Source organism: Luteimonas sp. A649 (assembly GCF_054072735.1).
Genome location: NZ_JBSVRQ010000002.1, coordinates 1 through 224,364 on the forward strand (window position 1 = coordinate 1; position 224,364 = coordinate 224,364).

Consider the following 224,364-nt stretch of genomic DNA (forward strand, 5'->3'; position numbering starts at 1 on the left):
CGTGGCAGCAACGGGCGTTGCCGTGAGCGTTAACAGAATTGCCAGTAGAGTCTTCATGCGCCTAACGCCAGAATTAAGCCGTGCCGCGAAGCGGCATCGGCTTGAATGACTTGTTAGCCGCCACTACAGCAGCCTCGTACCAAGTGGAACTGCCTGATCGGGCACGCAGAGCGCGACCTCCCCCTGCTCATTATGGAACCCGGTCACCAGACACTCGGACATTAAAGGGCCTACCTGCTTGCGAGGGAAGTTGACGACGGCTACCACCAGCTTGCCGACAAGCTCCTCAGGTCGGTAGAGCGCCGTGATCTGTGCGCTGGACTTCTTGACGCCAAGCTTCTCGCCGAAGTCCACGTGCAAGACATAGGCGGGATTTCGCGCTTCCGCGAACACCGACGCGCTGACGACCCGGCCAACGCGCAGCTCAACTTTCAGGAAATCGTCGAAGCTAATGGTTTCCACGCAGCTCTCTCTCACAGCGGCTAACACCAGAGTTAAGCCGAGACGCGTAGTGGAGCGAAACACATGGCAAGCTTTACCTGCCATGTGTTTTGCGTAACGAAGCGGCTTCGGCTTGAACGACTTGTTAGGCCGCCGCACGCCGAGCTTGCGCCCGACCTTGCGACAGCCCAACCCCTGAGCCGAACAGTACAACAAGTCTGGCCGAGTGGCCTGAGGCTGGCATTTGCCGGGGCCAAAGCCAGAACACTCGACTCGCGCGGCCAAGAACTCTCACTGCGCCCTGTCCGAAGCCGACTCGGCCGGTCAAATCTTGCGGAGAGTCGCGCCTGTCCGAAGCCGAGCTGCTGCAGGGCTGACTGCCGATGCCTGCACCGCGCGTGCGAGGTGCAAACGCTGCGGATAAGCGAGGCGCTACAGATTGCCTGGAACCCGGCAACAACAGTGCGGGAAACAAGGCCTAACGACTAAGTTAAGCCGAACTGCGTAGTGGAGCGAAGCACATGGCAAGCTTTACCTGCCATGTGGTTTGCGTAACGAAGCGGTTTCGGCTTGAACGCATTGTTAGGCCTCACCGCGGGAACATTGAGACGAGCTTGAGGCCCAGCCAGACTGCCGCGATGCCAAGAACCACGCTCCCGCCAGCGTACATCCCGGCAGCACCCAGGTCACCGCGGCGGAGCAGGTGCACAGTCTCCAGGCCAAAGGCTGAGAAGGTGGTAAATCCGCCCAAGAGTCCCGTGAACAGGAACAGCCGTGCGTCCGAACCAAACATGTCGTAGCGTTCCGCTGCGCCAGCAAGAACTCCCACGACCAGGCAGCCCAGAACGTTGACCGTGAAGGTGCCGAGCGGAAAGCGGTCCTGCGTAGTCATGTGCAAGATGAGACCGCCTAGCTTGTACCGAGCGATTGAGCCGAGAAAGCCACCGAGACCGACTAGCAGGATGCTTTGCATATGGTTAGTGAGGCCTAACACCAGAATTAAGCCGTGCCGCGAAGCGGCATCGGCTTGAATGACTCGTTAGGCCGCCGATGCCTGGCACCTGGCCCAACCCCTGAGCCGAACACTACAACACCTTGCCGAGCCGTGGCCGTGCCTGCAAGAGCGGAGCCGAGGCCGACAGCTCGCGCGGCCAAGGACCCGCGCCGCCAACTAGAACGAGGCCGACTCGGGATGATCGTACTTGTGCCGAAGCTGCGCCTGTCCGGAGCCGAGGTCCGCCACGGATGATTGCCGATGCCACTCCTCGCGCGTGCGAGGTGCCAACCGTGATGGATGAGCGGCGTGCAACAAGCGACCGGATGCCCTGCTCCGAAAGTGCGGGAAACAAGGCCTAACACCTGAGTTAAGCCGTGCCGCGAAGCGGCATCGGCTTGAACGACTTGTTAGGCATTGCGTACCTCATGGCGTCAGTCTCCACGATTGACGACGAGTGTGTACAAGTACCCCAACGGCCAAAAGAACACGACACCGAGGAGCCAGAGCCAACTACCAGCAAGGTGCGCTCGGTAGGCGGCAACAGCCATATTGGCGAAGGTCAGAAGGATCGCGGCGTACATGAGCAACGCTCCGCCAATGCCTAGCGTCTCAACTAGCCCTCCAGTAGTCGACTCTTGACCGTCAACGACCAACGCAACGTAGACGAAAAAGATAGTCATTGCCGCTAAAGCTAGTTTTCCAGCCAGATTGCGCGGTGTGGCCATAGCTATGCCTAACGCCTGAATTAAGCCGCGCCGCGAAGCGGTGTCGGCTTGAATGAATTGTTAGACCTTGACCCCGGTTGCCAGCACCAGAATTGAGGTCACCGCACACAGAATCTGTAGTAGCACCAGAAGAGCTTGAGCTTGCGATGTCTTGGCCGTGAGTTTCGCACTAACCATCAAGTCGCCTTCCTTTGCAGCGTTAAGTGCGCGATTAGCGACGCATTTGTAAGGCAGCAAGAACCCGCTAAAAAGGAAGTGGATGAATGCTGGGAGGGAGAAGCGCCTGGAGGTGCTAAATGCGTTCTCTAACCGCTTGGCTAGGACTGCATTTGAGTTTAGACCGGACATTACACTTACCGAGAGCAAGCGGGCGAGCAAGCCTAAAAGCAAGGAAGCGACGAACCAAACCAGCGCCCAGCGGATGCTATAGGGCCACACGTACTTTGCTACAGAATCGATGTTGGTGAGAAACAAGGTGAATGACGCGCCTAGGCCAAGCATGAGCCAGGCCGAAAATTGAGCCAGGAGCGGAGTGGCAATGGCTGAGCTCTGCAGAAGCATGTCGTTAGCAAGTTGCTGCTCATCGCGAAAGCGCAAGGGCTGTTTCACTCAGTGACTCCAAGAGCATGCATCAAGGTCTAACGCCAGAGTTAAGCCGCGCTGCGTAGGGGCGTGAAGCACATGGCAAGCTGTACCTGCCATGTGGTTTGCGCCCCGAAGCGGCGTCGGCTTGAACGACTTGTTAGGCCGCTGCTGCCCGACACTTGCGCCAGCAGCAGCGTCCCAACTCCAGTTGGAACACTACAGTAGCTTGAAGTAGCCCGCAGACAGCACTATGGAAACGCTCACTTGAATTTGGTCATGTCCAGCAAGGCTGCGTAAACAATCTGGTCCGACATGTCTTGAATTGTGGCAGCGGGGAGGTGAGACAGATCAGTCATCTGACGATCTCGTAGGGCAGCATGGACGTAGCGATTCTCGCCACCATGTACCCAGATAGAGATTGCACCAATTACACGCGACCATTCCGCGTCGGTTCCTTCTACCGGCCTAAGGGTCAAGCCCTTTGCTTTCGGATACTCCGGCATCCCTGGCTCAGTGCGATACTCGACGCCTGCGCTCGCCAGCTCCGGCAGGAACGATCTTTCGCAATCTTGAAAAACCGAAAGATGCAACGAACTCTCCCAGTGCGGCCTAACGCCTGAATTAAGCCGCGCCGTGAAGCGGCGTCGGCTTGAATGAATTGTTAGCTGCCATCCTGCGAAGGCTGGCTGTTACACGCAAGAAGTTCATCACCAGGCACCCCTGGAGGGTACAACGCCCATCCTTTTACTCCAGAGATGAGTTCCACGGAGGTATACCCAAGCACATCGAGAGCAGATACGACCTTTAGAGCCTCGGATGTGTCCGCGATTGTCAAAGCCGAAACCAGAATCGGTCGTGACTTATCGATTCGATCCAGTAACCAAGGCAGCTTGGCCAGACAGCGAATCTGTCCAGACTGACTCTGTAATCCATCAAGCGTCACATGAAGCTCCACCGCGCTTTCAGATGGCACGGTGCGGCAGGCTATGGCAAGTAGAAGTACTGTAAGACTGAGCGCGATAACTCTCATGGCAGCTAACACCTGAATTAAGCCGCGCCGCGAAGCGGCGTCGGCTTGAATGAATTGTTAGGCCGCTCACCTACTACTGCAGGCGGCCGCTTCATCAGTGTAGCTGGGCCCTTCCCGAGCGAGTCTCTCGTCGGTCATCGCCCGGTTGTTGCACACGTGAGAGCACCCACCGCCTACGAGCGGGAGACCACCATTGCTCTCGCATTGAATGAAGCACTGATCCGACGCAGAGCAGCGCTTCGCCAATGCGCTAGCTAGGCACAGTGTGTACGAATCGACATCCGTTCTTGCCAGGATGCGCGAGAGGTCACACTGCTCCATCTGGGGCCTCACAGCTTGGGGAGCTCTAGCGCAAGCTACCAACAAGCAGATCGTCGACAGAAGAATCACCGGGCGCACCAGACATTCTCCTGAGCGGCCTAACGCCTGAATTAAGCCGCGCCGTGAAGCGGCGTCGGCTTGAATGAACTGTTAGGCGGCGCACCAGAGTGCAATGCCGCCGATGACGAACAGTACCAGCCACGACAAGTGCTTGCCCCTGGTGAAAAGCAGAGGCAAGACCCCGGACGCAACAAAGGTTAGCCCGAGGATCTGAAGCATGCCGGACACCGTGAGGTCGCCGCGACCCGCATGCACTAGGAGCGCAGCAAAGCCGAACCACGCGACCGTGGTGATGTGCCAGGCAAAGCGCAACGTTCGGATCGTGAACTCCGAGCTGCCGAATAGCTTTGGCAGGTCACTGCGGCGAAACAGGCGGGTGAGGATGTACCGCTCCCCGAGGAACGAATGGGCCGCGCCCAAAGCCACGGCGAGAGTTGCTGCGAAGTAGAGAAGTCCTTCCATAGCCGCCTAACGCCTGAATTAAGCCGCGCCGCGAAGCGGCGTCGGCTTGAATGAATTGTTAGGCCGCACATTCTGCACCATGCCTGCGCCTCTCTCAGGACTGCGGGTCGTACCCGAAGACTCGCAACTCCTGGTCACAACGACAGGCCTTAGCGATGCGCGCGGCCCACGCGATAGCCTCGTCTTGTGAGGGCAGTTCTAACACGGTGAAGCCCCCATTGAGTGCGGGTGCCCAAGGATAGCCGCCTTGGGCAATCGCACCTGTAGCCGAAACGAGCATGGGGGGCACGCCTTCGTCGATACCGCCGCCGAAGACGTAGACACCTGCGGCCTTCGCCTCTTCAATCACGGCATGAGAGTCGCGAACTACCGCCTCCCACTCGTCGTCACGACCATCGCGGCGCTGGGGAAAGAGATCAGGTACTTGGCCATAGTGCAGATTCCGCTGAACTGAAGCTCGCCATGATGCGCGTGTGCGGGCTAACACCAGAATTAAGCCGCGCCGCGAAGCGGCGTCGGCTTGAATGAATTGTTAGGTGGCAATGCGATTACCAAAACCGCCACCACGGCCTTTCTGTTTTGGGTTGATTTGCCGCAGCATTTGCAGTGACATTGGCCGATGTAGCGGGTTGGAGTGGCTCGCATCTGTTCTTAAACTTATGGTCAATCTCCGGAACCATTCCTGGCGAAAACGTTGACATTTCTAGCAGCCCTTCAAGAAATTCCTGAAGGTTCTTGCTCGGTTCGCCGCGAACTACGTCGCCTACGTGGTCTCCTGCGGAATAAATGCTCCAGTCCATTCCGTGAGCTTTAGACCATGCCGCAAGCTTGTGAACGATAAAATCCGTGTCTGACCAAGCCATCAAATAGTCTTCGTTTTGTGAGACTTCCATCCATTCTCCGGATTGTGTCTCGTAGCCGCCGCTATTGAATAACGAGTTGCCGCCGACAAGCTTGGCAGTCTGTTCCTGTTGGATGTAAAGCGGTTCCGACCAGTAGCAGCGTTCTTTCAGCAGTTGCCGCTGCTCAGTTGCGATCTGTGCAGACACTTCAGGAGTGACCGCCTGATGTGATTGGTATTCAAGTAAGACGCTCATTTATCTCCCCTTGCCACCTAACGCCTGAATTAAGCCGCGCCGCGAAGCGGTGTCGGCTTGAATGAATTGTTAGCTGCTACCCGTACTGCTGATAATGTTGAGTAGCTTCTCAAGTGTATCGGACGTGTACTGGACCTCAGATGGCGTATCTAGCAGCGGCGGCGGGTCGTCCGCTCTCCTTAAATCTTCCGTTAGGCCGCTTGTCGTCCCGTAGACGGGAGCCGCAACTATAAGCAGATCTGCTCTTGGGAGTGAGTCGTGCAGCGCCTGATGAACAAGTACTGCGTTGAGTAACGCCAGATCTCTCCCAGGATGCATGCCATCACTGGCAAACCATGTCAGCTCAGGTGCCACGCTACGCAACTTCCGCAGCTTCTCCGAAACCTCAACATACAAGATGCCCGCCTCCTTAGCGGCCGCGGCCTCCTTCTCTACCAAGTCCTGAGACGCTACCGGGTTGGGCTGGTAGGTTCCCAGAAGAACAACGGATACGCCCTTCTGGTTAGCGAGATGTGCCAAGGTTTGAATTGCTGCCCGCGAATCAGCGCAGGATTCTGGGCCGAAGGAACAGATCAGGTCTCCGCCACGCTCTTGAAGAACAAGTGCTGTGTACTCTCCCCCTGCGAGCGCACGCGCCACTGTCCCGTCGGAGACCCGCTGAGTAAGCGTTGCTCCACCTTGCACGATCATGTCGCTAATGGCAGGACGCCCATTCGCCACCGCAAGCGCGGAGTAAATCGCGGGAACGTTCCCTACGTACGTAAGACTGTTACCGACGAAAAGCACCCGCTCCGGCTGTACGTACGAGTCTGCCGCTCGACACGCGGTGCTGACGACGAGGGATAGAAGCGTCAGGAAAGTGAGAATGCGCATATGTTTGGGCAGCTAACGCCTAAGTTAAGCCGACCCGCGCAGTGGAGTGGCCCAAGTGGCAAGCTTTACCTGCCACTTGGGCCGCGTAACGAAGCGGGTTCGGCTTGAACGCATTGTTAGGCCGCGCACCGAGTTGTACGGCGTGCGACCGCTGACCAAACGAACAACAACACCTCAACGGCCAAGTACACAACACCGAGAGCTGCAAGTGTGAGCCAACCGCCCGCCCGGCTTGGCCCACAGTACGCCTCCGTGAGGCAGTGGAACAAGCGAGCCACAAGCTTGAACTCTATGCCAAGAGCGAACGCGAACAGCACACCCAGAGACAGGCACAGCGCCTTTGCTGCGGAGGAGGAAAGCCACAGTGGCCGAATGGCACTTGGCCGGAGCAACAGCCAAGCTCTCAGCGGGATGAGTGTTATGGCAGCTAAGCCCACGAAGCCAAACGCATAAATCACGACGGGCATGAGAGTTGCCATAGCGGCCTAACACTTGAACTAAGCCGCGCCGCGAAGCGGCGTCGGCTTGAATGAATTGTTAGGCGCGCTATGGAGAGCCACGCCGCTCGTCGACGATCCTTATCGCAGCCTCGACGGCGAGTCTTCGGTACTCGTCGCGATTCTCTCGAGCTGTCTGCTCGGCCAAGCCAGCCGGCCAAACGCCCATGTTCACTTCACGGTACTGCGCCGCAACCACCTCTTCCAGAGCCTCCAACTCAGCCGAGCATCTCTCTGCGGCCAGCTCGGCAACTGCCGCAGACTCGCTGGCCGATTGAAGTTGCTCAACCGACTTGTCGAGTACGCAGAACACGAACGTGTCGAGATCTGGCTGCACTCGCTCCGCAATGTCTGCGCCGCTTACAGGGCCAGATAGTGCGATAAGAACTATGGCTAGAGACAGAGTCATGTGAGCGCCTAACACTAAGTAGATCTCAAAAACGGAATGTAGCAGGTTCCCTTATCCCCGACTTCCGACGCCCGCATCGGAAGAATCCCACCTGAAATCACGTCCTTACGGCCTTCGCACATTGCTGCGCAGCGGTAATGCTTCCGACAAATACCTCATGGACGAGGCGGTATGCCATACCGGGTCAAGAATGAGGTGGTAAACGCGCAGCCCGAAGGCGTCGAGAGTGGGGGTGACGCCTCTCCCCAACCACCCCGCCTGCTCGACCAGGTCCGCATTCGCTGTCGGACAAAGCACTACAGCATTCGCACCGAACGCGCGTACGTCGGCTGGGCGCGGCGCTTCATCCTCGCCAACGGGCGTCGCCATCCGCGGGACCTGGGGCTTGCGGAGGTTGAGGCCTTCCTCTCGTCGCTCGCGGTGCAGGACAACGTCGCGGCAAGCACGCAGAACCAGGCGCTGTCGGCCTTGCTGTTCCTCTACAAGGAGGTGCTCGGCCTCGAGCTGCCGTGGGTCGGGTCGGTCACGCGGGCGAAGCGGCCGAAGCGGCTGCCGGTCGTGCTCACGCATGTGGAGGTGCGGGCGTTGCTGTCGCAGATGGATGGTCAGGTCGGCTTGATGGCCTCCCTGCTCTACGGCGCGGGCATGCGCTTGATGGAATCGGTGCGGCTGCGGACCAAGGACGTGGACTTCGGGCGCCGGGAAATCATCGTGCGCAATGGCAAGGGCGGAAAGGATCGGCGGGTGCCGCTGCCGCGCACGGTGGAAGCGGCGCTGAAGGCGCAGGTCGAGCGGGCGCGCGTGCTGCACGCGCGCGACATGCAGCTCGGCTTTGGGGAGGTGTGGCTGCCGCACGCGCTGTCGCGCAAGTATCCGACGGCGGCGCGCGAGTTTGGATGGCAGTGGGTATTCCCGGCGCGGCAGCTGTCGGTGGATCCGCGCAGCGGAACGCGGCGGCGGCATCACGTCGACGAGGCGGTGCTGCAGCGCGCGGTCAAGGCGGCGCGGGTGGCGGCGGGCATCGACAAGCCGGCCACCTGCCACACGCTGCGTCATTCCTTCGCGACGCACCTGCTGGAGTCGGGCCACGACATCCGCACGGTGCAGGAGTTGCTGGGACACAAGGACGTGGCCACGACGCAGATCTACACCCATGTGCTTGGCCGCGGGGCCGGCGGGGTGCTCAGTCCACTCGACCGGGAGTAGACCGGCCCCGGACGCCCTGCTCCGGGCTTCGCCGCCGGGCGCGGTGGCGCTTTACGCGGCGGGCGGCGGCAGGCCCACGCATGGCCCGCCTCATGCCGCAGGCAGCGGCAAGCCGCGCATCGCCTTGACCGTCCGCAGCACGAAGCTCGAGTTCACGTCGCCCACGCCGGGCCGGGCCAGTACGCGGTCCAACAGGAAGCGGGAGAAGTGTTCGAGGTCGGTCACCACCACCTGCAGCAGGTAGTCCATGTCGCCGGTCAGTGCGTGGCAGGTGACGACTTCATCCCATTCGTTCACGCCGCGCGCGAAGTCTGCGACGGCAGCGGCGTCGTGGTGGTTGAGGCGGATGCGGACGAAGGCGGTCAGGCCCAGGCCCAGGCGTTCGGGATCCACTTCGACGCGGTAGCCGGCGATCACGCCGCTGCGCTCCAGGCGCTGCACGCGTCGCAGGCAGGCCGAGGGCGAGAGGTGCACGCGCTCGGCGAGTTCGGCGTTGCTCAGGCGGCCGTGGCGCTGGAGTTCGGCCAGCAGCTGGATGTCGATGCGGTCCAGGCTCTCGTTTGCAGGCATGCAGCATGACTCCAATGGTGTCGCAAGATTATTGCTCGCACACGGCCATATGGCGCAACAAGCGCAACCATATTGCGCCGCGCCCGCGCTAGAGTCGATGGTTCACCGCTTCCATACGCACGAAGCTGCACTTCATCCAAGCCGGAGCCGCCGATGTCCGCCCAAGCCCCCATCCAGCCCCGCCGGGTCGAGAACCTGCACACCGACAAGGGCAAGGTGCCGGTCTACGCCACGGGCGTGGTCGACCAGAACTGGGCCGGTTACACCAGCGAGGACCACGCCACCTGGGCCACGCTCTTCGAGCGCCAGCGCACGCTGCTGGTCGGACGCGCCAGCAGCGCCTTCCTGGAGGCTCAGGACGCGATGGGCATGACGCTCGATCGCATCCCCCGGTACGACGACCTCAACCGCGTGCTGGAGCCCGCCACGGGCTGGCGCCTGATCGGGGTCGAGGGCCTGCTGCCGGAGCTGGATTTCTTCGAGCATCTGGCCAACCGGCGCTTCCCGGTGACGTGGTGGATCCGGCGTCCGGACCAGATCGACTACATCGAGGAGCCAGACCTTTTCCACGACCTGTTCGGCCACGTGCCGCTGCTGATGAACCCGGTGTTCGCCGACTACATGGCGGCCTACGGGCGCGGCGGGGTGAAGGCGCACGCGATCGGTGCCGATGCGCTGCAGAACCTGACGCGCCTGTACTGGTACACGGTGGAATTCGGGCTGATCCGGGAGGCCGACGGGCTGCGGATCTACGGCAGCGGGATCGTGTCCTCCAGCGGCGAATCGGTGCATGCGCTGGAGTCGGCGGCGCCCAACCGCATCGGCTTCGACCTCGAGCGCATCATGCGCACGCGCTACCGCATCGACACCTACCAGAAGACCTACTTCGTCATCGACAGCTTCGACCAGCTGATGGCGGCGACCGATCCCGACTTCACTCCGATCTACGCGCGCCTGGCGGAGCACGATTCGGTGCCCGCCGGCACGGTGCTGGAGTCGGACGTCGTGCACCATCGCGGCACGGGCGAAGGCTGGTCCACCGACGGCGACGTCTGAGCAGCATCGCGACGCGCGCCCCAGGGTGCCGCTGCAGCGCGGCACCGGCAGCGGCCTCGCGTCGCGATCTCAGCGCGATCGCCATCGCTATCGCAGTCCGTAGCCCGCTCCCTGTCTTCCGCTTCCGGCTTACCGCTTCGCGTACTCCCGCAGGCCAGATTCCCGCATTCACTGCCGTCGTGTGCGCAAACGGCACGACATCGCGACAGCGCATCCGCTCCACAGTGTTCCGCCCCAAAGCCGCCCTACACACACTTGCAGCACGCCACGCGGGCGACAATACCGGGATGACAATTCCCCCGCGTTCCCTCCTCGCCCGGGCGCTCGTCCTGGCCTTCGCCGTCCCGGCTGCCGCACATGCGGCGCCATCCGTTCAGAGCAATCCAACGCCCGCCGCCGCAGTCGTCGACACTGCCAGCAGCGCGCCCGCGACGGCGCCTTCAGCCGCCACGCCGACCACCGCCGCCGTTGCAGCCACCACCCTCGATCCAGTCATCGTCGAAGCCACCCGGCTGCGCACCGTCCCGGCTTTTGAAACGCCCGCATCCACCGCCACCATCGACCTCTCGGGTGAGCGCGCCAACGCCGACGCCGATGTCTCCGAAGTGCTTCGCGGCATTCCCGGGCTGCTGGCGCGCGATCGCCAGAACCTCGCACAGGACACGCAGCTCTCGATTCGCGGCTTCGGTGCGCGCGCGACCTTCGGCGTGCGTGGCCTGCGCCTGTATGCAGACGGCATTCCCGCGTCGATGCCCGACGGGCAGGGCCAGCTCTCGCACTTCAGCATCGCGGGCGCGGATCGCGTGGAAGTCCTTCGCGGTCCGTTCTCTGCGCTGCACGGCAATTCGTCGGGCGGCGTGGTTTCGATCCACAGCGCCGATGGCCAGGCCGGTGATCCCTGGCGGCTGCGGGCCACGGTCGGCAGCGACGGCACCTGGACGGGTGCTGCGCGGCTGCTCGGCGGCAACGACATCGTCGGCTACAACTTCGCGTTCTCGCGCCTGGACACCGACGGCTGGCGCGACCATTCCGCCGCGCGGCGGGACGTCGCCAACCTCAAGCTCGGGTTCGACCTGGGTGATCGCCGCAAGCTGAGCCTGGTGCTCAACCACGTCGATATTCCCGAGGCGCGTGATCCGCTCGGCCTCACGGCGGCGCAGATGCGCGAGGACCCGCGCCAGGCCGTCGCCAACGCCTACATCTATGACACCCGCAAGAGCGTGCGCCAGTCGCAGGCCGGCGCGGTCTATGAGCACGGGCTGGGCGATGCACACGCGCTGCGGCTGTCGGCATGGGGCGGCGACCGCGAGGTGATGCAGGTGCTGCCGATTCCGCCCGCGCCGCAGGCCAATCCGCTGCATTCGGGCGGCGTGATCGATCTCGACAACCGCTATGCGGGCTTCGATGCACGCTGGTCGTGGAGCGGCAGCCTGGCATCGCGTCCGCTGGAGCTGACCGCGGGCGCCAACGGCGAACGCCAGCGTCAGCGGCGCCGGGGCTTCGAGAACTTCGTCGGCGACGCGCTCGGCGTGCGCGGTGCGCTGCGCCGCGACGAACGCAACGAAGTCGAGACCGAGGACCTCTATGCGCAGGCCTGGTGGCAGGTCGCGCCGCGCTGGTCGCTGCTGCTCGGCGCGCGCCACAGCGAGGTCACGTTCACCTCGAACGACCGCTACGTCAGCGCGGGCAATCCCGACGACAGCGGCCGCGTGGAGTACTCGAAAACCTCGCCGGTGGCCGGCGTCACCTTCGCGCCGTCGGAGCACCTGCGGCTGTACGCCTCGGTCGGCCGCGGTTTCGAAACCCCGACCTTCAACGAACTCTCCTACCGCGCCGACGGCGGCGCCGGCCTCGCCTTCGGCCTGCGTCCGGCGGTCAGCGACAACCACGAGCTCGGCCTGAAGTGGCGCACGCCCACCGGCGGCCTGCTCGAGGCAGCCCTGTTCCGCGCCGACACCGACGACGAGATCGCGGTCGCGACCAACGTCGCCGGGCGCAGCAGCTACCGCAACGCCGGCAGCGCGCGCCGCCAGGGCGTGGAGCTGTCGTGGCTGCAGCCGCTGGGCGAGGCCTGGGACCTGCAGCTGGCGGCCACGCAGCTGGAGGCGGAGTTCCGAGGCGGTACGGCGGCCGACGGCGGCACCAACATCGCCGGCCGCATCCCCGGCGTGCCCGAACGCCACGCCTTCGCCCGCCTGCAGTGGCACGGCGGCTCCTGGAGCGCGGCGTTCGAGGCCGAAGCCATGGGCGATGTGATGGTCAACGATGCCGGCACCGGCTCGGCGCCCGGCTACGGCCTGCTGCACGTCGAGGCGTCGCGGCGCTGGGCCACCTCGGCCGGCCCCGTGCGCGTGTTCGCGCGCATCGACAACCTGCTCGACCGCGAGCACGTCGGCTCGGTGATCGTGAACGAGGGCAACGGGCGCTTCTACGAGCCCGGCGCCGGACGCGGCTGGCTGCTCGGCCTGGAGTGGCAGTTCGACCGCCGCTGACGCGCGGTGTAGTCGAGCAGGCCCCTGCATCGCCCCGCCCCTTGGGCGACAATGACGGCGTCTCCCACCCTCACAGGTCCGCGATGTCCAGCCACGTCTCCCTCACCCGCCACCTGATCGAGGAGCAGCGCGCCGGCCGCATCAACGCCGACCTGCGCCAGCTGATCGCAGTGGTCGCGCGCGCCTGCACCAGCATCTCGATCGCGGTCGGCAAGGGCGCGCTTGGCGGCGTGCTGGGCGATGCCGGCACCGGCAACGTGCAGGGCGAGGCGCAGAAGAAGCTCGACGTGCTCAGCAACGAGATCCTGCTCGAGGCCAATGCCTGGGGCGGGCACCTCGCGGCCTGCGCCTCGGAAGAGATGGAGCACTGCTTCCCGATCCCCGACGCCTACCCGCGCGGCAACTACCTGTTGCTGTTCGATCCCCTGGACGGCTCCAGCAACATCGACGTCAACGTGTCCGTGGGCACCATCTTCTCGGTGCTGCGCTGCCCCGAGGGCACGAACGCGGCCTGCGACGAGGACTTCCTGCAGCCGGGCAGCGCCCAGGTCGCCGCCGGCTACTGCGTCTACGGCCCACAGACCACGCTGGTGCTGACCTTCGGCCACGGCACCCACGCCTTCACCCTCGACCGCGAGCAGGGCATGTTCGTGCTGACGCGCGAGGCGATCCGCATTCCGGAAGAGACGAAGGAATTCGCGATCAACATGTCCAACCAGCGCCACTGGGAGGCGCCGATGCAGGACTACGTGCGCGACCTGCTGGCCGGCAAGGAAGGCCCGCGCGGCAAGGACTTCAACATGCGCTGGGTCGCCTCGATGGTGGCCGACGTGCACCGCATCCTGACCCGCGGCGGCATCTTCATCTATCCCTGGGACCGCAAGGATCCGTCCAAGCCCGGCAAGCTGCGCCTGATGTACGAGGCCAACCCGATGTCCTTCCTGGTCGAGCAGGCCGGCGGCGCCGCCACCAACGGCCGCGACCGCATCATGGACATCGCGCCCACGCAGCTGCACCAGCGCGTCCCCGTCTTCCTCGGCTCGAAGTCCGAAGTCGAAGCCGCCACCCGCTACCACCGCGACCACGACGCCCACTGACCGCCGACTGCCTGGTCGACTGGCTGTGGGAGCGGCTACAGCCGCGAAAGATTTCCCGCGTATCAACGCAGAGGAAGCAGAAGCCCAAGAGCTTTTTTGCCACGGATTGACGCGGATAAACGCGGATCGAGCCGAGGCCAGCCTGCAGTCCAGAGCCCACCCCGACAGTTTGGCCAGAAGCCCATTTGAGAAAAGAACCCCTACAGCGCACGCCCCAACACTCGCCTCAGCCAGATCCGCGTTGATCCGCGTCAATCCGTGGCAAAAGCCGCTCTTCAACCCCCACTGCCAGCAGAGCCTCCCACGATGACCCAAAGCGCCACCGCAGATTTCATCGAAGTCACGCCGGGCGCGCTTGACGCCGCGACCTGCGCCGCCATTGTCGAGCGCATGCGCGCGAGCGATGCGCTGCAGCCCGGCCGCGTGGGCAGCGGCGTGTTCCCCGAGCTGAAGAACAGCCGCGACATCGCCCTGTCCGGCCGCGCCGACTGGGCCGACGTCGAGCAGGCACTGAACGTGGCCGTGTACCGGGGCCTGCTCGCCTACATCCGGCGCTGGCCGCAGGTGCTGATCGCACCGCTCATGCTGCAGCAGCCGGGTGCCGATGGCGCGCTGCGCCGCCTGCGCGCCGACGACATCAGCGCCATGGACGACCGCGCGCTCGGCCAGCTGGCCATGGCCTGCCTGCGCCCCGGCAGCGTCAACCTGCAGTGGTACGCCGCGGGCCAGGGCGGCTATCCCTACTGGCACTGCGAGCTCTACCCGCGCGACCCGCAGGCCGAGACACTGCACCGCCACCTGCTGTGGACGGTCTACCTCAACGACGGCTTCGAGGCCGGCGAAACCGAGTTCATGTTCCAGCAGCGCAAGATCAAGCCGCGCGTGGGCGACCTGCTGATCGCCCCGACCGCCTTCACCCACACCCACCGCGGCAACCGCCCCGAAGGCGGCGACAAGTTCATCGCCACCAGCTGGATCCTGTTCCACCGCGCCGAAACCCTGTTCCCCGCCACCTGACGCCTGTTTTTTTTTTGTGGGAGCGGCTACAGCCGCGAAAGGCTTTAAAAGCCTTTGCCACGGATTACGCGGATAAACGCGGATCAAGCCAAGGCAAACGTGGCGAGCGGAGCCCAGCCCGACAGTTGGCAAAGAGCCCATCTGAAGAAAATCCTGCAGCGCGTTCCGCCGGCGCTGGCCACAGCCAGATCCGCTCTTGCCTGCGCAAATCCGTGGCCAAAAAAGCTCTTCGCTTTTTCGTCCCTTTGCTCTAAATCCGCTTGAATCTGCCCGTCATCGGCGTGGATCGGTGGCTGCGGCTTTTCCGATCGCGGCTATAGCCGCTCCCACATTGGCCCCTCCCGGAGCTCAGCCTTCGCGCGGGTGGTTCAACATCAGCCAGTACATCCCGACCTGCTTCACCGCCCACATGAACTGGCTGAAATCCACCGGCTTGCGGATATAGCTGTTGGCGCCCAGCGAGTAGCAGGCCTCGACGTCGAAGGGTTCGGTGCTGGTGGTCATCACCACCACCGGCAGGCTGCGCGTGCTTGCGGCGGCGCGGATCGCCTGCAGCACTTCGCGGCCGTCCATGCGGGGCATGTTGAGATCGAGCAGCACCAGCGACGGCTGCTCGTGGCGTGGGCGATCGGCGTAGTCGCCGCGGCCGAACAGGTAGTCCAGCGCTTCGGCACCGTTGCCCACCACGTGCAGCGGGTTGGCGATCTTGGCCTGGGCGAAGGCGATGCGGGTGAGCTCGACGTCGTCGGGGTTGTCCTCGACCAGCAGGATCGGGCGGTTGCTCATGAGGGCGTTCCGTCCTCCGTCGCCGGCAGTTCGACGTGGAACACGCTGCCCTCGCCGGCCACCGTGTCCACGCCGATGCGCCCGCCCAGGCGCGCCGCGATGCGCTGGGCGATCGCCAGGCCCAGGCCGTGGCCACCGCCCTCGTCGGGACCGTGCACGCGCTGGAAGGGTTCGAAGGCGCGCTCGGCGTGGCGCGGGTCGAAGCCGCTGCCCTGGTCGCGCACGTGGATGCGGACGATGTCGCCATCGCGCTCGGCGTCGACCGCGATCCGCACGGCGTCGCGGCCGGCGGAAAACTTCCAGGCGTTGTGCAACAGGTGGTCGAACAGCTGCTTGAGCTGGCGCTCGTCGGCGCGCACGCGGATGTCCGGCTGCACCGTGGCCTCCACCTTGCGGCCGGGCTCGGCGTCGCACAGCTCCACCAGCGCCCAGTCGGCCAGCAAGCTGGCGTCGAGATCGGCGATCTCGAGGTGGTCGTGCGAGGCGCGTGACAGGGCCTGCAGGCCATCGATCAGCCCGGCCATGCGCGTGGCGGCGGCACGGATCCGCGCCAGGTAATCGCGACCCGTGGCATCGAGCGCTTCGCCGGCATGGGCGTCGAGCATGGTCGCGAAGCCCTCGATCGCGCGCAGCGGCGCACGCAGGTCGTGGGCGATGCCGTAGGACACGAGGGTCTGGTCCTGCAGCACGCGGGCGAGCTCGGCTTCGCATTCCTGGAGCCGGACGCCCACATCGACGGCCGGCATCCCGGCGCGGCGTGCTGCACGGTGTAGTTCCGCCGCGACCCCTCCCGGGGGGGGCAGTCCGCGGCTCAGATCCTCTTTCATCGCGAGACCGTACACCACGACGGCGTAGCGGCGGCGTTAGGGCATCGGGGGATGGAACAGGCTGCCCTGCGGCGAAGCCGCGTCAGCGCGGGGCGGCACGAACCGGCTGCAGTCCAGGGCCGGCTGCGGCATGAATCCCAGCTGTCGATGCACACGTGCGAAGCGCGCCGCGAGCAGCTGCGCGAATGGCCCCTCGCCCTTCATGCGCGAGCCGAAGGCACTGTCATAGTCGCGGCCGCCGCGCATCTGCGCGACCAGGCTCATCACGTGCGCGGCGCGCTCGGGGTAGTGCTGGTCCAGCCACTCGCGCCAGATCTCCTTGAGCTCATGCGGCAGGCGCAGCAGCACGTAGGAGGCCGCACTGGCGCCCGCCTCGCGCGCGGCCAGGAGAATGGCCTCGAGCTCGCCGTCGGTGATGGCCGGAATCACCGGCGCCACCATCACGCTCGCCGGCACGCCGGCGGCATGCAGGCCGGCGATCGCCTTCAGCCGCGCATGCGGCGCCGATGCCCGCGGTTCCATCCGTGCGGCGAGGCGGTTGTCGAGCGTGGTCACCGACAGCGAGACCTGTACGAGGTTCTGGCGGGCCATCGGCGCGAGCAGGTCGAGGTCGCGCAGCACCAGCGCGTTCTTGGTGATCAGGTGCACGGGGTGGCGCGTTTCGGCGAGCACTCCGAGCAGCTCGCGGGTGATGCGCTGGCGCCGCTCGAGCGGCTGGTAGGCGTCGGTGTTAACGCCCAGGGCAATTGGCGAACACCGGTAGCGCGGCCGGGCAAGCTCGGCGCGCAGCAGCTCCGCGGCATTGGTCTTGGCGAACAGCCGGGTTTCGAAGTCCAGGCCCGGCGACAGGTCCAGGTAGGCATGGCTGGGGCGGGCGAAGCAGTACACACAGCCGTGCTCGCAGCCGCGGTAGGGATTGACCGACTGGCTGAAGCCGATGTCCGGCGACTGGTTGCGGCTGATGATGCTGCGCGCGCGTTCGGTGGTCACCACCGTATCGGGTCCGGGCTCGAGCGCTTCGCCGCTGGCGTCGTTGAAATCGTGGCCCGAGCCCCAGCCGTCGTCTTCGCGGCTGGCACTGCGCTGGTCGAAGCGTCCGGCCACCCGCGAGCCCGCCCCGCGCCCCTTCAAGGGACCCTGGGTCGCAAGCCTCGCTTTGCCGTCGTCGCGCATCGGGCTAGCCTACGGCCACGGTGTCGCAGCTTCTGCGACGGGGGAACGCTCTGGACGCATTGCACCACGCCTGGCAAGGCCTGCTGTCGATCCCCCGCTTGGGGACCTGGCTGCTTGCGGCCTGGGCCGCCTACCTGCTGCTGCTGGGCGGCTGGATCATCCTGCAGAAGCGCGAGCCGGTCGCTACGCTGAGCTGGCTGCTGGGCCTGGCGCTGCTGCCCTACCTGGGCTTCTTCATCTACCACGTGCTGGGGCCGCAGCGGATCAAGCGCCAGCGCCTGCGCCGGGCGCGCAGCCGCGAGACGCTGCCACCCGAGGACTTCTTCGCCGATGCCGCCCACGCCGATGCCGCCGAGCTCGCGCGCCTGGGCCAGGCGACCACCGGCCTGGCGCCCTCGAGCGCGCGCAATGTGCGTCTGCTGGTCGACGGCGCCGCCAAGTACCAGGCGCTGCTGGCCGACATCGCCAAGGCGTCGAAGCACGTGCACCTGGAGTACTACATCTACGAGCCCGACCGCACCGGCACCGCGCTGCGCGACGCCCTGGCCGAGCGTGCCCGCGCCGGCGTCCACGTGCGGCTGCTGGTGGACGCGATCGGCTCGGCGCGTTCGCGACGCTTCTTCCAGCCCCTGCTCGACGCCGGCGGCGAAGTGGCGTGGTTCCATCCGATGCGCCTGGGGCACGTCTGGCGCCGACCGTGGGCGAACCTGCGCACGCACCGCAAGATCGTGGTGATCGACGGCCGCGTCGCCTACACCGGCGGCATGAACGTCACCGACGCGCAGGACGAACGCCTGGGCGACGCCGCCTACCGCGATCTGCACCTGCGCCTGGAAGGCGAAGTCGTGCGCACCCTGCAGCTGGTGTTCTGCGAGGACTGGGCCTATGCCACCGGCGACCGCGACTTCCTCTCCAGCGTCGCCACCGACACGCCACGCGAGGCCGCGCCTGGCCCCGTGCGCACGCAGGTTCTGGTGTCGGGGCCGGACTCGCCCTGGGAGGCGATCCACCGCATGCACGTCTCCGCGATCCAGGCGGCCAAGACCCGCGTGTGGATGACCACGCCCTACTTCGTGCCCGGCGAGGCCGCGCTGATGGCGCTGAGCTCGGCGGCGCTCGCGGGCCTCGACGTGCGCCTGCTGGTGCCGCGCGAGAGCGACTCGAAGCTCGTCACCCTCGCCGCCCGCTCCTATTTCGGCCCGCTGCTGGTGGCCGGGGTGAAGATCCACGAATACGGCCCGCGGATGCTGCACAGCAAGTCGCTGCTGGTCGACGACGCACTGGTGCTGATCGGCAGCGCCAACTTCGACCACCGCAGCTTCCGGCTCAACTTCGAGGTCTCGGTGCTGTTCGACGATCCGGGCCTTGCCGCGGAGCTCGCGGCGCTCATCGAGGGCGAGTTCGCGCATGCACCGCGCGTGCAGCAGGGGCGCCACCGCGGGCTGCTGCGTGCGCGCCTGCCCGAGGCACTGGCACGGCTGATGTCCCCGCTCCTGTAGCGTTGCAGCCCGCGGAACTGCGACCGGCGGCACGCTGCCGCCGCCGGGCGGATGCGCAGGCGGGCGCTGCCCCGGGCTAGACTTCGATTCCCGGTTCCCGCGGAGGCGTGCGATGCCCTGGTTGTTCCTGCTGCTGGCCGTGGCCGCGTTCGCGGTGGCGCTGAATTCCTCTTCGATGGCACTGGCCGTCGTCTGCCTGTTGGTTGCGCTGGCCGCCACCGTGGCCTGGGTGCTTGGCCTGCTGGCGCAGCGCGTGGGCAACCAGGCGCGGGACGATTCCATGATGCTCGACCCCGTGGAGCTCAAGCGGCTGCGCGACCAGGCTGACGCCCGCCGCGCCGGCGGCGCCGCGAACGCAGGTGCCGAGACGCCGCAGTCCTGAACCGCGGTGGACGGCAGCGTATCCTGCCGGCCATGACCCGCCTCAGCGTCAACCTCAACAAGATCGCGGTGCTGCGCAATTCGCGCGGCGGCGCCGAGCCCGACGTGCTGCGCGCCGCGCGCACCTGCCTGGATGCCGGCGCCCACGGCCTCACCCTGCACCCGCGCCCCGACGCCCGCCACGCACGCGCGGACGACGTGATGGCGCTGGCGGCGCTCGCCGTCGAGCGCGGCATCGAGCTGAATCTCGAGGGCAATCCCTTCGCCCCGCCACGCCCGGGCTATCCGGGCTTCATCGCCCTGTGCCGCGAGGCACGTCCGGCGCAGGCCACCCTGGTGCCAGACGACGACGGCCAGATCACCTCCGACCACGGCTTCGACTTCGCCCGCGACGGCACCCGCCTTGCGCCCCTGGTGGCCGAACTCAAGGCGCTGGGCTGCCGCGTCAGCCTGTTCGCCGACGCCGGCAGCGCCGTCGAAGCTGCCGCCACCACCGGTGCCGACCGCATCGAGATCTACACCGGCCCCTTCGCCGACGCACACGCGACCGGCAACGCCGCCGCGGCGCTTGCCGCATGTGCCGACACCGCACGCCGCGCGCAGGCCGTAGGCCTCGGGGTGAATGCCGGCCACGACCTCAGCCAGGACAACCTCCGTGATTTCCTCGCCGCGGTCACCGGCATCGAAGAAGTCTCGATCGGCCACGCCCTCATCAGCGAAGCCCTCTACGAAGGCCTGGCCATCACCGTCTCCCGCTACCTCGCGCTGATGTAGTCCGGGCGCGTCGAACGGCGGGAAGAGCTTTCTTGGCCACGGATTTGCGCGGATAAGAGCGGATCAAGCGGATAGGGCAAAGGCGTAAAAGAGAGCCAGCTTCCGCGGGGCCGGTGACGTTCCGTCATCCCGAAGATCCGGCAGGTTGCCGCGACAAGATCCGCGTCATCCGCGCAAATCCGTGGCCAAAAAGGCTCTTCGCTCTTATCTCTTAGCCCTTACCCACCGATCCATTTCTACTCCGCCGTAGCTTCTCGCTTCCGGCCCCCCGGCTCCCTGCTCCTCGCCTTCTACCATCGTCGTCTGCTCTCTGCTCTCTGCTCTCTGCTTTCTGCTTCTACCTTCAACTTTCTGCTCTTTGCTCTCCGCTTGATGCGCTCTTATCCGCGCAAATCCGGGGCCAAAGAAGCTTTCCGCTTTTCCCACACACAAAAAAACGCCGCCCTTTGGGGGCGGCGCAAGAAAGCAAGCGTGATGTCCGGTCCGGCGCGCTGCAGGCGACGCCGGGCGGATCGTGCGGTACTCAGTTCTTGACGAAACCGATCTTCATCATCTGCGCGTTCTTGGCTTCGGCGAGGACCTTGGTCAGCACGCCGTAGTCCGCGCTTTCGTTCACGTCGAGCTGCAGCGTCGGCTGGTTCGCGGGGTCACGCTGGACCTCGCTCTCCATCATGCTGCGCAGCGCCGTGACCGGCACCGGACTGTCGTTCCAGAAGACCTGGCCGCCGCCGTCGATCCGGAGCTTGATCGGCTCCGGCGGCTCGACCGGGTTGTCCGGACGATTGACGGACCGCTGCGGCAGGTCGATGTCGATCGGATACGACAGCTGCGGCGCGGTGACCATGAAGATGATGAGCAGCACCAGCATCACGTCGCAAAGCGGAATGATGTTGATGTCGGCCATCGGGCCTTCGCCGGCGTTGGAAGAAAAAGCCATGCTGCTAACTCCGGGTCAGTTGCTCTCACGGGTGGCGACGAAGCCCACCTTGCGCATGCCAGATTTCTGCGCGAGGTCGACGACTTCCTTCACCATCCCGTACTTCGTGGTCTTGTCGGCGCGGACGTTGACCGCCGGCTGCGGTGTCTTCTGTGCCTCGACCGCCAGCGAACTCTCCAGGAGCTGGAGCGTGACCGGCTGGTCGTTGAGGAACACCTCGCCATTGTCGGTCACCGCGACCGTGATCGGCATCGCTGCCGGCGCGGTCTCGGGACGCTCGTCCAGGTTGGCCTGCGGAAGCTCGACCTTGACCTTGTGGGCCATCAGCGGTGCCGTGACCATGAAGATGATCAGCAGCACCAGCATCACGTCGACCAGCGGCACGATGTTGATCGTGGCGTTGACCTTGTCATGGCCGCTACCGCTTGATGTGTAAGCCATGTCGGTTCTCCGTAAGGCCTTGCGCGATCAGCGCTTCTGCTCGCCGACGCGCGAACCGGTGGCGAAGAAGTCGTGCAGGTCGTGGGCGAAGGTGTCGAGCTTGTAGTTCAGGCCGCGGTTGAGGCGGACGAAGAAGTTGTAGCCGAGCACCGCCGGGATCGCGACGCCAAGACCGATCGCGGTCATGATCAGCGCCTCGCCGACCGGACCAGCCACCGCGCCGATGTCGGCCTGGCCGCTGGCGCCGATGCGGATCAGGGCGCGGTAGATGCCCCACACGGTACCGAGCAGGCCGACGAACGGCGCGGTCGAACCGACGGTGGCGAGCACGGTCAGGCCGGCCTCGAGCTTCAGCGACTCGCGGGTCACGCCCTGGCGCAGCGCGCGGTCGACGAACTCGGAGCGGTTGAGCGACTCGACCAGGCGCGAACCTTCGTGGCGCTGGTGGTGCGCGGCCGCCTGGGCGGCATCAAGGGCGACCTTCGAGAAGGGCTCGCTCCTGGACTCTTCTTCCATCGCGCGGATCGCGTCCTGCGCATTCTGGGTTTCCCAGAACGTGGTGATCACGCGGTCGGCGCTTCCGCGCAGGCGCATGTGCTTGATGGCGTTGAAGATGATCCAGTAGATCGACATGGCCGACATGATCAGGAGGGTGATGAGCACCACCCAGCCGACGGCATCCATGTGTTGGACCATGTCCGCGAAGCCCATCTGCTGGAGCGCAGCGGCATTGCCGCCGCCGGCGGCGGGGACGTTAGTGGTTTCCTGCAGCATGACGCTTACCTTCTAGATGTTGTGGTGTTGGAAAGTGTGAAGCGGGCACAGCGGTGTTGCATGTGATGCGGTGGCGCGCCAGGGGCGCGCCGCCGGTCAAAGGACGAAGTCCACCGGGACGCGGACGCGGCCGGCCACGGCGACGCCGTCGCGCTGCTCGGGATTGAAGCGCCACCGGCGCGCGGCGTCGATCGCTGCGCGGTCGAGGTCGCGGTTGCGGCTGGACTTCTCGACCGACACATTGGTCACGTTGCCGCTGGCATCGACCTCGACGATCAGGATCACCTGGCCGGTGATGCCCGAGCGCAGGGCCGCCGGCGGGTACTTCGGCGGGTTCATGCTCTTGGACGACGGGTCCACGCTGGCGCCGATGTTGGACGTCGGGGCCGGCGGAGCCGGCGGGGCCGGAGGCGGCGCCGGGGTGTCCATCGGCGACGGTTCGTCGAAGACCACCGGCGGCTCTTCCGGCGGCGGCGGCAGCTGCGTGGGCTGCGGCGGCACCAGCTCGCGGATCGGCTGCGGCTCCGGCGGCTTGGGCGGCGGCGGCGGCGGCGGCGGCGGGGGCGGCGGGGGCTCGATGATCACCACGCGCGTGACCTGCTCCTCCTCCGGCGCCGCGCCGGGCGGGTTGACCGGGGCCAGCAGGAGCAGGACGGCGGCGGCGTGGAACGCCACCACCATGGTGAAGCCGGCGATACGCGCCCAGTTCAGGCCCTCGTCCTGGTCATTGTTCCGGTCGGGGGTCGTGGCGTGCTGCGTCATGCGGGGAACTCGTCTCTGGCCGGGCCGCGAGCGCCCCGAGTGTTGTCTGGACCCGCACGCGTGTTCTGCGCGGGAATTCCCAAGCTTATACCAATCTTGGCGCTCGATTCCACCGCGCCGTCCACCTCAATGATGCGCACGATGTCAGCGCGCAAGCAGCTTGCGCGCCTCTTCGGGATTCGTCAGGCCCTTGTCCAGTGCCTTCTGGGCCGCGGCCTTCGATTCGGCGTCGCGGCCTTCGTTGCTGAGCGCCTTGGCGAGGTTGAGGTAGGTGTTGCCATCCTCGTCGAGCGGAGCCGCCTTCTGGTAGAACTCGATCGCCTTGTCGTGCTGGTCGCTGAAGTAGTAGGCCTGGGCCAGCAGCGCGTAGGTCTTGTAGTCGCCCGGCAGGATGCCCTTCTGCAGGCCATCGTTGAGCACCTCGATCGCCTTGGGCTCACCGCCGTCGGTGTTCAGGAGCAGCGCCGAGAGGTTGCGGTAGTCACGCTCCTCGGTCAGGTCGCCGGACTGGCGCAGGCGCTCGTAGACGGCGATCGCATTGGGGTAGTCGTCTGCCTGCAGGTAGACGGTGGCGAGGTTGAGCTGGGCGCTCTTGTCTCCCGGGGTCTGCGTGGCGATCTCCTCGGCCAGGGCGGCCGCTTCGCTGGCACGGTTTCCTTCGGAGTACACGGCCAGCAGGAGCTGGCGCGCCTCCGGGCTGGCGTCCGCCTTGCCGCGTACCAGCGGCTCGAGCACGGTCGCGGCCTCGTCGAAGCGGTCCATGCGATAGAGGATGTTGCCGCGCAGGACCTGGAGGTCCTGCTTGTCCGACTTGGTCTCGGCGAGCAGGCGGTCGAGCGTGGCGAGCGACTCGGCGTACTGGTCGTCGCGGAGCTGCAGCTGCGAGAGCATGAACATGCTGCTGAAGTGCTCGTTGTTGCCGAGGCCGTCGAGCTCGATGGACTGGCGCAGGTAGTCCTTGGCGCGCACCGGATCCTCGTCGATCAGGAGGTCGGCGATCAGGCGCAGGGTGATCGCGCGCTCGTAGGCGTTGGCGCGCTCGTCACCCAGCACATCGGCACCGGCGGCCTCGGCAGCGGCGACGTCGCCTGCCTGCTGGGCTTCGGAGACGGCGTTGATCTTCGGCGTCAGGCGCGAGCTCGCGCTCAGGCCCGGGTCCTTGCGCGTCGCGGCGGGGTATTCGGCCTCGGCCTTTTCCTGGGCGCCACCGCGGCTGCCTTCACGGGCCGCACGGCGTTCGGCGAGGCGTTCGGCTGCCGTCTGCGCATGGGCGTCGGCGATGCCGCCGATGGCAAGCGCGGCGATGACTGCGGAAACCAGGAGATGACGATGGCTGGAGAGTGCGGACATGTGGGCCTCGGGGTATGCAACGCACGCGTCGACTTGTGCCGGTGCGCGCTCGGGGGATGCAAAGCTAACAGAACCGGTGCGGGTGGCGCGACCGCACCATCGGACGATGGCGCAATGTTCAGCCGCAGGCAGGGCGACGCCCGGCGCTGCGCGCCGCTTCCCACGTCGGCACGAGACCCGTCGCGCGCGACTGCAGCTCACCGATGCGTGCGGCGGGGTCGGGGTGGGTCGACAGCCATTGCGGCGAACGGTTGCCGCTGCTGGCCGAGATCATGTTCTGCCACAGGTTGACCGCCTGGCGCGGGTCGAAGCCGGCTTCGGCCATCAGCCGCTGGCCGACGACATCGGCCTCGGACTCCTGCACGCGGGAACCAGGCAGGAGAAACGCCGCCTGCAGCGCGGCGCCACCCAGCTGGTTGGTGGTCTGGGTCGCGCCCTCGCCGTAGCGCGAGCCGACCAGCGCGCCGACCACGCCCAACCCTGCCTGCGCGCCCATCTGGCGGGTGATGCGCTCGTCGTGGTGGTTGGCGATGACATGACCGATCTCGTGCGCGATCACCGCCGCGAGCTGGTCCTGGTTGCGGGCCACGCTGAAGATGCCGGTATAGACGCCGACCTTGCCGCCGGGCAGCGCGAATGCGTTGGGGTTGTCGTCGACGAACACCGCCGATTCCCAGGCGATCTGGCGCTGGGCCGCCGGCAGCTGCGCCACCACGGCGCGCACCACGCAGTCGACGTAGCGCTTCTGGGCCGCGTTGCCCGTCTGCTGCATCGTCGCCTTCTGCTCGGTGAAGGCCTGGGCGCCAAGCTGGTTGAGCTGCTCCTGCGACACCGCGCCCACGTACTGGGTGCGGCCCGTGGGCGACGTCGTGGTGGCGCAGGCCGCGACCGCCAGGGTGGCGACGACGGCGGCGGCAAGCGGAAGCATCTTCATGGCGGCGTCCTGGTTGGGCTTCGTGTTTTGTAGACGCCGCCACCTGAAGGCGGCGTCAACCGGCCCGGTCAGACGTCGAGGTTGGACACCCTCAGGGCGTTGTCCTCGATGAAAGCGCGGCGCGGTTCGACCACGTCGCCCATCAGGGTACTGAAGATCTGGTCGGCGGCAACCGCATCTTCGATCGTCACCTGCAGCAGGCGGCGGGTTTCAGGATTGACCGTGGTGTCCCACAGCTGCTCGGGGTTCATTTCACCCAGGCCCTTGAAGCGCTGGATCTGGCGGCCCTTCTTGGCTTCCTCGAGCAGCCAGGCCTGGGCCTGGGCGAAGCTCGTCACCGGCTGCGCGCGGTTGCCACGCATGATCTGCGCACCCTTGCGCACCAGGCCGTGGAGCAGCGAGGCGGCGTCGCGGAGCGAGCGCAGCTCGCCCCCCTCGAAGGCCGAGAACGGCAGCACCTGCACCGCGTCCACGCCCATGTGCCGGCGATGTACCACCAGCGCGGGGCCGGCGAGCTCGTTGGCCGGCTGGAACTCCAGGGAGTAGCGCGGCTTGCCGAGGCCGGTTTCGTTGAGGCGCTGCTCGAGCAGTTCGAGCTCGTGGCGCTCGTCGACGTTGCCGGCCAGGGCCTCGGCGTCGAGCGGGGTGAAGTTCATCAGCGCGGCGAGCACCTCGGGGTCGTAGCGCCAGGCGTTGCGGGCGATGGTCTCGCGGGCCGCGGCATAGGCCAGCAGCAGCTTCTCCAGCGCGCCGCCGGTGATGCCGGGTTCGCCCTCGGCCGGGACCAGGGTCGCGCCCTCCACGGCGTTGCCGGCGAGGTAGGCGTCGAGCGACGCGTCGTCCTTCAGGTAGATCTCGGTCTTGCCCTGCTTGATCTTGTACAGCGGCGGCAAGCCGATATAGATGTGGCCGCGCTCGATCAGCTCCGGCATCTGCCGGTAGAAGAAGGTCAGCAGCAGGGTGCGGATGTGGGCGCCGTCGACGTCGGCGTCGGTCATGATGATGATGCGGTGGTAGCGCAGCTTGTCCGGGTTGTACTCGTCCTTGCCGATGCCGGTGCCCAGCGCGGTGATCAGCGTGCCGACTTCGGCCGAGGCGAGCATGCGGTCGAAGCGCGCGCGCTCGACGTTGAGGATCTTGCCGCGCAGCGGCAGCACCGCCTGGTTCTTGCGGTTGCGACCCTGCTTGGCGGAGCCACCGGCCGAGTCACCCTCGACGATGAAGAGTTCCGACAGCGCCGGATCCTTCTCCTGGCAGTCGGCGAGCTTGCCCGGGAGGCCGGCGATGTCCAGCGCGCCCTTGCGGCGGGTCAGGTCGCGGGCCTTGCGCGCGGCTTCGCGGGCGCGGGCGGCGTCGACGATCTTGCCGGCGATCGCCTTGGCTTCGCTCGGGTGTTCCTGCAGGAAGGCCTCGAGCTTGGCGCCGAAGGTCTGCTCGACCACCGGGCGCACGTCGGAGCTGACCAGCTTTTCCTTGGTCTGCGAGGAGAAGCTCGGGTCGGGCACCTTCACCGACAGCACAGCGATCATGCCTTCGCGCATGTCGTCGCCCGACAGCTGCACCTTGGCCTGCTTGGCGATCCCGCTCTGCTCGATGTAGTTGGTGAGCGTGCGCGTAAGCGCGGCGCGGAAGCCGATCAGGTGGGTGCCGCCATCCTTCTGCGGGATGTTGTTGGTGAAGCAGAACATGGTCTCCTGGTAGGAGTCCGTCCACTGCAGCGCGACCTCGACGGTGATGCCGTTCTGCTCGCCGATCACCGAGATCACCTTCGGATGCAGCGGCGTCTTCAGCTGGGCCAGGTGCTCGACGAAGGATGCGATGCCGCCCTCGTACTGGAACACGTCGCGGCGCGATTCGCCGCGCTCGTCGCTGAGGGTGATCTTGACGCCCGAGTTCAGGAAGGACAGCTCGCGCAGGCGGCGCGCCAGCACTTCGTAGTGGAACTCGACGTCGCTGAAGATCTCCGTGGCCGGCTTGAAGCGCAGCGTGGTGCCGCGGCGGCCGTTGGAGGGGCCCACTACCTTGAGCGGGTACAGCGGCTCGCCCAGGGAGTATTCCTGGACGTGGTGCTCGCCGTCGCGCCAGATATCGAGCCACAGGTGCTCGCTCAGCGCGTTGACCACCGACACGCCGACGCCGTGCAGGCCGCCGGAGACCTTGTAGCTGTTGTCGTCGAACTTGCCGCCGGCGTGCAGCACGGTAAGGATCACCTCGGCCGCCGAGATGTGCTCTTCCTTGTGGATGTCCACCGGGATTCCGCGACCGTTGTCCGACACAGAGACCGAGCCATCCTCGTGGATCGTGACATTGACGTCGTCGGCGTGACCGGCCAGGGCCTCGTCGATCGAGTTGTCGACAACCTCGAACACCATGTGGTGCAGACCGGTGCCGTCGTGCACGTCGCCGATATACATGCCTGGGCGCTTGCGGACGGCCTCGAGGCCACGCAGGACGGTGATCTTGCTGGAGTCGTAGCCGGTGTTCGCGGCCTCGGGGGTGTTGCCGGTGTCTTCGGTCATCTGTGTCTTTCTGGCATTGGGATCGCCCAGCAATGGCCGACGCGGCACGGCCGGCGCAGGACACATTACTTATAGGGGCTTGAGGCGGGCATTATACCAGTTTGCGTCCCTTGGCAAGGGCTTTGAACCAAGCCGCACGGCAGGCCAACCCCACGGGAGCACCCCAGTCGATGCGGGTGGTTCCACGTGAAACAAAGTCACTGGACTGGAACCACTTGCCCATGTTCCACGTGGAACATGGTGGCCGGTGCGCCCAGCTGCAGCGGGTCGGTCCCGGTAATGAAGGCCTGCGCTGGAATCGACGCCAGGAACGCCAGCACCCGCTCGCGATGGACCACGTCCAGCTCCGACGCCAAGTCATCAAGCGCGATGACCGGCCAGTCGTCGCGTTCGGCGGCGCAATCCGCGGCCTGCGCAAACAGACAGGACAGGGCCGCGAGCTTGGCCTGCCCGCGCGAAAGCGCTTCTCCCTCCCCTTTCCCCGCCAGCCGCAGCTTCCAGTCGGCGCGGTGCGGCCCGACAGTCGTGTGGCCCAGCGCCTGGTCGCGCTCGCGGGCGACCGCCAGTGCGTCGCCCAGGGACAGGCTCGACCGCCGCCAGCCAGGCTCGAAATCCACGGACATCTGCCCGAGCGTGGGCGCCAGGGCAGCGGCCACGGGCGCAAGGCGCTCCTGCAACCGCTCCAGGTACTGTGCGCGCCGCCGCGTCAGCTCTTCGCCCGATCCGGCCAGTTCTTGGTCCCAAGCCGAGATCTGCGCTCCGGAGGCCCCCGACTTCAGCAGGGCGTTGCGCTGCTTCAGCGCGCGGGAGTAGCGCCGCCACAGCGGAAGGAAACCCTGTTCCACGTGGAACAGGCCCCAGTCCACGAAACGACGCCGCGGCTCCCCGCCCCCCGACACCAAGGCGTGGCTGCCGGGCTCGAAGGTCACGACCATGAAGGCTGCGCAAAGCTCACCCAGGTGTCCGACCGGCTCACCATCCAGCCGGGCTTCCCAGCCGGCGCCGGAATGGCGGAGACCGGCACGGTGACTGCCCTCTTCCCCTGCCACGCGCCATTCGGCGAACACTTCCACCGCTTCCCGCCCGGTACGCACCAGACCGTCGCGCACCCGGCCGCGGAAGCTGCGTCCGTAGGCCAGCAGGTGGAGACCCTCGAGCACACTGGTCTTGCCGGCGCCGTTGGGCCCGGAGAACAGGTTCAGCCCGGGCCCTGGCTCCAGGGCAATATCCGTGAGGTTGCGCAGGTCGCGCACATCGAAGCGGGTCAGATGCACTGAAGCGCGCCCGGAAAAGCAGAACGCCCGGGCAATGCCGGGCGTTCGTGTTCCACGTGGAACCTTGCAGGGGTCACAGCCGCAGCGGCATCACGACGTGGCGCGAGCGTTCATTGGCGGCCTCGCGGACCAGCGCCGAGGAGTTCGCATCGCGCAGCGCCAGCACCACCGTTTCGTCGCGCAGCGCGCCAAGGGCATCCAGGAGGTAGTTGACGTTGAAACCCACGGCCAAGCCATCGACGGAAGTGTCCGCCTCGATCTCTTCCTGCGCCTCTTCCTGCTCCGGGTTGTGGGCGTTGATCTTCAGCTGGCCCGGCGAGACTTCGATGCGTACGCCGCGGTACTTCTCGTTGGAGAGGATCGCCGCGCGCTGCAAGGCCGCGCGCAGCACCTCGCGGTCGACCTTGACCTCGCGATCGGCGCCGATCGGGATCACGGCTTCGTAATCGGGGAAGCGCCCGTCGATGAGCTTGCTGGTGAAGGTGACATCGTCGCGTTTCACCCGGATGTGGTTCCGGCCCATTTCCAGCTCGAGCACGCGGTCGCCGCCCTCGAGCAGGCGCTGGAGCTCGCTCACGCCCTTGCGCGGCACGATGATCTGGCGCTTGGACTGGCTGCTGCCGCTGAGCTCGGCTTCGCACAATGCCAGTCGGTGGCCGTCGGTGGCCACGCAGCGCAGCCGGTGGTCGCCGAGGTCGAACAGCAGGCCGTTGAGGTAATACCGCACGTCCTGCTGCGCCATCGCGAATGCGGTGCGCTCGATCAGCTCCTTGAGCGCTGCTTCCGGCACCTCGACCCGCTCGGTCGCCTCGACCTCGTCAATCGACGGGAAGTCGTTGGCCGGCAGGCTCGCCAGGGTGAAGCGGCTGCGCCCGGCCTGCACGGTGATCTTGTCGCCGGACTGGCTGACGGTGACCTTGCTGCCATCGGGCAGGGCACGAACGATGTCGAACAGCTTCCGGGCCGGAATCGTGACTTCGCCGTCCTGGGCGTCGTCGACCGCGCAGCGCGCGATCATCTCGACTTCCAGGTCGGTGCCCGTCAGCGACAGCTGGCCGTCCTGCACCAGTGCCAGCAGGTTTGCGAGCACCGGCAGCGTCTGCCGGCGTTCGACCACGTTGACGACCTGCGCCAACGGCTTGAGGAAGGCTTCTCGCTGCAGACTGAAACGCATGCCGGTGGTGTCCCCTTGCCCTAGCTCTTGAATAGGATAAATACTTAAATGCGGTGGTGGTGGAGTCCGCTAAAACGGTTGAGAACTCATCCAACTACCTGACTAATAACGGTTTAATTGCGCTACAACCCCGTGGACAACATCCTGCCGCCAATGCGGACAAGCTGTGGACAACTTTGGGCCCCTGCCGCAGCCTCGAACTTGTCCACAGCTTGCCCCCTGCCTGTACACCGGCTCCCTGGCCCGCCGTCCCGGGCTCATTCGCTGAGCTTGCGGATGAGCTTGTCCCAGTCCTCGCGAAGCTTTCCATCGGTCTGCGAGAGGGTGCGGATCTGACGACAGGCGTGCAGGACCGTGGTGTGGTCCCGACCCGCGAAGGCGTCACCGATCTCCGGCAGGCTGTGCTCGGTGAGTTCCTTGGCCAGCGCCATCGCCATCTGGCGCGGACGAGCCAGCGAACGCGTGCGCTTCTTGCCCAGCAGATCCTTCATCTGGAGTCCGTAGTAGTCTGCCACGGTCTTCTGGATATTGGCGATGCTGATCGCCGCCTGCTGGGCGCGCAGCAGGTCGCGCAGGGTTTCCTGGGCGAATTCCTGCGTGATCGCGCGACCGGTGAAGTTGGCCTGGGCCGACAGCGTGTTCAGCGCCCCCTCGAGGTCGCGCACGTTCGACGGCATCTTCTTGGCCAGCAGGAACGCCACGTCTTCTGGGATATGGACGCCACGCTCGCGGGCCTTGGCCAGCACGATCGCCGCACGGGTCTCGAAGTCGGGCGGGTCGATCGCCACTGGCAGGCCCCAGGCCAGGCGCGACTTCAAGCGCGGTTCCAGGCCTTCGACTTCGCGCGGGAAGCGGTCGCAGGTCATGATGATCTGCTGCCGGCCTTCGAACAGCGCGTTGAAGGTGTGGAAGAACTCTTCCTGGGTGCGGTCCTTGCCGGCGAAGAACTGGATGTCGTCGATCAGGAGCGCGTCGAGCTGTTGGAACTGGCGCTTGAACTGGTCGGCGGTGCGTTCCTGCAACGAGCGGAAGAAGGCGCTGTAGAAGTCGTTGGAGCGCATGTACAGCACGCGTGCCGACGGATTGTTCCGGCGCATCTCGTTGCCGGCGGCAAACATCAGGTGGGTCTTGCCCAGTCCCGTGCCTCCGTACAGCAGCAGCGGGTTGTGGGCGCGCTCGCCCGGCTTCTGCGCGGCCTGCCACGCGGCGGCGCGGCCGAGCTGGTTGCTGCGGCCCTCGACGAAATTGTCGAAGGTGTAATGGTTGTCGAGGTTGCCGTGGAAGGCGGCGGCGCCGGCGGCCGCGCTCGCGGCGGTGGCCGCGGCCGTGGCCGATGCACGCACCGGTTCGGCGACGCGGGGCAGGGAGCCGATCTCCAGCGACACGTCGCCGTTGCCGCCGAAGAAGCCCAGCAGCTCCCGGATCCGCGGCATGTAGCGCTCGTGCACCGCGTCGCGCACGAACGCATTGGGCGCGTACAGCACGGTCGCATCATTGCGGCGCGCGGCCTGCAGGGGTCGCAGCCAGGTGTGGACGTCCTCGGCCGGGAATTCGGCTTCCAGGCGTTCGAGGCAGCGGGGCCAGGCATCCATGTGTACGTTCGACATACCGACAGCGGGACCGGCCGCGCGACGCGGCGGGCCACGTGCGGCGGGCGGTGGAAGAGGGGGCAGCCAGCCTACCATCGCGCCCCGGGGCCTGCGCGCCGGCGGTCGTCGCGTGGGCCGCGCCCGCCCCGGGTATTTGACCGGGCGACGGTCGCGGCATAGAATCTCCGGTTCTTTCCGCTGCGTCACGCTCGAGCATCCCATGGCCACCAAGCGCACCTACCAACCCAGCAACCTCAAGCGCAAGCGCGACCACGGTTTCCGTGCCCGCATGGCGACCGCCGACGGCCGCAAGATCCTTGCCCGCCGCCGCGCCAAGGGCCGCAAGCGCCTCACCGCCTGATGACCGCGGGCGGCCCCCCTGACGGCCGCCCCGCCGCGATCCCAAGCCCCATGGACCGCCGCTTGCCACGCCAAGCGCGCGTTCGCGTGCGCGCGGAGTTCGACCGCGTCTTCGGCGAAGGCCGCCGCACCGGCACGCCGCTGCTGGCCCTGCATTACCACCGCGACGGCCAGCCGCCGCGCCTGGGCCTGGCGGTTTCGCGCAAGGTCGACCGCCGCGCCGTCGGTCGCAACCGCATCAAGCGTGCGCTGCGCGAAGAGTTCCGCGTCCTGCGCGCCGGGCTGCCGGATGCCGCCTATGTGGTCGTTGCGCGCGCCGCGGCCGCCAAGGCCAGCCGCGTCGAGCTGCGCGCCGCCTTCCACGATGCCCTGCGCCGCGCCGGCGCGTTGCCCGCGCCCGACCTGAGCGGCACAATGCCCGCCGCTTCCCCCGTTCCCGTCCCGACGCCGCGTTCCGCCGGCGAATGAGCATGCCCGTCCGATGAACCAGACCCGTACCTTCCTGATCTTCGCCTGGCTGATGGTGGCGACCCTGCTGTGGATGGAGTGGGGCAAGGAACAGCGGGCACCGCAGTCCGAAGCCGTGGCCGCCGCCACGGCAGCAGACCCCGCGGCTGCGATCCCCGGCGCCCCGGGCGTCGTCGACGCACCTGCCACCGTGCCGGGTGCCGTGCCGCAGGCACCGTCGGTGGCCGCCGTGCCCGGCGTGTCCGCATCCGCCGCACCGGCCGCGACCGCCGGGCTGGTCCGTGTCCGCACCGACGTCCTCGACCTTGCGCTGCGCGGTGGTGCCGTCGCGCGCGCCGACCTGCTGCTGTTCCCGCAGACCCGCGACGAGGGCAGCCCGCCGGTGCGCCTGTTCGATGACGCGCCGGGAAGCTTCTACGCCGCGCAGAGCGGCTGGGTCAGCGCGACCAGCGCCGCGCCCAGCCACGAGGCCGGTTTCGTGCCGGAATCGCCGGGCACCGACTACGTGCTGGACGCAGGTGCCGACACGCTCGAGGTTCCCTTCGTGTGGCACGGCCCCGATGGCGTCAGCATCCGCCGCAGCTACGTGTTCACGCGCGGCAGCTACGCCATCGAGGTGCTCGACACGGTCTACAACAAGAGCCAGACGCTCTGGCAGGGCCACGCCTACCGCCAGCTGACGCGGCTGCCGCCTGTGCTCAAGACCGGCTGGACCAACCCCGAGTCTTTCAGCCTGTACGGCGCCACCTGGTTCAGCCCGGGCGAGGGCTACCAGCGCGTGCGCTACGCGAAGTTCGACGACGAAGGCCCAGTCAACGCGCGCCAGACCGGCGGCTGGGTGGCCATGCTCCAGCACCATTTCTTCAGCGCCTGGATCCCCCGGCCGCATGACGAGGTCGTCGTTTCGCTGCAAACCACCACTGGTGCCGGCGGCGCGCCCCAGTACCTGATCCGCGAGATGGGTCCGGGCCTTGCGGTGGCGCCCGGCGACGAAGGCAGCATCAGCGCGCGCCTGTGGGTGGGCCCGAAGCTGGTCGACCAGATCAAGGCGCAGCAGGTCCCCGGGCTGGACCGCGCGGTGGACTACAGCCGCTTCGCGCTGTTCGCGTTCCTCGGCGAAGGCCTGTTCTGGATCCTCAACAAGCTCCACGGCCTGTTCCAGAACTGGGGCTGGTCGATCATCGGCCTGGTGGTGGTGGTGAAGGCCATCATGTATCCGCTGTCGAAGGCGCAGTACCAGTCGATGGCAAAGATGCGCCGCTTCCAGCCGCGCATCCAGCAGCTCAAGGAGCGCTACGGCGACGACAAGCAGAAGTTCCAGGTCGCCATGATGGAGCTGTACAAGAAAGAGAAGATCAATCCCGTCGGCGGCTGCCTGCCGGTGCTGCTGCAGATGCCGATCTGGCTGGCGCTGTACTGGGTGCTGCTGGAGTCGGTGGAGCTGCGCCATGCGCCATGGATGGGCTGGATCCAGGACCTGACCGCGCGCGATCCGTTGTTCATCCTGCCGGTGCTCAACATCGCCGTGATGTGGGCGACCCAGAAGCTGACGCCGATGGTCGGCATGGATCCGATGCAGCAGAAGATGATGCAGCTGATGCCGCTGATCTTCGGTGTCTTCATGATCTTCTTCCCCTCGGGCCTGGTGCTCTACTGGGTCACCAACGGCACGCTGGGACTGGCGCAGCAGTGGTGGCTGATCCGCAAGTACGCGGAGCCCGCGCCGGCGAAGGCCGCCGCCTCCGGCGACTGATCCGCGGGCGGGGGCAGCATGGCCACCGACACCATCGTCGCCGTCGCGACCCCGCCGGGCAGTGGCGGGGTCGGCATCGTCCGCTTGTCGGGACCCGCCGCGCCCACCATCGCCGTCGCGATCTGCGGCCGTAGGTTGCGGGCGCGGCACGCGCGCCACGCCCGTTTCCTTGACGCCGACGGCGAGCCGATCGACGACGGCATCGCGCTGCTGTTCGCGGCGCCGGCCAGCTATACCGGCGAAGACGTGGTCGAGCTGCAGGGCCACGGCAATCCGGTGCTGCTGCAGGCCCTGGTCGCGCGCTGTTGCGCGCTTGGCGCGCGCATGGCGCGGCCGGGCGAGTTCACCGAGCGCGCCTTCCTCAACGGTCGCCTCGACCTGGCCCAGGCCGAAGCCGTGGCCGATCTTGTCGCCGCCGGCGACCTGACCGCCGCCCGCGCCGCCCGGCGCTCGCTGGACGGCGAGTTCTCGCGCAGGGTCAACGCCCTGGCCGACGACCTGGTCGCGATGCGCGTCCACGCAGAAGCCGCGATCGACTTCGCCGACGAGCCGCTGGAGACGCTGGGCGGATCGGAACTGGCCGCGCGCCTCGCGCGTGCCCGCGCCGACCTTGCCACGCTGCTGGCCGCTGCTACCCGCGGCCGCCGCCTGCGCGACGGCCTGCATGCAGTGATCGTCGGCCCGCCCAATGCCGGCAAGAGTTCACTGCTCAACGCCTTGGCCGGCAGCGACCGCGCGATCGTCACCGATGTCGCCGGCACCACCCGCGACCTGCTGCGCGAAACCGTGCACGTCGACGGTGCGGAACTGGCCCTGGTCGATACCGCCGGCCTGCGCGCCGGCGGCGACGCGATCGAGCGCGAAGGCATGCGCCGCGCGCGCGACGAGCTGGCGCGCGCGGGCCTGGCGATCGTCGTGCTCGATGCGTGCGATCCGGATGCCGGGCGCGCGGCGGTCGCGTCGGGGCTCGACGGCGTGCCGCAGGTGCTGTGGCTGCACAACAAGTCGGACCTGCTGCCGCCGGATGCGCCGCCGCCACCGGCCGGCGAGCTGCGCGTATCCGCCTCCACGGGCCTGGGCATGGCGGCGCTGCACTCGCGCCTGCGCTCCCTGGTGGTGGGCGAGGGCGGTGCCGGTGACGGCGAGTTCACCGCGCGCGCGCGGCACGTGGATGCACTGGGTCGCGCAGCACGGCACCTGGATGCCGCGACGTCTGCGCTGGCCATCGAGGCACTCGAGCTGGCGGCGGAGTCATTGCGTGACGCGCATCACGCTTTAGGCGACATCAGCGGTCGGATCGGGGCCGACGCGCTGCTCGGGCACATCTTTTCGCGCTTCTGCATCGGCAAGTAGCGCAGCCGCGAACCGGCACCGGGGTGTTGACAAACCGCCCCGTGTGTCGCGTCCTACGCATTCGTGCGTATCCGCACACTCAGGGGGAGTACAAACAGATGTCCGTGAACAACCAAGCATCCGCGGGCGGGGTCCTGCCGCGGCTGGCACTTGTTGCGGCCCTTGTCGTGGCCATCTCGGCCTGCGGCAAGGACGAGGCCGCGGCACCCGCGGGCGATGCCGCCACCACTGCCGCCGGGCAGGCCGCCGAAGCCGCGCCCGATGCGGCCGACCAGGTGGCTGCCCAGGCGGACGCGCTGGCCGAACTCGGCGCCGACGAACTCCGCGAGCGCGGCCGCACCGCCTATGCCGAAAGCCGGCTCTACGCGCCGCCCGGCGACAACGCGCTGGAGTACTACCTGGCACTGCGCGAGAAGTCGCCCGGCGATGCCGCTGTTGCCAGCGCGCTGACCGACCTGATGCCGATGCTGGTGATCGCCACCGAGCAGGCCCGCGACCGCGAGGACTTCGACGAAGCCGGACGCCTGGCGGCCCTGGTCGCGCGCGCGGACGCCAACCATCCGGCCCTGTCGCGCCTGCAGGAAACGATCACCGGCGCGCGCGATGCGACGCAGCGTCGCGTGGCCCAGCAGGCACTGAGCGCCGAGCAGGAAGCCGAGCGCCAGCGCCTGCTTGCCGAGGAGCGCACGCGCGCCCAGGCCGAGCAGCAGCGCCTGGCGGCGGCCCAGCTGGTGGAGCAGCAACAGACCGCGGAGCGGGAAGCCGCAGAGCGCGCCGAAGCCGACCGCGTCGCCGCAGAGCGGCGTGCGGCCGAACAGCGCGCCTCGGAGCAGCGCCAGGCCCAGCAGGCCCCGACGTCCACGACGCCGCCCGCGGCGCCCACGCTGCGACCGCTGAGCACGCCGGCGCCCACCTATCCGACCGAGGCACTGCGCGCCGGACAGTCGGGCGAAGTCCAGGTCGAGTTCACCGTCGCGCCCGACGGCAGCATCAGCGATGCCCGCGTGGTCCGCGCCGATCCGCCGCGGGTATTCGACCGTGCGGCAGTGGCGGCGGTTCGCCGCTGGCGCTTCGAGCCCATCGCCGAGCCGGTCACCACCCGGCGCACCATCGCCTTCAACCCCGGCGGCGGCTGACACGACGCGACCGGCGACAAAAGAAAAAGCCCGGCCACACGGCCGGGCTTTTCCGTTCCGCCAGACGGCGGCCTCAGGCCGAGATCGCCAGCTTTTCGCGGTGGTACAGGCGCGCGGCCATCAACCACAGCACCAGCGCCAGTCCGAAGCCCGATGCGAAGTAGACCAGCCACTCCATCGGCGCAATCCATTCGCTGCGCACCAGCTTCAGCACCATCTGGTTCTGCGCCAGGAACGGCACCGCGAACTGCCAGAGCTGCTCCTTCACCGGACTGACCATCAACACCACCGTGGGGATGATCGGCAGCAGCATGAGCACGCTCATGTAGCTCTGCGCCTCTTTCACCGACTTCACGCTGGCCGAGATCAGGGTCAGCAGGGTGCAGCCGATCAGGACGATCGGCGCCAGCACCAGCAGCAGCATCGCCAGCATGCCCGGCGTCATCGTCACCATCTGCAGCGCCCGTGGCGCCATCGCCAGACTGACCGCCAGCGCGACCAGGATCAGCACTTGGCTGAGCAGGCCCAGCGCGGTGGCGGCAAGGATCTTGCCGCTCATCAACGCGCTGCGCGAACTCGGCGTGGCCAACAGCGGTTCCAGCGACTGCCGCTCGCGCTCGCCGGCGGTGACGTCGATCACCATGTAGGCGCCGCCGACGAAGGCGCTGAAGATCAGCAGGTAGGGCAGGAAGGCCAGCAGCATGCCGCGCCGCGACTCCGGCGTGGCCACGTCGCGCTGCGCCACCATCACCGCGATCGTGGCCTCGGGGCTGATGCCGCGGCTGATCATGCGCAGGGCACCGACCTGCTGGCCGTACTCGCCGAGTGCCGCGCGCACGCGTTCCACGGGAATCCGCGAGTCCTGGCGCGAGGAGTCATACAGAAGCTCGATCGCGGCCATGCGGCTTTCGCGCCACTGCTCGGGGAACTCCGCCGGAATCCGCAGGATCACGTCGTGCACCTGCTCGCGCAGCGCGCGCTCCGCGTCCTCGGGCGGGTCGATGGCATCGATGTCGCGTGTGCCGAGGTGGCGCACCAGGTTGGGCGCGTGCTCGGCGCCGATCACCGGCAGCTCCAGCGTCGACTCGAGCTGGGTGCGCGCGCGCTTCTCCGCCATCGAACCCATGCCCAGGATCAGCACCGGGAACAGCAGCGGGCCCATCAGCAGGCCGAGCAGCACCGTGCGCCGGTCGCGGAACAGGTCAAGCAGCTCCTTGCGGGCGACGGTCAGCACCGTGTTGTGGAAGAGACTCATGCGGACAGGCCCTCCTCGGTGCCGATCAGTTGGACGAACGCGTCCTCCAGGTTGTCTTCGCCCGACTGCGCGCGCAGTTCATCGGGCGTGCCGTTCGCGCGAACTTCGCCCTGGGCGATGATCACGATGCGATCGCAGAGCGCGGCGACCTCCTGCATGATGTGGCTGCTGAAGATCACGCAGTGGCCCTGCGCCCGCAGCTCCTGCAGGAAGGCGCGCAGGCCGCGCGTGGTCATCACGTCCAGGCCGTTGGTGGGTTCGTCGAGGATCACGTTGCGCGGCGAGTGCACCAGGGCGCGCGCGATCGCGGTCTTGGTGCGCTGGCCCTGCGAAAAGCCCTCGGTGCGGCGGTCGAGGAAATCCTCCATGCCCAGCGTGCCTGCCAGCTCCTCGATGCGCGCGGCGATGGTGGCGTCGTCCATGCCGTAGAGGCGGCCGAAGTAGACGATGTTCTCGCGTGCGGTCAGGCGCTTGTAGACGCCGCGCGCGTCGGGCAGCACGCCCAGCCGGCGGCGCACCTGCGTGGCATCGCGCTGTGCATCCAGGCCGTCGACGCGCACCGTGCCGCGCTCGGGCGACATCAGCGTGTAGAGCATGCGCAGGGTGGTGGTCTTGCCGGCGCCGTTGGGGCCGAGCAGGCCGGTGATCTCGCCGTCGCGGGCGGTGAAGCCGACGCCGCGCACAGCGTGCACCGGTCCGGACTTGGCCTTGAAGGTCTTGTGCAGATCGTGGACTTCGATCATCTCAGGGCTCCCAACCGTAATAGCCGGCGAACGGCGGTGCCGGCGCGAGCCGGTCGAGGCAACTTGCATCGATGTCGGCGGCGTCGGCGCGCTCGACGAACTGCGCGAACAGCTTCGGCATGCAGCCGGCGCCGATCACGTTGTGGCCCTGGCCGGGCGCGACCAGATGGCGGCCACGGGGCAGGTGGGCGACGATCTCGTCGCCGTAGCGCGGCGGGGTGACGGGATCGAACTCGCCGCTGATCGCCAGCACCGGCACGTCGCCGGTGAGCGGATCGCGGAAGCCGTCCGCGCGCGGCGCCGTCGGCCAGGCTTCGCACTGCGCCTTGAGCAGCGCCACCATGTCGGTGCCGAGCACGCTGCCGACGTCGTCCGGGTCGATCGCCATGTCGGCCGCGTCTTCGGTACAGATCACCGACAGCTGCATGCCGTGGGCCATCTGGTCGCCGAGCGAGCCCATGATCATCCGTGACTGCGCCAGCATCGGTGCGTAGTGGCCCTGCGCGGCGTCGTGCAGCAGCAGCGGCAGGGTGGAAGCGGTGGTGGGCTGGTAGGAGAACATCCGCAACAGGATGGCGAGGCGGCCGAAGTCCGGCGTCTCCTCCAGCCATTCGCCGCTGACCGGGTCGCGGTAGCGGACCGCGGCCAGGTCGCCGGCTTCGAGCGCGGCGCGCACGGCGGGCAGCTGCTCCGCGGGATCACCGAGGTTGCCGGCGCAGGCGGGCTCGTCGCGGCAGCGCGCGAAGTGCGCCTGTAGCGCCTGCTCCAGGTTGCGTGCGTGGTCCTGCCCCAGCACCATGGCGTTGGGAGCCACGCCATCGAGCACGACGCTGCGCGTGGCCTGCGGGAACGCTTTCGCGAACTGCTGCGCCACGCGCGTGCCATAGGACACGCCAACCAGGTTGAGCTGCGGCGCCCCGATCGCCTTGCGCACCAGCTCGAGGTCCCGGACGTGGTCCATGGTGCCGTAGCGGCGCAGGTCGGTGCCGGTCCCCAGTGCATCCCGACAGCGCTCGGTGAATGCGCGCATGGCTTCGGGCGTCGGCGCGTCGCTGCCGAACGCGTTGTCGCCCTCCTCGTCCTTGCAGTGCAGCGGATGCGAACCGCCGGTGCCGCGGGCGTCGACCAGCAGCACGTTGCGGCTGCGACGCACATCCGCGAAGGCGGCCGCGACCATGGGGTAGGACTCCAGCGCCGACTGTCCCGGGCCACCGGCGATCATGACCACGGGATCGGGTTCGGCCTGGGTCTTCGCGGGCAACACGGCGATCGCCAGTTCGATCTGGCGGCCGTCGGGCGCATCGTGGTCTTCGGGCACGGCCAGGCGCGCGCATTGCGCCTCGACCGCCCGCGCGCCGACCGCGCTCAGGGAGCAGGACTCGAACGCGATGTCGCCCAGGCGCAGCTGGCCGTCGTCGTCGGCACCCTTGGCGCTTCCGGGCGGGCTGCAGCCCGCGAGCGTGGCAGCCAGCGCGGCAGCGAGCACGCTGGCGATGGATGTCCGGTGTGTCTTCATGCGTCGTTCCCCGGTTGGACAATGGATTCGATGGACGCGCCGGACAGGCGCGCGATGCGGAAGGCGAGCGGCAGGCTCGGGTCGTACTTCCCGGTCCCGATGGCGTTCACCGTCTGCCTGGAGACATCCAGACGATCGCCGAGCTGCGCCTGTGACCAATTCCGGGGTTCCATGTGTCCCGACAGCTTCGCACCCCACGGCCGCTACTTGCTGCTGACGTACTTCTCGCGGCGGATACGCGGGATGGGCAGGCCATGTTCCTTCAGCGCTTCGAAACAGGCGTCGACCATGTCCGGGTTGCCGCACAGATAGGCGATGTCGCCTTCGGCGGACGGCGCGAACTCGCCCAGGAACTGCTGTACGTAACCATGGCGCACGTCCGGGTGGTCCTGGGCCGTACCCGGAGCGGGGAGCCCGCGCGAGAAGCAGGGCACGAAGCGGAAGCCGGCATGGGCTTCCGCGAACGCACGGAACTCGTCGCCATAGAGCAGTTCTTCGGGCGTGCGCGCCCCGAACAGCAGCACGACCTCGATGCCGCGTCCGGCCATGGCCTTTTCAAGCAGGGGCAGCATCGCCCGGTACGGGGTCACCCCGGTGCCGGTGCCGACCAGCAGGTAGCGGCGGTTGTCGTCGCCGGCCTGCAGGCAGAAGCGGCCGAAGGGCCCGCTGGCCTGAACGGTGCCACCGATCTCGAGTGTTTCGAACAGCGACGTGGCGGCGCCGCCGGGCACGTAGCTCACCGCGATCTCGACCAGCTCGCCCGGGCCCGTGGCGTGGTCGTGGATGGTGGCCAGCGAATAGCTGCGCTTGGTGGCGGTGCCGTCGCCGTACTCGAAGTGCACCTGCAGGAACTGGCCCGGGATGTAGTCCAGCGGCAGGCCGTCGTCGCGGGAGAAGGCGAGGTGGGCGACGGTGGGCGCCAGCATGCGGCGCGAAACGAGCTTGAGGGGGAAGTGTGCGGGCACGTTGGAACGGACCATTGCCGGGCCACGGCCCAAGGGACTCCTATAATACCGCTCCGCCGCGACCCCCCGCGGCAAGGAGCACCGATGAACCAGGCCATGCCCGCCGCGCTCTCGGTCCGGGACCTGCGCAAGACCTACGACAACGGCGTCGAGGCCCTCAAGGGCGTCTCGCTCGAGGTCGTTCCCGGCGATTTCTACGCGCTGCTCGGTCCCAACGGCGCCGGCAAGTCGACCCTGATCGGGATCGTCTCCTCGCTGGTCAACAAGACCGCGGGCGAGGTGCGCGTGTTCGACGTCGACCTCCACGCCGAGCGCGACCGCGCGATGCGCCTGCTCGGCCTGGTGCCGCAGGAAATCAACTTCAACATGTTCGAGAAGCCGCTCGACATCCTCGTCAACTACGCCGGCTTCTACGGCATCCCCCGCGCCGAGGCGGTCGTGCGCGCCGAGGCTGAACTGCGCTCGGCGCAGCTGTGGGACAAGGCGCACATGATGAGCCGCACGCTGTCGGGCGGCATGAAGCGCCGGCTGATGATCGCCCGCGCCATGATGACCCGGCCGCGGCTGCTGATCCTCGACGAACCCACCGCCGGCGTCGACATCGAGATCCGCCGCGGCATGTGGCAGACGCTGCGCCAGATCAACGCCGCGGGCACCACGATCATCCTCACCACGCACTACCTGGAAGAGGCCGAGAACCTCTGTCGCAACCTGGCCATCATCGACCACGGGCGCATCGTCGAGTCCGGCCCGATGCGCTCGCTGCTGTCCAAGCTCGACGTGGAAGGCTTCCTGCTCGACGTCGAGGATGCCTTGCCGGAGGCGCTGCCGGAGATCCCCGGCGCCGAGGTGCGCGTCGTGGACGCGCACACGCTCGACGTCGACATGCCGCGCGCGATGGACCTCAACCGCGTCTTCGCATCGCTTGATGCCGCGGGCATCCGCGTGCGTTCGATGCGCAACAAGACCAATCGCCTGGAGGAACTCTTCGTGCGCATGACCGGCGATACCGGCGCGGCTGCCGACGCCGCGGCGACGGGGAAGGCGGCATGAGTGCCACCACCCCCACGCCCGCTGCTGCCGAGGAGGCATCCGTGCTCCGTTCGAACCTCGTGGCCCTGGGCACCGTCGCCCGCCGCGAAATCATGCGCATCCTGCGCATCTGGAGCCAGACCCTGGTGCCGCCGGCGATCACCATGACGCTGTACTTCCTGATCTTCGGTGGCCTCATCGGCAGCCGCATCGGGACCATGGACGGCATCACCTACATGGACTTCATCGTCCCGGGCCTGGTGATGATGAGCGTGATCCAGAACAGCTACGGCAACATCTCGTCCTCGTTCTTCGGCGCCAAGTTCGGCCGCCACGTCGAGGAGCTGCTGGTCAGCCCGATGCCGCCGTGGGTGATCCTGGGCGGCTACGTCGCAGGCGCCGTGCTGCGCGGGCTGATGGTGGGCGTGATCGTGCTCTGCATCGCGATGCTGTTCACCACCGTGCGCATCCCGCACCCGTGGGTGACGCTGTCGACGGTGCTGCTGGGCGCGACGATCTTCTCGCTGGCCGGCTTCGTCAACGCGATGTTCGCGAAGAAGTTCGACGACGTCGCCATCGTGCCGATCTTCATCCTCACCCCGCTGACCTACCTGGGCGGCGTGTTCTATTCGGTCACGCTGCTCCCGGGCTGGGCGGAAAAGCTCACCTACGCCAATCCGATCTTCTACATGGTCAACGCGTTCCGGTACGGCCTGCTCGGGCGCGGCGACGTGCCGCTGTGGGTGGCGTACGCGCTGATGCTGGGCTTCGTGGCGGCGCTGGGCGCGCTCAGCCTGTCGCTGCTGAAGCGGGGCGTGGGCCTGCGCAGCTGAGATCCGGCGACGCGATCTGGTAGGTTTGCCCGCTGCCGCGCGCGGCAAGACCACCATCAGGGAGATCGCCATGAAGGGAACCAGCCGCACCACCCGCACCACCCTGCTGTTCGCGATGCTCGCGCTCGCCGCGACCGCGTGCGACCGGTCCGCCGACGGCGCCACGGCCGCGGACTCCGCGCAGCAGGCGCAGGCACAGCCCGCAGACGCGGTCGCAGAGCAGGACGGTGACGCCGGGGCCGCCGGGTTCGACATCGAAACAGTCCCGGTGTCGACCCTTGCACTGGGCGCGTTCCCGTACATCGGCCTGCCGGCCGGCTACCGCGCGAACGGACCGGAGACCAGCGACTTCGACCGCTTCCCGTACTGGGTCGGTGACCGCTTCGAATGGGTCGAGGGTCCGACCTGGGCGACGTTCATCGGCACCGAACCCGGCAAGCAGATGTCGGAGCTGGAAGTGCGCCGCAACCTCGAGCACGTGGTGGCGCAGGCCGGCGGCGTCAAGGTGTTCGAAGGCCGCGTGCCGGCGGAGGCGGTGAAATCCCTGGGCGAAGACGTCATGGTCCGGCACAACACCGGCCTCGGCGGCATTGGCAACCGGCCGAGCACCGTGTTCTTGGTGCGTCGGCCCGACCGCAACATCTGGATCCACCTCAACACCTACAGCGCCGGTGGCAGCCTGGCCATCAGCGAGAGCGCGGACTTCGCCGCCAGTGCCGGGCTGCTGCCCGCCGACGGCGCCGCTTCCGGGGGCGAGGCGGGCGGCTTCGATATCGCCGCGCTGCCGGCGTCGACCGTGGCCCTGGGCGCGTTTCCGTACTTCTCCATTCCCGACGGCTACCGCGAAACGCCGCGGCAGAGCCGCCGACTGGACCATGGCCAGGCGGCGTTCTGGGTCGGCGACCGCTTCGAGACGGTCGAAGGGCAGGTCTATGCGGCCGGCATGCGCGTGGAGCGCGATGCGGGCAAGGACTTCTCCGCGACCGAGGTCGCGCGCAACATCGAGCACGTGGTGACCGCGGCCGGCGGGGTGAAGGTGCACAGCGGCGAGGAGCCGGCGGGCGCGCGCCAGGACAAGGCGGTGCAGGCGGTGATGCGCGAGTACCCGGCCGAAGCCAAGTGCCTGGTGATGAACCCGGTCGAGGTGTACGTCCTGCGCCGCGACGACGGCAACGTCTGGGTGCGCGCCTGCACCAGCCGCCACTTCGCCGGCCTGATCGTGGTGCGCGAGCGCGCCCTGGTGCCGACCTCGACGCTGCTGCCGGCCGACGACCTGCGGGCGAAGATCGAGGCCGATGGCCGGGTCGCGATCCAGGTGCACTTCGCGGTCGACAAGGCCGACATCCTGCCCGCCTCGCAGCCGCAGGTGGAGCAGGTGGTCGCGCTGCTTGAAGGCAGCGATGCGCTGCGCCTGCACGTCGACGGCCACACCGACAACACCGGCGATGCGGCGCGCAACCAGGCGCTGTCCGAGGCGCGTGCGGCGGCAGTGGTGGCAGCGCTGGTGGAGGCCGGCATTGCCGCCGACCGGCTCGAGGCGCGCGGCTTCGGCACCGCGAACCCGGTGGCTGACAACGGCACCGACGACGGCCGCGCCGCAAACCGGCGCGTGGAGCTGGTGCGCCGCTAGCGGGGGGCCGGCAGCCTGAAGAACGCGCGCGTGGTGGCCGTGGCGTTCGCCGCGGCCACCGCGACGTCCTCGCCGCGGTCGCGCGCGAGCTCCTCGACGATGTGCCCGAGGTGCATCGGCTCGTTGCGGCGGTCCTTCGGCATCGGCTTGAGCGAGCGCGGCAGCAGGTAGGGCGCGTCGGTTTCCACCATCAGGCGGTTGGCGGGGATGTTGGCGACGATCTCGCGCAGGTGCTGGCCGCGGCGCTCGTCGCACAGCCAGCCGGTGATGCCGATGTGCCAGTCGCGGTCGATGCAGTCGAACAGTTCCGCGCGGCTGCCGGTGAAGCAGTGCACCACCGCGGGGCCGATGCGGCCTTCGAAGTCCTTCATGATCGCGACGAAATCGGCGTGGGCGTCGCGCTGGTGCAGGAACAGCGGCTTGCCGGTGTCGACCGCGATCTCGAGCTGGCGCTCGAAGGCCTTGCGCTGGGCGGGGCGCGGCGAGAAATCGCGGAAATAGTCGAGGCCGGTTTCGCCCACGGCCACGACTTCAGGATGCGCAAGCAGCGCCCGCATCTCGGCGTCGCATTCGGCGGTGTAGTCGGTGGCGTGGTGGGGATGGACGCCGGCGGTGGCGAAGAGTTCGCCAGGGTGGGCGCGGGCGAGTTCCAGCGCCATCGGGGAGTGTTCGCGGCTGGCGCCGGTGACGACCATCTGCACGACGCCGGCGCTGCGGGCGCGCGCCATGACCTGGTCGCGGTCGTGGTCGAAGCTGTCGTGGGTGAGGTTGGCGCCGATGTCGATCAGTTGCATGGAGGCATTGTAGGCGGAGGAGGATCGGGTGACTTGTTGACGGTGCTGCTGTGTGGGGTCGAAAGCAGGGGCCGTGGATTCCCGGCTCCGTGGCGGAGCACGCCGCTGTGCGGGGGGCGGGTGTGCGCAGTTGGCCGCTGCGCGACAACGTGGTGCGCATGGCGAAACGCGGCAGGCCCTATCCTTTGCGGGTGAAGGACGCTTCGTTTCCCATCGATGAACTGCTGCCGGCGATCCGGGCGAGCCTGGCGGAGCACCCGCGGCTGGTGCTCGAGGCGCCGCCGGGTGCGGGCAAGACCACGCGCGTGCCGTTGGCGTTGCTTGATGCGCCGTGGCTGGCGGGCCAGCGCATCGTGATGCTGGAGCCGCGCCGGGTCGCGGCGCGGGCGGCGGCGGGGTTCATGGCGTCGTCGCTGGGGGAGGAGGTCGGGCAGACCGTCGGCTACCGCATCCGCTTCGAGAACCGGATGTCGGCGGCAACGCGGATCGAGGTAGTCACCGAGGGCATCCTCACGCGCATGCTGCAGGACGATCCGATGCTCGAGGGCGTGGGCGCGTTGCTGTTCGACGAGTTCCATGAGCGCCATCTCGCCGCGGATCTCGGCCTGGCGCTGGCGTTGGACGTGCAGGCGGGGCTGCGCGAGGACCTGCGCATCGTGGTGATGTCGGCGACGCTGGATGGCGAGCGGCTGGCGTCGTTTCTCGATGCGCCACGCCTGTCCAGCGCGGGGCGCAGCCATCCGGTCGAGATCGCGCACTTCCCGGCACGGCGCGAGGAGGCGCTGGAGCACCAGCTGCGGCGCGCGGTGGAGCATGCGTTGCAGCGTCATCCCGGCGATGTACTCGCGTTCCTGCCCGGGCGCCGCGAGATCGCGCGCGCGGCCGCGGCATTGGCCGCGGGAGATGCGGTGCGGGCCTCCGGTGCCGACGTGCTCGAGCTGCACGGTGACCTGCCCGTCGACGCGCAGGCGCGCCTGCTGCGCCCGGCCGCGGACGGGCGTCGCCGCGTGGTGCTGGCCACGAACGTGGCCGAGTCGAGCGTGACCCTGCCGGGTGTGCGGGTCGTGGTCGACAGCGGGCTGGCGCGCGAGCCGCGGCACGATCCCAACAGCGGTTTCAGCCGCCTGGACGTGGTGAGCATCGCGCAGGCCTCGGCCGACCAGCGCACCGGGCGCGCCGGACGCGTCGCGTCGGGCTGGGCCTATCGGCTGTGGCCCGAGTCACAGCGTCTTGAAGCGCAGCGACGGCCCGAAATCGCCCAGGTCGAGCTGGCCGCCCTGGCGCTGGAACTTGCCGCCTGGGGCAACGATGCGCTGCGGTTCGTGGATGCGCCGCCGGCGGGCACGCTCGCCGCGGGGCGCGATCTGCTGCGGCAGCTCGGCGCGCTCGCGACGGGAACCGGCCCGATGACAATCACGGTGCGGGGCCGGCGCATGCTGGCGCTCGGCACGCATCCGCGGCTGGCGGCGATGCTGCTGGCGCCCGGTGATGCGTCGTCGCGTGCGCTTGCCTGCGACCTGGCCGCGCTGCTGGAAGCGCGCGATCCGCTGCGCACGCGCAGCGATGCGGTCGCCGTGCGCTGGGGGGCGCTCGCCGCGTTCCGCCAGCGCCGGGTTCCGGCCGATGCCAACCGGTCGGCGCTGGCCGCGATCGATGCCGCCGCGCGCCAGTGGCGACGCCGGCTGCGCGTGGATGCGGCGCCACCGGGCGATGTGCCCGCGCATGCGCTCGGCGACCTGCTCGCGCACGCGTTCCCCGACCGTATCGCCGCCCGCCACGCCGGCGACCTGCACCGTTACCAGCTCGCCAACGGCCGCATGGCGCGGCTGCTCGACGACAGCGAGCTCATCGGCGAGCCCTGGCTGGTGGCCAGCGAGCTGCGCCACGAAGCACGCGGTGACGCGCTGCTGCTGCGGGCGGCGCCGGTGGACGAGGCCGCGCTGCACCGGGACTTCGGCGAGCGTTTCAGCGAGCGTGACGAGACCCGGTGGGATGCCGACCGCCGCGCGCTGGTCGCCGAACGCGTGCGCCGCTTCGCCGGCATCGTGCTCGACAGCCGGCCCGCCGGACGTGCCGACCCCGCCGCGGCCGCACAGGCCCTGACCGATGCGGTGCGTGCGCTCGGCCTCGACGTCCTGCCGTGGAGCGACGGCCTGCGGCAGTGGCGGGCGCGGCTCGCCGGCCTGCGCGCGTGGATGCCGGAACTCGCCCTGCCCGACCTCGGCGACGAGGCGCTGCTGGCCAGCCTGGACCAGTGGCTGCAGCCCGCATTCGCCGGCAAGTCGCGGCTGGACGCACTGTCCACGGAAGACTTCGGCAACGCACTGCGCTCGCGCCTCGACTGGGCCCTGCAGCAGCGTGTCGATGCGCTGGCGCCGACGCGGATCACCGTGCCTTCCGGGCAGGCGCGCGCCATCGATTACGCGATCGGCGACGACGGCCAGCCGCGGCCGCCGGTGCTGGCGGTGAAGCTGCAGGAACTGTTCGGCCTGGCCGATACCCCGCGCGTAGCGGACGGACGGGTGCCCCTGCTGCTGCACCTGCTGTCGCCGGCAGGGCGGCCGCTGCAGGTGACCTCGGACCTCCGCAGTTTCTGGGACCGCACCTGGCCGGAAGTGCGGCGCGAGATGAAGGGCCGCTATCCGAAGCACCCTTGGCCCGAGGATCCCTGGAATGCCGTTCCCACCCATCGGGCGCGACCGCGCCGTGGCTGAACGGATGCAGGCGGCTCACGCCGGCACCACGCGCGTCCGCCGACACTGTCCATCTGTTTTTCCAACACCCTCGGCGCATCCGCGCCAGCCCACGCAATCGAGGATTCCCCCATGCGCAAGCGCACCATCATCCGCGACGTTCGCGACGCACTTCCCGACAGGGCCATGGATTTCGCCGGGCGCATCGGCGACGGCCTGCGACATGCCGTGCCCGACGGTGCCGGCAAGTGGCTGCACGATGCACCTCGCAGCGCGGGCCAGTGGCTGCAGGGCGTGCCCGATGGCGCCGGCAAGTGGCTCCAGGCCGGCGTTGCGCTGGGTGCGGCGCGCACCGGCGCACGCGCGGCCGGCAAGGTCGCGCGTCGCCATCCGGTGGCGCTGACCGCGGCCGCGGTCGGTATCGGCGCCGCGCTCTACGCCGTCGCCCGCCACCGCCGGAAGGCCGCCGAGCGCGCGGCGATCGAAGGCCGCTCGCAGCGGATCCGGGATGCCCTCGACAGCAGCCATGTCGATCCGCATGCCGGCGATCTCGGCGTCGGGCCGGGCCGCGACGCCGGCTGACCCGGGCGGTAGCCAGGCGCTCCGTCAGCGGACCTGATGGGGCGCGATTCGCCCGGCAGGGCTCAGGCGCCCGGAACTTCCGGCAGTTCGATCACGAAGCAGGCACCGCCGCCTTCGCGATCCTCGTACAGGAGCTGCCCGCCGGCATTGATCACGATCTGCCGCGCAAGGGACAGGCCCAGCCCGCTTGACGAGCCACCCCCCGTCGGGTCGCCGTCGGCCAGGCGCGCGAAGGGCGTGAACAGCTCGCGCTGGCGGCCCTTGGGCACGCCGGGACCTCGGTCGCTGACCTGCAGCCGCCAGTAGCCGGGGGCGCCGCGGTCGGTGTCGATGTCGACGTCGCTGCACGGCGCGTATTTGATGGCATTGCTGATGAGATTGCCGGTGACCTGGCGGAGCACCAGTTCGTCCATGGCCACCACCGCCGGCGCGATCTCGCCCACGCGCAGGCTGCAGCCGCTGTCCTCGAACTGCAGCCCGTAGCGCCCGACGATCCACTCCACGATGGCGGCCAGGGCCACGTTCGCCCCGCCGGCGCCGGTCGCCTTGCGGGCAGTGGCCTGGGTTTCCAGGTAGCGGCGGATGTAGCCCAGGCCGTCCTCGGCGCTCTCGCGGATCACTTCGAGATAGCGCGGGATGCGTTCGGGCTTCAGCGTGCCCGAGACCAGGATGTCGCTGGCGAAGACGACGCTGCTGAGCGGGTTCTTGAGGTCATGCGCGACCAGGTTCACCAGCTCCTGGCGTTCGCGGGCCACCTGTTCCAGGCGGTCGCGCGCGAGCTTGAGGCCGATATGCGCATTCACCCGCGCCAGCAACTCCTCGGGGATGAAGGGCTTGACCACGTAGTCGACCGCGCCGACCTCGAAGGCGCGCAGCAGAAGCGCGCGGTCCTGCGCGGCGGTCAGGAAGACCACCGGCACCCGCGGCAGCAGCGCGCGCAGGCGGATCTCTTCCATCACCCCGAAGCCGTCCATGCCCGGCATCATCATGTCGAGCAGCATCAGGTCGGGGGCCTGGTCCTCGGCCACGGCGAGCGCGGCCTCGCCGTCTTCGGCGATGGCCACTTCGTAGCCCTGGCGCTCGAGCAGCGCGCTGACCACGCGCAGGTTGGCCGCCTGGTCGTCGACGACGAGTACGCGGCCGCGGTTGGTGTTTGCCTTCATGGGCATCGATCTGGAGCGGCGCGGGACGGGAGTGGCGCGGCAACGCGCAAGTTATCAGATAAGGGGCGTTGCTGAACCGGCGAAGCGGGGGCTCGCGGCGATTGCGCAGGCGAGACCTGAACCATTCAGGAAAACGGCGCCGCGTGCGGCAGCTCGCGCCATTGTCCGGGCGCGAGTGCGTCCAGCGCGACGCCACCGATGGCGATCCGCACCAGGCGCAGTGTCGGCAGCCCGACGGCCGCGGTCATGCGCCTGACCTGACGGTTCCGACCTTCGCGGATCACGAGCTCGAGCCAGGCGTCGGGCACCGTCTTGCGCGCGCGGACCGGTGGATCCCGCGGCCACAGCGCGGGCGGCGCATCGAGCTGGCGCGCCAGTGCCGGACGCGTCGGTCCATCGCGCAGTTCGACTCCCTCGCGCAGCCCGGCGAGCTGCGTCTGCGTCGGATCGCCTTCCACCTGCACCAGGTAGGTCTTGGCGAGCTTGTGGCGCGGGTCGGTGATGCGGTGGACCAGGGGGCCGTCGTCGGTGAGCAGCAGCAGGCCTTCGCTGTCGTGGTCGAGCCGGCCCGCTGGATAGACGCCCGCCGGCAGGCCGAAGCCCGCCAGCGTCGGCCGCGGCGGCGTGCTCCTGTCGGTGAATTGGCAGAGCACGCCGTGCGGTTTGTTGAACGCGACCAGCACTCAGGGCTTGATGAAGCGCAGCGTCATCCGGTCGCTTTCGCCGATGGCCTGGTACTGCTGGCGGTCCTCGGCGTCGTGGCGGTTGGTGGGCGGCAGGGTCCACACGCCGTTGGGATGGTCGCGGGTGTCGCGCGGGTTGGCGTTGATCTCGCTGCTCTCGTCCAGACGGAAGCCGGCGGCCGTGGCCAGCGCGATCACCTGGTCCTGGCCGACGTAGCCGGACTTGTCGTCGTCGGCGACATCGCCGGCGGCGCGGTGCTCGACCACGCCCAGCACGCCGCCGGGCTTGAGCACGTCGAAGAAGCCCTTGAACATGGCGTCGGCAATGCCGGCCGAACGCCAGTTGTGGACGTTGCGAAAGGTGAGCACGGCATCGGCCGAGGCGGCCGCGCCGAAGACGGGTGCCGCCGGATCGTAGGCGACGATGTGCGCGTCGCCGAATTGCGCCGGCTTCGCGGCGAACAGCGTCTCCAGAGCGGTCTTCGAGCGCGCGGCGTAGTCGCGGCGCTCCTCCGGATAGGCCATGGGGTCGGGGATCGCGGCGACATAGCCGGTACGCAGCCACGGCGCCAGGATTTCGGCATACCAGCCGCCGCCGGGCGTGATCTCGACCACGGTCTGGCCGGTCTCGATGCCGAAGAAGGTGAGCGTGTCACGCGGATGGCGGTGCGCGTCGCGGGCCACGTTTTCCGGCGAGCGCCAGGCTCCGCCCAGCGCCTGGTCGAGCAGCGGGTCGGGAGCGCGCATGGACATGGCGGCCGGCGGCGTCGGCGTGGACTGTGCCGACGCCGCCGCAGCTGCGGCAGCTGCCGCGGCATCGGACGCATCGGCGCTGGCGGCCGGCCCGGCGGCGGGCGAGGCCGCGCACGCGCACAGCAGCAGCGGCAGCAAGGCGGTGGGAAGCAGGCGTCGGGTCATGGCTGTGGTTCCTCTTTGGAGGCGCCAAGCCTAACGGCAAACCGGTCACGCCGCGCCGCCACCGCTCCCGCCGCCGTGCGCCACCGGCAGCGTGTCCGCACGGGCCACGTGGCCGACGTGCTCGGCCGCCTGCACGCGCAGCCAGTCGCGGAAGGCCAGGAACCCGCGGTGCGATTCGCTGCGTGCGGGATAGGCGAGGTAATGCGCGTAGCCGGCCTTGATGCGTTGTTTCGAAAGCACCACCAGTTCGCCCGCATCCAGCAGCAGGCGCGCGCGGGTCATGCGCCCAAGGGCCACGCCGACGCCGTCACGCGCGGCGCGATGGTGCGATTCGGAATCGTCGAACACGGCCACGAACTGGGCCGGAGGCGGCCGGCCGACGCTCTCGAACCAGCGATTCCATTCACCGTCTGGGTCGCCCAGCAGCGGCCACTGGGCCAGCGGCGGATCCCCCTGTTCGCGCATGCGCGCCACCAGCGCCGGGCTGGCCACGGGCACCAGCCATTCGTCGAACAGGTGCTCGGCGGTCAGCCCTGGCCAGGCGCCACGGCCGATGCGCAGGGCGACGTCGGGCGCGTCGGTGGCGGAAAAATCCGCCAGGCGCTCGGTCGACTGCAGGTTGAGCTCGAGCGCGGGGTGCGCGGCGAGGAACGCGCCCAACCGCGGCACCAGCCAGGCCGAAGCCATCGAGGGCGTGGCGCTGATGGTCAGGACCTCGTCGCGGCGGGCGGCGAAGGGTTGCAGCGCGGCACCGATGGCGTCGAGCTGTGGTGCGATCCGCTCCAGCAGGCGCTGCCCCTCCACGGTGGTGCGCACGCCACGTGGCTCGCGCACCAGCAGCGGATAGCCCAGGCGCTCCTCCAGCGTACGCATCTGGTGGCTCAGCGCACTCACCGTCAGATGCAGGGATTCGGCCGCCCTCGAAAGGTTGCCGTGGCGGGCCGCCGCGACGAATCCCTGGAGCGCGTGAAGCGGTGGACGAACGGCCATCGACTTGAATTCCTTTCAAGGAAAGCTTGCAGATCTCTCGCTTTTCAGGGACCGATGGTGCGCCTACCTTCGATTGCACTCAAGTAATGGAGCCCGGCAATGCGCATCTACCACGACCTCCTCATGCTCAACGGCTACATCTCCGACCCGCGGCTTGCACGTGAGCTGGCCGGCGTTCCCGAGGCAGGCGATGTCCAGGCCACTCCTGGCGCCGAATCGCCGTCCGCGGAGGCGCTCGAAGCGGCGGCGACCATCACCGGGGAATCCCCGCCCGCGCCGCCGGCATGCCGCGACGGCGGATCGGGGGCCGCGCACTTCGGCCGCGGCATCACGACCCTGTGCTCGACGGCGCTGTCGCTGTTCCGCTGAGCGCCGTGCGGGGCAGCCGCGCGGCTTCGGGATAGGGCGCGACGTCCAGGTGCCCTTCCCCGCGCAGCCGCGCCTGCACTTCGCGCCACCAGTCGGCGCGGAAAATGCCCGGATGCGCTTCGAGCAGCGCCTCGCGAAGCGCAGGCGCCAGGCCGAGGAAGCTGGGGAACAGCGCCGGGAAGACATCGTCCCGCCGGGCATAGAGCCAGTCCTCCAGCGGCCGCGTCTCGTCCTCCTCGCGCGGCTCGGGTACGTCGCGGAAGCGCACGTCCTCGAGCAGGCACAGCTCGTCGAAGTCGTAGAAGAGCGCGCGACCGTGGCGCGAGACGCCGAAGTTCTTCAGCAGCAGGTCGCCGGGGAAGATCCCGCTGCGCGCGAGGTCGGTGATGGCCTGGCCGTAATCGATCACCGCGCCCAGGGCCCCGGCCTCGGGTCGCTCGCGTGCGTACAGGTCCAGCGGCCGCAGCCTGCGTTCGACGTAGCAGTGCCGCACGAGCACCGCATCGCCTTCGGCCACCACGGTCTCGGCGCATTCCTCCAGCAGCTCGCACAGCATCGCCGGCTCGAACGCCGCGCGTGGAAAGCGCAGCCGGCGGAACTCCTGCGCCTCCACCAGCCGCCCGATGCGATCGCGGCGCGCCACCAGCCGGTACTTGCCCTCGATGTCGGCGCGCACGCTGTCCTTGGGCTCGGCGAAGCGATCGCGGATGACCTTGAACACCACCGGCAGCGCACGCGGGGTAAACACCGCCATGACCATCCCGCGCACGCCGTCGGCGCGGACCAGCTGCTCGTCGGCATGCGCCGCGAAGTGGCGCTGGATCTCCCGGAAGCGTTCGGTCTTGCCCTGCTTGCCGCGGCCGAGCACCGAGTACAGCTCCGACACCGGCTTGTGCGGCAGCAGCGCATGCATGAACGCAACCGCATCACCCACGCGCGCGAGGTCGGCGTGGAACCAGCTGTGCGCATGGCCGAACAGCATCGACACCCGGTCGCGCTCCAGCAGGACCGCGTCGGCGCGCACGCCCTCGGCTTCGTTCACCAGCGCCACCACGAGCGGCCGCGGACCGCCAGGTGCATCGACCCGGCCGACCAGGTAGGCGCGACGCTCGCGATAGAACACGGTCTCAAGCAAGGCGACATCGGGCCCGCGTGCGTCGCCATGTTCCGCGGCTGGCGCGCCCAGTCGCTCCGCCACCGCATCGGCGATGGCGTGCGCATCGGCGTCCAGGTCGAAGTGCGGGAAGCCCCGCGCCCGCAGCGCCAGCCGCCAACGCTCGAAGGCATCCGCAGCCGCCGGCAGCGGCCGCAGCTCGCCCGGACAGCCGGGGTCACCGGCCCCGCCATCGCCCGGCTCGTGGAACTCGAGCGCCGGCGCGACGCCCTCGGTCAGGAAGAAGCGCCGCGACATCGAATTGAACAGCGTCCGCGCCAGCGCGGCATCCGCACGCCCGTCCGTCAGTTCCTCATAGCGCTCCCGCACCGCGGCCCAGAACGCCCGCGACCGCATCCGCTCCCCCACCAGCGCCTCGAAGCGCCCGAGCGCCTCGCCGAGGAAGCCATCCTGAAGGTCGATGCGCGCCACCGCATCCGCCTGCGCCCCACGCCAGTCCCGTCGCACGAACCGCCGCCGCGCCCGCCGCGTCAGATCGCCAAAGCGCGCGTCGTAATCCTCGAACGCATCCAGCACCAGCGCAGCCGCGCGCTGAACCAGCGGGTCGGTCAGGAGTGTCGGCATGCCGCGGAGTGTGGCGCAGTTTTGCTCGTGGCGGCGGAGGGCACGTGGGGTACTCCGCCGGCTGACCACGTGGTGGTCTTTATGCCGGCTGCGTACCCCACGTGCCCTCCGCGACCACCGCTGGGGCGGGTTGATGGCGCTGCGCGCCACGGCCGCGTCGCGGTCGCCAGCCCGCGACCCAGTCTCGCCATCCTCCAACCCGTCGCTCTCCAACCGCCAAGCCCCAAAAACAACAATGCCCACGACTCGCATCGCAGGCATTGCCGTTGAACAGCGGTAAGCGATCAGAGGTGCTTGATGATCTCGTCCGCGAACTCGCTGCACTTCACCTCGGTCGCCCCGTCCATCAGGCGCGCGAAATCATAGGTGACGCGCTTGCTGCCGATCGCCCCGTCCATCGCACGGATGATCGCATCGGCCGCCTCGGTCCAGCCCATGTAGCGCAGCATCATCTCGCCCGACAGGATCACCGAACCCGGATTGACCTTGTCCAGCCCCGCGTACTTCGGTGCCGTTCCGTGCGTGGCCTCGAACACCGCGTGGCCTGTGACGTAGTTGATGTTGGCGCCCGGCGCGATGCCGATGCCGCCGACCTGCGCGGCCAGCGCGTCGGACAGGTAGTCACCGTTGAGGTTGAGCGTGGCCGAGACGTCGTATTCGCGCGGGCGCAGCAGGATCTGCTGCAGGAACGCATCCGCGATCGCGTCCTTGATGATGAGGCCCGCGCCCGGCTTGCCCTCGGGAATGACGTGCCAGGGGCCACCGTCGAGTTCGACCGCGCCGAACTGCTCGCGCGCCACCTTGTAGCCGAAGTCGCGGAACGCGCCCTCGGTGAACTTCATGATGTTGCCCTTGTGCACCAGGGTCACCGACTTGCGGCCGTTGGCGATCGCGTACTCGATCGCCGACTTCACCAGGCGTTGGGTGCCCTGCCAGCTGACCGGCTTGATGCCGATGCCGACGTTGACCGAGGCATCGGTGGCCGGCTGGCCGACCGCGGACAGCTGCTCGTTCCAGGCATTGGCCTTGTCGGCGGTGCCGAAGCGGATCTTGTCGAAGCCCTTCGGGAATTCCTTCTGCAGGAAGTCGAGCACCTTCGTCGCGTCCGCCGAGCCCGGCTCGAATTCGATGCCGGCGTAGATGTCCTCGGTGTTCTCGCGGAAGATCACCATGTCGACGTCACCCGGCTTCTTCACCGGCGAGGGCACGCCCTCGAACCAGCGCACCGGGCGCAGGCAGACGTAGAGATCGAGCATCTGGCGCAGCGCGACGTTGAGCGAGCGGATGCCGCCGCCGACCGGCGTGGTCAGCGGGCCCTTGATGCTCACCAGGTACTCGCGGCAGGCCTCGACCGAAGATTCGGGCAGCCATTCGCCGGTCTGGTTGAAGGCCTTCTCGCCGGCCAGCACTTCCATCCACTCGAGCTTGCGCTTGCCGCCGTAGGCCTTCGCGACCGCGGCGTCGAGCACGCGCACGCTGGCGCGCCAGATGTCGGGACCGGTGCCGTCGCCCTCGATGAAGGGGATGATCGGGTGGTCGGGGACGCTGAGTCCCTTCGCGGTCTTGGTGATCGGGCTGCCGCCTGCGGGCACGGCCGGGGTGAAGTCTGCCATCTGTTCCTCCAGGGGGCCGCGGCCAGGGGCGCGCGGCAAAATCGGACGACCATTGTCGCGCTTCGCGGCGGCGCGGGCAAAGCCGGCGGCCGGCGAAGGGCGCCGGGCTCCGCGACGTGCGGGCATTGAAAAGGCGCGGCCCCGCAGGACCGCGCCTTCACGGGGCGACGGGGCTCAGCGGACCTCGAAGTCCCGCGTCTGCATCACCTGGCCGTTGTGGAGGATCTCGACGCGGTAGTTGCCGGTCGGCCAGCCGTCGGGCTTGCTGATCTCGAAGGCGGTCGTGCCGGTGCCGGTGAAGCTGAAGTCGCGGCTGGTCTCGTCCACGACCTGGTCGCCCTCGTAGGTCCAGCGCGCGGTCAGCTGGCCGGCCTGCGGGGTCGAGGGATCCGACGATGCCGTGGCCACCGATGCATAGATGGTGTCGGTGGTGGCGAACGTGGTCATCGGGGTGAGGCGGTTGCTGCCGTCGATCGCATTGCCGACGTCGACCGAGGTGACGCTCACCATCGGTGCGGGCGCCGGTGCCGGCGCGGGGGCCGGGGCCGGAGCGGCCACCGGGGGCGGCGGCGGAGCGGGTTCGTCCTTCTTGCAGCCGGCCAGTGCCAGCGTGCCCAGCAGGGCCGCGGCGAGCGCGGCGGGAATCGGGTTCCGGGTCATAGGGTCTCTCCGTGGTGTGGATGCGGACGGGTCAGTCTTCGGACGGTGCAGCCGGGACCTTCAGGACCTGGCCGGGCTTGATCCGGTCGGGATCGTCCAGCTGGTCGCGGTTGGCGTCGAAGATCCGCCGCCACTGGCTGGCCTTGCCGTACTGCGCCTTGGCGATGTGCGAGAGGGTGTCGCCCGCCTGCACGGTGTACTCGGTCTCGCCCACGATCTCTTCGGTCGAGTGGACCGATGACTGCACGTTGCTGAAATCGGGCTTGGCCACCTCGGCCTCGGTGCTGCGGACGCTGCTCTTGACGTTGCTGAAGTCGGGCTTGTCCCCGGACGCGGTGCTGCCGGTTTTCAGCGACAGGGCGTCCGGATCGTTGGGATTCTGGGGGTTGCTCATTCGGGCCTCCTGTGCCGCACGTGGCTGCGACAGCTAAGCACCGGTCCCGTTAAGAAAATATTGCGCCGGGGCTACTGGCGCGAATCGCGCGCGGCCGGGGGCGGGGGCAGTCCCGGCGTGGCCCGCCAGGGATTGATGTCGAGCCCGCCGCGCCGGGTGTAGCGCGCCTCGACCGAGAGTTCCGTCGGCCGGCAGCGGGAGGAGATGTCGACGAAGATCTGCTCCACGCACTGTTCGTGGAAGCCGGCGTGTTCGCGGAACGACACCAGGTAGCGCAGCAGCGCGGCGCGGTCGATGCGCGGACCGCGGTAGGCGATGCGCACGCTGGCCCAGTCGGGCTGGCCGGTGACCGGGCAGTTCGATTTCAGCAGCGCCGAATGCAGCACTTCCCCGGCGATGTCACCGGGATCGGCCGCGAGCAGGTCCGGGTTCGGCGCGTCGTACTCGTCGCAGTCGACGTCCAGCCCATCGATCGATGCCGGCGCGTCGGCGCCGTCCGCATCCACCGGCGGCAGCCCGAAGTCGACCGCCACCGGGGCGCCGGCGGCCGCGGACAGGTCGGCGGTGATCCTGGCCAGGACCTCGTCGCGACCGGTGAAGCGGGTGGAGTTGAGCGAGTTGAGATAGAGCTTGAGCGACTTCGATTCGATCAGGTGCGGCGAATCGGCCGGCACCAGGAAGGTGGCGGCGTCGCTCGCCGGCTTGCCGCGCGGATCCAGCCACGACAGCTCGTAGGCATGCCAGCGGTCGTGGCCGGCGAAGGGCAGGGGGCCGCCGGCGATCCCGAGCGCCGAGCGACCCTGGTCGCGGGCGATCGGGAACAGCAGGGACGGGTCATAGGCGCGCGGGTAGGTGACCTCGCGGCCGAGGGGGAGTTCGGTGGTCATGGGCGCATTATCGCGCCTGCGCTCAGCCGCCGCTGGCGGGCGCCTCTCCGCCCTGCAGGAAGTCCAGGCTCAGCTGCAGCATCGCGCGCAGCCCGAGGTCGAGTGCGGACTCGTCGAGGAAGAACTCCGGCGAATGGTTGCTCGGCGCCGTCGCCGGATCCTGCCCGGCCGGCGTCGCGCCGACGAAGAAGAACAGCCCCGGCACCTCGCGCGCGTAGTACGAGAAATCCTCCGCACCCATGTTCAGCGGCATGTCGACCAGGTTCCCCGGGCCGGCCACCTTTTCAAGGCTCGGACGCATGCGCGCGGTCAGTGCCGGATCGTTGGCGGTGACCGGGTTGCCGTCCTGGTCGGGGACGTTCGCCTCGACCGTCGCACCGTGCGCGGCGGCGACCTTTTCCGCCACGTTCTTCAGGTCGGCGAACACCGCGTCGCGCATGCCGTCGTCGAAGGTGCGGATCGTGCCCACCAGCTCGACCTGGTCGGGGATGATGTTGTAGCGGATGCCGCCCTTGATCGCGCCGAAGCTGACCACCACGGGCTGCTTCGAGATGTCCTGGCGACGGCTCACGATGGTCTGCGCGGTGCCGATGATGTCGGCCGCGGCGACGATCGGGTCCACGCCGCCCCAGGGCCGCGAGCCGTGCGTCTGCCGGCCCTTGACCACGATGTTGAAGCGGTCGGACGCGGCCATGGTCGGCCCGCTGCGCACGCCGAGCTGTCCGGCCTGCAGGGTCGAGAACACATGCAGGCCGAACACCGCGTCGGGCTTGAAGTCGGTGAAGATGCCCTGCGCGAGCATTTCCCTGGCGCCGCCCACCTCGCCGTCCGGCGGGCCTTCCTCGGCCGGCTGGAAGACGAAGAGCACTTCGCCAGGCAGCTCGTCGCGCATCGCCACCAGCGCCTCGGCCACGCCCAGCAGGATGCTGGTATGGGCGTCGTGGCCGCAGGCATGCATCACGCCCACGGTCTCGCCGCGGTAGGTCGATGTCGCCTTCGATGCGAAGGGCAGGCCGGTAGCCTCGGTCACCGGCAGCGCGTCCATGTCGGCGCGCAGCGCAAGGCGCGGGCCGGGCTGGCCGCCCTTGAGCACGGCGGTCACGCCGGTGGTGGCGATGCCGGTCCTGGGTTCGAGGCCAAGCGCGCGCAGGTGTTCGGCCACCAGCGCCGCGGTGCGTGTTTCGCGGTTGCCGAGCTCGGGGTTCTGGTGGATGTCGCGCCGCCAGTCCACGACTTTCTGCTGCAGTGACTGCGCGGCATCGGCGACCTCGCTGCGCTGGGCGTCCTGGGCCAGCAACGGTGGCGTGGCGCAGGCCAGTGCGAGCAGCAGGGCGGTGGTCGGGATGCGGACGCGCGTGCGGTGCGGCATGGCAGGACTCTCCCCGGATGGTCGGCCGATCTTACCGATTCAGGAGCCTGCGCAGCGTCCGCACGCGGGGCGGAAGGTACGGTCGGACCGCCTACCCGCGCACGTTTCGCGGTGCTGTCGGCCGCTATAAGGGTTGGGCCGGCGGATGGGGATCCGCCCACCAACGTGGAGAGACGGAATGCGCAAGCGGACGGGAACGGTCGTATGCACGCTGCTGGGCGTGTCGTTGATGCTGGCGACAGGTGCGGCCCTGGCGGCCGGTGCGGATGCGCCCTTGCTGCCCAAGCAGCTGGCGGGCCCGCCGGAAGAGTTCGCGGCGATGCGCGCCCCGGATCCGGCGGAGGCCGCGATCCTGTCGCGCAGCGCGCTGCTGCCGGTGGTGTTCGATGCCTCGGGCCGTGCCGATGTGCGCCTGCCGCTGCATGCGGGCCGGCTCAACGCGATGCTGCTGTCCGGCGGCGCCGATTGGGCGCCGCGCCTGGTCTCGCCCGCGGGCGTGGACCTGCCCGCGGCCACGCTCGCGCGCGGCGCCGGCACGTCCCGCCTCGGGGGTGAACACGATGGCCAGGTCGGTACCGTAGTCCGCCTGGACGGCCTGGTCCGCGGTGACTGGACCCTGCACCTGCAGGCGCGGCCGGGCAAGGCCGCGCGCGGCTACGTGCTGCTGCAGGGCGACGCCGGGCTCGAGCTGGCCTCGCACCAGGCGCATCGCCGCCAGCTGGTCGGCGAACCGATGGGCATCATTGCCATGCTGGCCGCCGACGACGGTGCGAACGCGCCGCGGCTGGGGCTGGATGCCGGCCGCGTGGCGTCGGCGCAGCTGCGCATCGTCGCGCCCGACGGTCGGGAAACGTCCCAGCCGATGCTCGACGACGGCCGCCACGGCGACGGTGCCGCGAACGATGGCCGCCTCGCCGGGTCCTTCCTACCCACCACCACCGGGACCTGGATCGCCCAGGTCGTGGTGCGCGGCCACGACCGCATGGGCACGCCCTTCGTGCGCACGGTCGAGCATGCGCTGCCGGTGATCGCGCCTGGCCCGCGCCTGGCCGGCGACGCCACCGCGGTCCGCGCCGCGCCCGGGCGGCTGTCGGTTGCCCTGCCCCTGGCCGACGCGGAGCCGGGCCGCCACTACCGCGTCCTGGCCGAGGTCTGGGGTCGCGACGGCAAGCGCGCGGCGGCACCCGTGGCCTGGATCGGCGGCATGGCCGAGGTCGTGGACGGACGCCTGCAGCTGGGGCTCGACGAGCGCTGGATCGCGCAGGCCGGCGTGGGCGCGCCCTTCGAGCTGCGCGCGCTGCGAATCGAGGATCCCGACCACTTCATCCCCTTGGCCACGGCCGGGCGGGTGCCGCTGTCGGCGCCGCCGCTGGGCATCCCGCGTGCCAGCCGCATCGCCATCGACGAGGCGATGACCATGGGTCCGCGCCCGGCGTCGTTCGGTGTCGACGCGATGGCGACCGGCCGCAAGCTGGTGCTGGTGCACGGCTACTGTTCCGCCGGCGTCTGGCCGCAGGCGCAGTTCGCCAACTCCGCGACCTTCCTTGATGCCCATCAGAACCGCAGCCACGACCAGTTCGCGCAGCGCATCCGCACGTTCGGCGCGCAGTGGAATTCGTTCGGCACCGTGGCCCACAGCCAGGGCGGTGCGGCATCGCTGCACCTGTATGCCTATTACTGGAGCGGCCTGGACAACGCCAGCGGTGCGCGGCTGATGCAGTCGGTCGGCACGCCCTACCAGGGCACCAACCTGTCGGGAATCATCGCAACCATCGGCAACTGGTTCGGCGTGGCCTGCGGCTCCAACAGCAACATGACCTACAGCGGCGCCTCGGCGTGGCTTGCCGGCATCCCGAACTCGGCGCGCGCGAAGGTGAACTACTACACCACCGCCTTCCGCACCACGAACTGGTGGACCAACGACTACTGCAACATGGCCAGCGACCTGGTGCTTGGCGATCCCGAAGACGGCACCGTCGAGCGCGCCTATGCCCAGCTGCCGGGTGCTACGAACCGCGGCCACGTCAGCGGCCAGTGCCACACCACGGGAATGCGCGATCCGGCGCAGTACCGGGATGCGGGACGGAACGCGACCATGAGCAGCAACGCGGCGCGCTGAGGACGGCCGCCGCCCGGCTTACAGGTGATGCCTTGCGAGGTAGTCGCTGGACTGCATCTCGATCAGACGCGACGCGGTGCGCTCGAAGGCACCGGTCAGGCGCTCGCCGCCGTACAGCGCGTGCGGCGGCGCAGCCGCGGTGCAGACCAGCTTGACGTTGCGGTCGTAGGCCTCGTCGATGAAGGTGACGAAGCGCCGCGCGGCGTCGTCGCGCAGCGCGTCCATCATCGGGATGCCACCGAGCAGCACGGTGTGGAACTCGCTGGCGATCTCGATGTAGTCCGAGGCCGCGCGCGGCCCTTCGCACAGCGCATCGAAGTCGAGCCAGGCCATGCCGGGGCAGCGTGCGCGGGTGGCGATGCGGCGGCCTTCGAGCTCGATGCTGCCGTCGCGGTGTGCGTCGTCGCCGCCAAGCGCATGCCAGCGTGATTCGAGCCAGCGGTCGGACTCCGCGTCCAGCGGCGTGCGGTACACGGGTGACCGGGTGAGCTCGCGCAACCGGTAGTCGGTGTCGCTGATGATCTCGAGCACCTGGCAGTGCTGTTCCAGCAGTGCGATCGCCGGCAGGAAGCGCGCGCGCTGCAGGCCGTCGGCGTACAGCCCGGCCGGCGCGATGTTGGACGTCGTGACGAGCACGATGCCTTCGGCGAACATCCGCTCCAGCACCCGCGCCAGCAGCATGGCGTCGCCGATGTCGCTGACGAAGAACTCGTCCAGCACCAGCACCCGCAGCGAGCGCCGCCACTCGGCCACGATGGTGGCCAGCGGATCACGCTCGCCCGAATGTTCGCGCAAGCGCGCGTGGACCACGCGCATGAAGCGGTGGAAATGGGTGCGGCGCTTGCCGTTGCCGTCGCCATGGCCGGCATCGAGCTTGGCCTCGGGCAGGGGCAGGCCGGCATAGAACAGGTCGACCATGAAGGTCTTGCCGCGGCCGACGCCGCCCCAGAGGTACAGGCCCTGCGGCGCCGGCGCGTCGCGGCCGAAGGTGCGCGATAGCCAGCCGCGGCGCGGCGTGTCCAACAGCTCACGATGCACGCGGTCGAGGGCGGCAAGCGGCGCGTGCTGCGCCGGATCGTCGTCCCAGTCGCCACGAGCGACGCCCTCGCGATAGGCCTGCGACGGGCGGGGCACCCCTGGCGCTTCAGCCATGGGCGATCGGCAGGTGGCGCCGGGTGCCGCTCTTGATCGCGCCGCGCAGGTCGATGAGCTTGCGGTGGAAGAAATGGCTGCAGTCGGGCATGCGCACCAGTTCGTGCTCCGCCTTGAGCCCGTCGAGCCAGTGGTAGACCGCCTGCGGGTCCACGATCTCGTCGGCGTCGCCCTGCACCACCAGCCAGGGCATCGTCGGCGTGGTGATGGACGCGAAGTCCCAGCGCCCGGCCGGCGGCGCGATCGAGATCAGCATCGACGGCTGCAGCTCGGCGGCCATCGCCAGGCTGACGTAGGCACCGAAGCTGAAGCCAGCCAGCCAGAGCTGATCGTCGGGACGCGCCGCGCGCACCCATTCGGCGACTGCGCGCAGGTCGTCGCGCTCACCGTCGCCGTGGTCGAATTGGCCGTCTGAGCCGCCGGTGCCGCGGAAGTTGAAGCGCACCGTGGCCACGCCCAGTTCGCGCAGCGCGCGCGAGGCCATGGTCACGACCTTGTTGTGCATGGTGCCGCCCTCGGTGGGCAGCGGATGGCAGACGATCGCCACCACCGGCTGGCGGGCGACGTCGTCTTCGGGCAGGTCGACGGCGACCTCGAGCGCGCCAGCAGGGCCGGGCAGGACGAGGCCGCCGGAGGCTTCCGGGAAAGGCGGGTGGCTGGTCATGCGCCCATGATAATCGCCGCGGCATTCAGCGGCGGTCGAGGCGGGAAGCGGGCCGTGCCCACGGTGCGCGTGCCGCCCGGCGCGCCGCCGCCGTGGCAGCGGCAATGGGGCGCGCTCAGCGACTGCGCAAGCGCAGCCCGACGATCGCCGGGTCATGGTCGGACGCGCGCCACGGCCCGCGCGGAACTTCGCCGCTGTTGACTGCTGGATCGACGACGTTCGCGGCTTCATCGGCATTGCTGTGCCAGATGGCCGCATCCTGCAGCCGCCCGCCCAGCGCGGGGCTGAGCAGCACGTGGTCCAGGCGACCGGCCTGGGCATCGTAGATATAGGTGTAGGGTCGGCCGCCGTCGGCGGCGGCCAGTGCGTCGTGCCAGCCGGCGTCGATGAAGCCCCGCACCGGCGCCTCCATCGCGTAGGCATTGAGGTCGCCCAGTACCGCGACCAGGTCGCTGCCGCTGCCGGTGGGGTCGCCGGCCAGCCACGTGCGCAGGGCCTCGCCCGATGCGCGGCGGGTGGCGTTGAAGCAGGCTTGGCCGTCGCCCTGGTCGAGGTCGGCGCCGGCGGCGTCGCGGCAGCCCTTGGACTTGAAGTGGTTGGCCACCACCACGAACGCCGGTCCGGTACCGGCGCGGAAAGCCTGCGCCAGCGGCGCGCGGCTGAGCGGGCCGAAGGTGTCGTCCTCGAGCGTGGCCGCGCGGCCCAGCGGCGTGACGCGATCGCCGCGGTAGATGATGCCGACCCGGATCGGGTTGTCGCCGGGACCTTGCCCGGCGTCGACGAAGCGCCAGCGCAAGCCTTCGGGATCGAGCGCTGCGACCAGCTGGGCGAGGCTGGAGTCGGCGTCGTAGCCGTCGTTTTCCAGCTCCAGCACGGCGACCACGTCGGCGTCGAGCGAGGACAGGGTGGCGACCAGGCGCGAGAGTTGGGCCTGGTATTCGGCCATGCTGTGCGCGCCGCGTTCAGTCGGGAAGCCGCCGCCACGGCCATCGCCGTTGAACAGGTTCTGCAGGTTGAGGCTGGCCAGGCGGACTTCGCCGGCCACCGTGGGCGCCGCGGGCCGCGCCGCGGGCTGCAGCGTCTCGACGTCCTGCAGGTGCAGGCGCGGGCCGTGTTCGTCGACAACCAGGTCGCCCTCGGCGGCTTCCAGCACGCCGCCGGCGCGCCACGTCCGGGGATGTGCGGCGGCCTTCGCCGGCAGGACCAGGGTGAGGCTGCGCGCACGGTTGGCGGCGGCCACGGCCGAGGCCTCGGTGCCCGGCATCACGATTTCGGTTGGTGTCTGCAGGCGCCCGCCGAAGCTGGCCACCAGGCTGCCCTCGCGGCCGAGGCGGTGGTTGCCGGACACCACCAGCGGCGCGGTGATGCGCACCCGCTGGCCGTCGTGGAGGCTCCAGTCGGCCGGCGGCGCGGCGATCGCGACCGGTGCTTTGGCGTCGGCGGGCACACTGCGCAGGGCGGTGCCCGCGCAGCCGCCCATGGCAAGCGACAGCGATAGCACGGTCAGGACGGACGCTTTGCGGATCATGTCGGCCTCGTGGATTGCAGGGCGAAAACAAAGACGCCGCCCGGTGGGCGGCGTCGGCAACCGGCGGCCAGCCAGCTTACTGGAGGTTGTCGACCATCCAGTCGACCGTGGCGATCACCTGCTCATCGGTCAGCGCCGGGTTGCCGCCCTTGGCCGGCATCATGCCGGTCGCGCCGGTGAAGCCCTCGATGGCGTGGCGGTGCAGGGTGTCGGCGCCCTGGGCGATGCGCGCCGTCCAGTCCGCGCGCTCCATCTTCGGCGCACCGGCGACGCCGGCGGTATGGCAGCCGGCGCAGAGATTGTTGTAGACCACCGAGCCGTCCAGCGTACCGCCGTAGGCGACCTGGGCGGAGGCGGAGGCCGCCGCCGCGGCAGCGGCCACGGCCTGGGCGGCGGCTCCGGTATCGCCGGCGTACACGGCGCCGACCGGCGCGATGCGGTGGGCGGTGCGCGTGGCGACGCCCGGATCGACCTCGTCCGGCAGCGACTTGTGCACGAAGTAGGACAGGACGATCAACCCGAAGGTCACCACGGTCAGGAAACCGATGATCAGGGAGAACCGCTTGAGGAAGTCGAGGTCGTAATTGCGCACGGAACACCTTGGCGTGCGTGGCCGGCGGCCACAGCTGCGCTGGATTATAGAACACGCGCCGGAACTGCGACACGGCCACCGGGCGGCCGCTCCCGTCTTGGTGCAACAGCGTGTTTCAAGGCGGTTTTACGCCTGGATGCTAGGATGCCGCCTTCGCCGCGCCCCCGATGTCATGCGTCGTTCCACGACGGTTCCGGGGTCGCCCCATGGCGCAGCTGGTCCAATTCCGCGCTCTTTGCCTCCTTTGCGGACGTCCGTCGTCCGCGTGGACTTCCGCGTGCTGCGTCCCATCAAGCCCGAGTGGCTTCGACCAGGGAGCTTCCGCCTGCCAGTGGCCGACCAGACGTTCTACCAACTCCAGACACCGACCGTCCTCCTGCTGATGCTCGCCTTCTATGGCGGCACCTTCCTCATGTCCACGCGCATCGCCCGCAAGAGCGAGAACGTCGACGGTTACATGACCTCCAACGGCGCCGTCGGCTTCGGCATCTCCGCCGCCAGCATGACCGCCACCTGGATCTGGGCGGCCTCCTTCTACGCTGCCGCCACTTCCGGCTACAAGTACGGCATCTCCGGGCCCATCCACTACGGGCTGTGGGGTGCGCTCATGATCCTCTTCATCTATCCCTTCGGCCGCCGCTTCCGCGAGGTCGCACCCGAGGCGCATACGCTGGCCGAGATCATGCACGCCCGCCATGGCCGCTCCAGCCAGCTGATCCTTGCCGGCTCCAACATCGCAGGCAGCGTGATCAGCCTGATGGCCAACTTCACCGCCGCCGGTGCGCTGGTGGCGATGCTGTCGCCGCTGGACTTCGTGCACGGCGTGATGATCGCCGGCATCGGCACGCTGTCGTACACGCTGTGGTCGGGCTTCCGCGCCTCGATCATGACCGACGTCGTGCAGGTGGCGGCGATGCTGGGCGCGGCTGCGCTGATCATCCCGCTGGTGTTCTTCAACGCCGGCGGAATGGAAGCGGTGTCGCAGGGCTGGGAACGGCTCAGCGCCGAACAGGCGTCGATGTTCTCCAAGACCGCCTTCCTCGAGCAGGGCGCGCCGTACTTCGTCGCCGTGCTGGCCTATGCGATCGGCAACCAGACCATCGCCCAGCGCCTGTTCGCGGTGCGCGAGGACCTGATCAAGCCGACCTTCATCTCGGCCACCATCAGCTACGGCGCTACGGTGATCGGCCTGGGCATGCTGGGCGTGGTGGCGCTGATGGTCGGCATCGAGCCGGCCGGCGGCGACCACAACAACCTGATTCCACAGATGGCCTCGAGCTACCTGGGTCCGGTGATGATCGGCGTGTTCTTCATCATGGTGATCGGCTCGCTGTCGTCCACCGCCGACTCGGATCTTGCCGCCCTGTCGTCGATCATGATGACCGACATCTATGGCAAGAACCTCGCGAAGGGACGCGTGAATCCGGCGACGATGCTGTGGGTCGGGCGGATCACGATGATCGTCGCCACCACCGCGGGGCTGATCTTCGCCAGCTTCAGGATCGACATCCTGGCGCTGCTGGTGTTCGTGGGCGCGCTGTGGGGTTCGATCGTGTTCCCGGTGATCGCCAGCTTCTACTGGAAGAAGGTCAACAACCGCGCCTTCACCACCGCGGTACTGGTATCGCTGGTGGCGTTCACCGTGGCGCGCTTCGAGCTGCTGCCAATCGTCGGCGTGTACGCGGTGGTGCTGGAGCTGTTCGGGACCATCGGCATCGGCGTGGTGCTGGGGCTGATGACGTTCGGCTTCTTCGGCAAGCGTGCCGGGTTGACCGTGGGCGCGCTGGCGATCATTGCGATGGCGCCCTTCACCCTCGGCTTCCTGCGCGACTACCCGGTGCTGCTGAGTTCGCTCAACGCCTATGGCGTCAGCACCGTGGTGTGCTCGCTGCTCAGCTTCCGCAGCGACGAGGATTTCGACTTCGACCTGATCGCCAGGCGCGTGCGCAACTTCGACGACTGCGCCCAGGCCGAGCCGGCCGACGATGCCGGCCCGCTGCCGGTGCTTGCCCGGGAGGCGACGCCATGAAGGACCTGATGATGTTGGCCTACGTGCTGGTCTGGCCGGTGATCGTGCTGGTGATGATGTTCATCATGGGCCGCGGCGTATGGCGCGACGTGCGCCGCGCGAAACGCACGGGCGAGGAGCTGGTCTGACCCGGTGACGGCCGGCGCGCGCGGCATCGGGCCTGCGCGCGACTGGCCGCCACTGCGCGCGTCGGGCAGAATCCCGGCGCGCGCCGGACGGCAGCGCACCTGGCCGCAAGGACTCGCCTGCCGATGATTCCGCTCCGCATTGCCGTTGTCGGCTATGGCACCGCCGGCCAGGCCGCCGCCGTGCTGCTGACGCGCGACGGCCACGATGTCACCGTGTTCGAGCGCGTCGCCCGGCCCGGGCCGGTGGGCGCGGGCTTCCTGCTCCAGCCCAGCGGCCTGCAGGTGCTGTGGCGCATGGGGCTGCTCGGATCCGTGCTCCAGCATGGGGCGCGCGTCGATCGGCTGTTCGGCGACACGCCCTGCGGGCGCGCAGTGATGGACATGCGCTATGCCGGCCTGGAGTCGCGCCTGTACGGCGTCGGACTGCAGCGTGGCGCGCTGTTCTCGATCCTCGATTCCGAATGGACGGCACGCGAACACGCGCTTCGCGCCGGCTGCGACATCGTCGGCGTGGATGCGGACCGCGGCGTGCTGCGCGATGCCGACGGCCAAACCCACGGCGCATTCGACCTGGTCGTGGTGGCCGACGGAGCAGCGTCGCGCCTGCGCGGCGGCGTGGCCGCGCCGCGCGTCGACCGGCCCTATCCCTGGGGCGCGCTGTGGTGCCTGCTGCCCGCCGGCAATTGGCCCTGGGTGGACGAGCTGCGCCAGCGCTACGTGGCCGCGCGAAAGATGGTGGGCCTGCTGCCGGTGGGTGGCCGCCCGGGCGATCCGACGCGGCGGCTGAGCTTCTTCTGGAGCCTGCAGGCGGACGCCTTCTCCGACTGGGAGCAGGGCGGCCTGGCGACGTGGCTCGAAGAACTGCACACGCTGTGGCCTGATGCCGGCGAGGTGTTCTCGGCCATCGCCGACCCCGCGCAGCTCGCACGGGCGCGCTATCGCGACACCACCATGCGTCGTTGGCATCGCGGCCGCGTGGTGCTGGTGGGCGACTCCGCGCACGCGATGAGCCCGCAGCTGGGGCAGGGCGTGAACATGGCGCTGATGGGCGCGGAGGCCTTGGCGGGCGCGCTGCGGACCGCGCCGTCAACGGAGGCGGCGCTTGCCATCTACCAGCGTGAGCGCCGCGCCCACGTCTGGATCTACCAGCTGTGGAGCCGCTGGCTGACGCCGCTGTTCCAGTCCGATTACGACACGGTCGCCAAGGTGCGGGACGCCGCGTTCCTGCCGCTCGGCCGCATGCCCGGCGGGCGCGGGCAGATGCTGCGGGTGCTGACCGGCACGCGGCGCGGACTGTTCGGAACGACGGGGCTGGACGAAGCGTTCGTCGATGCGCTGGGGATGGAATGGCGCGCCTGGAGGGATTCGAACCCCCGACCAATGGCTTCGGAAGCCACTACTCTATCCGGCTGAGCTACAGGCGCGCAGACCGCCATTTTCCACTATCCGGCGGGATGATGCGAGCGGCAGCATGCGCCGGGGGCAGATGCGCGGCGGCGCTGGCATCGCGCACCCGGCGGTACCATGGCGCCATGTCCTACGAACGTTTCGAGACCCGGCCTCCCACCGCGCCCGCCTGGCGCCAGCGCCTGGGTCTCTACTGGAAACTGATGCGCGCCGACCGGCCGATCGGCTGGCTGCTGCTGCTGTGGCCGACCTGGTGGGCGCTGTGGATCGCGGCCGAAGGCGTGCCGCCGCCGTGGATCCTGTTCGTCTTCAGTGCCGGGGTGTGGCTGACGCGCGCCGCCGGCTGCGTGATCAACGACTACGCCGACCGCTGGCTGGATCCCCACGTCGAGCGCACCCGCGAACGCCCGCTCGCCACCGGTGCCGTGTCCGGCCGCGAGGCCCTGCTGCTGTTCGCGGTGCTGATGCTGGCGGCGTTCGCGCTGGTGCTCACGCTCGACCGGCTCACCATATCGATGAGCTTCGTGGGCGTGTTCCTGGCCGCCACCTATCCCTACCTCAAGCGCTACACGCACCTGCCGCAGGTTTACCTGGGCATGGCCTTCGGCTGGGGCATCCCGATGGCGTTCGCCGCGGTGCAGGGCGAGGTGCCGCCGGTCGCGTGGGTGCTGTATGCAGCCAACATCCTGTGGTCGACCGCCTACGACACCTGGTACGCGATGGTCGACCGCGACGATGACCTGAAGGTGGGCTCGAAATCCACCGCGGTGCTGTTTGGCGACATGGACCTGGTGGCGCAGGGCGTGCTGTACGCGCTGACGTTCCTGGGCCTGTCGCTGGTCGGGCGGCAGGCGGGGCTGGGCCCGTTCTACTGGGCGGGTCTCGGTGTCGCCGTGCTGCTGGTGGCCTGGGAGTTCTGGATGGCCCGCCATCGGGAACGTGGGCCCTGCTTCCGGGCCTTCCTGCACAACCATTGGGTCGGGCTGGTGGTGTTCGCCGGAATCGCCGCCGACCTCGCACTGCGCGTGCCGGCCTGACCGCGATGGCACCGGTACCGGCTGCAGCGGCAAGCGTGCGGGATCGATCGTGACGCGGCGGACGCAGCGACTCTGGCCTACTTGCCGCCGTCCCCTCCGGCCAGGTTCCTGATGGCGCAGACCGCCCCCCAGACACCACCCGATCCAGCGCAGCGCCCCTCGGCGCTGTCGGCGATGCGCTATCCGATCTTCCGCAGGGTCTGGTTCGCGAGCGCGTCCTCGAATTTCGGCGGCATGATCCAGTCGGTCGGCGCGTCCTGGCTGATGCTCTCGATCGCGCAGTCGGCCGACATGGTCGCGCTGGTGCAGGCATCGGTCGCGCTGCCGGTGATGCTGTTCTCGCTGGTGGCCGGCGCCATGGCCGACAACTTCGACCGCCGCAAGATGATGCTCGGCGCGCAGCTCTTCATGCTGCTGGTGTCGGTCGCGCTGGCGCTGTGCGCCTGGTCGGGACTGATCACGCCGTGGCTGCTGCTGCTCTTCACGTTCCTGATCGGCTGCGGTGCGGCGTTCAACGCACCGGCGTGGCAGGCGTCGGTGGGCGACATGGTGCCGCGCGCGGAGCTGCCGGGCGCTGTGGCCATCAACAGCATGGGCTTCAACATCGCGCGCAGCGTCGGTCCCGCGATCGGTGGCGCGATCGTCGCTGCCGCCGGCGCCGCGGCGGCGTTCGCGATCAATGCCGTCAGCTACATCGCCCTGATCGTGGTGCTGGCGCGCTGGCGCCCGGCGCCCAACCCCCGGCAGCTGCCGCGGGAAGCGCTGGGCGGTGCGATTGCCGCGGGCGTGCGCTACGTGGCGATGTCGCCCGCCATCCGCATCGTCCTCGGGCGCAGCGCCGTCTTCGGCCTTGGCGCGAGCGCGGTCATGGCGCTGATGCCCCTGGTCGCCAAGGACCTGATCGCGGGCGGGCCGCTGACCTATGGCCTGCTGCTCGGTGCCTTCGGCATGGGCGCGATCGCGGGTGCGATGGGCAGCGCACGCCTGCGCGAGATGCTGTCGACCGAAGGCCTGGTCCGCTGCGCCTGCATCGCGTTCGCCGTGGCCGCGGCGGGCGCCGCCATGAGCACGCTGCTGCTGCTGACGATGGCCGCGCTGATGCTCGGCGGCGCCGCGTGGGTGCTGGCGCTGTCCACGTTCAACGTGACCGTGCAGCTGTCGACGCCGCGCTGGGTCGTGGCGCGCGCACTGTCGCTGTACCAGATGGCCGCGTTCGGCGGCATGGCGCTGGGCAGCTGGCTGTGGGGCTTCGTCGCCGACCATGGCGACGTGCGCACGGCGCTGCTTGCCGCGGCGCTGGTCATGGTCGCGTGCGCGCTGCTGGGCCTCTGGCTGCCGCTGGCGAAACTGACCGAACTCAACCTTGATCCGCTCAGGCGCTGGCAGGAGCCCGCCACCGCGGTCCCGGTGCAGCCGCGGACCGGGCCGGTGGTGATCACGATCGAGTACATGATCGACGAAGGGGATGTGCTGGAGTTCCTCGGCGCGATGGCGGAGCGGCGGCGCATCCGTCGCCGCGACGGCGCGCGCAACTGGCGGGTACTCCGTGATCTTGCCGACCCCAAGGTCTGGATCGAGCGCTACGAGACGTCGACGTGGCTGGAGTACATCCGCCACAACAGCCGCCTTACCCACGACGACGCGACCATTCCCGCGCACCTGCGTGCCCTGCACCGCGGTCCCGATGCGCCGCGGGTGCGGCGGATGATCGAACGCCAGACCAGCGACCTGCACACCGTGCCCGTGTCCGGCCCGCAGGCCCTCACCGAGCCGGTGACCGAGCCCATTCGGACATCGTAGGGCGCCTAGGGCGCGCGGGCGCAGATCCAGGCGTCGACGCGGTCGGCACCGGCATCGAACAGTGCGTCAGCGGCGGCATGCAGGGTGGCGCCGGTGGTCATGACGTCGTCGACGAGGGCGATGTGGGGCGGCGGCGCGGCGTGGCCGGGAACATCGAAGGCATCGCGCAGGTTGCCCGCGCGGGCGTCCGCGTCCAGCCGCGACTGCGGACTGGTGTTGCGGGCGCGCAGCAGCAGGTCGGCGCGCACCGGCACGCCGAGCATTCGCCCCAGCGGGCGCGCGAGCTCCAGCGCCTGGTTGAAACCGCGCTGGCGCAGGCGGGCACGATGCAGGGGAATCGGCACCAGGGCATCGGGGCGGGCCTGCATGCAGAGGCTGGCGGCCATGGCCTGCGCGAGCAGGCGGCCACCGGCAAGGTCCCGGTGGAACTTGAAGCGTGGCAGCAGGCGGTCCAGCGGGAAGCCGTAAAGAAAGGCGGCGTGGACTTCGCCCAGCGGCGGCGGCGCGTGCCGGCAGGCGCTGCATAGCAACGGTGGATGCGAGACCAGCCCGCCCGCAGCATCCGCCGCGAGGGCAACGCTTGCGCCCGATCCCGGCATGCGCGCCGCCAGCGGCATCGCACAGCTCAGGCAGGCGGGCGGCATCCATGGCAGGCCGGCCTCGCAGCGGGCGCAGAGATCGAAGCGGCCCGACGCCGGTTCCCGGCAGACCAGGCAGCGCGGGGCCCAGATGCTGCGGCCCAGCCGGGCCAGCCAGCCGTCAACCGGAGCGGCCTGCGCAAGGTTGACAGGGGCAGGCATGCTTTCCAGACTGCCCGGTCAGCTCCGCAAGCACCTTCAGGATCACGCCATGCCCGCCGTCAGTGAATTCCGCGTCGGTGACGCCGCCACGCCGCGCCACGACTGGACCCGTACCGAGGTGGAGGCGCTGCTCGACCTTCCATTCCCCGAGCTGCTGTTCCGCGCCGCCAGCGTCCATCGCCAGGCCTTCGACCCGGCCGAGGTCCAGGTCAGCACCCTGCTGTCGGTGAAGACCGGCGGCTGCCCCGAGGACTGCGCCTATTGCCCCCAGGCCCAGCGCTACGACACCGGCGTCGACGCCCAGAAGCTGATGGAGACGGAGGCGGTGATGGAGAAGGCCCGCCAGGCCAAGGCCGCCGGCGCCTCGCGCTTCTGCATGGGCGCCGCCTGGCGCTCGCCGAAGGACCGCGACATCCCGAAAGTCGCCGCGATGATCGCCGGGGTGAAGTCGCTGGGCCTGGAGACCTGCGCCACGCTGGGCATGCTCTCGGGCGATCAGGCCCAGGCGCTCAAGGACGCCGGCCTCGACTACTACAACCACAACATCGACACCGATCCCGAGCACTACGGCAGCATCATCCGCACCCGCGAGCTGCAGGACCGCTTCGACACGCTCGAGCACGTGCGCGACGCCGGCCTCAAGACCTGCTGCGGCGGCATCGTCGGCATGGGCGAGACCCGTCGCCAGCGCGCCGGCTTCCTGCAGACGCTGGCGACGATGCCGGCGCATCCGGATTCGGTGCCGATCAATCGCCTGGTGCAGGTGGAAGGCACGCCGCTGCACGGCACCGCGGAACTCGATCCCTTCGAGTTCGTGCGCACGATCGCGGCCGCGCGCATCCTGATGCCGAAGTCGATGGTGCGGCTGTCGGCCGGGCGCGAGCAGATGTCCGACGAGCTGCAGGCGCTGTGCTTCAGCGCCGGCGCCAACTCGATCTTCCACGGCGAGAAGCTGCTGACCACCGGCAACCCCGACGTCGCCCACGACCAGGCGCTGTTCGATCGGCTGGGCCTGCGTGTGATGGCGGTCACGGTCGATGCCGAAGGGCACGATCACGGCGGCACCGTGCACGCCGACATCGTCGACCAGCCACGCAGCTGCGTCGCGTAGGATCCGGGTCATGGCGACCAAGCGCCCCGACCTCCGCCGCCGTGCACAGGCCCAACGCGCCGAGGCGATGGCGCACGACCTCGTGCGCAGCCGTCGCACGGTCGGCCGCCGCGACGGCGTGCGCATGGAGCTCGATGGCCGCTGGCTGATCAACTTCTGCGGCAACGACTACCTGGGCCTGTCGCAGCAGTTCCAGGTGGTCGACGCGATGCAGAATGCCGCCGCCCGCGACGGCGTGGGCGGCATCGGTTCGCACCTGGTCTGTGGCCACCACGTCGCCCACGAGGCGCTCGAGCGCGAGGTCGCGGACTGGCTGGAGGTGCCGCGCGCGCTAGTGTTCGGCAGCGGGTACATGGCCAACCTCGCCGTGCAGCAGGCGCTGCTCGGTGACGGCGACACCAGCGTCCAGGACCGCCTCAACCACGCCAGCCTGATCGACGGCGCGCGCCTGGCCGGCTGCCGCCTGCGCCGCTATCCGCATGCCGACGCCGAGGGCGCGCTGCGCCAGCTGCGCACCGTGCCCGAAGGCGCCGCGATGCTCGTCACCGACGGCGTCTTCAGCATGGACGGCGACGTCGCGCCGCTGCGCCAGCTGGCGCTCGCCGCGCGCATGCAGTCGGCACTGCTCTACGTCGACGACGCCCACGGTATCGGTGTGCTCGGCCCCGGCGGTCGCGGCAGCGTGGCCGAGGCGCGCCTGGGCGTGGACGATGTGCCGCTGCAGCTGATCACCCTGGGCAAGGCGCTGGGCAGCTACGGTGCGGTGGTGGCCGGCGATGTCGATCTCATCGACCATCTCGCCGGCACGGCGCGTCCCTATCTCTACACCACCGCGCTGCCGGCGCCGCAGGCCGCGGCCGCGCTGGCGTCGGTGAAGCTTGCGCGGCGCGAACACTGGCGGCGCGAGAAGCTCGACGCGCTGGTGCAGCGTTTCCGCGAGGGCATGCAGGCGCGGGGCTTCGAGCTGCCCGAGTCGGTGACCCCGATCCAGCCGGTGCCCTGCGGCGACAACGCGCGCGCGCTGGACATGGCCGCACGCCTGGACGCCGATGGCTTCCGCGTGGCCGCGATCCGGCCGCCGACCGTGCCCGAAGGCCGCGCGCGCCTGCGCGTGACCCTGTGCGCGGCGCACGACGAAGACCAGGTGGATGCGCTGGTCGCCGCGCTCGCCCGCGCGCGCGACCACGTCGACGCCGCCCGCGCCGCCTGATCGTCGCCGGCGCCGCAGCCGCCATGTCCAAGGACGTCATCGCACCCGGCCGCGCGCTGGCCGCCGTCGGCATCGCCCTGTGCGCGGCGCTGTTCTTCACCTTCACCTACGTGCTCAACCGCGTCGCCGCGGACCAGGCCACGCACTGGACCTGGATCGCCTCGCTGCGCTACCTGTTCACCCTGCCGCTGATGCTGGTGCTGATGCCCTTCCAGGGCGGCATGAAGCCGGTGCTGCGCGCGATCGCCGCGCACCCCTGGCCCTGGGTGCGCTGCTCGCTGATCGGCTTCGGGCTGTTCTACTGCATGCTCAGCTTCGCCGCCGCCAGTGGCCCGTCCTGGCTGGTGGCCGGGACGTTCCAGTTCACGGTGATCGCGGGAATGCTGTGCGCACCCTTCGTGTACCGCGATGCGCGCCGCCGGATCCCGCGTGCCGGCTTGGCGATCGCGGCGCTGATCTTCGCCGGCGTGCTGTTGATGCAGTTCGGTCACGCCGACGGTGCGCTTGATGCCGCGGGATGGGTGGCGCTGGTGTGCCTGCTGGTCGCGGCGTTCGCCTTCCCGCTCGGCAACCGGCTGTTGCTGCTGCACCTGGAACAGACGCACGAGCCGCTCAATGCGACCCAGCGCGTGTTCGGCATGACCCTGGCGAGCCAGCCGCTTTGGGTCGTGCTGGCGATCTACGCTGGCGCCACGCAGGGCCTGCCGACCGCGTCTCAGCTGCTACTGGGCGCGGCCGTGGCGCTGTTCGCGGGCGTGATCGCGATGGTGCTGTTCTTCCAGGCCACCGGCATGGTGCGCAACCACCCGCTGGCGCTGGGCGCGGCCGAGGCGATGCAGGGCTCCGAGGTGGTGTTCGCGATGCTGCTGGGCGCGCTCCTGCTGGGCGAGGACTGGCCACGCGACATGGCGCTGGGCGGCGCCGCGCTGGTGGTGCTGGGCATCGTCGCCTTCGCCTGGGTGGTGGCGCGTCCTGCCGCGGGCAGCGACCGCGCGACGCGGGTGTTGCGGACCGACAAGGGCGCCTGAGCGCCGCCGTCCCGGGGAACATCGTTGTCCCGGTGGGCGCCGCTATCGGGCTTGTGCGTCGTCGCTGCAGATCGGCCCCAGCTTCGCCGCTTCCACCGCCGGCGCCGCGAAGTCGATCGAGGCCAGCAGACCGTCGTCGGCGATGTTGTACCAGGCCACGCCGTTGGGGAACATCGCCACGGTGATGCCGCCGAAGCCGGACATGAAAGGCACCCACGTCGGCCCTGCGCAGCCGAGCTCCGGCTGCAGGTCGCGCGCCCAGAAGCCGTGCTGGTAGCGGTAGCGCTCAAGCGTCGCCACCTGCAGGCCGCGCCGCTGCGGATCGCGCTGCATCGCGGCGTCGAACATCGTGGGGTCCAGCAGCGGTCGGCCATCGATGCGGCCCTGGTCTTTGCCGAGGAAACGCGCCAGCTTGGCGATGTCATCACCGAGCAGGGTCAGGCCGAAGCCGAACAGCGGCTGGCGCGCGGCGTCGTGGCTGCGTCGCGTGACGCGCGCGGTGGGGCTCAGGCCGATGGGACCGAGCACGCCGGCCCAGACCACGTCGTCGAAGATGTCGTCGCCTTCGCTGCCCGGCAGGCGCCGCAGCGCTTCCTGCAGCACGGTGCCCAGCAGGTAGGTGTCGGAGGTGTGGTAGACCCAGCGCGCGCCCGGCGCCTCCCGCCGGGGGTAGGCCTCGCAGGCGAAGGCGAGGCGCTGCGCGTGCGTGTCGGGCGCGAAGAAGCCGCGCAGCTTGGCATCGTCCTCGTCGGCCATGTAGGCGGGCGCGTCGTGCTGGCCGGTGGCCATGTCGAGCAGGTGGCGGAAGCGCACGCCGTCCCACGTCTCCGTCATGCAGCCGCTTGCGCGCGCGAAGTCGCTCACCGGCAGATCGGCGACGCCGGGGTGCAGCCGTTCCATCCGCATCAGCGCGATGCCGGCGACCGCCGACTTCGCGATCGAGTATGAGGGGAGGTCCATCGCGTCGCAGTACGGGTATGCGCCGTGGCGGGTGTCGCAGCCGGAGCGGTAGTGGACGCCTTCGAACACCACGCCGTGCACCGTGCGCCCGCGCGGCGCGCCGATGGCGAAGCGGTCGGGGTCGATGCCGGGGTGGTCGACGGCGAGTGCCGACATCGGCCGCACCGGCAGGCGTGCGGCGACTTCGCGCGCGTGGGCGGCGACGAGCCCATCGCTGTCCGCTACCGGGCCCGGCACGTAACCGGCCTCCAGCAGGCCCCACATATCGAGTTGCAGGTAATGACAGGTCTCGGACGACACCTGCATCGCCACCCGCGAGACCTGGCCGTCGGACTTGAACAGCAGCATCAGCACGCCGTTGTGGGTGCAGTTGGCGTTCCTCTGCACCAGGGCGAAGGGGATCGCCGCGCGCGTCCAGCCGGCGTCGCCGGGCTCGTCCCAGGCGCGCCCGGCTTCGAACACCAGCTCCCACCAGGGATGCGTGCCGGGGATGGGTCCGCGCCGTGCGGGGACCAGGACGTCGCCGTCCTGCACGAAGGCGATGTCGATGTCCTGCGGCAGCGTGCGGGCGGCCGCGACGTCGCCCGGTCCCAGGAAGCCGTCCAGCGTCACCAGGGTGCGTGTGGACGGCTGGCCGGACAGCCGCAGCCGGCCTTCGAAGCGCTGCGTCGGCGGCAGCGCGTCGGGCAGCGGCGCGTAGGCGGACAGGTCGACGCTGCGGCGGTAGGTGCCCGACAGCAGGGTGTCGCGGTCCAGCAGTGCGCGCGTACCGGTGCTGGCTGCATCGGTCGCCGCAGCGTTGCCCGTGACCAGCAACATCAGCGCGGCAAGCGTGCCGATCACCGCGCGCCGCACCGGCATCAGATCCCGCCGATGCACACGTACTTCAGCTCGGTGTAGTCATCGAGGCCGTACTTCGAGCCCTCGCGGCCGATGCCCGACTCCTTGACGCCGCCGAACGGCGCGACCTCGGTCGAGACCAGCCCGGTGTTGATGCCGACGATGCCGCACTCCAGCGCCTCGGCCACGCGGTACGCGCGCGCCAGGTCGCGGGTGTAGAAGTAGCCGGCCAGGCCGACCTCGGTGTCGTTGGCGAGCGCGAGCACCTCGTCTTCGCTTGCGAACCGGAACAGCGGCGCCACCGGGCCGAAGGTTTCCTCGCTGGCGAGCAGCATCCCGGGCGTCGCGTCCAGCAGCAGCGTGGGTTCGTAGAAGGTGCCGCCCAGCGCATGCGGCCTGCCGCCCATGGCGGCGCGCGCACCCTTGGCCAGCGCGTCGGCCACGTGCTCTTCCACCTTCTCCAGCGCCTTGGTGTCGATCAGCGGGCCCTGCTCGGTGGCGCCGGCCAGGCCGTCGCCGACGCGCAGCTTCGCGATCGCTGCGCCCAGCTTTTCCGCGAAGGCGTCGTACACCGCCTCCTGCACGAACAGGCGGTTGGCGCAGACGCAGGTCTGCCCGGTGTTGCGGAACTTGCTGGCCATCGCGCCCTCGACCGCGGCGTCGAGGTCGGCGTCGTCGAAGACGATGAAGGGCGCGTTGCCGCCCAGCTCCATCGACACGCGCTTCATGCCCTCGGCGCACTGCGCCATGAGCTTCTTGCCCACGCCGGTGGAGCCGGTGAAGCTGAGCTTGCGCACCTTGGGATTGCCGGTCATCTCGCCGCCGATCGCCGCGGCGTCGCGGCCGGTGACGATGTTCAGCACGCCCGGTGGCAGGCCGGCACGCTCGGCCAGCACGCCCAGCGCGAGCGCCGAGTACGGCGTCTGCGTCGCGGGCTTGGCGACCACGGTGCAGCCGGCGGCCAGCGCCGGTGCGATCTTGCGGCCGAGCATGGCCGAAGGGAAATTCCACGGCGTGATCGCGGCGACCACGCCGACCGGCTGGCGCAGGGTCATGATGCGTTTGTCGGCGGCGTGGCCGGGGATGGTGTCGCCGTACATGCGCCGCGCCTCTTCGGCGAACCATTCCAGATAGGCCGCGGAGTACGCGATCTCGCCCTTCGACTCGGCCAGCGGTTTGCCCTGCTCCGCGGTCATCAGGCGCGCCAGGTCGTCCTGGTGCTCGAGCATCAGCCGGTGCATGCGCTTGAGCACGTCGGCGCGCTCCTTCGCCGTGGTGCGCGACCAGGCGGGGAAGGCGGCGTGCGCGGCATCGATGGCGCGCCCGGTCTCGCCGGCACCCATGTCGGGGATCGTGCCCAGCACCGTGCCGGTGGCGGGATTGGTGACGTCGCAGGTGCCGCCGTCGTCGGCGTCCAGCCACTGCCCATCGATCAGGCCGCGCGTGCGCAGCAGCCCCGGGTCGGACAGGGACAGCGATGCGGGGGATGTCGTTTCGCTCATGACGCAGGCTCCATGTGGTCCACCCGGCGTGCGGCGGCCATGGCCACCACGCCGGAGAGAAACAGCGTGACCACGGCCATGCTGATCAGAAGGTGAAAGTCGTCCGCGTGCAGCACCTTGCCCGCGACCAGCGGGCCCGAGGCCAGGCCCAGCTTGGACATGAAGCCGCCCAGGGTGGCCAGCCGTCCGGAAGGGTCCAGCCGCGACAGCATGCCGAAGAGGTAGGGCACCACGAACGACCAGGTGATCGCGGTGCCGATGTTGGCGAGGAAGAACACCGGCTGCATGCCGCTCCAGAAGAAGCCGGCGGTGCCGGCGAGCGTGAGCAGCATCGCAATGAGGATCGGACGCATGCGGCCGAAGCGCGTGCCCATGAAGATCACCAGGCCCGCACCGGCGGCGCCGATCCAGGTCGCCCAGCCCAGCGCCTGGCCGATGAAGTCGCGGCCGAGTTCGAAGTGTTCGCCCAGGCGGATGATGAAGGCCGACAGCGCCATGTTGCCGGCCTGGAACAGGAACAGCGCCAGCAGTGCCAGCACCGCCGTCGTGCGCAGCGCGCCGGGCATCCGCGTCTTCACGTTCGTGGTCCCGGACGCGCCGGCCTCGCCGTCGAAGCGCGGGATCACGGCCAGCGCCACCATCGAGCACGCAGTCAGCGCAGCCAGGGTCAGGAACAGGATCCCGGCGCCGTACTCGGGCACCAGCCCGGGCAGGAACATCACCCCCAGGCCGCCCAGGCCGAACTGCACCAGCAGCAGCATGCCGAAGGCGCGGTCGGGCGAGTGCGTGCGCGCCATCACCGAATAGCTGATGCCCACCGCCAGGCCGCCGACCAGGCCGTGCAGCGCGCGCATCGCAGTCAGCAGTCCCGGTTCGCGGATCGCCAGCGAGCCCAGGTCGAGCAGCAGCAGCACCGACAGCAGCGCGAACAGCGCCGGCCGCCAGCGCAGCCGCCGCACCAGCAGCACGGCAAGGAAGCTGCCGACGCTGGCGCCATAGATGTTGGCCGCGCCGACCGTGCCGGCCTGCGGGTTGGTGAAACCCAGGCCCATGACCAGACCGTCGACGATCGCGGCCATGATGTTGACGTAGAAGAAGCCGGCGGTGGCGATCAGCGCCAGCAGCGCGTACAGCCACAGCCGGTCCGGTGCCTGCGCGACCGGGATCCCGTTGGCGGGCGGGTTGGTGGTGGCATTCATGCGGCGGGATCCCGGTGGTGGTCGAACCCGCGGTCACCGGGCACAGGGTCGCCCATCGGTACGCCGGCCTCTTCAAGGCGCCGCCGCAGCGGCGCCAGTTCGTGTTCGTAGTTGCGCCACAGCCCGACCGAACTGCGATAGACCGGCTGCCGCACCTGCGCCGCGCTGGCGGTAAGCGTCGGCTGCGGATTGCGGTCGAAGGCCAGGCAGGCCGGGTCCCAGTCCAAGCCGGCGTGGGCGACCAGGCGGCGGCTCACCGCCTCGGGCTCGTCCACGAGCGCCTCGTAGTCCACTTCCAGGAAGCGGTCGGCGGGCAGCACGCGCCGCCAGTGCGCCATCAGCTCGCTGTGTCCCAGCCAATAGCGGCCGAGGTCGTCGAGGTCGTAGGAGAAGGGATAGGCCATGCGGAACAGGGTCTTGTACATGGCGTAGCAGGCGTCCATCGGATGCCGCCGCAGGTGGACGATGCGCGCCTGCGGCAGCGCCGCGGCCACCAGTCCGAGGTACAGGGCATTGCCCGGCGTCTTGTCGATCACGCGCGCGGGGTCGCCGGCCGGCCGGCGGCCGTTGGACGGGCTGCCGCCGGGTAGCGTGCCGCTGGGCAGGGTGTCGCAGTAGGCGCGGCCCAGGGCGGCGAAATCCATCCGCGCCGTGCGCTGCACCAGGTCGGCCTTGCCGCTGGCCGCGCCCGCCAGGCGCACCACTGCCTGTGCCAGAGCGGCGCTTTCGCCGCGGCTGGTCACTGCGCGATGCGAGGACAGGATGCGGTCGACCAGGGTGGTGCCGCTGCGCGGCAGGCCGACCACGAACAGCGGCCGGGCGTCGTCGCGCCCGGCGTGCTGCCGCGCGAAGAAGTCGGCATCGAAGGTGTCGGCGATCAGGCGCATGGTGTCGAGGTCGTCCTCGACCCGGTACTGCAGCCGGCGCCGGCGCGCATCGGCGCCACGCTTGAGCGCCGCGAACGAGGCGGCGTGTTCGCCCAGGTCCTCGCGCTCCTTGGCCAGCGCGTGGCACAGCGGCACCCGAGCAGGGTCGGAGTCGGGCAGCTGCCAGAGCCGCGCTTCGATCTCGGCCACGTGGTTGCGCGTTGGCAGCTGCCGGCGCAGCGTCGAGCGGTTGTACCAGGCATCGCCGTCGCCGGGCGCCTGCGCGACCACGCGGTCAAGCGCGGCCTCCGCCTCGTCCATCCGGCCCAGCGCGATCAGCGTCGTGGCGTGGTTGTACAGGCAGGACGGGTCGTCGGGATGCAGCGCGAGCGCACGCAGGTAGCAGCGCTCGGCCTCACGGAACAGGCCGAGCAGGGTGTAGCGCAGGCCCAGCTCCTGCAGCAGGTCGGGCTGCCGGTCGGCGTCGACCGCCAGTGCGTGCATCGCGTCGATGCAGGCCGCGGCCTCGCCGCTGCGATGCAAGGCGTCGATCCGCCGCAGCGCATCGCCGGCGGCGTCCGTCATCGCCCCGACCGGCTGACCTGCATCCATGTCAGAAACGGTAGCCGATCGTCACGCCCACGGTGCGCGGCAGCGTCACCAGCGCCTTGGAGCCGTTGCCGAAGTAGCCCTCGGCGGGCGCCGTGCCCATGTATTCCTCGGTGTAGACGCCGCTGACGCCCTGTTCGTTGGCGAGGTTTTTCATCCACAGCGTCAGGTCCCAGCTGTCGACGCTCCAGGTGGCCGAGGCGTTGAACAGCGGGAAGCCGTCCAGCGTGCGCTGGAACTTCGGGTTGAGGCTGAGCGCGTTTTCCGACTCCGACTGGTAGTAGGCGTCGCCGCGGATGGTCAGCAGGCCACGGCCCACGGGGATGCCGTAGCTGCCGCCCGCGTTGAAGCGGTGCTCGGGCACGCCGGGCAGCGCGTCGCCCTTGAAACCGTAGATATAGGCGCCGTCGACGGCCACGGCGTCGGCCTCGAGTTCCGCCTTCGTGTAGGTGTAGCCCAGGTTGTAGTTGAAGCCCTCGCCGATGCCGCCGGCCAGTTCCAGCTCCACGCCGCGGGTGCTCGCCTTCTCGGCGTTCTGCACCGCGAAGAAGCCCCACCACGTGGTCGAGCTGTTGACCTGCGGGTCCTCCCAGTCGACGTAGAACACGTTGGCGTTGTAGCTGGCCCTGCCGATGCGGCCCTTGATGCCCAGCTCGTGGTTGCGCACGGTGTCGGACTTGTAGCTGGTCCACGCCGGGTCCTCGGCGAAGTTGCCGGTGGTCGGCGTGCCGTTGGTGCCGCCGCGGCGGTAGCCCTCGGAGACCGTGGCGTACAGCTGGCTGTGCGGCGCGAAGAACCAGGACACGTTGCCCTTGAACAGGGTGCGGGTATCGCTTTCCTCGCCGTGCGACTGCGAGCTGTCGACGAGCGAGGCCCAGTTGCTGGTGGTCTGCGCGACATCGGTCTCCGCCTCGTGGCGGAAATGGCGGAAGCCGCCGGTGAACGCCAGGCTGTCGCTGGCGTGCCAGGTCAGCTCGCCGTAGACCGCGGTTTCCTTGAAGGTCTCGTCCTGGCGGTAGTCGAAGTCGACGTCGCTGATCACCGCGTCCTCGATGCCCGGGAAGGCGGCGTCCCACCAGCGCTTGAAGCCGCGCAGGTAGCTGACCTGGGTCGCGTAGCGGTCCTGCTCCTGGTAGTACGCGCCGAGCACGTAGTCGAACGGCCCTTCGGTCTGCGAGATCAGGCGCAGCTCCTGGGTGAAGGCCTTCTCGCCGTGGCTGCGCACCGCCGTGGCCAGCGGCCGCGGGTAGTTGTAGTAGAAGCCCAGCCAGCCGTTCTGGGCGTAGAAGCCGGTGTTCTCGCTGGTGATGTCGCCCTCGTGGTTGTAGTACGAGGTGCTGGAGGTCAGCGTGGCGAAGCCGAGGTCGACGTTGGCCTCGAGGCTGGACAGGTTGACGTGGCGCGCCGCGGGTTCGCGCTGCACCGAGCCGACTTCGAGGTCGTCGTAAGGCACGCCCCAGCCGTCGTTGCCGAGGCTGGTGCCGCGGCGGCCGCCGAAGCGGTCGGCCTGGGCCATGTAGCTCAGCGTCAGGTCGAAGGTGTCGCTGGGCTTCCACAAGAGCGAGGCGCGGCCGTAGTTCTGGCGCACGGTGTCGGCGTCGCGGGCGTTCTCGTACTCGGCCGTGGGCGCGAAGATGCCGTCGGGCGCGGTCGGGATGCCTTCGGCGTCCAGGCGGTAGACGTTGCGGTAGTCGGTGACGCCGGCATAGTCGTTGCTGGTGACGTTGAGGCGCAGGGCGAGGGTCTCGGCCAGCGGCAGGTTCAGCGTGCCCGAGCCGGACCAGCCGATGCCGCCGGAGCCGTCGACGCTCGATGCGCTGAGGCTCGCGCGCGCGCTCCAGACGTCGAGTTCGGGCTGGCGCAGCAGGAAGCGCACCGCGCCGCCCAGCGCGCCGGAGCCGTACAGCGTGCCCTGCGGCCCGCGCAGCACTTCCACGCGGTCGATGTCGGAGAGCAGGAAGTTGGCGAACAGCGGCGTCTTGTCGATGTAGGTCGCCACCGGCGACATCGCCGAGACCGCGTAGTCGCCCAGCGCGGAGCTGTCGACGTTGAGGCCGCGGATGCGGATGCCGCTGACGACGCTGGAGTTGCGCGCGCCGCGGTCGACCACGGCCACGCCTGCGACGCCGCGCATGAGTTCGGCGGTGTCGAGGATGTTCTGCGCCTCGATCGCCTCGCCCGAGACCACGCTGATGTTGTAGGGCACGGCGATGATGTCCTGCTCGCGGCCCTGCGCGGTCACCACGATGGTGTCGAGCTCGGTGGGCTGGACGCGCGCCGCGTCGTCGGTTGCGGTGTCCTGGGCGAGCGCGGGCGCCTGCACGATGAGGCCGGCGACGATCGCCGCGGCGAGCAGCGAGCGGCAGGGTTGGCGGTGGCCAGGTTTGATGTGGCTGGCGTGCATGGCGTTGTTCATCTCGGCCTCCCCAGGCAAGAATCGAAAAAGCGTGATTGGATGTGTGGCTGGACTTACTCGGCTCCCGGCAGCTCCAGGGGGCCGAGTGCGTCCAGCGCGGACGAAGGCGCGCTGGGCGCGCCATAGGCGGGAAACACGGCGCGTCCGTCGCGGAAGCTCTTCAGCGGCTGTCCCAGGCCGTTCCAGCCGCGGGCGCGGCAGCGGCGCAGGTAGGCGAAGTCGACCTCGAACGCGATCACTTCGCGCCCGCTGCCGGCTTCGTGGATGACTTCACCGCCCGGGCCGCAGACCACCGAACGGCCGACGCCGAGCTGGCCGGCGACGTTGATGTCGACGAAATAGCACTGGTTGGTGATCGCGCTGGCGCGGGCGATCGCGACTTCGGCGTCGCGGTCGATGGTGTTGGTCAGCGTCGGGTGCAGGATCACCTCCGCACCCAGCGCAACCAGCGAGCGCGTGGTTTCGGGGAACCACATGTCGTAGCAGATCGAGACGCCGAAGCGGCCGGCGCCGGGCACGTCGAAGACCACGAACTCGCTGCCCGGCGACACGTCGCGCTCGTAGGGCGCGAATGGATACATCTTGCGGTAGCGCGCGATGACCTCCCCCTTGGGGTCGATCACCGGCGTGGTGTTGTAGACCCGGTCGCCGTCGCGCTCGTACAGCGAGCCCGGTACCAGCCAGATCCCGTGGTCGCGCGCGATGCCGCGCAGGACCTCCTCGGCGTCGCCGGGCAGGCACTGCGCGTGGCCGGTGCTGGCGCCAAAGCAGCCCAGTTCGCCCAGCAGCACCATCCGCACCCACGGGAAGCGCCTGGCGACCTGCGCGACTTCGCTCGCGATCCGTTCCAGGTTGTCGCCCGGCGCGAGCGCGAGCTGGAGCCCGGCAATCCCGAAGCCGGCGGGGGTGTCGCTGTTCTGCAAGGCGCGATCCTGTTCGATGTGCACGTGGCCGACGGTAGGCCCGGCATCGCGCCCGCGCTTAGATCCAGATGGGGTCAAGCGATGGTGCCAGGGGCTCACTTGCGCGCCCGCGTGCGCGCCTTGCGGGTGAGCAGCGCGGTATCGACCAGCAGGCCGTCCTCGCCGTGGAAGCGCACCTGGTCGCCATCCAGCACCACGGTGAATCCGGAGGCCTCGCCGTAGGCCCAGCTGCGCCACTGGCGGTACCAGCGGCCGTCCTCGACCCACCAGTGGCCGGTGTCGCGGTCCTCGTCGGTGTAGCCGGCGGTGCCCGCCAGGGCGCCATCGGCCTGGATTTCCAGCGTGCAGGGTTCGCCGTAGACCGTGCTGTAGAGCAGCGTGCCACCGGCCATGACCCGCCGCAGCGACTTGCCGTCGAGTGGCGCGATGCTCTCGTCCTGCAGGCGCCGCGAGGCCGGCGCCAGGTCGCCGCGCACCAGGCGCGCCAGGTTGCGCACGCCCTCGCGGATGCGGTCGGCGGCGATGCCGGTCACGCCCATGCACAGCGCCTCGCGGCCATCGGCATAGCGCAAGGGTTCGACCAGCACGCCGATGAGGGCTGCCTGCCGCGCCAGTTCGTGCGCGTCCATATCCACGCCCAGGCTGACGCGGTAGGCGCTGGCGCCGGGATCGGTGTCGATGCTGACCAGTTCGTGCAGGTAGTGGTTGAGCGCGTCGCGCAGCGCGGTGCGGCGCTCGGCCAGGATGCGGCCGGCGCGCACCAGCGACGCCGAGTAGTGTCCGAGGCCGATGAAGTAGGCCCAGGCCCGCTGCAGCACGCGCGGCGGCACGGCGCCCTGGTTGCGGCGCAGCCGGCGCGCGCGTTCGATGAAGACCGCCGGTGCCACCAGCACACCGGGCGGCTCGCCGCAGGAGGCCGAAGGCGCCAGGCTGCCGACGTAGACCACGCGTCCCTCGTGGTCGAGCGCGCGCAATGCGGGTGCGATGCGCCCGCCATCCTGGACGCCGGCCGGCACGTCCTGCTCGATCACCAGGCCGTCGGCCGCGGCCACGCGCGCGAGCAGCCGCTGCGGCCAGTCCGAGCCGGCGGTGATGCCGTGGCGCGCGCTGGTGACCACCACCGCGCCCTGCGGCAGCGGCCCGCGCAGGGCAGGGTCGAGGATCGAGACCTCGACGTTGCGCCGGCGCAGGCGGCGTTCCAGCTCGGGGTCGAAGGGCCGCTCGAGCACCACCGGCGTGCCGCGCCGGACCAGGATCTCGCCGGCGATCTGCAGCGCCTGGCGGCCCGAGACCGTCACCAGCACCTCGTCGGCGCCGGCTTCGATGCCGCGCATCGGCAGCACCTTGCCGCGCATCTCCTCGATCAGCATGGAGTCGTCGCGGCTGCCGGCTTCCAGCGGCCACTGCACGACTTCGTGGCGCGAGCCGGCCAGCCGGATCGCCTCGCTCCATTCCGCCACCGGTGCCAGCTCAGGATCCACGCGGCCGTCGATGAAGGGAAAGGGATAGCGGTGCCAGTGCTGCGGGCAGCGGAAGCCGGCTTCGTCGGCGGCCGGGCGCAGGCGCAGCGACAGCGGCGACACCGGCGCGACGCCGCGCGCGGTGCGGCCGACCGCGGCCCCGGTCGTGCCGGCGGACACGAACAGCCCGCTGCGCGGCCGGGCGGCCAGGTGGCCTTCGGCGACCAGCGCGTCGTAGGCCAGGCTGACGGTGTTGCGCGAGACGCCGATGCGCTCGGCCAGCAGGCGCGACGACGGCAGCCTGCGCCCGGGCCGCAGCGCGCCGCGGTGGATGGCATCGATCACCTGCTGCCGCAGCTGCTGCTGCAGGCTCAGGGGGCTGCCCGGATCCAGGGTGATCGACAGCAGCTCGGCGGTGCAGGACTCGCTGGTCATCGCATCCCTAGTCGGCCTTCAGTGCCTCTTCCAGCAGCGCCATGCCTTCGTCGAACACGGCGTCGGTGATCGTGAGCGGGTAGAGCAGGCGGATCGCCTCGCCCAGGCCGCCGCAGCCCAGCAGCACCAGGCCCAGGGCGTGGGCGCGCTGCAATACCGCGCGGGTCGCCGCCGGATCGGGCGCGGCCTCGCCGCGGCGGGCCAGCAGGTCGAAGGCCAGCATCGAGCCCTGGCCGCGGACGTTGCCGATCGGGCGCAGGTCCGTGCGCTGCGCGAAGGACGCCAATCGCGTTTCCACGCGCGCGCCCAGGGCGCATGCGCGCTCCAGCAGCGCCTCTTCCTCGATGACGTCCAGCACCGCGAGCGCGCCCGCGCAGGCGATCGGCGAGCCGGCATAGGTGCCGCCCAGCCCGCCGGGCTCGGCCGCGTCCATCAGCGCCGCGCGGCCGATCACGCCCGACAGCGGGAAGCCTCCGGCGAGCGACTTGGCCACGACCATCAGGTCGGGGCGGACGCCGCTGTGTTCGATGCCGAACATGCGCCCGGTGCGGCCGAAGCCGGTCTGGACCTCGTCGGCGACCAGGACGATGCCGTGTTCGTCGGCGATCCGGCGCAGCGCTTGCATCAGCTCGGTCGGCGCCGGCAGGAAGCCGCCCTCGCCCTGCACCGGCTCGATGACGATGGCCGCCACGTCTTCGGGCGACACGTCGGTGCGGAACAGGTTCTCCAGGGCCTCCAGGCTCTCCTCCACCGTGCCGGCGCGATGCGCGGCCGGGAACGGGACGTGGTGGACGTCACCCGGCAGGGGGCCGAAGCCGCGCTTGTAGGGCACGGTCTTGCCGGTCATCGCCATCGCCATGAAGCTGCGGCCGTGGAAGCCGCCGGAGAAGGCGATCACCGCGCGGCGGCCGGTCGCGACGCGGGCGATCTTGACCGCGTTCTCCACCGCTTCGGCGCCGGTGGAGAACAGGATGGTCTTGGCCGGGCCCTCGATCGGTGCCAGCGCGTTCAGGCGCTCGGCCAGCGTCACATAGGATTCGTAGGCCATCACCTGGAAGGCGGTGTGGGTGTAGCGGTCGAGCTGGTCGCGCACCGCGGCCATCACCTTCGGATGGCGATGCCCGACGTTGAGCACGGCGATGCCGCCGGCGAAATCGACCAGGCGGCGGCCATCGGTGTCCCAGATTTCGGCGTTTTCGGCGCGGTCGGCGAAGTTGGGCATGGCGGTCGCCACGCCGCGTGGAATGGCGGCTGCGCGGCGCTGCAGCAGCGTCTGGCGATCGGTCACGGTCTGGACTCCTTGGCTTTGGGGCCAGATTGCGAGGGACGCCGGGGCGATCATAGGGCCAGTATGATCCGGTTGATGGGTCCAGTGCCGCAGCTGGTCGATCACCGGGTCGATTCCGCCGTCGTCAACCGCTGCCGGCTACGTGCGGTTGACAGTGCGCGGCGCGGTTTCCAGACTTCCCTGTTCCCCGCATCGCTCCCGGATATCCGCCATGCCATCTGCCACCCCGGCCTCCCGGCCGCGCCACGAGACAGCGGCGGCCGGGTGAGCACCGACCTGCACATCGAGATCCACGGCGCCGGCGCGCCGCTGGTGCTGCTGCACGGCTGGGCGATGCACGGCGGCGTGTTCGCGTCGCTGGTGGAGCGGCTGGCCGACCGTTTCGAACTGCACCTGGTCGATCTGCCGGGCCACGGCCGCAGCCGCGACAGCGCGGTGGCGCTGGAGCCCGACGCCGTGGTCGAAGCGGTTGCCGCGCAGGTACCGGTGGCGCCCTGGCTGGGGTGGTCGCTGGGCGGCATGTTCGCGCTGCGCGCCGCGGCCACGCGGCCTGCGCAGGTGCCGGCGCTGGTGATGATGTGCTCGGCGCCGCGGTTCGTCCGCGAGTCCTCCATTGCAGGAGCCGCTCTGGCTGCGGCCCCGGTCCCCATCGCGGCTGTAGCCGCTCCCATGGCCGCCGACTCCACAGCCGCCGCGGTCACGGCGGCGACGATGGGTGACGACGCGCGCTACGGCATGTCGCCCGAGATCTTCGCCGGCTTCGCCCGCGGCCTGCGCGAGGACTATCACGGCACCCTGGAGCGCTTCATCGCGCTCGAGGCCTTCGGCTCCGACGATGCCCGCGGCGAGCTCCGGGCGCTGCGCAACGAGGTGTTCGCGCGCGGCGAGCCGCCGGCGGAGGCGCTGGCACAGGGCCTGGACATGCTGCAGTCGGTCGACCAGCGCTCGGTGCTGCCGGCGCTCGAAGTCCCCAGCCTCTGGATCGCCGGCCGCCGCGACCGCGTGGTCGATCCGCGCGCGATGCGTGCCGCCGCCGCGCGCGCGCGCGATGCCGGTTTCGTCCAGATCGAGCACGGTGGCCACGCGCCGTTCCTCACCCACGCCGACGAGGTGGCCGACGCGGTCGCCGGCTTCCTCCTGAAGACGCATGCCGGCACGCAGGCCGACACCGAGGCCGGCACGCAGGCGGGAACGGCATGAACGACATCTTCGACCGCCGCCAGGTTCGCCGCGCCTTCTCGCGCGCCGCCGGCAGCTACTCCGCCGCTGCCGACCTGCAGCGCGAGGTCGAGTCGCGCCTGTTCGAATCCTTGGAATACCTCGGTGAACAGGTGCCCGCCGACATCGTCGACCTCGGCAGCGGCCCCGGAACCGCAGCGGTCGAGCTGCGTCGACGCTGGCCGAAGGCGCGCGTGGTCGCGATCGACCTCGCCCTGCCGATGCTGCGCCAGGTCGCGCCAAAGCGCGGCTGGAACCCGCTGCAGCGCCCGATCGACCGCGTCTGCGCCGACGCCCGCGCGTTGCCACTGGCCGACGACAGCGTCGATCTCATTTTCAGCAACCTGTGCCTGCAGTGGGTCGACGATCTCGACGCATTGTTCGCCGGCTTCCGCCGCGTGCTGCGGCCCGGCGGCCTGCTGCTGTGTTCGACCTTCGGCCCGGACACGCTGCACGAGCTGCGCGCCGCCTTTTCCGCCGCGGACGACAGCGCGCACGTCTCGCCCTTCGGCGGCATCGCCGAGTTCGGTGATGCGCTGATGCGTGCCGGCTTCCGCGATCCGGTGCTCGACCGCGAGGTCGACGTCCATGGCCACGCCGACATGGCCGGGCTGATGCGCGGCCTGCGCCAGCTCGGTGCCACCAACGCGTTGTCCGCGCGCCGTCGCGCGCTCACCGGGCGCGGCCGCTTCGCCGCCGCGCAGGCCGCGTACGAGCCGTGGCGCGGCGACGACGGCCTGCTGCCGGCGACCTGGGAAACCATCACCGCCCTGGCCTGGGCGCCGGCCCACGGACAGCCGATCCGCGAGGGCGGCGAAGACGTGGCGCGCTTCCCGGCCGCGGGCATTCCGGTACGGCGGCGCAGGAGCTGAAGCGCGCCGGCGCGGGTGCCGGGGCGGGAGGCCCGCGACGGGATGCCGCGTGAGGGCGCGCCATCGACCTTCGGCCGCCGCGCAACAGGGGCGCGGTTCATCATGCCGCGCCCATCGCTGCCTACACTCGCCGCATGTCGAAGCCCAACATGCCTGCACTGTCCAGCGCCTTCGCGCTCCTGCTTGCCTGCGTCCTGGCCCAGCCCGCATCGGCGCAGCGCCATGCGATCGACCTGTCGCAGCTCGATCCTGCCGCGGTGCTCTCGCTGGGCGATGAAGTCCTGCTGCGCGCTCCGGACCAGGCCATCGACCGCCTGTTCAAAGCCGTGCACGCCAGCTCACGCTCGGACACGGAGTCCGCGGCCCTGTGCACGCTGTTCGAACCCGATGCCGCGCGCGATGTCTCCGCCTTCCAGCGCACGGTCGATCGGCTTGGCGATGCCAGCCGCGAACGCTTCGCCCTGGCCTTCACCGACATCGCCGTCGCCGGCCTGCAGGGCCAGCCGCAGCACTACGATCCGGTGCACGCGCGCCAGGTGTTGAAGTCGGCGGCGGTGAGCGCCACCTTCCTGCATGAGGGCTTCATGCTTGGCCTGGCATCCGAAGGCAGCGATGACGCCAGCCGCGAGGCGCGTTGCCGCTCCTTTCGCTGGCTGGTCGGCGTGCTCGACGCCCTGCCGCAATCCGATCGGGCCGCGGCCACGCGCTGGTTGTTGCGCGAAGGCCTGACCCTGGTCGGTAGCGGCGGCTGAGCGCGCACTATTCGGGCGTGACCACCAGGTCGCGGTGGAAGAAGTAGACCTCGCGCGCCAGGAAGCGCCACTGTGTGCGGAAGCTGCGGAAGCGCGAACTCGGCGTCGGTGAGCCGATGGCGTCGATGCCCAGATGGCGGCACAGGCGCAGCGCCCGCGCCATGTGCAGCGGATCGCTGACCACGATCACCCGCTGCAGGTTGTGGTCGGACAGCAGGTCGCGGGCACGCAGCAGGTTCTGGTGGGTGGTGCGCGACAGGGTCTCGATCAGGATCGCCTCGGTGGGGACGCCTTCGCGCAGCGCGAAGCTGCGTGCCACCTGCGACTCCGCGAAGCGCGCGCCGTCGCCGTAGCCGCCGGTGAACACCAGGGTCGGGGCGTGGCCGGCCTCGTAAAGGTCGATGCCGTGGCGGATGCGCTCGGTGAACACCGGCGAGGGGCGGGTGTCGTAGGCGGCCGCGCCCAGCACCACGATCGCGTCGGCGGGGCCGGCCTCGTCACGGTTGCCGACGTGCACGATCCACGCCGCTACGCCGGCCAGCCATGCCGTGACCAGCAGCACCAGCCACAGCAGCCAGCGCAGTCGCCGGCGCGGACGGGCACCGGAGTGGCGCCGCCGGCGCCTCATGCGGCCCACGGCAGCGCGTCGAGGTCGACGTTGCCACCCGACAGCACCAGGCCCACGCGCTGTCCGGCAAAACGATCGCGGTTGCCGAGCACGGCGGCCAGGGCGATCGCCGAAGACGGTTCGACCACCTGCTTCATCCGCTGCCAGAGCAGGCGCATCGCGGCCACGGTGTCGGCATCGTCGACCACCAGCACCTCGGCGCCGTGGGCGCGCAGGATGTCGAAGCCGGGCTGGCCCAGCGTGCCGCGCAGGCCGTCGCAGAGCGTGTCGGGGGTGAACTCCGTGACCCGTTCGCCGCGCGCCAGCGAATCCCGGGTCTCGGCTGCACCCGTGGGCTCGGCCAGGTACAGGCGGCATTCCGGCGCGCAGGCGGCCAGCGCCAGTGCCGTGCCCGCGGCCAGGCCGCCGCCGCCCACCGGCACCACCAGCGCATCGAGGGGACCCGCCGCAGCCAGCAGTTCGAGCGCCGCGGTGCCCTGGCCCGCGATCACCGCGGCATCGGCATATGGGTGTACGAGGGTTGCCCCGGTGGCCGCGAGTACCTGTGAGCAGACGGTCTCGCGCGCCTTGATTCCGGGCGCGCAACAGTGCATGACGGCGCCATAGCCGGCGATCGCAGCGAGCTTGGCACGCACGGCATCGGCCGGGACCACCACATGGCAGGGAATCCCGCGCGTGGTCGCTGCCAGCGCCAGCGCCGCGCCGTGGTTGCCGGAGGAGTGCGTGACCACGCCGCGCGCGGCGTCGGCCCCAGGCAGTCGCCAGACCGCGTTGCAGGCGCCGCGGAACTTGAATGCGCCGGCGCGCTGCAGGTGCTCGGCCTTGAACGCCAGGCTGCAGCCCGCGATGGCATCCAGCCCGGACGAGCGCAGCACCGGCGTGGTGCGCGCATGCGGGGCGATGCGGGCCGCGGCTCCGAGGATGTCGTCGAAATTGGCCACGGCGCAGGACATGGCCCCAGACTAACGGACTTGTGGGCAGGGTTCAGCAGCGATACGGGTGCATCGAAAGGGTTAAGCCCCAATTCAATGGCCGTGAAGGACCCTGTGACTGCAACCCAAACAGGGGGACGCGCTATGCGCAAGATCTTGATCATCCTCGCCGCTTCCCTTTTCCTGGGAGGCTGCGCGACGGGCTACGGTTACAGCAGCCATGATCGCCAGGGCTACGGCGACTACTACTACGGCAGCGGGTCCTCCTACGGGGCCTATGGCGACTACTATTCGCCCTACGGCTATGCCGACCATGGCTATGGCGGTTACGGATACGGCGGGCTCGGTTTTTACCGGGGGCTGGGGTACTACGGCGGCCTGTCCGGGTACTACGGCTATCCGTGGTATGGCGGATGGTATGGCCGGCCGGGCTACGTCTATCGCCCGCCCTATCACCGTCCGCACCGTCCGCACCGCCCGCCGAACGATGGCCGGCCGACGGATCCGGATCGCGTCCAGCGGACCCGCTGGGATCGCGACCAGATGGAGGAGCGGCTCAGGACCCGCGGCACCGCCCCAGACAACCGCACGCGTGTGCTGTCGCCAAGGCCCGAGGCCGGCGGCAACAGCGGCCCCAGGCCGCGGATGCGCCAGCCGGCGCCGACGCGGGCGCCCGCGCCTGACCCGCGCAGCCGCAGCACGCCGGCCCGACCCGCGCCACGGTCGGCCCCGCCTGACAACAGGATGCGCAGCAGTCCGCCGCGCGCAGGTGGTGGAAGCGCCGGCGTGTCGGCGCCCGGCGGAAACGCGCCGCGAGCGATCGGCCCCAGGCCTGCAGTGCGCCCGCAGGCGCCCTCACGGGTCGCCCCGTCGCGGCCGGCGCCGTCGCGTGCGATGCCGGTGTCGCAGTCGCGCACGGCGGGACCGGGGCAGCGTCACGCGCCTGCTCCGCGGGCTGCCCCGCCCCCGCGTACTGCTCCAGCGCCACGGGCTGCGACGGCCCCACGTGCCGCTCCGGCGCCCAGGGCCAGCCGGCCCGCGCCTGCCTCCCGGGCGCGGACCCGGGAGGAGTAGTTCGGGGAACGCCGTCTCGTTATGGACGCGCTGGTGCTTGCGTCCGGGGCGCAGTCGTCGCAAGCTTGGGTCGACTGACCGGTTGCGTCGCTTTACGACGTAAACCGGAGTGACCAATGTCGACACCCGGCGGGGGAGCCCGGATCCCCCCTGTTCCGCTCCCGCCGGGGGTCGGCGCCATATCCCGCAGCGCAGGGCCCATGCAGCCCGCGAAAAAAAACGGGGCCGAACGTCCCCCGACGTTCGGCCCCTTCGCTTCCCCGGGATGCGCTTGGCCAGCCCTGTTCCAATCTCCGGCCACGCCCCCCTAGGCGATTGCCATCCCGGGTGCGCATGTATCGGATGCAGGTTGCGTGCCAACTTCCCTCCGCTCACCGCAGACACGCGTCCAGGCGCGATAATCGCGACATGCATCACGACTTCCATCGCCACGACGTCATCGTGATCGGCGGCGGCCACGCCGGCACCGAGGCGGCGCTCGCGTCTGCGCGCGCCGGTGCGCGCACGCTGCTGCTCACGCACAACATCGAAACCATCGGGGCGATGAGCTGCAATCCCGCGATCGGCGGCATCGGCAAAGGCCACCTCGTGCGCGAGATCGATGCGCTGGGCGGTGTCATGGCGCGCGCCGCGGATGCGGCCGGCATCCAGTGGCGCAGGCTCAACGCGTCGAAGGGTCCTGCCGTGCGAGCGACGCGTTGCCAGGCCGACCGCGCGCTGTACCGCGCGTTCGTCCGCAGTGCCGTCGAGGCACAGCCGAACCTCACCGTCTTCCAGGCCGCGGTCGACGACCTGGTGATCGAGGGCGGTGTCGTGCGGGGCGCGGTCACCAATACCGGATTGCGCTTCGACGCCCCGACGGTGGTGCTGACCGCGGGCACGTTCCTGGCTGGCCGCATCCACGTCGGTGAAACTCAGTCGGCGGGCGGCCGCATGGGCGACCCGCCGTCGGTGCGCCTGGCCGAGCGCCTGCGTGACGGACCGTTCGTGGTCGATCGCCTGAAGACCGGCACGCCGCCGCGCATCGATGGCCGCAGCCTCGACTACTCGGTGATGGTCGAGCAGCCCGGCGACGACCCGCGCCCGGTGTTCTCGTTCATGGGCTCGCACGCCGATCATCCACGGCAGGTGTCGTGCTGGATCACCCAGACCACGCAGCGCACGCACGACATCATCCGCGGCGCGCTGCACCGCTCGCCGCTGTACTCCGGGCAGATCGAAGGCACCGGCCCGCGCTACTGCCCGTCCATCGAAGACAAGGTGGTGCGTTTCGCCGAGAAGGCCAGCCACCAGGTGTTCGTGGAGCCCGAAGGCCTCGGCGTGGCCGAAATCTACCCCAACGGCATCTCCACCTCGTTGCCCTTCGACGTGCAGCTGGAACTGGTGCGGTCGGTGCAGGGCTTCGAGCGCGCGCACATCACCCGCCCGGGCTATGCCATCGAATACGACTTCTTCGACCCGCGCGGCCTGAAGGCCACGCTGGAAACCAAGGCCGTGGCGGGGCTGTTCTTCGCCGGCCAGATCAACGGCACCACCGGCTATGAAGAGGCCGCGGCGCAGGGCCTGCTCGCGGGCGCCAACGCGGCGCGCCTGGTGCGCGGGCACGAAGGCTGGGCGCCGCGCCGCGACCAGGCCTATATCGGCGTGCTGGTCGACGATCTCGTCACCCAGGGCACCGTCGAGCCCTACCGCATGTTCACTTCGCGCGCCGAGTACCGCCTGCAGCTGCGCGAGGACAACGCCGACCTGCGGCTGACGCCGGTGGGTCGTGATCTCGGCATCGTCGATGACGCGCGCTGGCACGCCTTCGCGCGCAAGCGTGACGCCGTGGCCGCGGAAGCCGGACGTCTCGGCGCGCTGTGGGCGTCACCGAACAACGCCATCGGCCGCGACGCGTCGGCGGCGCTGGGTATCGACATCAATCGCGAATGCAGCGGCCTGGACCTGCTGCGCCGCCCGGAGCTGGATTACGCGAAGCTTGCGGCCGTGGCGTCGTTCGGCCCGGCGGTGGACGATCCCGCGGTGGCCGAGCAGGTCGAGATCGAAGCGAAGTATTCCGGCTACCTGGAGCGCCAGCGCGAAGAGATCGCGCGCCAGCGGCGCAGCGAGGACGCCGCGATCGGCGACGGCTTCGACTACGCGGTGGTGCGCGGCTTGTCAGCCGAACTGCGGCAGAAGCTCGAGCAGGTGCGGCCGGAGACCATCGGCCAGGCGCAGCGCATCCCGGGGATGACCCCGGCGGCGATTTCGCTGCTGCTGGTGCACCTGGAGCGGGTGCGGCGCGCAAGCGCAGCCTGACCGCGGTCCGCTCAGAACTTCCACGTCGCGCGGACGTACAGGTCGTCATCCCGGCGTGGGCCGGCGGCGCTGGCGGGCAGGTCGATTTCCTCACGGCGGCGGATGCGTGCGTCGATCTGCCAGGCCTGCGTGGCCTGCCACACCCATCGCGCCTCGAGCAGCTCGTCATTGGGCCGGAAGTCGCTCGACAGCAGCCAGCCGTCGGCAACACGGCCATAGACGATCCCGATGTCGTGGTCGGGCAGCACGTCAATGAAGCTGAAGGAGGCCTGCCAGGACAGCGCGTCGGCGTCGCCGGTGCCGGTGTTCATCGCCTCGCGGCGCGGGGTGTCGGGCGCCCAGCCGATCTCGCCGCCAAGCCGTAACTTGGTACCGCCCTGGCCCAGCGGCCATTCGGCGGCGGCCTTGGCGGTGACCGCGAGATGGTCCTCCAGCGTCGGATCGGCGAGGCCGTTCGAGCGCAGCGCCGACGGCAGCCAGGTCATCGTGACCATGCGCTGCACTACGGGGCCGATGGCGGTCTTCGATTCCGCGGCGACGAACAGGCCGGCGCGCGAGCCGCCCTCGGCGAAGTCCAGCGGGCGGCGCAGCGTGCCGGTGGGACCGCGACGATCGTTGTGGCGCGCGATCACATGCGTGGTCCAGTCGGTGCCGCGCCACTGCCACCAGATGCCGTCGGTCCAGGTGATGTCGAAGTTGGTGCTGTCGTTCTGGTCGAGCGACTTCTTCATGATGTCGTCGATACCGAACGCGGCCTGGAAGCGGCCCAGGCGCAGGCTCCAGGGCGACTCCGCCGGGCGGTACTCCAGGTAGGCCTCGTCGATGGTCGCCTGGCCGTCCTCGAGTCCGGCGGGCCCGGGCGCGTAGGTCCGCAGCCAGAATTCGTCGTTGCCCTGTTCCGTGTCCAGGCGCGCGGCCACGCGACCGCTGGCGTGCCAGCCGCCGCCGAGTTCGCCGCGCACGCGGAAGCGCACGCGGGCGCGGACGCTGTCGGCGTCGGTGGTGGCGCCGTCGCGGGCGCGGGTTTCGGAGGCGACGTAGCCGAAGCGGATGTCGCCGCTGGTCTGCCAGGCGTCGTTGGCCTGCGCGCCGGCGGCGGCGAGTGCCAGGGTGAGTGCAAGCGCGATGCGTCCGGCGGGAAGTGTCGCGGATCGCCGGGCGAGCCGGCCCTCGATTGCGTGCATGTCGTCGACCTCCTGGCAATGCGGCCGCCGGGCAGGTGGACCGGTCGGCACCGGATCGTGGACGGAGTATCCGCAGTCGCTCGCCGCGGTGCCTTGACCCGCATCAACCCCGACGCAGGTCCCGCGCTAGTGCCCCGCGGCGTCCCCCGGCGGCGGTGCTGGGGACGCGTCGAAGCGCCGGCGCAAGGTGTCGGCCAGGCTGGCGCGGGTGAGTTCGCCCATGTGCGTGTCCACCAGCCGCCCTTGGGCGTCGAAGAACAGGGTGGTGGGCAGGCCGCGGGTGCCGGTCTCGAGCATCGTGCGCGAGTGCGGGTCGAGCAGCATGTGTTCGAACGCCAGCCCCTGCCCGTCGAGGAATTCGCCGATGGTGCCGCGGTCCTCGCCCTGGTTCACCAGCACGAAGGCCACACTTGGATACTTCGCCTGCGCCTCCGCCAGCACCGGCATCTCGCGCCGGCAGGGCGGGCACCAGGTGGCCCACATGTTGAGCACCACCGGTTGCCCGGAGTGGACGCCCAGCGTCGTGGGCGTGCCGTCCAGCATGGCCAGTTCGAAGACCGGCAGGGGCGGCGCCGAGTTCCGAAGCAGCGCCAGCGTGCCGCTGAAGGCCAGCCAGGCCAACATGCCCGCGGCGATGCCGGCCAGAAGCGGCGGCCGCAGGGGCTTCGCGCCGGCGCTGCGCCACCATGCGAAGGCGATCGCGACCGGCAGCCCAGTCCACCACAGGAAGCCGCCGTCGCCGATGGCGATGATCGATTTCGGCGCTGCAGCGTAGTCCGGCCACCAGCGCAGCACGTAGCCGATGCGCGCCGCCAGCAGGCCGATGAACAGCGCATCGATGAACCAGGCGCCCGCCACCTTGTGTGGCAGGTCGGGGCCATGTGGCGAATCCGGCAGGCGCCTGGCCCACGCGCGAACGGCCAGCCATGCCAGCAGTGCCGCCAGCGCGACGATGACCGTGCGCATCGGGAAGGGACCCAGCGAGCTCATCCGGGTCGGGCTTCAGGCCTGGTCCGGGTGCCGTTCAAGCCACTTGGCCAGCCGCTCGCGATAAAGCTGCAGTTCGTCGCTGTAGCTGTCGTTCACGCAGGGATCGCAGCCGCTGTCGCAGCAGTCGCTGGGCAGGGGCGGCTCGGGCGGGGCCGGACGCGGGTCGTTGTCGTGGATGGAATGCGGCTGGTTCATGGATCCGGGTATTGTCCCACGCGGCATCCGGGCGAACGCCCTGCCGGGCTGAACAGCGCGTGCCGGCGATGGGGCTGGCAGACGCCTGGCAGCATCGGACCTGTGAAAGGGAATGTCGAAGGGGAGGGACATGATGGCCACCGCACCTGGATCCCGCTGGAACCTGCGCGCCGATACCGAGCAGGGCGTTCTGCGCATCTCGGTCACCCTGATCGTGCTCTGGGCCGCGGTGGGCATCGGCTTCGGCCCTGCTGGTGGCGAACCTGATCGCCAGCTCCGCCGCCGGGGACCTGCGCAGCAGGCGGCTGGCCGAGCGCTTCACCATGGGCTTCTGGCACCTGGAGCCGATCGTGCTCGGGGCCGAAGGCCTGTTGCTGACCGGCGCGGCGATCTACGCGCTGATCAACGCCATCGATTCCTTCATGACCGGCGGGCGCGATCTGCATTTCGGCCAGGCGCTCGTGTATGCGGCGATCACGCTGGTCGTGTGCATCGCGATGTGGCGCTTCGAGCTGCGGGCCAACCGGCACATGGGCATCGTGCAGCGCCATGGTTTCCTCGACCACCGTTCGAATTCACCGCCGACCCGGAGTGGGCCGACTAGCTGCGCTTGGCGCGGGCGAAGGCCTCGGCAAGGGCGTTGTTGGCGGGCGCGGCCGATGGCTTCGGCGCACCACCGCCTGGGCGGCCACCTTGCGGAGCGTTGCCGCCACCGGGACGGTCGCGCCGCGGGCCGCGCGCGTCACGGGGGCCGGCATCGCGGCGCGCCTGCTCGCGTTCCTCGCGCGGCGCGGGCGTGTCGTCCAGGCGGCAGGTCAGCGCGATGCGCTTGCGCGCGACATCGACCTCCATCACCTTCACCTTGACGATGTCGCCGGCCTTCACCACCTCGCGCGGATCCTTGACGTAGCGATCCGACAGCGCGGAGATGTGGACCAGGCCGTCCTGGTGCACGCCGATGTCGACGAAGGCGCCGAAGGCGGCGACGTTGCTGACCACCCCCTCCAGGACCATGCCTTCGCGCAGGTCCTTGATGTCCTCGACGCCGTCGGCGAACTTCGCGGCCTTGAACTCGGGGCGCGGGTCGCGACCGGGCTTCTCGAGCTCGGCCAGGATGTCGCGCACGGTGGGCTCGCCGAAGCGTTCGTCGACGTAGTCGCGGGCCTTGAGCGTGCGCACGAAGCCGCCGTCGCCGACCAGCGCCTGGATCGGCCTGCCGGTGGCGGCGACGATGCGTTCAACCACCGGATAGGCCTCGGGATGCACGGCGGACGCGTCCAGCGGCTGGTCGCCATCGGCGATGCGCAGGAAGCCGGCGCACTGTTCGAAGGTCTTCTCGCCCAGGCGCGGCACCTTGAGCAGATCCTTGCGGCGCTTGAACGGGCCGTTGGCGTCGCGGTGCATCACGATGTTCTCGGCCACCGTCGACGACAGCCCGGACACGCGCGCCAGCAGTGCACTCGATGCGGTATTCACGTGCACGCCGACGGCGTTCACGCAGTCCTCGACGCGCGCATCGAGCGCGCGCGCGAGACGGTACTGGTCGACGTCGTGCTGGTACTGGCCGACGCCGATCGCCTTGGGCTCGATCTTCACAAGCTCCGCCAGCGGATCCTGCAGCCGGCGCGCGATCGACACCGCGCCGCGCAGCGACACGTCGAGTCCGGGGAACTCCTTCGCCGCAAGCTCGGAGGCCGAGTACACCGACGCGCCGGCCTCGCTGACCACGATCTTCTGCATCGGAAGTTCCGGCACGAGCTTGAGCAGGTCGCCGGCCAGGCGATCGGTCTCGCGTGACGCGGTGCCGTTGCCGATCGCGATCAGCTGCACGCCATGCGCGGTGCACAGCTTCTTCAGCGCGGCCAGCGACTGGTCCCACTGCCGGCGCGGCTCGTGCGGGAAGATCGTGTCGGTGGCGACCAGCTTGCCGGTGGCGTCGACCACGGCGACCTTCACGCCGGTGCGCAGGCCGGGATCGAGGCCGAGCACGGCCTTGGGACCCGCGGGCGCGGCCAGCATCAGGTCCACGAGGTTGTCGCCGAACACGGTGATCGCCTCGGCCTCGGCCTTCTCGCGCGCCTGCGCGAAGAGATCCAGCATCAGGTGCAGCTGCAGCTTGGCGCGCCAGGCCAGGCGGCAGGCGTTGAGCAGCCAGGCGTCGGCGGGGCGGCCGGCGGCGCGGATGCCAACGTGCAGCGCAATGCGGCCCTCGGCGTAGGCGTTGCCGGCCTCGGCGTCGCTGCCCGGATCGAGCTCGAGCTGCAGGAACTCTTCGCGGCGGCCACGGAACAGCGCCAGCAGGCGGTGCGAAGGGATCTTCGCCAGCGGTTCGGCGTGGTCGAAGTAATCGCGGAACTTCTCGCCGGCCGCTTCCTTGCCTTCGGCGACCTTCGAGCGGATCACGCCCTGCGCGGACAGCCAGTCGCGCAGCTCGCCGACCAACGCAGCGTCCTCGCCCCAGCGCTCGAGCAGGATCGCGCGTGCGCCTTCCAGCGCGGCCTTGGCGTCGGCCACGCCTTTGTCGGCATCGACGAACTGCGCGGCGAATTCTTCGGGCACGTGCGAAGGATCGGCCAGCAGGGCGTCGGCCAGCGGCTCCAGCCCGGCCTCGCGAGCGATCTGCGCGCGGGTGCGGCGCTTGGTCTTGTAGGGCAGATAGAGGTCTTCCAGCCGCGCCTTGCTGTCGGCGGCTTCGATGTCGCCGCGCAGTTCATCGGTCAGCTTGCCCTGCTCTTCGATGCTGGCGAGGATCGCGGCGCGCCGGTCCTCGAGTTCGCGCAGGTAGGCCAGGCGCACTTCGAGGTTGCGCAGCTGGGTGTCGTCCAGGCCCTCGGTGACTTCCTTGCGGTAGCGCGCGATGAAGGGCACGGTCGCGCCTTCGTCGAGCAGGCCGACGGCGGACTCCACCTGGCTGCGTCGTGCGCCGATCTCGTCGGCGATGGTCTGGGCGATCTTGCGCGCGAGCGCGGGCGTGGCGTCAGGCATCAGTGGTCTTGCATCGTGCGGCGCAAGCCGCGGGACCGTCGATTGTCGCCCCGCGCCGCGATGCGCGGTACCCGTTGACAGCGCGGCGCGCGCGGGTCAGGCGCGACGCACGACCGAGTTCTTGTTTCGCGCGCGTCGCCAGGGCAGCGGCAGGCCCAGCAACATCAATGCCGCCCAGGCGATGCGGCTGGAGAGGCTCTCGCGATCCGGCGGCTGGAGCTCACCGGCGTCCTGTGCGGCGTTCCCTGCGCCATCGCATCCCTCTTCGTACAGCGCATCGTCATCGAGCGCGTATTCACCCGCCTCGAGCGCCGCCAGCACGCGGCGCGCATGCACCGCCTGTGCGTCGGGCACGCGCAGGCGCATGCCGCCGATCGCGAGCCGCCACTCCCAGTTGGCGATCGCGGTACCGGTGTCGTCCAGGCGCGCGGGGATGCCTTCGGCCTGCAGCAGGCCGGCCGCGAGCTGGGCTTCGATCGGATCGGTATAGGCGGCGACGGTGGTGAACATGGGCAGGGCCTACGGTACGCTGCGCCCATGCGCACCGCCATCCTCGCCCTTGCCGTGCTGGGCCTTGCCACCGGCTGCGGTGGCGAGGCGCCGGCGCCCGTCCCCGCCGGGACCGCCAGCACCGACCCCGCGGCGGAGCGCGTGGTCGAGGACTGGCCGCTGCCGGCCATGCTTCCCGGCTCCGCGCTGCCCGATCTCGTCGGCGCCGATGGCCGCAAGCTGCTGCTGGCCTGGACCAACTCGCAGGCCGGGCGCCGCCACGTGCTGCAGTTCTCCAGCTACGACGTGGCCGGCATGCGCTGGGAGACGGCGCCGATCACGATCGCGGTCGGCAACAGCATGTTCGTGAACTGGGCCGACACGCCGCACATCCTGGCCACGCCGGACGGCGCGCTGTGGGCGCACTGGCTGCAGAAGAACGGCGACGCGCCCTATGCCTACGACGTGAAGCTGGCGATGTCGCGCGACGGTGGCCGGCGCTGGAGCGCGCCGGTCAGTCCGCATGACGACGGCACGCAGACCGAGCACGGCTTCGTGTCGATGTGGCCGGCCCTGGAGGGCGGCCTCGGCCTTGCCTGGCTCGATGGCCGCAACACCGGCGGTGCGCAGCACGATGCGGGACATGCTGGACACGACACGGCAGGCACCATGACCCTGCGCGCGGCGCGCTTCGATGGGGCCCTGCGCCGCGGCGCCGACGTCGAGATCGACGCCAGTGTCTGCGACTGCTGCCAGACCAGCGCCGCGGTCACCGCACGCGGTCCACTGCTGGTCTACCGCGGGCGTACGGCAGGCGAAGTGCGCGACATCCTCGCCACCCGCCTGGATGGCGAGGCCTGGACCACGCCGCGGCCGGTGCATGCCGATGGCTGGCTGATGACCGCCTGCCCGGTCAACGGACCCGCGGTCGCCGCCGAAGGCGAGGCCGCCGTGGTCGCCTGGTACACCGCCGCCGGCGGCGAACCCGAAGTGCGTGCCGCATACAGCGCGGACGCCGGCGACAGCTTTGCGGCCCCGGTGTCGATCGACGCCGGTGACGCCGTGCAGGGCCGCGTGACCGTGGCGCTGGCCGACGGCCAGGCCTGGCTGCTCTGGCTGCGCGAGGAACAGGATGGACAGACGCTCTGGCTGTCGCGGCGTTCGCCCGACCTCGCCACCGAGCACCAGCGCCTGCAGGTGGCCACGCTCGCGGGCCGCGGCCGTGGCACCGGCTTCCCGCAGCTGGCGGTGGCCGGCGGCATCGCGCACGTGGTGTGGACGGACGTGGTCGACGGCGTGCCGGGCCTGCGCGGCGCGCGCGTCATCGCGCGCTAGCGTCTGTGGGAGCCGCTATAGCGGCGATCGCGGCCATCGCCGTTATAGCGGCTCCCACTCATAACCGCTCCTGCACTGCGGCTCCCACATAGCCGCTAGCGTTCGTGGCGGTAGTTCACCGAGCCGCGGCTCTCCAGCGTGCTTGATTCGATCTCGACGTCGAAGCCCCTGCGCAGCAGGTACTTCAAGGTCAGCACCTGGCCGGTGCCCAGCAGCGACACGCCGAAGCCGACGTAGAGCCGTGGCGACAGCTGCTTGCCGATGCCGAACACGCTGCCGCCGAGCGCGCGCGAATCCATCACGCCGGCGTCGTCGAGGCCGATCTGCTTGCCCAGCTGCCCGGCCAGCAGGCTGCCGCCGGCGTTGAGCGCGGCCGAGGCGGCATCGAGGTCGCTGGCCTGGCGTCCGCTCAGGCTCGACAGCGGTCGGCCCAGGGCGAGGTAGGCCAGGGCCTCGGACTCGTCGCTGGCCGGATTGGTCCACACCTGCGCGCGCGGCGCCGATGCCCGCCCGCTGACGTCGATGCCGGCGGTGATGTCGCCGATCCTGCGCTCGGCGCGGATGTCGAGCACCGGATCGGACACCGGCGTGTTCGACCACACCAGGCGGCCGCGCGTGATTTCGAGCTCCTGGCCGTAGGCCTCGTAGCGGCCCCCGACCTCGAGCATCCCCTGTCCGGTCATCTCGCGGCCGGCGCGCGAGCGGACCCGCAGCTCGCCGGTCAGCTCGCCTTCCAGGCCGAAGCCGTTGAGGTGGACGTCGTCGCCCATGGCCAGGGTGAGGTCGAGCTCCATCAGCATGGGCGGGCCCGCGTCCGGATCGACGGGGTCGAGCACCACCACGTCCGGCGACGCCGAAACGCCGTCGCTGAGACGCTCCAGGTCCATCCGCGCGCTGGGCACGTGCACGCGCCCGCTCACTTCCAGCGGACGCCCGGCGGCGTAGCGCACCTCGATGTCGGGGCTGGCCACCGCGCGCAGGTCGCGGGTGTCGGACACCAATACGTCGGTGCCGCTGATGCGCAGCTGCAGCGGTGCGCCCGCGCTGGCCCAGCCCAGGCTGCCATCGATGGCGAGCCGACCCGCGCCACCGGTGCCGAGGCTGCCGCTGATGCGCGCATTGCCATCGGGCAGCGCATCCAAGCGTGCCTGGCCGTCGATGATGGCGATCGCAAGCGACGGGATTTCGGCGCCGAAGTCGCTGAGCGTGGCGTTGCCGCCCAGCAGCGGTTCGGCGCGCGTGCCGGCGAGGCTGACGTCGGCATCCAGGCGGCCGGTGGGCGAGACGATGTCGGGGGAGAACAGCTCCAGCCAGGTCAGCTCGCTGGTGGCGGCGGTGACCTGGCCATCCAGCGGCGCATAGGCGTCCCAGCCGGTGCGCAGCCTTGCGTCGATGCGGCCGTTGCCGTTGAAGCCCAGGCCCAGCGTGGCGTCGATGCGGTTGGCGTCGAACGTGGCTTCGAGCGCAAGGTCGCTGTACGACAGCACGTTGCGGCGCGAGCGCGCGCCGGTGCGCAGTGCACCGCTGGCCGAGGCGACATTGAAGTGGCCCTGCCAAGCGTTGCCGGCGGGACGCAGCTGGCCGTCGACGTCGATGCTGCCGTCGAGGAACCACGGCCGTCCGCTGTCCTGCTCCGGCAGGTAGGGCACGACCAGGGCCAGCGGCAAGCCTTGGCCGTCGACCGACAGGCCCTGGCGCGGCCAGTCGGCGTTCGCGCACAGGTGGCCACCGACGTCGGCGGCAAGACAGGCCGCTGACAGCGTCCAACGCCCGCCGGACGCCTGGGCAAAGGCGGCGGGTGACTGCAGCCGCCAGCTGGCGCCCACCGACGGCGCGGCCTCGAGGGTGTCGAGCGCGCCGCGCCAGAGGCCGTTGCTGCCGCGCTGTGCGCTGCCCGACAGGGCCGCCCGGCCGAGCTCGCCCTGGGCGCTGGCGTCCAGGCGCAGGTTCTCGACGGCGCCGCGCGCGCGCAGCGTCAGGGTGTCCAGCGCGAGGCCGGCCTGGATGCCGCTGGCGTCGATGTCGAGTTCGCCGCCGCCGCCGCGCCAGGGCAGCTGCCCGCGCAGGTGCAGGGCATCGGCGGTGTAGTCGCCATAGCGCAGTCCGCGGCCGTCGAGGTCCGCGCGCAGGTCGGGGCTGTCGCGGCCGCCGTCGATCCGGAGCGTGCCGTCCAGCTGGCCCGCGGCGCCTGGCAGCAGGTCTTCAAGCCGCAGCGGCGACAGCGCGGCCTGGATATCGATGCGTTCGTCGACGCGGCCGCGTGCGTCGATCCGGCTGTCGCCGATGCCGAGCGCGGCCTCGCCCTCGTAGCCGGCGGATGCGGTGCTGCCGGTCGCCGCGCCATGCATGGCGAAGCTCGCGTTGCCGGTGATGCGGCGCCCGCGGAGCTGGCCGCCGAGGTCGCTGGCGTCGACGGTGACTTCAAGCCCGCCGTCGTCGCGCGTGCTGCCCGTGCTCACGATCCGTCCGTCGATCGCGCCCTTGAAGTCGGGCCCGAAGTAACCCGGGTCGAAACCGGCCAGCCCGGCATCCAGCGCCCAGCCCAGCGTGGGCGCCCAGGCGACGTGGCCGCTGCCGTCCAGCCAGCCGGTCGGCGTGCGCGCGGCCAGGGTGCGCAGCTCCAGCCGCTCCTGGTCGCCGCGGCCGCGGAGTTCCACCTCGGCGTTCTCGCCGTTGCGCGCCAGCGTGGCCGCGCCGACCACCGCCCAGTTGTCGGCCGTGCCGGCGATGCCGACGTCGGCGTCGGCACGGACGGTGTCGGCGGGATCGGGCGCGGCGCCATCCGCCGGAGCCGGCGCCCAGGCCAGGCCGCGGGCGACCACGGCGTAGCGGACGTCGGCGGCCTGCAGGTCCTTGAAGTCGCCGTGGCCGGTCACGGTGATGCGGCCGTCGAAGACGTCGACGACCAGCGGGTCGAATGCGAGCACCTGTTCGTCGAGGCTGACCACCGAAGGCTGCACGGTCGCGCGCAGCTCGCCGTAGGCGAGGTCGCCGCGCAGCTCGGCGTGGCCGCCGGTGCCGCTGGCGTCGAGGTCGAAGGCCAGCGGCGTGCCGGGCTCGCCCGTGCCGGCGAGCAGCGCGGGATCCAGCGCTTCACTCGTCGCCGTGAATGTCCATCGCGGCGCGTCGGCGCCGCGCAGCCCGAGGCGCGCGCGCAGCGGCGCCGGCGCGTGCCCGGACAGCGCCACGTCCAGCGCCGCCACGTCGCCGCGCGCGACCAGGCCCAGGCGTGGCCGCGTCGTGCCCGCGGGCGCCGGCAGCAGCGCCGACGCGGTGAGGTCCATGCGGTAGTCCTCGGCCGGCGCGTATTCGCCATGGGCCTTGAACAGGCCGCGGTCGCTGTCGACCACGACGTCGTGCAGCCGCAGCAGGCCGCTGCGCGCATCGAAGCCGCCGCGCACGCTGGCGATGTCGATCATCGTCTCGCCGCCGCGCAGCACGCGGAAGCCGTCGATCTCGACCACGTCCGCCTGCAGGCCCAGCGGTGGTTCGATCTGCGGCAGCACTTCGGGCCAGCGCGGCAGCGAGAAGGGCTCGCCGTCGTCGGACGGCGGCAGTTCCAGCACCGCGCCTTCCACCTGCGCCGCGTCCAGGCGCAGCAGGCGGCCCAGCAGCGGCCGGATCGCCGGGTCGAGGGTGATGCGCCTCGCGCTGAAGCGCAGGGCATTGGGCATCGCACACTGGCCGTAAGGCACCGGCTCGTCGTCGACTTCGGGGCAGACCAGCTGCTGGAACGCGACGTCGTGCAGCGTCAGCGGACCCGACGCGGGCCCATCGGCGTCGCGCCATTCCAGCGTCGTGCCCGCGGGCAGCCGCGCGACCACCTGCGACAGCAGGAAGTCGCGGCCGCCCAACGTGGACAACAGCCACCAGGCCACCACCAGCACGAGCACCACCAGCGCCGCGATGCCGATCGCGCTGCGCAGCGCGAGCTTGCGCACGCGCGTCCTGCGCCGTGCGCGCAGTTCGGCAATCCGCGCTTCGCGCTCTTCCGGGCTGATGTCGGATGCGTGCGCCATGGTCAGAGACTGGTGCCGATGTTGAGGTGCAGGGTGAAGGGCGAATCCGGATCGTCCAGGCCGCGGGCGATGTCCAGGCGCAGCGGACCGACCGGCGTCTGCCAGCGCAGGCCGACGCCGATGCCGGTGCGCAGGTCGGGCGAGCTGTCGAAGGCGCTGCCGGTGTCGACGAAGGCGCCGATACCCCAGGGCCCGCCGCGGAAATAGTGCTCGTATTCGGCGCTGGCGGTGAACACGTGGCGCGCGCCGAGCGCGAAGCTCTCCAGGTCGTCATCGAGCACGCGTGGGCCCACTTCGCGCCACTCGTAGCCGCGGATGCTGCCGTCGCCGCCGGCGTAGAAGCGCAGGCTGGGCGGCATGTCGACCAGGGCACTGGTCTCGGTGCGGCCGTACTCGCCGCGCAGGATGATGCGGTCGCTCACGCCGATGCCCAGGTACCAGTGCGCGCGGGCGTGGAACTGGAGGAAGTTCGCCTCCGAGCCGGCGCCCTCGACGCCGCCGCGCAGCAGCAGGCTGCCGCTGTAGCCGCCACGCGGAAAGAGCGTGTCGTCGAGGTCGATGTAGGTCGCACGCAGCGAGGGGTAGGTGAAGGTGGAATAGCGGTAGACCGGCGCGGTCGACGGATCGCCGTCGTCCTCGTACTCGTAGGCCCAGCGTTCGCGCAGCGCATGCATCGAGGCCACGAGGTTGAGGTGGCGGTTGTACTGCCCGCTGCGGCTGGCCGCGAACTCCACCCGGCGGGTGTCGATGTAGTCGGTCTGCTCGTCGGCGGCCTGTAGGCTGGCCGTGTACCAGCCGTCGAGCCAGCGAAAGGCGGGGATCCTGTACTGCAGGGTCAGTGTCTTGCGGTTGCGGGCGTAGTCGAGCTGCGACAGCGCCTTGTGGCCGCGCCGGTTGACGTAGCGGCGCTCCAGGCCCAGCCGGATGCCTGGACCGCTGTCGGTGCCGTAGCTGAGGCCGGCGGTATAGATGTCGCGCTTGGCCGGTGTGAGGGTCACCTCGACAGGCACGCGCCCGTCCACGGCCTCTTCCGGGTGCGGCGTGATGTCGACGCGGCTGAAGTAGTCGAGGCTGTTGAGCGAGGTGCGCAGGCGGTCGAGGCGGCCCTGGTGGTAGTACTGGCCTTCTTCCCAGTACACCAGGCGCTCGAGCAGGCTGTTGTCGACCACTTCTTTGGGCGCCTGCACGAAGCGCGTGGCGCCCATGTCGTAGCGCTCGCCGCTCGTCCACACCAGCTCGATGTCGGCGGCCTGTTCGGCGCGGGTCACCGCGACCCGGCGCGCGCTGAAGTCGGCGTCGAAGTAGCCACGCTCGGCCAGGCGGCGGCTGATGCGCGTTTTGCTGCCCTCGTAGGCGGCGTGGTCGAGGATCGAGCCCTGGCGCGGGATGAAGTCGTCCACTTCGTCGCTGAGGTAGGGATCGTCATGGCCGTCGCCGATGATGGCGATGTCGGCGCGACGCACGCGCACCGGTTCGCCGGGTTCCACCGTGATCACCACCGACACCGGCAGCTGTGCCGCGCCGCGTTCGCGCGCGCTGCCGGCTTCGCGCACCACTTCGGCGGTGGCGGCTGCGTTGTCGCCGCGCGCGGCATCGTCTTCGGCGGCCGTATCGAGCACCACGCGGCGGTCGTCGCCGCGCACGCGCTCGACCACGATCCGCGGCGAGTAATAGCCGAAGGGCTCGAGCGCCTCGCGGGTCTCGTCACCGGCGGCGCGCAGCATGTAGGCCAGGCGGCGCCACGAGACCTCGTCGTCCATGGCGCCGACCAGCGACAGCGAGGTGCGCACGTTCTGCTCCATCGCCTGGTCCAGGCCGCGGATCTCGACCGAGGCGACGCTGGCGGCGTGGGCGTTTCCGGAGAAGGCGCTGCCGGCAATGGCGAACACGACGGCGGCGACGGTGGCGCGGTGGGGTGAGGGCATCAGGGGAGGATACCGGTGGGGTGTCGACGGTCCATTAACGCAGGATCCTTCCGGTGCACCCCGCTCACGTCGCCCGGGCCTCGCCGACCTTTTGGGAGCCGCTATAGCGGCTCCCACGGGGAAGGTTCTGCGATGCGAGGGGGGCGGAGGTTTCAGGCCGACAGCTGCCCGAGCTCCGCGACGGCACCCAGGCGACGCGCCAGCCGCTGCAGCAATGCCAAGCGGTTGTCGCGCAGCGCCGGATCCTCGGCATTCACCATCACCGCGTCGAAGAAGGCGTCGACCTCGGGCCGAAGGCGCGCCAGGCGTGCCAGTGCGGATACATAGTCGCCACCCTCGAGCGCGGGGCCGGCTTCGGCCCAGGCCGCTTCCATCGCTGCCGACAGCGCCTGTTCGGCGGGTTCGTCGAGCAGGGAGGCGTCGACGGTGTCCGCCACCGCGCCTTCGGCCTTGCGCAGGATGTTGCGGATGCGCTTGTCGGCGGCGGCCAGGGCCTCGGCTTCGGGCAGTTTCGCGAAGCTGGCGATGGCCGCGATGCGCTGGTCGAAATCGGCCAGCGACGCCGGACGCAGCGCGGCGACGGCGCTGAAGTGCTGCGTCGGCACGCCGCGGTCAGCGTAGTAGCCGCGCAGGCGGTCGAGGATGAAGTCGTAAAGGTCGGCGGCGAGCGTGGCGGCGTCCGGGGGGCGCGCGGCGTCCGGGAGGGCGGCGATGGCGGCGGCCAGCGTCGCCGGCAGGTCGAGCTCGAGCCCGCCTTCGATGACCGTGCGCGCCAGGCCCAGCGCGGCGCGACGCAGCGCGAAGGGATCCTTGTTGCCGGTGGGCTTGAGTCCGGCGGCGAATCCGCCCGCCAGGGTGTCGATGCGCTCCGCGATCGCCAGCACCCGGCCCAGCGGTGAGGGCGCGATGGCATCGCCGGCACCGCGCGGTTGCCAGGCTTCGTCCAGCGCCGCCGCCAAGGCCAGGCGGTCGTCGTGCGCGAGATCGGCCAGGGCGGGATCCTGCGCGGCGTAGTAGCGGCCGGCGATGCCTTGCAGTTCGGGGAATTCGTTGACCATGCGCGATTGCAGGTCGGCCTTGGACAGCAGCGCCGCCTGGCGCGCCAGCGCCGCATCGACGCCGGCGGCGGGCGCCAGCGTGGCGGCCAGCCCGGCCACGCGCGCGGTCTTGTCGGCCACGCTGCCCAGCTTCGCCTGGAAGGTCACGCCGGCCAGGCCTTCGTTCATCGCCGACAGGCCCTGCTTCATGTCTTCCACGAAGAAGAACTTGGCGTCGGCGAAGCGCGGGCGGATCACGCGCTCGTAGCCCTTGCGCACCTCGGCCTCGTCGCGCGACGCGATATTGGCCACGCCGATGAAGTGCTCGGTCAGGCGGCCTTCGGCGTCGAGCACCGGGAAGAACTTCTGGTTGGCCTCCATCGTCGCCACCAGCGCTTCCTGCGGCACGGCGAGGAACTCGGCCTCGAACGAACAGGCGACGGCCGAGGGCCATTCCACCAGGCACTCGACCTCCGCGAGGTTGCCGGGGTCCATGCGCGCGACACCGCCCACGGCCGTGGCGGCGGCCTGCACGCCGGAGACGATGGCGTCGCGGCGCTCCTCGGGATCCACCAGCACCTTCGCCGCGCGCAGCGCGTCGACGTAGTCGCGGGGATTGCCGATCCACACCGGCTTGTCGTGCATGAAGCGGTGGCCGCGGCTCATGCGGTCGGACGCGATGCCGAACGCGGTGGCCGGCACGACCGCATCGCCCAGCAGTACGACCAGCCAGTGCACCGGTCGCGCGAAGGCGTGCGCGTGCGCGCCCCAGCGCATCGCCTTGGGAATCGGGATCGCCGCGATGGCGTCCTCCAGCACCGCGGGCAGCAGGTCGCGGGTGGCGGCGCCGGGCGTCACCGAGCGGTGCACGAAGCGCTCGCCCTTCTGGTCGGTGGTGCGCTCCAGCGCGCTCCAATCCACGCCCGCCTTCTGGGCGAAGCCCTGCAGCGCGCGCGTCGGCTGGCCGTCGGCGTCCAGGGCGATGTTGACGTAGGGGCCCAGGACCTCGGACGCGCGGTCGGGCTGGACGGTGGCCACGCCATCCAGCAGCACGGCGAGCCGGCGTGGGCCATAGAGCGGCCGTGCGCCCTCGGCGAAGCCGATGCCGCGGCTGGTGAGTGCGTCGCGAACGCCATCGAGGAACGCGCGTGCCAGGCCGGGCAGGGCGGCGACGGGAAGCTCGTCGGTGCCGAGTTCGATCAGGAGCGGTGCGGTATCGGTCACGGCAGGTCCTTGTTGACCGCGATGAGGTGGCCCAGGTCGTTGCCCGGACTGGCGGGCTTGCGGTCGCCGTTGAGCATCAGCAGGACGATGCCGGCCAGCGGCATCAGCAGCATGCCGAACAGCAGCCACAGCCAGGGATTGCGCCCCGTCTGCTGCGCCCAGTACGCGGCGAAGAACCCGAATGCCACCGGTGCGGACCAGCCGAATGCGAATACTGCGGAGAAGATTTCGATCATGCGCTGTGACTCCCTGTCAGGCGGCCTTGTGCGGGACGGATTTGAGTCCGGGGAAGCCGAGCTTCTCCCGCTGTGCGCGGTAGGCCTCGGCCACCGCCTGCGACAGCTTGCGCACGCGCAGGATGTAGCGCTGGCGCTCGGTGACGCTGATGGCGCGCCGCGCGTCGAGCATGTTGAAGCTGTGGCTGGCCTTCATCACCTGCTCGTAGGCCGGCAGCGGCAGGTCGAGTTCGACGAGCTTCATCGCCTCGGCCTCGCAGGCATCGAAGCGGTGGAACAGCTCCGCCACGTCGGCATGCTCGAAGTTGTACGTGCTCTGCTCGACCTCGTTCTGGTGGTAGACGTCGCGGTAGGTCACCGGCGTGCCGTCGGGGCCGTGGGTCCACACCAGGTCGAAGACGTCGTCGACGTTTTGCAGGTACATGCACAGCCGCTCGAGACCGTAGGTGATCTCGCCCAGCACCGGGCGGCACTCGATGCCGCCGGCCTGCTGGAACCAGGTGAACTGGGTCACCTCCATGCCGTTGAGCCAGACCTCCCAGCCCAGGCCCCAGGCACCGAGCGTCGGCGATTCCCAGTTGTCCTCGACCAGGCGCAGGTCGTGCACCAGCGGGTCCACGCCCAGGCTTTTCAGCGAATCGAAATACAGCTCGACGATGTTGTCGGGCGATGGCTTCATCACCACCTGGTACTGGTAGTAGCGCTGCAGGCGGTTGGGGTTCTCGCCGTAGCGGCCATCGGTCGGGCGGCGACAGGGCTGCACATAGGCCGCATTCCACGGCTCCGGCCCGATCGAGCGCAGGAAGGTCGCGGGATGGAAGGTGCCTGCGCCGACCTCGAGGTCGAGCGGCTGGATCAGCACGCAGCCCTGCGCGGCCCAGAAGTCGTTGAGCCGTTGGATGAGCTGCTGGAAGGTCGGTGCGGTCATGCGTGTTCCGGCCCGCCAGGGAGCAGCGGCGCGTTGAAAGGGGACGCGCTAGTATACCGGCCCCCTCCGCGCAACCCGCGCGTGGGCGGTGACTTTCCGGTGTCCTGCATGAGTCGAAACGCGCGCCCTTTCCTGGTCGTGGAGACCGGCCGTCCCATTCCTTCGATGCGTCGCCACGGGCGCTTCCCGCACTGGATCCGCACCGCCGCGGGACTGTCGCGCGGCGAGGTCGAGGTGGTCGACGTGCAGACGGGCGAGGCACTGCCGTCGCACCGCGGCTATGCGGGCGTGCTCGTCACGGGCTCGGGCGCGATGGTCAGCGACCGCGAGCCCTGGAGCGAGCGCAGCGCCGACTGGCTGCGCGACACCGTCCACGGGGGCGCCGCGGTGTTCGGCATCTGCTATGGCCACCAGCTGCTGGCGCACGCGCTGGGCGGCGAAGTCGGCGACAATCCGCGCGGGCTCGAGATGGGCACCGTCGCCCTCGACCTCTCCGCGCACGCCGCGGAGGATCCGCTGTTCTCGGGGCTGCCCGAGCGCTTCCAGGCCCAGGCCACCCATGTGCAAAGCGTGCTGCGTTCGCCCGATGGTGCCGTCGCGCTGGCCAGCTCGGCCATGGACGACTGCCACGCCTTCCGCTGGGGCGACGCGGCCTGGGGCGTGCAGTTCCATCCGGAGTTCAGCGCCGACCACATGCGCGGCTACATCGTGGGGCGTGCGGAGCGCCTGGCGATCCACGGCCAGGATCCCGTGGCCATCCACGCCGCGGTGCGCGCCGCGCCGGACGCGCGCCGGGTGCTGCGCCGCTTCGTGCGCCGCGCGCGCCGCCACGCCTGAAACGGTGCGGCGGGGCGCATCAGTTACGATGGCGCCGCGTGGCCTGGCCACCGACTGACACCACTACCCGGACATGACTGGATGACGACTCGCACGATGGGCCCGGCTTCGGGCTGGCGCTGGTTCAAGAACGCGGTGAACCTCGGTGCAGGCAATCCGAAGGCGATCTTCGGCGGCGCGGCGCTGCTCGCGGTGGTCGTGTTCGTGGTCGCGGTGGTGATGAGCCTCGCGCTTGGCCTGGTCGCGCCCGAGGGTGGGTCCGCCCAGGTGGTGCTGAGCATGCTGGTGTCGCTGCCGCTGCTGGTGCTGATGGGCGCCCTGCTGGTGGGCTACCTGCGCGTGATCGACGCAGTGGAGCACGGTCGCCCCACGACGGCGACGCAGATCTTCCACGGTTTCGCCGACAAGGACGCGTGGCTGCGCGCGATCGTGATCCTGCTGGCGCTGGCGCTGCTGCAGTACGCGCTGATCGGTGGCGCGGTGGCGCTGGTCGCACCCGAGGCCGGGCGCTGGTACCTCGACAACATGGCCACGGCCCCGGACCCGACCGCGCAGGCGGCGGTGCCGCCCGGTTTCGGCCGCGCCTTCGCGGTGACGATGGTGGTGGGCGTGCTGGTCTATGCCGCGCAGGCGATCGGACTGGGCCAAGTCGCGCTTCGCGGCAAGGCCGCGGGCGCGGCGCTGGCCGACGGCGTCGCCGGTGCGCTGCGCAATGCACTGCCACTGGCGCTGCTGCTCCTGATCGCCATGGCCGCCATGGTGGTCGTGGTGCTGGTGCTGGGCGTGATGGTGCTGCTGTTCTCCGCGCTTGGCGACGGCATCGGACTGGTGCTGGGCATCGTGATCGGCGTACCGGTCTACCTGCTGCTGGTCGTGGCAATGATCGTGGTGAGCTGTGGCGTGATGTACTCGATCTGGCGCGATGTGTGCGGGGACGACGGCGATCGCGGTGCGGATGATCGACACGTCATCGCCTGAGGCGTGATCTTCAGCCCCAGAGCGCGCGGTCCAGTGCGCTCTGCAGCGCGAACGCCATCGCCGCCGAGCCCCAGGCGGTGGCGAGCAGCAGCAACACGCCCAACAGCACCAGCCAGGCCGCGGCCCATCGCGGCATCCGCTCCGTCACACCCGGCCCCAGCACCACGCGGGTGCGGCTGAGCCGGTCGTGCAGGGCGGCATGGCCGGGCGGGACGGCAGCCAGCATGTGGCCGACATTGAGGCTCAGCCAGGACAGCGCACCGGACACGAAGCGCAGCAGCACCGCGCCGGTACCGGGGTCGCCGCCGTTCGCCGTGGCCACGCGGAGGCCGAGCGCGCGCTTGCCGGGCGTGGCCCGCAGCGGTGAACGCTCGAAGCCGACGCACCAGGCGAGGAACAGCGCGATGAATGCACCCAGCGGCGGACCGGCCAGGGCCAGGATCGCCGACTGCAGCTCCGCGGCCGCGGCCAGCAGGGCGGGGTCGCGCATTGATCCCTGGACCATGCCGAACAGCGCACCGAAGTGGGGCGCGGACGCGACATCGGTGGCGATGATGGCCGTCGCCATGCGCTGCGCCACGGCGTCGACCAGCGCGCTCCACGCGTCGAGCAGGGTTGTCGTGGCGACCCGCAGGCGGCCCGCGGACAGCGCCAGCACCGGCAGTGCGACCAGCGCCGCGTCGATGGACCAGGCCGCGCTGCGTCGCCAGAAGCCGGCGGGGCGCATCAGTCGGTGCCGCGGTCGCCGGCGGCGGCCTCGCGCGGACCCAGCATGCGCGAGGCGAGGATGCCGGCTTCGTACAGCAGGACCATCGGGATCGCCAGCATCAGCTGCGAGATCACGTCCGGGGGCGTGATGATCGCCGCCAGGATGAAGATGCCGACGATCGCGTAGCCGCGCGCCTCGCGCAACTGCGCCGGCGTCACCCAGCCCAGCAGCACCAGGATCACCAGCGCGACCGGCAGCTCGAAGCTGATGCCGAAGGCGAGGAAGATCACCAGCACGAAGTCGAGGTAGGCGTTGATGTCGGTCATCATCGCCACGCCTTCGGGCGTGACCATGGTGAGGAAACTGAAGACCGAAGGCAGCACCACGAAAAAGGCGAAGGCGCAGCCGGTGTAGAACAGCACTAGTGAACTCGCCAGCAGCGGCACCGCGAGGCGCTTTTCGCGCCGGTACAGGCCCGGCGCCACGAAGGCCCAGGCCTGGTACAGCAGCCAGGGCATGCTCACCACCATCGCGGCGAAGAAGGCGAGCTTCAGCGGGGCGAAGAACGGCGAGGCGACTTCGACCGCGATCAGGTGCGCGCCCTCGGGCAGCTTGTCGACCAGCGGCTGCGACAGCAGGGAATACATCTTGTTGGCGAAGGGCAGCATCGCCGCCAGCACCACGGCGAAGCCCACCAGCCCGCGCAGGATGCGGCTGCGCAGCTCCAGCAGATGGTCGAAGATGTGGCCCTCGCCCTCAGCGCCGGCCATCGTCGTCTCCGGGCAAAGGTGGCTTGTCGCCGGTGGCGTCGTCGTCCGGGGCGGCGCCGGTGGCCAGTTCGTCACGCAGTGCCTTCAATTCAGCGCGGGCGGCCTCGCCCTTCTCGCGCACCTCGCTGTCGAGGTCGGTGACCGCGGTGCGCACCTCGCGTTCGAAATCCGTGGTCGCGGTGCGCGCGGCGTCGAGGTTGCGCTTGAGTTCGTCGGCGGCGAGCTCGCGCTCGAGTTCGGACTTCACCGAATACCACTGCGCGCGTGCGCGGCGCACCCACAGCCCCGCGAAGCGCGCGGCCTTCGGCAGGCGCTCGGGACCGAGCACCACCAGCGCCACGAGCGCGATCATCAGCAGCTCGCCGAAGCCGAGATCAAACATGGCTGGACGCCCGCCGCGCCGCGATCAGCGCTGCACGGAGTCGTCGTCGCGCTCGGCCTTGCGCTCGCCTTCGCGGGTCTGGTCGCCGAGCTGGCCGGCCGGCTCGTCCTCGTCGGCCATGCCCTTCTTGAAGCCCTTCACCGCCTCGCCGAGGTCGCGGCCCGCGCCGCGGAGGCGCTTGGTGCCGAAGATCAGCAGCACGACCACCAGGACGATGATCCAATGCCAGATGCTGAAACTGCCCATGCCGCGAGTCCTGCAAGTGTTCGGGGGCTCAGGATACCAAGTCGCCCGAGGCCATAGCCGCGGGCGTGGAGGCCTGGCCTCAGTCGATCGGGTCCGGGAGCGGCGCCGGGAGGTCGTCGGCGGGAAGCGGCTCGGACGTCACCGGTGATTCGTCGACCGGCTGGAAGCCGCTTGGCGCCTGCGTGGCCGGGGCGGTGCCGATCGGCGCGGTCTCGACCAGGGGGGACGGCGTCGCGTCCGGGGCGCCCGTACCGGTACCCGTCGCGGCGGCGACGGCCGGTGCCGACGCGCCGGTGCCGCGGTTCGCGCGCGCCAGCGCGGTGGCCTCTTCGATGGTGTCGCGGAAGTCCACCACGGCGGTCGACGGCTGCCCCTGCGCGCGGCCTTCGAAGATCATCCGCGGCGTGGTGTCGCGGCCATAGACGGCCTCGTTGGCGTCGTCGTCGATCGACAGCACCGCGCCGTCGAGCGCGACGCCGGCGAACAGCCCGCGCGCCCGCGACCACGACCAGATCTCGGCCTTCAGTTCGCCATCGGTGGCGGTGGAGGCGTTGCGGCCCAGCGGCCCGGCGGCCACGGAGGCGTCGGCGCCGAGCGTGAACTTGCCGTTGACGATCGACTCCAGGCCGCGCTCGCTGCGGAATACCAGCACCACGTCGGCCGACTGCACGCCGGCCTGGAAGCCGATGCTGCCGCCGGTGAGCTTGATGAAGACCGGGTTGGACCAGGTGCCATCCGGATTCTTCACCGACATCAGGCCGTGGCCGCGGCGGCCGCCGATGATCAGGCCGGCCTTGATGGTGTCGGGTACGACCACGATCGCGCGGCCCTCGTCGAAGAGCTTCTCGGGAATCGCCGACTCGGGGATCTCCTGGATCTCGGCGAGCACGCGCACCGCGTTGATCGCGCGCGCGTCTTCCTGGGGGCCGGCCAGGGCGGGGGCGGCGACCAGCGCCAGGCACAGCGCGGAGGCGAGGACGGGCAGGCGGAGCGGATGGCGCTTGGCGGACATGGGGTACTCCGGGACGGAATGCTTGGGAAGGATGCGACGCGGGGCGGGTGCTGTCGACCGCGCGTGGGGGCTCAGGCTATGCGCGAAGCGATGAATCGACGGTGAGCCTCGCGTGCCCGTGCACGTACCGACCGTACACTGGACGGCCGCCGTCTGCCCGCCAACACGCCAGCAACGACATGACCGACTCCACGCAACGCGCCCGCGACGTCCTCCTCCTGGCCAACCTCGGCACGCCTTCGGCCCCGACCGCAGCGGCGGTGTCGCGCTACCTGGCCGAGTTCCTGTCCGATCCCCGCGTGGTCCAGCTGCCGCGCATCTTCTGGCTGCCGCTGCTGCGCCTGGTGGTGCTGCCGCTGCGTTCGCGCAGGGTTTCGCACAACTACGCCGAGGTCTGGATGGACGGCGGTTCGCCGCTGGAAGTGCATACCCGCAGGCTGGCGGCCGCGGTGCAGGAACGGATGCCCGGCGTGCACGTGGAACACGTGATGCGCTACGGCGAGCCCGCGCTCACGCGCCGCCTGTGCGAACTGCGCAGCGAAGGCGCGCGCGTGCTGGTGCTGCCGCTGTATCCGCAGTACTCCACCACCACCACCGCATCGGTCAGCGACGTGATCGGGCGCGAACTGCCCGAGGCACGGATGGTCGAGGATTACCACGTCGACCCGGACTGGGTGCAGGCGGTCGCCGGCTCGATCCGCGCACACTGGGAGCGCCATGGCCGCGGCGACCGGCTGCTGTTCTCCTTCCACGGCATCCCGCAGCGCCTGGTCGACCAGGGCGATCCCTATGAGCGCCAGTGTCTCGCCGGCGCGCGGGCGATCGCCGCAGCGCTCGACCTGCCTGACGGCGCCTGGCAGGCGACGTTCCAGTCGCGCTTCGGCGGCGGCAAGTGGCTGTTGCCGGCCACCGACGCCACCGTCCGCGCGCTGCCCGCCGAAGGCGTCAAGCGCATCGACGTCGCCTGCCCCGGCTTCGCCGCCGACTGCCTGGAAACGCTGGAGGAGATCGCGATGCAGAACGCGGAGTTCTTCCGCGAGGCGGGTGGCGAGGCACTGTCGTACATCCCCTGCCTCAACGACGATCCGGCGCATGCGCGCGCGATCGCCGGGATCGCGGCGCGGGAATTCGCGGCCTGGCGCTGAAGCGCGAGGTTGCGATGCAAGGCACGCCCATGCACAGCACACCCATACACGGCTCGCCGATGCACGACTTCGAACTCCTCCTGCCGATGGGCACCGTGCGCGGCCTGCGCACGGGCGATGCCGGCGCTCCGCGCGTGCTGGCGCTGCATGGCTGGCTCGACAACGCCGCGAGCTTCGTCCCGCTGGCGCCATATCTCCCGGGCCTGGACCTGGTCGCGCCCGACCTGCCCGGGCATGGTGCCAGCGACCACCTGCCGCGCGGCATGGACTATTCCTTCGCGGGCGCGGTGCACACCGTGCTCGACATCGCCGACGCCCTGGGCTGGGAGCGCTTCACGCTGCTCGGCCACTCCATGGGTGCGGGCATCGCCAGCCTGGTGGCTGCGGCCTGCCCGGAGCGCGTCGAACGCCTGGTCGCGATCGAGGCCCTGGGCGCGCTGGCCGAGGAGCCCGGACGTACCGTCGACCGGCTGCGCGACGCGGTTGCCGCAGCGCGGGTCCTGCCAGGCAAGCGTCTTCGCGTGTTCGACGACATCGCGCCCGCCGTGCGCGCACGGATGAAGGCCAACGGCCTTGGTGAGCCGGCCGCGCGGCTGCTGGTGGAGCGGGGAACGGTGGCGGTGGAGGGTGGCTGGAGCTGGAGCAGCGACCCGCGCCTGACCCTGCCGACGCTGGTGCGGATGACCGAAGCCCAAGTCGAGAACCTGGTGGCCGGCATCACCTGCCCGACGAAGGTGCTGTTCGCCGATCCGGCGCAGCCCTACCTGCCCGATCCGCTACGGCGCGCGCGCGCGGCACTGCTGCCTGCGGGCGAACTGGTCGTGTTGGCGGGCGGCCACCACCTGCACATGGAGCAACCCCGCGAAGTCGCCGCTGCGATCGGCGGATTCCTGGCCGGCTGAAGCGTGCGCGCGCCGGTTACTGCTGCGTGGACCGCTCGCGCAGCTGGATGCCGACCATGAGCTGCGCGTCGCCGTGGCGGGTAAAGGTGTAGGTCGCTTCGCGCTCGCCCTGGCTGAAGCCGAGCATGGCGCTGTCGGCCTGCTGCATCGCCAGGGTCTGGGTCCAGCCGCCGCGGGCCATGGCAGCGCGTGCGTCGTCGAACATGGACGCCACCGTGCCGTCGGACTCGAGGCTCAGCAGGCGCGCGCCGCCGATGTCCATCACGCTGCTCACGCCATAGCTGGCCGGCAGGAACAGGTCGCCGGGGAAATCCGCCGGCAGCGCGATGCCGGCGCCGGTGGCGATGCTCATCTCGCCTTCCGAGGTGTGGATGCGCATGCGGTTGCCATCGCGGTCCACCTCCACCTGTTGGCCGTTGGCGCGTTCGATGGCGGCCTCGGCTGCGGCGTCGGCGGCGCGCTGGCAGCCGCTGCCGGTCACCACGAGCCCGACCATGAGCAGGGGTAAGAGAAAATGGCGCATGGATCTCCTGGGACTTCGCCGACAGATGCCTTACCCGTAGAACGCTCTCAGGCCGCCGGACCGGACAGGAGCCTCAGCATCGCCTTCAAGCGCCGACCGTGGTCGCGGAAGTAATCGCGTTCGACGCGCCAGTCCGGACAGCGCGCATCCACTTCGGCCCAGAACGCGGGCGAGTGGTCGGCATGCACCAGGTGGCAGAGCTCGTGCACCAGCACGTACTCGAAGGCCGAAGGCCGGCCCAGCACCAGTGCCAGGTCGAGCGCCACGGTGCTGTCGGGCGCCAGTGAACCCCACTGCGATGACATCGCCTTCAAGCGCACGCGCACCGGTGCGCGCGGCAGGCCGGGCAGGTAGCGTGGCAGCCAGGTGCCGATGTCGGCGCGGGCCTCGCCTTCGTAGAAATCGCGAAGCGCGCGACGCAGGGCGGCGTCGCCGCCGCGGCCGGTATGCCGGAACACCAGGCCGTCGCCGTCACGGACGACGCAGGCGTAGCGCCCGGCTTCCCAGCGCAGCGGCACCATCACCCCGCGCAGCGGCAGCGCGGTCGTGGTGTCGCGCGCGAGTGGTGCGACCAGGTCGTCGATGGCGTGCGCGCGCAGCTGCGCAAGCACCCAGTCACGGTGCTGTTCGAGGAAGCGTTCACCGGAGATCGCGCTCGCGCGCGGCGGCAGGGTCAGGCGCGCGCCGCGTTCGTCGACCGACAGCCGCAGGCGACGCGCGCGTGGATCGCGCACGCGCATCACTTCGACATGGCTGCCGTCGTCCATCGCAAGCGCGACGGTGTCGCGCTGGATGTTGCGGGTGCCCGATGCATCGGACTTCGTGAGCAGCAGGCGGAGCAGGGACGACATGTGCTGATTCTACCGGCGTGCACCCGCGTCGCGCGCATCCGTGGGCGCGGTTGCGATGCGACTGCGTTCAGGCATCGACGCGCGAGAGCTTCAGCGCAGGCTCCAGGATCTCGAACAGCCGCCGGACTTCGGCCGACATCAGCGCGAAGCGCGCGTCGAGTTCGGCGTGCAGGTCGTCGCGGTCGTTGCCCTCGAGCTGGTCCACCGCGCCGTCGAGGAACTTCAGCTTGCGCACCACCAGGTCCTCGCCGAGCACGAACGAAACGTGGTCGTCGAGCACCAGCGCAAGACGGGTGACCTGCTTGCCGGCTTCGAGGTGGTGGGTGATCTCCTCGCTGCCCAGGTCCTGGCGCTGGCACTTCACGATCGCGCCGGTGTCGTTGCCGTCCTTGAGTTCGCACTCCTCGCCAAGCGACAGGCCTTCGGGCAGCTGCTCGCCCGCGATCCAGCCCGTCAGCACGCTGCGCGGCGCGACTTCGGCATTTGCCGGCAGCGCCGGGAAGCTGCCCAGCGCCTGGCGCAGCGCCGAGACCACGGCCTCGGCGTTCTTGCGCGAGGAGGTGTCGACGATGCACAGGCCGTGCTTGAGGTCGAGCAGGGCGTCGGTGCGCGAAGGGCGGACGAAGGCGCGCGGCAGCAGCTCGTGCACCAGCTCGTCCTTCATGCGCTTGCGCGCGCGGCCGCCCGGGCGGCGGCCCTCGCGCTCCTCGGCTTCGTCGAGCTTGCGCGCGAGCATGTCGTTGACGACCGCGGAGGGCAGCAGGCGGTCCTCGCCGCCCACGGCCACCCAGGCGGCGTCGCCGATGCGGTGGGCATGGGCTTCGGAGTCGCGGCCAAGGGCCGGCACGAAGCCGCGGGAAGAAAGCTCGAGCGGGCCGACGGGCTTGAGCGGATGCGTTGCAAGCGCCTCCTCCAGGCCTTCGAGGTCGAGCGAGGTCGGGAAACGGAACAGGGTCAGGTTGCGAAAGAACATGGGTATCGGGGGCCGTGGTGGTGGGTTCGGGGAAGGATGCGTGTGCGCTGTCTCAGGGGACGCGCTGGCGTCCCGCGCGGGCGGGATGGGAGCTGCCGGGCTGCGGCATCAGGCGCCGTGGCCGGCGTGCGGCGTGTCGTCGGGTTCGCCGGCCAGCCAGTCGCGTGCGTCGACCATGGCCGCCGCGTCGCGGTGGCCCAGGCCGAGGAAATCGAACAGCTTCGGATCTGCCAGCTGCGAGGGCCGGATGTTGCCGAGCGCGCGCGCGATCTGCTCGACGCGTCCGGGCGATTCACGCTCCCACTGCGCCATCATCCGCTGCACCTGTTTGCGCTGCAGGTTCTCCTGCGAGCCGCAGAGGTTGCAGGGGATGATCGGGAACGCCTTCGCCTCGGCGTAGGCGGCGATATCGTCTTCGCGGACGTAGGCCAGCGGGCGGATCACCACGTGGCGGCCGTCGTCGCTGAGCAGTTTCGGCGGCATGCCGCCGAGCCTGGCGTGGAAGAACATGCTGAGGAAGAACGTGGCCACCATGTCGTCGAGGTGGTGGCCCAGGGCGATGCGGGTGAACCCATGTTCGGTGGCGTGCGCGTACAGCGCACCGCGGCGCAGCCGCGAGCACAGCGAACACATGGTCTTGCCTTCGGGCACCACGCGCGAGACCACCGAATAGGTGTCCTGTTCGATGATGTGGAAGTCCACGCCCAGCGAGCGCAGGTAATCGGGGAGCACGTGCTTCGGGAACCCGGGCTGCTTCTGGTCGAGGTTGACCGCGGTGATCGAGAACGACACTGGCGCCTTCTTCTGCAGCTGCAGCAGGACGTCGAGCAGGGTGTAGCTGTCCTTGCCGCCGGACAGGCACACCATGACCTTGTCACCGTCGGCGAGCATGCCGAAGTCGGCGATCGCGCGACCGACCTGGTGGCGCAGGCGCTTGCCCAGGCGCTGGGTCTCGTGGGCTGCGCGGCGTGCGCGTGGTGCGGGTTCGGCGAGGGGGAGGGCGATGCTCATGGAGCACGCATTCTAACGGTACCGGTCACGGCCGCCGCTTCGGCGCGGGTCGCGGCGGACGATGGTCGAGCAACGCAGGCAGCGTGTACTCTCGGACGCCATGCATTCTTCCGACGCCGCTGAACAGGCCCGACTCGCCCAGCGCCTCGTGGCGCTGAAGGCCGAGCATCGCGACCTCGATGCCGCCATTGCCCGGCTGCAGCTCGACCCGGGCGCAGACGAGTTGATGGTGAAGCGGCTGAAGAAGCGCAAGCTGCAGCTGCGCGATTGCATCGAGCTGCTGGAATCGGCGTTGATTCCCGACGAGCCGGCCTGAGGCTGGCGGCAGCCGCTGATCGGCGGTGCCACGCCGGACCGCAACATGCGTGGCGCGTTTGTCGGTTCTGTCCCCGTTTCCTCGTATATGGGGTGACAAGCCGTTTCGGCCGCATGCCTTCCCGGGCGGCGGCCTGGCGGACATCCCCTGCCAGCCTCGTGGCGCATCTGGTCCTCTCTCCCGGCCTGGTCGCCGCGCGGCTGGCTTTCCGCCCGGGCACGCTTCCGCCCGGACCTACGAGGACAACCCGATGATGAAGACGATCCCCGCCGCCGCACTGCTGCTTGGCGGCCTGTTGGCCGGCGCCGCGGCCGCCGCCGGCCTCGACCACGCGCCTGGCGACGATGTGGCCGTGACCACCCGCGGCAACGCAATCGCCATCGATGTGCTGGCCAACGATCCGGGCACCACGCCCCGGACCGACCTCCGCGTGTACCGGCAGCCGTCCCACGGCAGCGTGCAGGTGGGCGAGGGACGCCTCCTGTACACGCCCGCCGCGGGATTCACCGGGCGCGACAGCCTCGCGTATTCGGTCAAGACCGGACGCAGCTTCGGCGTCGCCACTGTGACCGTGGACGTCGGCGACGCCCTCAGGCTGCAGGGCAGGGTGACCGAGCGCGGCCCGGGCGCCGCGGTATCGGCCCGCGTCGGCGAGCGGCGCTTCCACGCCAAGGCCGATGCCACCGGTGCCTACACGATCGACGTGATCGGCCTTGAGGGCGAGATGGTGAGGCTGGAAAGCAGCCGTGGCGAGGTGGCCCTGGCGAGCATCGTCGGTGGCTTCGAGCGCCTGCTGGCCGAGGCGGGCAAGGACGGCGTGCTCACGCGCGAGGAAAACAACCAGGTGCAGGTGACCCGGCTCAGCGCAGCGCTTGCCTACCTGCTGCAGCTGGCCAACGGCGGGGCCCCGGTGGAGTCCGAAGGACAGCTCGCGGCGGCGCAGGGCGCGATGGACCTCGACGTGCTCCTGGAGATGTCGGCCGCGATCAAGCTGGTGGCCGATGGAACGCACGCACTCCCGAAGGGCGTTGCGGACACGATGGCGCTGATCAGCGACACCGATGCCTACCAGCAGTTCGTGCAGGCGGTGCGATCCAGTGACCCCGAGGCGATCGACAACGCCATTGCGTACACGCTGTCCGATGCCGATGTCGTGGTGCCGACGGACGCGGCCGGAATGGTCGGCGCGAAGTGGCTGGCACCTCCCGGCGCCACCGGCACCATCCGCGTGGGCCTGATCACCGGGCAGCACCTGGCGCTGGAAGAGGGCGGCGTCGGCACCTACGTCGATACCGTGCCGGCGCTCGATACGGGCGCGAGCTGGGTCGTTGTCGGCGGAGCGGCGGCCGTCGTCCTGGATACGCCGCGCGAGACCGAACACCTCCACTACCGGGACGGCGCGGATGTCAGAAGGGTTTCCAGTCTTGGGCGCCTGGACTTCACCCGCCTGGTCGACGGCGGCGCCAGTGGCCGCGACCTCGTGGGCATCACGTACCACTACGTGCAGTCGTATCCGGACAACCCGGAGTATCCCGACGTCGTCACCGCCGGGACCAGCAGCATGCTGTCCTATCGCGAGGGGGTGGCAGAGATCCCGTTCCGCGCGGACGAGTTCCCGGCGGACCGCACGTTGCAGCTGCATCGGCCCGAAATCTACGGCGTTGACGGCAGCGAGCAGACCAACGGCTCCAACTACGCCCTGCATCGATTCAACAGCGGTGGCGGCGGCATCGTGCTCGACGATGCCCAGGCGTTCACCTGGTCGCTGGCCGGCAACGGACGCCTGCAGCTGGTCTACGAAGACGGCGAAGTCGCCGAGCTCGTGCGCCTGGTGCGCGATGGCGCCAAGGGCGACGGTGTGATCGCCGCCTACCAGCTGCCCGACGGCCGCTCCAAGACGATCTACGCCCTGTCATCGGTGCGGGACGGCAGCCTGGAGTTCACCACGGCGAACCTGGCCCGGCCCTGGCGATCGGGCTTCGACATCTCGCAGACCGCCTACGATTTCGAGAACTTCTTCGGCTTCTACATCGTTCTCGATGGGCCGGACCAGACGGGAAGGCAGGTGAGTATCTATCCGGACGTTGGTATCAGCAGCACGCCGCTGAGCTGGGACCTGGTCGACGGCGTGATGGTGGCGCGCCGGTACCGGAACCACCATGGCTGGCAGGCCGAGTGCACCCTGGGCGTGGATGGCTGCTACCTGTTCATGGAGCGGCGCTGGGTGCCGGTGTCCCGTGCCGGCGGCCGGATCTACCTGCACGAGGAACTCTGGACGGCCGTGGATACGACCGGCCTGCTTCCCCTGGTCCTGCTCAGCCAGCGCGGCAACTTCTACGAGATCGATGCCCCGCCGCCGCATTGACGACTCAGGGCAGCCAGATCTTCCGTCGCGTCACCGGGCTGGCACTGGCATCCATCACCAGCCCGTTGGCGTCGAACTCGACCTGGATCTCGTCGAAGCTGCTGAGCCAGAAGCGCCAGACCTCGGCCTCGAGGTTGGGGTTCTCACTGCTCACGGGCCAGCCCAGCGACATCGCCACCTGCTCGCGGGTCATCCCCGGCGTGATGCGCGCGCTGGCGATGGCCTCGCGGATCTTGTCCGGGAAGCCCGCGGCCGCGATGCGCGGGTCTTCGGCCACGACGTATCGGGCGGCGAATTCGGCTTCCGACAGGTCGCGGCTGTAATGGTTCTCGATCACATGGCGCTTGCCGTCGACCAGCAGCCTGAGCTTGCGGCGGTCCTGGCGGGTCACGGTCAGCGGACTGCCGAAGGGCACGATGCGCGCGCCTTCGTCGTCGTAGTTGATGTCGTAGATCTCGCCGTCGAAGGCGCGCATGTTGCAGCAGAGGAAGCCTTCGGTCTGTCCTGCCTGGCGGGCGATGGCGGGCGTGGCTGCGGTGGCGATGGCAACGGCGACAAGCGCCGGCATGGCGTTGCGGAAGCGCATGGAATTCCCCTGTGTGTCGCGGCCGGGCCGCCGCGCGTGCGGTTCGCAGGGGCGAGCCTGGATCGGCGCCTCTGCGTACGCCACTCCCCATGGCGTGGGCGCATTGTGCGGGCAGCCGCGTTGCGAGTGAAGCCGGTGATGGACCGGCCGACGAACGTCAGGGCCCGGGCGTGGCCGGCGCCGCTTCCGGGCTGATCTTCTCGATCGTGTGGCGCAGCTCGCGGCCCAGGATCACCTTGGCGTCGCGCGCCCAGGTGTCCAGGCGCTGGTCGAAGGCCAGCTTGCTGTTGTGGTCCAGCTTCACCAGGCCGAGTTCGCGCAGCTTCTGGATGAAGCCGCGGAACAGCGCCTTGTCGAAGAACTCCGGTGCCGCCGGCGCGTACAGCAGGCTCAGCCGCTGCGCCGCCAGCTGGCACAGGCCTTCGAGCTCGCCCGCGCCGAGCGTGCCCGAGCCGTTCTTGGCCAGCACCGAGATCGCGATGTAGTAGCGCTCGAAGGCCTGCTGCAGCGGATGGCCGATGGCACGCAGCCGGAACACCTCGTCCGACTGTCCTGCCTGGCGGGCAAGGATCCCGCCGTCGTCCTCGCTGACGCGCTCGAGCAGCCCCTCGCGTACGAACAGCTCGATCGTCGCGTCGATGCGTTCGGCGAAGCCGTCCTCGTCCCAGGGCAGGAACAGTTCGCCCTGCAGGAAGGGGTACATGCTGCGGCCGATGCGCAGCAGGGTCTCGCGCGCCATGCGCCGGTTGTGCAGGAAGCAGCACGCGATCCACGCCGAGGCCGTGAACAGGTGCACCACGTTGTTGCGGAAGTACGACAGCAGCACCGCGGTGTCGCCGTGAACGCGCAGCACGTCGCCCAGCGGATGCACCACGCGGTGCAGCACGCCGATCTCCTCGCCGTGGGCGATGATCTGCTGCGGCGAATGCGGGGTGACGGTGACCAGCGGGCTGTAGGGCACTTCGGCCAGCAGCTTCTTGGAGAGCAGGATCTGCGCCGTCAGGTCGCCCTCGCCCATGGCGTGCTTGGGCGTGGACAGCAGCGCCAGCGCCAGCAGGTTGATCGGGTTGACGTCGGCGGCGCTGTTGACGCGCTCCTGGATGCGCTGCGCGGTGGCATCGACCGTGGTCGCCAGCCAGTCGGGCTTGTCCTCGTCGGGAAGCGGCGTGCCGTCCCAGCTCGCGGCGTGCTCGGCCAGCATGTCGGCCAGCGCGATCGGCTCGCCGAAGTTCACCACGACCTGGCCGTAGTTCTGCCGCAGCACCTTCGGGATGCTCCACAGCAGCGCCCAGATCGATTCCTTTTCCTTGGGCTTGCCGGACAGCTCGTCGAAGTAGCTGTTGCCCTCCATCAGCTTCTCGTAGCCGATGTAGACCGGCTGGAACAGCACCGGGCGCGTGGGCTGGCGGAGGAACGCGCGCACGGTCATCGCCACCATGCCGCCCTTGGGCTGCAGCAGGCGGCCGGTGCGCGAGCGCCCGCCCTCGATGAAGTACTCGATCGAATAGCCGCCGGCGACCAGCTTGGCCACGTACTCGGTGAACACCGCAGAGTACAGCGCGTTGCCGCGGAAGCTGCGGCGGATGAAGAACGCGCCACCCTTGCGCAGGATGGTGCCGATCACCGGCAGGTTGAGGTTGATGCCGGCGGCGATGTGCGGCGGCACGATGCCGCGCGTGTACAGCAGATAGGACAGCAGCAGGTAGTCCATGTGGCTGCGGTGGCAGGGCACGTAGACGACCTCGTGGCCCGGTGCCGCGGCCTTGAGCTGGTCGAGGTGGTGCACCAGCACGCCGCGGAAGATGCGGTTCCAGACCGTGGTCAGCAGGAAGCTGGCCGAACGCACGACCGGATGCGAATAGTCGGCGGCGATCTCGTAGGCGTAGCCGTGCGCCTTCTTCCAGGCTTCGGCCTGGCCGCGGGCGGCATCGCCGCCTTCGCGCCGGGCCTGGTCGGCGATGGCGTCGCGCACCGGCGACGATGACAGGACCTTGTCGACCAGCAGGCGGCGGGTGGACAGGTCGGGGCCGATGATCGCGGCGCGGATGCGGTTGAAGTGCGTGCGCAGCAGCCGCGAGAGCTTGCGCACCTCGCGCTCGCGCTCCAGGCCCTCGGCGATGATGTCGCGCACCGCGACCGGCGGCGCGAAGCGCACCAAGGTGTCGCGGCCGTTGAGCAGGATCGCCAGCAGCCGGCGGAAGCGGCCGACCAGCGCCCAGTTCTCCGAGAACAGCACCGAGAACCAGCCGCTGTTCTTGTCCGGCGCCCGGCCAACGAAGATCGACACCGGCACCAGCTGCACGTCGAGCGCGGGGTCGTCGTGGTGCGCTTCAAGCAGGCGCGCGAGCGAGTCGGAGTGGCTCTTCTTCTTTTCCGGCTTGCGCTGGGTGGCGATCCGGGTGGCCAGGTCGAGCGCACTGCCGGCGTTGCGCCGCGACAGCGCGACGTAGGCGCGCTTGCGCCCGAGCAGGTCGCCCGGAAGCGGTACCAGCGGCGACGGCAGTCCGGCCTCGCGGCAGGCGCGATCAAGGATCAGCGCGTTGGACAGGCCGTAATCCTCGAGCACGTAGCAGACCTGGCGGTCGTCGATTGCCTCGCCCGGGGCCTGGGGCTCGGTGCTCAGCCCGATCCATGGCGACAGCGCGCGCCCCATCAGGCGCGCCCACCACGGCCGCGTGCGGCGGGAGGGGCGGCCGGGGCGCGGGCCACGCCCGGGCACGGTGGCTTCAACGGCCGGCCCGGGACCGGTGTCGGCGTCGGGGCGGTCGTCGGGCGTGGAGTTGGAATCGAAGAGGGAAGGCTGGTTCGGCATCGTCGACATTATGCCCGTGGGCGGTTCCGGCCCCCGCGCAGCGGCCGGGACGCGTCCCGGTTCAGGGAGCAGCCACCGGGGCCGGCGGTGCGGCGGGCGCGGGCTGCGTCTCGGCCGGGAGGTCCGTGGCACCGGCGGCCGCGCGGGCATGGCGCAGGTAATCAGCCAGGTACCAGCGGCCGTCGATGCGCTCCATGTCGACCACGGTGTCGATGGCGCTGCCCGCCAGGACGTAGCGCAGGCGGACGGTGGCGCGGTCGCCCTGCTGCACCTGCAGGCCGGCCTCGACGCTGTCGAAGGCGGCATCGAGGTCCAGGCCGTAGCCGGCCAGCACCGACCGGGCCTCGAGGGTGAAGGCGCCGATGCGCCCCAGCGACGCATCCATGCCGGCCGCGGCGATGCCTTCGGCCGACACCGCGCCCACGGCGCGCGCCGCGATGGCCAGGCGCGTGATCGCGGCCGCCGCGTGCTCGCGATCGGCCAGTGGCGCCCCTGCGGCCCACTGCGCCACGGCCGACACCAGCTGCGCGTAATGGTCGCGCTCGGAGTCGCTGAAGTCGCCCTGGTGCTCGACATACTGGACGCCGAACATGCCCATGGTCGCGGCGGCGGCGCGGATTTCGCGCGCGGAACCGGCGAACTGGCGTTCGAAGCCGGCCAGCAGGGCGGTCTCGGCATCGTCCGCCGCCAGTGCTTCGAGCACCTGCGGCAACTGCTCCGAAAACGGCAGCTCGTCGAGCGGCCAGCGTGTGTGGCCGGCGCGCCAGGCCAGCTGCAGCCGCGTGTGCAGCGCTGGCGGCACGGCATCGCGCGCGAACGCGTCGAGATCGCCGCTGCGCATGTGGCTGCCCAGCACCTGCACGGCCAGCGCGGGCCGGCTCAGGTCGCTGGCTGCGGGTGTCTGTGCATCCGGCGTCACGGGCCGGCACGCCGCGAGCATGGCGGTCACTGCGGCGGCGGCCAGCAGCGACCGGAGGAACGGTGGCATGGGCATCGCATCCCTCCCCGGGCAGCAGGGCGCATCTTGGCCGCCGGCCGGCAGCCGCGGCAAGCCTACCCGGTCACAGGTCGCGGACCACCCAGCCGTGGGCGGCGGCAGCGGGCGCATCGATGGCGGCTTCGGCCACGCGTTCCGGCGGTTCGCCGGCGGCCCAGGCCGCGGCAATGGCGGCCAGCCTGTCGCGGGTGGCGCGGGTGTAGGCGCCTTCCAGCTCGTTCTGGGCGTCGGCGGCCAGCTTCTGCGGGTACAGCAGGCGCGCCTCCTCGCTGCGGTTGAGCATGGCGATCATGCGCGCCAGGCTGGTGCGGAAGGCCTCGGCCGACAGCGCCGTGCGCTGGGTCCGCTGCAGGTGCCACACCACCAGGTATTCCACCGGGCCGAGCATGCGCCGCGGGGTGGCGCCGAAGAAGTGCCCGGACAGCGCGCTGGCGGCCATCGGCGCGCCGGGGTCGGGCAGGCCGGTGGCGCCCCAGGAGCTGAGGGCCCCGCCCGGCAGGTCCATCCGGCGCAGGGCCACGCCGAAGGTCTCGGCGAGCAGCCGCTGCGCGCGCTCGTCGTCGCTTTCGGCCACCACGCCGACGATGCGCAGGAACAGTGGATAGCGCTCCTCGCCCAGCCGGCGCACCAGGCGCTTGAGCACCGCCAGGCGGTATTCGGGATCGGCATGCGCCGCCAGCGCCGACACCAGGCGGTCGGCGGCGGTGCGCAGGGCGGCGGGGGTGGGCAGGGAATCGGTCATGGCCGCGGCATTATCGCGGCTGGTGGTGCCGGCGGGTCAGGCGAACGCGTCGAGCACCGAATCCACGGCGCCCTCGGCGGCCTGGGCCAGCGGCAGGGCACCCAGCCGGGCCTCGAGGGCGAGGTCGCCGGCGAGCATGCGCGGACCGGCGCTGTCCCAGGCCGGCGCGGCGAGGACCCGTTCGCCGGCATCCGCCAGCGCGACCGGTGCGGCCTCGACCTCGGCGACGGAGCTCCCGGGCTGGACCTCGTGCGCATCCCCGCCCTGCTGGCGACGGAGGTCGTCCAGCGGCCCGTCGATCCGATGCAGGCCGGATGCGAGGTTGAGGTGGGAGTCGGGACCGATGGTGCTCATGGCGATGCCGTGGGACCTGGAGGGGGATTCGGGGCGATGGGCAGACTGTATCGCCGCGGGCTGCGCCTGCCACCTCGGGCCGACCCTAGCCGCCGCGACCCGTTCAGCTGCCGGTAGTCCGGCGTGCCGCGCAACTGCGCGCCGGAGCCGCGCCTGCAAGGTCGTGCATGGTAGCGTTCCGCCGCGAACCAGGCAGAGACGCGATGGCCCAGGACCAGGGCGCCGACAAGACCGAGCAGCCGACCCCCAAGAAGCTCCGCGACGCGCGCAAGGACGCCAACGTCAGCAAGAGCAAGGAGCTGACCAGCACGGTGCTCGTGCTGGGCTGGCTGGTGGGCGGCTGGATGATGCTCGGCTTCATGTGGGACCGGATGCGTGCGCTGTTCCAGGCGAGCCTGGATGCCATCGGCACGCCCTTCCTCGAGGCCGCGCCGGCGCTCGGGCTGCAGGCCTTCTGGACCCTGGTCGCGCTGAGCGTGCCGCTGCTGCTGGTGGCGCTCTTCCTCGCGGTGGTGGTCGAGTTCCTGCAGACCGGGCCGGTAGCGAGCATGAAGAAACTCACCCCGGACGTGTCGAAGATGAACCCGGTCGAGGGCGTCAAGAAGATGTTCTCGATGGACAACCTGGTGGAGCTGGTGAAGGCCATCTTCAAGAGCGCGGCGCTGATCTTCATCGGCGCCGTGGTGCTCTACGGCATGCGCCACAGCCTGCTGCAGATGCCTCATGCACCGCCCGGGGCGATGGGCACCGCGATCTGGCACGCCCTGGTGCGGATCGGCATCTGGACCATCGGCGTGTTCTTCTTCGTGTCGGTGCTCGACGCCTGGTACCAGAAGTTCTCCTACCTCAAGCAGCTGCGCATGAGCCGCCGCGACATCAAGCAGGAGGTCAAGGAGAACGAGGGCGATCCGTACGTGAAGCAGCGCCGCAAGCAGTTGCACCAGGAGTGGTCGCAGCAGAACATGCTCAATGCCGTACGGGGATCGAACGTCGTCGTGACCAACCCAACGCACATTGCCGTCGCCCTGCAGTTCGAGGCCGGGGTCACCGACCTGCCGCTGGTCGTCGCCAAGGGCGAGGGCCACCAGGCCGAGGAGATCAAGCGCGTCGCCGAAGAGGCCGGCGTGCCGATCCTGCAGAACATCCCGCTCGCGCGCGGCCTCAACGAGAAGGTCGAGGTCGACGACTACATCGGCAGCGAGTTCTTCGACGCGGTGGCCGAGGTGCTGTTCTGGGCCGAGGGCATCCGCCGCGGCGAGTGATCAGCCCAGCGCGTGCTTGAGCACGCCGAGCAGGTAGCGGTTGCTGCCCAGGCGCTCGAGCAGGATTTCCACGTAGACGCCGATCAGCAGCAGGATCAGCGCCGTCGCAAGCCAGGCCTTGATCGGCATCGTGAGCGCGAACACGTTGAGCTGCGGCGCGTAGCGGTTCACCAGCCCGAACGACAGGTCGATGACCAGCATCACCACCATCACCGGCGCCGCCAGCACCAGCACCGTGGTCATCATGTAGTCGAACTGGCCGACGAACAGGTTCATCCCCGCCGCCGGCAGGTTGGGGAAGTACGAGGCCACCGGCCACAGCACGTAGCTGCCCATCAGCAGGTCGAGGAATACCAGGAAGGCGCCGCTGGCCATGAACAGCCAGGTCGCCAGCTGCGACAGGAACTCGCCGTGCAGGGTGACCTGGTGGCCCTGGATGGGATCGAAGACCTGCGCCATCGACATGCCGACCTGGGTGTCGATCACGCTGCCTACCGCGGCCACGGCCCAGAACACGATGCCAAAGCAGAAGCCGATCGCCACCCCGATGAAGATTTCCTTCAACACGATCAGCGGCCATTCGATCGTGCCCAGGTTCTCCATCGGCAGGCCGGCCAGCGCCACCGGCAGCACGATGATCCCCAGGCTCACCATGAAGCTGTTGCGCACCATCGCCGGCACCGTCTGCTGGGTCATCAGCGGCAGCATCAGGAAGGCGCCGATCACCCGCGGCAGCACCAGCGCGAGCGCCAGCAGCGGGTTGCCGAGGAAGTCGAACACCCGTCAGTTCCGCACCGTCAGGCCCGGGAAGTCGCGGAAGATGCGGTCGGTGTAGTTGTACAGCGAGCCGCCGATCAGCGCCGCGGTCACGAACAGCATCAGCACGATCGCCAGGAACTTGCAGGCGTAGGCGAACGTCTGCTCCTGCAGCTGGGTGGCGGCCTGCAGGAACGCGATGACCAGCCCGACCAGCGCCGCGGCGCCGATCGGCGGGCCGGACAGCAGCATGACAAGGAACAGCGCTTCCTTGGTGAGCTCCAGGACCTCGTTCATGTCATCCGCCCCCGTAGGTCAGCACCAGGCCGTGGACCAGCTTCGCCCAGCCGTCGACCAGCACGAACAGCAGCAGTTTGAACGGCAGCGAGATCGTGGTCGGCGACAGCATCATCATGCCCAGCGCCAGCAGGATGTTGGCCACCACCAGGTCGATGATCAGGAAGGGCAGGAAGATCAGGAAGCCGATCTGGAACGCGGTCGTGAGTTCGCTCACGGTGAACGCCGGGATCACCACGATGAAGTCGTCGACATCGAGGTCGTCGCGACGGTCCGCCGGCAGCAGGCGCTGCGCGCTGCGCAGGAAGAAGGCGCGTTCGGCGTCGTTGGAATGGCGGATCAGGAAACTGCGCAGCGGCTCCTTGCCGGCCTCGAAGATGCCGAGCATCCGCGCGGCGTCCATGGGCGCGCCTTCGACGGGGGTTGGCGGGCGCGGCGCGCCGGTGGCGGTGATCACCACGGGTCCCTGCTCGCCGGCATCCGCGCCGCCTTCGGGGCCGTCGGCAGGCGTGACGCCGCTGCCGTTGTCCACGTTCGCGAACAGCGGCGAACGCTCGGCGCCCGCGGGATCGGGTGCCATGTTGCCGTCCCCGCCAGCGCGGGCTTCGGCCTCCGCGCGCAGGGCGTCGGCGGCGGCGGGGCTGGCCGGCGGCGGGTCGGCGCGCGTGCCGGCCGCGGTGGTCGCTGCCGGCATCGCGCCCGGTGTCGCCGGGGCCGGGGACTGCGTGACGCGCGCCGCCATGCGTTCGGCGCGGGCGACGGCGCGGGCTTCGATCTGCTCCTGGATCTGCGGCGGCGGCGGCTGCCCGGCCAGGTAGGCGCTGACCGCGGCTTGGGTATCGAGGATCACCGGCGACATCACGTAGGCCGACAGCACGATCGCCAGGCCGTTGATCACGACGTTCGGCGGAACCTGCTGCAGGCCCAGGGCGTTGCGCAGCAGGCTCAGCACCACCACGATCTTGGTGAACGAGGTCACCATCACCGCCACGAACGGTGCCAGCGCGATGAAGACGACGGTGACGAGGACGACCGCCGGCGAGAAGGTGGTGAAGTCCATTCCCGTCAGCTCCAGGACAGCAGGCGCACGCCCAGGGTGTCGCCGACGGCGACCAGCTCGCCGCGACCGGCCACGCGGCCGTTGGCGCGGATGGTGACGTTGCTGCCCTCCAGCGCCGCGGCCAGCGGGAAGACGTAGCCGGGCTGCAGGTCGGCGAGTTCGCCGATGCTCATCTCGGTGCGGCCGAGTTCGAAGCCCAGCTGCACCGGCAGGCTGCGCGCGGGGTCGGCGACGGGGGCGGCCTCGGGCGGCACGCCGCCGTCCTGCTCTGCTTCGCTCATCGAAAGTTCCTCGTGGAAAGTGGGGGAAGGAATCGGCTGGCCCTGCACGGCCCAGCCGCCAGGCGCGGGCGCCAGCGGCCAGTCGCGGCCGGCGGCGCGGGCGATGCAGGTCGGCGGCTGCCCGCGATGGCCGGCGACGATCACGTCACCGGGTCGCAGCGCGCGCCATTCGCGCATCGCCAGGGTGGTCGGGAACTGCAGCGAAACCGCGGCCTGCAGCGTGCGCCAGCGCCCGGCATCGGGCACCGGGTCGTCTTCATGCGGCGGCTCGCCGCGCGCGGCGATCGCCTGCAGCCACGCGATGGGCAGGCACAGGTGGGCAGTCACGGCCAGCGGGGGCGCACCGGCGTCGCCGCCGTCGTTCGCCGGCGCGTCCTCGATGCGGACCGCGAGCCACAGCGATGGCGCGGGCACATCGCCGCCGGCGTCGTCGAGCACGGGCAACAGCGAGCTGCCCAGCCATTCGCTGAGCCGGCGCAGCGTGGTTTCGTGGGCGAGGCTCCAAGCGAGCACGCGCGCGCGCCCGGCATGGTCGCTCCAGCGCAGGCGGGGATCATCGACGCCCGCCGACGCAGGGCCTTCGACGTGCAGCCGCAGCCGCGTGCCTTCGGCATCGACCGCGAACGACGCGGTGGCCCTGTTCGCGGGTTCGGCCTGGATCGCCGCGCCGTCGCCGAGCAGCCACCAGCGCGGCGCCGCGAAGAACGCGCGCAGAGCCTCGCAGGTAGGCGCATCGACCTCGGGCAGGAGGCCGCGCAACGGCCGTGCCCCGGGTGCAGCCGGCAACGCGGTCGCGGGCGTCCGCGTGCGTCGCGACGTCGCCTTGCGCGCGCCGCGCTCAGGCGTGGCCAAGCGCCACCTTCATCAGCTCCGGCAGGGAGCGCACGCCCAGCTTGCCCATCATGTTCGCCCTGTGCAGTTCAACGGTCTTGATGCTGATGCCGAGGATGTCGGCGATGATCTTGTTCGGCTTGCTGGCCACCACCAGGTCCAGGACCTGGCGTTCGCGTGGACTCAGCTTCGCCAGGAGCTCATTGGCCATGCCGCCGCCGGCGCCGCGGTTGCGCGCGTTGGCCAGGGCGGTGCGCAGGGCGTCGATCAGCGCATCCTCGGAGAAGGGTTTCTCCAGGAAGTTCGCCGCGCCCTTGCGCATCGCCTCCACCGCCAGCGGCACGTCGCCGTGCGCGGTCACGAACACCACCGGCAGCTGGATGCCGCGTCGGCCAAGCTCGTCCTGAAGCTGCAGCCCGCTCATTTCCGGCATGCGGATGTCGGACACCAGGCACTCGCTTGCGTCGCCGTGGCGATTGCCCCCGAACGCGGCGAGGAATGCCGGCCCCGAGGCGAAGGCCTCGACCTCGTAGCCGGACGTTTCCAGCAGCCATGCGGTGGAGTCGCGGAAACCATCGTTGTCGTCCACCAGGTAGACGCGTGTCACCGTCATTGCCTATCCCCTTCCTTCCGCCGGCGGCAGCGTGAATCCGAATACGCTGCCCCCGCCCTCGCGCGGCTCGAAGAACAGCCGCCCCTCGTGGTATTCGATGATCGAGCGGCAGATCGCCAGGCCGATGCCCAGTCCGTCGCTCTTGGTGGTGAAGAAGGGCGAGAACAGCTGCGCGCCCTGCTCCTCGCTGAGCCCCTCGCCGCGATCGCAGACGCGGACTTCGACTTCGCCGTCCAGGTTGACCCGGCCCTCGATGCGCAGGCCGCGGTGGTGGGCAGGGACTTCGCGCATGGCTTCGATCGCGTTCTTCACCAGGTTCAGCAGCACCTGTTCCACCATGACCCGGTCGGCATACACCGCCGGCAGTCCCGGGGCGAGCGCGAGTTCGATGCGCAGCTGCAGGCGCTCCGCCTCCAGGCGCAGCAGTTCGACCACGGTGTTGGTGATCTCGACCAGATCGCGCGCATCGCGCCGCGGCTCGCGGGCGCGGACGAATTCGCGCAGCCGCGAGATCACCGCGGCGGCATGTTCGGCCTGCGTGCGCGCGGCGAGCAGCGCGCGCTCCACCTGCACCGGCCCGCCGGCCTGGTCGACCAGGCGCAGGCTGCCGTTGAGATAGTTCACGATCGCCGCCAGCGGCTGGTTGAGCTCGTGCGCCAGGGTCGCCGCCATCTCGCCCACCGTCATCAGCCGCGAGGTGAACAGCAGCTTCTCCTGGCGGCTCTTGTGTGAATCCAGCGCCTCGATGCGGGCGCTGATGTCGACCGCGGTGAGCAGGTCGATCGCGGTGCCTTCAACCTGCGCCGTGCCCCAGTGCAGCGCGTACCAGCGGTTGCTGTGCGGCGCGTTGACCTCGCGCGGCGCGCCACCGGCCTCGTCGCCATCGTGGTCGCCGTCGGCCAGGGCGGCGAGCAGGCGGGCGCGATGGTCGTGGCCCTCCAGGCCGGCGAAGGCCTGCCGGTAGGCGTTGTTGGCAGCTACCAGGCCGCCGCCGTTGCTTGCGAAGGCAGCGCAGGGGAAGGGGATCGCCTCCAGCATCGCGGTCACGGCGCTGTCGCCGGCAGCGACCTGCATGCGGCCGCCCGCGCGCCCGGCCGGCGTCATGCAGTGGCCCCGGTGCCGCGCGCGCCGCAGCGGCTGCGGTAGGCTGCGCCCGCACCTTCCGTGCGCCACAGCAGGCCCATGCATCCGCCCATGTCCAAACGATCCCTGACTGCCATCTTCGCCATCCTGTCCCTCGCAAGTGGCACTGCCATGTCGGCCGAAGCCATTCCCGATGCTCCGGCGGCGTCGTCCTTTGCCGGGGAGCTGTTGGCCATCGTGCTTCCGCTGGCCTTCATCATTGCCGGCCTGCTGGTCGTCCTGCGCCTGCTCCGCCGGCGTTACGGCCTGACCGGCCCCGATGCGCCGCTGTCGATCCTGCAGATCCTTCCGCTTGGCCCGCGTGAACGCCTGGTGCTGGTGAAGTCCCGTTCGGGCCGCGTCTTCACCGTGGGTGTCGCTGCCCAGAACGTGAATTTCATCACTGACCTGGACGAGGCCGATATCGCAAGCCCGGGCAGACCCGAGGATGCGAAGCCCTAGATCGGGACAGCGGTCACGGTTTCTTGTTACCGCAAAATTTCCCTTTCATTACAGGCGTTTGCCTTCACCTCCATGAACAGCCGGAACGTCTCTCACGCGCGGCCCGGATTAAATTTTCCGCGATTGCTCTTGTAGCGAGACTATCGTAATTTGCCACAAAGTGACGCATGGGGTCAGTGCTCGGATGCGGCAGGACGATGATGTGGCAAGGGACATGCAAGGCAGTGGGCAGACCCACTTCCTGGCGCCGTCCGTGGACACGATGACGCCGTGCGCGCGCTGATCGCCAACCTCTTCGCGGCGCCGGCCAACACCAAGCGCGCGCGGCTCGGCTACAGCGACATCGTGCTCGCGGTTTCCGCGGTGCTGATCATCAGCGTGATGATCCTGCCGCTGCCACTGGTGGTGATCGACGCCCTGGTGGCGATCAACATCTCCATCGGCTTCGGCCTGCTGCTGCTGGCGATCTACATCCCCACGCCGGTGGCGTTTTCCAGCTTCCCCAGCGTGCTGCTTCTGACCACCCTGTTCCGGCTGGCGCTCTCGATCGCGATCACGCGTTCGATCCTGCTCGACGCCGAGGGCGGCCACATCGTCGAGACCTTCGGCGACATGGTCGCCGGCGGCAACCTGGTGGTCGGCCTGGTGGTGTTCCTGATCATCACCGTGGTGCAGTTCATCGTCATCGCCAAGGGCGCCGAGCGCGTGGCCGAGGTCTCGGCGCGCTTCACCCTCGACGCCATGCCCGGCAAGCAGCTGTCGATCGACTCCGACCTGCGCTCGGGGCTCATCGACAAGGACGAGGCCCGCGCCAAGCGCCGCCTGCTGGAGAGCGAGAGCCAGCTGCATGGCGCGCTCGACGGCGCGATGAAGTTCGTCAAGGGCGACGCCATCGCCGGCATCGTCATCATCATCATCAACCTGCTCGGCGGCCTGGCCATCGGTGTCCTGCAGCGCGACATGGCGCTGGCCGACGCCACCCGCACCTACAGCATCCTGACCATCGGCGACGGCCTGGTCTCGCAGATCCCGGCCATCCTCGCGACCATTGCCGCGGGCCTGGTGGTCACGCGCACCACGAGCGACGTCGACGACAAGCACTTGGGCGCCGCCATCGGCCGCCAGGTGAGCGGCCAGCCGAGGGTGCTGCTGATCACCGGCATCCTTGCGCTGCTGATGACCCTGGTGCCGGGCTTCCCGAAAATCGTGTTCCTGGTGCTTGGCCTGGTCCTGATCGGCATCAGCGCATGGCGCTACCGGCACGGGTTCCAGGTGCTGCGACGCGCCTTCGGCGTACCGGAGGGCGAGGTCGCGGAATCCGAGCGCCCGGCACAGGTCGACGACCTCGCGCCGCCCGCGCCCCTGCAGCTCGACCTGTCGCCGGACCTGGCGCCGATGCAGGAGCTGCTGCGTTCGCGCGTGGCCGCGGTGGCGCAGGACATGCGCGACGAATTCGGCGTGCCCGTGCCTGCGCCAGCCACGCGCACCGTGGGAGGCCTGGGCCAGGGCGGCTATCGCCTGAGTGCGTTCGGTGCTCGGCTCGCCTCGGGGCAGCTGCGCACCGATGCGGCCTTCCGCCAGGGCGTGGCCGCCGCCGATGGCGGCAATCGACAGGGTGGATTCTTCCCGGCGCTCGCAGGCGAGTGGGTCGCCCCGGGCAGCGAGGGTGCGCTGGCCGCCGACGACCTGCTCGCCGCCCATGCGCGTGGCGCGCTGCAGCGCAGGCTCGGCGGCTTCATCGGCATCCAGGAAACCGCCAACCTGTTCGCGCGCATGCAGCGCGACTACCCCGACCTGGTGAAGGAAATGCTGCGCGTGGTCGCGCCGCAGCGCGTGGCCGACGTCCTGCGCCGCCTCGCCGAGGAAGGCGTGCCGATCCGCAACCTGCGCGATGTGTTCGAGGCCATCACCGATGTCGGCGGCCGTGAGAAGGACGTGGTGCTGCTCACCGAGTACGTGCGCGTCGCGCTCAAGCGCGAGATCGCCGAACGCCACGCCGATACCGAGCGCACGCTGCACGTGCTGCTGATCCATCCGGAACTCGAAGACAAGCTGCGCCAGTCGGTGCGCGTGGCTGGTGGCGCCAGCCAGCTCGCGATCTCGCCGGAGCTGGCGTCGCGCCTGGGCGCCGAAGTGCGCGCGCACCTGGCGCGACAGGCCGCAGGCGTGCGTCCGGTGCTGCTGTGTTCGCTGGATGTGCGCAGGCATCTGCGCAAGCTGATGGAAGTGGATTTCTTCGAGCTCCCGGTGCTGTCGTACCAGGAACTCGCGCCTGACCTGCGCATCGTGCAGGCCGGGCAGGTGAACGCCTGACCCTGGGGCTTCACCGCAAGGTAACGGGACAGCTGCAGGATTCGGTCAAACGGAGAGTGGCATGGGAAGGGAGAACGACATGGAGGCACTGGACGATCGCGGCATCGTGCTGCGCGTCGTGTCGGGTCTCCACGCCGGTGCCGAACGCGAGCTTGCCGGTGGCGAAATGATCCTCATCGGCAGCGGCGACGACTGCGACATGGTGCTGGCGGACGCGGGCGTGGCCGCGCGCCACGCGCTGCTGAGCTTCGTCAATGGCCGCTTCTCGCTGCGCGCGCTGGACGCACCGCTGCACGTCGCTACCGCCATGGTCCATCCCGGTGATCCGATCGAGCTGGACCGCGTGCAGCGCGTGGGCATCGGCGAGGCCGCGATCGCCTTCGGCGCCGCTGATGACGCCGGTTGGGACCGCCTCGTGCCCGGCGGGCTCGGGCCGCGCCCGGCGCCGGACCGGCCCGCCCGCCCCTACCTGCGCCGCCTGCCCGCCGTGGCCGCGGTGGCCGTGCTGTCGCTGGTGTCGCTCGCGATCTTCGCCATGGTCGTGCCGCAGCAGCAGGACGTCCCGGATCCGCGCGCCCAGCTGCAGCGCCTGGTCCCCCAATACGGCATCGACGACGGGCTGGCCGCGATCGACCAGCAGGGCCGCCTGGTGCTGACCGGAACGGTTCCGGATGCCGCCACGCGCGAACGAATCGCGCGGCGGATCGCGGAGGAGAAGATCGACGCGCGGCTGGAACTGCGGACCGGCGACGACATCGCCGGCGACGTTGCCGAGATCCTGCGCGGCCAGGGCATCAGCGCGCGCACGCGCTATCTCGGTAACGGCGACGTCGAGGTCAGGGGCGCCTTCGAGGACGGCGCCGCCCTCGAGGCCGCGTCGTATTCGCGCGCGATGCGGGAAGTGAAAGGCGTGGTCCGGGTCATCCCGGTGAACGTGTCCGAGGTCGCCGCAGCCAAGCGCAACCTGCCCGCCGTTCCCGCCAAGCCGGTGCGCATCCGCGTGGCCGCGATCGTGCGTGGCGACGATCCGCACGTGGTGTCCGGCAAGGGCGACCGTTACCAGGTTGGCGCTGAACTGCCGGGCATCGGCACCCTGGTGTCGATCACCGAGGGCACCGCGCACGCGCTGCGGCCCGACGGCAGCCTCGAGCGGCTGAAGATCGAGGCCGCGCCCAAGCCCGGCGAGGACGCGCCGGAACCTCAGGATTTTTCCAACGTGCGCAGCGACGTCATGCCGCTGCGGATGTAAATCGCAGAAAAGACCGAAGAAGAGGAGAGAGCACCATGACCAACATCGCAGCAGGTACGCCCGGCCTGGGCCAGTTCATCGCCGGCGCAGCCGCCACCAGTGGCGCCGGTGGCATCCGCGGCGGATCGTCCGCCGGTGACCGTGGCAGCTGGTACGAAGCCATGTCGCGCGCCTGGGGCCAGACCCTGGACTCGCAGGCCGCCGTCATCACCGACATGTCCGCCAACATCAGCAGCGGCAGCGACCAGCCTTCCGACATGGTCCAGCTGACCGCCGCCAGCCTGAAGATGCAGTTCATGTCCAACAACGCCGCGACCTCGCAGAACAGCGTGGGCCAGGCGCTGGAGACCCTGGGCAAGCGCAACTAAGCGCGCAAGCGCGGGAGGATCACATGATCGAAGCCATCCAGGTAGCAGCCATGGACCCGGCGATGGCCGGCCAGGCCGGCATGCAGGGTGCGGGCGGCGGCGGGCAGGCACAGGCCACGCCGTACGACATCCGCGATTTCGCCGCCTCGCTCGAGCGCAGCGGCGGCGTCGCCCCGCAGCAGCAGGCGGCGCCGGTCGACCTGACGCCGGCGCAGCCGTCCGAAGGCACGCGGGCGTTGATCTCGGCCATCAACAACCTCAACACGGGCGCGGACAACATCAACGCCCTGTCGCAGAGCATGAGCGGCAACGTCGCCGAGCTCACGCCGGGGCAGATGATGGAAATGACCATGAAGTGCCATCAGTTCCTGTTCCAGGCCGAGCTGACCTCGAACGTTGCCAACCGCACTTCGGACGGCATCCAGCAGCTGTTCCGGCAGCAGTCCTGACGGAAGGGGGCAAGTCCATGGATTCCAAGCAACGGCCGCGGGCACTGCGCGCGGCCCTGTTCGCCCTGGCGGCGGCGACGCTGCTCGCCGCCTGCGGTGGCAAGCCGCTGTACAGCCAGCTCGACGAAAACCAGGCGAACCAGATCATGGGCGTGCTCATCGCAGCCGGCATCGACGCCGACAAGAACCCGTCGCCGTCGAAGGTCGGCTGGGAGGTTCGGGTGGCGGCGTCGGATTTCCCGTACGCGATGCAGTTGCTTGGTGCGCACGGCCTGCCGCGCGCCCAGTTCGCCAATACCTGCGACGTGTTCAAGAAGGAAGGCTTCGCGTCCTCGTCCACCGAGGAGCGTGGCCGCGAGCAGTGCAGCCTGCAGCAGGAGCTGGCCGACACGCTCAGCCGCTTCCCGGGCGTGGTCGACGCCCGCGTGCACGTGACCCTGGCCGAGCGCGATCCTCTGGGCGGGTCCAGCCAGGATTCTTCCGCGTCGGTCGCGATCTTCGAATACGCCGGTGCCAGCGCCCGCGACCGCGAGGCCGACATCAAGCTCCTGATCAAGGACGCAGTGCCGGGCCTGATCGACATCAACAAGGTCACGGTGAAGTTCGCCGAGGCGCCGCCGCTGCCGGCGCGCCGTCCGCAGGGGCCGGCGCTGTCGGCGATCAGTCCGGTCACGCTGGCGATGGCGGCCGGCGTCGTGGTGCTGCTCGGCCTGCTGGTCGCTTTCTGGGGCCGGCTGCGGGCCGCGGTACAACCGAAGAAAACGTCCGACCAGGTCTGGAACGGCTGAGGCATGTCGCTGCGGGCGCTGCTGGCGGAGGTCGACCCCGGATGGCTTGAAGACGCCGGTGCCCCGCTGGACGCGGCATTGGTCGCGCGCGCGCGCGACAGTGCGCTTGGCCGCCGCCTGCTTGCCAGCCGGCTGGCCGAAGGCCCGGCGGCATCACTGCTGGCACCCGACCCGGCGCGCGCTCCGGGTGACATCCGCAAGCGCTGGCCGCGACCGCGGCTCGACGCCCTGTGCCGCGACCTCGGCCTGCTGGCCCATGCGCCACCGATCCGCGCGGAGGTGCGCCGCGAACCGGTCCGACGCCTGAAGACGGCGCTTGGCCACAGCTACATGCTCGCGCTCGACCGGACCGTGTGGGAAGGGACGCTGCCGCCTGCCAGGCTGCAGGCGCTTGGCGCCGACTTCAGCGCGGCCTTGGCCGCGACCATGGCCGACGACGATCCGGCGCCGCTGTTCGCGCTCTTCGACCTGCAGGGCCGCGCGGAGCTGGGTGCCTGGGCCCGGCGTCGCGATCCCGCGCTGGCCGACTGGTGCGACCTGCTGCATCCACCGGCCGACGAGCGCCCCGTGCACCTGCCTGAAAAGCCGGTGCTCCGGGTCTATACGCACCACGAGGCGCGCGCCGCATGAGCGCGCACACGCACCCATGAACGCAGAATCCACCCTCCCCGTCGCCACCCGCGAAGCGCCTGCCGGCCGCAGCCCACCCGCAGCGGGCGTAGCGGTGTTCGAGCAGCGTCAGTTCAGCCGCTCGCTTGGCGCCAGCGTCGTGCCGGCTGCGGCCTGGGCGCAGCTGGGTGAGCTCGATGCGCTGCTCGAGCGCGTCAACGGGCTGTACGAAGAGGCCATCGCCGACATCGCACGCGCGCGCGAACAGGGCCATGCCGAAGGCTTCGCCGAGGGCATCGCGGCCGCCAAGCTGCAGATGACCGAGCAGCTCGCGTCGCTCAACGAACGTCGTGCCCGCGTGCTGGGCGAGGCGAGCGGCCGCATCACCGAACTTGCCTGCGCGATCGTCGATCGCATCGCGCCGGGCTTCGATGCGCGCAGCGTGGTGCCGCCGCTGGTGATGCAGGCGGTCGAGGCCGCGCAGGCCGAGCAGTTCCTGCTGATCCGCGTGCATCCCAGCGTGCGTGACAGCGTGTCCGCGGGCCTCGGCGCGGTGCGCCAGGCACATCCCGCGGTCGGCGTGATCGAGCTCGTCGACGATCCAAGCCTCGAGCCCACCAGCTGCGTAGTGGTGTCGGAAGCCGGCGAAGTCCGCGCCGGCGTCGCGCAGCAGATCGAGGCCATCCGGACCGCATTGGCCGGCAGCGCCGCGCAGGCGGGCAGCGCGGCCGAGGCGGAGCGCCGGGCATGAGCGCAACGGCGCCCGCACCCTTCACGGGTCTCGTCGGCGATCCCGATCCGCTGCTGCATGCGCTGGCGCGGGTCCAATCGATCGAACGCGTCGGCCGCGTCGCCGAAGCCTACGGAACGCTGATCCGCGCGACCGGGCTCAAGGCCGCGATCGGCGAACTGTGCGAACTGCGCAACCCGCGCGGCGAGGGCGATGCATCCTTCCGCCTTGCCGCCGAAGTGGTTGGCGTGTCCAAGCAGCACACGCTGCTGACCCCGCTGGGCGCGCTGGACGGCGTCTCCGCCACCACCGAGGTCTATGCCAGTGGCCGCCAGGCGGCGGTGCGCGTCGGCCCGGGCCTGCTCGGTCGCATCCTCGATGCCCACGGCGAACCCATCGACGACCTTGGCCCGGTCGGCCACACGGTCGACGCGCCGATCTATGCCGCCTCGCCCAATCCCCTGGCGCGCAAGCTGATCGAGCGGCCGTTCTCCACCGGCGTGCGCGCGATCGACACCACCATGACCGCGGGCGAAGGCCAGCGCATCGGCATCTTCGCCGTGGCCGGTGGCGGCAAAAGCACCCTGCTGGGCATGCTCGCGCGCGGTGGCGATGCCGACGTCAACGTCATCGTCCTGGTCGGAGAGCGTGGCCGCGAGGTCAACGAATTCATCCACGACAACCTCGGGCCCGCGGGCCTGGCGAAGTCGGTGGTCGTGGTCGCCACTTCCGATCGGCCGGCGCTCGAGCGCAGCCGCGCGGCCTGGGTCGGTACCGCGATCGCCGAGCACTTCCGCGACCAGGGCCGGAGCGTGCTGCTGCTGGTCGACTCGGTCACCCGTTTCGCGCGTGCGCTGCGCGACGTCGGCCTGGCCGTGGGCGAGCCGCCGGCCAGGCGCGGCTTCCCGCCCTCGGTGTTCAGCGCGCTGCCGCGGCTGTTCGAACGCGCGGGCAACAACGACAAGGGTTCGATCACCGCCTTCTATACCGTGCTTGCGGAAGACGAAGACGGCGGCGACCCGATCGTGGAAGAGGTGCGCTCGATCCTCGACGGCCACATCGTGTTGTCGCGAAAACTCGCGGCCGCGTACCACTACCCGGCGATCGACGTCCTGGTCAGCCTGAGCCGCACGATGCCGCGCGTGGTCGACCATGCGCACGTGCGCGCGGCCGGACAGCTGCGCAAGCTGCTTGCGAAATACCAGGACATCGAGCTGCTGCTGCAGCTGGGCGAGTACAAGCGGGGCACCGATCCCGATGCCGATGCCGCAATCGAAAAGATCGGACCGATCCGCAAGCTGCTGCAGCAATCGGCGCACGAGCTGGTGCCGTTCGCGCAGTCGGCCGACGCGCTCAAGGGCCTGTTTCCGTGAAGCGCTATCCGCTGCAGACGCTCATCAGGCTGCGCGAGCACCGCACCGAAGCCGCGCGCCAGCGGGTGCTCGAGCGCCAGCGCGAAGCACAGGCCTGCAGTGATGCGTGCCTGAAGATCGAGGGCGAGATCATCGCGCTGGATTTCGAGCAGAAGCAGCAGCGCGTGCGCCTGCTCGACGCGCCGCCGCCGGGCGTGCCGTGGCCGAATGCCCTGGCGCAGCGCGAGGCCCACATCGGCCTGTTGGGCGAGCAGGCGGACGCCGCGCGCCAGCGCCTGTTCCAGGCCCAGGAAACGCTGCGCGCCGCCGAGGCCGCGGTGGCCGAGGCGCGCACGGAGTTCTTCCGCGCGAAGGCGCGGCTGGATGCGCTGGATAAGCGCCGCGACGTCTGGCGCGGCGAACAGAATGCCCATGAGCTGCGCCAGGAAGAGGGCGCCGCCGAAGACTTGCTGCAGGCACGCCACCTGGCCGGCGCCTGAGCCAAGGAGTTCCTCCATGTCGATCGATCGCACCAGCCAGAGTTCCGCCGCCGATGCCGCCCGCGCCCGCGAGGGTACGGTGGAGGCGCGCGAGCGTCCGCCGGCCAACCGCGAACAGACCGACCGCTTTCGCGACGCGCTCGACCATGCGCGCCAGGGCGTGCAGCAGCAGCCACAGCGCCTGGGCGAAGGCCAGGCCGAGATCGACCATGGCGACTCCGCGGAGCTGCGCCAGACCGTGACCGAGGACGCCGTGCACCGCACCGGTGAACGGGAGCGCGGCGACAGTGGTGGCCAGGCCAATGACGGCGCCGACGGCGGCGAAGCCAAGCTGCTCGACCCCGCCCTGCTGTGGCAGGCGCAGCACGCCCTGCGCGGCGATGCCCCTGCCGCCATGCCTGCCCCGGTGGGCGCAAGCAACGCGGTCCTGGAAATGATCGAGCGCCACGTGCGCCAGCTCGCCGTGGCCGGCGGTGCGGCCGATCCCCAGGGCGATGGCCAGGTGCTGCTGCGCATGGCCGACGCCACCCTGCCGGGTACCGACCTGCTGCTCAGCCGCGAGGGCGACGGCTGGGTGCTGCGTGCCGACGTACGCTCGCGCGGAAGCTACGACGCCATCCGCGATGCGGCGCCGGAGCTGATGAAGCGCTTCGCCGAGCGCAACCTTGGCAGCTTGCGCGTGGATCCGCACTTCCACGGTTGAGCGTTTTGCCGCGCGGAGTGTGCGCCCTGCACGCCCGCCTTAGGGTCTGACCTAGCTGGCAAGCCATCGTCTTGCTTCCTGTAATGGGCGCATGCGCGGCATGTGTCGCATCAAAGCAGGAGCCAAGCCATGGTCGATCCGGTCAGCGGCAACGGCGGCGGGCACAACGCCGTCGGCGACCACCTCAGCCCGTCGGGCTTCGACTACAACCGCATCCAGGGCGTGCAGGGCAATGCCAACGTCACGCCCGCCTTCATCACCCAGGTCGAGGCGATGGCGCAGCGCCTGGGCACGCAGCCCGAGTACCTGCTGGCGGTGATGAGCTTCGAGACCGGTGCCAGCTTCAGTCCCGGCGTGCGCAACGGCGCGGGCAGCGGTGCCACCGGCCTGATCCAGTTCATGCCCAATACCGCGCGCGAACTCGGCACCTCGACCGATGCGCTGGCGCGGATGAGTGCTCTGGACCAGCTGCAGTACGTCGAGCGCTACTTCAACAACCGCTCCGATCCGGGCGACCTCAACACGCTCGAGGGCGTCTACACCACGGTGCTCTACGGAAGTCCGCGTCCCGATCCCGATGCGACCCTCTTCAGCCAGGGCAGCGCCGCGTATCGCATGAACGCACCGCTGGACGTCAACCGCGATGGCCGGATCACCGCCGGCGAGGCGACGTCCTTCGTGCGCCAGCGTATCGATGGCGACGCGCCGCCGCCTTCATCGTCCCCGGCGCCGGGGCCTTCGCCCTCGCCGTCCCCCACGCCCGCTCCGATGCCATCAGACGCCGTCACCGTGCGCAGTGGCGACACGCTGTCGGGCATCGCCGCGCGTAACGGCGTCTCGCTGGGCGAACTGCTCTCCGCCAATCCCCAGATCCGCAACCCGAACCTGATCTATCCCGGCCAGACCGTGCACCTGCCCGGCGGCGGCGGCGGCGAAGTCACCGTGCGCAGCGGCGACACGCTGTCGGGCATCGCGGCGGGCAATGGCGTGTCGCTCGGCGCACTGCTGTCGGCCAACCCGCAGATCAGCAACCCGGACCTCATCCATCCGGGGCAGACCATCAGGCTGCCGGGCGGCGCGGGTGCCACCCATGAGGTCACCGTGCGCAGTGGGGACACGCTGTCCGGCATCGCCGCGCGCAACGGCGTGTCGCTCAATGCACTGGTCGCGGCCAATCCGCAGATCGCGAACCCGAACCTGATCCACCCGGGACAGACGGTCCACGTGCCCGGTGGCGGCGGCGGACAAGCACCCGCGCCAGGGCCGGGTGCGCCGTCGCCCGCGCCCGGCCCCACGCCGCCGTCGGGCGACGCGCCGACCTATGCGCCGTACACCGTGTACAGCACCGGCCACCAGCCGGCGATTTCGGTATCCCACCCCGACCAGATGCAGCCGCACCACGATTACCAGACGCAGGTGCGCGACGGGCAGACGCTCGAGGTGCGCGACATCGTCCTGCATCGCAACGGCCAGTCGCAGACCAGCCAGGCGATCCCGGCGCCGATCGCGGGCACCGTGGTGTCGGCCGGCGCGATGGGCAACGCCGGCAACGCGGTCATCCTGCGCGGCGACCAGGGCCAGCTGGTCTACATCTTCCACATGTCGAGCATCGACGTGCGCGCCGGCGAGCGCGTGGCCTACGGACAGGACCTCGGCGACCAGGGCTCGACCGGCAACTCCACCGGCCCGCACGTGCACATCGAAGCCTCGACCGCGACGATCGACCGCTGGGTCCACGACCTGCTTGACGGCCGCTTCGACGGGCGTCGCCAGTAGTGCGGCACCCGCCGGGTTGGCTGGCGGCGCTGCTGGCCGCCGGCCTTGCGCTGGCGGGCTGCGAGCGTGCGCAGCCCGATGACGCGGAGGCCGTGCGCGCGGTGCCGGCAACGTCATCGGCAACGATGCCGCCGGGACCGCCGGGCGACGATGCAAGTGATCCCCCCGGCCCGCCCGCCGCCAGCATCCGCTTCGTCGCCGGTGCCCCCGCATCCGGCGAGACGCTGGCGGACGACATCGTCCGCGGCCTCTCCACCGACGTGCGCGTGCTCGCCTGCGACCAGGGTGTGGTCGATGGCCGCTCGGCGTTCGCCCCCGACTGGGTGCTCGCGCACCGGGTTGACCTCGATGACGACGGTCGCGCCGACTGGCTGGTCGAAGGCCGCCACCCCTGTCTCAGCGATGCCGATGGCGCCGACTGGTGGCTGTATGCAGAGAACGCCGCCGGTCGCAGCCTCCTGCTTGCCGCCGGCCGTGCCCGCGCCGTGGAAGCGCTGCCTTCGCGAAGCCACGGCTTCCGCGACCTGCGCCTGCAGCGCGAGGGTGATCGCGACCTGGAAGTGCGCCACGACGGCGCTGTCTACGTGGCTTCGCCCGTCATTCGCGATTGATCGCTGCGGCGGCGCACGCCGCGCCAGTCCGCACGCTGCAGCCGCATTCTCAGCGCAGGCTTCCCGAACTGCTCGACCTTTCCGTCGGGCGTGAAGCCCAGGCGCGCCAACAGCGGCGGTACCGAGCGGTTGGCCGGGTTGCACAGCCCCACCAGCGCTGGCAGCCCAAGCGTGTCGAAGGCGTGCGCACACAGCGCCGCCCCGCCCTCCAGCGCATAGCCGCGGCCCCAGGCGCGCGGCAGCAGCCGGGTGCCGATCTCGACCTCGTCCGGTGCGTACTCCGACACCAGCGAGAAGAACCCGACGAAGCCCGTGGCATCGTCCGCGCGCCACAGCCCAAGGCCCGGGCGCTCGCGCTGGATGCGGCGCGCGGTCTCGACCAGGGCGGCCGCCGATGCGATGTCGTCCACGGGGGCGTCCAGCAGCGCGCGCGCCACCCGCGGGTCGCGCCCCAGCCGCTGCAGGTCGAAGACGTCGCCCGGGCGCAGTCCGCGCAGCACCAGGCGGCGCGTGCGCAGGAACTCGTCGTCGGGAGCGATGGCCATGGCGCGAGTATGCCGTCGCGAACCGCCGCGGCCGCGCCCCGGGCCGGCCCTAGGTCGGGTACGCACCAGCTTGGCGCCGCCGCGCCGCTGCGGAAACTTGAACCTGCACCCGGAGTCCACCCGGGCTTCCAACACCCATCAAGAGAGGACAAGGACATGGGCAGTCAAATCGGTTCAGTCGTCGGCAGCCTCGTCGGCACATATTTCGGTGGTCCCATCGGCCAGGCAATCGGCCAGCAGATCGGTTCCTGGCTCGGCGGAGCGCTCGGCAGCGAGATGACCGATGCCGTGGGCTTCAACTTCGACTCGCTGTTCGGCAACGCCTACGGCGCCGGCTTCGACCTCGGCTTCGGGAACGGCTGACGCATGTCCATGGATGGCGCCCCCCCGAAGACGCGCGAAGCGCTGGCCGAACGCCTCGCCGACCTGCGCCAGCAGGGCGTGCTCGATACCGGCGAGGAAGCCCGCCTGCTCGGGCATTACGACGACATGCTCCGCGACATGAACGATGAAAAGGCGAAGCTCGAGCCCGAGTACAACCGGCGCATCCGCGAGGACGGCCTGGACAAGGCGAACGCATGGCTGCGCGACATTGCCGCCGACCTCGGCCGTCGCCATGGCGAGGCCACCCGCGTGATCACCGAGCAGCTGCGCGTGGTCACGGGCTGATCCTGCGCTCGGTGTCCCGGCGGCAAGGGTTTGCCCCAGCTTGCCGGCCACCTTCACGCTGGACAGACTCGAAACCAAGCCATCCTCATCCCCACTCCAGACCGGAGCCCGCGATGTCCCGAACCAAGACCCCCGCAGACATGCAAGCCTGGGCCGGCGCCAACGCCGACGCTGGCGCTGCGTCCGCGGGACGTCAGGGTGACGGGGCGAGCACGGGTTTCGATCCGGCGGCGTTGATGGGCCAGTTGATGGGCGAGTTCGACGCCGTGCTGGCGGCGAACCCGTCCATCGACCGCGAGATGCGCGAGCAGCTGCAGGGTGATTTTTCGCGTGCCCTGGAAGACGCGGCCGCCACGGCGGCCAGCGCCACCGCATCGATCCCGGATCGTGCGTCCTGGTCCGATACCGTCCAGGCGCTGCAGGACAACGGCGCGATCGGCGGCGAAGAAGCCAACGAGCTCATCCGTACCTTCGATGCCTCGCTGCAGCCGCTGGAGCGTCGCGAGTCGCGGGTTGCGCTCGAGTTTGCACGCTTGCTCGCCACGGAAGGCGAGGAAAAGGCGCTGGCCTGGTTCCGTACCCAGGCCATGAAGGCGTCCGCCGGCACTGCGGATACCGGCGCTGCGGGCGGTGCGCAGCGCGAGAACACCGGTGCGGCCCTGCGCAGCGAGGTGGTCAACGCCCGCTCGCATCGCCTGAGGGGTCCGCCGCGGCGATGACGCGCCGCTGGCCGCATCCGCGGCCGGCCGGCAAGCGCAGCCGTGGCACCACACCCTTCAAGACTTTCGGAGCACCACCATGAGCGATATCCAGAGCTACAACTTCTCCTTCATCCAGAACGTCCAGATGCAGCGCCAGGGCGAAGCCCGCGGAGCGGCCGAGGGCGGCAGCTACCTGATGGCGCTGGCCATCATGCTCGGCAACATCGCCGACAAGATGCTTGACCGGGTGATGGACCTGGCCGACCAGCTGGACAATCTCCAGGACGAAAAGGCCAAGGCCAAGAACGACGACAAGGATCCGGGCGGCATGGGCGAGAACAAGCTGACCGCCCAGCTGCAGGCGCAGACCCAGATCATGAACATGTTCATGCAGGCCATGAACACCGTGATCAAGAGCGTGGGCGAAGCCAACAGGGACGTGTCGCGCAAGCAGTAATCCTCTCCAAGGGATTGCAACACGACGGTCCCGGAGCAATCCGGGGCCGTTTTCGTTTCCAGGGCGAGGAAAGGCATGCGCATCACGGTGGCGTCGATGGTCCTGCTCGCAGCGATCGCGGTGGGCGCGGCGCTGCCCGGTTGCGATGCGAAGACGGCAGGCCGTGCCTCTGGGCCGACGGCCGCAAGCGCGGAGGCGCAAAGCGAACGCGGCGATGGCAAGGAAGGCGCGCGTGGATCTCCCGGCATCCGCGCGCTCGCCGGGGGCGCGTATATCGGGGTGGTGAAGGTGCGGGTGCTTCCGCCCGAGGGCTCGGACGCGCGCGCCACGTCGCGCAATGGCACCGGCAGCGCCGAGCTCCAGGACTCCGGACGGCTGGTGGTGGTGGGTGATATCGACCAGGAGGCCGACGCCGGTTTTGCGGCCGACGGCGGGTTCGCCGGCGGCGGCTGGAGCGGCGGCAGTGACGGTGTGACGCTGCGGATCGAACCCGACGGCGCGATTTCCGGGGGCGGCGAGGCAGGCGGCAACGCGATGACCATCGAGGGCAGCATCGACCGGCGCCGGCTCGACCTCTTCTTCGAGATCGAACTGCTGGCGGACAGCGGCGGCGGGTTCCCGGCGGGGACCCGCTTCCAGTTCCGCTACGACCTGTGGCGCCCCTTCGAGCGCGCGCCCGGACAGGGTGGAAGGACGCCCAAGGGCGGGTGCCGCGAAGTGGTCTACCGGAACAAGCTCGTACCCAACCTCAGCGGCGGAGCGATGGGCATGGTGCGGGTGCCGGAGTGCCGGCGCTGAGGCAGCTCAGGCATCGTCATCCCCGTCGCGCGATCCATCGCCACTCCCATGCGCCATGCCGCGCGCGAACCACCAGGCGCCCAGTGCCGCGACCAGGCCCGCCAGGGCGAAACCGCCGGTCCACGCACGATTGTCGACAGGCGTACTGGCGCCTCCGCCCAGGCTGCCCGGCGGCAGCAGTCCGATGACCGCGAAGGCGACGCAGCCGTAGGCGATGATCGCCAGCAGCCAGAACAGCCACTGCATCATCGCCGCGCGCAGCTCGCGCTCGATGGCCGCCGGGTCGCGTCCGGATGCGCCGGTGCTGCCCTGGGCGCCGAGCGCCATGAGCAGGGTCGACAGGCCGCCGGGCAGCGCCCGTGCCGCGCTTCGCAGGCCGCGACGATACGGGCCTTCGCCGGTATAGGTGCCACCGGCATCGGTGCGCGCAACCACCTGTCCGCGATCAGCCGCGATCAGCGGGTTCACGCTGCGCGCTTCCATGGCCTGGGTGGCCATCGTGGCGGCTGGTACGGAGGCCATGGTGGTGCCGGCAGCGGCCGTGGCGACGGCGGCGGCCTGGGTTGCAGCGGTGTTCGCCGCGGTGGTCGCAGTCGTCATGCTGGCAAGCGGCATGGGTGCGGCGGCGGTTCGCTGGAGCATCGCCATGCGTTCGGCTGCGGCCGCATCGCTGCGTGGCACCTGCGCCAGTTCGGCGCGCGCTGGCGGAGCCTGCATGGCATCGGCGCGTGGGGGCTGCGCTGCGTGTGCAACCTGCGTTGCCACGTCTGACCGCACGGGCAGGGCGGTTTGTGCCTGTTGCGGCGCCAGCGCCTGCTGCGCGGTGGCCGTGGCGAAGCCAGCGAAATGGGCGGTCTGGGCCTGCGCGGCGTGCATGGGCACCGGGGTCGAGTGCGCCTGGGCGGCAGCCATGGTTGGCGCCGGCAACTGCACGGGCTGCGAATTGCCCGGGCCCTGCGGACCCGCCGGCGGAGCGCCCGGAAGCTGCTGGGGCAGGCCGATCACGTCGCGGACCACGCCCTGCACCTGGCTGACAAGCCCGGGCTGCGCGCGATCAACACCAGGTGGTGCGGCATGCGGCTGGTTCGGGCGGTCCAGGCCGGGCGGTCCACCATGGGGGTGGTTCGGTCGATCGAACCCGGGTGGATTGCCGTAGGGAAGATTCGGTCGATCCAGTCCCGGCGCGCCGCCGTGGGGGAGGTTCGGTCGATCGATGCCGTGCGGGTGTTGGGGCCGATCACCGCCAAAGCCGGGCAGCTGGCGCCCGAGATCCGCTGGCCCCCCGCCCAGGCCGAGTGGAAACCCGCCGCGGCCCCCGTCATGGGCCTGCCCGTGGTTGGATACCCAGCTCTTGTTGTGCGCGCCCGGAAGGGGCGGTCCCTTCGAAAGCGCGTTCATGAGCGAGCTGATGGGGTCGATCGACATCGGACGCCTCGCGCAGGCAGGAGTGCTCCGCCAGCGATGGCGGGTGGATCCCCTCCACACGCACGTTAGTCCCAGCGGTGCCTGACCGCAGCCTCGGGTAAACCCCAGGGGCGGCGCCATAAAAAACGGGAGGCCCTGGGGCCTCCCGTAAAAACCGGCCGGAGCCGGAGGACTATGTTGTGGCGCGGACAGCCTAGCGCCGCCCGGCTCCTTATGCAATACCTTAGGAGTAGATACTTAAGTCATTGATATCAATCGCGATCAATGCGCAGCGCGTCACGCTTTTGCCGGCGCCGCTCGCTTGCCGGAAGGCTCCAGTCATTATTGAACTGGGCGGGTTCCCACGCGCCGTAGGTCGGATTGGGCAGCATCCACCAGCGCTCCCCGAACCAGCCGTGGTATTCCGCGTGCAGCAGTGCGTGCTGCGCGTTGGTGTTGGCCGTGGCCTGCACGAAGTCGCCCAGCTGGTCGCCGAACTGCATCAGCACGCGGTGCTCCCGTCCGACCAGCTGGCGACGGCAGGTCTTGCCCGATCCCTTCTGCTCGCAGTCCGGCACCTGCATGCCCAGGCCCAGGAACACGTTTTCGTGCTGCACGGGAAGGCCTTCGCTGCGCAGGTTGGCCAGCGTCGCCTCGGTCAGTGCCGCGCTGCGGTTGGACACGTAGAAGACGGTCACGCCCTTGTCGGCGGCGGCGTGGGTGAACGCCACCACGCCCGGCAGCGCGGTCGCCCTGCGCTCTTCCACCCACATATCCCATGTGGCGTCGGCGAACTCCTTGCCGTCCACCACCAGGCGCGCCTGGTAGGGCGAGTTGTCGAGCACGGTCTCGTCGATGTCGAGGATGACCGCCGGCGGCAGCGATGCCGCGTCGCCGGCCGCGGCGCGTTCGGCCGGGACCAGCGCATCCCAGGACGGATCGGCCAATGCGGCGTCCAGGCGTTCGGTGGCGGCGCGGAACACGGTTTCCGACAGGGCCCGGTATTCCATCGAGCGCTGCAGCCACAGGACTGCGTTGAGGTTGTCGTTCGCCGGCACGGTATCCGCGGCCGATGGCGGCGGCGCGGTCACGGGCACGTCCGCCTGGGCGGGGACGGTGTGGCACCCGGCCAGTGCAAGGGCGGTGGCGAGCAGGGCAACGGTGTACAGGGGCGTGCGCATGGCGGGACCTGGTCGAAGACAGGCGCCGAGTCTAGCCGAGGCAGGCGAATCCCCACGACGAATGTCCGCCATGCAGGGCGTGGGCGGAAAGGCCGCCACGCGGGGAAAAGCGCCGGCGTTCAGCCGTCCAGCAGCGCCCTGATCGCGGCGAAACCGACGTCGGCGCGCTCCTTTTTCCTCGCGGCATCCGCCACCGGGTCGGCGCCGTCGCGCTGCAGCTCGGCCGCCGGCAGTTCGACGAGGAAACGGCTCGGCGCCAGCCGCAGTCGCTCGCCCCAGCGCTGCGCCTCGCGCGCGTAGGACAGCCACAGCTGTTCCTTGGCGCGGGTGATGCCGACGTAGAGCAGGCGCCGCTCCTCGTCGATGCGGCCCTCTTCGACGCTGGCCTCGTGCGGCAGGGTGTCGTCGTCGACGCCGACGATGAAGACGTAGCGGAACTCCAGGCCCTTGGCCGCGTGCAGGCTCATCAGCCGGATCTGGTTGCCGGCGTCGCCCTTGTCGGCGTGGCTGAGCAGCGCCAGGGACGCCGCCAGTTCGCCGGGACCGGCGCCACCGCGGGCGCTGTCGAACCAGTCGGCGAGCTCGTCCAGGTTGCCGCGGCGGATGCGGAACATCTCATCGGTCTTGCACTGCGCGCGCAGCGCGGCCAGCAGGCCCGAGCGCTCGTTGAGCACGCGCACAAGCTCCGCCGGCGACAGCCGCACGGCGTCGGTGCGCAGCCCGCGGACCACCTCGGCAAAGGCGGACAGCGCCGAGGCCGCGCGTGGATGCAGCTGCTTGAGCAGCCCGATGGACTCGATGGCGCGCGACATCGGCATGCCGGCGTGGCGGGACATTTCCGCAAGCTTCGCCAGCGTGGTCGCGCCGACGCCGCGGCCGGGTGACTGCACCGCGCGCAGGAAGGCGGAATCGTCGTCGGGATTGGCCAGCATGCGCAGCCAGGCCAGGGCGTCCTTGACCTCGCCGCGATCCAGGAAGGCCGTGCCGCCGGACAGGTGGTAGGGCAGGCGCAGCATCTGCAGCGCCTTTTCCAGCGCCTTGGACTGGTGGTTGCCGCGGAACAGGATGCAGAACTCGCTCCACTCGGCCTTGCGCGCGCTGCTGAGGAACTGGATCTCGGCGGCCACGCGTTCGGCCTCGTGGGCGGCGTCGCGGCACTCCCAGATGCGGATGCGCTCGCCGTCGGCCTGTGCGCTCCAGAGCGTCTTCAGGTGCTCATGCGGGTTGTTGGCGATCAGCGCGTTGGCCGCGCGCAGCACGCGATTGGAGCAGCGGTAGTTCTGCTCGAGCTTGACCACCCGCAGCGCCGGATAGTCGCGCGCCATCTGCGACAGGTTCTCGGGATTGGCGCCGCGCCAGGCGTAGATCGACTGGTCGTCGTCGCCCACGCAGGTGAAGTTGCCCTTGTCGCCGGCCAGCGCCTTCAGCAGGCGGTACTGGGCGTCGTTGGTGTCCTGGCATTCGTCGACCAGCAGGTAGCCGATGCGCTCGCGCCAGCCCAGCGCGCAGGTCTCGTCGGACTCCAGCAGCTGCACGGGCAGGCGGATCAGGTCATCGAAATCGACCGCGTTGAAGGCCGCGAGCCGCGCCTGGTAGAGCTCGTACACCATCGCCGCCTCGTGTTCGGGCGTCGAACGTGCCAGCGCGCGCGCCTGCTCCGGCGACAGGCCGCCGTTCTTGGCCCGCGACACCAGGCCCTGCACGGCCTGGATCGCATCCGGCTTGGCGCCGGGCATCAGGTCCTTGAACTGGGCCATCGAATCATCGGAGTCGAAGATCGAGAAGCCGCGGCGCAGGCCGGCGCGCTCGTGCTCGATCTGCAGCATGCGCAGGCCCAGGGCGTGGAACGTCGACACCGTCAGGCCGTCCGCGGCGTCCCCGCGGATGCGCTTGGCCACGCGCTCGCGCATTTCGCGCGCGGACTTGTTGGTGAAGGTGATCGCCGCGATCCGCTTCGCCGGATACCGTCCCGACCCGACCAGGTGCGCCATCTTCTCCACGATCACGCGGGTCTTGCCGCTGCCGGCGCCGGCCAGTACCAGGAGCGGACCTTCGCAGTGGGCAACGGCCTCGGATTGTTGGGGATTCAGGCCGTGCATGGGAACTCCGGAACGGCCGGCGATTGTACTCAAAGCGGCCACCCGGCCCGGGCGCCGCGGGCAGCGCACGCGCAGGCGCTCCCGTTAGAATTCCCCGAATGGCCAAGCTCTATTTCTACTATTCGGCGATGAACGCGGGGAAGACCACCACCCTGCTGCAATCCGCGCACAACTACCGCGAACGCGGGATGCGGGTGCTGATCCTTGCGCCCGCGCTCGACGACCGCGCGGGCAGCGGCCGCGTGGCGTCCCGGATCGGCCTGCAGGCCGAGGCCCTGGCCTTCGGCCGCGACTCCGACCTGCAAGCGGTCGTGCAGGCCGACATCGCCGCCGGAGGGCGCCTGCACTGCGTGCTCGTGGACGAGGCGCAGTTCCTCAGCCGGTCACAGGCCTGGCAGCTGTCCGAGGTGGTGGATGCGCTTGGCGTGCCGGTGCTCTGCTATGGCCTGCGCACCGATTTCCAGGGCGAGCTGTTCGAAGGCAGTCGCCATCTGCTGGCCTGGGCCGACGAGATCCAGGAGATCAAGACCATCTGCCACAGCGGCAGCAAGGCCACGATGACCGTGCGCGTGGACGACCAGGGACGCGCAGTGCAGGACGGGCCGCAGGTGGAGATCGGCGGCAACGAGCGCTATGTCTCGGTCAGTCGCGCGGAGTTCAAGCGCATCCGGCGCGGCGAGGGCCGCATCGAGCCGCTGCAGCCGGCGTTGAAACTCGACTGAGGCTCAGTCCGCGGCGACCGCCGCGAAGGCCAGCGGTGCGTCGCAGTGCCGCCGCCAGTGGCGCACTTCGCGCACCACCACGCCGCCCTCGGGGCGTGCCATCTGGACCAGCTGCTCCAGCGCGGTGAACACGGCCAGGGATTCCTCGCGCCGCGGGCCGTGGCAGCGCAGCGCGGCGGCGACCGCCTGAGCGCGCCAGGCGATCTTGCGCAGCTCGGTGTCGGTCTTGGGCAGGCCGGCGAGGTGGTCGAGCCGGGCCAGCGCGCCGTGCGTACCGCGCGTGGCCTCGAACTGCGCCAGCGCCAGCTCGGCGCGCCGGGCGGCGGGGTGCGCCGCGCCGTAGCCCGCGCTGGTCAGGGCCACCGCACGGCGCAGCGCCGCCAGCGCCGTGGCGTCATGGCCGCGCGCGGCATCCACTTCGCCGGCCAGGCGCAGGGTGGCGCCGACCAGGCCGTGGTCGCTGCCGAAGCGCTCGCTGCGCAGCTGCAGTGACTCCTCCAGCAGCCGCGCCGCACGCACCTGGTCGCCGGCCTCGTGCAGTACCAGGGCTTCGTTGAAGAGGCCCGCGGCGAGCATCGTCTCGTTGCCGAGCTTCCGCCAGAGCGCGTTGGACCGCTCGAGTCCGGCGATGGCGTCGCCAAGGTCGCCGCGCTCCCAGGCCACGATGGCCATGCTGTTGTCGTTGCGGGCGACGTCGGCGTGCTGGCTGCCCAGGCGCGACACCAGCCACGCATGCGCGTCACGGAAGATCACCTCGGCCTCGCCCAGGCGTCCGTTGTCGACCAGGAGCGCGGCCAGCTGCCGGCGCCCATCCACCGTGTCGCGATGCTGCGGGCCGCGTATCTCGAGCGCGAGTTCAAGCGCTTCGCGGCAATCGGCTTCGGCCGAATGCAGGTCGCCCAGCTCGCGGTGCAGCGAGCAGGTCGCGCGCAGGATCGCGATCGCCTCCGGGTGGCGCAGTCCCACGCGCGTGCGCAGCAGCTCCAGGGCCGCGCGCTGCTCACGCAGCGCCAGCGCGCTCTCGCCCGCCGCCGCGCGCAGGGTGGCAAGGTCTGAAAGGCTTTCGACCACGCCGGTATCTGGCAGCGCCGCCGTGCGGCGGATCGCCAGCGCGCGCTGGAAGCCCATGCGTGCGGCATCCAGTTCGCCTTCGTCGCGCAGGCAACGCCCGAGCTGGGTGTGGAAGTCCGCCGCCAGCTGCGGCAGCCGCTCCTGTTCCCGCAGCGCCACGGCCTGCAGTGGCTGCATTGCGGCGCGGCAGGCGCCGGGCTGGCCGAGCAGCCGGCGGATGCGGCCCATGTCGGTCGCGGCCTGCAGGTTCAGGGCCGCTGGCGGCCGCGCGATGTCGGCGATGACCGCGGCCTGGCGCTGCTGCAGCGCCAGCGCCTGGGTGTAGTCACCGAGGCCGGCGCGCAACCGCGCAACCACGCCCAGGAGTTCCGCCAGCGCCACCGGCTGCTGCGCAAGCTCGAGCTCGCCGCGCTGAACGCCGTCTTCCAGCAGCCGGCGCACGTCGATGTGCGCGCCACCGGGCGCGCTGCCCGCGTTCTCGAACAGGCCCACCATGAAGCTCTGCAGTGCGCGTGCACGCGCGGCCTGCTGCACCGCCTGCTGTGCCTGCCAGCCCACGATCGCCAGCGCCGCCACCAGCACCACGGCGATCGCCGCCGCGGTGCCCAGCGCCCAGCGGTGGCGGCCGAGGTACTTGCGCGCCCGGTACGCGATGCTCTGCGCGCGCGCGCGCACCGGCTTGCCATCGAGGTGCCGGCGGACGTCCTGGGCCATCGCTTCGACCGAGGGATAGCGCTGCTCGGGCCGCTTCGACAGCGCCTTGAGCACGATGTTGTCGAGGTCGCCGGCGATGCGGCGCGCATCGCGCCTGACCTGGGCCGTGGTGGGTGCCGGCACCGTCGGCGTGGACTCAGTGGCGGCTTCGGCGGCCGCGCGCTGCAGCGCCACCGACGGCCGCGCCGGGTCGGCGCTGAGGATCGCCTCTTCCCACTCGGCATCGCTCTTGCGCTTGAGCCGGTACGGCTTGCAGCCCGACAGCATCTCGTAGAGCACCACGCCCAGCGAATAGACATCGGTCATGGTGGTGACCGGCTCGCCGCGGATCTGTTCGGGGGCCGCGTAGTGCAGGGTGAACGCGCGCACGCCGGTGCGCGTGCCCTCGGCGCCGACGTCGGGCGTGTCGAGCAGCTTGGCGATGCCGAAGTCGAGCAGGCGCACCTCGTCCAGCGGCGTCACCAGGATGTTCGAGGGCTTCAGGTCGCGGTGCACGATCAGGTTGGCGTGGGCGTGGCTGACCGCTTCGCAGACCTGCAGGAACAGGCGCAGGCGCGCCTCGACCGTGGGCTCGCGCATCCGGCACCAGTCGGTGATCGGCTCGCCATCCACATACTCCAGCGCCAGGTAGGGCTGCTGGTCGGCGCTGATGCCGGCGTCGAGCAGGCGTGCGATATGGGCGTGTTCCAGGCGCGCCAGGATCTGCCGCTCGCGGGTGAAGCGCAGGCGCAGGTTGGGATCGGCCAGGCCCGGGCGCAGCAGCTTCAGTGCGACGCGGCGCTGGTAGAGCCCATCGGCGCGGCTGGCCAGCCAGACCTGGCCCATGCCGCCTTCGCCGAGCATGCGCTCCAGGCGGTAGGGACCGATGACCGCGTCCGCGCGCGCCAGCGGCAGCTGCGAGACCACGGGTTCGGAGAGGAAATCTTCCTGGCCCTCTTCCAGCTCCAGCAGGCCTTCGAGGTCGGCCGCCAGCGCCGGGTCGTCTTCGCGCAGCGAGGCCAGGCTCTGCGCGCGCGCCATCGGCTCGAGCTCGAGCAGGGCATCGAGCAGCGGGGACAGGCGTTGCCAGCGGTCGGCATCCATCAGCCGCGCGCGCCCGCCGGGCGCCTCCTCAGTCCGCCTTCAGCGAGGCGAGGAGGTACAGCCGGGCCTTCTGCCAGTCGCGGCGGATGCTGCGCTCGGAACGCTTGAGCAGCTCGGCGATCTCGACCTCGGACAGGCCGCCGAAGTAGCGCAGTTCGACCACGTGGGCCAGGCGCTGGTCGACCGCGGCGAGGCGGTCGAGCGCGACGTCGAGCGCGAGCATGTCCTCGTCCAGGCGCAGGCCGCCCTCGATGTCCTCGGGCAGGTCGGTGACCCGGTGGAGGTCGCCGCCGCGCTTCTGCGCCATGCGCTGGCGCGCGTAGTCGACCACCACGCTGCGCATCGCGGATGCGGCATAGGCGAAGAAGTGCGCGCGGTCGTCGAAGCGGGCCTCGCGGCGGCCGATCAGCTTCAGGTAGGCCTCGTGCACCAGCGCGGTGGCGTCGAGTGTCTGCCCATACTGACCCGCCAGTTGCCGCCGGGCCATGCCGTGCAGCTCCTGGTACAAGGTGGCGAGCACGCGATCGAGCGCGCCGCGGTCGCCGTCGCGGGCGGCGTCGAGCAACAGCGTGATCTCTGCGGTGTCGGACATGGGGCTCCCCTCGGACGTCCGATCATAGCGCCTGCGCTCAGCGCTGGCAGGTGCCGCACCAGACGGTGGCCCGCTGGGCGACGAGGGCCTGGCGCAGGGGCCGGCCGCAGCGCGGGCAGGGCTCGCCGCCGCGGCCGTAGGCCGAAAGCTCCTGTTCGAAGTAGCCCGGTGCACCGTCGGGCGAAATGAAGTCCCGCAGGGTGGTGCCGCCGCGGGCGATGGCGTGGGCCAGGACGGTGCGGATCTCGCCTGCGATCCGCCCGTAGCGCTCCCGCGAGACGCGACCCGCGGCGCGCAGTGGCGACACGCCGGCCGCGAACAACGCTTCGGCAACGTAGATGTTGCCCACGCCCACCACGATCCGCTGGTCCATCAGGAAGGACTTCACCGGTGCCCGGCGGCCCCGGCTGCGGCTGAAGAGGTAGTCGCCGTCGAAGTCGTCTCCCAGCGGCTCCGGCCCCAGGCCGGCCAGCAGCGGATGGATTTCGCCCGGCGGCTGCCAGAGCAGGCATCCGAAGCGCCGCGGGTCGGTCATGCGCAGCACGCGCGCCGCGCCGCCGCGGCCGGTGAGGGCGATGTCGACGTGGTCGTGCGGCCCGGGCGTGGTGTCGGCGGGCAGCACGCGCAGGCTGCCGGACATCCCCAGGTGCAGCAGCGCGCTGCCGGCGGCGGTGTCGAGCAGCAGGTACTTGGCGCGCCGGCGCACGGCGTCGATGCGCTGGCCTGGCAGCTGCGCGCCGACCTCGGCCGGGATCGGCCAGCGCAGGTCGGGGCGGCGCAGCAGCACCCCTTGGACGCGCGCGCCTTCCACGTGCGGCGCCAGGCCGCGGCGGGTGGTCTCGACTTCGGGCAGCTCGGGCATGGGTGCAAGGTGGGGATGGGCGCGCGATGGCGCAAGCCGCGGACGCCGGCAGTCAGGCGGGTGGCGTCCGCGGTCGGCGCGCGGTCGCCACGCTGCTGCCCGCGCCTTGCGCCTACGCGGCCGTGGACGGCGCCGGTGCGGCGGGCAGGTGTCCGCGCCCGTGCGGTGCGTCCAGGTCCTGCACCGGGCCGAGCGGCACGATGCCGTTCGGGTTGATCGTGGGATGGCTGCGGTAGTAGTGCTGCTTGATGTGGTCGAAGTCGACGGTGCCGGCCACCCCGGGCCACTGGTAGAGCTGGCGCAGGTAGCCGGACAGATGGGGATAGTCGGCGATGCGCCGCAGGTTGCACTTGAAGTGGCCGTGGTACACGGGGTCGAAGCGCAGCAGGGTGGTGAACAGCCGCCAGTCGGCCTCGGTGACGCGTTCGCCCAGCAGGTAGCGCTGCCCCGCGAGGCGTCGGTCCATGTCGTCCAGCGCGTCGAACAGTCGGCCCACCTCCTGCTCGTAGACGTCCTGTCCGGTGGCGAAGCCGGCCTTGTACACCCCGTTGTTGATGGCGTCGTAGACGCGGGCGTTGAGCGCGTCGATGTCCGGCAGCAGCGCCGGGGGCGCGTAGTCGCCGGGCTGCGCGCCGACATCGTCGAAGGCCGAATTCAGGATGCGGATGATTTCCGCCGACTCGTTGTTGACGATGGTGTGCCTGGCCTGGTCCCACAGCACCGGCACCGTCACGCGTCCGCTGTAGTCGGACCGGGCGCGCAGGTAGACCTCGTAGAGATAGCGCGCGCCCTCCGGGTCCAGCACGACGCCGTCACCGGGCGCGAAGCTCCAGCCGTGCTCGCCCATGTATGGGTTCACCACCGAGACCGGGATCATTTCCTCCAGGCCCTTCAGCGCGCGGAAGATGAGCGTGCGGTGCGCCCAGGGACAGGCCAGGCAGACGTAGAGGCGGTAGCGCCCGGGCTCGGCGACAAAGCCGCCCTCGCCGCTGGGGCCCGGACGGCCGTCGGGCGTGATCCAGCTGCGGAACTGGGCGTCCGTGCGGACGAAGCGCCCGCCGGTGCTGGAGGTGTCGTACCACTGGTCGACCCAGCGGCCGTCGATCAGCAGGCCCATGGCCGTGCTCCCGTGTGGCGTGGCGTCCAAGCATGCACGCGGTGGCGTCACGGTGGGGCAACGCCCGCCCGGACCTGTCGCCCGCCTGTCGCATGCGCCGGCGCAGGGGTGGCAATCGGCCCGAACGCGTCCCATCATGGATGGCGTACTTGCCCTGACCCCCCAACGCCATGCCCGTCTCCCTGCTCGAATTCCTCGCCGGCGGCCTTGTCCAATCCGGTCTCTGGGGATTGTTCGCCTATTTCCTGGTTGTCACCCAGCTGACGATCTTCACGGTCACGCTGTACCTGCACCGCAGCCAGACCCATCGCGGCGTGGATTTCCACCCTGTGCTCGCGCACTTCTTCCGCTTCTGGGGCTGGTTGACCACGTCGATGATCACCCGTGAATGGGTGGCCATCCATCGCAAGCACCACGCGCGCTGCGAGACCGAGGAAGATCCGCACAGCCCAATGCACAAGGGCATCAAGGCGGTCTTCTGGCGCGGCGCCGAGCTCTACCGCGAGGCGCGTGCGAACCGCGCGGACATGGAGCAGTACGGCCGCGGCACGCCCGACGACTGGATCGAGCGCAAGCTCTACACCCCCTACGCCACCATGGGACCGGTGCTGATGCTGGCCATCAACATCCTCCTGTTCGGCGCGGCGGGCGTGGCGATCTGGGCGATCCAGATGGCGTGGATCCCGTTCTGGGCCGCGGGCGTGGTCAACGGCCTCGGCCACTGGTGGGGCTACCGCAACTTCGAGACCACCGACACCGCCACCAACCTGAGCCCCTGGGCGGTATGGATCGGCGGCGAAGAGCTGCACAACAACCACCACGCCTTCCCGAGCTCGGCCAAGTTCGCCCTGCGCCGCTGGGAGTTCGACATCGGCTGGGCCGTGATCAAGGGCCTGCAGGCGCTGCGCCTGGCGAAGGTGCTGCGTGTCGCGCCCTCGCTCGACGTGCGCCCGAACATCCACGTGCCCGACACCGACACCCTCAAGGCCCTGCTGGCGCTGCGCTTCCAGGCCATGACCGACTACCAGAAGCGCGTGCTCAAGCCGGCCCTGCGCGAAGAGGCCGCCGCCGCGGGCGCCAAGTTGCGCGCGCTGCTGCCCCGGCAGCTCCGCCGTGGCCTGGTCGACGACGGCCGCTGGCTCAAGCCCGATGCACGCGCGCAGCTGCAGGACTGGGTCCAGCAGCGCCCGCGCATCCGCACCGTGGTTGAACACCGCGCCCGCCTGGCGGCGCTGCTCGAGGCGCGCAGCCACGACGCCTCCGAATCGCTGGCCAACCTGCAGGCCTGGTGCCGCGAGGCCGAGGCCAGCGGCATCCGCGCGCTGCAGGACTACGCCGCGCGGCTGAAGGGCTACTCGCTGCAGCCGGCGCGCGGCTGAGGCGGCGGGCGCAGGCACGGTGTCCGTGGCGCCACGCATCCATCGACGGCCCGGCTGGAGACAGCCGGGCCGTTTCGTTTCCGCGATTGCCCTGGCCGCGGGGATCTACGCGGCCGGCACGCCGGTGCCGGCAGCGGCCCAGGTCACCGCGACGCGCGAGTATCTCGAGCGCATGGACAGCGATGCTGACGGCCGGGTGTCGCTGGCTGAATACATCGACTGGATGGGCTACGCCTTCCACGGCATGGACCGCAACGGCGACGGCGTGCTCACCCCGGACGAACTCCCGGGTGGCCGCGGCCGCGCGGTGAGCCTGGAGCAGCATCGGGAGCGCCTGTCCGCGCGATTCGTGCGCCAGGACGCCAACGGCGACGGCTTCCTCGACGCCGCGGAGCTGGCCGCTCCGCCCCGATAGCGCGCACCCGCCGGCGTTTGCGCCGCTCCGTCGCCGACCTACTACCAAAGTCGTCTGTCCGGTTCCCCGGGCCTGCTCCTACATTCGGGCAGCGTCCGCACAACCGGGAGGGACACGCAATGACGAACGATCTGGTGGAACGGGTGCTCGCGCATCCCAAGTACCAGGAACTGCACAGGCGGCGTGGTCGTGCCAGCCTCGGCTTTTTCCTGTTGATGCTGGTGGTGTATTCCGGCTTCATCCTCACTCTGGCCTTCTGGCCGGACGTGTTCGCGCAGCCGATCGGCGCGGGCTACACCATGAGCGTGGGCGTGCTGGCCGCGGTCATCGTGGCGGTCAGCGCGGTGCTGATGATCGCCGCCTTCGTGCACCTGTCGAACAAGCATTACGACCCGCTGATCGACGCCATCGTGAGGGACGTCGCATGAGGGCCCGCATCGCTGCCGCAGTGGCCCTGTCTGCGGCCCTGCTCCCCCTGCCGGCGTTTGCGCAGGCTCCAGGACAGGCCAACACCCCGGCCATCGTCATGTTCCTGGTCTTCATCGCCGCGACGATGTACATCACGTACTGGGCGGCCAAGCGCACCAAGACCACGTCGGACTTCTACACCGCCGGCGGCGGCATCACCGGCTTCCAGAACGGCCTGGCGATCGCCGGTGATTATCTTTCCGCCGCCTCTTTCCTCGGCATCGCCGGCATGGTCTACGTCAGCGGCTTCGACGGCATGATCTATGCCATCGGCTTCCTGTTCGGTTGGCCGGTGGTGATGTTCCTGATCGCCGAGCGGCTGCGGAACCTCGGCCGCTACAACTTTGCCGACGTGACTTCGTACCGGTTGTCGGAGACCCCGCTGCGCGTGCTCGCTGCCAGCGCCTCGCTGCTGGTGATCGCGCTGTACCTGATCGCGCAGATGGTGGGCGCGGGCAAGCTGATCGTGCTGCTGTTCGGCATCCGCTACGAGTTGGCGGTGGTGATCGTTGGCGCGCTGATGATCATGTACGTGGGCTTCGGCGGCATGACCGCGACCACGTGGGTGCAGATCATCAAGGCGGTGCTGATGCTGATCGGCGCCACGCTGATGGCCTTCCTGGTGCTGATGGCGTTCCAGTTCAATCCCGACGTCCTGCTGGCCGAGGCCGTGAGGGTGCATCCGACCGGGAGCGCGATCATGGCCCCGGGTTCGCAGGTCAGCGGAAATCCGCTCAACGCGCTGTCGCTCGGGCTTGCCCTGGCATTCGGTACCGCGGGCCTGCCGCACATCCTGATGCGCTTCTTCACCGTCCCCAACGCCAAGGAAGCGCGCAAGTCGGTGATCTGGGCCAGCTCGTTCATCGGCTACTTCTACCTGCTGACCTTTATCATCGGCTTCGGTGGCATCGCCCTGCTGGTCAGGAACCCGCAGTTCTTCGAAGTCGCGTCGGACGGTTCCTTCGACATGATCAAGGGCCTGATCGGCGGCACCAACATGGTGGCGGTGCACCTCGCCAACGCGGTCGGCGGAAGCCTGCTGCTGGGCTTCCTGGCCGCGGTCACCTTCGCCACGATCGTGGCGGTGGTGGCGGGCCTGACCCTGGCCGGTGCGGCTGCGATCTCCCACGACCTGTACGCCAACGTGTTCGCGCGTGGCCGGGCCACGGAGAAGCAGCAGCTGAAGATCTCGCGCATCTCCACCGTCACCCTGGGCGTGATCGCGATCCTGCTGGGCATCGTGTTCGAGAACCAGAACGTGGCGTTCATGGTGGGCTTGGCCTTCGCGGTCGCGGCCAGTGCCAACTTCCCGGTGCTGGTGCTGTCGATCGCATGGCGCGGCTGCACCACGCGCGGTGCGACCATCGGCGGTTTCGTGGGCCTGACCGTGGCCACGGGGTGGGTGCTGCTCAGCAGCACGGTCTGGGTGGACGTGTTCGGCAACGCCGCGCCGATCGTGCCCTTCCCGAACCCGGGCATCCTGTCGATCCCGCTGGCGTTCATCTCGATCTGGCTGTTCTCGACGCTGGACCGCAGTGCACGCGCCACCAGTGAACGCGCCGCATTCGACGCGCTGCGCGTGCGCAGCGAGACCGGCATCGGGGCGACGTCGGCCAGCGACCACTGATGATCCACGCCCCATAGCGACAGAGTAGAAAGGAGGGGCGTGCACCGAGTGCACGCCCCTCTTTCTTTGCTTGCGACGCATTGCAGCGCCATGCCCTCATCTTTGCCACAGGTCGCAGGTCGCGGGTCGCGGCAACGTCAAGGCCTACGCCTACGCAACACCAACACCAACACCAACACCAACACCAACACCAACAGCCACACCAGAACAAGAACCAGAACCAGAACCAATAGCGTCGACATCAGCGATGTCGCTGGTGACAGCTGCAGCGGCGTGCGCTGCGAGGGGCAGATCGATGGGTACTCCGTGGGCGTCGCGGCTGCGCCGCTCCCGAATGCCCACTGCGCACCCATCGACCTGCCATCAGAACATGGCGGCGGCTGATGGGAAGAGCAGACGGCCGCACGGGAGGTTGATGGCACCAGGAGGGCGCAGCGCTTCTATCTGTGGGAGCGGCTATAGCTGCGACATGCCGCGAATTGCCTGCACATCACCGTCACCCGTAGCGCGCCGCCATCCCGCAGGACCCACGAAGAAAAAAGGTTCTTCTCCCAACTGAGGGAATGGCGCGATAGCGCGGGTGCCGGGTGCCAAGGCCCTTGAGCGCTCATGTCCCCCGGCGCTGGCCTGCGGCCATCGCCTCCTCCTTGACTTCGCTCTCAAGGGCCTTGGCACCCGGTGCGCAACAGTACGCGGTGACCCCGGGAGCAAAGCCGGTATCCCGCGCACCTGCAGCAACGCCGAGCGCCGTCGTGGCCGGGAGGCCTTCGCGGGGAAGTAAAGGAGGAGGCATCCGCCGCCAGGCGGATGCCGGGGGACATGAGCCGCGAAGGCCTCCCGGCCGCGGCGGGGCCCTCCAGGTCACGGTGAGGCGTAGCGAAAGAAGCAGGCACTCCTCGTCGAAGCGGTTTCCCCGGACTTGGGAGATGAACCAGAAAAAAGCCCGGCACGCTGGGTGCCGGGCGGTGCGGGATGCTTTCCGAAAGAATGCGGCGCCCGAAGGCGCCGCGGGCGTGCCTCAGAACGAATACTTGATATGCGTGTGCAGGCGGCTCAGGTCGCCCTCGCGATCGTCCTCGAGGAAGCGCTGGCCGAAGATCAGTTCGGCGCCGATGTCGAGCTTCGGGAACGGCGAGTAGATCAGGTTGGCGTGGAACGAATGCGCCATCTCGGTGACGCCGAAGCCGGTGAGCGCCTTGTCGTTGTCGAACTCGGCGCGCGAGTACATCAGGTTGCTGCGCAACTTGGGCGTGAACGCATGGCGCCAGGCGACGAAGGCGCCGTAGCCGTCGAGTGCGTGGATGTTGCCGCTGGCGTCGGCGATCACGTCGCTGCCCAGGCCGAAGGCCAGGTAGCGGCCGATGCCGGAGCCGGCGTTGACGGCGTAGCGGATGTCGTCGTTGGCGCCGATGTTGAAGCGGCCCGAGACGCTGACCGCGCCGCCGCTGTCGTCCTGGTTCGCGTACTTGTACTGGCGCAGCATGCCGGCCACCGAGAAGTGGCCCCAGTCGCCCTTGGTGATCCAGCGAGCGGTCACGTCGGGGAGGCTGTTGTCGCCCGTGCGGAACTGGGCACCGCCCAGGTAGGGCGTGACGGTGGTCTCAGGGTTCTCGATCGAGAACGACCACGGCCCCTTGCTGTAGCGCAGCTGCGCCTGGCGCACGAAGATCGTGCCGTCGGTGGGGCCGACGAAATCGACCGCTTCAGGCAGCGCGGCGACGTCCATGAAGTTCGACCAGGTCTGGCCGGCCATCCACTCGTTCCAGCTCACGTAGGCGTGGCGCACGGTCACGCCGTGGGTGTTGGTAGAGGCCTCGTTGCCCAGGTTCGCGCTGCCGCCGCCGAACATGTCGACCTCGATCAGCGCCTTGACCTTGTCGCCACCCTCGGTGACGTGGTCGGCGCCCAGCCAGAAGCGCGAGAACGCGGCGTGCGAGTCGAAGTACGCGTCGCCGCCGTCCGCACCGGGACCGCCCACGGGGATCGTGGAGGGCAGGTAGAACATGCGGCCGGCACCACCGTCGGCGATGCGGCCGTCGCTGGTGTCGGTGACCATGGTGTCGAACTTGATCATGCCGCCGTAGGAGAAGGTGGTGCCCGGGCTGGCTGCGGTCATGATCGGCGAGGACTGGATCCGCGGCTTGCCATCGTCGGCGGCGGGGGCGGCCGGCGCGGCGGCCTGGGCGGTGCGGACCTCGGTCACCTGTGCCTGCGTTTCGGCCACGGTGGCGCTGGTCTGGTCCTGCGCGGCCAGCAGCTGCTCCACCATGCGTTCGAGCTGGGCGACGCGGGCTTCCAGCTCACGCTCCTTGGCGGTCTGGGCCAGCGCCACGCCCGGCGCCAGCAGGGCGACCATCACGGCGGCCGCGAGCAGGCGCCGCGGGGCTTTCACGGCAGGCCGGGGCCTGGCCAGGCATGTCCCCTGGGGGGCGGTCGGTGCGGTCATGGTTTCCCTCCGGAATAGCGGCGCACGGTGTGGCCGCCCGGGCCGAGGTGGCTGTCCGGACGGTGCCCGCACGATGCTGCGTTGCATCGCCGGGCGATCCTATTCGCCATTGGTCGAATGCCGGCCCGCGGATAGACCAAGGTCTAAGCCCGGCTGCGTTGCAATGCGGCAAACTGGGGTCGACACGTTCCAGGAGGGTGAACCACCATGACCGATCTGTATCCCGTCCCCGAAGGCTTCGCCGCGCAGGCCAACGTCAAACCGGCCGACTACGAGCGCGACTACGCCGAGTCCATCCGCGACCCCGACGCTTTCTGGGGCCGCATCGCGCAGCGCCTGGACTGGATGAAGCCGCCGACCCGCATCCGCGACGTCAGCTTCGACCGCAAGGACTTCCGCATCCGCTGGTTCGACGACGGCGAGCTCAACGTCAGCGTCAATTGCCTCGATCGCCATCTCGCCACGCGAGGCGACAAGACCGCGCTGATCTTCGAACCCGACTCGCCCGATGGCGAGGCCCTCCGCGTCAGCTACCGCGAGCTGCATGCCCGCGTCTGTCGCCTGGCCAATGCGTTGCGCAACCTCGGCATCGCCAAGGGCGACCGCGTCACCATCTACCTGCCGATGATCGTCGAGGCCGCGGTGGCGATGCTGGCCTGCGCGCGCATCGGCGCGGTGCACAACGTGGTGTTCGGCGGCTTCTCCGCCAACTCGATCGCCGACCGCGTGGGCGACTGCAAGGCCAAGCTGATCATCACCGCCGACGAAGGCCTGCGCGGCACCAAGAAGGTCCCGCTGAAGGCCAACGTCGATGCCGCGCTCAAGCTTCCGGGCACCACCACCGTCGAGACCGTGCTGGTGGTGCGCCACACCGGCGGCGCGGTTGACATGCAGATGCCGCGCGATCGCTGGTACGACGCCGTGGTCGACGAGCAGCCCGACACCTGCGAGCCCGAGCGCATGAACGCGGAAGACCCGCTGTTCATCCTCTACACCTCGGGCTCGACCGGCAAGCCGAAGGGCGTGCTGCATACCACCGGCGGCTACCTGGTGTTCGCGTCCTTCACCCACGAGTGCGTGTTCGACATCAAGGACGATGACGTCTACTGGTGCACCGCCGACGTCGGCTGGGTGACAGGCCACAGCTACATCGTCTACGGCCCGCTGGCCAACGGCGCCACGTCGCTGATGTTCGAGGGCGTGCCGAGCTATCCCGACGCCTCGCGTTTCTGGCAGGTGGTCGACAAGCACCAGGTCACCATCTTCTACACCGCGCCCACCGCCATCCGCGCGCTGATGCGCGAGGGCGAGGAGCCGGTGAAGCGCACCTCGCGCAAGTCGCTGCGCCTGCTTGGCAGCGTCGGCGAGCCGATCAATCCCGAGGCCTGGCGCTGGTACCACGATGTCGTGGGCGACAGCCGCTGCCCGATCGTCGACACCTGGTGGCAGACCGAGAACGGCGGCATCCTGATCTCGCCGCTGCCCGGCGCCTGGCCGACCAAGCCCGGCTCGGCCACGCGGCCGTTCTACGGCGTGCAGCCCGCGATCGTGGACCCGGCAGGTAATTTCCTCGAGGGCGAGGCCGAGGGCAACCTCGTCATCCTCGACTCCTGGCCGGGCCAGATGCGCACCGTCTACGGCGATCACGAGCGCTTCTTCGACACCTATTTCGCCGCGTATCCCGGCACCTACTTCACCGGCGACGGCTGCCGCCGCGACGCCGACGGCTACTACTGGATCACCGGCCGCGTCGACGACGTGATCAACGTCTCCGGCCACCGCATCGGCACCGCCGAAGTCGAGAGCGCGCTGGTGCTGCACCCGAAGGTGGCCGAGGCCGCGGTGGTGGGCTTCCCGCACGACGTCAAGGGCCAGGGCATCTACGCCTACGTGACCCTGGTGGCGGGCGAGGTGGAAAGCGACGAACTGCTGAAGGAGCTGGTTGCGCACGTCCGCAAGGAGATCGGCCCGATCGCATCGCCCGACTTCCTGCAGTGGGCGCCGGCGCTGCCGAAGACGCGCTCGGGCAAGATCATGCGGCGTATCCTGCGCAAGATCGCCGAGAACGCGCCCGACCAGCTCGGCGACACCAGCACCCTGGCCGACCCGTCCGTGGTCGACGCACTGCTGGGCAACCGACGAGGTGCATAGACGCACGTGGCCACCCTGCTGATCGCCGACGACCACCCCCTGTTCCGCGAAGCGCTGCGGGGGGCGGTTGCGCGCGTGCTGCCGGGCGCCACGCTGCACGAGGCCGACAACGTCGACAAGCTCTATGCGCTGGTCGAGGCCGAGCCCGACGCCGACCTGCTGCTGCTTGACCTCAACATGCCGGGGGCGCATGGCTTCAGCGCGCTCGTGCATCTGCGCGCGCAGCATCCGGAGCTGCCGGTGGTCGTGGTGTCCGCGCGCGAGGAGCCCGCAGTGATGCGCCGCGCGCTCGACCACGGCGCGATGGGCTTCATCCCCAAGTCCGTGGACTCCGCCACCCTGGGCCTGGCGTTGACCCAGGTGCTGGAAGGCGACCGCTGGGCCCCGGCCGCCGCGCATGCCGCTCCGGCCGCCGGTGCCGACGAACACGATGCCGCCCAGCGCGTGGCCGATCTCACGCCGCAGCAGTTCCGCGTGCTGCAGATGCTGGGCGAAGGCCTGCTCAACAAGCAGATCGCCTGGGAACTCGGCGTGTCCGAGGCCACGATCAAGGCGCACATGACGGCGATCCTGCGGAAGCTCGGCGCGAACAACCGCACCCAGGCGGTGCTGATCGCCGGCAAGCTGGCGCTGGAGCCGGGCGCGGTAGCGCCCCAGCCCGACGAAGCCGACTGACCGTTCCTGCGTGCGTCCCGCACCAACCATGCAATCCGCGCGCCCCCAACCCCGTGTGGGAGCAGCTACAGCTGCGATCGATCTCGCGGGCTGCTGGTCGCAGCTTTAGCTGCTCCTACAGGGCTCTCGTCAGTTGGTCGGTCCGGTGGTCAGGGCGTATGTCCGGCCACATGCGCACTCCGCTGCGCCGCCAGGAACGCCCGCAGTGACGCCGGCTTGATCGGCTTGGTCAGCACGCGATAACCCCGCGCGCGCGCATCGCGCTTCACCTGGTCGCTGCCGTCGGCGGTCACCAGCGCGCCGGGCACGCGGGGGCCATGCTCGCGCAGCGCGTCGAGTGTATCCAGGCCATCCATGCGGTCATGCAGGTGGTAGTCCACCAGCAGCACGTCTGGCGTCTCGGCCATCTTCTGCAGCGCTTCGTCGACCGTGGTCGCGCGCAGCACCTCGATCTTCCAGCGCCCCAGCAGCAGCACCATGCCCGCGAGGATGTCGACGTCGTTGTCCACGCAGAGCACGCGCATGCCGTCGAGCGAGTCGGGCAGGCTGATCGCCTGCACCGGCGCGGGCGGCAGTTCGGCCAGCGCCGAGCGCGGTGTGCGGATCGCGAACATGCTGCCGCGGCCGGGCTGCGAGCGCACGTTCAGCGGATGTGAGAGCACGCTGGAGATGCGCTGGCAGATCGACAGGCCCAGGCCCAGGCCCTGCGCATCCCAGCTGCCCGGCTGGTCGATGCGGAAGAACTCGTCGAAGATCTGCCGCAGGTGGTAGTCGGGGATGCCCGGGCCGGTGTCCCAGACCTGCAGTTCGACGGCGCCGCCGCGCGGGCGGGCCGCGAGCACGATGCGGCCCTCGCGGGTATAGCGTAGTGCGTTGGCCAGGAAGTTCTGCAGCACGCGGCGCAGCAGGCGGCGGTCGCTGCGCACGGGCAGGTGTCGCGCGTGCACGCGCAGGTCGATGCCGCGGGCTGCGGCCAACGGCGCGTACTGGGCGGCAAGCTCGGCCAGCAGTTCGGCGGCGTCGAAGTCGGAGAGCTGCGGCTCCAGCGCGCCGGTGTCCAGGCGCGAGACGTCGAGCAGGCCCTCGAGCAGTTCCTCGGCGGCGCGCAGCGACGTGTCCACGCGTTCGGCGAGGTGGCGTTGCTCGGCGGCCGTGTCGCTCTCGCGCAGCGCGGAGGCGAACAGGCGCGCGGCGTTGAGCGGCTGCAGCACGTCATGGCTGACCGCAGCGAGGAAGCGGGTGCGCGAGGCCTGCGCAGCCTCGGCCTCGCGGGTGCGGGTGGCGACGCGCTGCTCCAGTGTTTCGTTGACCTCGCGCAGCTCGCGTTCGACGCGCTTGTATTCGGTGACGTCGCTGTAGCTGGTGACGTAGCCGCCGCCGGGCAGCGGCTGGCCGCGCATCTCCACCACTTGGCCGGTGCTGCGCACGCGTTCGAACACGTGGGGCGAACCGGCTCGCATGTACTCGATGCGCTTCTCGACCTCGGTGTCGATGTCGGGACTGCCGCCGCCGAGCTCGCCGCGCAGGGCGTTGTAGCGGATCAGGTCGGCCACGGGACGGCCGACGTAGAGCATGCCTTCGGGGTAGCCGTACATTTCGGCATAGCGCAGGTTCCAGGACACCAGGCGCATGTCGCGGTCGACCACGCTCACGCCCTGGTCGAGGTTGTCGAGCGTGGCCGAGAGGATCGCGCGGTCGAACCTGAGGTCCTGGCCGGCCTCGTCCAGCACCGCCACCACCTCGGCCACGTCCATGCCGGAGCCCTTCAGCGCGCTGGTCATCACCAGGCGCGCCGAGGCGGCACCGATGGCGGCCGCCAGCAGGCGCTCGGTGAACTGCGCCCAGGCGCGGTCGGTGGGGGTGGCCGGATCGAATTCGCGCTCGCTGCCGGCGGCGTGGTCGGCGAAGGCGCGGCGCGCGGTCGACTCGCCGACGATGCGGCCGGCCAGTGTCATCAGGTCGCCCAGCTGTACCGAGGAGTGCGGCACGCCGGTGCCCGGAAGCAGCTGCGCTGAGGAATAGGGATCGAGGAAGGGCGCCGTGCGCAGGCGCTCCTCGAAGCTCGGGCGCCAGCGCGCCGAGACCATGAACAGCGCGCCGATGTTCGCGAGCAGCGACCAGAACGTGCCATGGGTCAGCGGGTCCCAGCCGGCCAGTCCGAACAACTGGTAGGGGCGGAGCCATTCGATGCCGAAGGGCCCCTGCAGCAGCCACGCGCCGTCGAACCAGCCCGCCTCGGTCAGCGTCGGCAGCAGCAGGGTGTAGATCCACATCCCGAAGCCCAGCAGCAATCCGGCCTCGACGCCCTGCCGGCTGGCGCCGCGCCAGTACAGTCCGCCGATCAGCGCCGGCGCGAACTGCGCCACCGCCGCGAACGACATCAGGCCGTAGGACGCGAGCGTGGTGTCGCTGCCGCTGACCCGGTAGTAGCCGTAGGCCATCGCCGCGAAGCAGACGATGGCGACGCGGCGGATCCACAGCACGGTGGAGGCGACGTTGCCGCCGCGGCGCTGCGCCCAGCCGCGCGCCAGCAGCGGCGGCATCACCAGGTCGTTGGAGACCATGGTCGCCAACGCCACGCTGGACACGATCACCATGCCGGTGGCGGCCGAGAAGCCGCCGACGTAGGCGAACAGCGCCAGCAGGTCGCGGCCCTCGGCCAGCGGCAGGCTCAGCACCAGGGTGTCGGCGGAGGCGCCGGCGCTTCCGCCGTGCATCGCCAGGCCGGCCGCCGCGATCGGCAGCACCGCCAGCGACACCAGCACCAGGTAGCCGCCGAACATCCAGCGTGCGCGGCGGATGTCGGACACGTCCATGCATTCCACCACCGCCACGTGGAACTGCCGCGGCAGGCAGATGATGGCGGCGAAGGCGAGCAGGGTCTGGCCGATGAAGCCCGTCGGCGCCGACTGCGACAGCAGGGCGGTCGTGGCCTCGGCCAGCGGCAGGTCGCTGCCCTTGAACCAGAACACGGCGAACACGCCGACGAATACCAGCGCCACCAGCTTGACCATCGACTCCAGCGCGATCGCCAGCATCATGCCGGGGCGGTGCTCGGTGGCATCGACCTGGCGGGTGCCGTAGAGGATCGCGAACAGCGCCATCAGCACCGCGACATAGAGTGCCGGGTCGCCGATGCTGTCCAGCAGTTCGTCGCCGCCGCCGAGCACGTTGAGGCTCAGCGCCACCGCCTTGTATTGCAGCGCGAGGTAGGGCACCGCCGCGATCAGCGCGATCAGCGTGACCAGGGCCGCCAGCCGCTGCGCACGGCCGTAGCGGGCGGCGATGAAGTCGGCGATCGAGACCGTGCTCTGGCTCTGCGCGACCAGCGCCAGGCGCTCGAGGATGCGCCAGCCGAACAGCAGCATCAGCAGCGGGCCGAGGTAGATCGCGAAATAGCCGATGCCGTTGCGGGTCGCGGTACCGACCGCGCCGTAGAACGTCCACGACGAGCAATACACCGCAAGCGACAGGCTGTAGACCAGCGGCCGAAGCCAGGTGCCGCCGGCGCGCATGTGCACCGGATGGCGGTCGCCCCACCAGGCGACCGCGAACAACAGCGCCGCGTATCCCAGTGAGACCAGCAGCAGGATCCAGCCCGGCAGCATCCGCGTTCCCCTCCTTCCCGTAGGAGCGGCTATAGCCGCGATCGGCGTTCGCGACTGTCAATCGCGGCTATAGCCGCTCCCACAAGTCACCGGGGGAGGATAGCGCGTGCCATCGCGGCCATGGCCGTTCCCAAAAACGAAAAAGCCCACCTTGCGGCGGGCTTCTCGCGGAACACTCGGAGGCAGGCCTTACTTGATCTTGCCTTCCTTGTAGATCACGTGCTTCCGGACGACGGGATCGTACTTCTTGATCTCCATCTTGCCGGGCGTGTTCTTCTTGTTCTTGTCGGTGGTGTAGAAGTGGCCGGTGTTGGCCGAGGAGATCAGTCGGATCTTGTCGCGCTTGCTAGCCATGGTGTTCTCCTCAGACCTTTTCGCCGCGGGCGCGGAGTTCGGCCAGAACGACGTCGATGCCGTTCTTGTCGATGGTGCGCATGGCATGGGCGGACACGCGCAGCTTCACCCAGCGGTTTTCGCTGGCGACCCAGAACCGGCGCTCGTGCAGGTTGGGAAGGAAACGGCGGCGGGTCTTGTTGTTGGCGTGTGAGACGTTGTTACCCGTCTGCACGCCCTTGCCGCTGACCTGGCAAACTCGGGACATAACGCACCTCGATGGTGATTGGTGTACCCCATGGCCTGGGGGACGGCGGCCCCGGCAAGCCCTTTCGGGGCATGCCATGCGAAGCGGGTCAAGGTCGCTGCCGGGCGGGGCGCCGGATCGCACTCCGGGCCGCCGGGGCCACCTCAAGGGTGACCGGACGCAGCGAGCCGAGCATTGTGCGTGGTTTTTCGCCTCCAGGCAAGCTCAGCGCTGGCGGCGCAGCCTCACCAGCACCCCGTCCAGCGAATCCAGGTCGCTGTAGTGGATCACCAGCTTGCCCTTGTTCCCGCGGCCGTGGGCGATGCTGACCCTGGTCGCCAGCACTTCCGAGAGTTCGTTCTCCAGCGCCACGATGTCCGCATGCGGCCTGGCCGCGCCGCTGCCGGCCTTCTTTTTCGCGGTGCTGGGCACGCGGCCCGCGGCAAACTGCTGGGCGCGGTGCTCCACCTCGCGCACCGACCAGCCATGCTCCGCGGCATCAGACGCCAGCTTGCTCGCCAGCTCCGGCGACAGGGTCAGCAGGGCGCGGGCGTGGCCCATTTCCAGGCGGCGGGCCTCCACCAGTGCGCGGATCGCCGGCGGCAGCTCCAGCAGGCGCAGCAGGTTGGATACCGCCGCGCGCGAGCGGCCGACGGCTTCCGCGGCCGCGGCGTGGGTCAGGTCGAATTCGTCGATCAGGCGCTGCAGGGCCTGCGCTTCTTCCAGCGGGTTCAGGTCCTCGCGCTGGATGTTCTCGATCAGCGCCATGGCTACGACCGTGCGGTCGTCGACCTCGCGCACCACCACCGGGATCTCGGCCAGGCCGGCTTCGCGCGAAGCGCGCCAGCGGCGTTCGCCGGCGATGATCTCGAAGGTGCGGTCGGGCAGCTGGCGGACCACGATCGGCTGGATCACGCCCTGGGCGCGGATCGATTCCGCAAGCTCGGTGAGCTTGGCCGGGTCCATGTGCCGCCGCGGCTGGTACTTGCCGGGCGCCAGCGCGTCCACGGGCAGCGTGCGCAGCGCGTCGCCCGGACGCGCTTCCAGCGCCGGGGCTTCTTCGGCGGCCTTGGGGCCGAGCAGTGCTTCGAGTCCGCGGCCTAAACCGCGCTTCTTGGGGGCGGCCTTCGCGGGGGCCGCCTTCTTGCCAGCGGTCATGCCGCCTTCTCCTTCTGTTCGCGCTCGCGCTGGCGGCGGATCACCTCCCCGGCCAGGCCGAGGTAGGCGATGGCGCCGCGCGAGGCGCGGTCGTAGCCGACGATGCTCTGGCCGTGGCTGGGTGCTTCGGCCAGGCGCACGTTGCGCGGCACGATGGTGCGGAAGACCTTGTCGCCGAAGTGCGTGACGAGTTCGGCGGACACCGCGTTGGTGAGGTTGTTGCGCACGTCGTACATGGTGCGCAGCACGCCTTCGATTTCGAGGCCCGGGTTCAGCCGCGCCTTCAGCGCCTCGATGGTCTGCAGCAGCGAGCTCAGGCCCTCCAGCGCGTAGTACTCGCACTGCATCGGCACCAGCACGCTGTCGGCGGCGGTGAGTGCGTTGAGCGTGAGCAGCGACAGCGCCGGCGGGCAGTCGATGATGATGTAGTCGTATTTCGGGCGCAGCGGATCGAGCGCGCGCTTGAGGCGCTGCTCGCGGCCCTCTTCGTCCATCAGCTCGATCTCGGCGGCGGTGAGGTCGGTGTTCCCGGGCAGCAGGTCGAAGCCTTCGGGCGTGCGCACCACGGCATCGGCGGCGGCGACTTCTTCCAGCAGCACGTCGCAGGTGGACGCCGCGAGCTCGCGCTTGTCGATGCCGCTGCCCATGGTGGCGTTGCCCTGCGCGTCGAGGTCGACCAGCAGCACGCGCTTGGGTGTCTGCGACAGCGCGGAGGCAAGATTCACCGCCGTCGTCGTCTTTCCGACGCCGCCTTTCTGGTTGGCGATGGCGATGATGCGGGCCATGGGCTCGGCTGCCTCGATGCAGGGAATGCGGCGGAAGGACCCGGCCCGGAACCCCGGCCGGGTCGATGATTATGCCCCGGCTGGCGCCGCTCGGCCCACCACCACCAGATGGCGCTCGGCGTCAAGCCCCGGGACGGCCAGCGGATGCACCGCCTCGACCTGCCAGCCGGCGGGCAGCGCCGCGATTTCGGCATCCGGGCGCGCGCCCTTCATCGCCAGCAGACGGCCGCCCGGCGCGAGCAGGTGCCCGCCGACGGCCAGGATGTCGGCCAGCGTGGCCATGGCGCGGGCGGTGATCGCCTCGAAGGCGCAGGGCATGTCCACCGCCTCGGCCCGCGATTCGGCCACGCGCGCGTTGGCGAGCCCGAGCGTGCGCACCACCTCGCGCAGGAAGCGCGCCTTCTTGCCGTTCGACTCGACCAGCGTGACCTGCAGCTCCGGGAGCGCGATCGCCAGGGGAATGCCAGGCAGGCCGGCGCCGGCGCCGAGGTCGGCCAGCGATGCGATGCCGCGCGCATGCACTTGCATCGACAGCGAGTCGAGCAGGTGCAGGGTGACCATTTCGCCCGGATCGCGGATGGCGGTCAGGTTGTAGGTGCGGTTCCAGCGCGCCAGCAGTTCCAGGTAGCGGCGCAGCGGGCTGGCCAGCGCCGGATCCAGGCCAAGCGCGGCGAGGCCGGCATCGAGCGCGGCGTGGGGATCGGTATGCATGGGCGCCATTGTAGGCGGCGCCGGCTCAGGTCCAGCGGGCGCGCCAGGCCACGGTGGCCATGTAGTCGGGCGCGGGGCGGAAGGTGCGCAGCGTCCAGTCGGCCGGGGTGCCGAGCAGTGGATCGCAGGCGTCGAGCCGCCAGTCGTCGCCTTCGGGCGCAAAGACCAGCCGGTGCAGGCCGAAGGACAGGCCCTGGCCGTGTGCTTTCAGCACTGCCTCTTTCGCGCACCACAGGCGGACGAAGGCGGCCTCGCGCCGGGCGTCGGGCATGGCCGCGAGCGCCGCGGCCTCTTCGGGGGCGAAAAAGCGGTCGGCCAGCACCCCGGCCTTGGGCCGCGGCCGCCGGACCTCGAGGTCGATGCCCACGCGCAGCCCGTGTGCCAGCGCCATCAGCAGCCCTTCGCCGCTGTGGCTCCAGCTCGCGTCCCAGTCGGCATGCGGCGCGCCCAGCAGCGGGCGGCCGTGCTCCGTGCGGTGGATCGCCAGGGTGTCGGCGGCGGTGTCGAGTTCGCTCGCCAGCCACTCGCGCGCCAGCGGCTCGGCCGGCTGGCCGTGCAGGTAGGGCCGCCAGGCGCAGCGGACGGGGCCGAGCTGGAGTTGGCCGGCGGCAAGCGGCATCAGGGCGGTGATCCTTTCGACACGGGGGCGGCCAGCGTAAAGTACCGCCCCTGCCGGTGGGGATCCGGCCGCAGTCACGGGGAACGCACGCGCGTCCGGGAGAATCGAACGCATGTCGGCAGTCATCAGCATCCACGGGCGGCAGGACGCCGCCAGCCACCAGGCGTCACCACTGGCGGTCGGCGCGCCGGAGCGCCCCCTGGCATTCGGCGCGCACGGCAGCGTGGCGCTGTCGGATTTCCTGGCCGACGTGCGCGGCGTGGCTGCGCTGCTGCCCGACCGCCCCTATGCGGTGAATCTCTGCGAAGACCGCTACCGCTTCCTGGTCGCCTTCGCCGCGGCCGCCGTGCGGGGCCAGGTGACGCTGCTGCCGCCGTCGCGCACGCGCGCGGCGATCGATGACGTCCGCGCCCACCACCCCGACAGCTACTGCCTGGGCGATGCCGATGCCTGTGGCTGCGAGGACATCGCGCCGCTGCCGCACTACCTGCGCCTGCCCGACGTCCTGCCGCGCGCCGACGGCGACATGCCCTGCGTGGCCCGGGACGCCATCGTCGCCATCGGCTACACCTCGGGCAGCACCGGCACGCCCAAGGCCAACACCAAGACCTGGGGCAGCTTCGCCACCAGCACCGCGCAGAACATGGCTGCGCTGGTCGGCATGCTGCCCGCCGACGGCGCCGCGCACGTGGTCGCCACGGTGCCCCCGCAGCACATGTACGGGATGGAGATGTCGGTGCTGCTGCCGCTGGTCGGCGGCGTGGCCGTGCACGAGGCGCGCCCGTTCTTCCCGGTCGACATCGCCGCCGCACTGGCCGCCGCGCCGCAGCCGCCGCTGCTGGTGACCACGCCGGTGCACCTGCGCGCGCTGGTCGAATCCGGCGTGGCGCTGCCGTCGCTGGCCGGCATCGTCACCTCCACCGCGCCGCTGCCACCGGAGCTTGCCGGCGCCGCGGAAGCCGCCTTCGGCTGCGAAGTGCGCGAACTGTTCGGTTCGACCGAGACCTGCATCCTCGCGCGCCGCCGCACCGCCAGCGAAGAGGCCTGGACGCTGCTGCCCGGCGTCGACCTGCACCCGCAGCCTGATGGCACGCTGGTGCATGCCGCGCACCTGGGGGCGCCGGTGGCGCTGGCCGACATCGTCGAGCTGCTGCCCGGCGACCGCTTCCGCCTCTGCGGCCGCCAGTCCGACCTGCTGGAGATCGCGGGCAAGCGCGCCTCGCTGTCCGACCTCACCCACCGCCTGCTGGCGATTCCGGGCGTGCGCGACGCCGCCCTGGTGCAGCTCGAACCCGATGCCAGCGGCATACGCCGGCTGGCCGCCGTGGTCGTGGCGCCGGGCCTGGACGAAGCGACAGTCCGCGACGCGCTGCGAGGCGCGGTGGATCCGGTGTTCCTGCCGCGCCCGCTGCGCCTGGTGCCGGCGCTGCCGCGCAACGAGACCGGAAAGCTGCCGCGCCAGCGGCTGCTGGAGTTGCTGTCGGGGGCGTGACTGCCTTCCCGTTTTGCCTACGCTGCCATCACAAAGCCCCCCCCAGACTGGCGTTGCGCCGTTCCGGCGAAGTCAAGGCACTGGAGGAGCAATGAACTTCATCATCTACCTGATCGTCGGCGGCATCGCGGGCTGGCTGGCCAGCATGATCATGCGCACCGATGGCCAGCAGGGCATCCTGCTGAACATCATCGTCGGCATCATCGGCGGATTCCTCGGAGGCTGGCTGCTGCCGGCCATCGGCCTCGGTCTGGGGGGCGGCTGGCTCGGCTTCCTGATCACGGCATTGATCGGCGCCATCGTGCTGCTGGCGATCGTGAATCTGTTCCGGCGCGGCAGCGTCCGCTGAGCCGACGCAACGCAATCACGCGACAAGGCGTGACACGAAGGCCCGGGATTCCCGGGCCTTCTTTGTTGGGGGCCAGTGCGGCGGGCCTCAGCCGGCCAGCTGCACCCAGGCCGGCGCGTGGTCGCTGGGCCGCTCCCAGGTCCGCGGTTCGCGGTCGATGCCCGAGGCCGCGGCCACCGGGCGCAGCGCATCCGACACCAGCGTCAGGTCGATGCGCAGCCCGAGGTCGCGACGGAAGGCGGCCTGGCGGTAATCCCACCAGCTGAAGACCCCCGCCTCGTCGCTGTGCAGCCGGAAGGCGTCGTGCAGCCCGAGGTCGAGCAGGGCCTGCAGCGCCGCGCGTTCGGCAGTGGAGGTCAGGATGTGGCCCTCGTTCCACACCGCCGGGTCGTGCACGTCGCGGTCGTCGGGCGCGATGTTGAAGTCGCCCATGACCACCATGCGCGGATGGCGCTGCAGTTCGCCGGCCAGCCAGTCGTGCACGGCCGCCAGCCAGCGCAGTTTGTAAGCGTACTTGTCGGTGCCGACGTCCTGGCCGTTGACGACGTACAGATTGACGATGCGCACGCCGTCCACGGTCGCGGCGATCACCCGCTGCTGCTCGTCCTCGAAGCCGGGGATGCCGTACTGCACCTCGTCGATGGCGCGTTCGCGCGCGAGGATGGCGACGCCGTTATAGGTCTTCTGGCCGCAGAAGACGCTTCGGTAGCCCAGCGCGGCCAGGGCGTCGTCGGGGAAGCGCGGGTCCTCGAGCTTGGTTTCCTGCAGGCCGACGACGTCCGGCGCGAAGGCCTGCAGCCACTGCTGCAGGTGCGGCAGGCGCACGTTGAGGGAGTTCACGTTCCAGCTGGCGATTTTCATTCGATGGGTCCGGTTTCGCGCATCCGCGCGCAGTGCGTAAAAGGTCAGCCGGTCGCAGCGCGGCCGCCGTGGTGTCGTCGCTTATGGCGGCGACTATAGCCGGGCTAGAATCCCGCCATGGCCAACATCCGTCCTTTCCGCGGCACGCTGCCGACCCTCGGCGCGCGCGCGTACGTCGACCCCGCCGCGACCGTCATCGGCGACGTCGTGATCGGCGACGACAGTTCGATCTGGCCGGGCACGGTGGTGCGCGGCGACGTCAACTTCGTGCGCATCGGCGCGCGCTGCAACCTGCAGGACGGCACGATCGTCCACGTCAGCCATGCCGGCCCGCACTCGCGCATGGACGGCTACCCGACGCTGATCGGCGATGACGTCACCATCGGCCACGGTGCCATCGTGCATGCCTGCACGATCGGCAACGGCGTGTTGATCGGCATGGGCGCCACGGTGATGGACGGCGTGGTCGTGGAAGACCACGGCTATGTCGGCGCCGGCGCACTGGTACCGCCCGGCAAGGTGGTGCGCAGCCGCGAGCTGTGGCTGGGCAACCCGGCCAAGCCCGTGCGCGTGATCGATGACGCGGGGGTCGAAGGCCTGCTGTACAGCGCCGCGCACTACGTGCGGCTGAAGGACGAGTATCTCGCCGCTGGATGACCGGCTTGCCCTGCATCGCCGGGTTGTGGGAGCGGCTATAGCCACGATTGAAGCAGCACGATCGCGGCTATAGCCGCTCCCACAACCGGCGAAAGCCCGGGATCAGTCAGCCGTGATCAGGTGCGAGTGTTCGGCGCGCAGGTCGCCATAGATGGTGTCGGTCTCGGGCACGACGCCGTGCCAGCGCGCGAATGCCAGCGCCGCCTGCTCCACCAGCATGCCCAGGCCGTCGACGACCGCGTACGCGCCGCTGGCGCGCCCCCAGGCGAGGAAGGGCACGGCCGCTTCGCCGTAGTTGAGGTCGACCGCGGCCATGCGGCGGCCGACCAGCGAGCGCGGCAGCGTCGGCAGTCCGTCGCCGCGCGCGGCGGACGTGGCGTTGACCACCAGCTCGAATTCGCCCAGTGAGCCGATGTCGGCCAAGTGGCGCGGATGCACGCGCCCGGGCTGGCCGATCTGGTCGGCGAGGGCGTCGGCGTGCGCGGATGTCCGGTTGACGATGTAGAGGTCGCCGATGCCGGCGTCGAGCAGGGACGGCGCCACGCCGCGTGCAGCGCCACCGGCGCCGATCAGCAGGGTGCGGCGTGCGCGCAGGTCGAGCGCGTGGCGGCCGGTGAGGTCGCGCACCAGGCCTTCGCCGTCGGTATTGTCCCCGTGCCACTGGTCGCCGTTGCGCACCAGGGTGTTCACCGCGCCGGCGCGGCGTGCGCGCTCGGTGACGTCGGCGCACAACGCCAGGGCTTCCTGCTTCAGCGGCAGGGTCACGCTGGCGCCAACGCCCCCGCGGGCGGAGAACTCCGCCAGGCGCTGGCGGAAGCTGCCGATGTCGGCGTCGATGGCGGTGTAGTCGATGGCGATGCCGGCCTCGCGGCCGAAGGCGGCGTGGATGCGCGGCGACAGCGAATGCCCGACCGGATGTCCGAACACGGCGTAGTGCTTCATGACTGCCTCCCCGAAGCATGGCGGCACGCGGCGCACCGCCCCTGTCGGGCCAGTCTACGCCTGTGGGTTCGGCAACGACCCGTGATCGTGGGAGCGGCTATAGCCGCGATCGCGGCTATAGCCGCTCCCACAATGGTTGGCGGGGCAGCTGGCCCGGCTGGCTGTCCGTCGATCAGCCCTCGCGCAGCCAGCGCGCGGCGTCGAGCGCGAAGTAGGTCAGCACGCCGTCCGCACCCGCGCGCTTGAAGCCGAGCAGCGCCTCGAGCACGCAGGCGCGCTCGTCCAGCCAGCCGTTGGCGGCGGCGGCCTTGAGCATCGCGTACTCGCCGCTGACCTGGTAGGCGTAGGTGGGCACGCCGAAGGTCTCCTTCACCCGGCGCACGACATCGAGATAGGGCATGCCGGGCTTCACCATCACCATGTCGGCGCCTTCGTCGAGGTCCGCGGCGACTTCGCGCAGGGCCTCGTCGGTATTGCCGGGGTCCATCTGGTAGGTGCGCTTGTCGGCCTTGCCCAGTGCCGAGGCCGAACCCACGGCGTCGCGGAACGGGCCGTAGAAGGCAGAGGCGTACTTGGCCGCGTAGGCGAGGATGCGGACATGGACGTGGCCGTCTTCCTCCAGCGCCATGCGGATGGCACCGATGCGGCCGTCCATCATGTCGCTGGGCGCGACCACGTCGGCCCCGGCGCGCGCGTGCGACAGCGCCTGCTTAACCAGGGCTTCCACGGTGACGTCGTTCTGCACGTAGCCGGCGTCGTCGACGATGCCGTCCTGGCCGTGGCTGGTGTAGGGATCCAGCGCGACGTCGGTGATCACGCCCAGTTCGGGGAAGCGCGACTTCAGCGCGCGCACCGCGCGCTGGCACAGGCCGTCGTCGTCCCAGGCCGCGGCGGCGTCGAGCGACTTCGCTTCGGGTGCGGTCACGGGGAACAATGCCAGGGCCGGCACGCCGAGTTCCGAAGCCTGTTCGGCTTCGCGCAGGAGTTCGTCGATCGACATGCGCTCGATGCCCGGCATCGAAGGCACCGCGGCGCGGCCCTCGGGCTCGTGCACGAACACGGGATAGATGAGGTCGTCGACGGTGAGCGTGTGCTCGCGCATCAGCCGGCGCGAGAAGTCGTCGCGGCGCATGCGCCGGAAGCGGGTGTCTGGATAGGTCATGGCGCCATTCTACGAAAGAAAAAGGCCGGCACCCCGAAGGGCGCCGGCCTGTGTTTCAACGCAATGGCGTGATCAGCGCCTGGTGCAGAGCGTCACGGCGCTGGCCTTGGACTTCGGCACGAAGCCGAGGTCGCGCAGCGTGTTCACGAACGGCGCGATGCAGCTGCGGTAGGCCGCGGTGCCGCCACCATGCACGTCGCGGCACAGCGCGTCGGCCGCCTGCAGGTTGGCGCCGCCGACCAGGCCTGGCATCTCCAGTGCCGGGATACCGGTGTTGCAGGTACCGCCGTTGGTGGTGGCGTTGCCCGCGTTCAGCACCCAGCCCAGGTCCTCGTACAGGGCCGGGGTCAGGTCCAGGCGGAGGTTGCCGTCAAGGTCCTGGTTGATCGAAGGCTCCATCAGGGCGTTGGGCGAGTGGCTGACGTCGAAGTGCGAGAACGACGAGCCCTGGGCCAGCGGGGTCGGTGCATACAGCAGCGCGCGGCCGCTGCTGTCGGTGCCGGCATAGGCGCCCGCGATCTGCTGCAGTGCCACGTCGGTGCCCGGGATGCCGCCCTTCAGCGCATTGCCGTCGGCCAGCGAGACGCTGATGGTGGGCACGGTGGCGACCACCGTGGCGTCCTCGGCCATCTGGATCACGCCGGCGACGTTGTTGGCCACGACCACGGCGATCGCGCCCGCGTCCTCGGCGAACCTGGCCTTGATCTCGAAGGCGCAGGTGCCGCGGTCGACGACGGCGACCTTGCCGGCGTAGGCATTCGCGGGCGAGGCCACGCAGCCCTGCGTCGGCGTGGCGCTGCCGTCATTCACCAGCACCAGGGCGCCGCTGAAGTTGGCCGGCGTGGCCGGTGCGCCGAACTCGGCGGTGCCGAACTCGAAGGTGCCGGTGACGGAACCGCTCGCCGACAGCGCGATCTTCGGGGCAAGCGCGACCGGGACCTGGTCGCTGACGCTGGGGCCGGTCCAGGCCAGCGCGCCACCCGTTGCCGCCGCCACACGCTGGGCATCGGTCATGTCGATCCAGGCCAGGCCCGAGTTGTTGTCGAACACGAAGCTCGAGTAGATGTCCGGGTAGCCGTTGAAGGGAGCACCGCTGGCGAGGTTGTAGAAGCCCTGGAAGTTCAGGCCGTGTCCGATCTCGTGCATCACCACGTCGATGAAGTTGATCATCCCCGCCGGGGTGTTGCCGTCCAGGCCGTAGTACCAGCCGGAGCCTTCCAGGCAGCCCGTGCTGCCGAGGTTGGCGTTGAAGTTGCTGTTGATGTCGTCGCCAGCCGGGTTCAGGTCGGTGCCGGCGATCGAGTCGGCGAGCGCGGCGCCGTAGAAGGTGTCAAGCACGCCGGCGTTGGCGAAGTTGCCGTGGACGGTCAGGGCACCCGCCGAGCCGAGCACGCCGCTGGTGGCGCTGCAGCTCAGGGCGGTGAACTGGGCGCGTACGCGGATGTCGACGTCGCTCTCCAGCACGGCGCCCCAGAGATCGGCGGCGAACTGGTAGGCGATCTGGCGCTGCTCGCCAACGGTGGTACCCGGGTTGAGGCCGATCGGAGTGGCCGGCGTCGGGTCGTTGAGGCCCACGTTCGGGGCGTTCATGTTGACCAGGACGACGTTGGCGGCATCGGCGCTGCCGATGGCGAAGGTGGACGCGGCCGCGAGGGCGCAGGCGAGGAGGGTCTTATTCACGGACGGCCTCCACGGTGGTCAGGGGTGCGGCATGGCCGTCGGCATCGCCGTGGCCGATGACGATCGAGCCGTCCTCGAGTCGGGTGGCGGTGGCGAAGGACATCATGTCGTCCGAAGTCGCCATCGAGAAGGAGCCGTCGCGGTGGCGGCGGAAGGTGCGCTCGGCTTCCGCGCGGGTACGCGGACCCGGCTTGGCGATGGACATGGGATCGGCAGTGCGCATGCGCGCGCTGACGTTGGTGCGCAGCTGGGCCTGTTCAGCCGCTGTCGGCGCGCGCAGGCGGCCGGTGGCGGGATCGATGGCGACGGTGACGCCGGCATGGGAGGTGGTGGTGGTCTCGCCAGCGACCGGCTCGGTCGCGTGCGCGGCGAAGCCGGCGGACAGGCCGGCCAGCAACAGCAGTGTGGTGCGTTTCATCAGGTCGTTCCTCGGAATCGAGGCACTCGGAAAGTTCATGGCCGTAGCCACCGTCCCCCACGGTGCCTCACATGGTCAATGCAAAGGATGTTGCCGGCAGGCCGCGTCACCTTGGCCCGCCCCCGAATATGCAACGAGTCACGCTTTTGCTCAATCGTGCGCCGCAACAGAACGGCCGCGCACGGTGCAGGCTGCGTCAGGCGATGGGGCTGCCGTGGACGCCGTCGATTTCCACGGCCAGCTCGCGGCGGCAAATCGCGGCGTGCAGGAGCAGCCGCGGCACGGTGTCGCCGAAGCGCCGGTCGAGCGCGTCGGCGACGAGCGGCAGGTCGTGGTCGTCGCGCACGTAGACCTTGAGCCGGGTGCCTGCGCCGAAGCGGGTGGACAGCGACGGATCGTGCACGCGCGCTGCATCCACCAGGGCATCGAAATTGATGAAGGTTTCGTCCAGCTGCGCCAGCAGTTCACCGTCGTGCATCGAGGCGTGGCCGACCACGGCCGCGGTCCCCGAGAGCAGCAGCGGCATCGCGCTGCCCTGCGGCGGCAGCATGGCGCGCGCGAAGCTGGGCGACTGCGGGCCGTACTGGCGCGGATAGCGGTAGGCGCTCACCTGGCGCGGGTTCTCCACCGGCGTGCCGGGCGCGGCCGAGGCCAACCAGTACACCTGCACCACGCGCTCGCCGTCGCAGCGGCCGATGGCGGTGGCGGCGGGCAGGGCCTGGACGTCGAAGTCGCCGAGTCCGTGCGCGCGTCCGACGCAGAAGGCGCGGTAGCGCTCGTCGTCGCCCGCGCCCAGGGTGATGGCGTCGACGTAGTTCCAGATGCGCAGGAGGTGGGGGGTCCGGCTGCTGGCGGTGAACGCCGCCAGGCGCGCATAGGCCCGCCGCGCCGCTTCCTGGATGCCGTCGTTGCCTTCGGGGACCTCGATCGCGCCGAACAGCAGCTGGCCGTCGCTGGCCCAGCGCACGCCATCGTCGCGGCCCCGGACTACCGGCGCATTGCCGTGCCAGACCTCGAAGCAGGCGGGGCCATACGGATCAAGCGGCACGCGCAGATAGCGGGGGTCGGCCAGTGCGGCCGGCGCGCCGGCGCCGAATCCGAAGACGGCGAGCACGTCGTCACCGGCGAGCAGCGTCGCCGGCGTCGCGGCGTCGACGTACTCGACCTGGAGTCGCGGCGCGTCGACAGGCACGGCGGTGGGCAGCGGCAGGCTCACGATTCGTCCACCTGCAGGGTCTCGCCACTGAAGCCGACCCGCGCCTGGCGCCGGCGGCGCAGGCCGTTGCTCAGCGCACGCGGCAGCATCGCCAGCGACGTGACCGCGTACAGCGCGCGGAACACGCGCAGGCGGCGGCGCACGCGGGGGTTGTCGAAGACGTCGCCGGCCAGCATCGCCACCACCGCCTGCTCGACCTGGAACACGTTCCTGGGATTGGCGAACAGGTGGCGCATGGCCGGCGAGGTGAATCGGTAGATGAACCACTTGAACTCGTCCAGGCCGTCGTCCAGATGGCGGCGCAGCGCGCGTTGCAGCGCGGCCTCGCGCGCGGGCTCGCGCAGCGCGGCATCGACCATGCCCGCGGCCTTTTCGGCGCCGTGCATGGCCAGGAACACGCCCGAGGAGAACATCGGGTCGACGAAGGCATAGGCATCGCCCACCAGAACCCAGCCCGGACCGGCCATCTCGCTGCATTCGTAGGCGTAGTTGCCGGTGGCATGCACGTCCGCGCAGCGGGTGGAGGCGGCCATGCGCCTCGCAACCTCGGGCACGGTGGCCAGGGTGCGCATCAGGAAGCCCTCGCTGTCGCCGCGCCGGGTCTTCATGTAGTCCGGATAGCAGACCGCGCCGACGCTGGTGATGCCGTCGGGCAGCGGGATCAGCCAGATCCAGCCGTGGGCGTGGCGGTAGATGCTGACGTTGCCGGCGTCGATGCCCTTGCGGCGCTCGACGCCGTGGAAGTGGCTGAACACGGCCGCCGACTGATGGCGCATGTTCTTGCGCTTGATCTTCCGGCGGCCGCCGATGAAGGCGTCGCGGCCGCTGGCGTCGACCACGTAGCGCGCGCGCCAGGCGCAGGCGCCTTCGGGGCCATGCGCGGCCACCAGGCTCCCGCCCGCCGGGTCGGGTTCGACGCCGACCACGCGCACGCACTGCCGCGCATCGACGCCATTGGAGGCGGCGTGCTCGAACAGCACCCGGTCGAAGTCGGACCGTCGCACCTGGAAGGCGTGGTCGCAGCGCGCGTCGAGCGCGTAGTCGAAGCGGAACACGTTGTAGCCGCCGCCATCGGCCGGGAAATCGGCGCCGGCCTTGTGCACGCCGATCGCCGCGACCTTGTCGAAGGCGCCCATGCGCTCGAGGATCGGCATCCCCATCGGCAGCAGCGATTCACCGATGTGGAAGCGCGGGTGCGCGTCTTTCTCCAGCATCACCACCCGCCAGCCGGCCTGCGCCAGAAAGGTGGCGGCGGTGGTGCCCGCCGGTCCGCCGCCGATCACCAGGACGTCGCAGTCCGTGGCCTGGGCGCGGGTGGAGGTGTCTTCCATGAGGCTGTGCATTTCGCGGCGCGTGGCGGCCATGCGATCATCCGGGGGACGCGAATGATAGCCGCAACGGAAGCCAGCGCATGTCCAGCCAGTCCCCCGCCGAACTCGAACTCGCCCAGCTCCTGGTCGAAGCCCTGAACCTCGATGACGTCGATCCGGCGTCCATCGACCCCGAGGCGCCGCTCTTCAACGCCGGCCTGGGCCTGGACTCGATCGACGCCCTTGAACTGGCACTGGCGGTCGGCAAGCGCTACGGCTTCCAACTGCGCTCGGACAGCGAGGAGAACCGCCGCATCTTCGCCTCGCTGCGGGCGCTGTCGGCGCACGTCGAAGCCCAACGCGCCTGACGGCGCGCCCCGGTGCAGGCCATGGGCCTGGCCCTGACGCTTGCGATGGCGGTGGCCTATGCCGCGCTCGCGCATTTGGCCAGCACCACCCTCGATGACCGCTACGCCTACGCGGCCCTGCTCGCGCTGGTGGCGATGATGCTCGCCGCGGGCCTGGTCGCGCGCCGCCCCTGGGCCTGGGTGGCGCTGCCGCTGTCGCTGCTCGCCTGCCACCTGCTGTACGTGTCCGGCCATGCCGGGTTGCCGCTGCTGCTGGCGCCGGTGGCTTTCGTGGCCGCGATCGCCTGGCTGTTCGCGCGCAGCCTGCGGGCGCCGCGCGGCGCCCTGATCACGCGCATCGTCGCGGCGCTCGACGGCAGCACGCCCGACACGCTGGCGCCGGAACTGGTGTCCTACAGCCGCGGCCTCACCGCCGGCTGGGCTGCGGCGCTTGCCGTGCTCGGGCTGGCCAACCTGGCGCTGGCGATGGTCGCCGAGCCCGGCGGGCTGCTGTCGAGCCTGGGCCTGCGTGCGCCGGTCACGATCACCCGCGAGCAGTGGTCGCTGTTCGCCAACATCCTGAACTACGGCATCGTTGGCGGCTTTTTCGCCATCGAGTTCGCCTGGCGCAAGCACCGATTCCCGGGGCGCTACAGCAGTTTCGCGGGCTTCCTGCGGCAGATGGCGAGCCTCGGGCCGGCGTTCTGGCGCGATTTCCTCCGCTGAACGGGCGGTTCTGCCGCCGCCTTGGGTATGCTTTGCCGATGCAGCAACGCGTTGACAACATGGATGTGGCCGAACCGGCCGCGCAAAGGCTGGCTTGGGGACTGCACAACGCACTCGGATTTGTGTTCATGGCGGCGTGGACCATCGGCTGGATCAGCCTCGCGCTGATGCTGCTGCTGGCCACCCGGCGCCGCGACATCGCCCTGCGCATGGCTGCGCGCTGCTGGGCGCCGGCGCTGCTGGCCGGGACCGCGGCGCGCCTGGTGGTGGAGGGCGCCGACGACATCGACTGGTCGCAGCCGCGGTTGCTGGTGTCCAACCACCAGTCGATCATCGATATCTGCGCGCTGTTCCGCGCCGTGCCCGTGCCGCTGCATTTCCTGCTCAAGCAGGAGATGACCCGGGTGCCGTTCGTGGGCTGGTACGCGCGCGCCTGCGGCATGCTGTTCATCGAGCGCGACAACCCGCGCGCGGGTGCGCGGTTGCGCCGTGAAGCCGCGGCGCTGCTGCGCGAAGGCAGCACGCTCTGCCTGTTCCCGGAAGGCACGCGCAGCCGCTCTGGCATGGTGGCGCCGTTCAAGGGCGGCACCTTCCAGTCGGCGATCGATGCCGGGGTCGAAGTGCTGCCCGTCGCGATCGACGGCGCCGGCGCGGTGCTGCCAGCCGGTGGCTTCCGCGCGCGCCCGGGCGTGATCCGGGTGCGCTTCGGAACGCCGCTGCCGACCGTCGACTGCGGGTCGGGGGCCGGCGCCCGCCAGGCACTGGCCGATGCCGCCCATGCCTCGGTGGTGGCGCTGCTGCGCCGCCAGGACTGAGGGCGGGTGCGCGGTCGCATGGAGTTCGTCGTAGAGCACGGCCATCCCTGCCTGCCGGGGCATTTCCCGGGTCGGCCGCTGGTGCCCGGCGTCGTGGTCCTGGACCACGTGCTGGCGGCCATCGAAGCCGGGCACGGGCCGCTGGGCCCACTGCGACTGCCGCAGGTGAAGTTCGCAAATCCCCTGCTGCCCGGCGAGGCCGCGTCGATCGAGCTCGATGGGAGCGCGCCGCGCTGGCGCTTCCGCGTGCTGCGTGGCGCGACCCTGGTCGCCTCGGGCGAGGTCGCGCTGGCGTGAGCGGCGACTGGAAGCAACGCCGCGAGGGTGGCGGCCGGCTCGCGGCCCGGCTGCTGCTTGGTTTCAGCGTGTACGGCGGTCGCGGCCTGGCGCGGCTGCTGCTGTATCCGATCACGGCCTACTTCCTGCTTCGCCGCGGCGAGGAGCGGCGCGACTCACGCGCCTACCTGTCGCGCGTGCTCGGCCGACGCGCGCGCCTGGGCGACGTCGCGCGCCACATCCACACCTTCGCCGCGACCATCCTTGACCGCGTGTTCCTGCTTGGCGGCGACATGCGCCGCTTCGACGTCAGGGTCAGCGGCCTGGAGTCGCTGCACGCCGCGCTAGACCGTCGCCAGGGCGTGTTGGTGTACGGCTCCCACCTGGGCAGCTTCGAAGTGCTGCGCGTGCTTGGCCGCCAGCGTCCGGAGCAGTCCATCCGCGTGGTGCTCGACAAGGCGCACAGCCCCGCGGTCACGCAGCTGCTGGACGCGCTCAATCCGGAGATCGCGGCCTCGGTGATCGATGCCTCGCAGGATGGCCCGGGGATCATGTTCGAGATCCAGAAGGCGACCTCCGAAGGCGCGCTGGTGGCGCTGCTGGTCGACCGCACGCAGCCGGGCGAGGCGTCGATCGCGGCGCCATTCCTGGGCGACGAGGCGCGTTTCCCGGTGGCGCCGTGGCTGCTGGCGTCGGTACTGAAGGTGCCGGTACAGCTCGCTTTCGGCCTGTACCGCGGCGGCAACCGCTACGATCTCGTGTTCGAGCCCTTCAGCGACGGCGTCGCGATCCCGCGGCGCGAGCGCGCCGCGGCAGTCCCGGCACTCATCCGCCATTACGCGGAGCGCCTCGAACATCACGTGCGCGATGCGCCGTTCAACTGGTTCAACTTCTACGATTTCTGGGGCGACCGTGAGCACAGCCGAAGCCAGCAAGACGCCAACCCCCCGCCGGAAGGGCCCGCGACAGGCGGGTCTGGAGGACACGCTCCGCGCGACCCGGCGCCCGGGTCGGATCCTGCTCGCCCTGCTGCTGGCGGCGACCACGCTGCCCTTGGCCGCGCAGCCGGCGGCGGTCGATAGCGCCTGGATCCTGCAGCGGCTGGCACGGCCGGCGCCTGTGAGCACGCCCTTCGTGGAGCTGCGCGGCTCGGCCATGTTGAAGGCGCCGCTGCGCATCGAAGGCGAGTACGCCCGACCCGATGACGCCACCCTGGTGCGCGAGGTGCGCGTGCCCTACGCCGAGACCACCACCATCCGCGGCGGCGAAGCCAGCATCACCCGCGGCAGCCGCACGCGCAGCTTCGCGCTGTCGCGCGCGCCCGAACTTGCCGGACTGCAGGCCAGCTTCGGTGCCCTGCTGGCCGGTGACGCCGCCGCACTCGAGCGCGACTACCGCATCGCGTCCCGCGGCCGCCGCGAGGACTGGACGCTGGTGCTGGTCCCGCGCGATGCCGCGCTGGCCGCGACCGTCCGTGACATCACCCTCCACGGTCGCGGCGCCGAGCTGCGCTGCATCGAGACCCGGCCCGCCGAAGGCGAGCTGCAGCGCACCCTGCTTGCCGGCGCCGCGCGCGCCGCCGTGGCCGCCGGCGAAGGCGTCGACTACCAGGCCCTGTGCCGCGAGCCCGGCGCCGCGGCGCAATGACGCCCGCCCGGCGCACCGCGCTGGCGCTGCTGTGGCTGGCGGCGCTGCTGGTCGCGGGCTGGGTGATCGGCCAGCGGCTTGAACTCAGCGGCGACCTGCGCCGCTTCATGCCCGAGCCGCGCACGCCGGCGCAGACGCTGCTGGTCGACGAACTGGGCGACGGTCCGGGCACGCGCCTGCTGCTGGTGTCGCTGTCGGGCGCGGCACCCGAGGCGCTGGCCGCGCAGTCGCGTGCGATGGCCGAAGCCCTGGCCACGGACCCCGACTTCGAGTTCATCGCCAACGGCGTCGACGCCGGACTCGACGCGGTGCCGGACTCCCTGCGCCCCTATCGCTACCTGCTGTCGCCCACGCTCGACCACCGACGCCTGGATGCCGACTACCTTGGCGAACAGCTCGACGAGCGCCTGCAGGACCTCGGTTCGCCGATGGCGGGGCTGGTGGAGCCGCTGCTGCCCGCCGACCCGACGCTGGAGATGCTCACGCTGGCCGAGGCCTGGCAGCCGAAGATCGCGCCGCAGCGCCTGCACGGCGTGTGGTTCGACGCCGCCGGCACCGAGGCGCTGATGCTCGCGCAGACGCGCGCGGCCGGCTTCGACCCCACCGCGCAGCAGCGTGCCTACGACGCGGTGCATGCGGCCTTTGCCGATGCTGCCGGCGACAGTGGCGCGCGCCTGCAGATGGCCGGCCCGGGCGCGTTCTCGGTCGAGATCGGTGGCCGCACCGCGCGCGAGGCGCAGTGGATCGGCACCATCGACAGCATCGGCCTGATCCTGCTGCTCCTGGTTGCCTACCGCAGCTGGCGCGCACCGCTGATGGGCGTGCTGCCGCTGGCCACCGCCGGCATCGCCGGCTTGGCCGCGGTGGCGCTGGCGTTCGACGCCGTGCACGGCATCACCGTGGCGTTTGGCTTCACCCTGATCGGTGTGGTCCAGGACTATCCGATCCATTTCCTCAGCCAGCAGCGCGCCGGCATCAGTCCGCGTGACAACGTGCGCGCGCTGTGGCCGGCGCTGGTGACGGGCGTGGTCGCCACCTGCATCGCCTACCTCACCTTCCTGTTCTCCGGCGTGGATGGCCTGCGGCAGCTGGCGGTGTTCACGATCTCGGCGCTGGCGGCGGCCGCGTTGGCCACGCGCTTCGGATTGCCGCCGCTGGTGGATCCGGCGCCGCGCGACCTCGCCGATTCGCCGCGGCTGCAGGCGTTGTGGCGTGGCATCCAACGCCTGCCGCGGCCGCGCTGGTCGCTGCTGCTGCTTGCCGTCGGCTGCCTGGTGGTCATTGCCACCGCGCGCGGTCCGTTCTGGGAAAACGACCTGTCGAAGCTGACTCCGGTGCCGGCCGAAGGCATGGAACTCGACGCGCGCCTGCGGCAGGCCCTGGGCGCGCCCGATGTGCGCTACCTGCTGGTGCTGCGTGGCGCCGACGCCGATGCCGCGCTGGCGGCGACCGAAGCCCTGCATCCCCGGCTCGACGCACTGGTGGCCGAAGGCGCGCTGGGCGGGTACGACAGCGCCGCGCGCTACCTGCCGTCGGCGGCCACCCAGCGCGCGCGGCAGCAGGCCTTGCCCACGCCCGAAGCCTTGCGCACGGCCATGGCCGAAGCGCTCGCGGACTCGCCCTTCCGCGAGGACGCCTTCGCACCGTTCCTGGCGGACGTCGAGCGCGCGCGCACGGCGCAACCGCTGCGGCCGGCGGACCTGGCCGGCACGCCGCTGGCCGCCACCGTAGAAGGCCTGCTGCTGCAGGGCGACGCCGGCGTCGCCGCGGAAGACGCGACCACGGAAAGTGCGGACGGCTCGGCGGCCCAGGGCGCCACCGCGCTGGTCTCGCTGAGCGGCCTCGAGGACGTCGATGCCGTGGCTCGCGTCGCAGCCGAGGGTGGCGGCGAACTGCTCGACATGAAGGCGGCCTCGGAATCGCTGGTCGGCGAATACCGCGGGCGGCTGCTCGCCGCCCTGGCGGTGGCCGCGCTGCTGCTGGCCGCCACGGTATGGATCGCGCTGCGCACGCCAGGACGCGTCGCACGCGTGCTGCTGCCGATGGCCTTGACCACGCTGGTGGTGCTGGCGGTGCTGCGCGGCTTCGGCATCGAGCTGAACCTGTTCCACCTGGTGGCGCTGATCCTGGCCGCGGGCCTGGGCCTGGACTACGCGCTGTTCTTCGAGCACGCCGGCGACCGCCGCGCCGACCAGCTGCGCACCCTGCACGCGGTGCTGGTCTGCAGCCTGATGACGCTGCTGGTGTTCAGCCTGCTGGCGCTGTCCTCGATCCCCGTGCTGCGCGCGATCGGCAGCACCGTCGCCATCGGCGTGCTGTCCAACTTCCTGCTCGCGCTGCTGGTGTCCCGCCACGATGCCGCCGACACCATCCCCCTGCCCGCGGAAGCGGCTCCATGATCCCCCGCCACGACATCCTCGCCCTCATCCCGCACCAGGGCGCCATGTGCCTGTGGGACGAGGTCGCCGACTTCGACGCCAGCCGCATCCACCTGCGCGCCCACAACCATCGCGACCCCGCGCACCCGCTGCGCAGCGGCGGCATGCTGCGCGCTGTCCACCTGTGCGAGTACGGCGCGCAGGCGATGGCGGTGCACGGCGGCCTGCGCGCGCGCGATTCCGGCGGCGGCGTGCGGCCCGGGGTGCTGGTCGCGCTGCGCGGCGTCGAGCTCCACTGCGCGCGCATCGACGACCTCGACGGTGCGCTGGAAGGCGAGGCCGAACTGCTGATGGAAGGCGAGGCCAGCCAGCAGTACGCGTTCCGCATCCGCCATGCCGGCGTGTTGCTGGCCGAAGGCCGGGCGGCGGTGGTGCTCGCCGATGCGCCGCCGATGCCGTGATAATCGGCGCATGAACGAACACTCCCGAACACTCCGCCGCGCGCTGGTCACAGGCGGCAGCGGCGACCTGGGCGGCGCGATCTGCCGCCAGCTGGCGGCCGACGGCTTCCACGTCATCGTCCACGCGAACGGCAACCTCGAGCGGGCCGGTGACGTGGTTGCCGCCATCACCGGCGACGGCGGAAGCGCCGAGGCCGTGGCCTTCGACGTCGCCGACGGCGTCGCCACCGGCGTCGCCATCGCTGCGCTGCTCGAAGCCGGTCCGGTCCAGGTGGTGGTCAACAACGCCGGCATCCACGACGACGCCCCGATGGCCGGCATGTCCGCGGAGCAGTGGCGGCGCGTCATCGATGTCTCGCTGCACGGCTTCTTCAACGTCACCCAGCCGCTGTTGCTGCCGATGGCGCGCACGCGCTGGGGACGCATCGTCAGCGTGTCGAGCGTGGCGGCCGTGCTCGGCAACCGCGGCCAGGCCAACTACGCGGCGGCCAAATCGGCGCTGCACGGCGCGTCGAAATCGCTTGCGCGCGAGATGGCCAGCCGCGGCATCACCGTGAACGTGGTCGCGCCCGGCGTGGTCGTCGGGCGCATGGCTGAGGAGGCCTTCCCGCCCGAGGTGGTGAAGCAGATGGTGCCGGCAGGCCGCGCCGGCGCGCCCGACGAGGTGGCGGCAGTCGTGCGCTTCCTGTGTTCGGATGCCGCGTCCTATGTCACCGGCCAGGTGATCGGCGTCAACGGCGGCATGGCCTGAGTCACCGGGGTGCCTGGTGACACCGGATTCATCGAGGTGGGAGGATGATCGGCATTCGTCCACGACAGGTGCCGCCGCCATGAATCCTGCACGCATGCTTCGTATCGCCGCCGCCAGCGCCGTGCTGCTGCTGGCAGGCTGCGCGACGTCCCACGTCCTGACCGGTACGCCGCGCGCCCCGATCGATCCCGCGCAGGTGCGGGTCTATTACGGCGCCCCGGGCGTTCCGTACGAAGAGGTCGCGTTGCTGGAGACTTCCAGCGGCGCCTTCACCTATGGCGAGCAGAACAAGAGCAATGCCGTCATGCGCAAGCTGCGCGAAGAGGCCGCATCGCTGGGTGCCAACGGCATCCTGTTCCAGGGCACGGCGGTTGGATACGGCGGCGGTGGCGTCAGCATCGGCGCGGGCACCGCGCGCGGCGGGGGCCGCAGCTACACCAGCGGCGGCGTCGGGGTGAACATCAGCCCCACGCAGAAGCACGGCCGCGGCGTGGCGATCTACCTGGCCAACCCGCCGCCGGAGCAGGCGTTGCCGCTGCCCGCTGCGGACGAGTAAACCTGCTCAAGCGCGTTGCCGCGCGGGGGCATCGGCCGCATCCGCGGCCCTGGTGCCGATGGCGTCGTTGCCTTTCGCGGAATCGCGACCCAGGAACAGCGTCAGCAGGGGTCCGGTGAAGACGGTGGTCATGATCGCCATCACCAGCAGCATGGTGAACAGCTCCGGGCCGATGATGCCGGCGTCCAGGCCGACCTTCATCACGATCAGCTCCATCAGCGCGCGCGCGTTCATCAGCGAGCCCACGGCGAAGCTCTCGCGCCAGCCGTAGCCAGACAGGCGCGCGCCGATCGCACCGCCCACCAGCTTGCCCGCCACCGCCACCACGAGGATCAGCAGCATCGCCCCCAGGCCGGCGCCGACGAAGGCATCCCCCGTGGTGCTGAGCCCGGCAAGCGCGAAGAAGATCGGCATCAGCACCACGATCGAGAGGTACTCGACGCGCTCGATCAGCGACTTCAACAAGCGGTCGTCGCGCGGCAGGCAGGCGCCGAACAGGAAGGCGCCGAACACGGCGTGCACGCCCAGCCACTCGGTTACCGCGGCGCAGGAAAAGGCGCCGATCAGAAGCGCCGCGAGCACCATCAACGACGGCACGCCGTCGGCGGCATGGGTACGCAACAGCCAGGCGTAGAGCGGGCGCAGCACGCCGAACACGATCGTCGCCAATACCGCCAGGCCGACGGTGGCGCGCAGGAAACCGCCGTAGCCCTCGCCGACGCCGACCAGGGCCACGACCAGGGCCAGCATCACCCAGGCCAGCACGTCGGCGATCGCCGCGCCGCTCAGCGACAGGCGTCCGATCGGCGTGTGGGTCATCGCGCGTTCCTTGAGGATGCGCGCCAGGATCGGGAAGGCGGTGATCGACATCGCCGCGGCCATGAACAGCGCGAACGGCCAGAACTTGACGCCTTCCGGCGCGTAGGGATGCAGCCACGGCGACACCGCGAACCCCAGCACCATGGGCACCAGCACGCTGGCCACGCCGACCAGCCCCGCCGAACGCAGCTGCGCGCGCACGCCGTTGGGCGCGCGCAGTTCGGCACCCACGATGAACATGAACAGCACCAGGCCCAGCTCCGCGAGCGAGGCCAGGCCGGGCAGGGATTCCGGCGCGAACACCACGGCGTGGAAGTCGGGGAACCAGGCGCCGAATACGATCGGCCCCAGCACCAGGCCCGCGGCCATCTCGCCGATCACCGGCGGCTGGCCGACGTAGCGCAGCAGCAGGCCGCAGGCGCGGGCGGTGGCAAGGATGATGACGAGCTGCAGCAGCAGCGGGCTGTGTTGCATCGTTGTTCCCGGTTCGGGGGTCAGGCAGCGCGGTACCAGACGGGAGGAAGCGAGGGCGCGGACGGCGGATGCTCCGCAAGCAGCGCGTCAAGCCCGTGGGCGTCGATGGCCGGATGCGACAGGCGCGCGTAGGCAAGGATCTCGGCGGCCAACGCCTGCATGCGGGCGATGTTGGCGCCGATGCGTGCATCGAAGGCCGCGTCGTCGAGCACGTCGCGCAGCCCGCGGTTGAGTTCGTGGAACCAGTCGATCAGGTACTGGTCGAGCTGCCGTCCGGGACCGGGCTCCAGGGCATCCGCGTTGCGCTCGCCCCACTCGCGCAGCAAAGGCTGCACGGCGCGGTTGAGCGCGCTGCCGCGCTCGAACAGAGGCCGCAACCGCGAATACATCGCCACATCGGTGATGCGCCCGGCGAAGAACACCGGCGCCAGCAGCGCCCAGTAGAAGGTGTAGTCCCAGATCACCTTGACCGGCATGACCTGCTCGTCGCCGAACAGCGCGTACTGGTCCTGGTACAGCGGCATCGTGTTTTCGTAGAACGAGAAGTACAGCTGTTCGTACAGCGTCGCGTGCGGCGCGAACGGCCCGCCGGCGCGGTCGCGCGCCACCAGGTCGGTGATGTAGGTGTTGGCGATGGCGATGAAGTCGCTGCCCGGCGAGTAGAACGGGTCCAGGAACAGTCCGGCCTCGCCGGTCAGCGCCCAGCGCTCGCCAAACACCTGGCGGCAGCCGTGGGAGAAGTGGCGGAGGAAGCGGAAGTCCTTCACCGCATGCCCGTCGAGCGCCTGGGCCACGCGCGGCTGGTGCCGGCGCAGCCAGTCCATGGCCTTGTCGTGGCTGTCCATGCCGTCGAGCGGATGCAATGTCGCGTCGCAGACGATGCCCAGCGAGTGCGCACCCGAGGCCAGCGGGATCAGCCAGAACCAGTAGCCGGTGCCGCACATGTGGTTGGTCGAGCGCCAGCGGTCGGGCGGCGTGCAGCGTGCCACCCAGTCGGGATCGTCGGACCAGTCGTTGGGATCCACGATGCCGTCGACGCGCCACCAGACCGCATTGGCGTCGTGGTCGTTGGCCTGGGCCAGGCCAAGCTTGCGCTTGAGCACGCCGGCGCGGCCGCTGGCGTCCACCACCCAGCGCGCGTCGAGGACGCCCTCATCGCCCTCGCGCGACCAGGTGATGCGGTGGTCGTCGCCGCCTTCGCCCAGCGCGACGCCGCGCACGACCGTGCCGTGGCGGAGATCGATGTCCTGCGCGCGCGCGCGTTCGCCCAGCATGTTCTCGAAGCGGCCGCGGTCGATCTGCCATGAGGGCGTTGGCAACAGCCGGCTGACCCCGATTTCGGTGCAGCGGTCGATGTCGCTGCGGCCATCGGAAAAGAAGAAGCGGAAGCCGAACTTGCGGATCTGTTCGCCTTCGAGGTGCTCGCGCAGGCCCAGCGTCCGGGCGAGGTAGTGCGCGCCGATCTCGACCGTGGATTCACCGACCTTGAAGGCGGCCTCGGGCGCGGCGTCTGCGCGACGCTCGAACACCGTGATCGAAAGGGCCGGGTCGGCCTGGCGGAGCTGCAGTGCCAGCGTCAGGCCGGCCAATCCGCCGCCCAGGATCGCGACGTCCACGCGTTGCGCATTGTCCATCAGCCGTAGCCTCCCTTGGTCTTGTTGGTGCCGTCGCCCGCCTGCGGGGCAGCGAACTGGCCGTTGCTGTCGTCGATGACCGGCGGCGTGCGCCGTGTCCTCGCGTACTCGGCGACCACGTTGCCATTGCCCAGCACCTGCGTGATCACGTGCGAGGTGATCGCCCACAGGTCGCGGAACAGGCGGAAGTGGCTCTTGCGGAATTCCAGCGGCTCTTCGGCGCAGGCGTAGCGGGTCTCGATCGGCACCGCGACCACCCCGGCGCCGGCGCGTGCGGCGGCAATCAGCATCTGTGCCTCGAACACGAAGCCTTCGCCGGCCACGTCACGCAGCGTGAACACCTCGCGCGGATACAGGCGCTGCCCGCTCTGGCTGTCGACCACTCGGAAGCCGCAGGCCCAGCTGATGCCCCAGTCGCCGAAGTCGTTGCCCAGGCGCCGGTGCGGCGGCTGCGAGGCGCGCTTGCGCAGCCGCGCGCCGACGATCACGCAGCCGGGATGGCGGTTGGCGGAGGCCACGAGCCGCGCGATGTCGGCGGCATCGTGCTGGCCGTCGCCGTCCATCGTGACCACCGCGCGCGCACCCAGGCGCTCGGCCTCGGCAAAGCCGTTGCGCAGGGCGGCGCCCTTGCCCATGCGTTGCGGATGGCGCAGCACGCGCACCGGAAGATCGGCGATGCGTTCAACGGTGTCGTCGTCGGAGCCGTCGTCGACCACGATCACGTTCGGCACCTGCGCCAGCGCGGCTTCGACCACGCCGCGGATGCGCAGCGATTCGTTCAGCGCGGGGATCACCACCGCGACGTCCTCGCGGCGCAGCGGGGCCTGGTCAGCCATGCGCGAGCTCCACGCGAAGCGTGCGGCCGTGGCCGGCATGCAGCAGTGCGAGGTCGCTGTGGCCGGCCAGCGCGTCGAACAGCGGCAGCATGGGCGCCATGGCGTTGGCGGCGCCGCGGCGCGCGAGGGGGCCGTGGCGCGTGGGTGCGTCGGCGTCGACCAGGGTCGCGCGCAGCAGGGTGCCGTGACCATCGCCGGCGCGCGCACAGCCGGCCAGCACCAGCGCGCCGCCCAGCAGTCCGCTGCTGGGCGATACCGCGCCCAGCGGGCCGGCGCCCGCGGTGTCGTAGGCGGCCAGCAGCACGGCCTCGTCGCCGCAAGCGATCTGCGCCAGGGCTTCCAGCAGGCCCTGCGCGAAGCTGGCGCGGTGCGCGCTCAGGGCAGTGGCGGGATGCAGGCAGCCGGTACCGATCGTCCAGTAGCCGGCAGCGGCGTTGTGCACCGAGTTGTGGAACCTGGTGGGCGAGATCGCGCGCGGGTCGTCGGCCAGCGTCGCGCACATGTAATCGGTGATCGCGAGGTCGCCGTGCGTGGAGGCGAAGACCGAGGGCAGGGTTGCCGGATCGCGGCCGGCGGCCTCGCAGGCGGCCAGCGCGACTTCAAGCGCCACCGCCACCGACGGCGGGGCGCGGCGGCGCTCGTTGGGCGCCAGCAGCCGCGGTGAGGGCTTGCCACTCTCGCCCACCGCGACGCCATTGGACACGTGGTCGAGCGCGGCCTGCCACGACGGCAGTCCGTCCGCCCAGAAGCCGATGCCCTCGATGCATGCAGTGAGCGTGTTCATGCGCGGCCGAACACCAGGCTGGCGTTGTTGCCGCCGAAGCCGAAGGAATTGTTCATTGCATATCGGATCGTCGGGTCCTCGGCGTTGCCGAAGCGGATCTGTGGACCGCAGACGGGATCCGGGATTTCACTGTGCAGGATGCCGGGGAGCAGGCCGTGCTCGAGCGCGATCAGCGCGAACACCGACTCGACGATGCCCGCGGCGCCGAGCGTGTGCCCGGTCCAGCCCTTGGTGGAGCTGGCATGCAGGGTCGGCGGGAACATCGCCGCCACCGCGGCCGCCTCGACGGCGTCGTTGGCCGGCGTGGAGGTCCCATGCAGGTTGAGGTAGCCGACGTCGGCCGCATCGATCCCCGCGCGTGCGAGCGCGTCGCGCATGGCAAGCGTCGCCCCCAGGCCCTCGGGGTGCGGTGCCGACATGTGGTGGGCATCGCTGGATTCGCCGTAGCCGCGCAGCTGCAGGCCCCGGCTCCCGGACGTGGTGCGCTCGAGCATGGCGAATCCACCGGCCTCGCCCAGCGACAGGCCGTCGCGGTCGCGGTCGAAGGGCCGGCAGGGATTGGCCGAGACCAGGCCCAGCGAATTGAAGCCGAACAGCACGCTGCCGCACAGGGTGTCGACGCCGCCCACCAGCGCGGCATCGACCAGCCCCGCATTGATCAGCCGGGCCGCCTGCGCGAACACCTTGGCGCTCGACGAGCAGGCCGTGGCCACCGTCACGCAGGGGCCGCGCAGGCCGGTGGCGGCCTGCACGAAATCCCCCAGCGAATGCGGCGTATGCACGATCGGCCGCGCCAGGTCGGCGGGGAAGGCGGGCATGCCGTCGGCGCCGGGAACCAGGCGCGAGTAGGCTTCTTCGCTGGCGCCGATGCTCGAGGTCGAGGTGCCGATCACCACCGCGACGCGTTCCGCGCCATGGCGAGTGCGCACGGCCTCGATGGTGTCCATGAGTCCGTCGTGCTGCAGCGCCATCCAGGCCAGGCGGTTGTTGCGGCAGTCCCACTGCGCGAACGCGGCGGGCAAGGCTTCGTCTTCAAGCCCATCCACGCGACCGATCCATGCCGGCAGTGGATCGGGTCCGAAGTCGTTGGATCGCAGTCCGCCACGGCGTGCGCGCAGCGCATTGACCTGCGCGACGCGGCCGCGGCCGAGGGCGGTGGTGGCGGTGTAGGCGGTGATCGCCAGGGCCGGCATCGGCATGGGGGGCAACGGCGGCGATGACGGCAAGGCAGGGGTCCGGCGATGGAAAGGAGGCGAGTATAGCCACGGCCGTGGAGTGGCCGGATGATGGAGGAGCTTCCCGCAAGGCTGCCCCCAGGCGCTCCCGGGGCAACCCGCGAACGCCCCTCAGGGCGCCAGGCAGCGCCCGAGGAAGCGTTCCGCAAGCCGGTACCGGTGCAGCGCGTCCGCGCCGCGCAGTCCATGCTTCGCGCCCGGATACGTCATCAGCTCGAAGCGCGTGCCCGCGGCCTGCAGCCGTGACATCAGCGCGGTGGCGTTGCTGAAGAGCACGTTGTCGTCCGCCATGCCGTGCACCAAAAGCAGCGCGTCGTCGCGGATGCCGTCGAGGTGGGTGAAGACGCTGGCGACGCGGTAGCCGTCGACGTTCGCCTTTGGCAGGCCCATGTAGCGCTCGGTGTAGTGCGTGTCGTACAGCGCCCAGTCGGCCACCGGCGCGCCGGCGATGCCGCACCTGAAATCATCCGGCGCCTGTCCCAGCAGCATCAGCGTCATGTAGCCGCCGTTGGACCAGCCGTGCACGCCGATGCGCTCGCCGTCGACCCCGGGCTGCGCGCGCAGCCATTCCACGCCCTTGCGCTGGTCGGCGACCTCCACCGTGCCCTGCTTGCCGTACAGGGCGCCGCCGAAGTCGCGCCCGCGCCGCGGGGTGCCGCGGTTGTCGAGCGAGAACACCACGTAGCCCTGCTGGGCCAGGTACTGGTTGAAGAAGGCGTCGGCGCGGCCGGGCCAGGCGTCGAGCACGGTCTGCGCGGCGGGGCCGCCGTAGACGTACACCACCACGGGGTGCGACGTCCCGGGATCGAAACCGGCCGGTTTGATCACGCTGTAGTGCAGCGGCGTGCTGCCGTCGGCGGCGGTGAGCGTGCCGAACTCCGTGGGCAGGTGGGCGCCCATGTGCCGCGCATACGGGTGCGCGGGATCGGCGGGGTCGTTCTCGAGCAGCGCCGCGATGCGGCGGCCGTCGGCGCGATACAGCTCCAGCTGCGGCGGCGTGCGCGTGTTCGACCAGCTGTCGACGTAGACGCTGCCGTTGTCGGCGAAGGTGATCGCGTGGGTGCCGGGCGTGCTGGTCAGTTCGACCACGTCGCCACCGGCCAGTGGCACCGAATACAGCGCGCGCTGCGTCGGCGATGCGCGCCCGGCGGTGAAATAGGCGAGGCCGCGCGCCTCGTCCACCGCTTCCAGCGCATCCACCGGCCAGTCGCCACTTGTCAGCTGCGTCATCCCCGAGCCGTCCGCGTCGGCGATGTACAGGTGCTCGAAGCCGTCGCGCTCCGACGACCACAGGAAGCGGCCGTCGGCGAGGAAGCGCAGGTTGTCGTGCAGCGGCACCCAGGTGTCGGACGTCTCCGTCACCAGCGTGCGCTGGCGGCCGCCGGCCAGTTCCACTTCGACCAGCTCGAGCAGCTGCTGCTCGCGCGACTGGCGCTGGAAGGCCAGGCGCTGTGGATCGCGCCAGTCGACGCGCGCCAGGTAGATGTCCGCATCGGTGCCAAGGTCGATGTGGGTCGGTGCGGCGTCGGGCTGGCCGGGGCGGGTAACGAACAATTCGATCCGCACGTTCGGGTCGCCGGCGGCGGGATAGCGCTGCTCGACCACTTCGGTGCGATCCGGGTAGACCTCGTAGCGCTTCTGCAGTGGCACCGGCGATTCATCGATGCGCGCATAGGCGATGGCGGAGTCGTCGGGCGCCCACCAGTAGCCGGTGTGGCGGGCCATCTCTTCGTCGGCCACGAACTCGGCCACGCCGTTGCCGATGGCGCCGCCGCCATCGCGCGTGAGCTGCACTTCGTCGCCGCTGGCCAGGTCGACCACCCAGAGGTTGCGGCCGCGGATGAAGCTGACGTAGCCGCCCTTGGGCGATACCCGCGGGTCGGTCGCGAAGCCTTCGCCGCTGGTCACCCGGCGCACGGCCTCGGCGCCGGACCGGTCGAGGTCGTACAGATAGAGTTCGCCGCCCAGCGGGAACAGGAGGTGGCGCGAGTCCGGCGCCCACTGGTAGTCGACGATGCCCGACAGCGCGGCGATGCGCTGGCGCTCGCGGCGCGCCTTCTCCTCGTCGCTGAGCACTTCGTCGCCGGGCTGCACCACGGCGGAGTCCACCAGCATCGCGGTCCGGCCGCTGGCGACGTCGAAGGCCCAGAGGTCGAGGCGGTTACGGTCGCTGTCCTTGCCGCGCAGGAAGGTCACCCGCGAGCCGTCGGGCGCGACGCGCGGCTTGAGCAGGGTCGGCCCCGACAGCGGCGCGTCGCCGGTGATGGCCTCCAGCGTCAGCGGAACCGTGCGGGATGCGTCGGGTGGAGCGGCGTGGGCGGGGGCGAGGGTCAGTGTCATCAGGGCGGTGGCCAGCAGCAGTCGCATGGGGCGTTCCGGGACGGTGGAAGCCGACATGATGCCGCAGGACCGCAAGCGGCCTCTCCGGACGGTGGTCCGAACCGGGCAGGGACACCGCGTCCGGCCCGGGCAAAGACGGGCGGGATCGCAGTGGCACGCCGCTTCAGCGGCCTCCGGGGCCCTGGCCGAACAGCAGCGCCTTCTCCGCGTCGGACATCGGCTTGCCCGCGTCGGGATTCACCTCTTTCGCAAGCGCATACGCGCGCTGCGTGGCCGGACGCGCGGCGATCACGGCCTGCCACCGCCGGACTTCGGGGAAGGGGCCGAGATCCAGCGGCGCCCTGTCGTAGGCGTCGATCCAGGGATAGGCGGCCATGTCGGCGATGCCGTAGTCGTCGCCGGCGATGAACGCGCGGCCCTCCAGGCGCCTGTCGAGCACGCCGAGGAGCCGCTGCGCTTCCCTGGTGTAGCGCTCGATCGCATACGGGATCGGCTCCGGCGCGTAGACATTGAAGTGGCCGTACTGGCCGGTCATCGGCCCCAGCCCGGCCATCTGCCAGAACAGCCATTCCAGCGCCTGGATGCGGCCGCGGGCGTCGGCGGGCAGGAAGCGGCCGGTCTTTTCCGCCAGGTACAGCAGGATCGCGCCGGACTCGAACACGCTCTGCGGCGCGCCGGCGTCGGCGGGCGCGTGGTCGACGATGGCCGGCATCTTGTTGTTGGGCGAGATCGCCAGGAAATCCGCTTCGAACTGCGCGCCCTTGCCGATGTCGACCGGGTGGATGCGGTAGTCCAGCCCCGCTTCCTCGAGGAACAGGGCGACCTTGTGCCCGTTGGGAGTGGGCCAGTAGTAGAGGTCGATCATGCCGGTTCTCCTGGAGGTGGATCGGCCAGTCTAGGTGCCTTCGGGCCGTGGCGGCGCCACCGGTCCGCAACGCAGCGTCGCGGGTCCCGCGGCCGGCGCCACCCCGGGCGGCAACGCGGCGCTTGGCAGCGGCGGGGTGCGGCCGCTACGCTTCGCCGGTTTTTCCCAACGCCAAGGATTCCCGTGTCGCAATCGCAAGTTCCCAGGCTCGGTCTGCTGCCCTACCTGATCTTCAGTTCGCGCTGGCTGCAGCTGCCGCTGTACATGGGCCTGATCGCGGCGCAGTGCGTGTATGTGTTCCTGTTCGGCAAGGAGCTGCTGCACCTGATCCAGCTGACCCCGTCGCTGGGCGAGCAGGACATCATGCTGATCGTGCTCGGCCTGATCGACGTGGTGATGATTTCCAACCTGCTGGTGATGGTGATCGTCGGCGGCTACGAGACCTTCGTCTCCCGCCTGGGGCTGAAGGGCCATCCGGACCAGCCGGAATGGCTGTCGCACGTCAACGCCAGCGTGCTCAAGGTCAAGCTGGCGATGGCGATCATCGGCATCTCCTCGATCCACCTGCTCAAGACCTTCATCGAAGCCGGCACGCTCGGCAGCGGCCTGCCGCACTGCACGTCGGCCGAAGGCATTGCCGCCGTCGCGGCCGCCGCCGCGGCCAGTCTGAAGGGCAAGGCCTGCACCAACGCCACCGAGCTCGGTGTACTGTGGCAGACGATGATCCACTTCGCATTCATCCTCTCGGCGATCGGCATCGCCTGGACCGACAAGCTGATGACTGCCGTGGCCAGCGGCCGTCGAGACGCCGCGCATTGAGCCCGCGCTCCGGGTCGGAGCAACCACCCTGCGTTGACGCGGCGGCGCCCAGCATGGGGTGATGGCAGGAATCCGCACCAGCTCCTCCGGCGGCATCGGGTACGGCAGGTGAGTGCGCCGGGTCGGGGTGGCATGGGTCTGGGGGCCGTGCGCGCGCGTCGCGCCTGGCGTGTCGGGGGCGCCCTGTTCCTCTGCGTGCTGGTGGCCGCGGTGGTGGTGGCCCTGAACGACCTGCGCGTGCGCCGCGAGGCCGGCGAGCGCTACGTGCAGGCGCTGGTCGACAGCCATGCGCGGCAGGTGGGACAGGAGATCGCCAACATCGAGCGCGCCTTCGACGGCCTTGCCGATGGCGTGGCGGCCGTCCAGGCGCTGGCGCCGGAGGCTGCGCCGGTGGTTGCGCGCGAAGCGATGGCCAACATCGCCGCAGGCAACCGGCGCATCAGGACCATGCGCGTGGATCCCGTGGCGCCGGACTTCCTGCCTCCCGGCGGGGCGGTGCCCGGCCGCCTGTACCTCGGCAGGCCCGGCCCGGCTGCCGGTGGCCGCTGGGGCATTCCGATCGCGATGCAGCTCGAAGCCGTGCCGGCCGGACCGCGCTGGCTGCGCGCGGAGATCGACACCGAAATCTTCAGCCATATCCTGCGCGCACACGAAGTCGGCGAGCGGGGCGTCGCCTCGGTGCTCAGCGATGACGGCCTGCTCATCGCGCGCTCCGACTCGGGCACCCTGCATGCGGGTCTGGACGCGCGGACCTCGCCGGTGTTCGCCGCCCTGGCCACGCAGCCACGCGGGGTGGTGGAAAGCAGGAGCCGCCTGGACGGCGTGCGCCGGGTGGTCGGCTACCGCGCGGTGGAAGGGCAGCCCCTGGTCGCGACGGTGGGCATGACGCCCGGCGCGCTGTACGGCGGCTGGTGGGCCTTCGTCGCCACGCTGGCGCTGGGCATGCTGCTGCTGCTCGCGGCGTTGATGGTCGGGATGCGCTTCCTCGCGCGGGCCGCACTGCGCGAGTCGCAAATGCGGCAGAGCATCGCCGCAAGCGCGCATACCGTGGGCCACCTGCGCGAGCGCGTGCGCGATGCCGAGGCCCAGTACCGCCTCCTCTACCAGCGGCATCCACTGCCGGCGGTGGTCTGCGACCGCGAAAGCCTCGACATCCTCGAAGCCAATGACGCCGCACTGCACCAGTACGGCTACGATCGTGAAGCGATGACGGGACTGGGCGTCGACGACCTGCTCGCCGAGGCTTCGGCCGACGACGTGCACGGCGAAATCCAGGCCCATCCAGACGCCTACGGACGACGGATCTGGGTGCATCGCCGACGCGACGGCAGTACCTTCAGCGCGCTGATCTTCGCCTGCAACCTGGCCTCCTTCGCCAACCGGCCCGCGCGCCTGATCCTGGCGCTGGACGTGAGCGACCGGATCCGCGCGGAGGCCAACCTGGACCTCCTGCGCCGTGCAGTGGAAGCCTCGGAAGAAGGCGTGTTCATCATCGAGCTGGCGCGCGGGGTGGCGGTGTATGGCAACGCCGCATGCCTGCGGCTCACGGGCGTGGACGCGAACCTGGAGCCGTCGGTGGAGGATGCCGCGGCCATGGGCATCCTGGACGCCGATGCCCGCGCGGCCCTGCTCGGCGCGCTGCGGCGCAGCGAGGATTTCGCCGTGGAATGGGCGGATGCGCGCGGACCCGACCTGCCGCGCTGGCTGGAAATCCGCATGTCGCCGGTAAGCGGCGAAGGACACCGGCCGACGCACTTCGTCGGCATCGTGACCGACATCACCGAGCGCAAGCGCGTGGCTGCGGACATGGCCTACCGCGCCAGCCACGACGCCCTGACCGGGCTGGCCAACCGGGACCGGCTGGTGGCAACGATCGACGACGCCATCGCCCGCGATGCGGCTGGCCGGCTGGCGGTCTGCCATCTCGATCTCGACCGTTTCCAGCTGGTCAACGACAGCCTTGGCCATGGCGTCGGCGACGAGCTGCTGGTGGCGGTGGCGCGGAAGCTGGAGGCGGCTGCCGGAGCGCGCGCGCAGGTGGCGCGGCTGGGTGGCGACGAGTTCGGGGTGCTGCTGCACTGCGATGGCGATGCGGAGGTCGCCGCGCGCGTGGAAGCCCTGCGCGCGGCGGTCGCGGGCAGCAGCGAGGTGCGCGGAGTGGCCCTGCACGTGACGCCCAGCCTCGGCTACGGCTGCTACCCCGCCGACGGCAATGACGGGAACGCGCTGCTGCGCGCGGCCAGCCAGGCCGGGGCGCAGGCCAAGCGCCTGGGCCGCAACCGCAGCGTCGCGTACAGGCCGGAGTTCGATCCGCGCGCGGGCGACCGCCTGCTGCTGGTGCAGGAGCTCCATCGCGCACTCGAGCGCGAGGAGTTCGAGCTCGCCTTCCAGCTGCAGTTCGACGTCGGCGACCGGCCGCTGGGCATGGAGGCCCTCGTGCGCTGGCGTCATCCCGAGCGCGGCCTGCTGGGTCCCCATGCCTTCATGGATGCCTGCGAGGATTCCGGCCTCGTGCTGCCTCTCGGCCGCTGGGTGCTGCGCGAGGCCGCGCGCCGCTGGTGCTTGCTCGACGAACGCGGCTGGGGCCGGCTGCGCATGGGGGTCAACGTGTCCGCGCTGCAGATCCAGGGCCACCTGGTCGACGATGTCGCGCAGGCGATGCACGACTACGGCCTGCCGCGCTGCGCACTGGAGCTCGAGCTCACCGAGAGCGTGTTGCTCGCCAGCCCCGATGCGGCGCGCCGGGTGATGGAGGCCCTGAGCGACCTCGGCGTGTCGATCGCGATCGATGATTTCGGCATCGGCTATTCCAGCCTGGCCTACCTCAAGCTCCTGCCGCTGCAGCGCCTCAAGCTGGACCAGTCCTTCGTGCGCGACCTCGGCCGCGACCCCGACAACGAGGCGATCTGCATGGCGATCCTGGGCATGGCGCAGAGCCTCGAGCTGCGGGTCACGGCCGAAGGCGTGGAAACCGTGTACCAGCATGAATGGCTGCGTTCGCGCGGCTGCGAGGAGTTCCAGGGCTACCTGCTGGCGATGCCGGCGCCGTTCGACGAGGTGTTGGAACGCCTGGGGCCGGGCCCCGGCCGCTGAATCCCGGCTTGCGCGACAGGGTCGCGTAAAATGGCGCGATGGATGTCTCCCACCTGCTCGACGGCCTCAACGACGCCCAGCGCGAGGCCGTGTCGGCACCGCCCGGCCATTACCTCGTGCTCGCCGGTGCCGGCTCCGGCAAGACCCGCGTGCTCACCCACCGCGTCGCCTGGCTGAACGAGGTCTTCGGGGTGCCGGTGCACGGCATCTTCGCGGTCACCTTCACCAACAAGGCCGCGGCCGAGATGAGGCACCGCGCTGACGCGCTGCTGCGCAATGGCGCGCGCGGGCTGTGGATCGGCACCTTCCACGGCCTCGCCCACCGCCTGCTGCGCCTGCACTGGCAGGACGCGAAATTGCCCGAGGCCTTCCAGATCCTCGACTCCGACGACCAGCTGCGCATGGTGAAGCGCGTGGTCCAGCAGCTGGAGCTCGACGAGGCGCGCTTCCCGCCGCGGCAGATCGCCTGGTGGATCAACGCGCAGAAGGACGAGGGCCGGCGCCCGGCGCACATCCAGGACGGCCAGGACGAGTGGGGCTCGGTGATGCTCAAGGCCTACGCGCTCTACCAGGAGCGCTGCGACCGCGCCGGGCTGGTCGACTTCGCCGAGATCCTGCTGCGCGCGCACGAACTGCTACGTGATACGCCGGTGCTGCTGGCGCACTACCGCCAGCGCTTCGCGCACCTGATGGTCGACGAGTTCCAGGACACCAACGCCATCCAGTACGGTTTCATCCGCCTTTTGGCGGGCGACGCTGGCCAGGTGTTCGTGGTCGGCGACGACGACCAGGCGATCTACGGCTGGCGCGGCGCCAAGGTCGAGAACGTGCAGCGCTTCCTGCAGGACTTCCCGGGCGCGCAGACCATCCGCCTGGAGCAGAACTACCGCTCCACCGCCGCCATCCTCGATGCCGCCAACGCGGTGATCGCGCACAACCCGGGCCGCATGGGCAAGCGCCTGTGGACCGACAGCGGGCAGGGCGATCCGATCGACCTGTTCGCCGCCTACAACGAGATCGACGAGGCCGACTACATCGTCGGCCGCATCCGCGAGTGGGTGCGCGACGGCGGCAGCCACGGCGACTGTGCCGTGCTCTACCGCAGCAACGCGCAGTCGCGGATCATCGAAGAGAAGCTGCTGCAGTCGCAGGTACCCTACCGCGTGTATGGCGGCGTGCGTTTCTTCGAACGCGCGGAGGTCAAGGACACCCTGGCCTACCTGCGGCTGGTGGCCAACCGCGCCGATGACGCCGCCTTCGAGCGCGCGGTCAACACGCCCACGCGTGGCATCGGCGGACGCACGCTGGACGAGGTGCGCATGCGCGCCCGCGCCGATGGCGTGTCGCTGTGGGAGGCGTCGCTGCGCTGCGCGCAGGGCGGCGGCCTGGCAGGGCGTGCGCGCAACGCGCTGGCGGCCTTCCACGCGCTGGTCGATGCCATCGAAGGCGAGCTCGGCGACTTGCCGCTCAAGGACAAGATCGACCATGTGCTGCTGCGCTCCGGCCTGCGCGAGCACTACGCGCGGGAGTCGAAGGGCAGCCTGGATTCACGCGTCGACAACCTCGACGAACTGGTGTCGGTGGCGTCTCGCTTCGTGCGCGGCGAGGACGACGAAACCGCGGCCATGGGCGAGCTGGTCGCGTTCCTCGCCTACGCCGCGCTCGAGGCCGGCGAAGGCCAGGCCCAGGCCGGCGAGGACGGCGTGCAGCTGATGACCCTGCACAGCGCCAAGGGGCTCGAGTTCCCGCTGGTGTTCCTGGCCGGCATGGAGGAGGGCCTGTTCCCCAACGCACGCTCGATCGACGAAAGCGGTCGCCTTGAAGAGGAACGGCGCCTGGCCTACGTCGGCATCACCCGTGCGCGGCAGAAGCTGGTGCTCAGCCACGCCGAGACCCGGCGCCTGCACGGCCAGGACATGTACGGCATGCCCTCGCGCTTCCTGCGCGAGATCCCGCCGGCGCTGCTCAACGACGTGCGGCCGAAGGTGCAGGTGTCGCGGCCGCGCTACCCGCAGGCGCCGCGCCGCGACTACGGGCACGCGGTGGTCGAGGAGACGCCGGGCATCGCGGTGGGCCAGGGCGTGGTCCATGCCAGCTTCGGCAGCGGCGTGGTCACCGACATCGAGGGCGGCGGTGCGCATGCCCGCGTGCAGGTCAACTTCGACGGCGCGGGCAGCAAGTGGCTGGTGCTGGCCTACGCCAAGCTGCAGCCGGCCTGAGGGCGTTCACTCGCGCAGGCGGAAGCCCGGCGACTCGTTGAGCGAGCCGTCGGGCTCGAGCACGGCCCAGCGCTCGCCCGTACGGTCGAACACCACCGGGATCGGATCCTGGAACATCGGCCGGCGCACGAACCTCAGCGTCCACTGGAAATGTTCCAGCGTGTCCAGCGCCTTGGACTGTGCAGGGGTCAGCCCGGCACGGAGCGCGGCCTGGGCTTGGGATTGGGGCTTGCGCCGCTCGCGTCCGAACATGGGGGGGATCCGTGGTGCGTCGTCCACTGCACATGCTGCCTTCCCTGCTTTGCACGCCGCGTGAATCGCGAGCCCCCGCCAGCCTGCGCTAAGCTTCGACGCTTCGGATCCGCTGACCAGGGCGCGCATGATCTTCAATGACCGGATGATGTTCATCCACATCGGCAAGACCGGCGGGTCGAGCTGTTCGGACTACCTGATCCACAACCTGCAGGGGCCGGCCTGGAACTGCCATGCCGATGCCGATCTCGAATTGGCGCCGCTTGGCATCGAGGGCATGCACCCGCGGACCGACATCAAGCGGCACTGCACGCTGCCCGAAGCGCTGGACTACGTGCACGCCATCGACGGCCGGACCATCCACGACTTCGAGAAGATCGTGACCGTGATCCGCAATCCGTACACGCTGGAATACTCGCACTACCACTACATGAAGCGGCCCGACGTGCGCGAGCGCGAGAAGGGCAACCCGGCGCTGCTGGAGCGCACCTCCGGCGACCTGCGCGACTTCGCCGCCCGCGCCGGCTACCACCGCAAGGAGACGCCGCAGGAAGGTTATTTCCTGGTCGACGGCCAGCTGCCCGGCAACGTCGAGCTGGTCCGCTACGAAGCACTGAGCGAGGCGTTCCCGCGCGCCGTGGCGCCGTTCCTGAAGCCCGGTGCCGCATTCCCCTTCCCGCACGTCAACCGCACCGGTTACGACGGCCGCGTCGACGACGAGTTGGACGCGGACGTGGAAGCGCTGATCTACCGCAAGCACCGCTACATGTTCGACAGCGGGCTGTACGCGCGGCAGGCAGTGGCCGCCTGAGGCCGCGGTAGCAAGGGGTCGGACTTCGCCGGCGGGGTGGTCACCGACATCGAGGGCGCCGGCCCGGCGGAACGCATCACTGCGCCGTGGCGGCCTCCTTCGTCCCGCCGACGTGCTCGTCGAGGAACTCCAGGTAGGCCTCCTGCGCGGTGATGCGGTTCTCGCGCTTGAGGAAGCCGTGGCCTTCGTCGGGGAACAGCACGTACTCGACCGGCACGTCGTTGGCGCGCACCGCTGCGACCAGTTCGTCCGACTCGATCTGCAGCACGCGCGGGTCATTGGCGCCCTGCACCACCAGCATCGGACGCACGATGTTGCCGGCGTGGAACAGCGGCGAGATCCTGCGGTGGCGCTCGGCGTCGGTCGCCGGATCGCCCATCTCGTCGAACAGCGCATCGCGCTGCGCGCCCCACCAGGCCGGGATCGATTCCAGGGTGCGCACCCAGTTGGTCACCCCGAAGATGTTGATGCCGGCCTCGAACGCCTCGGGATGGAACGCGAGCGCGGCGGCCGTCATGTAGCCACCGTAGGAGCCGCCCATCACCGCGACCCGGTCGCTGGCGACCCAGTCCTGCGCGCGCAGCCAGTCGCCGCCGGCCACGATGTCGCGCAGGTCGGCCTCGCCGTGGGCCTTGTCGTCCATGTGGAAGAAGGTCTTGCCGTAGCCGGACGAGCCGCGGTTGTTGGCGCCGAGCACCGCATAGCCGTGGTTGACCAGGTGCTGGGTCATCGCGGAGTAGCCGCGGCGGGTCTGCCCGCCCGGCCCGCCGTGCACGAGCACCACCGCGGGAACGGGATTGGCCGCGCTGGCGCCGCGCGGCTTGTACAGCACCGCCGGCACCTGCACGCCACCTTCGCCCGGGTAGCGGACGATGCTCGCCTCGACCAGCTGCGATTCGTCGATCGCCGGATTCAGCGCGTGGGTCAGCCGGCGCGCCTTGCCGTCGGCAAGGTCGGCGACGAACACGTCGGACGGTGACGTGTCGGAGGCCACGGTGAAGGCGACGCGGGCCTCGTCCGGCGAGAAGCGCACGCCGCCGATGTCGCCGTCCGGCAGGCCCGTGAAGGCCACCGGCTGGCCGGTCTGCGTGTCGAGCAGGGTCAGTTCGCCCTTGGCATCGGCATTGATCGCCGATACGCGATAGCGCCCCGACGGCGACCACGTCACGGACATCACGTCCCAGTCGGCCTGCACCAGCGGCGTGCGCTCGCCGCTGGCCAGGTCATGGGTCCAGGCCTGGTTGAATTCGCCATGCTCGTTGGTGGCCAGCACCAGCGCGGTCGAATCGGGCGTGAAACCGTAGCTGCCGTACGCGATGTTCCCGGTGTGCCGGGTGATCAACTCCGGCGCACCCCCGCCCTGCAGATCGGCCAGGTACACGTCCGAATCCGCCGAGGTGTTGGGCTTCTCCAGCGCCAGCCAGCGGCCATCGCGCGACACATCGGACGGATAGAACTCGCCCGAGTTCCGGAAGACCGTCTTTCCCTGCAGCGTGCCGGTATCGAAGGCGAGCAGGTCGAAGGCCTTCGGGTCGCGCGCGTTCGAGCTGATGTACAGGGTCTTGCCGTCAGGGTCGAGACCGAAGAACGAGGCCTTGACGTTGTCACCGGGCGTCAGGTCGAGCAGCGTGCCGTCGGCCTCGCGGATGTAGACGTGTGTCAGCTCGTTGCCGCCCTGGTCCGAGGCCACCACGATCCGCCCGTCGGGCAGGTAGCTGGCGGCGAACACGGTGTTGTCGGTGGAGGCGGTCAATGCCACCGGGTCGCCGCCGTCCACCGGCAGCGCGTAGGCGTTGAACACGCCGGTCCGGTCGGACGAGACCAGCAGCGACGTGCCGTCGGGCGAGAATGGCAGGCCGCTGGCGGGGGCGATGCTGAAGCTGGTGGTCTCGAAGAACTGCGCCGCGGAATACCGCGTCGCCTGGGCGTCGGAACCGGCGGCGGGAGCAGCGCTCGTCGACGGATCCTGCCCGCCGCATGCGGCAAGCAGGCCGACGGCCAGCAACGCCGGCATGTAAAGCGTATGGAATCTGCGCATGGGCATCACCTTGGCAACAGCCGGGAACACGGCAGGCCACGGTAGCAAATCGGCCGCGCCGCGGGCCGGCCTCCGCAGGTCAAGCTTCGCGGCGGTCGCGCCGCATCGGCTGCGGCTCGAGACAGGTCAGGCGTGCGCCACGCCCATTCCATGGGTGCGAACCGGAAGCGGTCCATCCACCAGCGGCTGAACACCATCTGCAGGGCGTAGATCGCGAGCGCCACGGCGATCAGGCCGGCGTACGGCAGCTTGCCCCACAGGGCCAGGCCATAGCCGTAGAACAGCAGCGAACATGCCAGTGACTGCGGCAGGTAGTTGCTCGTCGCAGAAGCGCATCATCCTCACGATGTCCTCGACCGGCTGCGCAACATCGCCTAGGAGTCCCGCGCGCCGGAGGTGCGGGCGCGGGCGTGCGTCAGGCGGCGCCGGTGAGGTGCTCGAACAGGATGAAGGCGCCGATCAGCACCAGCAGCACGCCGCCGCCGATCTCCGCGCGCTTCCCGGCCATCGCGCCGAGCACGCGTCCGAGCAGGATGCCGAGCGTCACCATCACGAAGGTGGTGAGGCCGATCACCGAGGCGACCACGAGGATGTTGACCTCGAGGAAGGCCAGGCCCACGCCGACCGCCATCGCCGCGCGCAGAGCATCGCGCAGGCGCGGCGTGCGCATCGCGGCGCCCTTGCCCACGGCCGCGGCAAAGGCGTCGGTCGACATCGCGATGCCGAGCATGAGGATCGATAGGGGGTGCATGTGCTGTCCAGGGCCGGGCGCGCGGACGACGGCATGCCGGCGCGCCCGAACCCTGCTGCGCCTGCATACCGATGGTCTCGCCAACCTGGATGGTGTCGCGCGCCACGGCAGGTGCTGCCGAGCATGTTGACGCGGACGCTTCCTCGATCAAGGAAGCAGGCTACTCCCCAACGGGGGCCTGCATTTTATCACGCGCTGTCGTACTGCCCGGCCTGGGCGCGGTGATGCCCATCGACAGGTAGACGCTGGTCAGGGTGTCGATGCCGATCTCGGCCGGCGTCACCCACTCGGCGGGCACGTACAGCAGGCCGCCGCCCACCGGGATCGGCGCCGTCGGGACCAGCACCGTGAGATACATGCGGCCCTGCAATTCGATCGGCTCCGGGTTCGGCAGCAGGCCGAGCACGGCCACGCCGTCACCACCGAAGAAGCACCACACCGGACTCATCGCGCCGATGTCGGCCTGTTGCCGGTCCCCGATCACGGAGACGAAGCGCTCCGCCAGCGCGTACACGCTGCCCACCAGCGGGATCCGGCGCATGGTGTTGTCGAGCAGGGCCTTGAACGGGCCCTTCAGCCGTGACTGCACCAGCAGGCCGAGCAGGTACACCAGGACCAGGGTCAGCAGCGTGCCCAGCAGCCAGGCCGCCATCGGGTGCGCTGCGAACCAGGCGCCGAACACGGTGAACGAGCGCCCGAACAGGCTGCTGGGACCCAGGACGCCGTTGACGATGCCCACCGCCCAGCCGAGCAGCACCAGGGTGAGCACCAGCGGCAGGACCGCCAGCAGCCCGGTCAGCCAGGTGGTGAGCAGCGGCCGCAGGCGCTTCTTCAGGCCGGAGCCGGCATCGTCGTGGCCGTGGTCGTGGCCGGGTGGCGTGATCAGTTCCACTCGAACAGCTTGAAGTAGACCGGAGACACGCCATCGCGCGCGCTGTCGACGACGCCGTCGCCGTTGCGGTCGAACAGGTAGTAGGTCGGGCCCCGTGCAGGCTGGACGCGCAGCGCGCGCAGGCGGCCGTCGACCCGGAACTCGGTAACCATGTCGCCGTTGGGCTCGGTGCGGACGGTTTCAACGGCGTTATCCGGGATCTCCTCGCCGGCTCCACCGTACGTGGCGCAGGCGGCAAGCATCAGGGCGGCAGCGAGCGCGGCGGCGAAACGGTTCATGGGGGTCTCCCGTGGGGCAGGCGCTGATTATGCGCCAGCCGCCGCGGCCACTGCCGGCGACGACGTAGAATCCCGGCATGACGCACCTGGTACTGATCGACGGATCCTCCTATCTCTATCGCGCCTTCCACGCGCTGCCGCCGCTGACGAACGCGCAGGGCGAGCCCACCGGCGCGCTGTTCGGCGTGGTCAACATGCTGCGCGCCACGCTGAAGGAGCGGCCCGAATACGTCGCCTTCGTGGTCGACGCGCCCGGCAAGACCTTCCGCGACGACCTGTATCCCGCATACAAGGCCAACCGCCCGCCGATGCCCGACGACCTGCGCCTCCAGGTGCAGCCGATGTGCGACGTGGTCGAGGCGCTGGGCATCCCGATCCTGCGCGTGCCGGGCGTGGAGGCCGACGACGTCATCGGCACCCTGGCGCTGGCGGCGGCAGGCCAGGGCATCGACGTCACCATTTCCACCGGCGACAAGGATTTCGCCCAGCTGGTGCGCCCGGGCGTGGCCCTGGTGAACACCATGAGCGGCAGCCGCACCGATTCCGACGACGCGGTGATCGCGAAGTTCGGGGTGCGCCCAAACCAGATCGTCGACCTGCTGGCACTGATGGGCGACAGCGTCGACAACATCCCCGGCGTGGAGAAGTGCGGACCAAAGACCGCGGCGAAATGGCTGGCCGCCTACGACAGCCTGGACGGGGTGATGGCCTCGGCCGGCGAGATCAAGGGCAAGGTCGGCGACAACCTGCGCGCGGCGCTTGAACGCCTGCCGCTGAGCCGGGAGCTTGCGACCATCCGCACCGACGTTGAACTCGAGGTCGGTGCCACCGACCTTGGCCTGCGCGACCCGGACGTCGAGATCCTGCGCGGCCTGTACCAGCGCTACGGCTTCGTGCAGGCGCTGAAGGAACTCGACGGCGGCAACGCCAGCGGCGTGGTCCCCGCGCGCGCCACGATCGCGCGTCCGGGCACGGGCTTCGTTGCCCCGGCACCGACCGCGGCGGACGCCGCGCTGGACCCCGCGCTGGCCGCGCCCGGACGGCACGAAACGATCCTCGACGCCCCGGCGCTCGACGCCTGGATCGCGCGCCTGCGGGCAGCCGGCCTGTTCGCGCTCGACACCGAGACCGATTCCCTGGACCCGCTGCGCGCCAACCTGGTGGGCATCAGTGTCTGCTGCGAGCCCGGGCACGCCGCCTATCTTCCGCTGGCCCACGACTACCCGGGCGCGCCGGCCCAGCTCGATCGCGCGCTGGCGCTGGACATGCTGCGCCCGCTGCTCACGGACGCCTCGGTGCGCAAGGTCGGCCAGAACGGCAAGTACGACCTCCACGTGCTGCGCCGCCACGGCATCGACGTCGCCGGCTACGGCGACGACACGCTGCTGGAAAGCTTCGTGCTCGACGCCGGCCGCGCGCGGCACGACATGGACTCGATGGCCCGGCGCGAGCTCGGCTACCAGACCGTGGCCTATGCGGACGTGGCCGGGAAGGGCGCCAAGCAGATCCCCTTTTCCCAGGTCGCCATCGACGACGCCACGCGTTACGCGGCCGAGGACGCGGACGTCACCCTGCGCCTGCACCGCGTGCTCTCCGAACGGCTGGAGGCCGAGCCGGGCCTGGCCCCGGTCTACCGCGACATCGAGATGCCGCTGGTGCCGGTGCTGGCGCGCGTGGAAGCCAACGGCGTGCTGCTCGACTCGGGCGAACTGCGCCGCCAGGGCGCGGAGCTCGGGCGGCGGATGCTTGAGCTGCAGCAACGCGCCACTGCGCTCGCCGGGCGCAGCTTCAACCTCGATTCCCCCAAGCAGGTCTGCGCGCTGCTGTACGACGAGCTCGGCCTGCCGACCCTGGTGAAGACGCCCAAAGGCCAGCCCTCGGCCAACGAGGAGGCGCTGGAGGCGATCGCCGACCTGCACGAGCTGCCGCGCGTGATCCTGGACTACCGCAGCCTGGCCAAGCTGCGCGGCACCTACACCGACAAGCTGCCGGAGATGGTCAATCCCCACACCGGCCGCCTGCACACCAGCTACCAGCAGGCCGGCGCCGCCACCGGTCGCCTGGCATCGAGCGATCCCAACCTGCAGAACATCCCGATCCGCACGGAGGACGGCCGCCGCATCCGCACCGCCTTCGTTGCGCCCCCGGGGCGGAAGATCGTGGCCTGCGACTACTCGCAGATCGAACTCCGGATCATGGCCCACATCTCGCAGGACGCCGGCCTGGTGGCCGCGTTCGAGGCCGGCGCCGACATCCACCGCGCCACCGCGGCGGAGGTCTTCGGCCGCGCGATCGACGACGTCAGTGGCGACGAGCGCCGCGCCGCCAAGGCGATCAACTTCGGCCTGATGTACGGCATGGGAGCGTTCGGACTGGCGCGCAACCTCGGCATCTCGCGCGGCGAGGCGCAGGACTACATCGCGCTGTATTTCTCGCGCTATCCCGGCGTGCGCGACTTCATGGAGCGCACGCGGGTGCAGGCGCGCGAGCAGGGCTACGTCGAAACCGTCTTCGGCCGCCGCCTCTACCTGGAGTACATCAGCCGCGGCACCCAGGCGCAGCGTGCCGGCGCCGAGCGTGCCGCGATCAATGCGCCGATGCAGGGCACGGCCGCGGACATCATCAAGCGCGCCATGGTGTCGGTGGACGGATGGCTCGCCGACCACGCCGATCGCGCGCAGATGATCCTGCAGGTGCACGACGAACTGGTGTTCGAGTGCGAGGCCGGATTCGTCGATACCCTGCTGGCCGAGGTGGTGGCGCGGATGACCGCGGCGGCCGAACTGAGGGTGCCCCTGCTGGTGGACAGCGGCGTCGGCGACAACTGGGAACAGGCGCACTGAGTATTCAGGAATGTCGACGCCGCAACCGTCCGTCGGATGCTGGTAAACGGCGGCTGAATCCAACAAAAACTTAACGCTGATCTTCACGAACCATCCATGTACGCGATGGTCATATAGCCCGTGACAGATGCAAGGTCTGTCGCAGATCACCTCCCCTCCCCTGGAGTTGATCGACCCCGGAACGACGGCTTCTCCCCGAGCCCCGTTCTCCAGCCCCGCCGGCCCCCCCTGCCAGCGGGGCTTTTTATTGCCCGCCTTTGCTTGATTCGCGTTTATCCGCGTAAATTCGTGGCCAAAACGCTCTTCCCGCGCCCTTCACCATCCGCGAGCCGACACTTCCCCCACGTCGTTGCAGGGAGGTGTCATGTCCGGGATGTTCGAGCTGGCCATGCCGTGGTGGGAGTTCGTGCTCCGCGCGGTGCTTGTTTATTTCATCCTGCTGTTCATGCTGCGGCTGTCGGGCAAGCGCACGGTCGGGCAGTTCACGCCCTTCGACCTGCTGGTGGTGGTGCTGCTGGGCACGGCGGTGCAGAACTCGCTGATCGGCGAGGACTTCTCGCTGCTGGGCGGTCTGATCCTTGCGGCCACCCTGATCGCCTGCAACTGGGCGGTGGGCTTCGTGACAGCGCGCAGCCGCCGGCTCGACAGGTTGGTGGAAGGCTCCCCGGTGATGCTGGCGCGTGACGGCGAGCTTTTCGAGCGCGTGCTGCGTGCGCAGAACATCAGCGCGCGGGATGTCCAGGAGGCCCTGCGCAGCAACGGCCTCGCCGACGTATCGGACGCCGCGCTCGTGACCCTCGAAGTCGACGGCGCCATCACCGTGGTGCCGCGCAAGGATGCGCGCTGAAGCGTCGGGGCAGGTAGAGCAGGGCGTTTTGCCCCGGGTTTGCGCGGATAGACGCGGATAGAGCGATAGAGCGATAAGCAGATAGAGCGGATGGCGCAGGCTGGGTGGCTAACGCTCGCGTGCAGCGCGGCCAGCATTCCCGCTTTTGCTCCACCATTTCGCTTTAGTTTCAGCTTCAGCTTTCGCCTTTGCTTGATCCGCTCTTATCCGCGTAAATCCGTGGCTAAAAAAGCGCTCCCTCAACCCAGCTCCGCCAACCAGTCCCGTGGCCGCAGGTAGTCGGCCAGGCGCGCCTCGGCGCTGCCGGCTTCGGGCTGGAAGCCGTATTCCCAGCGCGCCAGCGGCGGCAGGCTCATCAGGATCGACTCGGTGCGGCCGCCCGACTGCAGGCCGAAATGGGTGCCGCGGTCGACCACCAGGTTGAACTCGACGTAGCGGCCGCGGCGGTAGAGCTGGAAGTCGCGCTCGCGCTCGCCGTACTGCATCGCCTTGCGGCGCTCCACGATTGGCAGCCAGGCATCGAGGAAGCCGTCGCCGACCGCGCGCGTGTAGGCGAAGTCGCGTTCGAAGTCGTCCTGCAGGTCGTCGAAGAACAGGCCGCTGACGCCGCGGGTCTCGCCGCGGTGCTTCATGAAGAAGTAGTCGTCGCACCAGGCCTTGTGCGCGTCGTAGCGCGCCTGGCCGCCGAAAGGCTCGCACAGCGCGCGCGCGGTGCGGTGCCAGTGCAGCACGTCCTCGTCGAAGGGATAGAAGGGCGTGAGGTCGAAGCCGCCGCCGAACCACCAGGCCACGGTCTCGCCGTCGCGCTCGGCGTGGAAGTGGCGGACGTTGGCGTGGGTGGTGGGCAGGTAGGGATTGCGTGGATGGAACACCAGCGAGACGCCCACCGCGCGCCAGGAGGCGCCGGCAAGCTCGGGCCGGTTCGCAGTGGCCGAGGGCGGCAGTCGCGTGCCCGACACGTCGGAGAAGCCGATGCCGGCCTGCTCGAACACCGCACCGTCGCGCAGGATCCGAGTGCGGCCACCGCCCGACAGGGGGCTTCCAGCGCTGCCTTCCGCCGCGGGCGGGCGGGTCCAGGCATCCTCGTGAAAGCGGGCGGCGCCGTCGGCGCCCTCGATGGCCGCGCAGATGCGGTCCTGCAAGTCGGTCAGGTAGTCGCGGACGGCGTTGAAATCGTTCATGCGCCACATTGTAGGACGGCGGGCCAGAGCCACGCCGCCCCTTTGTAGGAGCGGCTATAGCCGCGATTGCGTCACCAGGCTCCCTCAGGGGGCTTTCAGCACCCGCTCGAACAGCTCATGGATCCGCCGGTATTCGTCGTACCAGGAATCCGGATGCACGAAGCCGTGGCGCTCCAGCGGATAGCTGGCCAGCTCCCACTTGTCCTTGCGCAGCTCGATCAGGCGCTGCGCGAGCATCACCGAGTCCTTGTAGAACACGTTGTCGTCGATCATGCCGTGCGCGATCAGCAGGTGGTCCTGCAGGCCTTCGGCGTATTCCATCGGCGAAGACTTCGCGTAGGCCTCGGGATCGATCTCCGGGGTGTTGAGGATGTTGGCGGTGTAGCCGTGGTTGTACTGCGACCAGTCGGTCACCGGCCGCAGCGCGGCGCCGGCCTTGAAAGTGCCGGGCTCGCGGAACAGCGCCATGAAGGTCATGAAGCCGCCGTAGCTGCCGCCGTAGATGCCGACGCGGTCGCGCTTGCCCTGTCGCTGTTCCACCAGCCAGTCGATGCCATCCAGGTAGTCCTCCAGCTCCGG

Annotated in this window: 203 protein-coding genes, 1 tRNA gene and 4 pseudogenes (1 of these 208 only partly in view); 86 read left to right on the forward strand and 122 right to left on the reverse strand. The window is 70.1% G+C overall.

Annotated features, from left to right (window positions below):
- Positions 1–123: 123 nt before the first annotated feature.
- The 5 genes from ACW5E8_RS09490 to ACW5E8_RS09510 form a co-directional block, all read right to left on the reverse strand.
- Positions 124–633 carry a tRNA-binding protein gene (locus tag ACW5E8_RS09490; protein ID WP_456965293.1) on the reverse strand — a complete coding sequence of 170 codons (510 nt, stop codon included), beginning with the start codon at positions 631–633 and terminating at the stop codon, positions 124–126.
- Positions 634–1,030: 397 nt separating this feature from the next.
- Positions 1,031–1,414 carry a fluoride efflux transporter CrcB gene (crcB, locus tag ACW5E8_RS09495; protein ID WP_456965294.1) on the reverse strand — a complete coding sequence of 128 codons (384 nt, stop codon included), beginning with the start codon at positions 1,412–1,414 and terminating at the stop codon, positions 1,031–1,033.
- Positions 1,415–2,223: 809 nt separating this feature from the next.
- Positions 2,224–2,772: a hypothetical protein gene (locus tag ACW5E8_RS09500; protein WP_456965295.1), complete on the reverse strand. Its 549-nt coding sequence runs from the start codon at positions 2,770–2,772 to the stop codon at positions 2,224–2,226.
- Positions 2,773–3,008: 236 nt separating this feature from the next.
- Positions 3,009–3,338, reverse strand: a complete 330-nt coding sequence (locus ACW5E8_RS09505; RefSeq protein WP_456965296.1) for a hypothetical protein — start codon at positions 3,336–3,338, stop codon at positions 3,009–3,011.
- A 911-nt stretch (positions 3,339–4,249) separates the two neighbouring features.
- Positions 4,250–4,621, reverse strand: coding sequence for a hypothetical protein (locus ACW5E8_RS09510; RefSeq protein ID WP_456965297.1), 372 nt, complete (start codon positions 4,619–4,621; stop codon positions 4,250–4,252).
- A 247-nt stretch (positions 4,622–4,868) separates the two neighbouring features.
- On the opposite strand from ACW5E8_RS09510, the gene ACW5E8_RS09515 reads away from it, so the two are divergent.
- The gene (locus ACW5E8_RS09515) at positions 4,869–5,075 is read left to right on the forward strand and encodes a hypothetical protein (protein WP_456965298.1); all 207 of its coding nucleotides are present in this window, start codon (positions 4,869–4,871) and stop codon (positions 5,073–5,075) included.
- A 94-nt stretch (positions 5,076–5,169) separates the two neighbouring features.
- On the opposite strand, the gene ACW5E8_RS09520 is transcribed toward ACW5E8_RS09515, so the two are convergent.
- The 3 genes from ACW5E8_RS09520 to ACW5E8_RS09530 all read right to left on the reverse strand — a co-directional run bounded on the left by ACW5E8_RS09520 (position 5,170) and on the right by ACW5E8_RS09530 (position 7,425).
- Positions 5,170–5,718, reverse strand: coding sequence for a hypothetical protein (locus ACW5E8_RS09520; RefSeq protein ID WP_456965299.1), 549 nt, complete (start codon positions 5,716–5,718; stop codon positions 5,170–5,172).
- Positions 5,719–5,787: 69 nt separating this feature from the next.
- Positions 5,788–6,591: a hypothetical protein gene (locus ACW5E8_RS09525; protein ID WP_456965300.1), complete on the reverse strand. Its 804-nt coding sequence runs from the start codon at positions 6,589–6,591 to the stop codon at positions 5,788–5,790.
- Between the two features lie 546 nt (positions 6,592–7,137).
- Positions 7,138–7,425, reverse strand: coding sequence for a hypothetical protein (locus ACW5E8_RS09530; RefSeq protein WP_132987220.1), 288 nt, complete (start codon positions 7,423–7,425; stop codon positions 7,138–7,140).
- A 243-nt stretch (positions 7,426–7,668) separates the two neighbouring features.
- Between ACW5E8_RS09530 and ACW5E8_RS09535 the strand changes: the two genes are divergently transcribed.
- Positions 7,669–8,703 carry an integron integrase gene (locus tag ACW5E8_RS09535; RefSeq protein WP_456965301.1) on the forward strand — a complete coding sequence of 345 codons (1,035 nt, stop codon included), beginning with the start codon at positions 7,669–7,671 and terminating at the stop codon, positions 8,701–8,703.
- Positions 8,704–8,793: 90 nt separating this feature from the next.
- On the opposite strand, the gene ACW5E8_RS09540 is transcribed toward ACW5E8_RS09535, so the two are convergent.
- Complete coding sequence (locus ACW5E8_RS09540; protein ID WP_456965302.1) at positions 8,794–9,273, reverse strand: Lrp/AsnC family transcriptional regulator; 480 nt, start codon at positions 9,271–9,273, stop codon at positions 8,794–8,796.
- Positions 9,274–9,426: 153 nt separating this feature from the next.
- Between ACW5E8_RS09540 and phhA the strand changes: the two genes are divergently transcribed.
- The 4 genes from phhA (at position 9,427) to ACW5E8_RS09560 (ending at position 14,935) form a co-directional block, all read left to right on the forward strand.
- Positions 9,427–10,329: a phenylalanine 4-monooxygenase gene (gene phhA / locus ACW5E8_RS09545; RefSeq protein ID WP_456965303.1), complete on the forward strand. Its 903-nt coding sequence runs from the start codon at positions 9,427–9,429 to the stop codon at positions 10,327–10,329.
- A 287-nt stretch (positions 10,330–10,616) separates the two neighbouring features.
- The gene (locus ACW5E8_RS09550) at positions 10,617–12,821 is read left to right on the forward strand and encodes a TonB-dependent receptor family protein (protein ID WP_456965304.1); all 2,205 of its coding nucleotides are present in this window, start codon (positions 10,617–10,619) and stop codon (positions 12,819–12,821) included.
- Between the two features lie 83 nt (positions 12,822–12,904).
- Positions 12,905–13,918: a class 1 fructose-bisphosphatase gene (locus ACW5E8_RS09555; RefSeq protein ID WP_456965305.1), complete on the forward strand. Its 1,014-nt coding sequence runs from the start codon at positions 12,905–12,907 to the stop codon at positions 13,916–13,918.
- A gap of 306 nt (positions 13,919–14,224) precedes the next feature.
- On the forward strand, positions 14,225–14,935 hold the full coding sequence (locus tag ACW5E8_RS09560) for a 2OG-Fe(II) oxygenase (protein WP_456965306.1): 711 nt from the start codon (positions 14,225–14,227) through the stop codon (positions 14,933–14,935).
- A gap of 348 nt (positions 14,936–15,283) precedes the next feature.
- Here the strand turns inward: ACW5E8_RS09560 and ACW5E8_RS09565 are convergent, their stop codons facing one another.
- The 3 genes from ACW5E8_RS09565 to ACW5E8_RS09575 all read right to left on the reverse strand — a co-directional run bounded on the left by ACW5E8_RS09565 (position 15,284) and on the right by ACW5E8_RS09575 (position 17,721).
- Positions 15,284–15,721 (reverse strand): response regulator, encoded by a 438-nt coding sequence (locus ACW5E8_RS09565; RefSeq protein WP_456965307.1) that lies wholly within the window; start codon positions 15,719–15,721, stop codon positions 15,284–15,286.
- Complete coding sequence (locus ACW5E8_RS09570) at positions 15,718–16,467, reverse strand: sensor histidine kinase (protein ID WP_456965308.1); 750 nt, start codon at positions 16,465–16,467, stop codon at positions 15,718–15,720. The genes ACW5E8_RS09565 and ACW5E8_RS09570 overlap by 4 nt, the downstream gene beginning before the upstream one ends.
- Positions 16,468–16,584: 117 nt before the next feature.
- Positions 16,585–17,721 carry a PA0069 family radical SAM protein gene (locus ACW5E8_RS09575; protein WP_456965309.1) on the reverse strand — a complete coding sequence of 379 codons (1,137 nt, stop codon included), beginning with the start codon at positions 17,719–17,721 and terminating at the stop codon, positions 16,585–16,587.
- A 50-nt stretch (positions 17,722–17,771) separates the two neighbouring features.
- On the opposite strand from ACW5E8_RS09575, the gene cls reads away from it, so the two are divergent.
- The 3 genes from cls to ACW5E8_RS09590 all read left to right on the forward strand — a co-directional run bounded on the left by cls (position 17,772) and on the right by ACW5E8_RS09590 (position 20,375).
- Positions 17,772–19,220, forward strand: coding sequence for a cardiolipin synthase (gene cls / locus ACW5E8_RS09580; RefSeq protein WP_456965725.1), 1,449 nt, complete (start codon positions 17,772–17,774; stop codon positions 19,218–19,220).
- Between the two features lie 112 nt (positions 19,221–19,332).
- Entirely contained in the window at positions 19,333–19,602 is a 270-nt protein-coding gene (locus ACW5E8_RS09585; RefSeq protein ID WP_456965310.1) for a hypothetical protein, read from the forward strand.
- 32 nt (positions 19,603–19,634) lie between these two features.
- Positions 19,635–20,375 (forward strand): pyridoxine 5'-phosphate synthase, encoded by a 741-nt coding sequence (locus ACW5E8_RS09590; RefSeq protein ID WP_456965311.1) that lies wholly within the window; start codon positions 19,635–19,637, stop codon positions 20,373–20,375.
- 523 nt (positions 20,376–20,898) lie between these two features.
- Here the strand turns inward: ACW5E8_RS09590 and ACW5E8_RS09595 are convergent.
- The 10 genes from ACW5E8_RS09595 to dnaA all read right to left on the reverse strand — a co-directional run bounded on the left by ACW5E8_RS09595 (position 20,899) and on the right by dnaA (position 32,132).
- Positions 20,899–21,312: an ExbD/TolR family protein gene (locus ACW5E8_RS09595; protein ID WP_456965312.1), complete on the reverse strand. Its 414-nt coding sequence runs from the start codon at positions 21,310–21,312 to the stop codon at positions 20,899–20,901.
- Positions 21,313–21,327: 15 nt separating this feature from the next.
- Positions 21,328–21,753, reverse strand: a complete 426-nt coding sequence (locus tag ACW5E8_RS09600) for an ExbD/TolR family protein (RefSeq protein WP_456965313.1) — start codon at positions 21,751–21,753, stop codon at positions 21,328–21,330.
- 27 nt (positions 21,754–21,780) lie between these two features.
- Positions 21,781–22,527 (reverse strand): MotA/TolQ/ExbB proton channel family protein, encoded by a 747-nt coding sequence (locus ACW5E8_RS09605; RefSeq protein ID WP_456965314.1) that lies wholly within the window; start codon positions 22,525–22,527, stop codon positions 21,781–21,783.
- A 96-nt stretch (positions 22,528–22,623) separates the two neighbouring features.
- Entirely contained in the window at positions 22,624–23,289 is a 666-nt protein-coding gene (locus ACW5E8_RS09610; RefSeq protein ID WP_456965315.1) for an energy transducer TonB, read from the reverse strand.
- A 144-nt stretch (positions 23,290–23,433) separates the two neighbouring features.
- Positions 23,434–24,639 carry a tetratricopeptide repeat protein gene (locus ACW5E8_RS09615; RefSeq protein ID WP_456965316.1) on the reverse strand — a complete coding sequence of 402 codons (1,206 nt, stop codon included), beginning with the start codon at positions 24,637–24,639 and terminating at the stop codon, positions 23,434–23,436.
- 118 nt (positions 24,640–24,757) lie between these two features.
- Positions 24,758–25,567: a M48 family metallopeptidase gene (locus tag ACW5E8_RS09620; protein WP_456965726.1), complete on the reverse strand. Its 810-nt coding sequence runs from the start codon at positions 25,565–25,567 to the stop codon at positions 24,758–24,760.
- A gap of 74 nt (positions 25,568–25,641) precedes the next feature.
- Positions 25,642–28,092 carry a DNA topoisomerase (ATP-hydrolyzing) subunit B gene (gene gyrB, locus ACW5E8_RS09625; RefSeq protein WP_456965317.1) on the reverse strand — a complete coding sequence of 817 codons (2,451 nt, stop codon included), beginning with the start codon at positions 28,090–28,092 and terminating at the stop codon, positions 25,642–25,644.
- 197 nt (positions 28,093–28,289) lie between these two features.
- Positions 28,290–29,366 carry a DNA replication/repair protein RecF gene (recF, locus tag ACW5E8_RS09630; RefSeq protein WP_456965318.1) on the reverse strand — a complete coding sequence of 359 codons (1,077 nt, stop codon included), beginning with the start codon at positions 29,364–29,366 and terminating at the stop codon, positions 28,290–28,292.
- Between the two features lie 73 nt (positions 29,367–29,439).
- On the reverse strand, positions 29,440–30,540 hold the full coding sequence (gene dnaN, locus ACW5E8_RS09635) for a DNA polymerase III subunit beta (RefSeq protein ID WP_456965319.1): 1,101 nt from the start codon (positions 30,538–30,540) through the stop codon (positions 29,440–29,442).
- A 257-nt stretch (positions 30,541–30,797) separates the two neighbouring features.
- Complete coding sequence (gene dnaA, locus ACW5E8_RS09640; protein WP_456965320.1) at positions 30,798–32,132, reverse strand: chromosomal replication initiator protein DnaA; 1,335 nt, start codon at positions 32,130–32,132, stop codon at positions 30,798–30,800.
- Between the two features lie 217 nt (positions 32,133–32,349).
- Between dnaA and rpmH the strand changes: the two genes are divergently transcribed.
- From rpmH to ACW5E8_RS09665, 5 genes are all read left to right on the forward strand, one after another.
- Complete coding sequence (gene rpmH / locus ACW5E8_RS09645) at positions 32,350–32,490, forward strand: 50S ribosomal protein L34 (protein WP_027083663.1); 141 nt, start codon at positions 32,350–32,352, stop codon at positions 32,488–32,490.
- 50 nt (positions 32,491–32,540) lie between these two features.
- Positions 32,541–32,957: a ribonuclease P protein component gene (gene rnpA, locus ACW5E8_RS09650; protein ID WP_456965321.1), complete on the forward strand. Its 417-nt coding sequence runs from the start codon at positions 32,541–32,543 to the stop codon at positions 32,955–32,957.
- A gap of 13 nt (positions 32,958–32,970) precedes the next feature.
- Positions 32,971–34,710: a membrane protein insertase YidC gene (gene yidC, locus ACW5E8_RS09655; RefSeq protein ID WP_456965322.1), complete on the forward strand. Its 1,740-nt coding sequence runs from the start codon at positions 32,971–32,973 to the stop codon at positions 34,708–34,710.
- Positions 34,711–34,728: 18 nt separating this feature from the next.
- Positions 34,729–36,063 (forward strand): tRNA uridine-5-carboxymethylaminomethyl(34) synthesis GTPase MnmE, encoded by a 1,335-nt coding sequence (gene mnmE, locus ACW5E8_RS09660; protein ID WP_456965323.1) that lies wholly within the window; start codon positions 34,729–34,731, stop codon positions 36,061–36,063.
- Between the two features lie 104 nt (positions 36,064–36,167).
- Positions 36,168–37,199, forward strand: a complete 1,032-nt coding sequence (locus tag ACW5E8_RS09665) for a TonB family protein (RefSeq protein WP_456965324.1) — start codon at positions 36,168–36,170, stop codon at positions 37,197–37,199.
- Positions 37,200–37,272: 73 nt separating this feature from the next.
- On the opposite strand, the gene ACW5E8_RS09670 is transcribed toward ACW5E8_RS09665, so the two are convergent.
- From ACW5E8_RS09670 to ACW5E8_RS09690, 5 genes are read right to left on the reverse strand one after another with little or no spacing between them, the layout of a single operon-like run.
- Positions 37,273–38,454: an ABC transporter permease gene (locus tag ACW5E8_RS09670; RefSeq protein ID WP_456965325.1), complete on the reverse strand. Its 1,182-nt coding sequence runs from the start codon at positions 38,452–38,454 to the stop codon at positions 37,273–37,275.
- Positions 38,451–39,197 carry an ABC transporter ATP-binding protein gene (locus ACW5E8_RS09675; RefSeq protein WP_456965326.1) on the reverse strand — a complete coding sequence of 249 codons (747 nt, stop codon included), beginning with the start codon at positions 39,195–39,197 and terminating at the stop codon, positions 38,451–38,453. Before ACW5E8_RS09675 ends, ACW5E8_RS09670 begins: the two co-directional genes overlap by 4 nt.
- A gap of 1 nt (position 39,198) precedes the next feature.
- On the reverse strand, positions 39,199–40,713 hold the full coding sequence (locus tag ACW5E8_RS09680; RefSeq protein ID WP_456965327.1) for an alpha/beta hydrolase: 1,515 nt from the start codon (positions 40,711–40,713) through the stop codon (positions 39,199–39,201).
- Positions 40,710–40,898, reverse strand: coding sequence for a helix-turn-helix transcriptional regulator (locus ACW5E8_RS09685; RefSeq protein WP_456965727.1), 189 nt, complete (start codon positions 40,896–40,898; stop codon positions 40,710–40,712). The genes ACW5E8_RS09680 and ACW5E8_RS09685 overlap by 4 nt, the downstream gene beginning before the upstream one ends.
- A gap of 18 nt (positions 40,899–40,916) precedes the next feature.
- The gene (locus tag ACW5E8_RS09690; protein ID WP_456965328.1) at positions 40,917–41,693 is read right to left on the reverse strand and encodes a ferredoxin--NADP reductase; all 777 of its coding nucleotides are present in this window, start codon (positions 41,691–41,693) and stop codon (positions 40,917–40,919) included.
- Between the two features lie 69 nt (positions 41,694–41,762).
- On the opposite strand from ACW5E8_RS09690, the gene ACW5E8_RS09695 reads away from it, so the two are divergent.
- The 3 genes from ACW5E8_RS09695 to ACW5E8_RS09705 all read left to right on the forward strand — a co-directional run bounded on the left by ACW5E8_RS09695 (position 41,763) and on the right by ACW5E8_RS09705 (position 45,173).
- Positions 41,763–42,731: an ABC transporter ATP-binding protein gene (locus tag ACW5E8_RS09695; protein WP_456965329.1), complete on the forward strand. Its 969-nt coding sequence runs from the start codon at positions 41,763–41,765 to the stop codon at positions 42,729–42,731.
- On the forward strand, positions 42,728–43,543 hold the full coding sequence (locus ACW5E8_RS09700) for an ABC transporter permease (RefSeq protein WP_456965330.1): 816 nt from the start codon (positions 42,728–42,730) through the stop codon (positions 43,541–43,543). Before ACW5E8_RS09695 ends, ACW5E8_RS09700 begins: the two co-directional genes overlap by 4 nt.
- A gap of 70 nt (positions 43,544–43,613) precedes the next feature.
- Entirely contained in the window at positions 43,614–45,173 is a 1,560-nt protein-coding gene (locus ACW5E8_RS09705) for an OmpA family protein (RefSeq protein WP_456965331.1), read from the forward strand.
- Here ACW5E8_RS09705 and ACW5E8_RS09710 read toward each other — a convergent pair.
- Entirely contained in the window at positions 45,170–45,967 is a 798-nt protein-coding gene (locus tag ACW5E8_RS09710) for a TatD family hydrolase (protein WP_456965332.1), read from the reverse strand. The genes ACW5E8_RS09705 and ACW5E8_RS09710 overlap by 4 nt on opposite strands.
- A 158-nt stretch (positions 45,968–46,125) precedes the next feature.
- Between ACW5E8_RS09710 and hrpB the strand changes: the two genes are divergently transcribed.
- Together hrpB and ACW5E8_RS09720 are read left to right on the forward strand one after the other, a co-directional pair.
- Positions 46,126–48,681, forward strand: coding sequence for an ATP-dependent helicase HrpB (hrpB, locus tag ACW5E8_RS09715; RefSeq protein ID WP_456965728.1), 2,556 nt, complete (start codon positions 46,126–46,128; stop codon positions 48,679–48,681).
- A 111-nt stretch (positions 48,682–48,792) separates the two neighbouring features.
- Complete coding sequence (locus ACW5E8_RS09720; RefSeq protein WP_456965333.1) at positions 48,793–49,242, forward strand: hypothetical protein; 450 nt, start codon at positions 48,793–48,795, stop codon at positions 49,240–49,242.
- A gap of 62 nt (positions 49,243–49,304) precedes the next feature.
- On the opposite strand, the gene ACW5E8_RS09725 is transcribed toward ACW5E8_RS09720, so the two are convergent.
- The 4 genes from ACW5E8_RS09725 to ACW5E8_RS09740 form a co-directional block, all read right to left on the reverse strand.
- Positions 49,305–50,405 carry a hybrid sensor histidine kinase/response regulator gene (locus tag ACW5E8_RS09725; RefSeq protein ID WP_456965334.1) on the reverse strand — a complete coding sequence of 367 codons (1,101 nt, stop codon included), beginning with the start codon at positions 50,403–50,405 and terminating at the stop codon, positions 49,305–49,307.
- 125 nt (positions 50,406–50,530) lie between these two features.
- Positions 50,531–51,088, reverse strand: a complete 558-nt coding sequence (locus ACW5E8_RS09730) for a pseudouridine synthase (protein WP_456965335.1) — start codon at positions 51,086–51,088, stop codon at positions 50,531–50,533.
- Entirely contained in the window at positions 51,089–52,006 is a 918-nt protein-coding gene (locus ACW5E8_RS09735; RefSeq protein WP_456965336.1) for a class I SAM-dependent methyltransferase, read from the reverse strand. It lies immediately after the preceding gene.
- Positions 52,007–52,051: 45 nt separating this feature from the next.
- Positions 52,052–52,996: a LysR substrate-binding domain-containing protein gene (locus tag ACW5E8_RS09740; protein ID WP_456965337.1), complete on the reverse strand. Its 945-nt coding sequence runs from the start codon at positions 52,994–52,996 to the stop codon at positions 52,052–52,054.
- A 99-nt stretch (positions 52,997–53,095) separates the two neighbouring features.
- Between ACW5E8_RS09740 and ACW5E8_RS09745 the strand changes: the two genes are divergently transcribed.
- Positions 53,096–53,365: a hypothetical protein gene (locus tag ACW5E8_RS09745; RefSeq protein ID WP_456965338.1), complete on the forward strand. Its 270-nt coding sequence runs from the start codon at positions 53,096–53,098 to the stop codon at positions 53,363–53,365.
- Here the strand turns inward: ACW5E8_RS09745 and aceK are convergent.
- The 6 genes from aceK to ACW5E8_RS09775 form a co-directional block, all read right to left on the reverse strand.
- Positions 53,325–55,103, reverse strand: coding sequence for a bifunctional isocitrate dehydrogenase kinase/phosphatase (gene aceK / locus ACW5E8_RS09750; protein ID WP_456965339.1), 1,779 nt, complete (start codon positions 55,101–55,103; stop codon positions 53,325–53,327). The genes ACW5E8_RS09745 and aceK overlap by 41 nt on opposite strands.
- Positions 55,104–55,387: 284 nt before the next feature.
- Positions 55,388–56,716: an isocitrate dehydrogenase (NADP(+)) gene (icd, locus tag ACW5E8_RS09755; protein WP_456965340.1), complete on the reverse strand. Its 1,329-nt coding sequence runs from the start codon at positions 56,714–56,716 to the stop codon at positions 55,388–55,390.
- 174 nt (positions 56,717–56,890) lie between these two features.
- On the reverse strand, positions 56,891–57,376 hold the full coding sequence (locus ACW5E8_RS09760; RefSeq protein ID WP_456965341.1) for a hypothetical protein: 486 nt from the start codon (positions 57,374–57,376) through the stop codon (positions 56,891–56,893).
- Between the two features lie 31 nt (positions 57,377–57,407).
- Positions 57,408–57,770, reverse strand: coding sequence for a LysM peptidoglycan-binding domain-containing protein (locus tag ACW5E8_RS09765; RefSeq protein WP_456965342.1), 363 nt, complete (start codon positions 57,768–57,770; stop codon positions 57,408–57,410).
- Between the two features lie 71 nt (positions 57,771–57,841).
- Complete coding sequence (queF, locus tag ACW5E8_RS09770) at positions 57,842–58,657, reverse strand: NADPH-dependent 7-cyano-7-deazaguanine reductase QueF (protein WP_456965343.1); 816 nt, start codon at positions 58,655–58,657, stop codon at positions 57,842–57,844.
- 22 nt (positions 58,658–58,679) lie between these two features.
- On the reverse strand, positions 58,680–60,026 hold the full coding sequence (locus ACW5E8_RS09775) for a M20 family metallopeptidase (RefSeq protein ID WP_456965344.1): 1,347 nt from the start codon (positions 60,024–60,026) through the stop codon (positions 58,680–58,682).
- A 178-nt stretch (positions 60,027–60,204) separates the two neighbouring features.
- Here ACW5E8_RS09775 and ACW5E8_RS09780 point away from each other — a divergent pair, with 178 nt between their 5' ends.
- Positions 60,205–62,145, forward strand: coding sequence for a choice-of-anchor X domain-containing protein (locus ACW5E8_RS09780; RefSeq protein WP_456965345.1), 1,941 nt, complete (start codon positions 60,205–60,207; stop codon positions 62,143–62,145).
- Between the two features lie 18 nt (positions 62,146–62,163).
- Here ACW5E8_RS09780 and zapE read toward each other — a convergent pair whose 3' ends face one another.
- The 4 genes from zapE to ACW5E8_RS09800 all read right to left on the reverse strand — a co-directional run bounded on the left by zapE (position 62,164) and on the right by ACW5E8_RS09800 (position 66,081).
- Positions 62,164–63,297, reverse strand: coding sequence for a cell division protein ZapE (zapE, locus tag ACW5E8_RS09785; RefSeq protein WP_456965346.1), 1,134 nt, complete (start codon positions 63,295–63,297; stop codon positions 62,164–62,166).
- Positions 63,290–63,961 carry an alpha/beta hydrolase gene (locus ACW5E8_RS09790; protein WP_456965347.1) on the reverse strand — a complete coding sequence of 224 codons (672 nt, stop codon included), beginning with the start codon at positions 63,959–63,961 and terminating at the stop codon, positions 63,290–63,292. Before ACW5E8_RS09790 ends, zapE begins: the two co-directional genes overlap by 8 nt.
- Before the next feature lie 115 nt (positions 63,962–64,076).
- A complete protein-coding gene (locus ACW5E8_RS09795; protein WP_456965348.1) occupies positions 64,077–65,489 on the reverse strand; it encodes an ExeM/NucH family extracellular endonuclease in 1,413 nt (470 codons plus the stop codon).
- Between the two features lie 76 nt (positions 65,490–65,565).
- Positions 65,566–66,081 carry a c-type cytochrome gene (locus ACW5E8_RS09800; protein ID WP_456965349.1) on the reverse strand — a complete coding sequence of 172 codons (516 nt, stop codon included), beginning with the start codon at positions 66,079–66,081 and terminating at the stop codon, positions 65,566–65,568.
- A gap of 277 nt (positions 66,082–66,358) precedes the next feature.
- On the opposite strand from ACW5E8_RS09800, the gene ACW5E8_RS09805 reads away from it, so the two are divergent.
- The 3 genes and pseudogenes from ACW5E8_RS09805 to ACW5E8_RS09815 all read left to right on the forward strand — a co-directional run.
- Complete coding sequence (locus ACW5E8_RS09805; RefSeq protein WP_456965350.1) at positions 66,359–68,110, forward strand: sodium:solute symporter family protein; 1,752 nt, start codon at positions 66,359–66,361, stop codon at positions 68,108–68,110.
- On the forward strand, positions 68,107–68,238 hold the full coding sequence (locus tag ACW5E8_RS09810) for a putative transporter small subunit (protein ID WP_456965351.1): 132 nt from the start codon (positions 68,107–68,109) through the stop codon (positions 68,236–68,238). The genes ACW5E8_RS09805 and ACW5E8_RS09810 overlap by 4 nt, the downstream gene beginning before the upstream one ends.
- Positions 68,239–68,361: 123 nt before the next feature.
- Positions 68,362–69,576 (forward strand): annotated as a pseudogene (locus tag ACW5E8_RS09815) (FAD-dependent oxidoreductase); the annotation flags it as partial.
- 9 nt (positions 69,577–69,585) lie between these two features.
- On the opposite strand, the gene ACW5E8_RS09820 reads toward ACW5E8_RS09815, so the two are convergent.
- Positions 69,586–69,662: transfer RNA gene (locus ACW5E8_RS09820), tRNA-Arg, on the reverse strand.
- 108 nt (positions 69,663–69,770) lie between these two features.
- Between ACW5E8_RS09820 and ubiA the strand changes: the two genes are divergently transcribed.
- Together ubiA and ACW5E8_RS09830 are read left to right on the forward strand one after the other, a co-directional pair.
- Positions 69,771–70,682: a 4-hydroxybenzoate octaprenyltransferase gene (gene ubiA, locus ACW5E8_RS09825; RefSeq protein WP_456965352.1), complete on the forward strand. Its 912-nt coding sequence runs from the start codon at positions 69,771–69,773 to the stop codon at positions 70,680–70,682.
- A gap of 111 nt (positions 70,683–70,793) precedes the next feature.
- Positions 70,794–72,482: an MFS transporter gene (locus tag ACW5E8_RS09830; RefSeq protein WP_456965353.1), complete on the forward strand. Its 1,689-nt coding sequence runs from the start codon at positions 70,794–70,796 to the stop codon at positions 72,480–72,482.
- Between the two features lie 5 nt (positions 72,483–72,487).
- On the opposite strand, the gene ACW5E8_RS09835 is transcribed toward ACW5E8_RS09830, so the two are convergent.
- A complete protein-coding gene (locus tag ACW5E8_RS09835; RefSeq protein WP_456965354.1) occupies positions 72,488–73,282 on the reverse strand; it encodes a double zinc ribbon domain-containing protein in 795 nt (264 codons plus the stop codon).
- A 49-nt stretch (positions 73,283–73,331) separates the two neighbouring features.
- On the opposite strand from ACW5E8_RS09835, the gene bioB reads away from it, so the two are divergent.
- From bioB to ACW5E8_RS09850, 3 genes are read left to right on the forward strand one after another with little or no spacing between them, the layout of a single operon-like run.
- Complete coding sequence (gene bioB, locus ACW5E8_RS09840; protein WP_456965355.1) at positions 73,332–74,393, forward strand: biotin synthase BioB; 1,062 nt, start codon at positions 73,332–73,334, stop codon at positions 74,391–74,393.
- A gap of 10 nt (positions 74,394–74,403) precedes the next feature.
- Positions 74,404–75,603 carry an 8-amino-7-oxononanoate synthase gene (gene bioF / locus ACW5E8_RS09845; RefSeq protein ID WP_456965356.1) on the forward strand — a complete coding sequence of 400 codons (1,200 nt, stop codon included), beginning with the start codon at positions 74,404–74,406 and terminating at the stop codon, positions 75,601–75,603.
- A 23-nt stretch (positions 75,604–75,626) separates the two neighbouring features.
- Positions 75,627–76,631 carry a multidrug resistance efflux transporter family protein gene (locus ACW5E8_RS09850; RefSeq protein WP_456965357.1) on the forward strand — a complete coding sequence of 335 codons (1,005 nt, stop codon included), beginning with the start codon at positions 75,627–75,629 and terminating at the stop codon, positions 76,629–76,631.
- A gap of 42 nt (positions 76,632–76,673) precedes the next feature.
- Here the strand turns inward: ACW5E8_RS09850 and ACW5E8_RS09855 are convergent, their stop codons facing one another.
- The 8 genes from ACW5E8_RS09855 to gabT form a co-directional block, all read right to left on the reverse strand.
- Entirely contained in the window at positions 76,674–78,452 is a 1,779-nt protein-coding gene (locus tag ACW5E8_RS09855; protein WP_456965358.1) for a serine hydrolase, read from the reverse strand.
- Complete coding sequence (locus ACW5E8_RS09860) at positions 78,452–79,933, reverse strand: NAD-dependent succinate-semialdehyde dehydrogenase (protein WP_456965359.1); 1,482 nt, start codon at positions 79,931–79,933, stop codon at positions 78,452–78,454. The genes ACW5E8_RS09855 and ACW5E8_RS09860 overlap by 1 nt, the downstream gene beginning before the upstream one ends.
- A complete protein-coding gene (locus tag ACW5E8_RS09865; RefSeq protein ID WP_456965360.1) occupies positions 79,930–81,132 on the reverse strand; it encodes an MFS transporter in 1,203 nt (400 codons plus the stop codon). The genes ACW5E8_RS09860 and ACW5E8_RS09865 overlap by 4 nt, the downstream gene beginning before the upstream one ends.
- The gene (locus ACW5E8_RS09870) at positions 81,129–82,610 is read right to left on the reverse strand and encodes a sulfotransferase (protein ID WP_456965361.1); all 1,482 of its coding nucleotides are present in this window, start codon (positions 82,608–82,610) and stop codon (positions 81,129–81,131) included. The genes ACW5E8_RS09865 and ACW5E8_RS09870 overlap by 4 nt, the downstream gene beginning before the upstream one ends.
- A 1-nt stretch (position 82,611) precedes the next feature.
- Positions 82,612–85,023, reverse strand: a complete 2,412-nt coding sequence (locus tag ACW5E8_RS09875; protein ID WP_456965362.1) for a TonB-dependent receptor — start codon at positions 85,021–85,023, stop codon at positions 82,612–82,614.
- A 53-nt stretch (positions 85,024–85,076) separates the two neighbouring features.
- Positions 85,077–85,946 carry a carbon-nitrogen hydrolase family protein gene (locus ACW5E8_RS09880; protein ID WP_456965363.1) on the reverse strand — a complete coding sequence of 290 codons (870 nt, stop codon included), beginning with the start codon at positions 85,944–85,946 and terminating at the stop codon, positions 85,077–85,079.
- A gap of 95 nt (positions 85,947–86,041) precedes the next feature.
- On the reverse strand, positions 86,042–87,841 hold the full coding sequence (locus ACW5E8_RS09885) for an aminotransferase-like domain-containing protein (protein ID WP_456965364.1): 1,800 nt from the start codon (positions 87,839–87,841) through the stop codon (positions 86,042–86,044).
- A 7-nt stretch (positions 87,842–87,848) separates the two neighbouring features.
- Positions 87,849–89,129 carry a 4-aminobutyrate--2-oxoglutarate transaminase gene (gene gabT / locus ACW5E8_RS09890; RefSeq protein WP_456965365.1) on the reverse strand — a complete coding sequence of 427 codons (1,281 nt, stop codon included), beginning with the start codon at positions 89,127–89,129 and terminating at the stop codon, positions 87,849–87,851.
- Between the two features lie 276 nt (positions 89,130–89,405).
- On the opposite strand from gabT, the gene ACW5E8_RS09895 reads away from it, so the two are divergent.
- The 3 genes from ACW5E8_RS09895 to ACW5E8_RS09905 all read left to right on the forward strand — a co-directional run bounded on the left by ACW5E8_RS09895 (position 89,406) and on the right by ACW5E8_RS09905 (position 91,971).
- Complete coding sequence (locus ACW5E8_RS09895; protein ID WP_456965729.1) at positions 89,406–90,329, forward strand: alpha/beta fold hydrolase; 924 nt, start codon at positions 89,406–89,408, stop codon at positions 90,327–90,329.
- Complete coding sequence (gene bioC, locus ACW5E8_RS09900; protein WP_456965366.1) at positions 90,326–91,219, forward strand: malonyl-ACP O-methyltransferase BioC; 894 nt, start codon at positions 90,326–90,328, stop codon at positions 91,217–91,219. The genes ACW5E8_RS09895 and bioC overlap by 4 nt, the downstream gene beginning before the upstream one ends.
- 149 nt (positions 91,220–91,368) lie before the next feature.
- Positions 91,369–91,971: a hypothetical protein gene (locus ACW5E8_RS09905; RefSeq protein ID WP_456965367.1), complete on the forward strand. Its 603-nt coding sequence runs from the start codon at positions 91,369–91,371 to the stop codon at positions 91,969–91,971.
- Positions 91,972–91,978: 7 nt separating this feature from the next.
- Here ACW5E8_RS09905 and ACW5E8_RS09910 read toward each other — a convergent pair whose 3' ends face one another.
- Positions 91,979–92,599, reverse strand: coding sequence for a YdcF family protein (locus ACW5E8_RS09910; RefSeq protein ID WP_456965368.1), 621 nt, complete (start codon positions 92,597–92,599; stop codon positions 91,979–91,981).
- On the reverse strand, positions 92,596–93,552 hold the full coding sequence (locus tag ACW5E8_RS09915) for a pyridoxal-phosphate dependent enzyme (protein WP_456965369.1): 957 nt from the start codon (positions 93,550–93,552) through the stop codon (positions 92,596–92,598). Before ACW5E8_RS09915 ends, ACW5E8_RS09910 begins: the two co-directional genes overlap by 4 nt.
- A 1,461-nt stretch (positions 93,553–95,013) precedes the next feature.
- Here ACW5E8_RS09915 and mnmG point away from each other — a divergent pair.
- Positions 95,014–96,903, forward strand: a complete 1,890-nt coding sequence (mnmG, locus tag ACW5E8_RS09920) for a tRNA uridine-5-carboxymethylaminomethyl(34) synthesis enzyme MnmG (protein ID WP_456965370.1) — start codon at positions 95,014–95,016, stop codon at positions 96,901–96,903.
- Between the two features lie 11 nt (positions 96,904–96,914).
- On the opposite strand, the gene ACW5E8_RS09925 is transcribed toward mnmG, so the two are convergent.
- From ACW5E8_RS09925 to ACW5E8_RS09935, 3 genes are all read right to left on the reverse strand, one after another.
- Positions 96,915–98,087 carry a porin gene (locus ACW5E8_RS09925; protein ID WP_456965371.1) on the reverse strand — a complete coding sequence of 391 codons (1,173 nt, stop codon included), beginning with the start codon at positions 98,085–98,087 and terminating at the stop codon, positions 96,915–96,917.
- Between the two features lie 126 nt (positions 98,088–98,213).
- Positions 98,214–99,077, reverse strand: coding sequence for a prolipoprotein diacylglyceryl transferase family protein (locus tag ACW5E8_RS09930; protein ID WP_456965372.1), 864 nt, complete (start codon positions 99,075–99,077; stop codon positions 98,214–98,216).
- Positions 99,078–99,089: 12 nt separating this feature from the next.
- Positions 99,090–99,272: an oxidoreductase-like domain-containing protein gene (locus ACW5E8_RS09935; RefSeq protein ID WP_456965373.1), complete on the reverse strand. Its 183-nt coding sequence runs from the start codon at positions 99,270–99,272 to the stop codon at positions 99,090–99,092.
- A 254-nt stretch (positions 99,273–99,526) separates the two neighbouring features.
- Here ACW5E8_RS09935 and ACW5E8_RS09940 point away from each other — a divergent pair.
- Positions 99,527–99,760: pseudogene (locus ACW5E8_RS09940) on the forward strand (cation transporter); the annotation flags it as partial.
- A gap of 112 nt (positions 99,761–99,872) precedes the next feature.
- Here ACW5E8_RS09940 and ACW5E8_RS09945 read toward each other — a convergent pair.
- Entirely contained in the window at positions 99,873–102,257 is a 2,385-nt protein-coding gene (locus tag ACW5E8_RS09945) for a Tex family protein (RefSeq protein ID WP_456965374.1), read from the reverse strand.
- 96 nt (positions 102,258–102,353) lie between these two features.
- Positions 102,354–102,767: a putative signal transducing protein gene (locus ACW5E8_RS09950; RefSeq protein WP_456965375.1), complete on the reverse strand. Its 414-nt coding sequence runs from the start codon at positions 102,765–102,767 to the stop codon at positions 102,354–102,356.
- A 27-nt stretch (positions 102,768–102,794) separates the two neighbouring features.
- Between ACW5E8_RS09950 and ACW5E8_RS09955 the strand changes: the two genes are divergently transcribed.
- Positions 102,795–104,081, forward strand: coding sequence for a sialidase family protein (locus ACW5E8_RS09955; protein WP_456965376.1), 1,287 nt, complete (start codon positions 102,795–102,797; stop codon positions 104,079–104,081).
- Between the two features lie 95 nt (positions 104,082–104,176).
- Here ACW5E8_RS09955 and ACW5E8_RS09960 read toward each other — a convergent pair whose 3' ends face one another.
- The 5 genes from ACW5E8_RS09960 to glyQ all read right to left on the reverse strand — a co-directional run bounded on the left by ACW5E8_RS09960 (position 104,177) and on the right by glyQ (position 113,450).
- Positions 104,177–108,100 carry a translocation/assembly module TamB domain-containing protein gene (locus ACW5E8_RS09960; RefSeq protein ID WP_456965377.1) on the reverse strand — a complete coding sequence of 1,308 codons (3,924 nt, stop codon included), beginning with the start codon at positions 108,098–108,100 and terminating at the stop codon, positions 104,177–104,179.
- A gap of 2 nt (positions 108,101–108,102) precedes the next feature.
- Positions 108,103–110,025, reverse strand: coding sequence for an autotransporter assembly complex protein TamA (locus tag ACW5E8_RS09965; protein ID WP_456965378.1), 1,923 nt, complete (start codon positions 110,023–110,025; stop codon positions 108,103–108,105).
- 152 nt (positions 110,026–110,177) lie between these two features.
- Entirely contained in the window at positions 110,178–112,286 is a 2,109-nt protein-coding gene (gene glyS / locus ACW5E8_RS09970) for a glycine--tRNA ligase subunit beta (RefSeq protein WP_456965379.1), read from the reverse strand.
- Positions 112,283–112,522: a hypothetical protein gene (locus tag ACW5E8_RS09975; RefSeq protein WP_456965380.1), complete on the reverse strand. Its 240-nt coding sequence runs from the start codon at positions 112,520–112,522 to the stop codon at positions 112,283–112,285. Before ACW5E8_RS09975 ends, glyS begins: the two co-directional genes overlap by 4 nt.
- A gap of 16 nt (positions 112,523–112,538) precedes the next feature.
- The gene (glyQ, locus tag ACW5E8_RS09980) at positions 112,539–113,450 is read right to left on the reverse strand and encodes a glycine--tRNA ligase subunit alpha (RefSeq protein ID WP_456965381.1); all 912 of its coding nucleotides are present in this window, start codon (positions 113,448–113,450) and stop codon (positions 112,539–112,541) included.
- Between the two features lie 108 nt (positions 113,451–113,558).
- On the opposite strand from glyQ, the gene ACW5E8_RS09985 reads away from it, so the two are divergent.
- Both ACW5E8_RS09985 and ACW5E8_RS09990 read left to right on the forward strand, forming a co-directional pair.
- A complete protein-coding gene (locus ACW5E8_RS09985) occupies positions 113,559–114,287 on the forward strand; it encodes a glutamine amidotransferase (RefSeq protein ID WP_456965382.1) in 729 nt (242 codons plus the stop codon).
- Positions 114,288–114,368: 81 nt separating this feature from the next.
- A complete protein-coding gene (locus tag ACW5E8_RS09990; protein ID WP_456965383.1) occupies positions 114,369–115,265 on the forward strand; it encodes a hypothetical protein in 897 nt (298 codons plus the stop codon).
- 10 nt (positions 115,266–115,275) lie between these two features.
- Here ACW5E8_RS09990 and ACW5E8_RS09995 read toward each other — a convergent pair whose 3' ends face one another.
- From ACW5E8_RS09995 to ACW5E8_RS10015, 5 genes are all read right to left on the reverse strand, one after another.
- Positions 115,276–115,992: an RDD family protein gene (locus ACW5E8_RS09995; RefSeq protein ID WP_456965384.1), complete on the reverse strand. Its 717-nt coding sequence runs from the start codon at positions 115,990–115,992 to the stop codon at positions 115,276–115,278.
- Positions 115,992–116,744, reverse strand: coding sequence for a twin-arginine translocase subunit TatC (tatC, locus tag ACW5E8_RS10000; RefSeq protein WP_456965385.1), 753 nt, complete (start codon positions 116,742–116,744; stop codon positions 115,992–115,994). Before tatC ends, ACW5E8_RS09995 begins: the two co-directional genes overlap by 1 nt.
- Positions 116,731–117,126 (reverse strand): Sec-independent protein translocase protein TatB, encoded by a 396-nt coding sequence (tatB, locus tag ACW5E8_RS10005; RefSeq protein WP_456965386.1) that lies wholly within the window; start codon positions 117,124–117,126, stop codon positions 116,731–116,733. The genes tatC and tatB overlap by 14 nt, the downstream gene beginning before the upstream one ends.
- Positions 117,127–117,150: 24 nt before the next feature.
- Positions 117,151–117,372 (reverse strand): Sec-independent protein translocase subunit TatA, encoded by a 222-nt coding sequence (gene tatA / locus ACW5E8_RS10010; RefSeq protein ID WP_456965387.1) that lies wholly within the window; start codon positions 117,370–117,372, stop codon positions 117,151–117,153.
- A gap of 79 nt (positions 117,373–117,451) precedes the next feature.
- Entirely contained in the window at positions 117,452–118,384 is a 933-nt protein-coding gene (locus ACW5E8_RS10015; protein ID WP_456965388.1) for a lipid-binding SYLF domain-containing protein, read from the reverse strand.
- 179 nt (positions 118,385–118,563) lie between these two features.
- On the opposite strand from ACW5E8_RS10015, the gene hemH reads away from it, so the two are divergent.
- Together hemH and ACW5E8_RS10025 are read left to right on the forward strand one after the other, a co-directional pair.
- Positions 118,564–119,529 carry a ferrochelatase gene (hemH, locus tag ACW5E8_RS10020; protein WP_456965389.1) on the forward strand — a complete coding sequence of 322 codons (966 nt, stop codon included), beginning with the start codon at positions 118,564–118,566 and terminating at the stop codon, positions 119,527–119,529.
- Positions 119,530–119,588: 59 nt separating this feature from the next.
- Positions 119,589–120,431, forward strand: a complete 843-nt coding sequence (locus tag ACW5E8_RS10025) for an alpha/beta fold hydrolase (protein ID WP_456965730.1) — start codon at positions 119,589–119,591, stop codon at positions 120,429–120,431.
- A 16-nt stretch (positions 120,432–120,447) separates the two neighbouring features.
- On the opposite strand, the gene ACW5E8_RS10030 is transcribed toward ACW5E8_RS10025, so the two are convergent.
- The 4 genes from ACW5E8_RS10030 to ttcA all read right to left on the reverse strand — a co-directional run bounded on the left by ACW5E8_RS10030 (position 120,448) and on the right by ttcA (position 123,789).
- Positions 120,448–120,954, reverse strand: coding sequence for a hypothetical protein (locus ACW5E8_RS10030; protein ID WP_456965390.1), 507 nt, complete (start codon positions 120,952–120,954; stop codon positions 120,448–120,450).
- Positions 120,955–121,001: 47 nt separating this feature from the next.
- Complete coding sequence (locus tag ACW5E8_RS10035; RefSeq protein ID WP_456965391.1) at positions 121,002–121,805, reverse strand: M48 family metallopeptidase; 804 nt, start codon at positions 121,803–121,805, stop codon at positions 121,002–121,004.
- Between the two features lie 67 nt (positions 121,806–121,872).
- Positions 121,873–122,778 carry a recombination-associated protein RdgC gene (locus tag ACW5E8_RS10040; RefSeq protein ID WP_456965392.1) on the reverse strand — a complete coding sequence of 302 codons (906 nt, stop codon included), beginning with the start codon at positions 122,776–122,778 and terminating at the stop codon, positions 121,873–121,875.
- A gap of 108 nt (positions 122,779–122,886) precedes the next feature.
- On the reverse strand, positions 122,887–123,789 hold the full coding sequence (gene ttcA / locus ACW5E8_RS10045; protein ID WP_456965393.1) for a tRNA 2-thiocytidine(32) synthetase TtcA: 903 nt from the start codon (positions 123,787–123,789) through the stop codon (positions 122,887–122,889).
- Between the two features lie 100 nt (positions 123,790–123,889).
- On the opposite strand from ttcA, the gene ACW5E8_RS10050 reads away from it, so the two are divergent.
- A complete protein-coding gene (locus ACW5E8_RS10050; RefSeq protein ID WP_456965731.1) occupies positions 123,890–124,105 on the forward strand; it encodes a YdcH family protein in 216 nt (71 codons plus the stop codon).
- 253 nt (positions 124,106–124,358) lie between these two features.
- A complete protein-coding gene (locus tag ACW5E8_RS10055; protein WP_456965394.1) occupies positions 124,359–126,470 on the forward strand; it encodes an Ig-like domain-containing protein in 2,112 nt (703 codons plus the stop codon).
- A 4-nt stretch (positions 126,471–126,474) separates the two neighbouring features.
- Here ACW5E8_RS10055 and ACW5E8_RS10060 read toward each other — a convergent pair whose 3' ends face one another.
- From ACW5E8_RS10060 to ACW5E8_RS10080, 5 genes are all read right to left on the reverse strand, one after another.
- Positions 126,475–127,056 (reverse strand): hypothetical protein, encoded by a 582-nt coding sequence (locus ACW5E8_RS10060; protein ID WP_456965395.1) that lies wholly within the window; start codon positions 127,054–127,056, stop codon positions 126,475–126,477.
- A gap of 157 nt (positions 127,057–127,213) precedes the next feature.
- The gene (gene plsB, locus ACW5E8_RS10065; protein WP_456965396.1) at positions 127,214–129,868 is read right to left on the reverse strand and encodes a glycerol-3-phosphate 1-O-acyltransferase PlsB; all 2,655 of its coding nucleotides are present in this window, start codon (positions 129,866–129,868) and stop codon (positions 127,214–127,216) included.
- Between the two features lie 61 nt (positions 129,869–129,929).
- Positions 129,930–130,856 carry a hypothetical protein gene (locus ACW5E8_RS10070; protein ID WP_456965397.1) on the reverse strand — a complete coding sequence of 309 codons (927 nt, stop codon included), beginning with the start codon at positions 130,854–130,856 and terminating at the stop codon, positions 129,930–129,932.
- 73 nt (positions 130,857–130,929) lie between these two features.
- The gene (locus ACW5E8_RS10075; RefSeq protein WP_456965398.1) at positions 130,930–131,607 is read right to left on the reverse strand and encodes a hypothetical protein; all 678 of its coding nucleotides are present in this window, start codon (positions 131,605–131,607) and stop codon (positions 130,930–130,932) included.
- Positions 131,608–131,643: 36 nt separating this feature from the next.
- Positions 131,644–131,961: a hypothetical protein gene (locus ACW5E8_RS10080; protein ID WP_456965399.1), complete on the reverse strand. Its 318-nt coding sequence runs from the start codon at positions 131,959–131,961 to the stop codon at positions 131,644–131,646.
- A gap of 203 nt (positions 131,962–132,164) precedes the next feature.
- Between ACW5E8_RS10080 and sctU the strand changes: the two genes are divergently transcribed.
- Positions 132,165–133,223, forward strand: coding sequence for a type III secretion system export apparatus subunit SctU (gene sctU / locus ACW5E8_RS10085; RefSeq protein ID WP_456965400.1), 1,059 nt, complete (start codon positions 132,165–132,167; stop codon positions 133,221–133,223).
- Here the strand turns inward: sctU and sctT are convergent, their stop codons facing one another.
- From sctT to ACW5E8_RS10115, 6 genes are read right to left on the reverse strand one after another with little or no spacing between them, the layout of a single operon-like run.
- Positions 133,224–134,003 carry a type III secretion system export apparatus subunit SctT gene (gene sctT, locus ACW5E8_RS10090; RefSeq protein WP_456965401.1) on the reverse strand — a complete coding sequence of 260 codons (780 nt, stop codon included), beginning with the start codon at positions 134,001–134,003 and terminating at the stop codon, positions 133,224–133,226.
- A 3-nt stretch (positions 134,004–134,006) separates the two neighbouring features.
- Entirely contained in the window at positions 134,007–134,276 is a 270-nt protein-coding gene (sctS, locus tag ACW5E8_RS10095; RefSeq protein ID WP_456965402.1) for a type III secretion system export apparatus subunit SctS, read from the reverse strand.
- Between the two features lies 1 nt (position 134,277).
- Positions 134,278–135,336, reverse strand: a complete 1,059-nt coding sequence (locus tag ACW5E8_RS10100; protein WP_456965403.1) for an EscR/YscR/HrcR family type III secretion system export apparatus protein — start codon at positions 135,334–135,336, stop codon at positions 134,278–134,280.
- A 5-nt stretch (positions 135,337–135,341) separates the two neighbouring features.
- The gene (gene sctQ, locus ACW5E8_RS10105; RefSeq protein WP_456965404.1) at positions 135,342–136,469 is read right to left on the reverse strand and encodes a type III secretion system cytoplasmic ring protein SctQ; all 1,128 of its coding nucleotides are present in this window, start codon (positions 136,467–136,469) and stop codon (positions 135,342–135,344) included.
- Entirely contained in the window at positions 136,456–137,061 is a 606-nt protein-coding gene (locus ACW5E8_RS10110; protein WP_456965405.1) for a response regulator transcription factor, read from the reverse strand. Before ACW5E8_RS10110 ends, sctQ begins: the two co-directional genes overlap by 14 nt.
- A gap of 3 nt (positions 137,062–137,064) precedes the next feature.
- Positions 137,065–138,165 (reverse strand): sensor histidine kinase, encoded by a 1,101-nt coding sequence (locus ACW5E8_RS10115; protein ID WP_456965406.1) that lies wholly within the window; start codon positions 138,163–138,165, stop codon positions 137,065–137,067.
- A gap of 78 nt (positions 138,166–138,243) precedes the next feature.
- Here ACW5E8_RS10115 and ACW5E8_RS10120 point away from each other — a divergent pair, with 78 nt between their 5' ends.
- The 13 genes from ACW5E8_RS10120 to ACW5E8_RS10180 all read left to right on the forward strand — a co-directional run bounded on the left by ACW5E8_RS10120 (position 138,244) and on the right by ACW5E8_RS10180 (position 150,093).
- Positions 138,244–138,645: a FliO/MopB family protein gene (locus tag ACW5E8_RS10120; RefSeq protein WP_456965407.1), complete on the forward strand. Its 402-nt coding sequence runs from the start codon at positions 138,244–138,246 to the stop codon at positions 138,643–138,645.
- A gap of 270 nt (positions 138,646–138,915) precedes the next feature.
- Positions 138,916–140,958, forward strand: a complete 2,043-nt coding sequence (gene sctV / locus ACW5E8_RS10125; protein WP_456965408.1) for a type III secretion system export apparatus subunit SctV — start codon at positions 138,916–138,918, stop codon at positions 140,956–140,958.
- 61 nt (positions 140,959–141,019) lie between these two features.
- Positions 141,020–142,207 (forward strand): type III secretion system inner membrane ring subunit SctD, encoded by a 1,188-nt coding sequence (sctD, locus tag ACW5E8_RS10130; RefSeq protein WP_456965409.1) that lies wholly within the window; start codon positions 141,020–141,022, stop codon positions 142,205–142,207.
- A gap of 35 nt (positions 142,208–142,242) precedes the next feature.
- Positions 142,243–142,575, forward strand: a complete 333-nt coding sequence (locus ACW5E8_RS10135; RefSeq protein ID WP_456965410.1) for a hypothetical protein — start codon at positions 142,243–142,245, stop codon at positions 142,573–142,575.
- 23 nt (positions 142,576–142,598) lie between these two features.
- Positions 142,599–143,024 carry a hypothetical protein gene (locus tag ACW5E8_RS10140; protein WP_456965411.1) on the forward strand — a complete coding sequence of 142 codons (426 nt, stop codon included), beginning with the start codon at positions 142,599–142,601 and terminating at the stop codon, positions 143,022–143,024.
- Positions 143,025–143,041: 17 nt separating this feature from the next.
- Positions 143,042–143,812, forward strand: coding sequence for a hypothetical protein (locus ACW5E8_RS10145; RefSeq protein ID WP_456965412.1), 771 nt, complete (start codon positions 143,042–143,044; stop codon positions 143,810–143,812).
- Between the two features lie 3 nt (positions 143,813–143,815).
- Positions 143,816–144,442 carry a hypothetical protein gene (locus tag ACW5E8_RS10150; RefSeq protein ID WP_456965413.1) on the forward strand — a complete coding sequence of 209 codons (627 nt, stop codon included), beginning with the start codon at positions 143,816–143,818 and terminating at the stop codon, positions 144,440–144,442.
- Positions 144,443–144,458: 16 nt separating this feature from the next.
- Positions 144,459–145,172 (forward strand): FliH/SctL family protein, encoded by a 714-nt coding sequence (locus ACW5E8_RS10155; RefSeq protein WP_456965414.1) that lies wholly within the window; start codon positions 144,459–144,461, stop codon positions 145,170–145,172.
- Positions 145,169–146,524, forward strand: coding sequence for a FliI/YscN family ATPase (locus ACW5E8_RS10160; RefSeq protein WP_456965415.1), 1,356 nt, complete (start codon positions 145,169–145,171; stop codon positions 146,522–146,524). Before ACW5E8_RS10155 ends, ACW5E8_RS10160 begins: the two co-directional genes overlap by 4 nt.
- Positions 146,521–147,003, forward strand: coding sequence for a hypothetical protein (locus ACW5E8_RS10165; protein WP_456965416.1), 483 nt, complete (start codon positions 146,521–146,523; stop codon positions 147,001–147,003). The genes ACW5E8_RS10160 and ACW5E8_RS10165 overlap by 4 nt, the downstream gene beginning before the upstream one ends.
- Positions 147,004–147,019: 16 nt before the next feature.
- Entirely contained in the window at positions 147,020–147,706 is a 687-nt protein-coding gene (locus ACW5E8_RS10170; RefSeq protein ID WP_456965417.1) for a hypothetical protein, read from the forward strand.
- Between the two features lie 129 nt (positions 147,707–147,835).
- Entirely contained in the window at positions 147,836–149,482 is a 1,647-nt protein-coding gene (locus ACW5E8_RS10175) for a LysM peptidoglycan-binding domain-containing protein (protein WP_456965418.1), read from the forward strand.
- Positions 149,482–150,093 carry a hypothetical protein gene (locus ACW5E8_RS10180; protein WP_456965419.1) on the forward strand — a complete coding sequence of 204 codons (612 nt, stop codon included), beginning with the start codon at positions 149,482–149,484 and terminating at the stop codon, positions 150,091–150,093. Before ACW5E8_RS10175 ends, ACW5E8_RS10180 begins: the two co-directional genes overlap by 1 nt.
- Here the strand turns inward: ACW5E8_RS10180 and ACW5E8_RS10185 are convergent.
- The gene (locus tag ACW5E8_RS10185; protein WP_456965420.1) at positions 150,063–150,638 is read right to left on the reverse strand and encodes a GNAT family N-acetyltransferase; all 576 of its coding nucleotides are present in this window, start codon (positions 150,636–150,638) and stop codon (positions 150,063–150,065) included. The two genes, ACW5E8_RS10180 and ACW5E8_RS10185, sit on opposite strands and share 31 nt — an antisense overlap.
- 156 nt (positions 150,639–150,794) lie before the next feature.
- On the opposite strand from ACW5E8_RS10185, the gene ACW5E8_RS10190 reads away from it, so the two are divergent.
- From ACW5E8_RS10190 to ACW5E8_RS10210, 5 genes are all read left to right on the forward strand, one after another.
- Positions 150,795–151,001 (forward strand): hypothetical protein, encoded by a 207-nt coding sequence (locus ACW5E8_RS10190; protein WP_456965421.1) that lies wholly within the window; start codon positions 150,795–150,797, stop codon positions 150,999–151,001.
- Between the two features lie 3 nt (positions 151,002–151,004).
- The gene (locus ACW5E8_RS10195; RefSeq protein ID WP_456965422.1) at positions 151,005–151,307 is read left to right on the forward strand and encodes a hypothetical protein; all 303 of its coding nucleotides are present in this window, start codon (positions 151,005–151,007) and stop codon (positions 151,305–151,307) included.
- Between the two features lie 113 nt (positions 151,308–151,420).
- A complete protein-coding gene (locus tag ACW5E8_RS10200) occupies positions 151,421–152,026 on the forward strand; it encodes a hypothetical protein (RefSeq protein WP_456965423.1) in 606 nt (201 codons plus the stop codon).
- A 79-nt stretch (positions 152,027–152,105) separates the two neighbouring features.
- Complete coding sequence (locus tag ACW5E8_RS10205) at positions 152,106–152,465, forward strand: hypothetical protein (protein ID WP_456965424.1); 360 nt, start codon at positions 152,106–152,108, stop codon at positions 152,463–152,465.
- Positions 152,466–152,540: 75 nt separating this feature from the next.
- The gene (locus ACW5E8_RS10210; protein ID WP_456965425.1) at positions 152,541–153,263 is read left to right on the forward strand and encodes a hypothetical protein; all 723 of its coding nucleotides are present in this window, start codon (positions 152,541–152,543) and stop codon (positions 153,261–153,263) included.
- Between the two features lie 6 nt (positions 153,264–153,269).
- On the opposite strand, the gene ACW5E8_RS10215 is transcribed toward ACW5E8_RS10210, so the two are convergent.
- The 3 genes from ACW5E8_RS10215 to ACW5E8_RS10225 form a co-directional block, all read right to left on the reverse strand.
- Positions 153,270–154,175, reverse strand: coding sequence for a hypothetical protein (locus ACW5E8_RS10215; protein WP_456965426.1), 906 nt, complete (start codon positions 154,173–154,175; stop codon positions 153,270–153,272).
- A gap of 764 nt (positions 154,176–154,939) precedes the next feature.
- Positions 154,940–155,848 carry a 5'-nucleotidase, lipoprotein e(P4) family gene (locus tag ACW5E8_RS10220; protein ID WP_456965427.1) on the reverse strand — a complete coding sequence of 303 codons (909 nt, stop codon included), beginning with the start codon at positions 155,846–155,848 and terminating at the stop codon, positions 154,940–154,942.
- A 119-nt stretch (positions 155,849–155,967) separates the two neighbouring features.
- On the reverse strand, positions 155,968–157,947 hold the full coding sequence (locus ACW5E8_RS10225; protein WP_456965428.1) for a UvrD-helicase domain-containing protein: 1,980 nt from the start codon (positions 157,945–157,947) through the stop codon (positions 155,968–155,970).
- 98 nt (positions 157,948–158,045) lie between these two features.
- Here ACW5E8_RS10225 and ACW5E8_RS10230 point away from each other — a divergent pair, with 98 nt between their 5' ends.
- Positions 158,046–158,669 carry a thymidine kinase gene (locus ACW5E8_RS10230; RefSeq protein ID WP_456965429.1) on the forward strand — a complete coding sequence of 208 codons (624 nt, stop codon included), beginning with the start codon at positions 158,046–158,048 and terminating at the stop codon, positions 158,667–158,669.
- A 3-nt stretch (positions 158,670–158,672) separates the two neighbouring features.
- Here the strand turns inward: ACW5E8_RS10230 and ACW5E8_RS10235 are convergent, their stop codons facing one another.
- The 4 genes from ACW5E8_RS10235 to ACW5E8_RS10250 form a co-directional block, all read right to left on the reverse strand.
- Positions 158,673–161,537, reverse strand: a complete 2,865-nt coding sequence (locus tag ACW5E8_RS10235; protein WP_456965430.1) for a protein kinase domain-containing protein — start codon at positions 161,535–161,537, stop codon at positions 158,673–158,675.
- Positions 161,538–161,565: 28 nt separating this feature from the next.
- Positions 161,566–162,129 carry an ECF-type sigma factor gene (locus ACW5E8_RS10240; RefSeq protein ID WP_456965431.1) on the reverse strand — a complete coding sequence of 188 codons (564 nt, stop codon included), beginning with the start codon at positions 162,127–162,129 and terminating at the stop codon, positions 161,566–161,568.
- Positions 162,130–162,166: 37 nt separating this feature from the next.
- Positions 162,167–162,991, reverse strand: a complete 825-nt coding sequence (mutM, locus tag ACW5E8_RS10245; protein WP_456965432.1) for a bifunctional DNA-formamidopyrimidine glycosylase/DNA-(apurinic or apyrimidinic site) lyase — start codon at positions 162,989–162,991, stop codon at positions 162,167–162,169.
- Between the two features lie 112 nt (positions 162,992–163,103).
- Positions 163,104–164,108: a glutathione S-transferase family protein gene (locus ACW5E8_RS10250; protein ID WP_456965433.1), complete on the reverse strand. Its 1,005-nt coding sequence runs from the start codon at positions 164,106–164,108 to the stop codon at positions 163,104–163,106.
- A gap of 170 nt (positions 164,109–164,278) precedes the next feature.
- On the opposite strand from ACW5E8_RS10250, the gene ACW5E8_RS10255 reads away from it, so the two are divergent.
- From ACW5E8_RS10255 to ACW5E8_RS10270, 4 genes are all read left to right on the forward strand, one after another.
- Complete coding sequence (locus ACW5E8_RS10255; RefSeq protein WP_456965434.1) at positions 164,279–165,487, forward strand: DesA family fatty acid desaturase; 1,209 nt, start codon at positions 164,279–164,281, stop codon at positions 165,485–165,487.
- Positions 165,488–165,572: 85 nt separating this feature from the next.
- Positions 165,573–165,902 (forward strand): hypothetical protein, encoded by a 330-nt coding sequence (locus ACW5E8_RS10260; protein ID WP_456965732.1) that lies wholly within the window; start codon positions 165,573–165,575, stop codon positions 165,900–165,902.
- 119 nt (positions 165,903–166,021) lie between these two features.
- Entirely contained in the window at positions 166,022–166,330 is a 309-nt protein-coding gene (locus ACW5E8_RS10265; RefSeq protein ID WP_456965435.1) for a DUF485 domain-containing protein, read from the forward strand.
- On the forward strand, positions 166,327–167,997 hold the full coding sequence (locus ACW5E8_RS10270) for a cation acetate symporter (RefSeq protein ID WP_456965436.1): 1,671 nt from the start codon (positions 166,327–166,329) through the stop codon (positions 167,995–167,997). The genes ACW5E8_RS10265 and ACW5E8_RS10270 overlap by 4 nt, the downstream gene beginning before the upstream one ends.
- 1,018 nt (positions 167,998–169,015) lie before the next feature.
- Here the strand turns inward: ACW5E8_RS10270 and ACW5E8_RS10275 are convergent.
- Entirely contained in the window at positions 169,016–170,443 is a 1,428-nt protein-coding gene (locus ACW5E8_RS10275; protein WP_456965437.1) for a DcaP family trimeric outer membrane transporter, read from the reverse strand.
- 207 nt (positions 170,444–170,650) lie between these two features.
- On the opposite strand from ACW5E8_RS10275, the gene acs reads away from it, so the two are divergent.
- Both acs and ACW5E8_RS10285 read left to right on the forward strand, forming a co-directional pair.
- A complete protein-coding gene (acs, locus tag ACW5E8_RS10280; protein ID WP_456965438.1) occupies positions 170,651–172,594 on the forward strand; it encodes an acetate--CoA ligase in 1,944 nt (647 codons plus the stop codon).
- A gap of 6 nt (positions 172,595–172,600) precedes the next feature.
- Positions 172,601–173,269: a response regulator gene (locus ACW5E8_RS10285; protein WP_456965439.1), complete on the forward strand. Its 669-nt coding sequence runs from the start codon at positions 172,601–172,603 to the stop codon at positions 173,267–173,269.
- Positions 173,270–173,418: 149 nt separating this feature from the next.
- Here ACW5E8_RS10285 and ACW5E8_RS10290 read toward each other — a convergent pair whose 3' ends face one another.
- From ACW5E8_RS10290 to ACW5E8_RS10320, 7 genes are all read right to left on the reverse strand, one after another.
- Entirely contained in the window at positions 173,419–176,877 is a 3,459-nt protein-coding gene (locus ACW5E8_RS10290) for a PAS domain-containing hybrid sensor histidine kinase/response regulator (RefSeq protein WP_456965440.1), read from the reverse strand.
- A 189-nt stretch (positions 176,878–177,066) separates the two neighbouring features.
- Positions 177,067–177,231, reverse strand: coding sequence for a 50S ribosomal protein L33 (gene rpmG, locus ACW5E8_RS10295; RefSeq protein WP_027070918.1), 165 nt, complete (start codon positions 177,229–177,231; stop codon positions 177,067–177,069).
- Between the two features lie 10 nt (positions 177,232–177,241).
- Positions 177,242–177,478 (reverse strand): 50S ribosomal protein L28, encoded by a 237-nt coding sequence (gene rpmB, locus ACW5E8_RS10300; RefSeq protein WP_456965441.1) that lies wholly within the window; start codon positions 177,476–177,478, stop codon positions 177,242–177,244.
- Positions 177,479–177,682: 204 nt separating this feature from the next.
- Positions 177,683–178,615 (reverse strand): ParB/RepB/Spo0J family partition protein, encoded by a 933-nt coding sequence (locus tag ACW5E8_RS10305; protein ID WP_456965442.1) that lies wholly within the window; start codon positions 178,613–178,615, stop codon positions 177,683–177,685.
- Positions 178,612–179,400 carry a ParA family protein gene (locus ACW5E8_RS10310; protein ID WP_456965443.1) on the reverse strand — a complete coding sequence of 263 codons (789 nt, stop codon included), beginning with the start codon at positions 179,398–179,400 and terminating at the stop codon, positions 178,612–178,614. The genes ACW5E8_RS10305 and ACW5E8_RS10310 overlap by 4 nt, the downstream gene beginning before the upstream one ends.
- Positions 179,401–179,469: 69 nt before the next feature.
- Positions 179,470–180,120 carry a 16S rRNA (guanine(527)-N(7))-methyltransferase RsmG gene (rsmG, locus tag ACW5E8_RS10315; RefSeq protein ID WP_456965444.1) on the reverse strand — a complete coding sequence of 217 codons (651 nt, stop codon included), beginning with the start codon at positions 180,118–180,120 and terminating at the stop codon, positions 179,470–179,472.
- Between the two features lie 16 nt (positions 180,121–180,136).
- Positions 180,137–180,730 (reverse strand): 4'-phosphopantetheinyl transferase family protein, encoded by a 594-nt coding sequence (locus ACW5E8_RS10320; RefSeq protein ID WP_456965445.1) that lies wholly within the window; start codon positions 180,728–180,730, stop codon positions 180,137–180,139.
- Positions 180,731–180,842: 112 nt separating this feature from the next.
- Between ACW5E8_RS10320 and ACW5E8_RS10325 the strand changes: the two genes are divergently transcribed.
- On the forward strand, positions 180,843–182,222 hold the full coding sequence (locus tag ACW5E8_RS10325; RefSeq protein WP_456965446.1) for an AMP-binding protein: 1,380 nt from the start codon (positions 180,843–180,845) through the stop codon (positions 182,220–182,222).
- Between the two features lie 91 nt (positions 182,223–182,313).
- Complete coding sequence (locus tag ACW5E8_RS10330) at positions 182,314–182,571, forward strand: GlsB/YeaQ/YmgE family stress response membrane protein (RefSeq protein WP_456965447.1); 258 nt, start codon at positions 182,314–182,316, stop codon at positions 182,569–182,571.
- Between the two features lie 87 nt (positions 182,572–182,658).
- Here the strand turns inward: ACW5E8_RS10330 and xth are convergent, their stop codons facing one another.
- On the reverse strand, positions 182,659–183,432 hold the full coding sequence (gene xth, locus ACW5E8_RS10335; RefSeq protein WP_456965448.1) for an exodeoxyribonuclease III: 774 nt from the start codon (positions 183,430–183,432) through the stop codon (positions 182,659–182,661).
- Between the two features lie 117 nt (positions 183,433–183,549).
- Between xth and ACW5E8_RS10340 the strand changes: the two genes are divergently transcribed.
- Complete coding sequence (locus ACW5E8_RS10340; RefSeq protein ID WP_456965449.1) at positions 183,550–184,089, forward strand: gamma carbonic anhydrase family protein; 540 nt, start codon at positions 183,550–183,552, stop codon at positions 184,087–184,089.
- Between the two features lie 102 nt (positions 184,090–184,191).
- Here ACW5E8_RS10340 and aroE read toward each other — a convergent pair whose 3' ends face one another.
- From aroE to ACW5E8_RS10370, 6 genes are all read right to left on the reverse strand, one after another.
- On the reverse strand, positions 184,192–185,031 hold the full coding sequence (aroE, locus tag ACW5E8_RS10345; RefSeq protein ID WP_456965450.1) for a shikimate dehydrogenase: 840 nt from the start codon (positions 185,029–185,031) through the stop codon (positions 184,192–184,194).
- 172 nt (positions 185,032–185,203) lie between these two features.
- Positions 185,204–186,193: a porphobilinogen synthase gene (gene hemB / locus ACW5E8_RS10350; protein WP_456965451.1), complete on the reverse strand. Its 990-nt coding sequence runs from the start codon at positions 186,191–186,193 to the stop codon at positions 185,204–185,206.
- A gap of 72 nt (positions 186,194–186,265) precedes the next feature.
- The gene (locus tag ACW5E8_RS10355) at positions 186,266–187,873 is read right to left on the reverse strand and encodes a PA domain-containing protein (RefSeq protein ID WP_456965452.1); all 1,608 of its coding nucleotides are present in this window, start codon (positions 187,871–187,873) and stop codon (positions 186,266–186,268) included.
- Positions 187,866–188,291: a post-PEP-CTERM-1 domain-containing protein gene (locus ACW5E8_RS10360; protein WP_456965453.1), complete on the reverse strand. Its 426-nt coding sequence runs from the start codon at positions 188,289–188,291 to the stop codon at positions 187,866–187,868. The genes ACW5E8_RS10355 and ACW5E8_RS10360 overlap by 8 nt, the downstream gene beginning before the upstream one ends.
- A 196-nt stretch (positions 188,292–188,487) precedes the next feature.
- Positions 188,488–189,501, reverse strand: coding sequence for a chorismate transformation enzyme, FkbO/Hyg5 family (locus ACW5E8_RS10365; RefSeq protein WP_456965733.1), 1,014 nt, complete (start codon positions 189,499–189,501; stop codon positions 188,488–188,490).
- Positions 189,502–189,503: 2 nt separating this feature from the next.
- Positions 189,504–190,850 carry an NAD(P)/FAD-dependent oxidoreductase gene (locus tag ACW5E8_RS10370; protein ID WP_456965734.1) on the reverse strand — a complete coding sequence of 449 codons (1,347 nt, stop codon included), beginning with the start codon at positions 190,848–190,850 and terminating at the stop codon, positions 189,504–189,506.
- 68 nt (positions 190,851–190,918) lie between these two features.
- Between ACW5E8_RS10370 and ACW5E8_RS10375 the strand changes: the two genes are divergently transcribed.
- The 10 genes and pseudogenes from ACW5E8_RS10375 (at position 190,919) to ACW5E8_RS10420 (ending at position 198,774) form a co-directional block, all read left to right on the forward strand.
- A complete protein-coding gene (locus ACW5E8_RS10375) occupies positions 190,919–191,185 on the forward strand; it encodes a phosphopantetheine-binding protein (RefSeq protein WP_456965454.1) in 267 nt (88 codons plus the stop codon).
- A gap of 21 nt (positions 191,186–191,206) precedes the next feature.
- Complete coding sequence (locus ACW5E8_RS10380; RefSeq protein WP_456965455.1) at positions 191,207–191,890, forward strand: ketosynthase; 684 nt, start codon at positions 191,207–191,209, stop codon at positions 191,888–191,890.
- A gap of 59 nt (positions 191,891–191,949) precedes the next feature.
- Positions 191,950–192,705: a lysophospholipid acyltransferase family protein gene (locus tag ACW5E8_RS10385; protein ID WP_456965735.1), complete on the forward strand. Its 756-nt coding sequence runs from the start codon at positions 191,950–191,952 to the stop codon at positions 192,703–192,705.
- Positions 192,706–192,723: 18 nt separating this feature from the next.
- Positions 192,724–193,002 (forward strand): hypothetical protein, encoded by a 279-nt coding sequence (locus tag ACW5E8_RS10390; protein WP_456965456.1) that lies wholly within the window; start codon positions 192,724–192,726, stop codon positions 193,000–193,002.
- Positions 192,999–193,886: pseudogene (locus ACW5E8_RS10395) on the forward strand (LpxL/LpxP family acyltransferase); the annotation flags it as partial. The gene ACW5E8_RS10390 and the pseudogene ACW5E8_RS10395, both read left to right, overlap by 4 nt.
- A gap of 109 nt (positions 193,887–193,995) precedes the next feature.
- A complete protein-coding gene (locus ACW5E8_RS10400) occupies positions 193,996–194,628 on the forward strand; it encodes a LolA-related protein (RefSeq protein ID WP_456965736.1) in 633 nt (210 codons plus the stop codon).
- Positions 194,625–197,027 (forward strand): MMPL family transporter, encoded by a 2,403-nt coding sequence (locus ACW5E8_RS10405; RefSeq protein WP_456965457.1) that lies wholly within the window; start codon positions 194,625–194,627, stop codon positions 197,025–197,027. The genes ACW5E8_RS10400 and ACW5E8_RS10405 overlap by 4 nt, the downstream gene beginning before the upstream one ends.
- A complete protein-coding gene (locus ACW5E8_RS10410) occupies positions 197,024–197,467 on the forward strand; it encodes a phosphotransferase (protein ID WP_456965458.1) in 444 nt (147 codons plus the stop codon). The genes ACW5E8_RS10405 and ACW5E8_RS10410 overlap by 4 nt, the downstream gene beginning before the upstream one ends.
- Before the next feature lie 10 nt (positions 197,468–197,477).
- Positions 197,478–198,218, forward strand: coding sequence for a 3-oxoacyl-ACP reductase FabG (fabG, locus tag ACW5E8_RS10415; RefSeq protein ID WP_456965459.1), 741 nt, complete (start codon positions 197,478–197,480; stop codon positions 198,216–198,218).
- Positions 198,219–198,312: 94 nt separating this feature from the next.
- The gene (locus ACW5E8_RS10420) at positions 198,313–198,774 is read left to right on the forward strand and encodes a hypothetical protein (RefSeq protein WP_456965460.1); all 462 of its coding nucleotides are present in this window, start codon (positions 198,313–198,315) and stop codon (positions 198,772–198,774) included.
- A 6-nt stretch (positions 198,775–198,780) separates the two neighbouring features.
- Here the strand turns inward: ACW5E8_RS10420 and ACW5E8_RS10425 are convergent, their stop codons facing one another.
- The 7 genes from ACW5E8_RS10425 to ACW5E8_RS10455 form a co-directional block, all read right to left on the reverse strand.
- Positions 198,781–200,067: a cation:proton antiporter gene (locus ACW5E8_RS10425; protein WP_456965461.1), complete on the reverse strand. Its 1,287-nt coding sequence runs from the start codon at positions 200,065–200,067 to the stop codon at positions 198,781–198,783.
- A gap of 20 nt (positions 200,068–200,087) precedes the next feature.
- Entirely contained in the window at positions 200,088–201,701 is a 1,614-nt protein-coding gene (locus ACW5E8_RS10430; protein WP_456965462.1) for an NAD(P)/FAD-dependent oxidoreductase, read from the reverse strand.
- Positions 201,701–202,537, reverse strand: a complete 837-nt coding sequence (locus tag ACW5E8_RS10435) for a glycosyltransferase family 2 protein (RefSeq protein ID WP_456965463.1) — start codon at positions 202,535–202,537, stop codon at positions 201,701–201,703. Before ACW5E8_RS10435 ends, ACW5E8_RS10430 begins: the two co-directional genes overlap by 1 nt.
- A complete protein-coding gene (locus tag ACW5E8_RS10440) occupies positions 202,530–203,321 on the reverse strand; it encodes a beta-ketoacyl synthase chain length factor (protein WP_456965464.1) in 792 nt (263 codons plus the stop codon). The genes ACW5E8_RS10435 and ACW5E8_RS10440 overlap by 8 nt, the downstream gene beginning before the upstream one ends.
- On the reverse strand, positions 203,318–204,514 hold the full coding sequence (locus ACW5E8_RS10445; RefSeq protein WP_456965737.1) for a beta-ketoacyl-[acyl-carrier-protein] synthase family protein: 1,197 nt from the start codon (positions 204,512–204,514) through the stop codon (positions 203,318–203,320). Before ACW5E8_RS10445 ends, ACW5E8_RS10440 begins: the two co-directional genes overlap by 4 nt.
- A 153-nt stretch (positions 204,515–204,667) precedes the next feature.
- Positions 204,668–206,923, reverse strand: coding sequence for a S9 family peptidase (locus ACW5E8_RS10450; protein WP_456965465.1), 2,256 nt, complete (start codon positions 206,921–206,923; stop codon positions 204,668–204,670).
- A gap of 136 nt (positions 206,924–207,059) precedes the next feature.
- Positions 207,060–207,761, reverse strand: a complete 702-nt coding sequence (locus tag ACW5E8_RS10455) for a glutathione S-transferase N-terminal domain-containing protein (protein ID WP_456965466.1) — start codon at positions 207,759–207,761, stop codon at positions 207,060–207,062.
- 216 nt (positions 207,762–207,977) lie between these two features.
- Between ACW5E8_RS10455 and ACW5E8_RS10460 the strand changes: the two genes are divergently transcribed.
- The 3 genes from ACW5E8_RS10460 to uvrD all read left to right on the forward strand — a co-directional run bounded on the left by ACW5E8_RS10460 (position 207,978) and on the right by uvrD (position 213,892).
- Positions 207,978–208,580 (forward strand): TIGR00645 family protein, encoded by a 603-nt coding sequence (locus ACW5E8_RS10460; protein ID WP_456965738.1) that lies wholly within the window; start codon positions 207,978–207,980, stop codon positions 208,578–208,580.
- Between the two features lie 132 nt (positions 208,581–208,712).
- A complete protein-coding gene (locus ACW5E8_RS10465) occupies positions 208,713–211,673 on the forward strand; it encodes a bifunctional diguanylate cyclase/phosphodiesterase (protein WP_456965467.1) in 2,961 nt (986 codons plus the stop codon).
- Positions 211,674–211,711: 38 nt separating this feature from the next.
- Complete coding sequence (gene uvrD, locus ACW5E8_RS10470; RefSeq protein ID WP_456965468.1) at positions 211,712–213,892, forward strand: DNA helicase II; 2,181 nt, start codon at positions 211,712–211,714, stop codon at positions 213,890–213,892.
- Between the two features lie 6 nt (positions 213,893–213,898).
- Here the strand turns inward: uvrD and ACW5E8_RS10475 are convergent, their stop codons facing one another.
- Entirely contained in the window at positions 213,899–214,144 is a 246-nt protein-coding gene (locus ACW5E8_RS10475) for a hypothetical protein (protein WP_456965469.1), read from the reverse strand.
- A gap of 127 nt (positions 214,145–214,271) precedes the next feature.
- Between ACW5E8_RS10475 and ACW5E8_RS10480 the strand changes: the two genes are divergently transcribed.
- Entirely contained in the window at positions 214,272–214,955 is a 684-nt protein-coding gene (locus tag ACW5E8_RS10480; RefSeq protein WP_456965470.1) for a hypothetical protein, read from the forward strand.
- Positions 214,956–215,031: 76 nt separating this feature from the next.
- On the opposite strand, the gene ACW5E8_RS10485 is transcribed toward ACW5E8_RS10480, so the two are convergent.
- The 5 genes and pseudogenes from ACW5E8_RS10485 to ACW5E8_RS10505 form a co-directional block, all read right to left on the reverse strand.
- Positions 215,032–216,993: a S9 family peptidase gene (locus ACW5E8_RS10485; protein WP_456965471.1), complete on the reverse strand. Its 1,962-nt coding sequence runs from the start codon at positions 216,991–216,993 to the stop codon at positions 215,032–215,034.
- 5 nt (positions 216,994–216,998) lie between these two features.
- Positions 216,999–217,307: pseudogene (locus ACW5E8_RS10490) on the reverse strand (DUF418 domain-containing protein); the annotation flags it as partial.
- A 101-nt stretch (positions 217,308–217,408) separates the two neighbouring features.
- The gene (locus tag ACW5E8_RS10495; protein WP_456965472.1) at positions 217,409–217,744 is read right to left on the reverse strand and encodes a manganese efflux pump; all 336 of its coding nucleotides are present in this window, start codon (positions 217,742–217,744) and stop codon (positions 217,409–217,411) included.
- A 160-nt stretch (positions 217,745–217,904) separates the two neighbouring features.
- Entirely contained in the window at positions 217,905–218,636 is a 732-nt protein-coding gene (locus tag ACW5E8_RS10500; protein WP_456965473.1) for a DUF502 domain-containing protein, read from the reverse strand.
- Complete coding sequence (locus tag ACW5E8_RS10505) at positions 218,627–218,914, reverse strand: DUF2782 domain-containing protein (protein ID WP_456965474.1); 288 nt, start codon at positions 218,912–218,914, stop codon at positions 218,627–218,629. The genes ACW5E8_RS10500 and ACW5E8_RS10505 overlap by 10 nt, the downstream gene beginning before the upstream one ends.
- A gap of 77 nt (positions 218,915–218,991) precedes the next feature.
- Here ACW5E8_RS10505 and polA point away from each other — a divergent pair, with 77 nt between their 5' ends.
- Together polA and ACW5E8_RS10515 are read left to right on the forward strand one after the other, a co-directional pair.
- Entirely contained in the window at positions 218,992–221,757 is a 2,766-nt protein-coding gene (polA, locus tag ACW5E8_RS10510; RefSeq protein ID WP_456965475.1) for a DNA polymerase I, read from the forward strand.
- Positions 221,758–222,121: 364 nt separating this feature from the next.
- Entirely contained in the window at positions 222,122–222,604 is a 483-nt protein-coding gene (locus ACW5E8_RS10515) for a DUF421 domain-containing protein (protein ID WP_456965476.1), read from the forward strand.
- Positions 222,605–222,843: 239 nt separating this feature from the next.
- Here ACW5E8_RS10515 and hemF read toward each other — a convergent pair whose 3' ends face one another.
- Both hemF and ACW5E8_RS10525 read right to left on the reverse strand, forming a co-directional pair.
- On the reverse strand, positions 222,844–223,785 hold the full coding sequence (gene hemF / locus ACW5E8_RS10520) for an oxygen-dependent coproporphyrinogen oxidase (RefSeq protein WP_456965477.1): 942 nt from the start codon (positions 223,783–223,785) through the stop codon (positions 222,844–222,846).
- Between the two features lie 84 nt (positions 223,786–223,869).
- Positions 223,870–224,364, reverse strand: the final stretch of a protein-coding gene (locus tag ACW5E8_RS10525) for a S9 family peptidase (protein ID WP_456965478.1). 1,899 nt of this gene lie beyond the right edge of the window; the window shows 495 of its 2,394 coding nt (coding positions 1,900–2,394); its start codon lies beyond the right edge, outside the window — the gene reads right to left on this strand; it ends in the stop codon at positions 223,870–223,872.

Bases quoted from the DNA above. Each gene is read 5' to 3' on its own strand.
- tatA (WP_456965387.1), bottom strand. From the start codon at position 117,372: ATGGGCAGTTTCAGCATCTGGCATTGGATCATCGTCCTGGTGGTCGTG.
- ACW5E8_RS10185 (WP_456965420.1), bottom strand. From the start codon at position 150,638: ATGGCCATCGCTCCCGACGACGAGTTCCTGCGCACGCGCCGCCTGGTG.
- ACW5E8_RS09720 (WP_456965333.1), top strand. From the start codon at position 48,793: ATGCGCAAGCGCACCATCATCCGCGACGTTCGCGACGCACTTCCCGAC.
- ACW5E8_RS09835 (WP_456965354.1), bottom strand. From the start codon at position 73,282: ATGCCTGCCCCTGTCAACCTTGCGCAGGCCGCTCCGGTTGACGGCTGG.
- ACW5E8_RS10030 (WP_456965390.1), bottom strand. From the start codon at position 120,954: ATGCGCCATTTTCTCTTACCCCTGCTCATGGTCGGGCTCGTGGTGACC.
- ACW5E8_RS09605 (WP_456965314.1), bottom strand. From the start codon at position 22,527: ATGCTGCAGGAAACCACTAACGTCCCCGCCGCCGGCGGCGGCAATGCC.
- ACW5E8_RS10320 (WP_456965445.1), bottom strand. From the start codon at position 180,730: ATGCCGCTTGCCGCCGGCCAACTCCAGCTCGGCCCCGTCCGCTGCGCC.
- ACW5E8_RS10050 (WP_456965731.1), top strand. From the start codon at position 123,890: ATGCATTCTTCCGACGCCGCTGAACAGGCCCGACTCGCCCAGCGCCTC.
- ACW5E8_RS09575 (WP_456965309.1), bottom strand. From the start codon at position 17,721: ATGCGCGACGACGGCAAAGCGAGGCTTGCGACCCAGGGTCCCTTGAAG.
- ACW5E8_RS10420 (WP_456965460.1), top strand. From the start codon at position 198,313: ATGCTTCGTATCGCCGCCGCCAGCGCCGTGCTGCTGCTGGCAGGCTGC.
- ACW5E8_RS09795 (WP_456965348.1), bottom strand. From the start codon at position 65,489: ATGATCCGCAAAGCGTCCGTCCTGACCGTGCTATCGCTGTCGCTTGCC.
- ACW5E8_RS10265 (WP_456965435.1), top strand. From the start codon at position 166,022: ATGACGAACGATCTGGTGGAACGGGTGCTCGCGCATCCCAAGTACCAG.
- bioF (WP_456965356.1), top strand. From the start codon at position 74,404: ATGGCGACCAAGCGCCCCGACCTCCGCCGCCGTGCACAGGCCCAACGC.
- ttcA (WP_456965393.1), bottom strand. From the start codon at position 123,789: ATGAGCATCGCCCTCCCCCTCGCCGAACCCGCACCACGCGCACGCCGC.
- ACW5E8_RS09585 (WP_456965310.1), top strand. From the start codon at position 19,333: ATGCCCTGGTTGTTCCTGCTGCTGGCCGTGGCCGCGTTCGCGGTGGCG.
- ACW5E8_RS09740 (WP_456965337.1), bottom strand. From the start codon at position 52,996: ATGGCCGTTCGTCCACCGCTTCACGCGCTCCAGGGATTCGTCGCGGCG.
- ACW5E8_RS10035 (WP_456965391.1), bottom strand. From the start codon at position 121,805: ATGTCGTCCCTGCTCCGCCTGCTGCTCACGAAGTCCGATGCATCGGGC.
- hrpB (WP_456965728.1), top strand. From the start codon at position 46,126: ATGGCGAAACGCGGCAGGCCCTATCCTTTGCGGGTGAAGGACGCTTCG.
- ACW5E8_RS09570 (WP_456965308.1), bottom strand. From the start codon at position 16,467: ATGCCGGCCGTCGATGTGGGCGTCCGGCTCCAGGAATGCGAAGCCGAG.
- ACW5E8_RS09510 (WP_456965297.1), bottom strand. From the start codon at position 4,621: ATGGAAGGACTTCTCTACTTCGCAGCAACTCTCGCCGTGGCTTTGGGC.
- ACW5E8_RS10230 (WP_456965429.1), top strand. From the start codon at position 158,046: ATGGCCAAGCTCTATTTCTACTATTCGGCGATGAACGCGGGGAAGACC.
- ACW5E8_RS10310 (WP_456965443.1), bottom strand. From the start codon at position 179,400: ATGGCCCGCATCATCGCCATCGCCAACCAGAAAGGCGGCGTCGGAAAG.
- ACW5E8_RS10205 (WP_456965424.1), top strand. From the start codon at position 152,106: ATGAGCGATATCCAGAGCTACAACTTCTCCTTCATCCAGAACGTCCAG.
- ACW5E8_RS10155 (WP_456965414.1), top strand. From the start codon at position 144,459: ATGAACGCAGAATCCACCCTCCCCGTCGCCACCCGCGAAGCGCCTGCC.
- ACW5E8_RS10465 (WP_456965467.1), top strand. From the start codon at position 208,713: ATGGGTCTGGGGGCCGTGCGCGCGCGTCGCGCCTGGCGTGTCGGGGGC.
- ACW5E8_RS09990 (WP_456965383.1), top strand. From the start codon at position 114,369: ATGACGACTCGCACGATGGGCCCGGCTTCGGGCTGGCGCTGGTTCAAG.
- ACW5E8_RS10060 (WP_456965395.1), bottom strand. From the start codon at position 127,056: ATGCGCTTCCGCAACGCCATGCCGGCGCTTGTCGCCGTTGCCATCGCC.
- ACW5E8_RS09910 (WP_456965368.1), bottom strand. From the start codon at position 92,599: ATGAGGCGCCGGCGGCGCCACTCCGGTGCCCGTCCGCGCCGGCGACTG.
- ACW5E8_RS09520 (WP_456965299.1), bottom strand. From the start codon at position 5,718: ATGAGCGTCTTACTTGAATACCAATCACATCAGGCGGTCACTCCTGAA.
- ACW5E8_RS09885 (WP_456965364.1), bottom strand. From the start codon at position 87,841: ATGACCAGCGAGTCCTGCACCGCCGAGCTGCTGTCGATCACCCTGGAT.
- ACW5E8_RS10170 (WP_456965417.1), top strand. From the start codon at position 147,020: ATGTCGATCGATCGCACCAGCCAGAGTTCCGCCGCCGATGCCGCCCGC.
- ACW5E8_RS10225 (WP_456965428.1), bottom strand. From the start codon at position 157,947: ATGCACGGCCTGAATCCCCAACAATCCGAGGCCGTTGCCCACTGCGAA.
- ACW5E8_RS10160 (WP_456965415.1), top strand. From the start codon at position 145,169: ATGAGCGCAACGGCGCCCGCACCCTTCACGGGTCTCGTCGGCGATCCC.
- ACW5E8_RS10120 (WP_456965407.1), top strand. From the start codon at position 138,244: ATGCATCCGCCCATGTCCAAACGATCCCTGACTGCCATCTTCGCCATC.
- rpmB (WP_456965441.1), bottom strand. From the start codon at position 177,478: ATGTCCCGAGTTTGCCAGGTCAGCGGCAAGGGCGTGCAGACGGGTAAC.
- ACW5E8_RS10075 (WP_456965398.1), bottom strand. From the start codon at position 131,607: ATGACCGATTCCCTGCCCACCCCCGCCGCCCTGCGCACCGCCGCCGAC.
- dnaN (WP_456965319.1), bottom strand. From the start codon at position 30,540: ATGCGTTTCAGTCTGCAGCGAGAAGCCTTCCTCAAGCCGTTGGCGCAG.
- ACW5E8_RS09765 (WP_456965342.1), bottom strand. From the start codon at position 57,770: ATGAGCAACCCCCAGAATCCCAACGATCCGGACGCCCTGTCGCTGAAA.
- ACW5E8_RS10410 (WP_456965458.1), top strand. From the start codon at position 197,024: ATGATCCCCCGCCACGACATCCTCGCCCTCATCCCGCACCAGGGCGCC.
- ACW5E8_RS09560 (WP_456965306.1), top strand. From the start codon at position 14,225: ATGACCCAAAGCGCCACCGCAGATTTCATCGAAGTCACGCCGGGCGCG.
- ACW5E8_RS10200 (WP_456965423.1), top strand. From the start codon at position 151,421: ATGTCCCGAACCAAGACCCCCGCAGACATGCAAGCCTGGGCCGGCGCC.
- ACW5E8_RS09810 (WP_456965351.1), top strand. From the start codon at position 68,107: ATGAAGGACCTGATGATGTTGGCCTACGTGCTGGTCTGGCCGGTGATC.
- tatC (WP_456965385.1), bottom strand. From the start codon at position 116,744: ATGGCCGGCGCTGAGGGCGAGGGCCACATCTTCGACCATCTGCTGGAG.
- ACW5E8_RS10485 (WP_456965471.1), bottom strand. From the start codon at position 216,993: ATGCGCAGATTCCATACGCTTTACATGCCGGCGTTGCTGGCCGTCGGC.
- ACW5E8_RS10425 (WP_456965461.1), bottom strand. From the start codon at position 200,067: ATGCAACACAGCCCGCTGCTGCTGCAGCTCGTCATCATCCTTGCCACC.
- ACW5E8_RS09710 (WP_456965332.1), bottom strand. From the start codon at position 45,967: ATGCAACTGATCGACATCGGCGCCAACCTCACCCACGACAGCTTCGAC.
- ACW5E8_RS10080 (WP_456965399.1), bottom strand. From the start codon at position 131,961: ATGAGCACCATCGGTCCCGACTCCCACCTCAACCTCGCATCCGGCCTG.
- ACW5E8_RS10380 (WP_456965455.1), top strand. From the start codon at position 191,207: ATGGGCCTGGCCCTGACGCTTGCGATGGCGGTGGCCTATGCCGCGCTC.
- ACW5E8_RS10325 (WP_456965446.1), top strand. From the start codon at position 180,843: ATGTCGGCAGTCATCAGCATCCACGGGCGGCAGGACGCCGCCAGCCAC.
- acs (WP_456965438.1), top strand. From the start codon at position 170,651: ATGACCGATCTGTATCCCGTCCCCGAAGGCTTCGCCGCGCAGGCCAAC.
- ACW5E8_RS10135 (WP_456965410.1), top strand. From the start codon at position 142,243: ATGACCAACATCGCAGCAGGTACGCCCGGCCTGGGCCAGTTCATCGCC.
- bioC (WP_456965366.1), top strand. From the start codon at position 90,326: ATGAACGACATCTTCGACCGCCGCCAGGTTCGCCGCGCCTTCTCGCGC.
- ACW5E8_RS09535 (WP_456965301.1), top strand. From the start codon at position 7,669: ATGCCATACCGGGTCAAGAATGAGGTGGTAAACGCGCAGCCCGAAGGC.
- ACW5E8_RS10110 (WP_456965405.1), bottom strand. From the start codon at position 137,061: ATGACGGTGACACGCGTCTACCTGGTGGACGACAACGATGGTTTCCGC.
- yidC (WP_456965322.1), top strand. From the start codon at position 32,971: ATGAACCAGACCCGTACCTTCCTGATCTTCGCCTGGCTGATGGTGGCG.
- ACW5E8_RS10215 (WP_456965426.1), bottom strand. From the start codon at position 154,175: ATGGCTGCCGCCCAGGCGCACTCGACCCCGGTGCCCATGCACGCCGCG.
- ACW5E8_RS10450 (WP_456965465.1), bottom strand. From the start codon at position 206,923: ATGCGACTGCTGCTGGCCACCGCCCTGATGACACTGACCCTCGCCCCC.
- ACW5E8_RS10195 (WP_456965422.1), top strand. From the start codon at position 151,005: ATGTCCATGGATGGCGCCCCCCCGAAGACGCGCGAAGCGCTGGCCGAA.
- ACW5E8_RS09745 (WP_456965338.1), top strand. From the start codon at position 53,096: ATGCGCATCTACCACGACCTCCTCATGCTCAACGGCTACATCTCCGAC.
- ACW5E8_RS09975 (WP_456965380.1), bottom strand. From the start codon at position 112,522: ATGATCGAAATCTTCTCCGCAGTATTCGCATTCGGCTGGTCCGCACCG.
- ACW5E8_RS09670 (WP_456965325.1), bottom strand. From the start codon at position 38,454: ATGAGTCTCTTCCACAACACGGTGCTGACCGTCGCCCGCAAGGAGCTG.
- ACW5E8_RS09595 (WP_456965312.1), bottom strand. From the start codon at position 21,312: ATGGCTTTTTCTTCCAACGCCGGCGAAGGCCCGATGGCCGACATCAAC.
- ACW5E8_RS10385 (WP_456965735.1), top strand. From the start codon at position 191,950: ATGGATGTGGCCGAACCGGCCGCGCAAAGGCTGGCTTGGGGACTGCAC.
- ACW5E8_RS10270 (WP_456965436.1), top strand. From the start codon at position 166,327: ATGAGGGCCCGCATCGCTGCCGCAGTGGCCCTGTCTGCGGCCCTGCTC.
- ACW5E8_RS09960 (WP_456965377.1), bottom strand. From the start codon at position 108,100: ATGGCGCACGCATCCGACATCAGCCCGGAAGAGCGCGAAGCGCGGATT.
- rsmG (WP_456965444.1), bottom strand. From the start codon at position 180,120: ATGGCGCCCATGCATACCGATCCCCACGCCGCGCTCGATGCCGGCCTC.
- queF (WP_456965343.1), bottom strand. From the start codon at position 58,657: ATGACCACCGAACTCCCCCTCGGCCGCGAGGTCACCTACCCGCGCGCC.
- ACW5E8_RS09925 (WP_456965371.1), bottom strand. From the start codon at position 98,087: ATGCACGCAATCGAGGGCCGGCTCGCCCGGCGATCCGCGACACTTCCC.
- ACW5E8_RS09905 (WP_456965367.1), top strand. From the start codon at position 91,369: ATGCCTGCACTGTCCAGCGCCTTCGCGCTCCTGCTTGCCTGCGTCCTG.
- ACW5E8_RS10340 (WP_456965449.1), top strand. From the start codon at position 183,550: ATGGCCAACATCCGTCCTTTCCGCGGCACGCTGCCGACCCTCGGCGCG.
- ACW5E8_RS09735 (WP_456965336.1), bottom strand. From the start codon at position 52,006: ATGACCCGACGCCTGCTTCCCACCGCCTTGCTGCCGCTGCTGCTGTGC.
- mutM (WP_456965432.1), bottom strand. From the start codon at position 162,991: ATGCCCGAGCTGCCCGAAGTCGAGACCACCCGCCGCGGCCTGGCGCCG.
- ACW5E8_RS09600 (WP_456965313.1), bottom strand. From the start codon at position 21,753: ATGGCTTACACATCAAGCGGTAGCGGCCATGACAAGGTCAACGCCACG.
- hemF (WP_456965477.1), bottom strand. From the start codon at position 223,785: ATGAACGATTTCAACGCCGTCCGCGACTACCTGACCGACTTGCAGGAC.
- uvrD (WP_456965468.1), top strand. From the start codon at position 211,712: ATGGATGTCTCCCACCTGCTCGACGGCCTCAACGACGCCCAGCGCGAG.
- ACW5E8_RS10440 (WP_456965464.1), bottom strand. From the start codon at position 203,321: ATGAACACGCTCACTGCATGCATCGAGGGCATCGGCTTCTGGGCGGAC.
- ACW5E8_RS10405 (WP_456965457.1), top strand. From the start codon at position 194,625: ATGACGCCCGCCCGGCGCACCGCGCTGGCGCTGCTGTGGCTGGCGGCG.
- ACW5E8_RS10240 (WP_456965431.1), bottom strand. From the start codon at position 162,129: ATGTCCGACACCGCAGAGATCACGCTGTTGCTCGACGCCGCCCGCGAC.
- ACW5E8_RS10305 (WP_456965442.1), bottom strand. From the start codon at position 178,615: ATGACCGCTGGCAAGAAGGCGGCCCCCGCGAAGGCCGCCCCCAAGAAG.
- rnpA (WP_456965321.1), top strand. From the start codon at position 32,541: ATGGACCGCCGCTTGCCACGCCAAGCGCGCGTTCGCGTGCGCGCGGAG.
- ACW5E8_RS10140 (WP_456965411.1), top strand. From the start codon at position 142,599: ATGATCGAAGCCATCCAGGTAGCAGCCATGGACCCGGCGATGGCCGGC.
- ACW5E8_RS09700 (WP_456965330.1), top strand. From the start codon at position 42,728: ATGAGTGCCACCACCCCCACGCCCGCTGCTGCCGAGGAGGCATCCGTG.
- phhA (WP_456965303.1), top strand. From the start codon at position 9,427: ATGTCCGCCCAAGCCCCCATCCAGCCCCGCCGGGTCGAGAACCTGCAC.
- ACW5E8_RS10445 (WP_456965737.1), bottom strand. From the start codon at position 204,514: ATGCCGGCCCTGGCGATCACCGCCTACACCGCCACCACCGCCCTCGGC.
- rpmG (WP_027070918.1), bottom strand. From the start codon at position 177,231: ATGGCTAGCAAGCGCGACAAGATCCGACTGATCTCCTCGGCCAACACC.
- ACW5E8_RS10145 (WP_456965412.1), top strand. From the start codon at position 143,042: ATGGATTCCAAGCAACGGCCGCGGGCACTGCGCGCGGCCCTGTTCGCC.
- ACW5E8_RS10040 (WP_456965392.1), bottom strand. From the start codon at position 122,778: ATGTTCTTTCGCAACCTGACCCTGTTCCGTTTCCCGACCTCGCTCGAC.
- ACW5E8_RS09760 (WP_456965341.1), bottom strand. From the start codon at position 57,376: ATGACCCGGAACCCGATTCCCGCCGCGCTCGCCGCGGCCCTGCTGGGC.
- ACW5E8_RS09995 (WP_456965384.1), bottom strand. From the start codon at position 115,992: ATGCGCCCCGCCGGCTTCTGGCGACGCAGCGCGGCCTGGTCCATCGAC.
- ACW5E8_RS10455 (WP_456965466.1), bottom strand. From the start codon at position 207,761: ATGATCGACCTCTACTACTGGCCCACTCCCAACGGGCACAAGGTCGCC.
- ACW5E8_RS09695 (WP_456965329.1), top strand. From the start codon at position 41,763: ATGAACCAGGCCATGCCCGCCGCGCTCTCGGTCCGGGACCTGCGCAAG.
- ACW5E8_RS10495 (WP_456965472.1), bottom strand. From the start codon at position 217,744: ATGCACCCCCTATCGATCCTCATGCTCGGCATCGCGATGTCGACCGAC.
- ACW5E8_RS09855 (WP_456965358.1), bottom strand. From the start codon at position 78,452: ATGCCGGTGCGGCGCGCGGTGATCGGCACGCTTGCCGCGCTGATGTTG.
- tatB (WP_456965386.1), bottom strand. From the start codon at position 117,126: ATGTTTGATCTCGGCTTCGGCGAGCTGCTGATGATCGCGCTCGTGGCG.
- ACW5E8_RS10515 (WP_456965476.1), top strand. From the start codon at position 222,122: ATGTCCGGGATGTTCGAGCTGGCCATGCCGTGGTGGGAGTTCGTGCTC.
- ACW5E8_RS09830 (WP_456965353.1), top strand. From the start codon at position 70,794: ATGGCGCAGACCGCCCCCCAGACACCACCCGATCCAGCGCAGCGCCCC.
- ACW5E8_RS10070 (WP_456965397.1), bottom strand. From the start codon at position 130,856: ATGCCACCGTTCCTCCGGTCGCTGCTGGCCGCCGCCGCAGTGACCGCC.
- ACW5E8_RS10190 (WP_456965421.1), top strand. From the start codon at position 150,795: ATGGGCAGTCAAATCGGTTCAGTCGTCGGCAGCCTCGTCGGCACATAT.
- dnaA (WP_456965320.1), bottom strand. From the start codon at position 32,132: ATGGATGCCTGGCCCCGCTGCCTCGAACGCCTGGAAGCCGAATTCCCG.
- ACW5E8_RS09955 (WP_456965376.1), top strand. From the start codon at position 102,795: ATGCGCACCGCCATCCTCGCCCTTGCCGTGCTGGGCCTTGCCACCGGC.
- ACW5E8_RS09860 (WP_456965359.1), bottom strand. From the start codon at position 79,933: ATGAGCGAAACGACATCCCCCGCATCGCTGTCCCTGTCCGACCCGGGG.
- ACW5E8_RS09870 (WP_456965361.1), bottom strand. From the start codon at position 82,610: ATGGATGCAGGTCAGCCGGTCGGGGCGATGACGGACGCCGCCGGCGAT.
- ACW5E8_RS09615 (WP_456965316.1), bottom strand. From the start codon at position 24,639: ATGTCCGCACTCTCCAGCCATCGTCATCTCCTGGTTTCCGCAGTCATC.
- ACW5E8_RS10290 (WP_456965440.1), bottom strand. From the start codon at position 176,877: ATGCTGCCGGGCTGGATCCTGCTGCTGGTCTCACTGGGATACGCGGCG.
- ACW5E8_RS10505 (WP_456965474.1), bottom strand. From the start codon at position 218,914: ATGAACCGTTTCGCCGCCGCGCTCGCTGCCGCCCTGATGCTTGCCGCC.
- hemH (WP_456965389.1), top strand. From the start codon at position 118,564: ATGACCGACTCCACGCAACGCGCCCGCGACGTCCTCCTCCTGGCCAAC.
- ACW5E8_RS09850 (WP_456965357.1), top strand. From the start codon at position 75,627: ATGTCCAAGGACGTCATCGCACCCGGCCGCGCGCTGGCCGCCGTCGGC.
- ACW5E8_RS09985 (WP_456965382.1), top strand. From the start codon at position 113,559: ATGAGTCGAAACGCGCGCCCTTTCCTGGTCGTGGAGACCGGCCGTCCC.
- ACW5E8_RS09690 (WP_456965328.1), bottom strand. From the start codon at position 41,693: ATGGTCCGTTCCAACGTGCCCGCACACTTCCCCCTCAAGCTCGTTTCG.
- sctS (WP_456965402.1), bottom strand. From the start codon at position 134,276: ATGAACGAGGTCCTGGAGCTCACCAAGGAAGCGCTGTTCCTTGTCATG.
- ACW5E8_RS10025 (WP_456965730.1), top strand. From the start codon at position 119,589: ATGCACGACTTCGAACTCCTCCTGCCGATGGGCACCGTGCGCGGCCTG.
- zapE (WP_456965346.1), bottom strand. From the start codon at position 63,297: ATGGCTGAAGCGCCAGGGGTGCCCCGCCCGTCGCAGGCCTATCGCGAG.
- ACW5E8_RS09915 (WP_456965369.1), bottom strand. From the start codon at position 93,552: ATGTCCTGCGCCGTGGCCAATTTCGACGACATCCTCGGAGCCGCGGCC.
- sctU (WP_456965400.1), top strand. From the start codon at position 132,165: ATGGCCCAGGACCAGGGCGCCGACAAGACCGAGCAGCCGACCCCCAAG.
- ACW5E8_RS10015 (WP_456965388.1), bottom strand. From the start codon at position 118,384: ATGTCCGCCAAGCGCCATCCGCTCCGCCTGCCCGTCCTCGCCTCCGCG.
- ACW5E8_RS09775 (WP_456965344.1), bottom strand. From the start codon at position 60,026: ATGCCGCACCGCACGCGCGTCCGCATCCCGACCACCGCCCTGCTGCTC.
- ACW5E8_RS09675 (WP_456965326.1), bottom strand. From the start codon at position 39,197: ATGATCGAAGTCCACGATCTGCACAAGACCTTCAAGGCCAAGTCCGGA.
- ACW5E8_RS09930 (WP_456965372.1), bottom strand. From the start codon at position 99,077: ATGAGCTCGCTGGGTCCCTTCCCGATGCGCACGGTCATCGTCGCGCTG.
- ACW5E8_RS09555 (WP_456965305.1), top strand. From the start codon at position 12,905: ATGTCCAGCCACGTCTCCCTCACCCGCCACCTGATCGAGGAGCAGCGC.
- ACW5E8_RS10210 (WP_456965425.1), top strand. From the start codon at position 152,541: ATGCGCATCACGGTGGCGTCGATGGTCCTGCTCGCAGCGATCGCGGTG.
- ACW5E8_RS09950 (WP_456965375.1), bottom strand. From the start codon at position 102,767: ATGTTCACCACCGTCGCCGCCTATACCGATCCGATCGAAGCCCAGCTC.
- ACW5E8_RS09680 (WP_456965327.1), bottom strand. From the start codon at position 40,713: ATGAAGACACACCGGACATCCATCGCCAGCGTGCTCGCTGCCGCGCTG.
- ACW5E8_RS09565 (WP_456965307.1), bottom strand. From the start codon at position 15,721: ATGAGCAACCGCCCGATCCTGCTGGTCGAGGACAACCCCGACGACGTC.
- ACW5E8_RS10480 (WP_456965470.1), top strand. From the start codon at position 214,272: ATGATCTTCAATGACCGGATGATGTTCATCCACATCGGCAAGACCGGC.
- ACW5E8_RS09875 (WP_456965362.1), bottom strand. From the start codon at position 85,023: ATGAACAACGCCATGCACGCCAGCCACATCAAACCTGGCCACCGCCAA.
- ACW5E8_RS09590 (WP_456965311.1), top strand. From the start codon at position 19,635: ATGACCCGCCTCAGCGTCAACCTCAACAAGATCGCGGTGCTGCGCAAT.
- ACW5E8_RS10235 (WP_456965430.1), bottom strand. From the start codon at position 161,537: ATGGATGCCGACCGCTGGCAACGCCTGTCCCCGCTGCTCGATGCCCTG.
- bioB (WP_456965355.1), top strand. From the start codon at position 73,332: ATGCCCGCCGTCAGTGAATTCCGCGTCGGTGACGCCGCCACGCCGCGC.
- icd (WP_456965340.1), bottom strand. From the start codon at position 56,716: ATGGCAGACTTCACCCCGGCCGTGCCCGCAGGCGGCAGCCCGATCACC.
- fabG (WP_456965459.1), top strand. From the start codon at position 197,478: ATGAACGAACACTCCCGAACACTCCGCCGCGCGCTGGTCACAGGCGGC.
- xth (WP_456965448.1), bottom strand. From the start codon at position 183,432: ATGAAAATCGCCAGCTGGAACGTGAACTCCCTCAACGTGCGCCTGCCG.
- ACW5E8_RS10220 (WP_456965427.1), bottom strand. From the start codon at position 155,848: ATGCGCACGCCCCTGTACACCGTTGCCCTGCTCGCCACCGCCCTTGCA.
- ACW5E8_RS09610 (WP_456965315.1), bottom strand. From the start codon at position 23,289: ATGACGCAGCACGCCACGACCCCCGACCGGAACAATGACCAGGACGAG.
- aroE (WP_456965450.1), bottom strand. From the start codon at position 185,031: ATGAAGCACTACGCCGTGTTCGGACATCCGGTCGGGCATTCGCTGTCG.
- ACW5E8_RS10055 (WP_456965394.1), top strand. From the start codon at position 124,359: ATGAAGACGATCCCCGCCGCCGCACTGCTGCTTGGCGGCCTGTTGGCC.
- hemB (WP_456965451.1), bottom strand. From the start codon at position 186,193: ATGACCTATCCAGACACCCGCTTCCGGCGCATGCGCCGCGACGACTTC.
- ACW5E8_RS09780 (WP_456965345.1), top strand. From the start codon at position 60,205: ATGCGCAAGCGGACGGGAACGGTCGTATGCACGCTGCTGGGCGTGTCG.
- mnmG (WP_456965370.1), top strand. From the start codon at position 95,014: ATGCATCACGACTTCCATCGCCACGACGTCATCGTGATCGGCGGCGGC.
- ACW5E8_RS10100 (WP_456965403.1), bottom strand. From the start codon at position 135,336: ATGGACTTCACCACCTTCTCGCCGGCGGTCGTCCTCGTCACCGTCGTC.
- plsB (WP_456965396.1), bottom strand. From the start codon at position 129,868: ATGCCGAACCAGCCTTCCCTCTTCGATTCCAACTCCACGCCCGACGAC.
- ACW5E8_RS10250 (WP_456965433.1), bottom strand. From the start codon at position 164,108: ATGGGCCTGCTGATCGACGGCCGCTGGGTCGACCAGTGGTACGACACC.
- mnmE (WP_456965323.1), top strand. From the start codon at position 34,729: ATGGCCACCGACACCATCGTCGCCGTCGCGACCCCGCCGGGCAGTGGC.
- ACW5E8_RS09945 (WP_456965374.1), bottom strand. From the start codon at position 102,257: ATGCCTGACGCCACGCCCGCGCTCGCGCGCAAGATCGCCCAGACCATC.
- ACW5E8_RS10150 (WP_456965413.1), top strand. From the start codon at position 143,816: ATGTCGCTGCGGGCGCTGCTGGCGGAGGTCGACCCCGGATGGCTTGAA.
- ACW5E8_RS09865 (WP_456965360.1), bottom strand. From the start codon at position 81,132: ATGAATGCCACCACCAACCCGCCCGCCAACGGGATCCCGGTCGCGCAG.
- ACW5E8_RS09620 (WP_456965726.1), bottom strand. From the start codon at position 25,567: ATGCTTCCGCTTGCCGCCGCCGTCGTCGCCACCCTGGCGGTCGCGGCC.
- sctD (WP_456965409.1), top strand. From the start codon at position 141,020: ATGGGAAGGGAGAACGACATGGAGGCACTGGACGATCGCGGCATCGTG.
- ACW5E8_RS10255 (WP_456965434.1), top strand. From the start codon at position 164,279: ATGCCCGTCTCCCTGCTCGAATTCCTCGCCGGCGGCCTTGTCCAATCC.
- ACW5E8_RS09705 (WP_456965331.1), top strand. From the start codon at position 43,614: ATGAAGGGAACCAGCCGCACCACCCGCACCACCCTGCTGTTCGCGATG.
- ubiA (WP_456965352.1), top strand. From the start codon at position 69,771: ATGTCCTACGAACGTTTCGAGACCCGGCCTCCCACCGCGCCCGCCTGG.
- crcB (WP_456965294.1), bottom strand. From the start codon at position 1,414: ATGCAAAGCATCCTGCTAGTCGGTCTCGGTGGCTTTCTCGGCTCAATC.
- ACW5E8_RS10275 (WP_456965437.1), bottom strand. From the start codon at position 170,443: ATGACCGCACCGACCGCCCCCCAGGGGACATGCCTGGCCAGGCCCCGG.
- ACW5E8_RS10435 (WP_456965463.1), bottom strand. From the start codon at position 202,537: ATGGCTGACCAGGCCCCGCTGCGCCGCGAGGACGTCGCGGTGGTGATC.
- ACW5E8_RS09790 (WP_456965347.1), bottom strand. From the start codon at position 63,961: ATGACCAGCCACCCGCCTTTCCCGGAAGCCTCCGGCGGCCTCGTCCTG.
- ACW5E8_RS09965 (WP_456965378.1), bottom strand. From the start codon at position 110,025: ATGCCCTCACCCCACCGCGCCACCGTCGCCGCCGTCGTGTTCGCCATT.
- polA (WP_456965475.1), top strand. From the start codon at position 218,992: ATGACGCACCTGGTACTGATCGACGGATCCTCCTATCTCTATCGCGCC.
- ACW5E8_RS09525 (WP_456965300.1), bottom strand. From the start codon at position 6,591: ATGCGCATTCTCACTTTCCTGACGCTTCTATCCCTCGTCGTCAGCACC.
- ACW5E8_RS10330 (WP_456965447.1), top strand. From the start codon at position 182,314: ATGAACTTCATCATCTACCTGATCGTCGGCGGCATCGCGGGCTGGCTG.
- aceK (WP_456965339.1), bottom strand. From the start codon at position 55,103: ATGCCGACACTCCTGACCGACCCGCTGGTTCAGCGCGCGGCTGCGCTG.
- ACW5E8_RS09935 (WP_456965373.1), bottom strand. From the start codon at position 99,272: ATGAACCAGCCGCATTCCATCCACGACAACGACCCGCGTCCGGCCCCG.
- ACW5E8_RS10390 (WP_456965456.1), top strand. From the start codon at position 192,724: ATGGAGTTCGTCGTAGAGCACGGCCATCCCTGCCTGCCGGGGCATTTC.
- ACW5E8_RS10475 (WP_456965469.1), bottom strand. From the start codon at position 214,144: ATGTTCGGACGCGAGCGGCGCAAGCCCCAATCCCAAGCCCAGGCCGCG.
- ACW5E8_RS10430 (WP_456965462.1), bottom strand. From the start codon at position 201,701: ATGGACAATGCGCAACGCGTGGACGTCGCGATCCTGGGCGGCGGATTG.
- ACW5E8_RS09550 (WP_456965304.1), top strand. From the start codon at position 10,617: ATGACAATTCCCCCGCGTTCCCTCCTCGCCCGGGCGCTCGTCCTGGCC.
- gyrB (WP_456965317.1), bottom strand. From the start codon at position 28,092: ATGACCGAAGACACCGGCAACACCCCCGAGGCCGCGAACACCGGCTAC.
- ACW5E8_RS10115 (WP_456965406.1), bottom strand. From the start codon at position 138,165: ATGACGCCGGCCGGGCGCGCGGGCGGCCGCATGCAGGTCGCTGCCGGC.
- ACW5E8_RS09540 (WP_456965302.1), bottom strand. From the start codon at position 9,273: ATGCCTGCAAACGAGAGCCTGGACCGCATCGACATCCAGCTGCTGGCC.
- rpmH (WP_027083663.1), top strand. From the start codon at position 32,350: ATGGCCACCAAGCGCACCTACCAACCCAGCAACCTCAAGCGCAAGCGC.
- ACW5E8_RS10375 (WP_456965454.1), top strand. From the start codon at position 190,919: ATGTCCAGCCAGTCCCCCGCCGAACTCGAACTCGCCCAGCTCCTGGTC.
- ACW5E8_RS10175 (WP_456965418.1), top strand. From the start codon at position 147,836: ATGGTCGATCCGGTCAGCGGCAACGGCGGCGGGCACAACGCCGTCGGC.
- glyQ (WP_456965381.1), bottom strand. From the start codon at position 113,450: ATGACCGCACCGACCTTCCAGCAGCTCATCCAACGGCTCAACGACTTC.
- ACW5E8_RS09725 (WP_456965334.1), bottom strand. From the start codon at position 50,405: ATGAAGGCAAACACCAACCGCGGCCGCGTACTCGTCGTCGACGACCAG.
- ACW5E8_RS10370 (WP_456965734.1), bottom strand. From the start codon at position 190,850: ATGCACAGCCTCATGGAAGACACCTCCACCCGCGCCCAGGCCACGGAC.
- ACW5E8_RS10360 (WP_456965453.1), bottom strand. From the start codon at position 188,291: ATGAAACGCACCACACTGCTGTTGCTGGCCGGCCTGTCCGCCGGCTTC.